223 protein-coding genes, 5 tRNA genes, 1 other RNA gene, 1 pseudogene and 1 riboswitch (1 of these 231 only partly in view) are annotated in these 227,609 nt (G+C 57.2%); of the genes and pseudogenes, 92 read left to right on the top strand and 138 right to left on the bottom strand.

Annotated elements, in window-relative coordinates:
- The first annotated feature begins 288 nt into the window (after window positions 1-288).
- From trpA to QZ487_RS09510, 3 genes are read left to right on the top strand one after another with little or no spacing between them, the layout of a single operon-like run.
- On the top strand, window positions 289-1,077 hold the full coding sequence (gene trpA, locus QZ487_RS09520) for a tryptophan synthase subunit alpha (protein WP_285975448.1): 789 nt from the start codon (window positions 289-291) through the stop codon (window positions 1,075-1,077).
- 8 nt (window positions 1,078-1,085) lie between these two features.
- A complete protein-coding gene (accD, locus tag QZ487_RS09515; protein WP_296024611.1) occupies window positions 1,086-1,934 on the top strand; it encodes an acetyl-CoA carboxylase, carboxyltransferase subunit beta in 849 nt (282 codons plus the stop codon).
- Between the two features lie 12 nt (window positions 1,935-1,946).
- Window positions 1,947-3,185: a folylpolyglutamate synthase/dihydrofolate synthase family protein gene (locus QZ487_RS09510; RefSeq protein ID WP_296024609.1), complete on the top strand. Its 1,239-nt coding sequence runs from the start codon at window positions 1,947-1,949 to the stop codon at window positions 3,183-3,185.
- Here the strand turns inward: QZ487_RS09510 and QZ487_RS09505 are convergent, their stop codons facing one another.
- Window positions 3,186-4,907 carry an MFS transporter gene (locus QZ487_RS09505; RefSeq protein WP_296024607.1) on the bottom strand — a complete coding sequence of 574 codons (1,722 nt, stop codon included), beginning with the start codon at window positions 4,905-4,907 and terminating at the stop codon, window positions 3,186-3,188. It abuts the gene before it with no gap.
- A gap of 72 nt (window positions 4,908-4,979) precedes the next feature.
- Here QZ487_RS09505 and QZ487_RS09500 point away from each other — a divergent pair, with 72 nt between their 5' ends.
- The 6 genes from QZ487_RS09500 (at window position 4,980) to QZ487_RS09475 (ending at window position 11,221) form a co-directional block, all read left to right on the top strand.
- Window positions 4,980-6,140 (top strand): aromatic ring-hydroxylating dioxygenase subunit alpha, encoded by a 1,161-nt coding sequence (locus QZ487_RS09500; protein ID WP_296024605.1) that lies wholly within the window; start codon window positions 4,980-4,982, stop codon window positions 6,138-6,140.
- A gap of 19 nt (window positions 6,141-6,159) precedes the next feature.
- Window positions 6,160-6,939: a pseudouridine synthase gene (locus tag QZ487_RS09495; RefSeq protein ID WP_285975453.1), complete on the top strand. Its 780-nt coding sequence runs from the start codon at window positions 6,160-6,162 to the stop codon at window positions 6,937-6,939.
- Window positions 6,936-7,481 carry a 16S rRNA (guanine(966)-N(2))-methyltransferase RsmD gene (gene rsmD, locus QZ487_RS09490; RefSeq protein WP_296024603.1) on the top strand — a complete coding sequence of 182 codons (546 nt, stop codon included), beginning with the start codon at window positions 6,936-6,938 and terminating at the stop codon, window positions 7,479-7,481. The genes QZ487_RS09495 and rsmD overlap by 4 nt, the downstream gene beginning before the upstream one ends.
- A gap of 45 nt (window positions 7,482-7,526) precedes the next feature.
- Window positions 7,527-9,836: an ATP-dependent helicase gene (locus QZ487_RS09485; protein WP_296024601.1), complete on the top strand. Its 2,310-nt coding sequence runs from the start codon at window positions 7,527-7,529 to the stop codon at window positions 9,834-9,836.
- Between the two features lie 101 nt (window positions 9,837-9,937).
- The gene (locus tag QZ487_RS09480) at window positions 9,938-10,726 is read left to right on the top strand and encodes an SDR family NAD(P)-dependent oxidoreductase (RefSeq protein WP_285975456.1); all 789 of its coding nucleotides are present in this window, start codon (window positions 9,938-9,940) and stop codon (window positions 10,724-10,726) included.
- Between the two features lie 216 nt (window positions 10,727-10,942).
- Complete coding sequence (locus QZ487_RS09475) at window positions 10,943-11,221, top strand: isoprenylcysteine carboxylmethyltransferase family protein (protein WP_367114464.1); 279 nt, start codon at window positions 10,943-10,945, stop codon at window positions 11,219-11,221.
- Between the two features lie 139 nt (window positions 11,222-11,360).
- On the opposite strand, the gene QZ487_RS09470 is transcribed toward QZ487_RS09475, so the two are convergent.
- Window positions 11,361-12,737 carry a DEAD/DEAH box helicase gene (locus QZ487_RS09470; RefSeq protein WP_296024598.1) on the bottom strand — a complete coding sequence of 459 codons (1,377 nt, stop codon included), beginning with the start codon at window positions 12,735-12,737 and terminating at the stop codon, window positions 11,361-11,363.
- Window positions 12,738-12,897: 160 nt separating this feature from the next.
- Window positions 12,898-13,473: a hypothetical protein gene (locus QZ487_RS09465; RefSeq protein ID WP_296024596.1), complete on the bottom strand. Its 576-nt coding sequence runs from the start codon at window positions 13,471-13,473 to the stop codon at window positions 12,898-12,900.
- Window positions 13,474-13,629: 156 nt separating this feature from the next.
- On the opposite strand from QZ487_RS09465, the gene QZ487_RS09460 reads away from it, so the two are divergent.
- Together QZ487_RS09460 and QZ487_RS09455 are read left to right on the top strand one after the other, a co-directional pair.
- Window positions 13,630-15,063 (top strand): FAD-binding oxidoreductase, encoded by a 1,434-nt coding sequence (locus QZ487_RS09460; RefSeq protein ID WP_296024595.1) that lies wholly within the window; start codon window positions 13,630-13,632, stop codon window positions 15,061-15,063.
- 107 nt (window positions 15,064-15,170) lie between these two features.
- Window positions 15,171-15,947, top strand: coding sequence for a SapC family protein (locus tag QZ487_RS09455; protein WP_285975460.1), 777 nt, complete (start codon window positions 15,171-15,173; stop codon window positions 15,945-15,947).
- A gap of 204 nt (window positions 15,948-16,151) precedes the next feature.
- On the opposite strand, the gene QZ487_RS09450 is transcribed toward QZ487_RS09455, so the two are convergent.
- Entirely contained in the window at window positions 16,152-17,099 is a 948-nt protein-coding gene (locus QZ487_RS09450; protein WP_296024593.1) for an N-formylglutamate amidohydrolase, read from the bottom strand.
- A gap of 180 nt (window positions 17,100-17,279) precedes the next feature.
- On the opposite strand from QZ487_RS09450, the gene cpdR reads away from it, so the two are divergent.
- The 5 genes and pseudogenes from cpdR to QZ487_RS09425 all read left to right on the top strand — a co-directional run bounded on the left by cpdR (window position 17,280) and on the right by QZ487_RS09425 (window position 22,719).
- Complete coding sequence (cpdR, locus tag QZ487_RS09445; protein WP_296024591.1) at window positions 17,280-17,669, top strand: cell cycle two-component system response regulator CpdR; 390 nt, start codon at window positions 17,280-17,282, stop codon at window positions 17,667-17,669.
- A 79-nt stretch (window positions 17,670-17,748) separates the two neighbouring features.
- Window positions 17,749-17,823: transfer RNA gene (locus tag QZ487_RS09440), tRNA-Val, on the top strand.
- 126 nt (window positions 17,824-17,949) lie between these two features.
- Window positions 17,950-19,170, top strand: a complete 1,221-nt coding sequence (locus QZ487_RS09435) for an NADP-dependent isocitrate dehydrogenase (RefSeq protein ID WP_296024589.1) — start codon at window positions 17,950-17,952, stop codon at window positions 19,168-19,170.
- Window positions 19,171-19,264: 94 nt separating this feature from the next.
- Window positions 19,265-20,906, top strand: a pseudogene (locus tag QZ487_RS09430) (nitrilase-related carbon-nitrogen hydrolase).
- Window positions 20,907-20,955: 49 nt separating this feature from the next.
- The gene (locus QZ487_RS09425; RefSeq protein WP_296024588.1) at window positions 20,956-22,719 is read left to right on the top strand and encodes a cation:proton antiporter; all 1,764 of its coding nucleotides are present in this window, start codon (window positions 20,956-20,958) and stop codon (window positions 22,717-22,719) included.
- Here the strand turns inward: QZ487_RS09425 and alaS are convergent.
- The 6 genes from alaS to smpB all read right to left on the bottom strand — a co-directional run bounded on the left by alaS (window position 22,716) and on the right by smpB (window position 31,593).
- Complete coding sequence (gene alaS / locus QZ487_RS09420; RefSeq protein WP_296024586.1) at window positions 22,716-25,367, bottom strand: alanine--tRNA ligase; 2,652 nt, start codon at window positions 25,365-25,367, stop codon at window positions 22,716-22,718. The genes QZ487_RS09425 and alaS overlap by 4 nt on opposite strands.
- A 50-nt stretch (window positions 25,368-25,417) precedes the next feature.
- Window positions 25,418-26,248, bottom strand: coding sequence for a trans-aconitate 2-methyltransferase (locus QZ487_RS09415; protein ID WP_296024585.1), 831 nt, complete (start codon window positions 26,246-26,248; stop codon window positions 25,418-25,420).
- A 213-nt stretch (window positions 26,249-26,461) separates the two neighbouring features.
- Window positions 26,462-27,520 carry a recombinase RecA gene (recA, locus tag QZ487_RS09410; RefSeq protein ID WP_285975467.1) on the bottom strand — a complete coding sequence of 353 codons (1,059 nt, stop codon included), beginning with the start codon at window positions 27,518-27,520 and terminating at the stop codon, window positions 26,462-26,464.
- A 391-nt stretch (window positions 27,521-27,911) separates the two neighbouring features.
- Complete coding sequence (locus QZ487_RS09405; protein WP_296025328.1) at window positions 27,912-30,374, bottom strand: response regulator; 2,463 nt, start codon at window positions 30,372-30,374, stop codon at window positions 27,912-27,914.
- Entirely contained in the window at window positions 30,374-30,958 is a 585-nt protein-coding gene (locus QZ487_RS09400) for a DUF2062 domain-containing protein (RefSeq protein ID WP_296024582.1), read from the bottom strand. The genes QZ487_RS09405 and QZ487_RS09400 overlap by 1 nt, the downstream gene beginning before the upstream one ends.
- A gap of 152 nt (window positions 30,959-31,110) precedes the next feature.
- Entirely contained in the window at window positions 31,111-31,593 is a 483-nt protein-coding gene (gene smpB, locus QZ487_RS09395; protein WP_296024581.1) for an SsrA-binding protein SmpB, read from the bottom strand.
- Between the two features lie 115 nt (window positions 31,594-31,708).
- Here smpB and QZ487_RS09390 point away from each other — a divergent pair, with 115 nt between their 5' ends.
- Entirely contained in the window at window positions 31,709-32,779 is a 1,071-nt protein-coding gene (locus tag QZ487_RS09390; protein WP_285975471.1) for a succinylglutamate desuccinylase/aspartoacylase family protein, read from the top strand.
- Here the strand turns inward: QZ487_RS09390 and dapA are convergent.
- The gene (gene dapA / locus QZ487_RS09385; protein WP_285976996.1) at window positions 32,776-33,657 is read right to left on the bottom strand and encodes a 4-hydroxy-tetrahydrodipicolinate synthase; all 882 of its coding nucleotides are present in this window, start codon (window positions 33,655-33,657) and stop codon (window positions 32,776-32,778) included. The genes QZ487_RS09390 and dapA overlap by 4 nt on opposite strands.
- A gap of 103 nt (window positions 33,658-33,760) precedes the next feature.
- Here dapA and QZ487_RS09380 point away from each other — a divergent pair, with 103 nt between their 5' ends.
- The 6 genes from QZ487_RS09380 to QZ487_RS11490 all read left to right on the top strand — a co-directional run bounded on the left by QZ487_RS09380 (window position 33,761) and on the right by QZ487_RS11490 (window position 38,549).
- Window positions 33,761-35,752: a lytic transglycosylase domain-containing protein gene (locus tag QZ487_RS09380; protein ID WP_296024578.1), complete on the top strand. Its 1,992-nt coding sequence runs from the start codon at window positions 33,761-33,763 to the stop codon at window positions 35,750-35,752.
- Window positions 35,753-35,758: 6 nt separating this feature from the next.
- A complete protein-coding gene (greB, locus tag QZ487_RS09375; RefSeq protein WP_296024576.1) occupies window positions 35,759-36,238 on the top strand; it encodes a transcription elongation factor GreB in 480 nt (159 codons plus the stop codon).
- The gene (locus QZ487_RS09370) at window positions 36,231-36,755 is read left to right on the top strand and encodes an invasion associated locus B family protein (RefSeq protein WP_296024575.1); all 525 of its coding nucleotides are present in this window, start codon (window positions 36,231-36,233) and stop codon (window positions 36,753-36,755) included. The genes greB and QZ487_RS09370 overlap by 8 nt, the downstream gene beginning before the upstream one ends.
- A 36-nt stretch (window positions 36,756-36,791) precedes the next feature.
- A complete protein-coding gene (gene rlmN, locus QZ487_RS09365; protein ID WP_296024572.1) occupies window positions 36,792-38,036 on the top strand; it encodes a 23S rRNA (adenine(2503)-C(2))-methyltransferase RlmN in 1,245 nt (414 codons plus the stop codon).
- A gap of 135 nt (window positions 38,037-38,171) precedes the next feature.
- Complete coding sequence (locus QZ487_RS11495; protein ID WP_367114449.1) at window positions 38,172-38,297, top strand: hypothetical protein; 126 nt, start codon at window positions 38,172-38,174, stop codon at window positions 38,295-38,297.
- Between the two features lie 111 nt (window positions 38,298-38,408).
- Window positions 38,409-38,549 (top strand): glycine zipper 2TM domain-containing protein, encoded by a 141-nt coding sequence (locus QZ487_RS11490; RefSeq protein WP_367114448.1) that lies wholly within the window; start codon window positions 38,409-38,411, stop codon window positions 38,547-38,549.
- A 71-nt stretch (window positions 38,550-38,620) separates the two neighbouring features.
- Here the strand turns inward: QZ487_RS11490 and QZ487_RS09355 are convergent, their stop codons facing one another.
- Complete coding sequence (locus QZ487_RS09355; protein ID WP_296024571.1) at window positions 38,621-39,466, bottom strand: PhzF family phenazine biosynthesis protein; 846 nt, start codon at window positions 39,464-39,466, stop codon at window positions 38,621-38,623.
- Between the two features lie 63 nt (window positions 39,467-39,529).
- Between QZ487_RS09355 and QZ487_RS09350 the strand changes: the two genes are divergently transcribed.
- The 3 genes from QZ487_RS09350 to QZ487_RS09340 are packed head-to-tail and all read left to right on the top strand — an operon-like array spanning window position 39,530 to window position 41,701.
- The gene (locus QZ487_RS09350; RefSeq protein WP_296024569.1) at window positions 39,530-40,303 is read left to right on the top strand and encodes an SDR family oxidoreductase; all 774 of its coding nucleotides are present in this window, start codon (window positions 39,530-39,532) and stop codon (window positions 40,301-40,303) included.
- Window positions 40,300-40,971 (top strand): cytochrome b/b6 domain-containing protein, encoded by a 672-nt coding sequence (locus QZ487_RS09345; protein ID WP_296024567.1) that lies wholly within the window; start codon window positions 40,300-40,302, stop codon window positions 40,969-40,971. The genes QZ487_RS09350 and QZ487_RS09345 overlap by 4 nt, the downstream gene beginning before the upstream one ends.
- On the top strand, window positions 40,961-41,701 hold the full coding sequence (locus tag QZ487_RS09340; protein ID WP_296024565.1) for a molybdopterin-dependent oxidoreductase: 741 nt from the start codon (window positions 40,961-40,963) through the stop codon (window positions 41,699-41,701). Before QZ487_RS09345 ends, QZ487_RS09340 begins: the two co-directional genes overlap by 11 nt.
- 37 nt (window positions 41,702-41,738) lie before the next feature.
- On the opposite strand, the gene QZ487_RS09335 is transcribed toward QZ487_RS09340, so the two are convergent.
- Window positions 41,739-42,203 carry an ATP-binding cassette domain-containing protein gene (locus tag QZ487_RS09335; RefSeq protein ID WP_367114447.1) on the bottom strand — a complete coding sequence of 155 codons (465 nt, stop codon included), beginning with the start codon at window positions 42,201-42,203 and terminating at the stop codon, window positions 41,739-41,741.
- Between QZ487_RS09335 and QZ487_RS09330 the strand changes: the two genes are divergently transcribed.
- Window positions 42,174-42,668, top strand: coding sequence for a class I SAM-dependent methyltransferase (locus QZ487_RS09330; RefSeq protein WP_296024560.1), 495 nt, complete (start codon window positions 42,174-42,176; stop codon window positions 42,666-42,668). The genes QZ487_RS09335 and QZ487_RS09330 overlap by 30 nt on opposite strands.
- A gap of 6 nt (window positions 42,669-42,674) precedes the next feature.
- Here the strand turns inward: QZ487_RS09330 and QZ487_RS09325 are convergent, their stop codons facing one another.
- Window positions 42,675-43,556: a DUF1295 domain-containing protein gene (locus QZ487_RS09325; protein ID WP_296024559.1), complete on the bottom strand. Its 882-nt coding sequence runs from the start codon at window positions 43,554-43,556 to the stop codon at window positions 42,675-42,677.
- A gap of 183 nt (window positions 43,557-43,739) precedes the next feature.
- Between QZ487_RS09325 and QZ487_RS09320 the strand changes: the two genes are divergently transcribed.
- Window positions 43,740-44,153, top strand: a complete 414-nt coding sequence (locus tag QZ487_RS09320; RefSeq protein WP_285975483.1) for a DoxX family protein — start codon at window positions 43,740-43,742, stop codon at window positions 44,151-44,153.
- 328 nt (window positions 44,154-44,481) lie between these two features.
- Here the strand turns inward: QZ487_RS09320 and QZ487_RS09315 are convergent, their stop codons facing one another.
- The 8 genes from QZ487_RS09315 to QZ487_RS09280 all read right to left on the bottom strand — a co-directional run bounded on the left by QZ487_RS09315 (window position 44,482) and on the right by QZ487_RS09280 (window position 54,485).
- Window positions 44,482-47,685: a CusA/CzcA family heavy metal efflux RND transporter gene (locus QZ487_RS09315; protein WP_296024556.1), complete on the bottom strand. Its 3,204-nt coding sequence runs from the start codon at window positions 47,683-47,685 to the stop codon at window positions 44,482-44,484.
- Window positions 47,675-48,820: an efflux RND transporter periplasmic adaptor subunit gene (locus QZ487_RS09310; protein ID WP_296024555.1), complete on the bottom strand. Its 1,146-nt coding sequence runs from the start codon at window positions 48,818-48,820 to the stop codon at window positions 47,675-47,677. Before QZ487_RS09310 ends, QZ487_RS09315 begins: the two co-directional genes overlap by 11 nt.
- Window positions 48,817-49,971, bottom strand: coding sequence for a TolC family protein (locus QZ487_RS09305; protein ID WP_296024554.1), 1,155 nt, complete (start codon window positions 49,969-49,971; stop codon window positions 48,817-48,819). Before QZ487_RS09305 ends, QZ487_RS09310 begins: the two co-directional genes overlap by 4 nt.
- Before the next feature lie 152 nt (window positions 49,972-50,123).
- Window positions 50,124-50,489: a hypothetical protein gene (locus QZ487_RS09300; protein ID WP_296024552.1), complete on the bottom strand. Its 366-nt coding sequence runs from the start codon at window positions 50,487-50,489 to the stop codon at window positions 50,124-50,126.
- A gap of 359 nt (window positions 50,490-50,848) precedes the next feature.
- Window positions 50,849-51,337: a DUF411 domain-containing protein gene (locus QZ487_RS09295; RefSeq protein ID WP_285975484.1), complete on the bottom strand. Its 489-nt coding sequence runs from the start codon at window positions 51,335-51,337 to the stop codon at window positions 50,849-50,851.
- A 3-nt stretch (window positions 51,338-51,340) separates the two neighbouring features.
- Window positions 51,341-52,450, bottom strand: a complete 1,110-nt coding sequence (locus tag QZ487_RS09290) for a copper resistance protein B (RefSeq protein WP_296024549.1) — start codon at window positions 52,448-52,450, stop codon at window positions 51,341-51,343.
- Complete coding sequence (locus tag QZ487_RS09285) at window positions 52,447-54,210, bottom strand: copper resistance system multicopper oxidase (protein WP_296024548.1); 1,764 nt, start codon at window positions 54,208-54,210, stop codon at window positions 52,447-52,449. Before QZ487_RS09285 ends, QZ487_RS09290 begins: the two co-directional genes overlap by 4 nt.
- A 2-nt stretch (window positions 54,211-54,212) precedes the next feature.
- The gene (locus tag QZ487_RS09280) at window positions 54,213-54,485 is read right to left on the bottom strand and encodes a metal-sensitive transcriptional regulator (RefSeq protein ID WP_285975487.1); all 273 of its coding nucleotides are present in this window, start codon (window positions 54,483-54,485) and stop codon (window positions 54,213-54,215) included.
- Window positions 54,486-54,581: 96 nt separating this feature from the next.
- Between QZ487_RS09280 and QZ487_RS09275 the strand changes: the two genes are divergently transcribed.
- The 3 genes from QZ487_RS09275 to QZ487_RS09265 are packed head-to-tail and all read left to right on the top strand — an operon-like array spanning window position 54,582 to window position 56,485.
- Window positions 54,582-55,211, top strand: coding sequence for a DUF2231 domain-containing protein (locus QZ487_RS09275; RefSeq protein WP_285975488.1), 630 nt, complete (start codon window positions 54,582-54,584; stop codon window positions 55,209-55,211).
- Window positions 55,212-55,721, top strand: a complete 510-nt coding sequence (locus QZ487_RS09270; RefSeq protein WP_285975489.1) for a DUF305 domain-containing protein — start codon at window positions 55,212-55,214, stop codon at window positions 55,719-55,721. It begins immediately after the preceding gene.
- 17 nt (window positions 55,722-55,738) lie between these two features.
- Complete coding sequence (locus tag QZ487_RS09265; protein ID WP_285975490.1) at window positions 55,739-56,485, top strand: glutaredoxin; 747 nt, start codon at window positions 55,739-55,741, stop codon at window positions 56,483-56,485.
- Window positions 56,486-56,555: 70 nt separating this feature from the next.
- Here QZ487_RS09265 and QZ487_RS09260 read toward each other — a convergent pair.
- From QZ487_RS09260 to aspS, 7 genes are all read right to left on the bottom strand, one after another.
- Window positions 56,556-56,632: transfer RNA gene (locus tag QZ487_RS09260), tRNA-Met, on the bottom strand.
- 77 nt (window positions 56,633-56,709) lie between these two features.
- Window positions 56,710-57,219, bottom strand: coding sequence for a 2'-5' RNA ligase family protein (locus QZ487_RS09255; RefSeq protein ID WP_285975495.1), 510 nt, complete (start codon window positions 57,217-57,219; stop codon window positions 56,710-56,712).
- Window positions 57,220-57,240: 21 nt separating this feature from the next.
- On the bottom strand, window positions 57,241-58,203 hold the full coding sequence (gene mltG / locus QZ487_RS09250; protein WP_296024542.1) for an endolytic transglycosylase MltG: 963 nt from the start codon (window positions 58,201-58,203) through the stop codon (window positions 57,241-57,243).
- Between the two features lies 1 nt (window position 58,204).
- Complete coding sequence (gene fabF / locus QZ487_RS09245) at window positions 58,205-59,467, bottom strand: beta-ketoacyl-ACP synthase II (protein WP_296024540.1); 1,263 nt, start codon at window positions 59,465-59,467, stop codon at window positions 58,205-58,207.
- A gap of 142 nt (window positions 59,468-59,609) precedes the next feature.
- Window positions 59,610-59,846, bottom strand: coding sequence for an acyl carrier protein (locus QZ487_RS09240; RefSeq protein ID WP_285975498.1), 237 nt, complete (start codon window positions 59,844-59,846; stop codon window positions 59,610-59,612).
- 119 nt (window positions 59,847-59,965) lie between these two features.
- Window positions 59,966-60,958, bottom strand: coding sequence for a hypothetical protein (locus QZ487_RS09235; protein WP_285975499.1), 993 nt, complete (start codon window positions 60,956-60,958; stop codon window positions 59,966-59,968).
- A gap of 81 nt (window positions 60,959-61,039) precedes the next feature.
- Window positions 61,040-62,827 carry an aspartate--tRNA ligase gene (aspS, locus tag QZ487_RS09230; protein ID WP_285975500.1) on the bottom strand — a complete coding sequence of 596 codons (1,788 nt, stop codon included), beginning with the start codon at window positions 62,825-62,827 and terminating at the stop codon, window positions 61,040-61,042.
- 181 nt (window positions 62,828-63,008) lie between these two features.
- Here aspS and rnd point away from each other — a divergent pair, with 181 nt between their 5' ends.
- Together rnd and QZ487_RS09220 are read left to right on the top strand one after the other, a co-directional pair.
- Window positions 63,009-64,211, top strand: coding sequence for a ribonuclease D (gene rnd / locus QZ487_RS09225; RefSeq protein ID WP_285975501.1), 1,203 nt, complete (start codon window positions 63,009-63,011; stop codon window positions 64,209-64,211).
- A gap of 305 nt (window positions 64,212-64,516) precedes the next feature.
- A complete protein-coding gene (locus tag QZ487_RS09220) occupies window positions 64,517-65,425 on the top strand; it encodes a LysR substrate-binding domain-containing protein (protein ID WP_285975502.1) in 909 nt (302 codons plus the stop codon).
- On the opposite strand, the gene QZ487_RS09215 is transcribed toward QZ487_RS09220, so the two are convergent.
- Window positions 65,422-65,688 carry a hypothetical protein gene (locus QZ487_RS09215; protein ID WP_285975503.1) on the bottom strand — a complete coding sequence of 89 codons (267 nt, stop codon included), beginning with the start codon at window positions 65,686-65,688 and terminating at the stop codon, window positions 65,422-65,424. The two genes, QZ487_RS09220 and QZ487_RS09215, sit on opposite strands and share 4 nt — an antisense overlap.
- A 76-nt stretch (window positions 65,689-65,764) precedes the next feature.
- The gene (pgsA, locus tag QZ487_RS09210) at window positions 65,765-66,358 is read right to left on the bottom strand and encodes a CDP-diacylglycerol--glycerol-3-phosphate 3-phosphatidyltransferase (RefSeq protein WP_285975504.1); all 594 of its coding nucleotides are present in this window, start codon (window positions 66,356-66,358) and stop codon (window positions 65,765-65,767) included.
- A gap of 113 nt (window positions 66,359-66,471) precedes the next feature.
- On the opposite strand from pgsA, the gene QZ487_RS09205 reads away from it, so the two are divergent.
- Complete coding sequence (locus tag QZ487_RS09205) at window positions 66,472-67,788, top strand: MFS transporter (RefSeq protein WP_285975505.1); 1,317 nt, start codon at window positions 66,472-66,474, stop codon at window positions 67,786-67,788.
- On the opposite strand, the gene QZ487_RS09200 is transcribed toward QZ487_RS09205, so the two are convergent.
- The gene (locus QZ487_RS09200; RefSeq protein WP_285975506.1) at window positions 67,789-67,980 is read right to left on the bottom strand and encodes a hypothetical protein; all 192 of its coding nucleotides are present in this window, start codon (window positions 67,978-67,980) and stop codon (window positions 67,789-67,791) included. It lies immediately after the preceding gene.
- A 139-nt stretch (window positions 67,981-68,119) separates the two neighbouring features.
- Between QZ487_RS09200 and QZ487_RS09195 the strand changes: the two genes are divergently transcribed.
- Window positions 68,120-69,781: a thiamine pyrophosphate-binding protein gene (locus QZ487_RS09195; protein WP_285975507.1), complete on the top strand. Its 1,662-nt coding sequence runs from the start codon at window positions 68,120-68,122 to the stop codon at window positions 69,779-69,781.
- Here QZ487_RS09195 and QZ487_RS09190 read toward each other — a convergent pair.
- The gene (locus QZ487_RS09190; RefSeq protein WP_296024523.1) at window positions 69,759-70,199 is read right to left on the bottom strand and encodes an EVE domain-containing protein; all 441 of its coding nucleotides are present in this window, start codon (window positions 70,197-70,199) and stop codon (window positions 69,759-69,761) included. The two genes, QZ487_RS09195 and QZ487_RS09190, sit on opposite strands and share 23 nt — an antisense overlap.
- Before the next feature lie 198 nt (window positions 70,200-70,397).
- Between QZ487_RS09190 and QZ487_RS09185 the strand changes: the two genes are divergently transcribed.
- The 6 genes from QZ487_RS09185 (at window position 70,398) to QZ487_RS09160 (ending at window position 76,377) form a co-directional block, all read left to right on the top strand.
- Entirely contained in the window at window positions 70,398-72,056 is a 1,659-nt protein-coding gene (locus tag QZ487_RS09185; RefSeq protein ID WP_285975509.1) for an EAL domain-containing protein, read from the top strand.
- A 62-nt stretch (window positions 72,057-72,118) separates the two neighbouring features.
- Entirely contained in the window at window positions 72,119-72,943 is an 825-nt protein-coding gene (gene dapF, locus QZ487_RS09180; protein ID WP_285975510.1) for a diaminopimelate epimerase, read from the top strand.
- The gene (locus QZ487_RS09175) at window positions 72,943-74,118 is read left to right on the top strand and encodes a MiaB/RimO family radical SAM methylthiotransferase (RefSeq protein ID WP_285976997.1); all 1,176 of its coding nucleotides are present in this window, start codon (window positions 72,943-72,945) and stop codon (window positions 74,116-74,118) included. The genes dapF and QZ487_RS09175 overlap by 1 nt, the downstream gene beginning before the upstream one ends.
- Window positions 74,115-75,053 carry a signal recognition particle-docking protein FtsY gene (ftsY, locus tag QZ487_RS09170; RefSeq protein WP_285975511.1) on the top strand — a complete coding sequence of 313 codons (939 nt, stop codon included), beginning with the start codon at window positions 74,115-74,117 and terminating at the stop codon, window positions 75,051-75,053. Before QZ487_RS09175 ends, ftsY begins: the two co-directional genes overlap by 4 nt.
- The gene (locus QZ487_RS09165) at window positions 75,053-75,706 is read left to right on the top strand and encodes an inner membrane-spanning protein YciB (RefSeq protein WP_285975512.1); all 654 of its coding nucleotides are present in this window, start codon (window positions 75,053-75,055) and stop codon (window positions 75,704-75,706) included. The genes ftsY and QZ487_RS09165 overlap by 1 nt, the downstream gene beginning before the upstream one ends.
- 98 nt (window positions 75,707-75,804) lie before the next feature.
- Complete coding sequence (locus tag QZ487_RS09160) at window positions 75,805-76,377, top strand: urate hydroxylase PuuD (protein ID WP_285975513.1); 573 nt, start codon at window positions 75,805-75,807, stop codon at window positions 76,375-76,377.
- A 91-nt stretch (window positions 76,378-76,468) separates the two neighbouring features.
- Here the strand turns inward: QZ487_RS09160 and QZ487_RS09155 are convergent, their stop codons facing one another.
- From QZ487_RS09155 to QZ487_RS09105, 11 genes are all read right to left on the bottom strand, one after another.
- Complete coding sequence (locus QZ487_RS09155) at window positions 76,469-76,705, bottom strand: hypothetical protein (protein ID WP_285975514.1); 237 nt, start codon at window positions 76,703-76,705, stop codon at window positions 76,469-76,471.
- A 54-nt stretch (window positions 76,706-76,759) separates the two neighbouring features.
- Window positions 76,760-78,682 carry a potassium transporter Kup gene (locus QZ487_RS09150; RefSeq protein ID WP_285975515.1) on the bottom strand — a complete coding sequence of 641 codons (1,923 nt, stop codon included), beginning with the start codon at window positions 78,680-78,682 and terminating at the stop codon, window positions 76,760-76,762.
- A gap of 127 nt (window positions 78,683-78,809) precedes the next feature.
- The gene (locus QZ487_RS09145) at window positions 78,810-79,460 is read right to left on the bottom strand and encodes a tetratricopeptide repeat protein (protein WP_285975516.1); all 651 of its coding nucleotides are present in this window, start codon (window positions 79,458-79,460) and stop codon (window positions 78,810-78,812) included.
- Window positions 79,461-79,498: 38 nt separating this feature from the next.
- Entirely contained in the window at window positions 79,499-79,945 is a 447-nt protein-coding gene (locus tag QZ487_RS09140; RefSeq protein WP_285975517.1) for a cytochrome c-type biogenesis protein, read from the bottom strand.
- Window positions 79,942-80,466: a DsbE family thiol:disulfide interchange protein gene (locus tag QZ487_RS09135; protein WP_285975518.1), complete on the bottom strand. Its 525-nt coding sequence runs from the start codon at window positions 80,464-80,466 to the stop codon at window positions 79,942-79,944. Before QZ487_RS09135 ends, QZ487_RS09140 begins: the two co-directional genes overlap by 4 nt.
- Window positions 80,466-82,457, bottom strand: a complete 1,992-nt coding sequence (locus tag QZ487_RS09130) for a heme lyase CcmF/NrfE family subunit (protein ID WP_285975519.1) — start codon at window positions 82,455-82,457, stop codon at window positions 80,466-80,468. The genes QZ487_RS09135 and QZ487_RS09130 overlap by 1 nt, the downstream gene beginning before the upstream one ends.
- A gap of 2 nt (window positions 82,458-82,459) precedes the next feature.
- A complete protein-coding gene (gene ccmE / locus QZ487_RS09125) occupies window positions 82,460-82,924 on the bottom strand; it encodes a cytochrome c maturation protein CcmE (RefSeq protein WP_285975520.1) in 465 nt (154 codons plus the stop codon).
- Complete coding sequence (locus QZ487_RS09120; protein WP_285975521.1) at window positions 82,921-83,061, bottom strand: hypothetical protein; 141 nt, start codon at window positions 83,059-83,061, stop codon at window positions 82,921-82,923. Before QZ487_RS09120 ends, ccmE begins: the two co-directional genes overlap by 4 nt.
- Entirely contained in the window at window positions 83,061-83,783 is a 723-nt protein-coding gene (gene ccmC / locus QZ487_RS09115; RefSeq protein WP_285975522.1) for a heme ABC transporter permease CcmC, read from the bottom strand. Before ccmC ends, QZ487_RS09120 begins: the two co-directional genes overlap by 1 nt.
- Before the next feature lie 81 nt (window positions 83,784-83,864).
- Window positions 83,865-84,896, bottom strand: a complete 1,032-nt coding sequence (locus tag QZ487_RS09110) for a Glu/Leu/Phe/Val dehydrogenase dimerization domain-containing protein (RefSeq protein WP_285975523.1) — start codon at window positions 84,894-84,896, stop codon at window positions 83,865-83,867.
- Window positions 84,897-84,946: 50 nt separating this feature from the next.
- A tRNA-His gene (locus QZ487_RS09105) sits at window positions 84,947-85,023 on the bottom strand.
- A gap of 205 nt (window positions 85,024-85,228) precedes the next feature.
- On the opposite strand from QZ487_RS09105, the gene QZ487_RS09100 reads away from it, so the two are divergent.
- Window positions 85,229-85,861, top strand: coding sequence for a 2OG-Fe(II) oxygenase (locus QZ487_RS09100; RefSeq protein ID WP_285975524.1), 633 nt, complete (start codon window positions 85,229-85,231; stop codon window positions 85,859-85,861).
- Window positions 85,862-86,063: 202 nt separating this feature from the next.
- Window positions 86,064-86,177: a TraR/DksA C4-type zinc finger protein gene (locus QZ487_RS09095; protein ID WP_285975525.1), complete on the top strand. Its 114-nt coding sequence runs from the start codon at window positions 86,064-86,066 to the stop codon at window positions 86,175-86,177.
- Between the two features lie 110 nt (window positions 86,178-86,287).
- On the opposite strand, the gene rpmE is transcribed toward QZ487_RS09095, so the two are convergent.
- From rpmE to rpsB, 12 genes are all read right to left on the bottom strand, one after another.
- Complete coding sequence (gene rpmE, locus QZ487_RS09090; RefSeq protein ID WP_285975526.1) at window positions 86,288-86,512, bottom strand: 50S ribosomal protein L31; 225 nt, start codon at window positions 86,510-86,512, stop codon at window positions 86,288-86,290.
- 106 nt (window positions 86,513-86,618) lie between these two features.
- A complete protein-coding gene (fabZ, locus tag QZ487_RS09085) occupies window positions 86,619-87,083 on the bottom strand; it encodes a 3-hydroxyacyl-ACP dehydratase FabZ (RefSeq protein ID WP_285975527.1) in 465 nt (154 codons plus the stop codon).
- A 25-nt stretch (window positions 87,084-87,108) separates the two neighbouring features.
- Window positions 87,109-87,801 carry an OmpH family outer membrane protein gene (locus tag QZ487_RS09080; protein ID WP_285975528.1) on the bottom strand — a complete coding sequence of 231 codons (693 nt, stop codon included), beginning with the start codon at window positions 87,799-87,801 and terminating at the stop codon, window positions 87,109-87,111.
- Window positions 87,801-90,491 carry an outer membrane protein assembly factor BamA gene (gene bamA / locus QZ487_RS09075; protein ID WP_285975529.1) on the bottom strand — a complete coding sequence of 897 codons (2,691 nt, stop codon included), beginning with the start codon at window positions 90,489-90,491 and terminating at the stop codon, window positions 87,801-87,803. The genes QZ487_RS09080 and bamA overlap by 1 nt, the downstream gene beginning before the upstream one ends.
- Window positions 90,492-90,647: 156 nt before the next feature.
- Window positions 90,648-91,754 (bottom strand): RIP metalloprotease RseP, encoded by a 1,107-nt coding sequence (gene rseP / locus QZ487_RS09070; protein ID WP_285976998.1) that lies wholly within the window; start codon window positions 91,752-91,754, stop codon window positions 90,648-90,650.
- Between the two features lie 25 nt (window positions 91,755-91,779).
- Window positions 91,780-92,934, bottom strand: coding sequence for a 1-deoxy-D-xylulose-5-phosphate reductoisomerase (gene dxr, locus QZ487_RS09065; RefSeq protein ID WP_285975530.1), 1,155 nt, complete (start codon window positions 92,932-92,934; stop codon window positions 91,780-91,782).
- Window positions 92,931-93,611 (bottom strand): phosphatidate cytidylyltransferase, encoded by a 681-nt coding sequence (locus tag QZ487_RS09060; RefSeq protein ID WP_285975531.1) that lies wholly within the window; start codon window positions 93,609-93,611, stop codon window positions 92,931-92,933. Before QZ487_RS09060 ends, dxr begins: the two co-directional genes overlap by 4 nt.
- On the bottom strand, window positions 93,598-94,293 hold the full coding sequence (gene uppS, locus QZ487_RS09055; protein ID WP_285975532.1) for a polyprenyl diphosphate synthase: 696 nt from the start codon (window positions 94,291-94,293) through the stop codon (window positions 93,598-93,600). Before uppS ends, QZ487_RS09060 begins: the two co-directional genes overlap by 14 nt.
- A gap of 24 nt (window positions 94,294-94,317) precedes the next feature.
- Complete coding sequence (gene frr / locus QZ487_RS09050) at window positions 94,318-94,875, bottom strand: ribosome recycling factor (RefSeq protein WP_285975533.1); 558 nt, start codon at window positions 94,873-94,875, stop codon at window positions 94,318-94,320.
- A gap of 3 nt (window positions 94,876-94,878) precedes the next feature.
- On the bottom strand, window positions 94,879-95,601 hold the full coding sequence (gene pyrH / locus QZ487_RS09045; RefSeq protein ID WP_285975534.1) for a UMP kinase: 723 nt from the start codon (window positions 95,599-95,601) through the stop codon (window positions 94,879-94,881).
- A gap of 157 nt (window positions 95,602-95,758) precedes the next feature.
- On the bottom strand, window positions 95,759-96,685 hold the full coding sequence (gene tsf / locus QZ487_RS09040; RefSeq protein ID WP_285975535.1) for a translation elongation factor Ts: 927 nt from the start codon (window positions 96,683-96,685) through the stop codon (window positions 95,759-95,761).
- 114 nt (window positions 96,686-96,799) lie between these two features.
- Window positions 96,800-97,549 carry a 30S ribosomal protein S2 gene (rpsB, locus tag QZ487_RS09035; RefSeq protein ID WP_285975536.1) on the bottom strand — a complete coding sequence of 250 codons (750 nt, stop codon included), beginning with the start codon at window positions 97,547-97,549 and terminating at the stop codon, window positions 96,800-96,802.
- Window positions 97,550-97,876: 327 nt separating this feature from the next.
- On the opposite strand from rpsB, the gene QZ487_RS09030 reads away from it, so the two are divergent.
- Complete coding sequence (locus QZ487_RS09030) at window positions 97,877-98,119, top strand: hypothetical protein (RefSeq protein WP_296024492.1); 243 nt, start codon at window positions 97,877-97,879, stop codon at window positions 98,117-98,119.
- On the opposite strand, the gene pssA is transcribed toward QZ487_RS09030, so the two are convergent.
- From pssA to QZ487_RS09015, 3 genes are read right to left on the bottom strand one after another with little or no spacing between them, the layout of a single operon-like run.
- Complete coding sequence (gene pssA / locus QZ487_RS09025) at window positions 98,076-98,903, bottom strand: CDP-diacylglycerol--serine O-phosphatidyltransferase (protein ID WP_285975538.1); 828 nt, start codon at window positions 98,901-98,903, stop codon at window positions 98,076-98,078. The genes QZ487_RS09030 and pssA overlap by 44 nt on opposite strands.
- On the bottom strand, window positions 98,900-99,652 hold the full coding sequence (locus QZ487_RS09020) for a phosphatidylserine decarboxylase (RefSeq protein ID WP_285975539.1): 753 nt from the start codon (window positions 99,650-99,652) through the stop codon (window positions 98,900-98,902). The genes pssA and QZ487_RS09020 overlap by 4 nt, the downstream gene beginning before the upstream one ends.
- A 56-nt stretch (window positions 99,653-99,708) precedes the next feature.
- Window positions 99,709-100,854 carry a beta-ketoacyl-ACP synthase III gene (locus QZ487_RS09015; RefSeq protein ID WP_296024490.1) on the bottom strand — a complete coding sequence of 382 codons (1,146 nt, stop codon included), beginning with the start codon at window positions 100,852-100,854 and terminating at the stop codon, window positions 99,709-99,711.
- A gap of 319 nt (window positions 100,855-101,173) precedes the next feature.
- Between QZ487_RS09015 and QZ487_RS09010 the strand changes: the two genes are divergently transcribed.
- Entirely contained in the window at window positions 101,174-101,620 is a 447-nt protein-coding gene (locus QZ487_RS09010) for a YeeE/YedE thiosulfate transporter family protein (RefSeq protein ID WP_285975541.1), read from the top strand.
- On the top strand, window positions 101,620-102,030 hold the full coding sequence (locus QZ487_RS09005) for a DUF6691 family protein (protein WP_285975542.1): 411 nt from the start codon (window positions 101,620-101,622) through the stop codon (window positions 102,028-102,030). The genes QZ487_RS09010 and QZ487_RS09005 overlap by 1 nt, the downstream gene beginning before the upstream one ends.
- Before the next feature lie 13 nt (window positions 102,031-102,043).
- Here the strand turns inward: QZ487_RS09005 and QZ487_RS09000 are convergent.
- A tRNA-Tyr gene (locus tag QZ487_RS09000) sits at window positions 102,044-102,129 on the bottom strand.
- 139 nt (window positions 102,130-102,268) lie between these two features.
- Here QZ487_RS09000 and rlmB point away from each other — a divergent pair.
- A complete protein-coding gene (gene rlmB / locus QZ487_RS08995) occupies window positions 102,269-103,057 on the top strand; it encodes a 23S rRNA (guanosine(2251)-2'-O)-methyltransferase RlmB (protein ID WP_296024487.1) in 789 nt (262 codons plus the stop codon).
- Window positions 103,058-103,079: 22 nt separating this feature from the next.
- Window positions 103,080-103,940, top strand: coding sequence for a hypothetical protein (locus QZ487_RS08990; protein ID WP_296024486.1), 861 nt, complete (start codon window positions 103,080-103,082; stop codon window positions 103,938-103,940).
- A 92-nt stretch (window positions 103,941-104,032) separates the two neighbouring features.
- Here the strand turns inward: QZ487_RS08990 and QZ487_RS08985 are convergent, their stop codons facing one another.
- The 10 genes from QZ487_RS08985 to QZ487_RS08940 all read right to left on the bottom strand — a co-directional run bounded on the left by QZ487_RS08985 (window position 104,033) and on the right by QZ487_RS08940 (window position 115,081).
- Entirely contained in the window at window positions 104,033-104,305 is a 273-nt protein-coding gene (locus QZ487_RS08985; RefSeq protein WP_118052299.1) for an HU family DNA-binding protein, read from the bottom strand.
- Between the two features lie 265 nt (window positions 104,306-104,570).
- Window positions 104,571-106,967, bottom strand: coding sequence for an endopeptidase La (gene lon, locus QZ487_RS08980; RefSeq protein ID WP_296024478.1), 2,397 nt, complete (start codon window positions 106,965-106,967; stop codon window positions 104,571-104,573).
- Between the two features lie 287 nt (window positions 106,968-107,254).
- Window positions 107,255-107,887 carry a hypothetical protein gene (locus QZ487_RS08975; RefSeq protein ID WP_296024476.1) on the bottom strand — a complete coding sequence of 211 codons (633 nt, stop codon included), beginning with the start codon at window positions 107,885-107,887 and terminating at the stop codon, window positions 107,255-107,257.
- Window positions 107,888-107,984: 97 nt separating this feature from the next.
- Window positions 107,985-108,779, bottom strand: coding sequence for a class II aldolase/adducin family protein (locus tag QZ487_RS08970; RefSeq protein ID WP_296024475.1), 795 nt, complete (start codon window positions 108,777-108,779; stop codon window positions 107,985-107,987).
- A gap of 52 nt (window positions 108,780-108,831) precedes the next feature.
- The gene (locus QZ487_RS08965; RefSeq protein WP_296024472.1) at window positions 108,832-109,170 is read right to left on the bottom strand and encodes a YbaB/EbfC family nucleoid-associated protein; all 339 of its coding nucleotides are present in this window, start codon (window positions 109,168-109,170) and stop codon (window positions 108,832-108,834) included.
- A 5-nt stretch (window positions 109,171-109,175) separates the two neighbouring features.
- Window positions 109,176-111,020 carry a DNA polymerase III subunit gamma/tau gene (locus QZ487_RS08960; protein ID WP_296024469.1) on the bottom strand — a complete coding sequence of 615 codons (1,845 nt, stop codon included), beginning with the start codon at window positions 111,018-111,020 and terminating at the stop codon, window positions 109,176-109,178.
- Window positions 111,021-111,078: 58 nt separating this feature from the next.
- An RNA gene (gene ffs / locus QZ487_RS08955) (signal recognition particle sRNA small type) lies at window positions 111,079-111,173 on the bottom strand.
- A gap of 56 nt (window positions 111,174-111,229) precedes the next feature.
- A complete protein-coding gene (locus tag QZ487_RS08950; protein ID WP_285975550.1) occupies window positions 111,230-111,508 on the bottom strand; it encodes an ETC complex I subunit in 279 nt (92 codons plus the stop codon).
- A 15-nt stretch (window positions 111,509-111,523) separates the two neighbouring features.
- A complete protein-coding gene (gene hrpB, locus QZ487_RS08945; protein ID WP_296024466.1) occupies window positions 111,524-113,956 on the bottom strand; it encodes an ATP-dependent helicase HrpB in 2,433 nt (810 codons plus the stop codon).
- A 114-nt stretch (window positions 113,957-114,070) separates the two neighbouring features.
- Window positions 114,071-115,081 carry a polyprenyl synthetase family protein gene (locus QZ487_RS08940; RefSeq protein WP_285975553.1) on the bottom strand — a complete coding sequence of 337 codons (1,011 nt, stop codon included), beginning with the start codon at window positions 115,079-115,081 and terminating at the stop codon, window positions 114,071-114,073.
- Between the two features lie 65 nt (window positions 115,082-115,146).
- Here QZ487_RS08940 and QZ487_RS08935 point away from each other — a divergent pair, with 65 nt between their 5' ends.
- Together QZ487_RS08935 and QZ487_RS08930 are read left to right on the top strand one after the other, a co-directional pair.
- Entirely contained in the window at window positions 115,147-115,455 is a 309-nt protein-coding gene (locus QZ487_RS08935; protein WP_296024462.1) for a chorismate mutase, read from the top strand.
- Window positions 115,456-115,605: 150 nt separating this feature from the next.
- On the top strand, window positions 115,606-115,929 hold the full coding sequence (locus QZ487_RS08930) for a PilZ domain-containing protein (RefSeq protein ID WP_296024459.1): 324 nt from the start codon (window positions 115,606-115,608) through the stop codon (window positions 115,927-115,929).
- On the opposite strand, the gene QZ487_RS08925 is transcribed toward QZ487_RS08930, so the two are convergent.
- The 3 genes from QZ487_RS08925 to QZ487_RS08915 form a co-directional block, all read right to left on the bottom strand.
- Window positions 115,926-117,251, bottom strand: coding sequence for a HAMP domain-containing sensor histidine kinase (locus QZ487_RS08925; protein ID WP_296025324.1), 1,326 nt, complete (start codon window positions 117,249-117,251; stop codon window positions 115,926-115,928). The genes QZ487_RS08930 and QZ487_RS08925 overlap by 4 nt on opposite strands.
- 49 nt (window positions 117,252-117,300) lie before the next feature.
- Window positions 117,301-117,978, bottom strand: coding sequence for a response regulator transcription factor (locus QZ487_RS08920; protein ID WP_296024456.1), 678 nt, complete (start codon window positions 117,976-117,978; stop codon window positions 117,301-117,303).
- A gap of 101 nt (window positions 117,979-118,079) precedes the next feature.
- Window positions 118,080-118,388, bottom strand: a complete 309-nt coding sequence (locus tag QZ487_RS08915; RefSeq protein WP_296024454.1) for a PepSY domain-containing protein — start codon at window positions 118,386-118,388, stop codon at window positions 118,080-118,082.
- A gap of 142 nt (window positions 118,389-118,530) precedes the next feature.
- On the opposite strand from QZ487_RS08915, the gene QZ487_RS08910 reads away from it, so the two are divergent.
- A complete protein-coding gene (locus tag QZ487_RS08910; protein WP_296024451.1) occupies window positions 118,531-120,105 on the top strand; it encodes an amidohydrolase family protein in 1,575 nt (524 codons plus the stop codon).
- A 76-nt stretch (window positions 120,106-120,181) separates the two neighbouring features.
- Entirely contained in the window at window positions 120,182-121,999 is a 1,818-nt protein-coding gene (locus QZ487_RS08905) for an ABC-F family ATP-binding cassette domain-containing protein (protein ID WP_296024449.1), read from the top strand.
- Between the two features lie 53 nt (window positions 122,000-122,052).
- On the opposite strand, the gene QZ487_RS08900 is transcribed toward QZ487_RS08905, so the two are convergent.
- Window positions 122,053-122,526: a DUF6456 domain-containing protein gene (locus QZ487_RS08900; RefSeq protein WP_296024446.1), complete on the bottom strand. Its 474-nt coding sequence runs from the start codon at window positions 122,524-122,526 to the stop codon at window positions 122,053-122,055.
- A gap of 101 nt (window positions 122,527-122,627) precedes the next feature.
- Here QZ487_RS08900 and QZ487_RS08895 point away from each other — a divergent pair, with 101 nt between their 5' ends.
- Window positions 122,628-123,200: a helix-turn-helix transcriptional regulator gene (locus QZ487_RS08895; protein WP_296024443.1), complete on the top strand. Its 573-nt coding sequence runs from the start codon at window positions 122,628-122,630 to the stop codon at window positions 123,198-123,200.
- Between the two features lie 37 nt (window positions 123,201-123,237).
- Here QZ487_RS08895 and secF read toward each other — a convergent pair whose 3' ends face one another.
- Genes secF through yajC form a run of 3 tightly spaced genes read right to left on the bottom strand, consistent with a single transcriptional unit; the run spans window position 123,238 to window position 126,199 of the window.
- The gene (gene secF / locus QZ487_RS08890; RefSeq protein WP_296024440.1) at window positions 123,238-124,218 is read right to left on the bottom strand and encodes a protein translocase subunit SecF; all 981 of its coding nucleotides are present in this window, start codon (window positions 124,216-124,218) and stop codon (window positions 123,238-123,240) included.
- Window positions 124,219-124,231: 13 nt separating this feature from the next.
- Window positions 124,232-125,836 carry a protein translocase subunit SecD gene (gene secD, locus QZ487_RS08885; RefSeq protein ID WP_296024437.1) on the bottom strand — a complete coding sequence of 535 codons (1,605 nt, stop codon included), beginning with the start codon at window positions 125,834-125,836 and terminating at the stop codon, window positions 124,232-124,234.
- 42 nt (window positions 125,837-125,878) lie between these two features.
- Window positions 125,879-126,199, bottom strand: coding sequence for a preprotein translocase subunit YajC (gene yajC / locus QZ487_RS08880; RefSeq protein WP_296024434.1), 321 nt, complete (start codon window positions 126,197-126,199; stop codon window positions 125,879-125,881).
- A 237-nt stretch (window positions 126,200-126,436) separates the two neighbouring features.
- Between yajC and QZ487_RS08875 the strand changes: the two genes are divergently transcribed.
- From QZ487_RS08875 to QZ487_RS08865, 3 genes are all read left to right on the top strand, one after another.
- Window positions 126,437-126,513 (top strand) — tRNA-Pro (locus tag QZ487_RS08875).
- A gap of 75 nt (window positions 126,514-126,588) precedes the next feature.
- A complete protein-coding gene (locus QZ487_RS08870; protein WP_296024431.1) occupies window positions 126,589-127,473 on the top strand; it encodes a CoA ester lyase in 885 nt (294 codons plus the stop codon).
- Between the two features lie 68 nt (window positions 127,474-127,541).
- The gene (locus QZ487_RS08865; protein WP_296024430.1) at window positions 127,542-127,955 is read left to right on the top strand and encodes a holin family protein; all 414 of its coding nucleotides are present in this window, start codon (window positions 127,542-127,544) and stop codon (window positions 127,953-127,955) included.
- A gap of 144 nt (window positions 127,956-128,099) precedes the next feature.
- Here QZ487_RS08865 and queF read toward each other — a convergent pair whose 3' ends face one another.
- Complete coding sequence (gene queF / locus QZ487_RS08860) at window positions 128,100-128,558, bottom strand: preQ(1) synthase (protein ID WP_285975565.1); 459 nt, start codon at window positions 128,556-128,558, stop codon at window positions 128,100-128,102.
- Between the two features lie 86 nt (window positions 128,559-128,644).
- Between queF and QZ487_RS08855 the strand changes: the two genes are divergently transcribed.
- From QZ487_RS08855 to QZ487_RS08815, 9 genes are all read left to right on the top strand, one after another.
- Window positions 128,645-129,799 carry a hypothetical protein gene (locus tag QZ487_RS08855; protein ID WP_296024427.1) on the top strand — a complete coding sequence of 385 codons (1,155 nt, stop codon included), beginning with the start codon at window positions 128,645-128,647 and terminating at the stop codon, window positions 129,797-129,799.
- Window positions 129,800-129,847: 48 nt separating this feature from the next.
- On the top strand, window positions 129,848-130,690 hold the full coding sequence (locus tag QZ487_RS08850) for a sulfurtransferase (protein WP_296024426.1): 843 nt from the start codon (window positions 129,848-129,850) through the stop codon (window positions 130,688-130,690).
- Window positions 130,687-131,895, top strand: a complete 1,209-nt coding sequence (metC, locus tag QZ487_RS08845; protein ID WP_296024423.1) for a cystathionine beta-lyase — start codon at window positions 130,687-130,689, stop codon at window positions 131,893-131,895. Before QZ487_RS08850 ends, metC begins: the two co-directional genes overlap by 4 nt.
- A complete protein-coding gene (locus tag QZ487_RS08840) occupies window positions 131,892-132,992 on the top strand; it encodes a mechanosensitive ion channel domain-containing protein (RefSeq protein WP_296024420.1) in 1,101 nt (366 codons plus the stop codon). The genes metC and QZ487_RS08840 overlap by 4 nt, the downstream gene beginning before the upstream one ends.
- Window positions 132,993-133,098: 106 nt before the next feature.
- Window positions 133,099-133,857 (top strand): uroporphyrinogen-III C-methyltransferase, encoded by a 759-nt coding sequence (gene cobA, locus QZ487_RS08835; RefSeq protein WP_296024417.1) that lies wholly within the window; start codon window positions 133,099-133,101, stop codon window positions 133,855-133,857.
- Complete coding sequence (locus QZ487_RS08830) at window positions 133,854-134,150, top strand: DUF2849 domain-containing protein (protein ID WP_285975571.1); 297 nt, start codon at window positions 133,854-133,856, stop codon at window positions 134,148-134,150. The genes cobA and QZ487_RS08830 overlap by 4 nt, the downstream gene beginning before the upstream one ends.
- Window positions 134,150-135,787 carry a nitrite/sulfite reductase gene (locus QZ487_RS08825; RefSeq protein ID WP_285975572.1) on the top strand — a complete coding sequence of 546 codons (1,638 nt, stop codon included), beginning with the start codon at window positions 134,150-134,152 and terminating at the stop codon, window positions 135,785-135,787. Before QZ487_RS08830 ends, QZ487_RS08825 begins: the two co-directional genes overlap by 1 nt.
- Window positions 135,777-136,259: a DUF934 domain-containing protein gene (locus tag QZ487_RS08820; RefSeq protein ID WP_296024412.1), complete on the top strand. Its 483-nt coding sequence runs from the start codon at window positions 135,777-135,779 to the stop codon at window positions 136,257-136,259. The genes QZ487_RS08825 and QZ487_RS08820 overlap by 11 nt, the downstream gene beginning before the upstream one ends.
- Entirely contained in the window at window positions 136,252-137,049 is a 798-nt protein-coding gene (locus QZ487_RS08815; protein WP_296025322.1) for a phosphoadenylyl-sulfate reductase, read from the top strand. The genes QZ487_RS08820 and QZ487_RS08815 overlap by 8 nt, the downstream gene beginning before the upstream one ends.
- A 59-nt stretch (window positions 137,050-137,108) precedes the next feature.
- Here the strand turns inward: QZ487_RS08815 and QZ487_RS08810 are convergent, their stop codons facing one another.
- The 30 genes from QZ487_RS08810 to QZ487_RS08665 form a co-directional block, all read right to left on the bottom strand.
- Window positions 137,109-137,528, bottom strand: coding sequence for a hypothetical protein (locus QZ487_RS08810; protein ID WP_296024410.1), 420 nt, complete (start codon window positions 137,526-137,528; stop codon window positions 137,109-137,111).
- Between the two features lie 81 nt (window positions 137,529-137,609).
- Window positions 137,610-138,536 carry an SDR family oxidoreductase gene (locus QZ487_RS08805; RefSeq protein ID WP_296024407.1) on the bottom strand — a complete coding sequence of 309 codons (927 nt, stop codon included), beginning with the start codon at window positions 138,534-138,536 and terminating at the stop codon, window positions 137,610-137,612.
- On the bottom strand, window positions 138,533-139,657 hold the full coding sequence (gene proB / locus QZ487_RS08800) for a glutamate 5-kinase (protein WP_296024405.1): 1,125 nt from the start codon (window positions 139,655-139,657) through the stop codon (window positions 138,533-138,535). The genes QZ487_RS08805 and proB overlap by 4 nt, the downstream gene beginning before the upstream one ends.
- A 4-nt stretch (window positions 139,658-139,661) precedes the next feature.
- Window positions 139,662-140,732, bottom strand: a complete 1,071-nt coding sequence (gene cgtA, locus QZ487_RS08795) for an Obg family GTPase CgtA (RefSeq protein WP_285975578.1) — start codon at window positions 140,730-140,732, stop codon at window positions 139,662-139,664.
- 39 nt (window positions 140,733-140,771) lie between these two features.
- Window positions 140,772-142,733 (bottom strand): TonB-dependent siderophore receptor, encoded by a 1,962-nt coding sequence (locus QZ487_RS08790; protein ID WP_296024403.1) that lies wholly within the window; start codon window positions 142,731-142,733, stop codon window positions 140,772-140,774.
- A 108-nt stretch (window positions 142,734-142,841) separates the two neighbouring features.
- A riboswitch (cobalamin riboswitch) is annotated at window positions 142,842-143,059 on the bottom strand.
- 48 nt (window positions 143,060-143,107) lie between these two features.
- Window positions 143,108-143,839 (bottom strand): hypothetical protein, encoded by a 732-nt coding sequence (locus QZ487_RS08785; protein ID WP_285975580.1) that lies wholly within the window; start codon window positions 143,837-143,839, stop codon window positions 143,108-143,110.
- Window positions 143,840-144,034: 195 nt separating this feature from the next.
- A complete protein-coding gene (locus tag QZ487_RS08780) occupies window positions 144,035-144,748 on the bottom strand; it encodes a Bax inhibitor-1/YccA family protein (protein ID WP_285977000.1) in 714 nt (237 codons plus the stop codon).
- A gap of 139 nt (window positions 144,749-144,887) precedes the next feature.
- Window positions 144,888-145,685, bottom strand: a complete 798-nt coding sequence (locus QZ487_RS08775; RefSeq protein ID WP_285975581.1) for a pyrroline-5-carboxylate reductase — start codon at window positions 145,683-145,685, stop codon at window positions 144,888-144,890.
- Between the two features lie 48 nt (window positions 145,686-145,733).
- Entirely contained in the window at window positions 145,734-146,240 is a 507-nt protein-coding gene (locus QZ487_RS08770) for a YbjN domain-containing protein (RefSeq protein WP_285975582.1), read from the bottom strand.
- A 141-nt stretch (window positions 146,241-146,381) separates the two neighbouring features.
- On the bottom strand, window positions 146,382-147,716 hold the full coding sequence (locus QZ487_RS08765; protein WP_296024395.1) for an SPOR domain-containing protein: 1,335 nt from the start codon (window positions 147,714-147,716) through the stop codon (window positions 146,382-146,384).
- Window positions 147,717-147,807: 91 nt separating this feature from the next.
- A complete protein-coding gene (gene ftsZ, locus QZ487_RS08760) occupies window positions 147,808-149,457 on the bottom strand; it encodes a cell division protein FtsZ (RefSeq protein WP_296024393.1) in 1,650 nt (549 codons plus the stop codon).
- Between the two features lie 125 nt (window positions 149,458-149,582).
- Entirely contained in the window at window positions 149,583-150,863 is a 1,281-nt protein-coding gene (ftsA, locus tag QZ487_RS08755) for a cell division protein FtsA (RefSeq protein ID WP_296024389.1), read from the bottom strand.
- The gene (locus QZ487_RS08750; RefSeq protein WP_285975586.1) at window positions 150,856-151,779 is read right to left on the bottom strand and encodes an FtsQ-type POTRA domain-containing protein; all 924 of its coding nucleotides are present in this window, start codon (window positions 151,777-151,779) and stop codon (window positions 150,856-150,858) included. The genes ftsA and QZ487_RS08750 overlap by 8 nt, the downstream gene beginning before the upstream one ends.
- On the bottom strand, window positions 151,766-152,752 hold the full coding sequence (locus tag QZ487_RS08745; RefSeq protein WP_296024383.1) for a D-alanine--D-alanine ligase: 987 nt from the start codon (window positions 152,750-152,752) through the stop codon (window positions 151,766-151,768). Before QZ487_RS08745 ends, QZ487_RS08750 begins: the two co-directional genes overlap by 14 nt.
- Complete coding sequence (gene murB / locus QZ487_RS08740) at window positions 152,749-153,639, bottom strand: UDP-N-acetylmuramate dehydrogenase (protein WP_296025320.1); 891 nt, start codon at window positions 153,637-153,639, stop codon at window positions 152,749-152,751. Before murB ends, QZ487_RS08745 begins: the two co-directional genes overlap by 4 nt.
- Window positions 153,639-155,078, bottom strand: coding sequence for a UDP-N-acetylmuramate--L-alanine ligase (gene murC / locus QZ487_RS08735; RefSeq protein ID WP_285975588.1), 1,440 nt, complete (start codon window positions 155,076-155,078; stop codon window positions 153,639-153,641). The genes murB and murC overlap by 1 nt, the downstream gene beginning before the upstream one ends.
- Window positions 155,075-156,370, bottom strand: a complete 1,296-nt coding sequence (gene murG, locus QZ487_RS08730) for an undecaprenyldiphospho-muramoylpentapeptide beta-N-acetylglucosaminyltransferase (RefSeq protein ID WP_296024377.1) — start codon at window positions 156,368-156,370, stop codon at window positions 155,075-155,077. Before murG ends, murC begins: the two co-directional genes overlap by 4 nt.
- A complete protein-coding gene (locus QZ487_RS08725; RefSeq protein ID WP_296024375.1) occupies window positions 156,367-157,593 on the bottom strand; it encodes an FtsW/RodA/SpoVE family cell cycle protein in 1,227 nt (408 codons plus the stop codon). The genes murG and QZ487_RS08725 overlap by 4 nt, the downstream gene beginning before the upstream one ends.
- Window positions 157,590-158,933 carry a UDP-N-acetylmuramoyl-L-alanine--D-glutamate ligase gene (murD, locus tag QZ487_RS08720; RefSeq protein WP_296024372.1) on the bottom strand — a complete coding sequence of 448 codons (1,344 nt, stop codon included), beginning with the start codon at window positions 158,931-158,933 and terminating at the stop codon, window positions 157,590-157,592. The genes QZ487_RS08725 and murD overlap by 4 nt, the downstream gene beginning before the upstream one ends.
- A 7-nt stretch (window positions 158,934-158,940) precedes the next feature.
- A complete protein-coding gene (gene mraY, locus QZ487_RS08715) occupies window positions 158,941-160,011 on the bottom strand; it encodes a phospho-N-acetylmuramoyl-pentapeptide-transferase (RefSeq protein ID WP_296024369.1) in 1,071 nt (356 codons plus the stop codon).
- A gap of 9 nt (window positions 160,012-160,020) precedes the next feature.
- Window positions 160,021-161,499, bottom strand: coding sequence for a UDP-N-acetylmuramoyl-tripeptide--D-alanyl-D-alanine ligase (gene murF, locus QZ487_RS08710; RefSeq protein WP_285975593.1), 1,479 nt, complete (start codon window positions 161,497-161,499; stop codon window positions 160,021-160,023).
- Window positions 161,496-162,968: a UDP-N-acetylmuramoyl-L-alanyl-D-glutamate--2,6-diaminopimelate ligase gene (locus QZ487_RS08705; RefSeq protein ID WP_296024366.1), complete on the bottom strand. Its 1,473-nt coding sequence runs from the start codon at window positions 162,966-162,968 to the stop codon at window positions 161,496-161,498. The genes murF and QZ487_RS08705 overlap by 4 nt, the downstream gene beginning before the upstream one ends.
- Window positions 162,968-164,722: a penicillin-binding protein 2 gene (locus QZ487_RS08700; protein WP_296024364.1), complete on the bottom strand. Its 1,755-nt coding sequence runs from the start codon at window positions 164,720-164,722 to the stop codon at window positions 162,968-162,970. The genes QZ487_RS08705 and QZ487_RS08700 overlap by 1 nt, the downstream gene beginning before the upstream one ends.
- Window positions 164,719-165,261: a hypothetical protein gene (locus tag QZ487_RS08695; RefSeq protein WP_285975596.1), complete on the bottom strand. Its 543-nt coding sequence runs from the start codon at window positions 165,259-165,261 to the stop codon at window positions 164,719-164,721. The genes QZ487_RS08700 and QZ487_RS08695 overlap by 4 nt, the downstream gene beginning before the upstream one ends.
- The gene (gene rsmH / locus QZ487_RS08690; RefSeq protein WP_296024360.1) at window positions 165,258-166,208 is read right to left on the bottom strand and encodes a 16S rRNA (cytosine(1402)-N(4))-methyltransferase RsmH; all 951 of its coding nucleotides are present in this window, start codon (window positions 166,206-166,208) and stop codon (window positions 165,258-165,260) included. Before rsmH ends, QZ487_RS08695 begins: the two co-directional genes overlap by 4 nt.
- Window positions 166,205-166,708 carry a division/cell wall cluster transcriptional repressor MraZ gene (locus tag QZ487_RS08685; RefSeq protein ID WP_285975598.1) on the bottom strand — a complete coding sequence of 168 codons (504 nt, stop codon included), beginning with the start codon at window positions 166,706-166,708 and terminating at the stop codon, window positions 166,205-166,207. The genes rsmH and QZ487_RS08685 overlap by 4 nt, the downstream gene beginning before the upstream one ends.
- A 374-nt stretch (window positions 166,709-167,082) precedes the next feature.
- On the bottom strand, window positions 167,083-167,889 hold the full coding sequence (locus QZ487_RS08680; protein ID WP_296024358.1) for a hypothetical protein: 807 nt from the start codon (window positions 167,887-167,889) through the stop codon (window positions 167,083-167,085).
- A complete protein-coding gene (locus QZ487_RS08675) occupies window positions 167,864-168,241 on the bottom strand; it encodes a hypothetical protein (RefSeq protein WP_285975600.1) in 378 nt (125 codons plus the stop codon). The genes QZ487_RS08680 and QZ487_RS08675 overlap by 26 nt, the downstream gene beginning before the upstream one ends.
- Before the next feature lie 32 nt (window positions 168,242-168,273).
- Window positions 168,274-169,287, bottom strand: coding sequence for a cysteine synthase A (locus QZ487_RS08670; RefSeq protein ID WP_296024355.1), 1,014 nt, complete (start codon window positions 169,285-169,287; stop codon window positions 168,274-168,276).
- 42 nt (window positions 169,288-169,329) lie between these two features.
- Window positions 169,330-169,647 (bottom strand): 2Fe-2S iron-sulfur cluster-binding protein, encoded by a 318-nt coding sequence (locus QZ487_RS08665; protein ID WP_296024352.1) that lies wholly within the window; start codon window positions 169,645-169,647, stop codon window positions 169,330-169,332.
- Window positions 169,648-169,758: 111 nt separating this feature from the next.
- Here QZ487_RS08665 and QZ487_RS08660 point away from each other — a divergent pair, with 111 nt between their 5' ends.
- The 3 genes from QZ487_RS08660 (at window position 169,759) to QZ487_RS08650 (ending at window position 173,311) form a co-directional block, all read left to right on the top strand.
- Window positions 169,759-170,376, top strand: coding sequence for a DNA-3-methyladenine glycosylase 2 family protein (locus tag QZ487_RS08660; protein WP_296024350.1), 618 nt, complete (start codon window positions 169,759-169,761; stop codon window positions 170,374-170,376).
- Between the two features lie 72 nt (window positions 170,377-170,448).
- The gene (locus tag QZ487_RS08655; protein WP_296024348.1) at window positions 170,449-172,407 is read left to right on the top strand and encodes a S9 family peptidase; all 1,959 of its coding nucleotides are present in this window, start codon (window positions 170,449-170,451) and stop codon (window positions 172,405-172,407) included.
- Window positions 172,408-172,492: 85 nt separating this feature from the next.
- Complete coding sequence (locus QZ487_RS08650; protein ID WP_285975605.1) at window positions 172,493-173,311, top strand: SDR family oxidoreductase; 819 nt, start codon at window positions 172,493-172,495, stop codon at window positions 173,309-173,311.
- Here the strand turns inward: QZ487_RS08650 and QZ487_RS08645 are convergent.
- Window positions 173,308-173,598: a 4a-hydroxytetrahydrobiopterin dehydratase gene (locus tag QZ487_RS08645; protein ID WP_287446243.1), complete on the bottom strand. Its 291-nt coding sequence runs from the start codon at window positions 173,596-173,598 to the stop codon at window positions 173,308-173,310. The genes QZ487_RS08650 and QZ487_RS08645 overlap by 4 nt on opposite strands.
- A 48-nt stretch (window positions 173,599-173,646) precedes the next feature.
- Between QZ487_RS08645 and ccmA the strand changes: the two genes are divergently transcribed.
- Window positions 173,647-174,228 (top strand): heme ABC exporter ATP-binding protein CcmA, encoded by a 582-nt coding sequence (gene ccmA / locus QZ487_RS08640; protein WP_285975607.1) that lies wholly within the window; start codon window positions 173,647-173,649, stop codon window positions 174,226-174,228.
- Window positions 174,228-174,881: a heme exporter protein CcmB gene (locus QZ487_RS08635; protein WP_285977002.1), complete on the top strand. Its 654-nt coding sequence runs from the start codon at window positions 174,228-174,230 to the stop codon at window positions 174,879-174,881. The genes ccmA and QZ487_RS08635 overlap by 1 nt, the downstream gene beginning before the upstream one ends.
- A gap of 77 nt (window positions 174,882-174,958) precedes the next feature.
- On the opposite strand, the gene QZ487_RS08630 is transcribed toward QZ487_RS08635, so the two are convergent.
- Together QZ487_RS08630 and map are read right to left on the bottom strand one after the other, a co-directional pair.
- The gene (locus tag QZ487_RS08630; protein ID WP_285975608.1) at window positions 174,959-176,473 is read right to left on the bottom strand and encodes a M20/M25/M40 family metallo-hydrolase; all 1,515 of its coding nucleotides are present in this window, start codon (window positions 176,471-176,473) and stop codon (window positions 174,959-174,961) included.
- Window positions 176,474-176,629: 156 nt separating this feature from the next.
- Complete coding sequence (gene map, locus QZ487_RS08625) at window positions 176,630-177,460, bottom strand: type I methionyl aminopeptidase (RefSeq protein ID WP_296024336.1); 831 nt, start codon at window positions 177,458-177,460, stop codon at window positions 176,630-176,632.
- A 69-nt stretch (window positions 177,461-177,529) separates the two neighbouring features.
- Between map and QZ487_RS08620 the strand changes: the two genes are divergently transcribed.
- The 6 genes from QZ487_RS08620 (at window position 177,530) to QZ487_RS08595 (ending at window position 182,901) form a co-directional block, all read left to right on the top strand.
- Entirely contained in the window at window positions 177,530-178,921 is a 1,392-nt protein-coding gene (locus QZ487_RS08620) for a M17 family metallopeptidase (RefSeq protein WP_296024333.1), read from the top strand.
- A 96-nt stretch (window positions 178,922-179,017) separates the two neighbouring features.
- Window positions 179,018-179,368: a hypothetical protein gene (locus QZ487_RS08615; protein WP_285975610.1), complete on the top strand. Its 351-nt coding sequence runs from the start codon at window positions 179,018-179,020 to the stop codon at window positions 179,366-179,368.
- Window positions 179,369-179,379: 11 nt separating this feature from the next.
- On the top strand, window positions 179,380-180,309 hold the full coding sequence (argC, locus tag QZ487_RS08610) for an N-acetyl-gamma-glutamyl-phosphate reductase (RefSeq protein WP_296024329.1): 930 nt from the start codon (window positions 179,380-179,382) through the stop codon (window positions 180,307-180,309).
- A gap of 176 nt (window positions 180,310-180,485) precedes the next feature.
- A complete protein-coding gene (locus QZ487_RS08605; RefSeq protein ID WP_285975612.1) occupies window positions 180,486-180,824 on the top strand; it encodes a P-II family nitrogen regulator in 339 nt (112 codons plus the stop codon).
- Between the two features lie 89 nt (window positions 180,825-180,913).
- A complete protein-coding gene (gene glnA / locus QZ487_RS08600; RefSeq protein WP_285975613.1) occupies window positions 180,914-182,323 on the top strand; it encodes a type I glutamate--ammonia ligase in 1,410 nt (469 codons plus the stop codon).
- Window positions 182,324-182,499: 176 nt separating this feature from the next.
- Window positions 182,500-182,901 (top strand): lysozyme, encoded by a 402-nt coding sequence (locus QZ487_RS08595; RefSeq protein ID WP_296024324.1) that lies wholly within the window; start codon window positions 182,500-182,502, stop codon window positions 182,899-182,901.
- Between the two features lie 69 nt (window positions 182,902-182,970).
- Here QZ487_RS08595 and QZ487_RS08590 read toward each other — a convergent pair whose 3' ends face one another.
- Both QZ487_RS08590 and QZ487_RS08585 read right to left on the bottom strand, forming a co-directional pair.
- Window positions 182,971-183,804: an arginyltransferase gene (locus QZ487_RS08590; RefSeq protein WP_296024320.1), complete on the bottom strand. Its 834-nt coding sequence runs from the start codon at window positions 183,802-183,804 to the stop codon at window positions 182,971-182,973.
- 165 nt (window positions 183,805-183,969) lie between these two features.
- Entirely contained in the window at window positions 183,970-185,223 is a 1,254-nt protein-coding gene (locus tag QZ487_RS08585; protein WP_296024316.1) for a threonine ammonia-lyase, read from the bottom strand.
- Window positions 185,224-185,329: 106 nt separating this feature from the next.
- On the opposite strand from QZ487_RS08585, the gene QZ487_RS08580 reads away from it, so the two are divergent.
- From QZ487_RS08580 to QZ487_RS08570, 3 genes are all read left to right on the top strand, one after another.
- Window positions 185,330-186,229 (top strand): NAD(P)-dependent oxidoreductase, encoded by a 900-nt coding sequence (locus tag QZ487_RS08580; RefSeq protein ID WP_285975617.1) that lies wholly within the window; start codon window positions 185,330-185,332, stop codon window positions 186,227-186,229.
- Window positions 186,229-187,887 carry an amidohydrolase gene (locus QZ487_RS08575; protein WP_296025319.1) on the top strand — a complete coding sequence of 553 codons (1,659 nt, stop codon included), beginning with the start codon at window positions 186,229-186,231 and terminating at the stop codon, window positions 187,885-187,887. Before QZ487_RS08580 ends, QZ487_RS08575 begins: the two co-directional genes overlap by 1 nt.
- A 265-nt stretch (window positions 187,888-188,152) precedes the next feature.
- The gene (locus QZ487_RS08570) at window positions 188,153-188,371 is read left to right on the top strand and encodes a hypothetical protein (RefSeq protein WP_296024313.1); all 219 of its coding nucleotides are present in this window, start codon (window positions 188,153-188,155) and stop codon (window positions 188,369-188,371) included.
- A 92-nt stretch (window positions 188,372-188,463) separates the two neighbouring features.
- On the opposite strand, the gene tatC is transcribed toward QZ487_RS08570, so the two are convergent.
- The 9 genes from tatC to QZ487_RS08525 all read right to left on the bottom strand — a co-directional run bounded on the left by tatC (window position 188,464) and on the right by QZ487_RS08525 (window position 195,766).
- Window positions 188,464-189,261: a twin-arginine translocase subunit TatC gene (gene tatC / locus QZ487_RS08565; protein ID WP_285975620.1), complete on the bottom strand. Its 798-nt coding sequence runs from the start codon at window positions 189,259-189,261 to the stop codon at window positions 188,464-188,466.
- Between the two features lie 5 nt (window positions 189,262-189,266).
- Entirely contained in the window at window positions 189,267-189,662 is a 396-nt protein-coding gene (gene tatB, locus QZ487_RS08560; protein ID WP_296024310.1) for a Sec-independent protein translocase protein TatB, read from the bottom strand.
- 12 nt (window positions 189,663-189,674) lie between these two features.
- Window positions 189,675-189,935, bottom strand: coding sequence for a twin-arginine translocase TatA/TatE family subunit (gene tatA, locus QZ487_RS08555; RefSeq protein WP_296024307.1), 261 nt, complete (start codon window positions 189,933-189,935; stop codon window positions 189,675-189,677).
- Window positions 189,936-189,994: 59 nt separating this feature from the next.
- Complete coding sequence (scpB, locus tag QZ487_RS08550) at window positions 189,995-190,669, bottom strand: SMC-Scp complex subunit ScpB (protein WP_296024304.1); 675 nt, start codon at window positions 190,667-190,669, stop codon at window positions 189,995-189,997.
- A complete protein-coding gene (locus QZ487_RS08545; protein ID WP_285975624.1) occupies window positions 190,666-191,478 on the bottom strand; it encodes a ScpA family protein in 813 nt (270 codons plus the stop codon). The genes scpB and QZ487_RS08545 overlap by 4 nt, the downstream gene beginning before the upstream one ends.
- Complete coding sequence (gene nagZ / locus QZ487_RS08540) at window positions 191,475-192,494, bottom strand: beta-N-acetylhexosaminidase (protein WP_296024298.1); 1,020 nt, start codon at window positions 192,492-192,494, stop codon at window positions 191,475-191,477. The genes QZ487_RS08545 and nagZ overlap by 4 nt, the downstream gene beginning before the upstream one ends.
- A gap of 112 nt (window positions 192,495-192,606) precedes the next feature.
- Entirely contained in the window at window positions 192,607-193,281 is a 675-nt protein-coding gene (locus QZ487_RS08535; RefSeq protein ID WP_296024294.1) for an SPOR domain-containing protein, read from the bottom strand.
- An 11-nt stretch (window positions 193,282-193,292) separates the two neighbouring features.
- Window positions 193,293-195,044 (bottom strand): arginine--tRNA ligase, encoded by a 1,752-nt coding sequence (gene argS / locus QZ487_RS08530; RefSeq protein ID WP_296024293.1) that lies wholly within the window; start codon window positions 195,042-195,044, stop codon window positions 193,293-193,295.
- Between the two features lie 65 nt (window positions 195,045-195,109).
- Complete coding sequence (locus QZ487_RS08525; RefSeq protein ID WP_296024291.1) at window positions 195,110-195,766, bottom strand: hypothetical protein; 657 nt, start codon at window positions 195,764-195,766, stop codon at window positions 195,110-195,112.
- 108 nt (window positions 195,767-195,874) lie between these two features.
- On the opposite strand from QZ487_RS08525, the gene ispH reads away from it, so the two are divergent.
- The 3 genes from ispH to rnhA are packed head-to-tail and all read left to right on the top strand — an operon-like array spanning window position 195,875 to window position 198,308.
- On the top strand, window positions 195,875-196,849 hold the full coding sequence (ispH, locus tag QZ487_RS08520) for a 4-hydroxy-3-methylbut-2-enyl diphosphate reductase (protein ID WP_285975629.1): 975 nt from the start codon (window positions 195,875-195,877) through the stop codon (window positions 196,847-196,849).
- Between the two features lie 15 nt (window positions 196,850-196,864).
- Window positions 196,865-197,848, top strand: coding sequence for a homoserine kinase (locus QZ487_RS08515; RefSeq protein ID WP_296024289.1), 984 nt, complete (start codon window positions 196,865-196,867; stop codon window positions 197,846-197,848).
- Window positions 197,849-197,864: 16 nt separating this feature from the next.
- A complete protein-coding gene (gene rnhA / locus QZ487_RS08510) occupies window positions 197,865-198,308 on the top strand; it encodes a ribonuclease HI (protein WP_296024287.1) in 444 nt (147 codons plus the stop codon).
- Window positions 198,309-198,366: 58 nt separating this feature from the next.
- Here rnhA and QZ487_RS08505 read toward each other — a convergent pair whose 3' ends face one another.
- From QZ487_RS08505 to QZ487_RS08495, 3 genes are all read right to left on the bottom strand, one after another.
- Window positions 198,367-198,543, bottom strand: coding sequence for a DUF1508 domain-containing protein (locus tag QZ487_RS08505; RefSeq protein WP_296024286.1), 177 nt, complete (start codon window positions 198,541-198,543; stop codon window positions 198,367-198,369).
- Between the two features lie 106 nt (window positions 198,544-198,649).
- The gene (locus QZ487_RS08500; RefSeq protein WP_296024283.1) at window positions 198,650-199,750 is read right to left on the bottom strand and encodes an FAD-binding oxidoreductase; all 1,101 of its coding nucleotides are present in this window, start codon (window positions 199,748-199,750) and stop codon (window positions 198,650-198,652) included.
- Window positions 199,747-200,721 carry an alpha/beta hydrolase gene (locus QZ487_RS08495; protein ID WP_296025318.1) on the bottom strand — a complete coding sequence of 325 codons (975 nt, stop codon included), beginning with the start codon at window positions 200,719-200,721 and terminating at the stop codon, window positions 199,747-199,749. The genes QZ487_RS08500 and QZ487_RS08495 overlap by 4 nt, the downstream gene beginning before the upstream one ends.
- Window positions 200,722-200,800: 79 nt before the next feature.
- Here QZ487_RS08495 and QZ487_RS08490 point away from each other — a divergent pair, with 79 nt between their 5' ends.
- The 7 genes from QZ487_RS08490 (at window position 200,801) to QZ487_RS08460 (ending at window position 208,059) form a co-directional block, all read left to right on the top strand.
- Window positions 200,801-201,292, top strand: coding sequence for a prepilin peptidase (locus QZ487_RS08490; protein ID WP_285975634.1), 492 nt, complete (start codon window positions 200,801-200,803; stop codon window positions 201,290-201,292).
- 84 nt (window positions 201,293-201,376) lie between these two features.
- Window positions 201,377-202,444, top strand: coding sequence for a Flp pilus assembly protein CpaB (gene cpaB, locus QZ487_RS08485; protein ID WP_296024281.1), 1,068 nt, complete (start codon window positions 201,377-201,379; stop codon window positions 202,442-202,444).
- Window positions 202,445-202,455: 11 nt separating this feature from the next.
- Window positions 202,456-204,021, top strand: coding sequence for a type II and III secretion system protein family protein (locus QZ487_RS08480; protein WP_296024280.1), 1,566 nt, complete (start codon window positions 202,456-202,458; stop codon window positions 204,019-204,021).
- A gap of 18 nt (window positions 204,022-204,039) precedes the next feature.
- The gene (locus tag QZ487_RS08475; RefSeq protein WP_296024277.1) at window positions 204,040-204,684 is read left to right on the top strand and encodes a CpaD family pilus assembly protein; all 645 of its coding nucleotides are present in this window, start codon (window positions 204,040-204,042) and stop codon (window positions 204,682-204,684) included.
- Window positions 204,685-204,687: 3 nt separating this feature from the next.
- Window positions 204,688-205,974: a pilus assembly protein CpaE gene (locus tag QZ487_RS08470; protein ID WP_296024276.1), complete on the top strand. Its 1,287-nt coding sequence runs from the start codon at window positions 204,688-204,690 to the stop codon at window positions 205,972-205,974.
- Window positions 205,975-206,070: 96 nt separating this feature from the next.
- On the top strand, window positions 206,071-207,042 hold the full coding sequence (locus QZ487_RS08465) for a type II secretion system F family protein (RefSeq protein WP_296024274.1): 972 nt from the start codon (window positions 206,071-206,073) through the stop codon (window positions 207,040-207,042).
- A gap of 18 nt (window positions 207,043-207,060) precedes the next feature.
- Window positions 207,061-208,059 (top strand): type II secretion system F family protein, encoded by a 999-nt coding sequence (locus QZ487_RS08460; protein WP_285975640.1) that lies wholly within the window; start codon window positions 207,061-207,063, stop codon window positions 208,057-208,059.
- Between the two features lie 57 nt (window positions 208,060-208,116).
- On the opposite strand, the gene QZ487_RS08455 is transcribed toward QZ487_RS08460, so the two are convergent.
- The 4 genes from QZ487_RS08455 to QZ487_RS08440 form a co-directional block, all read right to left on the bottom strand.
- On the bottom strand, window positions 208,117-208,620 hold the full coding sequence (locus QZ487_RS08455; RefSeq protein WP_296024272.1) for a MarR family winged helix-turn-helix transcriptional regulator: 504 nt from the start codon (window positions 208,618-208,620) through the stop codon (window positions 208,117-208,119).
- Between the two features lie 82 nt (window positions 208,621-208,702).
- The gene (locus tag QZ487_RS08450; RefSeq protein ID WP_296024270.1) at window positions 208,703-209,575 is read right to left on the bottom strand and encodes a crotonase/enoyl-CoA hydratase family protein; all 873 of its coding nucleotides are present in this window, start codon (window positions 209,573-209,575) and stop codon (window positions 208,703-208,705) included.
- Between the two features lie 331 nt (window positions 209,576-209,906).
- On the bottom strand, window positions 209,907-210,692 hold the full coding sequence (locus QZ487_RS08445; RefSeq protein WP_285975643.1) for an SDR family NAD(P)-dependent oxidoreductase: 786 nt from the start codon (window positions 210,690-210,692) through the stop codon (window positions 209,907-209,909).
- 26 nt (window positions 210,693-210,718) lie between these two features.
- Window positions 210,719-211,891: an acetyl-CoA C-acetyltransferase gene (locus QZ487_RS08440; RefSeq protein ID WP_296024268.1), complete on the bottom strand. Its 1,173-nt coding sequence runs from the start codon at window positions 211,889-211,891 to the stop codon at window positions 210,719-210,721.
- Window positions 211,892-212,029: 138 nt separating this feature from the next.
- Between QZ487_RS08440 and QZ487_RS08435 the strand changes: the two genes are divergently transcribed.
- Window positions 212,030-213,409 carry a putative 2OG-Fe(II) oxygenase gene (locus tag QZ487_RS08435; protein WP_285975645.1) on the top strand — a complete coding sequence of 460 codons (1,380 nt, stop codon included), beginning with the start codon at window positions 212,030-212,032 and terminating at the stop codon, window positions 213,407-213,409.
- 68 nt (window positions 213,410-213,477) lie between these two features.
- Here the strand turns inward: QZ487_RS08435 and QZ487_RS08430 are convergent, their stop codons facing one another.
- The 4 genes from QZ487_RS08430 to clpB form a co-directional block, all read right to left on the bottom strand.
- Entirely contained in the window at window positions 213,478-215,469 is a 1,992-nt protein-coding gene (locus QZ487_RS08430; RefSeq protein WP_285975646.1) for a prolyl oligopeptidase family serine peptidase, read from the bottom strand.
- Window positions 215,470-215,609: 140 nt separating this feature from the next.
- Window positions 215,610-217,199, bottom strand: a complete 1,590-nt coding sequence (locus QZ487_RS08425; RefSeq protein ID WP_296024266.1) for a TonB-dependent receptor — start codon at window positions 217,197-217,199, stop codon at window positions 215,610-215,612.
- Window positions 217,196-218,992 carry a TonB-dependent receptor gene (locus tag QZ487_RS08420; protein ID WP_296024264.1) on the bottom strand — a complete coding sequence of 599 codons (1,797 nt, stop codon included), beginning with the start codon at window positions 218,990-218,992 and terminating at the stop codon, window positions 217,196-217,198. The genes QZ487_RS08425 and QZ487_RS08420 overlap by 4 nt, the downstream gene beginning before the upstream one ends.
- Window positions 218,993-219,255: 263 nt before the next feature.
- A complete protein-coding gene (clpB, locus tag QZ487_RS08415; protein WP_296024262.1) occupies window positions 219,256-221,835 on the bottom strand; it encodes an ATP-dependent chaperone ClpB in 2,580 nt (859 codons plus the stop codon).
- Between the two features lie 214 nt (window positions 221,836-222,049).
- Here clpB and QZ487_RS08410 point away from each other — a divergent pair, with 214 nt between their 5' ends.
- Window positions 222,050-224,260, top strand: coding sequence for an acylase (locus QZ487_RS08410; RefSeq protein WP_296024260.1), 2,211 nt, complete (start codon window positions 222,050-222,052; stop codon window positions 224,258-224,260).
- A gap of 73 nt (window positions 224,261-224,333) precedes the next feature.
- Entirely contained in the window at window positions 224,334-224,633 is a 300-nt protein-coding gene (locus QZ487_RS08405) for a hypothetical protein (RefSeq protein ID WP_285975650.1), read from the top strand.
- Between the two features lie 112 nt (window positions 224,634-224,745).
- Here QZ487_RS08405 and gatB read toward each other — a convergent pair whose 3' ends face one another.
- The 5 genes from gatB to gatA all read right to left on the bottom strand — a co-directional run.
- A complete protein-coding gene (gatB, locus tag QZ487_RS08400) occupies window positions 224,746-226,242 on the bottom strand; it encodes an Asp-tRNA(Asn)/Glu-tRNA(Gln) amidotransferase subunit GatB (RefSeq protein ID WP_285975651.1) in 1,497 nt (498 codons plus the stop codon).
- Window positions 226,243-226,273: 31 nt separating this feature from the next.
- Window positions 226,274-226,882: a class I SAM-dependent methyltransferase gene (locus QZ487_RS08395; protein WP_367114463.1), complete on the bottom strand. Its 609-nt coding sequence runs from the start codon at window positions 226,880-226,882 to the stop codon at window positions 226,274-226,276.
- A 195-nt stretch (window positions 226,883-227,077) separates the two neighbouring features.
- Entirely contained in the window at window positions 227,078-227,233 is a 156-nt protein-coding gene (locus QZ487_RS08390; RefSeq protein ID WP_296024258.1) for a hypothetical protein, read from the bottom strand.
- Window positions 227,234-227,236: 3 nt separating this feature from the next.
- Window positions 227,237-227,404, bottom strand: coding sequence for a hypothetical protein (locus tag QZ487_RS08385; protein ID WP_285975653.1), 168 nt, complete (start codon window positions 227,402-227,404; stop codon window positions 227,237-227,239).
- A gap of 4 nt (window positions 227,405-227,408) precedes the next feature.
- Window positions 227,409-227,609 carry the 3' portion of an Asp-tRNA(Asn)/Glu-tRNA(Gln) amidotransferase subunit GatA gene (gatA, locus tag QZ487_RS08380; protein ID WP_285975654.1) on the bottom strand. 1,281 nt of this gene lie beyond the right edge of the window, so 201 of the gene's 1,482 nt are visible here — the last part of the coding sequence; the start codon falls outside the window, past its right edge — the gene reads right to left on this strand; its stop codon occupies window positions 227,409-227,411.

Below are 227,609 nucleotides of genomic sequence, written 5' to 3'. Positions count from 1 at the left end.
CTGATCTACCTCAGGCACACGAAATGAATGACACTCTGCTCGTCATTCCGGGCTTGACCCGGAATCCAGAGCGGCTCGAACTGCGCCCTGCAATTCTGGATTCTCGCTTTCGCGTGAATGACGATTGTTGGCCTGTCCTACACACCCGCAGCAATGCCATAAGACACATATGAAGAATGCTTCAAACCTCTGGAACCGCGCCGAAAATTGCACTCGAATTGACGCAAGATTTTTCGCCCCTAGGACAGTGTTCCATGTGTTCCATACTGTAGGACTTCACGCCCGGAAATGACCGAATCCAACCGCCTCTCAAACGCCTTCTCCAAGCCGCACCCCGCGCTCGTGTGCTTCATCACCACTGGCGATGGCGACACCGCGGCCAATCTCGACGCGCTGGTCGAGGGCGGTGCGGATGTGATAGAGCTGGGCATGCCTTTCACCGATCCGATGGCCGATGGGCCGGCGATTCAGGCCGCGAACCTGCGCAGCCTGGGCAAAGGCACAACCACGGCAGACGTGCTTATGATCGCGAATGAATTCCGCGAGCGGCACCCGGACATTCCGCTGGTTCTGATGGGCTATGCCAACCCGATGATCCGGCGTGGGCCGGGGTGGTTTGCCGAGCAATGCATGGGCTGCGGCGTTGATGGCGTGATCTGCGTCGACATTCCCCCCGAAGAGGACGAGGAACTCGGCCCCGCCCTGCGCGAAGCAGGCGTTGCACCGATCCGCCTCGCGACACCCACAACCGATGCAGCGCGGCTTCCCTCCGTGCTCCAAGGGTCCGAGGGCTTCGTCTATTACGTTTCCGTTGCGGGCATCACCGGCAAGCAACAGGCCGCAATCGACTCCATCGAAGACAATGTCAGCCGCATCAAGCAATCGACCGATCTGCCTGTTGCGGTGGGTTTCGGCGTGCGCACGCCTGAACAAGCCGCAGAAATCGCAAAGGTCGCCGATGGCGTGGTCGTCGGCTCGGCTCTGGTCGAACTGGTCGGAAAGTTTGGCAAAGACGCGCCGGAGCAGCTAAAGGAACTGACGTCGGCTCTCGCACTTGCGATCCAAACCGCGCGATAGGACAACAGATGAACTGGTTTACACGCGTTCGAAACTCCATCGGCTTCGGCGAAAAGCGAATCAGCGAGAAGGATTTGTGGGTCAAATGCCCGTCCTGCGCAGAGATGCTGTTCGAGCAGGAATATAAGGACAATCTGTGGGTCTGCCCGCGGTGCGACCATCATGGCCGGATCAGCGCGGATCAGCGGCTGAAGCTGCTGCTGGACGATGGTTTCGAGATGCTCGATCAGCCTGAGGTCGAGGAAGACCCGCTCAAGTTCAAGGACAGCAAGAAATACACTGACCGGCTCAAAATGGCGCGGGCGAACAATACGCATGCCGATGCCTTCAGCGTCGGTTCCGGCACGATTGACGGCCGCGTGGCGGTGGTCGGCGTTCAGGATTTCGGCTTCATGGGCGGATCGATGGGCATGGCGGTGGGTGCGGCCTTTGTCGCGGGCGCGCAAAAGGCATTGGAGCGCCGGTCGGCATATGTCGTGGTGACCGCCGCAGGCGGTGCACGCATGCAGGAAGGCATCCTCAGCCTGATGCAAATGCCCAAGGCAACCGTGATGACGCGCCGCCTGAAAGAAGCGGGCTTGCCCTATATCGTCGTGCTGACAGACCCGACCACCGGCGGCGTAACCGCCAGCTATGCCATGCTGGGCGATATTCAGATCGCGGAGCCAGGTGCACTGATCGGCTTTGCCGGACAGCGCGTGATCCAGGATACGATCCGCGAGCAATTGCCCGAGGGGTTCCAGCGCGCGGAATATCTCTACGAGCACGGGATGGTCGACATGGTGGTGCACCGTGCGGACCTGAAGGAACAGCTTGCAACCGTGCTCGGCTATTTGCAGCCGCGCAAGGCCGCTTAAGGCGTCACCGCTATGCGCGATATGGGGCGCTCGGACGATCCGCGCGTTCAGGCCCAGCTCGACCGACTTGGCAGCTTAAGCATTCAGCGTGACACGCTGGGGCTCGATGCGATCCAAGAATTGATGCGGCAACTTGGCGATCCGCACAAGCGATTGCCGCCTGTGTTTCACGTCGCGGGGACCAATGGAAAGGGATCAACCTGCGCCTTCCTGCGCGCGATGCTGGAGGCGGAGAGGTACAAAGTCCACGTCACCACCAGCCCGCATCTGGTGCGCTATAACGAGCGGTTCCGGGTGGCGGGCAAACTGATCGAAGACGCACGGTTGGCGGAACTGCTGGAGCAGGTGTTTGACGCCGCCGAGGGGCTCGATTGCAGCTTCTTCGAGATCAGCATTGCGGCGGCGTTTGTGGAATTCGCGCGCGTTCCAGCCGATGCGTGTGTGGTGGAAGTCGGCCTTGGTGGGCGGTTGGATGCAACCAATGTGCTTGAGCCGGGTGCGCTGGCAGCTTGCGGAATTGCTGCGCTGGGGATCGATCACGAGAAGTTCCTCCTCGCGCCAGAGGAAGGCGTACCGCAAGAACCAATGGCTCGGATTGCATTCGAGAAAGCGGGGATCGCGAAACAGGGCGTGCCGCTGGTGACGATTGCTCAGCCGGAGCAAGAGAAGCAGGCAATCGAAGCAGTCGCAAACCCAGCTGGAGCGCCTGTGTTCGTCGCATCGCGCGTGGATGGACGCGAACTGGCTCTTCCCGGCGAACATCAGGGTCTGAATGCCGGCTTGGCGATAGCAATGCTGCGTTCCCAATCAAAGATCGACGTTTCAGACAATGCAGTTGCGGTCGGGCTTCGCACTGCGAGCTGGCCTGCGCGGCTTCATCGACTGGCCGATGGTCCGTTGACGCAAGGGCGCGAGGTTTGGCTAGACGGTGGGCACAACGCTTCGGCGGGGGCCATGCTGGGCGCGTATTTTGCCGGACATAAAGTGCATCTGGTGATTGGCATGATCGAAGGCAAAGATCCTGCTTCGCTGGTCGCTCCGCTCGCAGCTTCACTGGAGACGATCACGGTTGTTCCCGTGCCTGGCTTCCCTTGCCATCCGCCAGAGGCGTTTGGCGCGACGGCTGCATCTGCCTCTGATGTTAGCAAGGCGATTGACAGATTGCGCGATGACGGATTGCCGGTCCTTATCGCTGGTTCGCTCTATCTCGCGGGCGAGGTGCTGCGCCTCAATGACGAGATTCCGGACTGACTACTCCGCCGCAAGCGCTTCTAGCGCGATGACACCTGAATTGCGCCCCGCGCGCCGTTCGCGCCACCATTCAAGGCACACCAGCACGACAGCAGCAAGCCCGATGAAAGTCGTCAGTACGAACACGTCGAAATAGCCCTGATCCTCTATCATCTCACCCAGCGCTCCACGCCCCAGCGTGCCCACCAGCAGAGTGAGTGATGATAGCAGGGCATATTGCACCGCGCTGAACTTCTTCGACACGATCGAGCTGAGCCAGGCGATATAGGCCGCCCCCGCAATGCCAATCGCCAGATTCTCGAAGAAAATCGTGAAGGTGAGTTTAGCGAGCGCAGCGCTGCCAATTCCGGGCACCTGCATGATCAGCCATGTGAAGCCGACAAGATCGCTCAGCGCTTGCATATTGTGCCCGCCAATCGCCAGATCGGCATAAAGCAGGTTCGTCAGTGCCGCGAGCAATCCGCCGATGAATAGCGTAGCCATGCGGCCGATCACAGTGAGCAAGAAACCACCCAATGCAAGGCCGCCGATAATCGCGCCCACGCCGAAGAACTTGGAGGCAAACGCCACTTCGTCGTTGGTGTAATTCAGCTCTCCCAAATAAAACGGATAGGCAAACGTGCCCCAGATCGCGTCGCAAATCCGGTAGGTCAGCACGACCGCCAGTATAAGGACCAGGCTCCATCCCATCCGCCCAACAAACTCAACCAGCGGCAGCACAAGAGCGCGATAGAGGTGGTCCATCGCAAAGCCCGCGCCGCTTGATGGCGGAGCGTCTTGCTCTAACAAATAGTTGCCCTGCTTTTTTTGGCTTGCGAGCCAGCCAGCGATCAGAGCTGGCAGTATGATCGTGGCAACAATAATCCAGGGACCGAAGTTGAGCGTGAATTGGGTGGGGTTTGGCCTGTCCGCTGGCGCATAGGTCATCGACATGATCATGAAGCTCAACACGACGCCAATCGCACCGGCCCAGAGCACGCCGACAATCGCTAATGCGCGGGCGCGGATTTTCGGATCAAGCTCGCCCGCCTTGCGCAATTCGCGCACCAGTTCATCACTCGCGGCCATAGTGTTTGCGGCATCTCCATCGCCATTGGGCGCAAACAGCCCCAGAAATCCTGCCGTCAGCAAGATTGCTCCCATCAGCATATAGGTTTCCGGCCATCCGATCCGTGCCGCGATAATCAGTCCCAACGCGCCACCAACCAGCGAGCTGAACCGATATCCCATCTGGTAAATGGTCGAGAGGATATCGATCGTTGCAACATCGTCGGCTACGTCGATACGCCAGGCATTTATTGCAATATCCTGCGTCGCACTGGCAAACGCCCCGATCCCGGCCAATAGCGAAAACAAGCCAAGTTGCGACTTGGGGTCTAGCAGGCTGAGCGTGACGAGAATCGTGCCCAACGCCACTTGCATCGGCACAATCCATTGCTTGCGCTTGCCAAGCTTGCGCAGCAGCGGAAGATCGACCTTGTCGATCAATGGGGACCACAGGAATTGGAAAGCGTATGCAAGCCCGATAAGCGAGAAAATGCCCATCGTCTCCAGCTCGACCTCGGCCTCTGTTAGCCATGCGAACAGCGTGCCGAGGAACAGTGCGAACGGCAGGCCACTGGCAAAGCCGAAAATCAGCATAAAGCCGGTTTTCCGGTTGGTCAGCGCTAATACCAGCGCCTTCCATGCAGATTTCTTCTTGTCGGCAGTGGCAACAGCCATTCCCTAGCGTCCTTCCAGAAACGTCAAACTTGTGCGACACTACCCATGGTTGAGAGGAATAGGAACGTCCGGATGAACGAGGCTGCAACGAAATCACCACCTTTGCGCCCGACAGAGGGACAATTGGCACTGGCGCGGGCTGTTGCACGTGGAGAGGAGCGCAGCGGAAACGGCATCACGCAAGTTCCCGCGAGCGTTTACACCGATCCGGCGCACTGGACGCGAGAGAAAGCGGCATTGTTTGATCGATTGCCACAAATCCTCTGCCCCAGCGCGGTCTTGCCTCATGCGGGAATGGCCTTGCCGCATGACGCAACCGGGCGCCCGCTGCTGATCACGCGCGATGCAGATGGCACGGCGCATGTGTTCCTGAACGTTTGCCGCCATCGCGGTACGCGGCTGGTCGAAGGTGACGACGTGCAATGCGCCAAGCGGCTGGTCTGCCCTTACCATGCCTGGACCTACCGGTTGGACGGTAAATTGCTTGCCCTGCCCCGTCCGGAAACCTTTCCCGGGATGGACAAGGAACACTACGGCTTGATCGAATTGCCAAGCTGCGAGGCTGGCGGACTAATCTGGTTCGCTCCGCAAGATAACGCTGACTTTATGCATGCACGCATCCTTGGCGAAGATTTTGACGCGTTTGGAATGGCGGAGCACGTGTTGTTCCGCCGCAAGACGCACACAGTCAAAGGCAATTGGAAGCTCATCATGGATGCGTTCCTTGAAAGCTACCATGTCACCCGGCTGCATTCGCAAACCATCGGCCCCTTCTTCAAGGATGGCGTGACCAGCGGTGATCAGATAGGCCCGCACCAGCGCAGCGCCGTGGGCAGGCTCGAAGACATGGAAGGCGTTGACCTGAACGATATGGCCGCGCTGCGCAGGGTCGTCACATACGCCTATCAATTGTTGCCAGCTACCATCATCATCCCCAGCCCGGATTATCTAAATGTAATGGTGCTGATGCCTCAAGCGCACGATCTGACTCTGGTTGAGGACTTCATGTTGATCCCGGAGGCTCCTGCCACGGACAAGGCACGCGATCACTGGGAACGCAGCTGGGCGCTGTTGGACGGAGGCGTCTTCGCTTCAGAGGATTTTCGCGCGGCGGAGCTTGGTCAGCAGGGCTTGTCGACAGGAGCAATTCCAAATTTGACTCTCGGCACGCTCGAAGGCGGCATTCACCGCTTCCACGAAGTGGTTCAAGAAGCGTTGCGCGGAATCAATTGAGCGCGTAACCGGCTGGGATATGCCAAAGGCTCCTCCCCCCTCCGCAGACCGCCCAGATGGTGACCGCATTGCCAAGCTGCTTGCGCGTGCGGGAATTGCCAGCCGTCGCGAGATCGAACGGATGATCGCTGACGGGCGGGTCGCCATTGATGGCAAACCAGTCGATACGCCGGCAACCTTTCTGACAGATCTCAAAGGTGTGACGGTTGATGGCAAGCCTGTCGCTGCGCCAGAGCCCACACGGCTGTTCGCCTTCCACAAGCCAACCGGGCTGATTACCGCTGAACGCGACCCCATGGGTCGGCCCACAATCTACAGCGCGCTGGTCAATGCCTTGCCCAAGAGGACCCCGCGATTGATGCCGATCGGGCGGCTGGACCTCAATACTGAGGGCCTATTGCTGCTCACCAATGACGGTGAACTCAAACGCGAGATGGAGCTTCCTTCTAGTGGAATCCCACGTATTTACCGCGCGCGCACCTTTGGCGATGTGACTCAGGAACAACTCGAAGAACTGATCGACGGCATTTCAATTGATGGTGTGAATTATGGCCCAATCGACGCTAATCTTGAGCGCAGCACGGGTCGCAACCAATGGATTGAAGTCAGCATCACCGAAGGCAAGAACCGGGAGGTGCGCAAAGTTCTGGAACATCTGGGGCTCCAGGTCAGCAGGTTGATCCGCACCGCCTATGGTCCGTTTGAACTGGAAGATTTGCCACGCGGTAGAGCACGCGAGATTCGCAAACACGAATTGGGCAAGTTCCGCAGTCGATTGAAGCGCGGTTTCAAATTATGAGAATCATCGCAGGCGAATGGCGCGGGCGGAAACTGATCGCACCGCGCGGCGATGCGACACGGCCAACAGCTGACCGCACACGCGAAACGCTGTTCAACATGCTTGTTAGCCGGATCGGTGATTTCGATGGGTTGCGTGTGGCCGATCTGTTCGCAGGTTCCGGCGCGCTTGGACTCGAAGCACTTTCAAGAGGTGCAGCGCATTGCCTGTTTGTAGAACAAGAAAAGCCGGCCGTGGACGCGATCAAGGCAAATGTTCTGGCACTTGACGCGCGCGGCCGCAGTGATGTCCAGCATGCCTCGGTCATGTCGCTGCCTCCCGCGCGCGAACCGCTCGATCTGATTCTGCTTGATCCGCCCTATCGCACTGGCGCAGCATCTGTTGCCTTAGACCGGATGCTGCGGCTGGGCTGGATCGGTGATGCGACCTGGATCGCTGTCGAGACTTCAGACAAGGAAGCAGTCGAAGTCGCGGGGCTCGAGCCAATGGCCGACCGCAAGGTAGGTAAAGCGCGATTGACGCTGTTGACCAAGGCGGAGTGAGGCTTGCCGACAAGGCAAACGTTCTCTACCTGTTCACATCAAACGATGACCGATCCAGCCCCCCTTCCCGCTACGCAAGGCCGCGAAAATGTTCCGGCGTACGCCGCGCAGCTGAACCCGCCGCAGCGCGAAGCAGTGCTGACGACAGAGGGCCCGGTCTTGATGCTGGCGGGCGCAGGCACGGGTAAAACCGCTGCACTTACGTCTCGATTGGTGCATCTCGTTGCAACCCGCCGTGCATGGCCAAGCCAGATCCTGTGCGTCACCTTCACCAATAAGGCGGCGCGCGAAATGCGCGAACGCGTGGCAGGGCATTTGGGGCAGACCGTTGAGGGGATGCCGTGGCTCGGCACGTTCCACTCAATTTGCGCAAAAATGCTGCGCCGCCATGCCGAGCTAGTCGGGCTGCAAAGCAATTACACCATCATCGATACAGACGATCAGCTGCGCCTTCTGAAACAGCTGATCCAGCAGAATGATCTGGATGAGAAGCGCTGGCCGGCGCGTCAGCTTGCGGGCTTAATCGACCGCTGGAAGAACCGCGGGCTTAATCCAGGCGATCTGGATGCGGTAGAGAATGAAAGCTACGCCAATGGGCGCGGGCAACAATTCTACCAGCTTTATCAAGACCGGATGAAGGCTCTCAACGCCTGCGACTTCGGTGATCTGATGCTTCATATGCTGAACATCTTCAGGCAATACCGCGAAGTGTTAGAAGATTATCAGCAACGCTTCAAATACATACTGGTTGACGAGTATCAGGACACGAATGCGGTGCAGTATCTGTGGCTGCGCCTGCTGGCACAAGCGCACAAGAACATCTGTGTCGTCGGAGACGATGACCAGTCGATTTACTCATGGCGCGGAGCCGAAGTCGCCAATATCCTGAAATTCGAGAAAGACTTCCCCGGCGCCAAGGTTGTGAAGCTGGAGCAGAACTATCGCTCAACACCGCACATTCTGGGTGCAGCCTCCGGCCTGATCCAAACCAATTCAGAACGCCACGACAAGACGCTTTGGACCGAGACCAACGGCGGTGACAAAGTGCGCGTCATCGGCGTTTGGGACGCTCCCGAAGAAGCACGCCGGGTGGGCGAAGAGATTGAGCGCTTGGAACGTGAAGGCGCGCCGCTAGACAAAGTCGCAATCCTTGTGCGCGCGCAATACCAGACGCGTGAATTCGAAGATCGCTTCATCCAGATCGGGATCAACTACCGAATCATTGGCGGCTTCCGTTTCTACGAACGCGCGGAAATCCGCGATGCGCTGGCTTACCTGCGGGTTATCGCTCAACCGCAAGACGATCTCGCTTTCGAGAGAATTTATAACCAGCCCAAGCGCGGGCTTGGCGCAAAGACACTGGAAAAGATGCACCAGCATTCGCGCAAAACCGGTCTGCCGCTAGCTGCCGCGTCACTGCAGATGGCCGATAGCGACGAGCTGCCTAAGCGTGCCGCTGGCACTATTGCCGCGCTATTGGGCCAATTCCTACATTGGCGCGAACAGTCTGAAGCAGTCACCCCGGCGGACCTGTTGCGCATGGTGTTGGACGAGAGTGGCTATACCGAAATGCTCAATGCGGAACGCACCGCCGAAGCCGCTGGACGATTAGAGAACCTGTCAGAGCTCGCGCGGGCGATGGAAGAATACGAAACGCTTGGCGATTTTCTAGAGCATGTCAGCCTGGTGATGGACAATGACGCGGCCGACGATGGTGAGAAGGTCACCATCATAACCATGCATGGCGCAAAGGGTCTGGAGTTCGATCACGTTTTCCTGCCCGGGTGGGAAGAAGGCGTGTTCCCCTCGCAACGCTCGCTCGATGAAGGCGGATTGGCCAGCCTGGAGGAGGAACGACGCTTGGCCTATGTCGGGATCACGCGCGCCCGGCGCCGCTGCATAATCCTGCATGCAGCAAACCGGCGTATCTACGGCCAGTGGACCAGCAGCATTCCCAGCCGCTTCATCGAAGAATTGCCTGAAGAACATATCGATCAGGAAACCACGCTGACAGGCGGCGCATCACTTTGGCAAGCGAACTGGTCTGAAAGCGAAGACCCGTTTGCACATGTGGCGCAAGATCGGCCACAGCGTTCCTCTCAGCGTGGCCCTGGATGGCAGCGCGCTATCTCTACCGGCTACGAGACCAAGCAAGCCCGCGTACGCGAAAACAAGCGCTCTGCCGCCAGTTTTGCGGCCAAGCCGCGCAGCGATATCGCGATTGGACAGCGCGTCTTCCATGACAAATTCGGCTATGGCATTGTTGTGTATCAAGAAGGCAACAAGCTCGAGATCAACTTCGAGCATTCGGGCACGAAACGCGTGATCGACAGCTTTGTTAGCCTTGCGGATTAAAAACGCCGCGCCCGGCATGCTGCACCATCGTGACTAGCTGAAGCGACAGTATCGAAGCTGCAGCTTCGACCTATCGTTCCTAAACGAACTGACGCAGACGTTTGAGGGAGGCCGCTATCAGCATTCTGGACAATTTTCGCCTTGATGGAGAGGTGGCAGTCGTCACCGGTTCAGGCAAGGGCATTGGCCGAGCGATCGCAATTGGCCTTGCCGAGGCAGGGGCCGATGTGGCGTTGGCATCGAGGACGCAGTCCGATCTTGACGCTGTAGCCGAAGAGATCCGTGCGCTCGGCCGGCAGGCATTACCCATTGCCACTGACGCAACCGACCGGTCTGCGCTTGAGCGACTTGCGGACGAGACAGTCGCCAAACTGGGTAAACTGACGATCTGGGTCAACAATGCGGGCGGTATACCCGATGGCACGCCGCGTTATCTCACCCGTACGTCGGAAGAGAATTTCGATGCTCAGATCGCCCTGAACCTGAAAGCTGTCTGGATGGGTTCGACCGTTGCGGCCGGAAAAATGGCGGAGAGCGGCGGTGCAATCATCAACATCTCGTCCCGCTCTGCCTTTGGCCCGCAGGTCAAAAATGGGCCCTATGGCGCTGCAAAGGCGGCGGTCAACAGCCTGACCAGCACCATGTCCGTAGAAGTTGCCCCACGGATCCGCGTCAATGCCATCGCGCCGGGGCCGGTACCGACAGAGAATTTTGACGACTGCATGGGCACAGACACGGAGGAAAAACGCGAAGAGCTACTCAAGATGATCGGCGTTCCGATGCAGCGCTATGGCCGACCGGAGGATATAGCAGCGGCCGTCGTCTATATGGCATCACCCGCGGCAAGCTGGGTGGCCGGACAATGCCTGTACGTGACCGGCGGTCGCTAGCGCATCGCTCTTGTGAAGCCGGTGTGCTGCAGGCGAAATCATGAACTCGCCAACGATGCCAAGCGTCCATGACACATCGGCATGAGTGAAAAAACCGCCAACTGCTCATTACGCCAGCCAGAACGACAATTCCCATCGATAGCCCAAGCAAAATCGCGAACGGCCCGTCAAACACGACGCTGAGCAGCTTGCCTAACGGGTGTTTTCGCAGAAGCGATTGCCAATGTCGAGAAGCTGACAGGCACGGCGATCACATTTCTGGCGAAGATATTCCTTGGACGTAGCTTTGGCATTGTGCCTGCAAATCGCGTAGTAAAACAGTATGGCGTATACAGGTTTGTGCGCCATCCGATGTACCTGGGATACATCCTGAATCAGCTGGGTTTCCTCTTGTTCTTCTTCTCACTGCACAACGTGGCAGTATACACAGTGGCGTGGATCGAATTCTGGTTGCGCGCCAAAGAAGAAGAAAAATTTCTCGAAGCCGATGAATAGTATCGCACCTATCGTGAAAAAGTAGGTTATCACCTTTTCCCTGGCATAGCTTAGGAACCGAAGCGTTTGCTAGGCCCGGTTTGCCACCTCGAAAGGATGATCCTGAGGTTGCAGACTGGGTTTGTTCATTCCCGAATTTCTAGCCGACCCCGACATCAAGAAAACCGGGCTTCGGACCGTTCCACTCGCCAGCTGGAATCGGCTCGTCATCTTCGTCATAGCGATGCGAACGTGGTTTCTTTTCAGGCTGTTCTTCCGACTTGGGCTTTTTCTCACGTCGCGGCTTCTTGGGAGCATCCTGCTCGACGTCGTCCACTTTCCGGCGACTGTTGCTGCGTGCCTTCTTCTCTTCGCGCGGCTTTTCCGCCTCCGGATTCGGCTGCTTCAGCTCGACGCGCACGTCCTTCTTGCTGAACAACGCGATTTCACTGCCGGTCAGCTTCTCGACATTGGCAATCGCTTCTGCATCTTCTTTCGAAATAAACGTGAATGCGCGCCCCTTTGCACCCGCGCGACCAGTGCGGCCAATGCGGTGGACATAGTCATCGGGATGCCATGGCGTATCAAAGTTGAATACGTGGCTGACGCCTTTGATATCAAGTCCGCGCGCCGCAACATCAGAGGCGACCAGGATGTTCACATCACCGCTCTTGAACCGATCCAGCTCTTTCAAACGCGAGCCCTGGTCCATGTCCCCGTGGATCTCGCTGCTGGCAAATCCATGGCGCTGCAAGCTCTTGTTGAGTTCGCGCACCGTCGTTTTCTTGTTCGCGAAAATCATCGCGGTTTCGACCAGATCGTGACGCAGTAGCCAGCGCAAGGTCTCGCGCTTCTGTTTTGTCTGAACCGGGATCTTGAAAGCGGTGATATCTTTGTTCGTGCTTGCCGCACGGCTCACTTCGATCCGTTTTGGATTGTTGAGGAATTTCTTCGCCAGCTTCTCGATCGGCGAAGGCATGGTGGCCGAAAACAGCATCGTTTGACGCGTTTCGGGCAATTTCGAACAGATAAACTCAATGTCCGGAATGAAGCCCATGTCCAGCATCCGGTCAGCTTCATCGATCACGAGCAGTTCGCAGCCGTTGAGCAGTATCTTGCCGCGCTCGAACAAATCCATCAGCCGACCTGGTGTAGCGATCAAAACGTCGACGCCTTCATCAAGCGCTTTCAACTGATCGCCCATTTGAACACCGCCAATAAGCAGTGCCATTTTCAGGTCATGGTTCTTGCCGTATTTCTCAAAATTCTCGGCAACTTGAGCGGCCAACTCTCGTGTTGGCTCAAGAATTAGAGAGCGCGGCATCAGCGCGCGCCGCCGGCCAGCCGCCATGACATCAATCATTGGGAGCACGAAACTCGCGGTCTTGCCCGTTCCAGTCTGCGCGATCCCGATCAAATCCTTCATCATCAGAATCGCAGGGATCGCTTCCGCCTGAATATCGGTCGGAGTGGTATAGCCAGCGGAATCAACCGCCTTGAGCAATTCAGGTGAAAGGCCGAGATCGGCGAAAGTCATACGTTTTTGAATGTCCGGATCTGGAAGCGTTAAGCGCTCCGTGGATTGTGCAGTTGCGAAAGGTGTTCGCAATGCGAGCCGCGCACTTGCTCAAAAACTGACAAAAGTCAAGAAATCACGATGCAGCAACGCCTCTGCTGAACCAGCACAAGTCGCATGATCAATTGTAGATGGGTGTCAGCTCGCGCATTCTGCTTAGCGCGCATTTTGCGCCTGCGCGCGATTGGAGCTTGTCACGATTAACGCAAATGTTTCCGTGTTCGCCCCGTTCCACGTAAAATCCCGAATAGAAATCGCGCGCGCGGCAACTCTTTTCCAGCCGTGCGCTGAGCATGCGCTGATCGCGCAGGTAGAGCACTAACCGATCACCACTGCCGGTCTGAACACCCGCAATGCTGTTGATCGAAACACACTCTGTGTTGTCGCCCTCTTCATATCGAATGGGCTGCGGGAGCTCCTCCAGATCAGCGGCAAGATTCTGCCTAGGGCTAACTCTGCGAGGAGAGATACGCACAGTCACGCGGCGGTCGATACGGACTTGATAGGCGACATTTGGCGGCAAGCCAGTGAAACTGTTTGCGGTAGCTTCCAGTTTGCTTGACGGCCCTGACAATACCTCAACTTCGCGCGGATCGAGCCTTGCGCTCTTATCGATTTCGCCAACAATCGAACCGTCGGACACGCCGAACGGCAAGATCAGCGCTAGCGGCGCAAGATAGGCGAGCATGCTGGGCATGGTGGTTCAATCTTTTGGGCTAAATTTCACCCGATCTCTGACCCCTGTTTGGCTACTGTGCCACGCGATACCACAATGGGTTGAATAGCGGCTTAATGCGTTTGGGGTTATCTGCAAAGTCTGGAAACACTTGTTTGCCTGTGGCAATGAGCAGGCATGAGCGACGTCCAGACTTTTGTACGACAGGCCACAGACCTTCTGGGACCGCGCGGATTTTCATGCGATCCCGATCTGGTGGAGCCCTGGCTGACCGATTGGCGTGGCCGATTTCATGGCCGGACCATCGGGCTGGCATCACCCGCCTCAACGCAAGAAGTTGCTGAATTCGTCAAACTTTGCCGCAAACACCATATCCCGATTGTCCCCCAGGGCGGCAATAGCGGCATGGTTGGTGGTGCCACGCCTGACGAGAGCGGTCATTCTGTGCTGCTATCCTCACGGCGGATGGATGCGGTGCGGTCATTCGATGTCGACGCGCGCCAGATCGTCTGCGATGCCGGTGTCATCCTTCAGAATCTGCACGAAAAAGTCGAAGAAGAAGGGCTGCGCCTCCCACTGACTCTGGGCGGCAAGGGCTCAGCCACAGTTGGCGGGCTTATCGCGACCAATGCTGGCGGAACACAGGTGCTACGCCACGGAACGATGCGTGCGCAGGTTTTGGGACTTGAAGCCGTTCTTGCAAATGGCGATATTTTTGAGAGCCTTACTGCTCTGAAGAAAGACAATCGCGGCTTTGACCTAAAGCAACTCTTGATCGGATCAGAGGGCACGCTGGGCATCGTAACGGCGGCAAACCTGCGCCTGCTTCCGCAAATTGGCGAACGTGTGGTCGCTTGGGTAGGTGTGGAGAGCATCCACATGGCGCGCGAACTCCTCCTACATTTCGAGGCATGCATGCCGGAAGAACTCGAAGGCTTTGAGGTTGTGCCGGACCATTGCCTTGAAAGCGTACTTGCGCATCTTCCCGATGCCCGTGCACCATTGGCTGAGCGCTATCCGTGGAACGCTTTGATTGAGCTTGTCGCCGCGCCGGCGCAAAGCGCCCTGCTGCGCGAGGCGACTGAGGCCGCCTTTGCTGGAGCGATGGAGAAGGATCTGCTGCTCGATGCAGTCATTGCAGCCAATGAAACACAGGCTGACAACTTTTGGTTGCTGCGAGACTCCATAGCTCCGGCAGAGCGCGCGTTGGGCCCGGCGATGCAACACGATATTTCCGTCCCCGTCGAGCGCATGCCAGATTTCGTGGAAGCTGCCATCCCGCATGTTGAAGCGCAGTTCCCTGGCACGAAAGGTTTGGCATTCGGGCATTTGGGGGATGGCAATGTGCATTTCCACGTGCTTGCTCCAGACGGGGCAGTGCCGGGAGAATGGGAAAACACCCAAGGCAAGTTGGTAAGCCGTGTGATCTACGAAATGGTCACTGAATGGGGCGGTTCAATCAGCGCAGAACATGGTATCGGTCAGGTCAAACGTGACGAGCTGGAGCGGCTGGGTGACCCGGTAGCACTCAACATGATGCGTAGCGTTAAAGCCGCGCTCGATCCGGACGGGCTGCTCAACCCTGGTAAACTTGTCCCGGGCTCAGGTTAGAGCGGCTTGCTTATGAGAGCCTGAAGGCCTAAAGCGCGCATCGCGCGGCCCGCTGGCGATCCAGCGAGGCCTTTTTTGAATTTTGCACTATTTCTCGGAGACGTTTCATGGCCAGCGCGCCGAAGCCCAATCTGCCTATCTTTTTCAATGACTTGATGCCACTTAACAGCCGTGATCACTCCAGCTGGCACAGCAAACAGTTTCCGGATGTGAGCTTTTTAGGGAAGCATCACGCGATTCCTGTAACGGTTGACGAGTTCATCGACACACAGCGTCATTATCCGATCGTGTTTAGCGCAGGCGACAACCCTGTCCCACTGGCATTGATGGGCCTTAACGAGGGCGTGAACACGTTTGTCGACGATGAAGGTAAGATTACTGACGACGTATACATCCCCGCCTATGTGCGTCGCTATCCATTCATGCTCGCAAAGTTACAGCCCAATAGCGAAGAACTGTCGCTATGCTTTGACCCGAGCGCGGGCGTAGTTGGCGATCACAGCGACGGCAATGCGTTGTTTGACGACAAGAACGAACCGACCGATTACACCAAGGGCGTTCTCGACTTTTGCCAGAAGTTCGAAGAGTCGGGTGCTCGCACCAAGGGCTTCATGGAAGAGATCAAGAAGCATGGCCTTCTGATGGATGGCGAGATCGCTATCACGATGCAGGAAAACCCGGACAAACCGTTTGTTTATCGCGGTTTCCAGATGGTCGATGAAAACAAGCTTCGCGAGCTTAAGGGCGAAGTGCTAGAGAGCCTTGCTGGTAATGGCATGCTGATGTTGCTGCACGCACATCTGTTCTCGCTCAACCTGATGCGTGTTATCTTCTCTCGCCAATCACGGCTGGGCAAGGTTCCACAACCTGAAGCGAGCACCTGAACGAGGTAAAATTGTGGTCCGCGGGGCTTGAAAAAGCTCCGCTAAATCCCAAATCTGGACCGTTCAGGCGCGGCTCCCCTCATTGCCCGCCTGGACATCGCGCTGCTTTTACAACAGCGCGATCCTCCCTGAACCTTGGCCACCTCGTGCAGATTGCACGGGGTGGTTTTTATTTTGATTTCCAAGGCTTAATGACCAATCTTGTCATTCAGCCGCATTTCGCAAATCACCTCTGCCCATCATTCTGGCGGTCATCGCGCCGAGATCTTGAACCAAACCAGCAAGCATTTTGACGAGCGTTCGTGCCTTGGGTGAAAGTTGTTCTTGGCGGGCATCGAGATAGGTCGACCGGCAAACTTCAATCTGGATGGCATGAATGCCATTTTGCACCGCACCATGAGTATCCAGGACATAACCGCCGGCATAGGGTCGGTTATGCGAAACGACCTGCCCCTTCTCTTCAAGAAAGCGATAGGCATGGTTAACCAGGCTTGCATCGCAACTTGTGCCAAATCGATCGCCCAGAACAAACTTGGGCATCTGGCTCTCTCCATTTGATGGCTTGAGTGGCGGCATGGAATGCAGATCCAATAACAATGCTTGCCCCCATTGGTCGCGCACCCTTGCCAATTCGCGGCCCAATGCGGCGTGATATGGTTGATGGATGCCTTCAATTCGCGCGTCGAGTTCTTCGCGGGTGAGCGATTGCCGCCAAATCTCGCCAAATCCGGGCAAGCGCCGGGGGACTAGCCCCAGTCCGCTGCGGGCACGCCGGTTGGCCTGCGAATGCCGGATGGGATGCGGCTTTGCTCCCTTGATCATGCCCCAATCGACATCATCGCGCGATCTATTGAGGTCGAGCATCGCGCGCGGCGCGTGCGCTTCAAGCAATACAGCGCCAGTCAGCTTTGCGACCTCTACTCCGATCTCGTCAATCAACCGGTCTTCCAAACGCAAGCTGGAGAATTCGGGATCCCGCATCGCGCGCAGCACGTGCTCTGGATAGTCGCGCCCGCCATGTGGAACCGCGATCACAACGGGTACTGGCGAGGTAGCAGGTGCCTTGAGCGTAAATGAGGGGTAATCCAGACTAGGAATTGCGCCACCGCGCTCCATCCGCCCGCCTACCGATTCGCGCTTGCTTGTTGTCATATCAAGTCTGCTGCCTGCTCTCGCGCAGGGTGTCAAAGCAGTTTGGCTTGTCAAATCGCATCCAAATTATCCTCTTCTCGTCTGTCCCGCAGCCAAATTATTCTCTTCTCGTCTGTCCCAAAGCAGGTCACCGCTTATGTTCAGTAAGATTTCTTAAGCCCTTGGCGCTATGAAAACGCCATGAACAACGGGTCTAAACTGCGAATCCTCTTGGCTGAGGACGAAGATGCCATGCGCACATACCTTGCGCGCGCGCTCGAAAATGCGGGATATGAAGTGGTCTCTGTCGACCGCGGGACGTCCGCAATACCTCATTTAGAAAACGAGCATTTCGACCTGCTGCTTTCGGACATCGTAATGCCGGAGATGGACGGGATCGAGCTCGCGCAACGCTGCGCAGAGATCACCCCTCGAACCAAAGTTATGTTTATTACGGGTTTTGCTGCCGTTTCACTGCGAGCGAGCCGCGAACAGCCTCACGCCAAGGTGCTGTCGAAGCCATTCCATTTGCGCGATCTCGTGCTTGAAGTGGAGCAAACATTCGGCGAAGCGCAAGAAGTCAGCCTTTAGTCCGCGCGAATCGCTTGCGTCTATGGCAGGTGCAGGTTAATGGCGCGCCCTGTCCTTAAGCGGACATGTTCGATAGCGTGGGCGTATAGCTCAGTGGTAGAGCACTGTATTGACATTGCAGGGGTCGGGAGTTCAACTCTCTCTACGCCCACCATCGAAACACAAATCCGCCCTCACCCGGCGGGTTTTTTGTTAGCATCTGTCTCACTTGCGCGCGCGCGCTCCTCTGCTAAAGCGCGGCAAAACCTATTCCGGACAAATTGCAGCACACAGGAACATCATGCAGAAAATTCAGGTCAAGAACCCGGTTGTCGAACTCGACGGCGACGAAATGACAAAAATCATCTGGCAGTGGATCCGCGAGCGATTGATCCTCCCCTACCTCGATGTTGACCTGAAGTATTACGATCTCTCGATCGAGAAGCGTGATGAAACCGATGACCAGATCACCATCGATGCGGCAAATGCGATCAAGGAACATGGCGTTGGCGTGAAATGCGCCACGATCACACCTGACGAAGCGCGCGTGCAAGAATTCAGCCTGAAGAAAATGTGGCGTTCGCCAAACGGCACGATCCGCAACATTCTGGGCGGTGTAGTTTTCCGTGAGCCCATCGTGATCGACAACGTACCGCGTCTTGTGCCTGGCTGGACCGATCCAATCGTTGTTGGTCGCCACGCTTTTGGTGACCAATATCGCGCAACCGACACGCTGATCCCGGGTGCAGGCAAGCTTCGCCTCGTATTCGAAGGCGCAGACGGACAGAACATTGATCTTGATGTGTTCGAGTTTGAATCTCCAGGCGTCGCAATGGCGATGTACAATTTGGACGATAGCATCCGTGACTTCGCGCGCGCATGCATGAACTATGGCCTCGATCGCGGCTGGCCGGTCTATCTTTCGACCAAGAACACCATTCTCAAGAAATATGACGGCCGCTTCAAGGACCTGTTCCAGGAGGTGTTCGACGAAGAATTCGCCGACCGCTTCAACGAAGCCGGCATTCACTACGAGCACCGCCTGATTGATGACATGGTTGCTGCGGCCATGAAATGGAGCGGCAAGTTCGTTTGGGCCTGCAAGAACTATGACGGTGACGTTCAGTCGGATGTCGTCGCGCAGGGCTTTGGCTCGCTTGGCCTGATGACTTCGGTCTTGATGACCCCTGATGGCAAGACAGTGGAAGCTGAAGCCGCGCACGGTACTGTTACGCGCCATTATCGCCAACATCAGCAGGGCAAGGCGACTAGCACTAACCCGATCGCATCGATTTTCGCCTGGACACGTGGCCTGATCTATCGCGGCCGCTTCGACAACACCCCTGATGTTGTCCGGTTTGCTGAAACGCTTGAGCGCGTCTGCATCGAAACAGTCGAAAACGGCCAAATGACAAAGGATTTGGCATTGCTGATCGGCCCAGAGCAGAACTGGCTCACGACAGAACAGTTCTTTGAGGCGATTGTGACCAATCTAGAAACAGAGATGCAAAGCTGGAGCTGATTGTCGGAACCAGCTCCCTTGCACAACGTACCAAAAGGGCGAACGGTCTTTCGGGCCGGTCGCCCTTTTTGATTCCGGAGATCAAGTAAACGCCATGACTCAATCTCGCGCCAAGGCTCGTCTCGAAGTTCGCCAAGCCAAGTTGTGCGATGTCCGCGCGATAGCGGATCTGGTGCGGCGCGTGTACGACGACATGCCTGCCTATACGCATGGCGAGATCCGCGGACGTTGAACAACTATCCCGAAGGCTGTTTTATCGCAAAACTCGACGGCAAGCTGGTGGGCTATTGTGCGACCATGCGGCTGAGCAAACGGATCGCACTTGCGAACCATAGCTGGGATGAAGTGACGGGCAATGGATTTGGCAGTCGCCACAATCCCAAGGGCGAATGGCTGTACGGCTATGAAATGTGCGTTGATGCGAAAACACGTGGTACGCGTATCGGACGGCCACTCTACGAAGAACGTCGCGCTCTCGCAGAACGACTAGATCTGACCGGCATTGTGTTCGGCGGGCGGATGCCCGGCTTTGCCAAAGCGACGCGCCGCAAGAACAACCGTGCGGAAACGCCGGAGGAGTATCTCGATCTCGTGCTCGAAGGCAAAGTGCACGATCCGGTCCTGCGCTTCCAACTCGCAAACGGGTTTGAGCCAGACGGGGTACTTCATAACTATCTACCGGAAGACAAGCAGTCGAAGTCGAACGCTGTCAGGATGGTCTGGCGCAACCCCTATGTCGACGGAAACACACCCAAGAAACACCGCATCCCGCGCGACGTGGAGAGCATACGGATCGCGACGTGCCAGCTACAAGCGCGCGCGGTTGCAGACTTTGACGAGTTCATGAAGCAGATCGAATACTTCGTCGACGTTGCGGCCGACTATGAAGCTGATTTCATTGTCTTTCCGGAACTGTTCACGCTGATGCTGCTTAGCGCGGAAGAGCAAGAGCTGAATCCGCAGGAATCGATCGAAGCGCTTAGCCGCTACACGCCTCGAATTCGCAAGGCGCTGAGCGAAATGGCGCTCAACTTCAACATCAATATCATCGGTGGTTCACACCCGACCCGAATGGATGATGGGGACATTCACAACGTTGCCCATGTCTGCCTACGCGATGGATCGATCCATACTCAAGAGAAGATCCATCCCACCCCGAATGAGGATTACTGGTGGAACATCAAGGGCGGCGACAGCATCGATGCCATTCAGACCGATTGCGGGCCGATCGGCGTGCTGATCTGCTACGATAGCGAGTTCCCGGAATTGGCCCGCAGGCTGGTCGATGAAGGTGCGCGGATCATCTTTGTGCCCTTCTGCACCGATAGCCGCCAAGGCTATATGCGCGTGCGATACTGCGCTTAGGCACGGGCAATTGAGAACCAGTGTTACGTCGTGATGAGCGGCAATGTCGGCAATCTGCCCAATGTCGCCAATATGGACATTCAGTACGCCCAAAGCTGCATCCTGACACCGTGCGATTTCCCTTTGCACGAGACGAAATTGCCGCTGAAGCGAGCGAGAATGTAGAGACACTGACCATCAGCGACGTCAATCTGGCGGACCTCAGCTGGGCCCGCGCTGAAGGGACAGTCCAGAACCTCGCCGACCGCCGTTTCGACCTTTACCGCATCGAATGGGACAAGCGGGTTGGACAGGTCAGCACTCCAATAGGCGAGGCCGGTGAAGGACGAGCGACCGCTCCCGGTGGCAGATATGCTCCCGGCGGCGGTTAAGCCGTATTCTGTCAGTGACATGAGGCAAACGCCCAGCTAACCCAGAACCGTGGCTGGCGAACTGACCCTTTCTCCGATGTTATCTGACGCGCTGGTGATCCTTGGCGCAGCAGGCATCGTGATTCCGGTCTTTACACGCTTCCGCATAACACCGATTATTGGTTTCATTCTGATCGGGATCGCAGTTGGGCCCTACGGTTTGGGTTCATTGGTGCCAGAGGTCCCGTGGCTCAGATACATAACGATCACCGAAGCGGATCGATTGACGCCCTTCGCAGATTTCGGGATCATACTTCTTCTGTTCGCGATTGGGTTGGAGCTCTCGTTCAACCGGCTGTGGCAGCTGCGAAAACTCGTTTTTGGCCTAGGTAGTCTTGAACTGCTGATCATAGGCTGTGTGGGGGCGGCATTTTTTGCTTATGTCAGCGGCATGGGCACCACCGCCGCAATTGCCCTGGGTTTCGCACTTGCATTCTCATCCACGGCTATCGTTCTGCCAATTTCCGGGACCAAGACGCCGGTTGGCCGGGCAGCACTATCCATGCTGCTGTTCGAAGACATCATGATCGTGCCGATTATCTTCATTCTGGGCGCGCTTGCGCCAACCGCAGCGAACGAAGGCGTAGGAGGGCTAACCACCACACTGATTCAGGGCGGCCTTGTTGTTCTCGTTCTGCTGGTGGCCGGGCGGTTTTTGCTACCTAAGCTGTTCAGCCAGGCCGCGCGAACAAAGAATCCAGAGCTGTTTCTATCTGCTTCATTGTTGGTTGTTATCGGTGCCAGTCTGGCCACGTCCGCCGCTGGCCTGTCACCGATTGTTGGTGCGTTGATCGCAGGCCTGCTAATTGCCGAGACCGAGTATCACAGCGAAGTCGAAACGATCATGGAGCCTTTCAAAGGCCTCGCGCTCGGTGTGTTCCTTATCACCATCGGCATGAGCATTGATCTGATGGAGATATGGGCCAATCTGGGCGAGATCGCCTTCGCTGTTGTCGGCGTCCTCACATTCAAGGCAATCGTGACTGGCGTGTTGCTGCGCATGATGGGAGCGCGCCGCAGCACTGCGGCGGAAACCGGTGTGTTGATGGCCAGCCCCAGTGAGACGACCTTGATCGTGCTGGCCGCAGCAACCACGGCATTGGTGATCGATCAGGATACGGCGCAGTTCTGGCAGATCGTCGCTGCGATAGGCCTGACTGTGACACCATTGCTTGCCAAACTGGGTCGCGTCATCGCTCGCCGGATAGAGCCAATTCCTGAGCTGGATGAGGACGAAACTGACGAATCACGCACGATAATCATTGGTGCCGGTCGCGTCGGTCGTCTGGTAGCGGATATGCTCAAGGTACATGACAAACACTATGTCGCAATTGATTCAGACCCTGATTTGATTGAGCGCGCCGCGCGTGACGGATACCGCGCCATATTTGGCGATGCAGCACGTGGAGATGCCTTGTCCCGGTTAGGTGTCGAAACGGCACCGGCGGTCGTTTTGACCATGGACGAGCCCGTACTTGCGCAGCGTTTGGTCTCCAAGCTTCGGAAGGAGCATCCTGAGCTGCTGATCGTTGCACGCGCCCGCGACACGGACCATGCAGCGGAACTGTACCGTGCCGGCGCAAGTCATGCGGTGCCGGAAAACCTCGAAAGTTCGCTTCAACTTTCCGAAGCTGTGCTCGTTGATATTGGCGTGGCGATGGGGCCGGTTATTGCCTCAATCCATGAGAAACGTGACGAGTTTCGCGAAATGCTTGAGCGCGAAGGCCAACTTGAGCATCGCCCGAAACTTCGAACTTCAACGGGCGAAGCTTAACCGGCGATAGCTGCACGTACCGCGGCAATCGCATCCTCGCCCTTGCTGCCGTCCGGGCCGCCACCTTGCGCCAAGTCAGGGCGACCACCGCCGCCCTTGCCGCCCAAGGTCTCAACGCCTACACGGACCAGATCAACGGCACTGAAACGCTCGGTCAGGTCGTCAGTTACTGCAACGGCAAAAGCTGCCTTGCCATCATTCACTGCGACCGCCGCCGCAATGCCTGAGCCGAGACGCTGCTTTGCCTCATCAAGCAGCGGGCGCAGCTCCTTTGGGCTAAGGCCGTCAAGCACCTGACCGCTGAACTTCACGCCGGCAATTTCTTCGTCCGCAGATTGAGCCGGGCCGCCGCCGCCTGCAAGCGCGAGGGCCTTTTTGGCGTCCGCGAGTTCCTTCTCCAATGCTTTGCGCTCGCTTAGCAGAGCGGCAATTCGTGCGGGCACCTCTTCCGGTGTGGCGCGAATCTCGCTTGCGGCGGACTTGAGCGCTTCTTCGCGGGATACGAGCCATTCTCGCGCTGCTTCACCGGTCAGCGCTTCGATACGGCGTACGCCGGAGCTGACCGCGCCTTCTGACACAATCCGGAAGATGCCGATGTCGCCTGTCGCTTTGACATGTGTGCCGCCGCACAGCTCGACTGAGTAGTTCCGATTGCCGTCGGCCTTGCGCCCGATGCTAAGCACGCGAACTTCATCGCCATACTTCTCGCCGAACAGCGCTAGGGCACCAGCTTCGACTGCATCATCCGGGCTCATAAGCCGTGTCTGAACAGCTTCGTTCGCGCGGATTTCTGCGTTTACTTCGGCTTCGACTGCCGCAATCTCTTCAGGCGTCAATGGCTTAAGGTGGGAAAAGTCGAAGCGGAATTTGTCATCCGCAACCAGCGATCCCTTCTGCGTTACATGGTCACCCAAGGCGTTCCGCAAAGCCGCATGGACAAGGTGCGTTGCCGAGTGGTTTGCACGAATGCGATCTCGACGCTCGACATCGACTTCCAGATGCAAACTATCGCCCACCTTTATCGTACCGGTCGAAATCTTGGCGTGGTGTGCATGCAATCGGCCCAGCGGCTTGGATGTATCCGTAACATCGGCCGAAAGACCCTCGACGTTGGTGATTGAACCCACATCCCCGGTCTGACCGCCACTCTCGCCATAGAAAGGCGTCTGGTTGGTTAGGATAACAACCTCGTCACCTGGGAACACAGCTTTGACTTCCGCACCGTCTTTGACGATTGCGACAACGGTTCCTTCACCACTGGTGGACGTGTAGCCAGTGAACTCCGTGCCGCCTTCACGCTCGGCAATATCAAACCAGACCTCGCCCGAAGCAGCGTCGCCCGAACCCTTCCAGGCCGCGCGTGCCGCCGCCTTCTGTTGCTCCATGGCGGCGTCGAAACCTGCGCGATCCACCCCAAGCCCACGCGCGCGTAGAGCGTCTTCGGTCAGATCATAAGGGAACCCGAACGTGTCATAGAGTTTGAATGCTGTCTCACCATCAAGCTCTCCCCCTTCGGCCATATCGCTGGTCGCATCGTCGAGCAGCCGCAGACCTTTTTCCAGTGTCCTGCGAAACTGCGATTCCTCGCGCTCAAGCACTTCTTCGATCAGCGCCTGCCCACGAACCAATTCCGGATAGGCCTGCCCCATCTCGGCCACTAGCGCGGGTACAAGGCGATACATCAAAGGCTCTGACGCGCCCAGCAAATGTGCGTGCCGCATTGCGCGACGCATTATCCGGCGCAGCACATAACCGCGACCTTCGTTGGAAGGCAGAACGCCGTCCGCCATCAGGAAACTGGTCGACCGCAAATGGTCCGCGATAACGCGGTGGCTCGCGGTATGATCCCCCTCCGCAGCCACACCAGTAAGTGACACAGAGGCACCGATCAGAGCTTTAAACGTGTCAGTATCGTAGTTGTTGTGCACACCGTGCATTACAGCTGCAATACGTTCGAGTCCCATACCAGTATCGATAGATGGCTTGGGCAAATTGCTGCGCGAACCATCCGCAGCCTGATCGAACTGCATGAAGACCAGGTTCCAGATCTCCACGAAACGATCGCCATCTTCATTAGGGCTGCCCGGAGGCCCACCTTCGATGTGATCGCCATGGTCGAAGAAAATTTCCGAGCACGGACCGCAAGGACCAGTATCACCCATTGACCAGAAATTGTCATTGGTGGGGATACGAATGATCCGATCTTCCGGAAGACCGGAAATCTTGCGCCACAGATCAAACGCTTCGTCATCCGTGTGATAAACAGTCGCAGTCAGCCTGTCGGGCGAAAGACCCCATTCCTTGGTTAGAAGTGTCCACGCATGATGGATCGCCTGTTCCTTGAAATAGTCACCGAAGGAAAAGTTGCCGAGCATCTCGAAGAAGGTGTGATGCCGCGCGGTATAGCCAACATTGTCGAGATCATTGTGCTTGCCACCCGCCCGCACACATTTTTGCGAGCTTGCTGCACGCAATGCCGGAGGCGCTTCAAGCCCGGTGAATGCATTCTTGAACGGCACCATCCCCGCATTGACGAACATGAGGGTCGGATCATTGTAAGGCACAAGCGGCGAGCTCGCGATCTCGGCGTGATCAGCAGCGGAGAAGTACTCAAGAAAAGAGCGGCGGATATCATTGGTCGACGTCATGCTTGGGCAGTTAAAGGCTAAGCCAGCCAGCGACAAGCCAGATAAAGCATTCAATCGCGTGTGGCCGTGACGATCCAGGCAGCTGCACCAAGTGCAACCTCATCTGCTGAAAGATGCTCTCTCACGAATCCCTCAAGTTTCATGCGGAATGATTGCTTTGCCATGTCATCCATCAGGGAGATCGCCCGTGCCGCCGGGCCAATCCTGCTGAAATAGCTTACCGCGTCGCTGACCGGATCTTCACCCGAACCAGCAATCATCTGGAAGTCAAACGGCACAATCGATACATTGCACCAACCAGCATCAGACAAAATTCCATGTACCCGCTCAACACCCGCAAATGCGAAAGGCCCCGGTGCGTGGGGATCGGGCAACGAAACCCCACCGTCGACCAGTTTGCCAGCCAATCCGAAAAAAGGATTTTCCTCTAACGAGCGAAAGCAGGAGAATATCAAGTTGGCGCCGGGCGCAGATATTGCCCGCAGATTGGCGAAAGCGGCAACAGGTTGATCGAAGAACATGACCCCGTGTCGTGAAACCTGAAGGTCAAAACTCTCCCCATCGCCAGGCCGCCAGCTGGCCGCGTCCGCGAGTTCAAACCGCACATTCGGTATACCGGCGGAGCGTAGCCGTGCGACATCGATAAGGTCAGGTGAGATATCAACGCCCGTCACCCGCGCTTCCGGACGCGCCTGCGCCGCTACAAGCGACAGCTCTCCGGCCCCGCAACCGACATCGAGCAAATTCGCATATGGGCTTCCCGCAATTCTGCGCTCTAACTCGCTAGTTAGCATTCGGAAGCTTCGATCCGTGCGTTGCCACTCGCTTGCCCATGATTTGCCAACGCGGCCTTGCCATTCTTGAGTGTCGGAACTTGCCATAGATGTCTCCCACGTCAGTATCGGACCTGTCTGCTTACTACGCTATTGTATTGTCTCAACACGACAAAGTAACGCAAGGCATCCATAAGCAGTATACGGAAAAGCCGATGTGGGCCGCTCGAGGAGATGAGCTACGCACACCGGCTTTCCAGGTTTCCGGGAACGCAATCACGAGAGTTACTTGAACTCGGCGCGCCCGCTTGAAGATATGTGTCAGGCCTCCGCGTCAGGCCCTGCCATCATTTCCCCGGCGACTTCGTCGGTGCGGCCGCGAATAGCAGCTTCCAACTTGTCGCAAATTTCCGGGTTCTCCTTCAGATAGGTCTTGGCGTTCTCACGGCCCTGACCGATCCGGATACTGTCATAGGAGAACCAGCTACCTGACTTCTCGACTATACCGGCCTTCACACCAAGATCGAGAATCTCACCAATCTTGGAGATCCCTTCGCCATACATGATGTCGAACTCGACCTGTTTGAATGGAGGTGCAACCTTGTTTTTGACTACTTTTACGCGGGTGGTGTTGCCAACCACTTCATCGCGATCCTTGATCTGACCTGTGCGGCGAATGTCCAGGCGAACCGATGCGTAAAACTTCAGCGCATTGCCGCCAGTTGTGGTTTCAGGGTTACCATACATCACACCGATCTTCATGCGAAGCTGGTTGATAAAGATCACCATGCATTTCGAACGGTTAATCGAACCAGTAAGCTTGCGCAGGGACTGCGACATCAGGCGCGCTTGCAAGCCGACGTGGGTGTCGCCCATTTCGCCTTCGATCTCAGCGCGCGGCACCAAAGCAGCCACCGAGTCCACCACCAATACGTCGATCGCGTTCGAGCGAACCAGCGTATCGGTGATCTCAAGTGCCTGCTCACCGGTGTCCGGCTGAGAAATAATAAGTTCGTCAATATCTACACCTAAAGCCTTGGCATAAACCGGATCCAGCGCATGCTCTGCGTCGACAAAGGCAACAGTACCGCCATTCTTCTGCGCTTCTGCAAGAACATGGAGTGCCAGCGTGGTTTTGCCTGAACTTTCCGGACCGTAAACTTCGATGACACGGCCCTTAGGCAGGCCGCCAATACCAAGCGCGATATCCAGGCCCAACGAACCGGTCGAAATCGATTCGACGTTCATCGCTTCTTTGGAGCCCAGCTTCATTGCCGAACCTTTACCAAAGGCCCGATCAATCTGTGCAAGTGCAGCGTCTAACGCCTTCTGACGATCCACGGATGATTCCTTTTCAACCAGTTTCAGATTAGTCGCCATCGCATGGCCTCCCTTGCTTGCCTAGAGCTTTAAATCGGTTATCGACCGCCCTGTTGGAACAGTATGTACCCGATTTGTTCTTATAGAACAAGTAGGGAACTTAATTTTTTTCACCCGGGTGTTTTTGTTCGAATTGCTGGGCTTTTAGCGCTTAGACCTCTCGTACCAGAGGACGGGCTTGCGTTCCTCCCCGGCGCCAAGACTGGTCTTAATGATATGCTCCCCATTACGAAGTTTTAATCCACGTGTGCGGCGCACTTCGAGACTTGCGGAACTCCCGATCCCGAACCGAACCTGTGCGCTTTGCGAGCCGGAGTTCCTGACAACCGCGCGCAGTTCGCGCCAGCCGGCCTGGCCTTCACCCGTTCTTTCGATCTCGCCTGTTCGACGACTATTTGCGCGCGGACCCTCGCATCACATCGGCAACCTTGTCGCCGATCTGCTGCACGCTGAATGGCTTTGGCAGAAAATACATCTTCGGGATATCGATATCCTTGCGCAACTGCTCCTCGGCATAGCCCGACATGAACAGTACCGGCAGGTCCGGATGCGTTTCACGAATGACGCGCGCCATAGTTGGCCCGTCCATCCCAGGCATCACAACGTCACTCACAATCACATCGAACTCGCCGCCTGATGTGATCGCAGAAAGGCCGACCTCGCCATCATCACATGCGGTCACATCATATCCGGCGCGCGTGAGCGCACGTTCCGCAACTGCGCGCACCATGTCTTCGTCTTCAACCAGCAGGATGCGGCCTCCGCCGGACCACTCGCTCGATGGAACTTCGACCGGAGCTTCTGGCGCAGGCGCCATGGGCCCTTCGTGCACTGGCAGGTACATTGTGAAGCGCGCGCCGATCGTGCGCCCGCCAGTGCCTTTGACATTGTCCGCGAACAAAAACCCACCTGACTGCTTTACGATACCGTAAGCTGTCGAAAGCCCAAGCCCTGTGCCCTTGCCTTGCTCTTTGGTTGTAAAGAATGGCTCGAACAGCTTGGGCATCACCTCTTCCGGAATGCCGCCACCAGTGTCCTCAATAACCAGAACGGTATAGTTGGCCACGGGCAGGATTTCAGACCCCATCTGCTCGACCTCGCGCATGTTGACACGCTGCGTGGTCAGAGAGATTTTTCCAGTCCCTCCGCGGTGCATGTTGATCGCATCGCGCGCATTCACCGCCAGATTCATGATCACTTGCTCAAGTTGCTGCGGGTCAGCCCGCACCACACCCAGATCGCGGTCATGTTTGATGCTATACTTGATCTTTTCGCCTAACAGCCGGGTGATCAGCGGACCAACTTCGCTCACCACATCGGGCAATTGCAGTATCTCGGGGCGAAGGGTTTGTTGGCGAGAGAAGGCGAGCAACTGGCGCGTCAGGGAAGCTGCACGGTTGGAGTTTTGCTGGATCTGCTGGATATCATCATAATCGCTGTCGCCGGGCGTGTGGCGGAGCAGCATCAGATCACAGGTACCAATGATTGCGGTGAGCACATTGTTAAAGTCGTGCGCAACGCCGCCAGCGAGCTGACCCACGGCTTGCATCTTTGTCGCTTGTGCGACTTGCCGCTTGAGCTGTGTTTCCTGACTGGAATCGGTCAGGCTAAGCAAGACTGATGCATTACCCATCCCCCGAACGCCAGCCAGTCCCAATGAGACCGTATTATCAGGCGCGCTAGCGAGCCTGATTGCCATGTTCCCACTAGTTGATGGGCCTCGCCCATGGCGGCGCACCGCATCAGACAATGCCGCTTTGTCATCACGCACAACCAGATCGGTCGGGAATGCGGGTAGTCCCAGTTCATCGCGGTTGACGGCCCTTAGGAATGCCTGATTGCCGAACAAGAAACGGCCATCTCGATCCGTCATCGCCAAGCCAAGCGGCAATTGCCCAAGCAACCTTTCCAACTGGGCTGTACCTTGGGAAGAATTTTCCCATCCGCCGCCAATCCCGACTCCTGCATCGATGAGTAGCATCAGCGAAGGTACTTCGTCAGGACCTAGGGCTCGCTCGTCATTGGGATCATCCAGCGGAATATGAATGAGCGTCTGCGGCGTGCCGCTTCGTCCCTCTCGAGAGAAGAATATCCGGTCTCGATCATCCGAGCGCAGGAACGAAACGAAGTCTTGTCCAGCCAACGTAGTCTTCTCGTCCCCGGCGGCGCGGCGTGCAAAGCCGGCACTTGCATTTTTGATCGTCCCGTCGGGCGCGGTGATCGCCGCTTCAATCCCGGCCTTTGCCAGCATTCGCCCGAACGCACCGGTTACGTCATAACTTGCCAGCGGGTCGGCAATTTCGGTCTCGATCTTTCGGAAACGCCAAATCAGATGATCATCGCCGCGACCGACGCGTTGGGCTGTCACTTTCCATTGGCGTTCGATATCCAGCCCTTCCAGCCGATCCGAATGGGCAGATCCATCGCGCCATGCTTGACGGATCAAACGCAGCATTTCCTCTTGACTTGCACGTGTCAGAGCAAGGTTTGGTGGCGCTGAATCCAACCCGAACCATTCGATGTAAGCCGAATTGGCACAAGTAAGACGATTGGCGCGGTCTGTTATCGCAACAGCTTCGCCTGGCTGTTCAATAGCAGCGACGGTGACGGACCAGTCGGGAATCCCAAGCGCTTCAGTTTCGGGCGCAGCTTGCATCCTCTGAAAGGCCAAACCGCCGGCAAGCAGGACGGCAAGCCCCAGCGCATAGGCCAGAACCAACAGTACTTCGCCCGTTGCGAACCATAGTACGGCAGTGCTCGCGATGAGCGCGAGAGTCAGGCCCAAGAAGAGCTTCAAACGCTGATCTCCGACCTGTTTCGAAAGCGCCCCCCGCGCGCCCTCCAGATATGTCATCACTGTTGCGCTCCCAGTCGCTCATCCAGCCGTGCTTCCATCCGGCGCAATCGCTTCGTGCGACGGCGCGCAACCATCACGCGCCAAGTGCGGCCTGCGATCAGGTAACCCATCGCAGCCGACACGACTGCAAGCACCACAAATCCGAATGCCGTTACACCCGCGAGCTGCCAGAACTCCGCAAGCCATGCGAACTGGTCGGCGGCCATACCTTCGGTTGCAACCCCGGTAGTCGCAGCATCAATCGCGAGCGTAAAATTGCCAACCCGATTGGCAATTACCAGCCAGAACGGGAGAGTGAACGGGTTCGTGACAAATGTGACCGCGGCCGCAAGCGGCATGTTTGCTCTGAAAGGCAACGCCAGAAATGCAGCCAGGAAGATTTGTCCGATGGGCACGATAAATGCGGCAAACAGCCCAAGCGCGACGCCGCGCGGCACAGAACGGCGCGTAAAGCGCCACAACTCAGGCGACAAAAACCGATGCGCTATGGGAGCCAGATAGCGATTGCTGGCCAATTCTTCCCGATCTGGGAAGTGTGACTTCAGCTTATCTGCCAACCAGGTTTTTGAACGTGTCGCCATTTCGATTCCGTGTTCGCCTTGCGCTTCTGAACGCGTGTCCGCAAGTGCAGCGAGCCACGTAATTCGGCAAAGCGTTTACTCTTGTCGATATGGGTAGCAGAAACAGTCTGACAATATTGTGAATTCGCGACAGAACGCGCTTAGCTGTCTGCTCAGCCTTTTTCGCGCATCAATCGCGCCTTGTCGCGTTTCCAATCGCGGTCCTTGATATAGTCACGCTTGTCTTGCGCCTTGCGCCCTTTGCCCAGCGCCAGCTCTAGCTTCGCGCGGCCGGTCTTGTTGAAGTACATCGACATCGGGATCAATGTCATGCCCTTGCGTTCGACCGCACCAAACAATTTGTTGATCTCACGCGCCGATAACAGCAGTTTTCGCGGACGCTTCGGCTCGTGGTTGAGGCGATTGCCGTGGCTGTATTCGGGAATGTTGGCGTTGATCAGCCAAACCTCACCATCGCGAACCTCAGCGTAGCTCTCGGCGATCGTCGCCTGACCCGCACGCAGAGCCTTCACTTCCGTGCCTTGAAGCGCCAAACCGGCTTCAAACTTATCCTCGATGGCATAGTCAAACTTCGCGCGACGATTGTCAGCGACGATATTGTGCTTGTCGAAGGTTTCAGGTTTCGGGCGAGCCATGGTGACGCCCATGTAGGCATTTGTGAGCAAATGCGAAAGGGTTGAGAGACAACCGATTATTCTTGCTTTGACGCGGGCTTCAGGGAAAGCGCTGCAAGAGAGGAGTCGACGGGTAATGGGCGAAGCAGAGCAGAACGAGTTCGAGATTGGCGGGCATCATGTCCCGGCATGTAGCTCCTCTGACATTTCCATACCGATCACTACCTTGGCGACTGGATATTCATCGATGTTGTCCGTTCGCGTTTTTCATGGTGCGGAGCCTGGTCCGACCGTATTCGTCAGCGGCGCTGTTCATGGTGACGAGATTGTCGGCACGGCTGTGATCCAGCATCTGGCGCAACAGATTGATCCCAGCAGGCTTTCCGGAACCGTTCTGCTCGTGCCGGTCACGAATATCTTCGGGTTTCTCAATCGGTCACGCTACCTGCCTGACAGGCGCGATCTCAACCGCTCGTTCCCGGGCAGCGTAAGCGGCTCGCTCGCTTCGCAGTTGGCTCAGGTTTTCTTCTCGGAAGTGGTACAACGCGCATCGCTCGGGATCGACATACATACCGCCGCTGTACACCGGTATAATCTGCCACAGATCCGTATCGACAAAGGAAACCCCCGCCTGGTCAAGCTGGCGATGGCATTTGGTGCGCCGGTGATCATCGAGAGCCCATTGCGCGAAGGTTCCTTGCGATCCAAAGCCAAGGAAGAAGGCGTGGATATGCTTCTACTTGAGGCGGGTGAAGCGCTGAGGTTTGACAATCTATCAATCGAAACGGGGGTAGCCGGAGTTTTGAGAGTTCTGGCACATCTGGGAATGATCGACGCCGATGATGGGCTCGCAGGGGTCAGTGTGCCCGCCCGTTCGAACAAGTCCACCTGGGTCCGGTCGACACGCGGCGGCGTAGCGCATCCCGCGAAAACTTCAGGCGATCCGGTGCGCAAGGGGGACTTGCTCGCAACTGTCGCAGGGCTGTTGGGAGAAGAACCAGAGGCCGTCATAAGTCCAATCGACGGAATCATTATCGGACACGCGACTCTGCCAGTGGTGCATCAGGGAGACGCGCTGTTCCATATCGCAGAAGTGTCCCACCCGGAGCAAGTCGGTGCTCAGATAGACTCGATTAAAGAAGCGATCCGCGCGAGCGAACCGGAAGGTCTGGCTGAAGTTCTGCTCGACGAAGACGAAGTGCTCTAGATCAATCCGGCGATTTCCAGCGCTTCATCGACCTGCCGCTTGGCCTCATCCGAGCATTCCACCAATGGCAGGCGCACGGTCGGCTCAACCCAGTCGTGCACGCGGCTGAGCGCATACTTCACTGGCGCCGGCGAAGCATCGCTGAACATTGCATAATGCAGCGGGAACAGCTTGTCGTTCAGCTCGCGCGCGCGCTTCAATTCATTGGCTGCAATCGCTTCATGAAACTCCACGCACAGCGCCGGGGCAACATTGGCGGTCACCGAAATCGCACCTTTGCCGCCAGCAGCCGAATGCGGCAGCCACAGTTCGTCATTGCCTGAAAGCTGACAGAATTCGCGCCCGATGCCCATGCGGTGATCAGCGACTCGCGACAGGTCTCCACTCGCATCCTTGATCGCCACGATCCGCTCCGGGTATTTACGCACCAGTTCGACCACCGTTTCATCTTCGATATCTGTCACGGTGCGGCCCGGCACATTGTAAAGAACAATCGGCAAGTCGCTGTTTTCCGAAAGAAAGCTGAAATGGGCAATCAGCCCGCGTTGGCTCGGGCGATTATAGTAAGGCGCAACGCAAAGCCCCGCGGCAGCGCCGGCCTTCTTGGAAAAATTCATATGCAGCAACGCGTTGCGCGTATCATTCGATCCACAGCCGGCGATAATCGGAACACGGCCCGCTGCTTGCTCTATGCAAACTTCGATCACCCGGTGATGCTCTGCATTCGAAAGAGTCGATGCTTCACCGGTTGTTCCGCATGGCACCAATGCCGAGCTGCCCTGCTCGATTTGCCAATCGACCAGGCGGCGAAAGGCCCCTTCATCAAATTGTCCACCGCGAAATGGTGTAACCAGAGCCGGTATTGAGCCAGAGAACATTGATTTCAGACCTTTCTTGATGGCATAATGCAATTGAGGGGAAATCTTAGCGCCGTGAGCTTTTCCAAGCCGTTCACAGCCTGATAAGGAGCGCACTGGCAAGATGTCCAGCATGCAAAACACCTCGAGCCGAAAATTCGGTATGAAATACCTTGTCGCGACAGTCCTTCTCGGCACGACCGGGCTGGCCATGGGGGCGCCTGCAGCAACGCAGAACGCCAGTGCATCAGACATGGCACGCGCGCAAATGGTGGCGCAGCAGCCAACCCGCATGGAGCAAGTCATCAACCGTTGGGAATATCTCAACGAGAATGATGATCTGGATTTTGATGCCTATTCCGGCTTCCTGCTTGCCTATCCCGATTTTCCGCGCACAGCCCGCTTGCAAATACGCGCCGAGAATGTGCTGGACAGCACAGCCGCGTCTTCGGAACAGCTGGTCGCCTATTTCGATGCGCACCCACCGCTAACCAATACCGGGCGTGCGCGCTACGCTCTGGCGCTCAACACTCTACGACGCCCTGAAGCCGCCGAAATGGCGCGTACTGCCTGGCGCGGTGGGCCAATGAAGGAAACCACCGAAGTCTACCTTCTCGGCCTGTTTGCAGGGCAATTTACACAGGCCGACAATGACGCTCGGATGGAAGCGTTGCTGTGGGAAGGTGATGCTGATGGCGCAGTTCGCCATATGCTCATGACGTCTCTCGACAAGCGTGACCTGTTTGGCAAACGCCTCGCCCTGGTGCAGGATAAACTTCCGCAAGACGAAGGGCTGGCAATTCCGCGCACCGCGCTCGACAATCCGGGCACGGTGTACAACCTTGTACGCTACTACCGTGAAAACCGGCAGATGAACCAGGCGATCAATATTCTGACTAATCGCCCGCAAGCGACTTCATTGCCGTTTGAAGAATCTGACATGATCAATGAGATGCTGATTGCTGCAAAGGGCGCCGGTGCACGCCGTGCGGTCCAGATTGCCGCATCGGCGGATGACCTTTTTGCCCCAAACACCGACATTAGCGAGGGGTCGTTCCGTCTTCGTGACAAATACACCGATCTTATGTGGCTGGGTGGCACACAAGCTCTGTGGGATTTGGGTGACGGCGCAGCCGCTGCCCCTCTGTTCTATCGTTATGGCGCAGCAGCAAAGACTCCGCTGACGCGGGCCAAGGGATTCTACTGGGCGGGCAGAGCGTCGAGCCAGGCAGGCAACGCAGGCGAAGCAACCCGCTACTACGAAATGGCCGGGCAATATGCCGATCAGTATTATGGCCAGCTTGCGCTGAGCGCTTTGAACAAGCCGGTGCCAGAATTCGCGCAGCTTCCCGAACTTGAAGTCAGCGACGAGCAGCGCCGTGAGTTTCGTGCGAAACCGCTTGCGCAGGCGCTGCGTACACTTGCTTCCTCACGCCGCGACTGGCGCACGGAACGCGCATTCTTTGAAGCGCTGGCCGACAAGGCGAGAACTCCCGAAGATATGGTCTTGCTGTCCGAGCTATCGCAAGAGCTGTTGATGGATGAATTCGCGGTCGTGGCTGGCGCAACAGCGCCGGAGCATGGCCTGACAGGGTTTGAAAGGTTCGCGCATCCGACAGTACGCGTGCCATCAACTTCAAACTGGACCATGGCACATGCGATCATGCGCCAGGAAAGTGAGTTCGACCAGAACCGCGTCAGCCATGCCGGCGCACGCGGGATGATGCAGCTGATGCCGGGCACCGCGCGTGAGCAGGCGGGCAAGCTGGGCGTCAATTACATGTCAGCCAGCCTGACCGATGACACACAATACAACATTCGCCTGGGCGATGCATATTTCCGCCGGATGCTGGACTATTACGGCGGGTCATACCCGCTTGCGCTGGGTGCCTACAACGCGGGCCCGGGTCGCGTAAACCAGTGGCTGCGCCTGAACGGTGATCCGCGGACCGGGGCTATCGATTACGTCACCTGGATCGAGAAGATCCCGGCCAATTTCGAGACACGCTATTACATTATGCGCGTTCTCGGTAACGCAGTGGCATATGACAATATGCACCCCGATCGCGCGCCTGGCGGCCAACCGCGGCACATCGATTACTTCCTTCGTAGCTAGCGACTGATGAAACCAATCGGTGATCCGATCACGCCGTCAGGGATGGCGGCGCTAAAAGAGCGATATCACCATCTGCTGGGGACTGAACGCCCTGAAATCGCAGAGATCGTCAGCTGGGCGGCGGGCAATGGTGACCGCAGCGAAAACGGCGATTATCTCTATGGCCGCAAACGCATGCGCGAGATCGACCGCGAACTGAGCCATCTCTCGCGCCGTATGAAAAAGCTGCGTGTTGTCGATCCCAGCGAGCAACCCGATCAATCGCGGGTGTTTTTTGGTGCCACTGTCGAGCTGGCCGATGAAAACGACAATCACAAAACCGTTACACTGGTCGGCGATGACGAGCAGGATGCGGGCAATGGCCGGATTGGCTGGAATTCGCCCATGGCCAAGGCCTTGCGCGGCGCATCAATCGGGGATTTGCGAACAGTCAGGCTTCCCACTGGGCTGAAGGAATGGGAAGTATTGGCGATTAGCTATGATTAGATCGCTCTCTCCTGTTCTGGCCATTCTGGCCGTTGCCTCGCCGTTCGCAGCCAAAGACAGCCTCGGCGTGTTTTCTGATTGGGCAGCGTTTCGCGATCTCGAGGCACCAAGATGCTATGCGATCACCGCAGCCGAACCGGTTGGCCCACGTACAGATGCCGCGCGCGACTATGAGCCCTATGCAAGTGTCGGCACCTGGCCCCTGCGCAAGGTCCGCAATCAACTGCATTTGCGGCTATCTCGCGAGATGACGCAGGGCGCTTCGATCAGCCTGCGCGTCGGCGGGCGCAGCTTCGCTTTGACCGGCGGTGGCGGCGATGCATGGGCCGCAGATCAAGCAATGGATGCGGCGATCATTGCTGCCATGCGTTCCGCCGACACCATGCGCGTTACGTCGACTTCCAAGTCAGGCCGGCGTTTCACAGACACCTATCAGCTGTCTGGCGCAGCGACCGCAATTGATGCCGCCACGCTAGGCTGCGCGCCTGCGGCCTTGAACGAAGCGCGCCGCAGCTAGCCAAACGGTCAAACCAGCCCTATATGCGCGGCCTCCATGGCAGACACTGCACTCATGAGTATACCGGGACAGATTGATCCCGTGCCCGCGCCGCGTGACGTCACGCCGCGCGCCGACGGTCGTATCGATCTGATGGGTTTGCCAAAAGAACGCATCCAGGAACTGTTCGCGGAAGCTGGCTTCGACGCCAAGCAGGCCAAACTGCGCAGCAAGCAGGTGTTCCACTGGATCTATCACCGCGGCGTTGGCGAGTTCGCGGATATGACTGATATCGCGAAAACCATGCGCCCGTGGCTAACAGAGCGGTTTGTGATCGCCCGACCCGATGTGGTCGAGGCGCAGCATTCGACCGACGGAACGCGCAAATGGCTGCTCAAGACCGCTGATGGTCACGAATACGAAATGGTCTTCATCCCTGATGCCGATCGCGGAACTCTGTGTGTTTCCAGCCAGGTTGGCTGCACCTTGAATTGCACTTTCTGCCACACTGGTACGATGAAGTTGGTTCGCAATCTGACACCGGGCGAAATCGTAGGGCAAGTGATGCTCGCACGCGACGCGCTGGGGGAATGGCCCAAAGGCTCGATGGCCGGCCTTGATGGCGCTGAAGACAGCAGCGAATATCGCGCCGATGGCCGCCTGCTGACCAACATCGTGATGATGGGCATGGGCGAACCGCTGTATAATTTCGACAATGTCAAAGCTGCACTGAAGCTGGTGATGGATGGCGCAGGTCTTGCGCTGTCACGCCGGCGGATCACGCTTTCCACAAGCGGTGTTGTGCCGATGATGGAGAAGTGCGGCGAAGAGATCGGCGTGAACCTGGCGGTTTCACTCCACGCGGTGACCAAGGAAATTCGCGACGAAATCGTGCCGCTCAACAAGAAATACGGCATTGAAGAGCTGCTCGCGGCTTGTGCCGCCTATCCGGGTGCCAGCAATGCACGCCGGATTACATTCGAATATGTGATGCTGAAGGACAAGAATGACAGCGACGAGCACGCGCATGAGCTCGTCCGGCTGATCAAGGAATATGATCTTCCCGCCAAAGTGAACCTGATCCCGTTCAATCCATGGCCGGGATCAGCCTATGAATGCTCTACGCCGGAACGGATCAAGAGCTTCTCCAACATCGTGTTCGAGGCCGGGATCAGCGCGCCAGTGCGCACACCGCGTGGCCGCGATATCGATGCGGCCTGCGGTCAGCTCAAAACGGCTGCGGAAAAGAAGAGCCGCGCCGAGCGTGACCGCGAAGCTGCCGCGGCCGCTGCGCAAGCGTGAGTTTCAACTACACTGAATTTCGTCGCAATTGAGGCTAGCTTAATCCCTAATACCGCGGAAACCACCCGCGTTCATGCAAGGTTTTGATCGCGATCTGCATATGCTGCGCATGAAATTATCTTGGGAGGTACCCAAATGAAGAAGTTCGCTTTGGCAATCGCCGCCGCCACTTTGACAATTCCTACGGCACCAGCGCTGGCTGATCCGCCCGCGCATGCCCCCGCGCATGGCAAGCGCGCGAAAGACCGTGCCGCTATCTAAGATGCCAATGGTTATTACATCTCGCCGCGCCGGATCTCTCGGGATTCACGCATATGGCGCGGCCGCGACGGGAAATATTACTGCAAGCGGGATAAAGGCACGACCGGCCTGGTGATCGGTGCTGGTGTTGGCGCATTGGCTGGTCACGAGCTTGCCGGTGACGGTGACAAGACGCTGGGAGTTTTGCTCGGCGCGGCGCTTGGTGGCGTGCTAGGCCGCGCCATTGATCGCGGCGATTTGCAGTGCCGCTGATCAGAAGATAACATTGCTAAAGGTTCGGTACCGGGCCGTCTCTCATCTTAAGAGGCGGCCCTTTTCTTTACCTAAGCGATCGGTTGCAGCGCCCCACCCTGCGCAACCATCGCACAGCGCCCCCCGATCCAGATACTTCCATCTGTTTCCTGTCTGCAATCGACCAGACCGTCCGCACCGGTCTCGCGCCCCTGCGCAGCGCGGTAACTACCTCGTGCCAGCCCGCTGCCGAACAAATGCATCGCCACGCCCGCGTTGAAACTGCCGGTCACGGGGTCCTCTACAAAACGACCCGCGGCGTTGGCGAAGAATGCGCGCAATTCCCAATCCGCATCCGCACCTTTCTCGCATGGCCCGGCTAGCCCGATGTCGGTTCCCAACGGCGCTTTCGATACCGGATCCGCTGCCAAAACATCTGCCGCGCTTGAGAGCCTGAGCAATTGCCATTGCGGGCCATTTTGAACATGCACCGCTTCGACAACAGCATCTGGGTCAACCCCTGTCAGCTTGATCGCATTGTCGCGCTCTTCGGCAGTCAGATCGCCTTGCTTGGTAAACGGCGGCGCCTTGAATGCCAGTTGAGTTCCCTTTCGACGAACTTCGACCAGCCCCACCCCGCATTCCTGTATCACCACCCCGTCTTGCTGCGGCGATCCGCCCGCCTCGAGCCAAGCGTAACAGCTTCCCAATGTGGGGTGGCCGGCAAACGGCAGTTCGCCGCCCGGATAGAATATCCGCACACGATAATCGGCCGCAGAATCGCTAGGTGGCAACAGAAAGGTCGTCTCGGAAAACCCCAACCATTGTGTAAGCGCCAGCATCTGATCTGCTGACAAGTCGCCCGCACCATGAACCACCGCCAACCGATTGCCGCTGAGCGGGCCGGATCCGAATACATCCACCAGATCAATTTTCATCGCGTTTCTCCAACCTTCGCACGCTCTCTAGCCAAGTTGACGCATTTCTGCTGAATAGATTTGATGTCCAGGCCAGCAATTCTCGTTACCGGCGGAGCAGCGCGTATCGGCGCAAGCATCGTTCAGGCATTTGCGAATGCAGGCTGGCACTGTGTGATCCACTATCGCGGCTCTGACGAGGAAGCGCGCGCACTGGCAAATACATTGCCCTCAGCCGAGATTGTCCGATGCGATCTGCTAGACGGGGATGCGGCAGTCGCAATGGTGCACGAGCTTGCGGGCAAGCTGACCGACTGGCGCGTGCTGGTCAACAATGCTTCGGTATTTTCATATGACGATGCAACCAAACTTGATCCCGCAACGAACAAGTATGCGATGCAGGTCAACGCAGAAACTCCCACGCGCATGGCGCAAGCATTCCTGGCGGCAGCGCGAAGCGGCGCCGGGCGCACTGTAATCCACGTCACAGATCAGAAGCTCGAGAATACCAATCCGGACTTCTTCAGTTACACCATGAGCAAACATGCGCTCGCATCGACGATCAAAATGCTGGCAAAGGACACGACCGATCCCGATGACCGCGTGTACGGCATCGCTCCAGGTGCGATACTGCCTAGTCACGACCAATCACCCGACGAAATCGAAATCTCGCATCGCTTGAATCCACTTGGCCGAAAGACTGGCCCGGATGAAATTGCCGATGCTGCGCTTATGCTGTCACGCGGTCATGTTCGCAGCGGCGAGTCCATCTTTGTCGATAGCGGGCAGCATCTGCTCGATCAGGATCGCGATGTGATCTATCTCGCTCGCGAAATGGCTGAGGGAACCGCACGATGAAAAAGAAGCACTCCCTGCTCACGCGTATCTGGCACTGGCTCAATACGCTATGTGTGATTGTGTTGTTTATGAGCGGTCTCGGCATCTCCAACGCGCACAGATACCTCTATTGGGGTGATGCGGGGTCGCAGCCGTCAGAGGCGTGGACCGCAGTCATCCGGTTCCCGGATTGGGCGACACTTCCGCAGCGCTATGATCTGGCCGAATCGCGCGATTGGCACGTGCTGTTTTCATGGCCTTTTGCCGTCGGATTGCTAGTGTTCTGGATCGCGATGCTGATCGGCGGGCATTTCTGGCGTGACCTGCGAACACGCCAGGAAGAATGGAAACCAGCTGCAATATGGGCTGATGTTGTCAAACACGCGAAGCTCGATTTCACCCATGTTGGCGCGAAATACAGCTTTCTGCAAAAGCTGACTTACGGGATCGTACTGGTTGTCTTGCTGCCCGTTATGGTTTTCACCGGTCTTGCAATCAGCCCCGGTTTCGAGCCGGCCGCGCCGTGGCTGGTGGATATGTTCGGGGGGCGGCAAAGCGCCCGGTCGATCCACTTTCTTGCTGCTTGGGCGCTGTTCGCATTCTTTGTCGTTCACATCCTGCTCGTGCTGCTTTCCGGCCCTGCGAAGCAAATGCGCGACATGATCACCGGAGGCGTGGATGAAACGTAGAACAGCCCTCGTTGGCCTTGGTGCGTTATTCGCCGGGGCATGCTCGAAAATCTCTGAAAGCCGTGCGGGCCAATCGCTGTTCGACATGGCGGAAAACTGGCATTTGAAGGCGCATCGCGCGCTGGCAAACCGTCAGGCTCTTGCTCCTGAATTTGCCAAGTCCGATATTTCTCCGGTCTTTAAGGGCAATGGTTCGATAACGGTCGACAGTGACATCTATCGCGATCAGCTGAGCAAAGGCTTCCCCGATTGGCGTCTGCGGATCGGCGGATTGGTCAAGAACGAGATGTCATTCTCGCTCGAAAACCTTCGCACCCTGCCCCAGCGGACACAGATTACCCGGCACGATTGTGTCGAAGGTTGGAGTGCGATCGGGGAATGGACCGGGCCGCAGCTATCGTTGCTGCTTGACGCCGCCGAAGTGCTTCCGGCAGCCAACTTCATTGTCTTCTATTGCGCGGATATTCTCTACGGCAAGCGCTATTACGAGAGCGTCGATATGGTCGATGCCTACCATCCGCAGACAATCGTGGCGCATGCACTCAATGGCGAGCCGCTACCGGAAAAGAACGGCGCTCCGTTGCGGATGCGCATTGAACGTCAACTTGGCTACAAGCATCCCAAGTATCTTACCGGCATCGAAGCGGTAGCCAGCCTTGACGATATCGAAGGCGGCAAAGGCGGCTTCTGGGAAGATAACTACGGATATCAGTGGTATGCCGGGATGTGATTGATCCCTATTTGGCGGGCTTCCGTCCGAGATAGTGCTAAATCACTAGCGGTGCGCGCATCATTTCATCCGGCGTGCCGGAAAAAATTACCCGCCCTTCATCCAGTACATATGCACGCTCAATCAGGCTGAGCATTTCGGGCACGTTCTGATCGGTGAGCAAGATACCAATGCCGCGCGTCCGCATCTCGCGGATCAGTTGCTTGATGCTGGCGATGGTAAGCGGATCAATTCCCGAGAATGGTTCATCGAGCAGCATAATCGCCGGATCAAGCGCGAGCGCCTTAGCCACTTCGCATCGCCGCCTTTCACCGCCCGAAAGGGAATTGGCCGACGCCTTGCGCAGCCGGGCAAGATCGAGCGACTCAAGAATCTCCTCGAGTTTGGCGTCCCGTTGCTCGCGCACGGGTTCGACTATTTCCAGCATGGACAGGATGTTCTGCTCGACGGTAAGTCCACGAAAGATCGATGGTTGCTCGGGCAAATACGCAAGTCCCAGCATCGCCCGACGGTAAAACGGCAATGCCGTCACGTCCGCGCTGGCAAGCCTGGCTTCACCGATGCCTGGACGCGCAAATACATCTTTCCTGGCGGCTACATTCCGGCACTGTCCGAACTTGTCTCTGAAAGCGAGAAGGCCGGCTGGCAGATTATGGATGTGGAGGCGATGCGCTTCCACTACTCCTACACGCTTGAGGAATGGTACAAACGCACCGTCATGCACCGCGAGGAAATCACGGAGATGTCTGACGAGACGTTTTACCGCATGTGGTTGTTCTACCTCGCCGGCGCAGAGCAAAGCCTCCGTAATGGCACGATGGTGAACTGGCAAATCCAGTATGTGAAAGATCGCGCAGCGGTGCCGATGACCCGCGAGTATATAGTCGAGGAGTCGGCCCGTTTGCGCGAGAAAGGCGAAGTACCCAAATGGCGCTTCGATCCGGAGTTAAAGGAAGCGGCAGAGTAGCCACCCTCACCCCTTTGGCGGGCGCGGAAACAGCTTTGGCGTGTTCTTGCGATAATTCTGATAATCCGGATCATCCCCCCAGCGTTCTTTGGCGATGCCATCGAGCAGGTTGATCCCGCTCACCCGCGTCAGCAGCAGGAAGACGAAAATGGGCGATATCACCGCCAGCCATGACCAGCCTGAAAGCAGCGGCATCGCAATCACAAGAATGCCGGTCCACAGCGTGATCTCTCCGAAATAGTTCGGATGTTGAGACCATGCCCACAGGCCGCTCTGGATGAATTTGCCCTTGTTCGCCGGATCTTTCTTGAACTGCCGTTTCTGGTTATCCGCGACCACTTCCAAGCCGAATCCGATCACCCAGATCGCTGCGCCCACCCAGAAGAATAGTCCCAGCGGCGCGCTTTCTTGCTCTGTGATAATAACCAGTGCTGCGGACGCGGTGAAGATCACCCACACCGCTTGCAATGTCCATGCAACCAGGAAACGCGGAGGATTTACCTTGATCTTCTCGAACCGTTCATCCGCACCACCTGCGGCATGAATGCGTGTAAACAGGAAGCTGCCCAGCCGGATAGTCCAGATACCTACCATCGCTGCCACCACCATCGCGCGCGCGTCCAGCGGCGCCGAATTATACGCCGCCACCGCGATGACAGAGAGATAGGTCAGCGCGCCGACCGTGTCATAATAGGTATCCTTCTGCGCCAAAGCCGAGGGGATGAACGCCAGCCAGTTCACCGCAAAGGCCACCATGGCGCACACGAAAACCGCTGAATGCACACCCATCGACACGCTGTTTGCGCCCGCAAGGTAGGCAAAACCTGCCCCCAGAATTGTCGCGAAGACGACAACCGTCAAACTTTTCTCAGCACCTTTGAATGTCATTATCTGCTCCCCCGAAAATTGCTTTGTCCTGGAACGAGTAGCAATACAAATCGATCCGGCAAAGATGCAGGCGATTAACAAGCCGCAGCTTGAAACGCCAAACTCGGCTTGGGATGGGGATTGCGCCTTGTTCAACGGGCTGCGGAACTATAGGCCGGACCCTGCATCAAGGGAGACAGCAAAATGGGACAGCTAAGCATCACAATCGGAAGGGTTCTGCTGGGGCTATATTTCCTGATGCCGGGTTTGATAAAGATCGCAGGACCCGCCCAAACCATCGCCTATATGGAAAGCCACGCGATCCCCTTTGCTGCACCGCTGATGTGTTTTTCTGCCTCCATAAACATATTGGGCGGGCTGGCGCTGATCGCGGGTCGGCATGTCCGACTGGTCGCCTATGGCTTCGTAATCTATGTTTTGCTGGTCAATTTCATGCTGCACGATTTCTGGACAATAGGTCCGGATATGGTCGAGCGCGAAACACAGAATTTCTTCAAGAATTTGGGAATTCTTGCCGGACTGCTGGTGCTGGCAGGCACGGCAACAGTCAGGCCACTATCGATAGCGGGTTGGTGGCTAAGCGACAAATCTGTCTAGGGCTAAGCGCCGCAACCACGCGAAATATTGAGAAGCCATGACATCTGTTCAGCAATGCGAACCCTGCAAGCATTGCTGCGATCAATTCGCTTGAAATATTCTGAGACTGCTGCGCACACTCATACGCATGAGACTTCGTCAGTGGGAATGGTAGCGGAGGTCCGCTGCACGCGTTACCCCCAGTATAATGAGGGCAATGAGATAGTTGAACGACTTTCCAATAAAATCAGAGCTTTAGCTAGAACATACTTGCATAAAGCTGCCTGAAAACGTCAAATACCTACCGCATAATATCCTAATGATAGTTTTGGTAGTGATTGGCCTCCGTTTAATCATTATCTCTACGCTTAAGAACAAGTCGCGAAATTGCGGGGAGCACGAACAACGTGAGCGCCGTTGCGGTTATCAATCCGCCGATAACAACTGTCGCAAGCGGACGCTGAACTTCGGCGCCTGTGCCTGTGGCAATAGCCATCGGCACAAACCCCATTGAGGCCACCAGTGCCGTCATTAAAACGGGGCGGAGTCTTGCCAGTGCGCCTTCGACGATCGCCTTGTCCAAAGGCATACCACTCTCCATTCTTTGGCGTATCGCGGTCATCATCACGAGGCCGTTTAAAACGGCCACGCCTGACAATGCGATGAAACCAACCGCAGCGGATATCGAGAAAGGGATGTCGCGCAGCCAGAGCGAGAACACGCCTCCGGCAAGAGCCATCGGGATCGCGCTAAACACTGCAAGTGTGGAAAGCCAACTTCCCAAAGCCATATAGAGCAGGAGAAGAATCAGGAAAAAGCAGAGCGGAACGATGAGGCTCAGTCTGCTTTTGGCAGCTTGCAGATTTTCAAACTGGCCGCCCCATTCGATATATGCACCTTCCGGCAAGGAGACCGTCTCACTCACCGCCGCCTGTGCTTCTTCGACATAGCTGCCGAGATCGCGCTCGCGTACATTGGCAGAGACGATAACGAGGCGGCTGCCCTGCTCGCGTCTCACTTCCGCCAATCCGTCGCTCACCTCGAAGCTCGCCAGTTCCCGCAAAGGCACTGTTGCGCCGTTCGGCGTCTGGACCGGCAATGCGCCTAGACGGTCGAAGTCACTTCTCAGAGTCTCAGGCAGGCGAACGACAATATCGAAACGCTTGTCGCCCTGAAAAACCGGACCTGCGGGACGGCCTCCCACGGCAATAGCGACAAGTTCGGCAACCTCTTCAACGCTTAAGCCGTAGCGCCCGATAGCGGTGCGGTCGAAACGGACATCAAGTGTCGGAAAGCCGGTAGTCTGCTGCACTTTGACGTCTGCTGCCCCTTCAATTCCGCGAAGTAAGTTTGCCACCTCATTAGCTGATGCCGATAAGGCTTCGACATTGTCGCCATAGAGTTTGACGGCAATGTCACCGCGCACACCCGCAATCAGCTCGTTAAATCGAAGCTCGATAGGCTGGCTGAATTCATAGAGGTTTCCGATCAAGCCGTTCAACTCACTCTCCATATTTGCAACAAGAGCGTCCTTGCTGAGTGAGGGGTCCGGCCATTCGTCCCTCGGATTGAGAAGAACGTAAGCATCGGAGATATTGGGAGGCATCGGATCACTTGCGACCTCTGCCGTGCCCGTTCTGGAGAAAACGGTCGCCACTTCGGGAAACTCCGCTAAAGTCCGCTCGACCTGCCTTTGCATTGCCACCGACTGCTCAAGCGAGGTCGAGGGAATACGCAAACTCTGCACTGCCAAGTCGCCTTCATCGAGCTGCGGCGTAAACTCACTCCCCAAAGTCGTGAAGAGAAGCGCAGCAACGGCAAAGAGTGCGGCACCGCCGCCGATCACCGGCCAGGGCCGTGCGATGGTTTTGACAAGTAGCGGTTCGTAACGCTCCTTCGAGGCGCGGATGACCCGTACTTGCTTTTCCGAGATACGCCCTTTGAGAAGCACTGCGATCATCGCAGGTACGAAAGTCAGCGACAGCACAAAGGCAGAGGCCAGTGCGAGCAGCATCGTGATTGCCATAGGCGAGAAGGTTTTGCCCTCAACGCCCGTGAAGGTCAGAAGCGGTGCAAAGACGAGCAGGATGATGGCCTGACCGTAGACGGTCGGTTTAATCATTTCTTGTGCGGCAAGGCGGGTTTCTGCGAGCCTCTCGCCAAGGGACAGCAAGCGCCCCTCTTGATGTTGACGCGCGGCCAACCTCGCCACCGAATTCTCAACGATGATGACTGCACCGTCCACGATCAAGCCGAAGTCGAGTGCGCCCAGGCTCATTAGATTCCCTGAAACACCCAGGCGGTTCATGCCGATGGCGGCCATCAGCATGGAAAGCGGGATGACTAGAGCTGTAATGAGTGCTGCGCGGATGTTTCCCAACAGCAGAAATAAGATGACGATGACAAGAAGCGCGCCTTCGACGAGGTTTTTTTCGACTGTTGCAATCGTCGCATCCACGAGGGTTGAGCGATTGTAGATGATCTCGCCGACAACACCGTCGGGCAAGACCGATCTCACCTCCTCAAAGCGTTCCGCAGCCCCGGCTGCTACAGTTCGGCTGTTCTCCCCGCTTCTCATTAAAACGGTTCCGATGACGGCTTCCTCGCCGTTGTAAGTGCCTGCCCCTGTGCGCAGATCACCTCCAAGGCTAACCTCGGCAACGTCTGCGACACGCACGGGCACGCTACCCCGATTGGCAACGATGGCTTGCGCGATGTCTTCCACCGAACCCACCCGGGCATCGACACGCACGAGCAAGGCCTCTCCGTCGCGGTTGAAGAAGTTTGCGCCCACCGCAAGATTGGCGCGCTCGATTGCATCGACAAGTTCGTTAAATGCGATGTCATAGCCGTTCATACGGGTTGGATCGGGCTGCACCAGAAACTGCTTTTCATAGCCACCAATCGAATCCACGCCTGCCACGCCGGGCGACGCGCGCATGAGCGGTGCGATTACCCAGTCCTGCAAACTGCGTAGGTAAGCTGCCTGCGCGACCTCATCGGCAAGTCGTTCACCTTCGGTGGTGACAAAACTGCCGTCAGCCTGCCAACCTGTTGCACCGCTAGATGCACCACCTTCCTCGCGCTCGGCAAAGCCGATGCGATACATGAGAACTTCACCAAGCCCCGTTGAGATTGGCCCCATGACGGGCTGTGCGCCTTCGGGAAGGTCGGAGGCTATTGCGGTCAAGCGTTCATTGACCTGTTGGCGGGCGAAATAGATGTCGGTGCCTTCGTCGAAGATGGCCGTGACTTGCGAAAAGCCGTTGCGTGAAATCGAGCGGGTCATGTCTAACCCCTCAATCCCCGCAAGCCCTGTTTCGACCGGATAGGTGATTTGCTGTTCGACCTGTGCAGGCGAGAGCGCCGGCACGACCGTATTGATTTGCACCTGCGTATTGGTGATGTCGGGAACGGCATCAATTGGCAGTTTGAAGAGATTGAACGCTCCCCAACCCGCGACAAGAACGGTCAGGACTATGACCGCCAGACGGAAGCGGACAGCGTAATCGAGGATACTCCCGATAAGACCGTGCTGCGTATCAGTGGCCATGTTCAGCCTCCGATTTTCCAAGCTCGGCCTTTAGCAAGAAGGCGTTTTGCGAAGCGATGACGGCTCCTGCCTCAAGCCCTGAGACGATTATGACCCGCCCTGCCGAACGCGCGCCTGTTTGAACCTCGATGGGCTCGAACGCATCACCTTCGCGGACAAAAACGACCGACTTGCCTTCAACCGTCTGGACCGCAACTTCCGGCACAGAAATTACGTTCGGATCAGAATCCGATGTGCTCGCAATTCTGATCTCCACGAAGGCGTCAGCTTGAAGTGCCGTAACCAAACGGTCGGGGATAATGACGGCCGTTGCCGCCCTGCTTGTAGGATCAAGCGTGGGAGTAATTGAGCGGATTCGTCCGCCGATTTCCTGCGAACCAATCACGATGATCACACGGTCGCCACTGGAAACGCGCGGGACATCACCAAGCGGTATCGCCGCCTCGATCTGAACCCGTGCCGGGTCAACGACCTCCATCAACTCTGTTCCTGCCGTAACAAAAGCCCCGAGCACGGCAGGCGCATCTGTAATCCGACCTGCGATGGGACTTGTAATCGCAATTGTGCCACCGTCGGTCACGCCTGCGGCCGCAGCAGTGCTGCGCGCCCGCGCAAGATCGGATCGGGCAACCGAAAGCTGGGTTTGGGCCGCTTCCAAATCCTGACGCGCGGTCACATTCGCATCAAATAGCCGCTTTTCGCGGTCGTAATTGGCTTGTGCCTGGGTAAGACGGGCTTGGGCTGTTGCAATATCGGATGAATATTGTGCGGCCTGCGCGCTCTCTATAACCGCCACTATTTCACCGCGAGCGACGGCATCGCCAAGTGTCTTGGTGATACGGACAATCGTGCCATCGGCACGTGCGTCAAGCCGTGCCGCCCCGCTCGGATTGGCCTTTACCGTTCCCGGAACGATGATCTGTGCATTGCCGCCAAGGGTCACGGTATGAAGTTCAATCCCGGACGCAGCCATTTGCTCGTTCGTGATAATCAGCAGTTCTTCATCTTCGTGTTCGGCGGATTCCTCCGCATGACCATGTTCCTCGTCGGCAAAGGAACCCGGCAGCGAAAACCATAGGATCGCCGCTGCAATCAGCAGGACCGAAAGAATAGTGAGGACTCTTTGTCTGGTCATGACTCACCTCCTTGTCGCTGGGTGAGCCGCATGAGCGTGGCCGTAGCTTGTGCCAGGTCCGTCCTTGCAGAGATCAAGTCGGCCAGTGCTGCGTCCCTGACCGACGCCGCATCAAGCACATCAATGAGCGTGAATCTGCCGTAGCGGTAACCGATTTGCGCAAGCTCAAGCGCTTCTTCCGCTCGGGGCAGAATAACCCCGGACAGGCTCTCAACGCGCGCCTCGGCGGCACTGATGGTGGTCAAAAGCGTGGTGCGCTCACGCTGCAATTGCATCCGGAGAAGCAACAAACGCCCTTCGGTCGCACGCGCGTTTGCTTCTGCTGCCTCGATGCCTCCCTGATTGCGGTTGCGCAAAGGTATCGCCATCGACGCGCCGATGGTAAAAGCCGTATCACCGGTTTCCTCGAAACGGCGGATGCCAGCCCCGACATTGAGATCGGGAATGGCTGCGCGCCTCTCACGGACAATATCGGCTTCGGCAGCGTTCAGCTCGGCACTTGCACGTGCCAAGGCAAGTGTTCCCGCAATATCTCTCGTGCCTGCAACCGTATCGGGTGTCAGCCAAAACGTCTCAATATCCTCGGGAGGTGTGCCTGCCCCCCAAAGCTCGGCCAGGTTCGTCCGTGCGTTCAGATATTCGGCCTCAGCCGAACGCAGATTGGTTTCGGCTTCCGCCATTGCGGCTTCTGCCCGAATGGCGCGAAGGGGCGGTTCGCGCCCGGCCTCAACCAATTCGCTGGCAATGCGGTGAAGCTCTGCCGAACGATCAAAAATGCTTTGCTGCAATGCCACATTTTCTTTGGCTGCCACGGCTTCAGTAAAGCGCTGTCGCACGGCGAGTGCGAGGTCAGCGCGCGATATAAGCGCGTTAAGTTCGGCAACGCTCGATTGTGCCTGTGCTGCGCGCACCCTTGTACCCCGTTTGCCGCCAAGCTCGATGGGCTGGGTTAGCATCAGTGTTGTTTCATTCGAGCGCAGTCCCGAGAAAGCACCGCTGCCAGCGATGTTCTCGACCTCGAGCGAGACTTCGGGGTTCGGGCCGTAGCCTGCCTGCCGCTCATTGCCTCGGGCAATATCGACTTCGGCCTCTGCTATGCTTGCAACAGGAGATTCCGCTCCCGCCAACTGCAAGGCGTCCTCCAGGCTCAAGCCCTGCTCTTGGGCCGAAACTGTAGTAGGTATGAGCGCAAGCACAATTGCTGCGCATATCGGGCGCAAAAGCGCCAAGTTTGGTGACATGGAAAGTCCTCTTATCTGGTTTGAGTTGGGGGAACCGCGAACACGCGGTCAGGGAACACAAATCAGATGCGTGGAGGACGCTTCAGTTTTGAGAGATTTGCCTCGGGCAAGGCATTGTCGCGCCTAGGACCAAGCAGTGACACCGATACGCTCAGGCCTTCTGCCGAAGCAACAGGTGCCACGACCTGCGCCAGATGATGACAATGCCCGTGCGCGCAAACAGCATGTTTGTCGCCTGTGTCTCCGTCCTCATCGGAATGGCCATTATCGGCCAAATCAGATGATATATGGGAGATTTCCGATTGCACTTCACCTGAACAAGCGGCTGCCTCTGCGACCGTCGAGAATGCGAACATAGCAAGCAACAGCACGGCGACGACACGCATCGCTGCACTTTGGAAACTTGCCTGATGTGTTCGTGCATTCATGATGCGAGTATCTGCCAAATCAATTTCACGGTCAACAAGAGAAGTAATAATCTTTCACGGGAATGATATGACATTACTTCCGGCAGTTTGCATTTGACGATACTTGAAAAGCAAAATCTTCAATTATGAAACTAGTATCTAAGAAAGATTTATCTCGCACATGGATCAAATATCATGCCAAAATGTGTGTGGCAGATATTTTAATAAGGTATTGATTTTACACGATAAAATGGTAGCGGAGGTCCGCTGCACGCGTTACCCACGCGATGAAGCCTCGAACGATGTTTGCCTTAGATTAGCGAGGCAAATTGCAGAACTAGGTAGATTCAGTGCACGAAAGTCCGTTTAGTTACAACGCTTTAGTTGTGCTGAGCGAAAGCCTCGGTGGCTCCATCGTGCCCAATCGCAAAGACTGTGTAAGGTTGCGTCTGGCCACCAGCCTCCATCCCAGGGGAACCCAAAGGCATTCCAGGAACGCTGAGGCCTGCAATATCAGGTCGTTCATCTAGCAGACGCTTTATGTCCTCTGCCGGGATGTGACCTTCCAATGCATAGCCATCGACCTCACCTGTGTGACAGGAGCGCATATTATCCGGCACGCCAAGACGGCTGGCGATAGGTGTGGTGTTTTCGACATCAATAGCACTCACCTCAAAACCGTTCTCGCGCAAATGATCTATCCAAGCGTTACAACACCCACATGTCGGTGTTTTATGAACTGTAATTAGCGGCAGAGCGGACACTTCCTCAACCGCGATATTTTCAGCATTTTGGGGTTCTTCTTCCGAGCAGGCAGCCAAGCCTAGCGGCACTGAAAAAAGAAAAATTGTAAGTAGTAAGCGTATCATGATTTAGAACCAAAACTTCACACCTGCAACGAATACGGTGCGATCCGGGTCTCCCCCTTCCGTTTGTGTTATATTACGTGTTTCACCAAGGTCGGTTTGATATTCGACGCCGATGTAAGGCGCGAATTCAGGCACAAATTCGTATCTCAATCGAAGTCCCGCATCGAGGCTGGTAAGCCCGCTTCCGATATCAAGTTCGGGGATGTCCTGAGCTGACATATTCAGCTCAACGCGCGGTTGCAAAATCAGCTGTTGCGTAATGCGCTGGTCGTATTCAGCCTCTGCCCGTGCGGTAAAATCACCCTCATCAGAGACAAAGCCTGCAACATCGACCTCGAAAAGATAGGGGGCTAATCCCTGCACACCCAACACGAGGTGTGAGGTGTCAGGTTCAGATGGGCGATAATCATATCGCACGCCTGTTTGAAAATCGAACCAAGGGCTGATGGCACGGCTCCATAAAGCTTGCACCTCAGCATCATCAAGGGACTCTTCAAATTCGCCCTCGCCTTCGGTTTTAATCCAAAGTTTGTTGAGATCGCCGCCAACCCATGCGTTGGCTTCCCAAACGTAAGCATCTGCACCTTCACCCGATTGCAGTTCCAATCGGTCGATGCTGATGAGCGAGTTGATCGCACCGCCTTGTTCGCGGCGAAGCTGTTCACGCGATGCTGCCATCTCAGAGTCAGAGAAAATGGTATCGGCGGCATGCTCAGGGCCGGAAAAAGCCTCAGGAGGCGGGCCTGATTGTGGAAGAGACATCGCGTCCATACCACCCATATCATGTCCTGCATGCGGGTCCGCATCGTCGCTGCCTTGCTCTTGCATGTCACTCATATCGTGACCGGCATGGGGGTCGGGTTCGGTTGTGTCCTGGCCTTGCATAATTCCCATGTCATGGCCCGCGTGAGGATCGGTTGCCGCGTCTGAACTCTCAGACATATCGCCCATGTCGTGACCTTCATGCGGATTAGACATGTCATGGCCTGCGCGAGGGTCTTCTATCTGTGCGTCTTGAGCAGGTGCTTCCATCCTATGTGCGCTATGGTGCATCTGCTGTGCAGCGACAGGAATTGGAAGAGCTAGTGCGGCAATAATAAGGGCTGTTCTCATGTCGGTTCACCTTCCATCGGGCGAACCTTCACAACGTTGAACATGCCTGCGTGCATGTGCATCAAAAGGTGGCAGTGAAACGCCCAGTCTCCTGGTGCATCGGCAGTGAGGTCGAACTTCACATAGCCTCCGGGAAGGACATTGACGGTGTGCTTCCTCGGCTGGTGCCCGTCCTGCCCATTGACGATCTCAAAGAAATGTCCGTGCAGGTGAATCGGGTGCGTCATCATCGTATTATTCACGAGTTTGACGCGCACCCGCTCGTCGCGTGCAAAACGGATTGGCTCTACGATTTCGGCAAAGCGTCGTCCGTCGAGGGACCACATATAACGCTCCATATTCCCTGTCAGATGGATGACTAGCTCGCGGCTCGGACTGCGTGGATCGGGGTTAGGATTAAGCGAACGAAGTTGCGTGTAAGTCAAAACACGGTGCGGGACGTTTTCGAGGCCGAGGCCGCGATCACCTGTTCGGTCGGCAGGGTTAGGGGCAATCATATCAACACCCGGATTGACGTCGATTCCAGGAGCGTTTTCAGGGTCACGCATGCTCATGTCCCCATGATCCATGCTGCCGTGGTCCATGCCGGAGTGATCTTCACCATCGCCCATACTGGCCATGCCGCCCATGCCCATGTCGCGCATGGTGAGCGTTGGACGTTCCCTGAGAGCTGGCACGGGAGCTTCCATACCGAGGCGCGGTGCTAGCGTTGCACGGCCTAGTCCTGAACGATCAATGCTTTCTGCGACGAAGCTGTAAGCCCGATCCTCGCGCGGTGTGACCACCACGTCATAGGTTTCGGCAACACCGATTTGGAATTCGTCTGTCTCAACAGGCTGGACGTTTTCTCCGTCAGCATTGACCACAGTCATCGAAAGGCCAGGAATTCGCACATTAAATATGCTCATGGCAGAGGCGTTGATGATACGTAGGCGAACGCGCTCACCCGGCTCGAACAGCCCTGTCCAATTCTCGTTCGGACCGTGACCATTGATAAGGTAGGTGTAGGTTGCGCCCGTCACATCGGCGATATCTGAGGGCATCATGCGCATGCCTGCCCAGCGAATGCGCTCTTCTATATCCTGACCTTCACCTGCCAGAAGGCCTGCTAGGGTTTGCTGCTGGCGGTTGAAATAGTCGGGCGATTGCTTGAGCGTTCGCATGATCTCATGCGGGTGCATGAAGCTCCAGTCCGAGAGCACAATAATGTGTTCGCGGTCATATTGAATGGGGTCAGTACCTGCGGGATCAACAACAATCGGACCGTAATGCCCCATCGCTTCCTGCAAGCCCGAATGGCTGTGATACCAATATGTCCCCGACTGAATAATCGGGAATTCATAAACGAATGTCTCATGCGGCTTAATGCCCGGGAAGCTAACGCCCGGAACGCCGTCCATCTGGAAAGGCAAAAGAAGGCCGTGCCAGTGGATAGATGTATCTTCTTCAAGATGATTGGTGACAGCCAATCTAACATTTTGCCCTTCGCGCAGGCGAATGAGCGGTGCGGGAAGTGAACCATTGACGGTCACAGCATGTCCGGTGCGGTTACCAATCGAAAAGGACGAGTTGGCAATTGATAGCGCGATGTCCTCGCCTGACAGCGTGGCACCATTCTTCGTCGCAGGCGCGTGGGCCAAACCTTTTGGAGAAGCCCAGGCGGGCATCATTGAGTGGAAGGCAAACATGCCGCCAACGGCTAGTGAGCCCTTGAGAAGGTTTCTTCGCGACTGGTCGATGGGGGCAGGTTTACGCTTCATACTTACCTGCCCATCTTTCCAAAGAGTTCGACGAGTTCCGTAAACTTTTCGCGCTGAGCCTCGCGGTCGCCGCTTTCAATCGCTTCGTTCACACAGCATCCTGCATGAATCGAAAGCACCTTCTGTCTCGTTGACTTCAGAGCCGCTTCCATTGCCTGCATCTGTTGCAGGATGTCGATGCAATAGCGTCCTTCCTCCATCATTTTGGAGATGCCGCGTGCCTGTCCTTCAATCCGCTTCATGCGGGCGATTTCTTTTTGGAACTTCTCGCTCATCGTCTCGTATGTCCTCGGCAAGGTTGCAAAATATACCCTAGTGGAGTATGGTATAGCAATTAGATAGATCGATCAATGACGACGACAAGGGACCGCATGCACAAAAATTTATTTAAACCGCGCTTGGCGGTTTTTGGCGTGTTGCTTGTCATTGTCGCTCTGGTCTTTTCGGTTGGGTCGCCTGTGACAGCACATGAGGCTCACCGACAGGATCAAACCGAGCAGGAAATTGCGACAGAAAGCTCCGCACCGAAGGTTGATCAAGATCCAGCAATCGTTGTCGACGAAAGTGCATTTGATGTTGCCGATTTTCTGGGTCGCCTTCACCCGGCAGCCGTTCACTTCCCGATTGCTCTTCTTTTTTTCGCTGCCATTGCCGAACTTGCGCTTCTCATTCGACCAACTCTTGGACTGGAGAGGACGGTTGGCTTTTTGGTATGGTCGGGTGCGTTGACCGGAATAGGGGCGGTTATCCTCGGATGGTTTGCAGGCGGTTTCCGTTTGACCGACCGATCCGAAACACTGTTCTGGCATCGCTGGAACGGAACGGCGCTTGTCGCAATTGCACTGATTGCTGCGCTCATTCACGCACGAAAATGGAACCGCAACCTGTTCCGCCTGTTAGTGTTTTCAGTTGCTATTGCATTGATAGTTCAGGGTTATTTGGGTGGCGAGCTCGCCTTGGGCCCTGACCACCTTAACTTAAATCCGAAAGGGGGCTCTTAAATGAGTTACGGAAGATTTGCGGCCATGATCCTGGCCTCTACAGTCATCATGTATGGCTTGATGTATTTGAACACTTACGAACTAGGCCACGTGTTTTTCAGTGAGACGCGCGCCTGGATGGCGCTCTACATGGGCGCGATGATGGCAATCATCATGCTCGCCTTCATGCTGGGCATGTATAAGAAAACGAAGGTCAACATTGCAATCTTTGTGGGCGCAGCGGTTGTGTTCGCAGGATCGCTTTTCCTTGTGCGAAGTCAGAACACGATTGCTGATGAGGCGTGGATGAGCGCGATGATCCCGCATCACTCGATTGCCATTCTCACCAGTGAGCGCGCCAATATCGAAGATCAGCGCGTGCGCGAATTGGCAGACGAAATCATTAAGGCGCAACGCCGCGAAATCGATGAGATGAAGTGGTTACTTGATGACATCGAGACGAACGGGCGCGCGACCACGGAAGCTGAGGCCGAGGCTCGGCCTGTGCCTGAATTTGAAGGTGAACTGTAAGCGGGAGGGTAGTGGACATGGCACAGACCAAAACAGCAAAGCTCTATCGGATGGTCATGGAAAAGCATGTCTGCCCCTACGGCCTTAAATCAAAACACCTGCTCAAAAAGCAGGGATTTGAGGTCGAGGATCACCACTTGACTACGCGCGAAGAAACCGACGCCTTCAAGGAAAAGCATGGGGTTAAGACCACTCCGCAAACTTTCATCGATGGCAAGCGTATCGGTGGTTATGACGATTTGCGTGCGCATTTTGGAGAAGAGCCAAAGGGCGAAGACGAGACGACCTATCGCCCTGTTATCGCGCTATTTGCGATGACTTTCCTGATGGCGCTAATGGCAGCCTTCGTTGCCGAAGGTGAGTGGATAACGCTGCGCACCTTCGAGTGGTTTATCGCATTCTCCATGTGCGGACTTGCCTATCTCAAGCTGCGCGATGTCGAGAGCTTTTCGACCATGTTTCTCAATTACGACCTGCTGGCAAAGAAGTGGGTGCCCTATGGCTACGTCTATCCCTATGGCGAAGGCTTGGCAGGATTACTGATGATTGGCGGAATTTTGCCATTCATCTCGATTCCGGTCGCGCTTTTCATCGGAACGGTAGGAGCGGTCTCGGTCTTCAAGGCTGTTTACATCGACAAGCGCGAACTCAAATGCGCCTGTGTCGGCGGGGATAGCAATGTGCCCCTTGGCTTTATATCGCTCACTGAGAATTTAATGATGATGGGCATGGCTATTTGGATGATCGTGAAAATGAACCTGTAGAAATGCGTTCATTGACAGATGTTGACAACCAGTCAAATTCGTCTTAAGCTATTGATATTAAACAAAAAAATGGTAGCGGAGGAGGGACTCGAACCCCCGACACGTGGATTATGATTCCACTGCTCTAACCACCTGAGCTACTCCGCCCCGAAAGGCATGCCGGAAACGAAATCAACCGCTCGGCAGGCGGCGCATTTAGGGCGCGTGTCGCCCTTGGTCAACCGCTATTGCCCGCGAAATGCGCAGCGTTTGACTGCATCCCATGGACCGCCACGATAGATGTGCATCTCAATCGCGGGAAAGTGGAAGCTGCGCGGCTCGATCTGCGCCTTCAATTCGGCTTGAAGAGCCCGCGCTTCTTCCTTGCTGACCTTGTTCTGGATCGTGATATGCGGCCGTGGTTCATACAGATCCTGAGCAGTCAGCGCGCCATGGAAATGCTCAGCAATGAATGCACGGATTTCCAGCAATTCCTCGCTCTGGAGAGCGATCGCAGTCCCCTTCCCCAGATCCATTACGCCGGTCACGCGGCCAAGGGGTGGCGCAAACTCCGCCGCAACTCGAGATAGAAAATCCTTCAGTTCTTCGAACAGGGACGGCGCGAACGAGTGAAACATGGTGACATGGGCATGGAGCTTGTTGCGATGTGCGGGATAGTGCGCGCGGCGCAGGCCCTCAGCCCAGCTTTGAATATCTTGCGGCAAGGCGGCGGTGACAATGAAAGGTTGCGACATAAACCTTGCGCCTAGCGCACCCTAGATCCCGTTCTCTTCGCGAAAGCGCCGCCATTTGGCCACGTTGCGATTATGCTCTTCCAATGTGTCCGCAAAAACGTGACCGCCGCTGCCATCTGCCACATAAAACAGCGCACTCGTTTCTTCGGGATTGAGCGCGGCCTTGATTGCAGCCCGGCTCGGATTGGTGATGGGGCCAATTGGAAGGCCGAAAATCGCCCGCGTGTTGTAAGGATTGGGATCGCGCAGCTCGGATACCCGAATCATGCGGCCCAGCGGTTTTCCTTTGGTAATCGGATAGATCGTCGTCGCATCAGCGCCCAATTGCATGCCGATCCGAATACGATTGGACATAACGCCCGATACCTTGCCGAGTTCATCTTTCGCCTGCGTTTCCTTCTCGATGATCGAGGCAAGGATCACCGCTTCAGCTTTCGATGTAACTGCGGCATCGGCGCTGCGCTCTTCCCACGCCTGGTCGAGATAGTCAGTCATTGCGCTTTGCATCCGTGCCAGCACGGCCGAACGCGCTTCGCCGCGCTCGAAATCATAAGTGTCGGGCAGCACCGATCCCTCAGGCGGGATTTCAATCTCTCCGCTCAGAAGTTCGTGCGCCATCAACCGCTCGAACACCATGATCGAGGGCATGCCTTCCGGAATTGTGATGAAGCGCCGGATCACATCGCCGTTCTGGAACGCGCCGAGGATGTCCGCCTGACTCATATCAGCGGTAAGTTCGAATTCACCTGCCTGGATTGCGTCGCCGCCACCAAACAGTTTGGCATTCAACAAGAAACCATCAGATGAGCTGATCAAGCCTTGCTCCTCCATCCTGTTCGCGACCGCAGTCAGCGAGGATCCAGCCGGAATCGCAAACACCGTGTCTTCTTCAATGGTCGCTTCGCCCATGACAGAACCGATGACGAGCCATCCTGCGATCAAAAGCGCCATCAGGGCCGCAACAAGGCAGCCGAGCTTTTTCACGTCAGTCCTCTACCTGCTTCATAATCAGCGACGCGTTAGTACCGCCAAAGCCGAAGCTGTTATTCAGCGCTGCACGCACCTGACGCTTTTTCGCTTGATGCGGGACCAAGTCTGCACCTTCGGTGCCTTCATCCGGATTGTCCAGATTGAGCGTCGGTGGCACAATCTGGTCGCGGATCGCAAGGATACAGAATACCGCTTCAACAGCGCCTGCACCGCCCAGCAGGTGACCGATGGCCGACTTGGTCGAGCTCATCGATGCTCCGCCCAGATCATCGCCCAATACGCGTTTCACCGCGCCCAACTCAATCGTATCGGCCATGGTCGATGTGCCATGCGCATTGACGTAATCGATGTCTGCCGGGGTCAGGCCAGCCTTGCGCAATGCCATTTCCATCGCGAGTTGCGCGCCCTTGCCCTCTGGGTGCGGTGCTGTGACGTGATAGGCATCACCCGAAAGGCCATAGCCAACCACTTCGGCGTAGATCTTCGCGCCGCGCGCCTTGGCGTGTTCATACTCTTCGAGCACAACCACACCCGCGCCTTCGCCCATCACAAACCCATCGCGATCCTTATCGTATGGGCGGCTCGCCTCGGTTGGGCGGTCATTCATGCTCATGTTGAGTGCGCGTGCTTGCGCAAAGCCTGCAACACCCAGCGGATTGATCGTGCTTTCCGCGCCGCCGGCCAGCATAATATCGGCATCGCCATCTTTGATCATGCGGGCTGCGTCGCCAATCGAGTGAGCGCCGGTTGAACAGGCGGTCACCACCGCGTGGTTCGGGCCCATCAGCCCGTATTTGATCGAAACCTGCCCGCTGATCAGGTTGATCAAGCGTCCATGGACAAAGTGCGGGCTCACACGGCCTGGGCCGCGTTCTTTCAGGACGATCGATTCGCTTTCAATACCCGGCAATCCACCGATGCCTGAACCGATCGAGCAGCCGGTGCGCATCTTGAGATCGTCATCCATCTCGGTCAGGCCTGCATCTTCCAGCGCCTGTCCTGCTGCATCGATCCCATAAACGATGAAAGGATCAACCTGACGCTGGACCTTGTGATCAACGCGTTTGTTCGGATCGAAACCGTCCGGATGATCCGCCGGCTTCACTTCGCAGGCGATCTGGCACTTCTGGTCAGACGCATCGAAACGCGTAATCGGCCCCGCCCCGCTCTTGCCAGCGATGAGATTGCTCCAGCTGGTCTGCACATCGCCGCCCAATGGGGTAACGAGGCCAAGACCGGTAACGACGACACGACGCATCGAATTCTCCGTACTTCAGCGAAACGCTGACAATTCAGTAGACCAGATAGCAACAGGCTCAACCCCTAGGGGGCCGAGCCTGTCAATAACCCGCTAAAACGTGGCCAAAGCCGCGCCGTGGCGGGGCAAAGACGAAAAGGCCTTAGCCCTTGTTGTCTTCGATGAATTTGGTTGCGTCACCAACGGTGCTGATTTTCTCAGCAGCGTCGTCAGGGATTTCAACGCCGAATTCTTCTTCGAACGCCATAACCAGTTCAACGATGTCCAGGCTGTCTGCGCCCAGATCGTCAATGAAGCTGGCTTCCTGAGTAACCTTGTCGCCTTCGACGCCAAGATGCTCGACAACAATTTTCTGCACGCGGTCGGCAGTATCGCTCATAGTGATCCCTCTGCTTATGGGGTTTAGAATTGGCTTTCGCCCTAATGAACGGCGCTGAATAGCGCAAGGGCTGTTCGCAATAGATGGTGGGACTAGGCCGATCTGTCAAACAGGCATAGCTATTCAATTGACGCATCTTGCGGGCTTGCAGAGGCTAGCGCAACCGCTGGCAGACTTAGCGATGCCAATTGTTCGCGCGCCAGAAACCGACTGTCCACACGTGCCATCCCGTTGCGAAAACGGTCTTTGTCGGATGCAAGCATCAATTGACCATACGCTTCAGCGGCGAGTTCCAGCTGGCCGTCCGCCTCGCGGCAAAGAGCAGCATTGTAGAGCGCGGAACGCTGGTATGGATTGCGAGAGAGGATATCTTCAAACGCGATGCATGCGCCGACCGGATCGGTCTTGGTCAGCTTGATGGCATTCTTGAAAGCTCGGCGGTCACTCCTCTCCAGCCCGCTGCGGCTTTCCAGGATGCGAATCCGGTCAAAACGCTGCTTCGGCGCCAGGTCCAGTCGCACTGCCCGCGCAAAGCGCGATATCATCGGTTTGATTATCGCTTCGGCTGATGGGATATAGGAGCTATCCGCGCAGTAACGTTCTGAATTTACGAAGCTATCCTGACGCTGATAAAGCGCGCCCTCATCTGAGAACAGTGCTACATCAGGCCGGAACTCGACGTGTAGGCGTCGGCACTCATAGACGGCCTTGACGCTTTCGACGCACTCTTTCTCGCCGTCTTCATGTTTGATCTTGCGCAGACAGCGGGTGCGCTCAATCTCTCCATCCGAAGCGTCGTAAACGCGTGAATTGGCAAAGCCGCGCAGCTCTGCATGGCCGGGTTGTGATCCTTCATTGTCGAAAGACGAAGGCACAATGCGAAAGTATTGCTCGCCATAGATTCGCGCCGAGCCAAGTTGATCCGCAAGCGCGTTTTCCAATGCGATACCTTCACGGCCGCGAATTGGCTCGATGGATATCTCCGTCACGCCACGCCCGCCATCAGTTCGCGCTGCATACACGCCCTCAACGGCCAGCTGCTCTGCCCGCACTGCGCCGCTTGACACAGCACAGGCCGCCACCAGCGAGAGAACCCATTTCGAAAACGCCATCACTCTTCCCCTTAGAAGGTCGAAGAGGTGATTTTATTCAGATAAATACAACCTAAGCTGAACAAATGGGCTGTGGGTCGCTTATTTCTGTTCCTTGGGCGGCTCAATCACACGCAAATGCAATTCACGCAGCGACTTCGGTTCTGCGGGGCTTGGCGCACCCATCAGCAGGTCTTCCGCCTTCTGGTTCATCGGGAACAGCGTGATCTCGCGCAAATTCTGCGCGCCGCAAAGCAGCATCACGATCCGATCGACGCCCGCAGCCATCCCGCCATGCGGCGGCGCGCCATACTGGAACGCGCGGTACATACCGCCAAAATCGCGCTCGACGTCTGCCTGTGAAAGGCCAACCAATTCAAACGCCTTCACCATGGTTTCAGGCTTGTGGTTACGGATAGAGCCCGATGCGAGTTCAAAGCCGTTGCAGACCAGATCATACTGGTAAGCCTTGATGGTCAGCGGGTCCTGCGTTTCGAGCGCTTCCATCCCGCCTTGCGGCATAGAGAACGGGTTGTGGCTGAAATCGACCTTCTTCTCGTCTTCGTCATATTCGTAGAACGGGAAATCGACGATCCATGCGAATGCAAAACGATTTGTGTCGATCAGCTCAAGAATTTCACCAACGCGGGTACGCGCTGCCCCGGCCAGTTTAGCCGCATCGGCTTCCTTGCTAGCAGCGAAGAACAGACCGTCATTTTCACCCAGACCCAGCTCTGCATAGAGCTCGGCCATGCGCTCAGGCCCGTGGTTCTTGGCAATCGGCCCACCAAATTCGCCGCCCTTGCGCGTTACATAGCCCAAGCCGGCAAAGCCTTCCTTGCGTGCCCAATCGTTCATATCGTCGAAGAACTTGCGGCTCTTCTCATGCGTGTTCGGCGCAGGGATCACACGGACGCGGCCACCGCCGCCCACGATCTTTTCGAACAGGCCAAAGCCGGACTTTTCGAAGTGGCTGGTCACATCGCTGATGATCAGCGGATTGCGCAAATCGGGCTTGTCCGTGCCGTATTTGATCATCGCTTCGGCATAAGGAATGCGCGGAAATTCGCCTGCTGGCGTCACATGCTTGCCTTCAGCGAAAGTTTCGAATGTGCCAGCGATCACCGGCTCCATAGTATCCCACACCTCTTCCTGAGTGACGAAGCTCATTTCCAGATCGAGCTGGTAGAATTCGCCCGGCAGGCGGTCAGCACGCGGATCTTCATCGCGGAAACACGGTGCGATTTGGAAATAGCGGTCGAAGCCAGAGACCATCAGCAGCTGCTTGTAGATCTGCGGCGCCTGGGGCAGCGCGTAGAATTTGCCCGCGTGGATTCGGCTGGGCACCAGGAAGTCACGCGCGCCCTCTGGCGAAGATGCGGTCAGGATTGGAGTCGAAAATTCATTAAAGCCGATCGCGTTCATCCGCTGGCGCAGGTCAGCCACAATCCGTGTGCGTTTCATCAGGTTTGTGTGCAGCGTTTCACGGCGCAGATCGAGGAAACGGTATTTCAGGCGGACGTCTTCCGGATATTCCTGCTCGCCGGCTACCGGCATAGGCAATTCTTCAGATGCGCTCTGCACGGTGATCGAACGCGCAAACACTTCAATCGCTCCGGTAGGCAGGTCTTTATTGACCGTCTCTGGAGTACGGGCCTTCACCTCGCCGTCGATCGTCACAACCGATTCGAGACGAAGCTTTTCAAGCACCGAAAGTGCAGGCGAATCTTCGTCCGCTACGATCTGCGTCATGCCGTAATGATCGCGCAGGTCGATAAACAAAACCCCGCCATGATCGCGTTTACGGTGGATCCAGCCCGATAAACGGACTGAATCGCCAACATTTTCCGCGGAAAGCTGTGCGCAGTTGTGGGTACGATAGGCGTGCATCTAAAATCTTGTCCTGTTCGGGTGTATGCGGCTAAGGGCGCGCGCAAAGAATAAGCACGATGACCTCTAGCGGTTTCAAGCGCGCGCTAACAGGGGATGAGGGTGCTTTTGTCAAGGCTGACCTCACTAACTGGACTAAGTGTCCGAGAGCGGTACTCCGCTCAACGAAAAGAAATGATGCATGAAAATACATGATCTGATTACCACAACCGACGCTTTGGCAGACTTATGCGAGCGTCTTTCCAAATCCGAATTTGTTACCGTCGATACCGAATTCATGCGCGAGAACACCTATTGGCCAGAGCTTTGCCTGGTCCAGATCGCGAATGACAAAGAGGCCGCTGCGATCGATCCCTTGGCCGATGGCATCGACTTGCAGCCGCTGCTGGATCTGCTAACCGAGAATGAGGACGTTCTGAAAGTCTTCCATGCCGGCGGGCAGGATGTCGAGATTATCGTCAATCTGACCGGCAAGACCCCGCATCCCATATTCGACACTCAAATCGCTATGATGGCGATCAGTCAGAGCGAACAAATCGGCTATGCCAATCTGGTCGAAAGCTGGCTCAGCATTACGATTGATAAGGGCGCGCGCTTTACCGACTGGAGCCGCCGCCCGCTGACCGACCGTCAGATCGAGTACGCGATCGGGGATGTCACACATCTCTCGGAAATCTTCCCCGAGATTCTGAAGAAACTTGTGAAAACAGGTCGCGGCGCGTGGCTCGACGCGGAAATGGAAAAGCTCGCGGAGGTTTCCAACTACGTCACAGACCCCGACCTGGCATGGCGCCGGATTCGTTCGCAAGGCCGCAATCCGCAGGTGCTCGGGCGGTTGAAAGCGCTTGCCGCATGGCGCGAAAGCGAAGCGCAACACAAGAACATCCCGCGCGGTCGCATCATGCGCGACGAAACACTGGCAGACATCGCAAGCCATCCACCCAAGCAGCAGAAAGACCTTGCGAAGGTTCGCGGGCTGTCGGCGGCATGGCGGGAAAACGACATCGGCAAGCGATTGATGAAGGTGATCGAGAAGGCCGGACCGCTCGACAAAGACGAAATGCCCGAGAAGATGAAGCGCGGCGCGCCGCTTGGCAAAGAGGGAGCCCTGGTTGCCGATTTGCTCAAGCTGCTGCTCAAGATTCGCGCGCGAGAAATTGATGTCGCGGCGCGATTGCTGACAAAAGCTGACGAGATGGAGGCGCTGGCCGCTGGAATCCGCGAACTGCCTGTATTGAATGGGTGGCGATATGACGTTTTCGGCCGTGACGCTCTCGAACTGGTGGAAGGTAAGCTCGCTTTCGCCGTGAAGGACGGCAAACTCACCATGACGCATATCGACGATATGCAAGCAGCGATGGAAGAATCGCTCGCGGCTGAGTGAGGGCGCACCTCAATTATCATTGCCAGCAGAGGCCGGGCTTTCCAGCCCAATTGCGGTCATTGATCAACACCGTTTATCAGCGCGGATGCGGGGCTGAATAAGGTACTGGTTTGTTTTCCTACTTGCTGCATTGAGGGCTAGACACCGTGTCATGCCCGCCCGCCAATTCCTCTCCGCACCCGCCACAGGGTCACACTCAGCACCCGCGCATTCACACAATGGCGTTTTCCGCCCTTGGACAGTGTTCCATGTGTTCCATCCTGTAGGGCTTTGCGACCGTGCGGCGGCGGGCTAAGGGCTTAGCGATGTCAACTTACCTCCCCACCATCAAGCAGCTGCAATATCTGGTCGCGCTGCACGAGCACGGGCATTTCGGGCGCGCGGCGGAAAGCTGTTTCGTATCTCAATCAACCTTGTCGGCCGGATTGCGCGAGCTGGAATCCTTGCTTGGGGTAACGCTGGTCGAGCGCAGTCGCCGGGTGGTGCGTTTTACTGCTTTGGGAGAGCAGGTGGTGGCCAAGGCACACAGGCTGCTGCGCGAAGCAGAGGAATTGTCCGATCTGGTGCAGGCATCGGGAAAGCCGTTGACGGGGACCATCCGGATGAGCGTGATCCCCACAATCGCGCCCTTCATGCTGCCAAAGATCCTGCCGCGCCTGCGCAGCGAACGCCCTGAGCTAAAACTTCTGCTGCGCGAAGAAACGAGCCAGGACGCTGTCGAATCGCTGCATCACGGCAGGGTTGATTGCGTGCTGCTGGCTTTGCCTTTCGCGACCGGCGAGGTGGAGATGGCGCATATTGCCGATGATCGCCTGTTCGTGGCGTTCCCAAAGGATGATCCAAGAGACCCGCCGGAGACAGTATCAGCGAGTATGATTGACACCATGACATCCGGAGGGCGCTTGCTGTTGCTGGAGGATGGTCACTGTCTAAAGGAACACGCGCTGGCCGCCTGCAATCGGCCTGAATTGCGCGCATCGGCCACGATGATCGGCACGTCACTGCACACGCTGGTGCAGATGGTGAACAATGATCTGGGGCTAACGATGCTGCCAGAGATGGCTCTGGATGCCGGTATTTTGGGAGGAACAGATGTTGTTGCGCGGCCGCTCAAGAACAAGAGCGCCAAGCGGGAGATTGCGCTGATCTGGCGCAAGAATAGCCCCCGTGCGGAGGAATTCGAGTTGTTGGCAGAGGAACTGAGAGCGGGTTAGGCGTTCACCGGAACCGGTTTGAGCAGCTTCTCGTCCGCGAACTTCTGAATCTTTCTCGCTGCGATCAGCGGTAGCTCCACTGACAAGGCGATACCGACGAGCGAACAGAAACCAACCCAGATCGCCATCCACGAACCGCCCGCCTGATACATGTCGTAAAGCACCGGCACAGCCAGGATTGCTCCACGCACCTCATTGAAGATCAAGGCAATCCAGCCGACCTTCAGAAATGCCGCGAGCAGGGTTGAAAGCGTTGCGCTCATGAGGCCTGACTAGGCCCCAAATATTGAGAATAGGTTGACGCGGCATTCACCAATGCACGCGCCGCCTCAATTCACATCAATCCATATGTTTAAGGCCAACCCTCAGATAGTCCCAGCCGGTCATCACTGTTAGAATGGCTGCAGCCCATAGTGTGATCAGCCCGACCGTATGCGGAACATTCGCCAGCACATCGACAATCATCACATTCCATTGCGGCAGCCCCTGCCCCAATATCAGCGCGCCCAACCCAATTATCTGGAATGTCGTCTTCCACTTGGCGAGCTTCGTGACGGGAACGGAGACTTGCAGACCACCAAGAAATTCGCGCAGGCCCGAGACCGTGATCTCACGAACGAGAATGATCAATCCAGCGATTACATGCAGATCGCCCACATATGGTCCGGTCAAAATGCCCTTTGCTGTCAGCACGAGAATGACAGACGCGACCATAATCTTGTCCGCAATCGGATCGAGAAAGACGCCCAGCTTGGACACCGTACCGCTTGATCGCGCGAGGTAGCCGTCGAAATAGTCCGTAATCCCCATCAGGCTGTAAAGGCCGAATGCCAGCAAATAGCCGAGCTCCCAACCCGGCCACCACAAAAGAAAGGCCAATAGCGGCACGGCACAGATGCGCGAGAGTGTGAGGATGTTCGGCAAAGTAAGCATCGATTTCACCCCTAGCGCGAAGGTGCGTTGGGAAAAAGCCGGAGTTTCAGGCTTGTTCACGGCTACGCCCACCCCTAGGGTCCGCAATAGGGAGCAGCTACAGGGCAGATGATTTGACTACTTCAACCCATTTGCTGCGTCGCAGCCGTTTTCTGCCGCTGTTTTGCACACAGCTGTTCAACGCGTTCAATGACAATCTCTACAAGACCGCGATGGTCCTGTTCGTGGTCTATACCGTCTATAATGACGAGAGCGCGGAAGGTATTTTCAGCGGCGTCGCGTCATTTCTGTTCATCCTGCCATTCTTTCTTCTGTCCGCGCTAGCGGGGCAGCTGGCTGACATGCGCGACAAGGCAAAGATCATCCGCACAGTCAAAATGTGCGAAATCGGGTTGATGATCATCGGCGCATCCGGGCTTTATCTGGCGTGGAAAGGGATCGCTGTCGACACAGTCGCTATCCCGCTGATGTTGCTCGCTCTGCTTTTGACAGGAGTGCAATCCACCTTCCTTGGCCCGATCAAATACGCAATCCTGCCACAGCATCTGAAAAAGGATGAAGTGTTGGCCGGGACAGGTCTGGTGGAGGCTGGCACATATATCGCGATTTTGGCGGGCACGATTTTGGCAGGCTGGATTCCGGTTGAATGGGCCGCTGGCGGTATCATTCTGACCTCCGTGCTTGGCTATCTCACCAGCCGTTCGATCCCGGACGCACCGGCGCAAGGCAAGGTGGAAAAGCTTGACCGACACATCATCCGTGCATCGATCAACCTGATCCGCAATGTAATGCTGGACCGGCAGATCTTTTACGCAATCATCGCGATCAGCTTCTTCTGGACGATCGGCGCAGTGCTGTTCATCCAGTTTCCTCCGCTCGCCAAGAATACATTGATGGCAAGCAAAGAGGTCGCGAGCCTGTTTCTCGTGATCTTCTCTGTCGGAATTGCGATCGGTTCGGTTTCGATCAACGCGCTGCTGAAGGGCGAGGTGTCGGCCCGCTACTCACCAATCTCCGTGGTCATAATGGGCGCATTTGTCGTCGCGTTCTATTTCGTGTGCCGCTTATGGCAATCCTACGAAATAACCGAGATTATGGGTGTGACCGAGTTCTTAGCCTGGCCGCTGGCAAGTTTGATCATGCTCACCTTGATAGGCATCGCAATCGCAGGCGGCATGTTTGTGGTGCCGCTCTATGCGTTCCTGACGACGCGCTGCGCGCCGGATCAAGCCGCACGCACCATCGCTGCGAACAATATCGTCAACTCCGGATCCATGGTTGCAGGGTCGCTCGTTGCGATGGCGCTTAGCGCAATCGGCGTGCCTGTGGTGGAGCAATTGCTGCTCAGCGCGGGAATGTGTCTGGTTTCGGCGTGGCTGGGCCACCGTTTGCACCAGGCAGAGCTGGACGAAGGGCAAAGCCCTGCCTGATCAGGCGACAAAGACCAATACTGCTGCAAAGACAGAGAAATATACAGTTGCAAAGCCGCGCACATCATCGCAGGTCAGCTTCCACAAGACGTCAGCCGGAGCCTCATATTCATTGCTGCGTACATGAGCAGGCAGGCTTGCCCGGAACGGGTGGCGCGCTTGCTCGTCGGTCAGGACCAATGCTCTCTTCATGGATCAGAGTCTTAACCCGATACTAACCATCGTGCGCGGCAGAAATCCTGACTGTCGCAGAGCGGGACATTAAGCATGTGTGTTCATGCTGAGCTGTGGATGATTGCCTCTTGAGCGTACCAAAGCTAAGCGGCGAACCATGACAACACGCACAACACCTGACGCAGCAAAACTGCTGGTCGATTGCCTTGCAGAACAAGGCGCGGACCGTATTTTCACAGTTCCGGGCGAAAGCTTCCTGCAGGTGCTCGATGCGCTGCATGGCCGCGAAGACATTGATGTCGTCACTTGCCGGCAAGAAGGCGGTGTCAGTTTCATGGCTTGCGCGGATGGAGCCATGACCGGCCGCCCCGGTATCGCCTTCGTAACGCGCGGTCCCGGAGCAACCAATGCCAGCATTGGGGTGCATGTTGCGCATCAGGATTCGCAGCCGATGATCATGTTTGTGGGCGATGTGGCGCGCGACATGCACGAACGTGAAGGATTTCAGGAAGTCGATTTTCCTGCGTTCTTCGGCCCGATCTGCAAATGGGCAGCGCGGATCGACAATGCTGACCGGATTCCGGAATTTGTTTCGCGAGCCTATGCGACCGCAATCTCGGGGCGTCCGGGGCCAGTTGTATTGGCTCTGCCTGAGGACATGCTGGACGATGCGACCTCCGCATCCCCTCGCCCGTTCGTCGTACGGCCGCCGCAAGCGGCCTGTCCCGATGCGATGCAAACACTGATGGCAATGATAGCAGATGCGGCCAGCCCCATTGCGATTATCGGCGGTGCGGGCTGGAATCCGAAAGCGCGCGAACACTTCCAGCAATTCGCTGAACGGAACGGGCTTCCCGTCGCGACTGCTTTTCGGCGTCAGGACGCTATCTCTCCTTCATCGCCGGTTTATGCGGGCAATCTGGGCTATGGCCCCAATCCGAAACTGGTTGAGCGCGTAAAGCAGGCCGATCTGGTGATCGCAGTGGGTGCGCGGCTTGGTGAAGCAACCACTGATGGTTACACTTTCCCGGAGCTTGATCGCGCCGAGCAATTGCTGGTGCATATTCATCCAGACCCCGAAGAACTGCACCGTGTCTACCGCACCGATCTCGCGATCTGTTGCGCAATGGATGAATTCGCTGAAACTGCTGCCTTGTGGGAAGACAATTCCATCCTGTCTTTCGACGCAGGCGCTGAAGCTCACGCAGAATGGGAGGCTTGGGCCACCCCTCAGCCGAACGATTTCGCGCTCGACATGGGGCAAGCGGTTGCATTCATGCGCGAAACCCTGCCGTCTGACAGCATCATCTGCAATGGTGCGGGTAACTTCTCAGGCTGGTGGCACCGCTACTGGCGGTATGAGGGTTTCCCGACGCAACTCGCCCCCACTGCCGGCGCAATGGGCTACGGCGTCCCTGCTGCCGTTGCCGCTGCGCAGCGCCACCCGGACCGCACGGTGGTTGCGTTGGCCGGTGACGGTGACTTTCTGATGAATGGTCAGGAATTGGCGACAGCCGCACAGCATGGGTGCGACATGATCGTGTTGGTCATAGATAATAGTGCCTATGGCACGATCCGCATGCATCAGGAGCGTGAATTCCCCGAACGCGTTTCAGCAACAGAACTTGCCAACCCGGATTTCGCGGCGCTCGGCGCAGCGTTCGGGGCTTGGAGTGCGCGGGCTGAAACAACCGATCAGTTCAAGCAAGCTCTTACTGAAGCGAATACTCGCAAGGGATTACGGATGATCCATTGCAAGATTGACGTTGAACAATTGGCCGCAAGCGGAGCGACGATTAGCGGGCTTCGCAAGCGGTAACACGCGGGCTTTGAACCTCGCCTGACAGGCCCCCGCCCATCTCAAGGATAGTGTCCCACTCTGCCTTGGTCAGCTCTGCCACTGACAATCGCCCAAGTCGGATAAGCTCGCATTCCGCCAGTTTGGGCTCGGCCTTGATCTGCTTCAGCGTCACCGGCCGATTGAGCTTCGATTTGGGCTTGATCTTTACCGCCGCCCATTTGCCTTCTGGATCTGTCGGATCGAGGATGCCTTCCACGCTAATCGTCGCAACGCCTACAATTTCCAGCCCTTCGCGCGAGTGGTAGAAAAAGGCTTCCTCGCCAACTTTCATCGCAGCCAGATTATTCTTTGCGCGATGGTTGCGGACACCATCCCATAGGCCTTCCTTTTCGGCCACAAGATCGTCCCAACTGTATTTGAAGGGTTCCGATTTCATCAGCCAATAGCGTGCCAAATTCTTTCTCCAAACTGGATTGGTAAACTTTGATAGCCCTACGCAAGCCACGCTTCGGTTTCCACCCCGGCTGCGATGAGAAGTCACAATTAACCCGATTTTTAATCATCGGCGTCATACGTAATGCGAGTTAGTCCGTAGGATTGAGGGCAGCGCCGACAAGGCCTGTAAGACGCAAGAGTGGCTGAAGACGACAACCAGCAAAAGCTAGGCAAAGCCGAGCGCGACATCGTAGCGCTGGGAATTGCAGCGGCAGCGATCATCCTTTTTGTTGTGACGGGCAGCTCGGTTCTGCCGCTTGTTGCCGCATCGATCATGGGCACCGGAGCCGCGCCGGACAATCTGCTGGTCAATGCCATGTTGCTCAACATTGCGCTGATGATTTTCGGATGGCGGCGTTATCGCGATCTCACAAGCGAGATTGCGGTGCGGAAGCAGGCTGAAGAAATTGCGCGCAAACTGGCTGAAACAGACCCCCTGACCAACTGCCTGAACCGCAGAAGTATTGGGAGCGCGACCGAGAAGTTGCGCCGCATGGCCAATGCACGCGGTCAAGCCACCGCGTTTGTAATGATCGATCTGGACAACTTCAAACAGGTCAATGACATGAATGGCCATGGCATGGGCGACAAGGTGTTGACGGTAATGGCAAAGCGCTTGCGCGATGCAGTGCCGGACACGTCACCTGTAGCGCGACTGGGTGGAGACGAGTTTGCGTTCGCAATGTCATACTCGCCTGATCACCCTGAGAAAGTTGATGAGCTGATTGCCGTCTTGTTTGAAAAAGTATCTGGCAAGGTCGAGATCGAAGGGTCCAGCGTGGATACGACAATGTCGATCGGCATCTCTACTGACCACGATTTGAAAGGCAAGGCCGCGGGGATCGAGGACAGCGAAAATCTGATACACCATGCTGACATCGCGATGTATCAGGCAAAGAAGAACGGAAAGAACCGCTATTTCTGGTTCGAACCTACGATGGAGAATGAGCTACGCTTCCGCAATGAGCTGGAGAATGGCATTCGTCGCGGGTTGAAACGAGGCGAATTCGTCCCGTTCTACGAGCAGCAGGTTGACATTTCGACTGGCGAATTGGTCGGGTTCGAAATGCTGGCGCGCTGGAAATCGCCTGAGCTTGGCCTGGTCAATCCGGACGTATTCATCCCGATTGCGGAAGAGATCGGCGTCATTGCCGAGATGTCCGAGCAGTTGATGGTTCAGGCATTCACTGATGCTCAGGCCTGGGATTCCAGCCTGACCCTGTCAGTCAATATCTCGCCAGTTCAACTGCGTGATCCGTGGTTCTCACAGCGGCTGCTGAAGCTGTTGATTGAGAACAATTTCCCGGCACACCGCTTGGAAATCGAAGTCACTGAAACCTGTCTGCATGAGAATCTGGGACTGGTGAAATCGATGATCGCCAGCCTGCGCAACCAGGGTGTTCGAGTAAGCCTTGATGATTTCGGCGCCGGATACTCCAGCCTTTCGCAATTGCGCAGCTTGCCGCTTGACCGGATCAAGATCGATCGCAGCTTTGTCAGCGAGCTCCGCAACAAGGACAGCAGCAAGATCGTCGACGCGATCATCTCACTAGGTGACGGGTTGCAGATGCCGATCACGGCGGAAGGTATCGAGAACGAAGACATTCTCGCGCAGCTTCGCGAAATGGGCGAGCTAAAGGGGCAAGGATATCACTATGGCCGTCCGGAGGATGGATCCCAGATGCTTGAGCGATTGGCAGAGAACGGCAAGCTCGCGAAGACCCCTCCGGTCGTGACAAAGACCGCTACTGAGGCCGTTGACGAAATCGACGCAGCACAAGAGCAACGCCGCGCATAAGTCGCAACCGACTCGACAAATACTGGACGCAGACGCGCCCGCCGCATAGAGCGCGTTTCGCTATGCGAGTTGATTTCACCAAGATGCACGGGCTCGGAAATGACTTTGTGATCCTAGATGGTCGCAAAGAAGCTCTGCCTGTCTTGGATACTGTCACCGCCGCTGCGATCGCGGATCGCCGCAAGGGGATTGGCTGCGATCAACTCATCCTGCTGGAAAACTGTGATCAGGGTGACGCGGATTTCCGCATGCGGATATTCAATTCAGATGGCGGCGAAGTGGAAGCATGCGGCAATGCCGCCCGTGCCGTGGCGCTGTTGCATGGAGTGTCGGCAAAAGTTTTGACTGACGGCGCCGTCATATCGCTGGAACCAACTGATGGCGGCGCAACCGTCGATATGGGTGAACCTCGCTTCGATTGGCAATCGATACCGCTCGACTATGCAATGGATACAGCCTCGATGCCGGTCAGTTGGGGGCCGCTATGCAACCCGATTGCCGTCAATGTTGGCAATCCGCATGTGATTTTCTTTGTCGGCGATACGGATGCGATCGACCTTGGCAATATCGGCCTTGAGATCGAACATGATCCTTTATTCCCCGAGCGGGTCAATGTGAATGTCGCCACAGTGCAGTCCAAAGAGCGGATCAAGCTAAACGTTTGGGAACGCGGCGCCGGCTTGACGCGAGCATGCGGCACAGGTGCTTGCGCGACGGCAGTGGGTGCCATGAGGCGTGGCTTGGTAGAGCGCAAAGTAATGGTCGAATTGCCCGGAGGGGCGCTTCAAATAAAATGGACTGATGACAACCGCATCCTAATGAGCGGCCCAGCCACCGAAAGCTTTCGCGGCAGCTTTGAATGGTCGGACTACGCGGACGGCGAATGATGAGCGGGCCAGAGCTGATCACATTGGGCTGCCGCCTGAATATCGCCGAAAGCGAACGCATGCGCGGTATGCTTTCCGGCGAAGACAATCTGGTGGTGATCAATAGCTGTGCGGTAACTTCCGAAGCGGTCCGTCAGACGCGCCAGGCTATTCGCAAGGCGCGGAAGGCGCGGCCCGATGCGCGGCTGTTGGTCACGGGTTGCGCGGCGGATATCGAGCGCGAGCAGATCGCAGACATGCCTGAGGTAGATGGGCTGATTGCCAACCAGGCAAAGCTTGATCCGCGCGCATGGAATGTGCCGATGGAGGTACCTCCTCTACCGCCAACCCGCACGCGCGCCTTTATCGCGATCCAAAACGGATGTGACCATGCCTGTACCTTTTGCGTGATTCCGCAAGGGCGCGGGCAAAGCCGTTCGATGACCGTCGATGCGGTCAAACGCGAGGTCGAGCAACATCTGGCGCTCGGCGCGCAAGAGGTCGTGCTGACGGGTGTCGACGTGACAAGCTGGGGCTATGACCTGCCCGATAAGCCGCCGCTCGGTGCAATGGTGGGAGAGATTCTGGATGCTTTTCCAGAGCTGCAACGCTTGCGCATGTCCTCGCTCGACGGAATCGAAATTGACGAACAGTTGTTCGAGCTTTTCGCCAGCGAGCGTCGATTGATGCCCCATCTCCATCTCTCACTGCAGCATGGGCATGATTTGATCCTCAAGCGCATGAAACGCAGGCATTTGCGGAATGACGCAGTGGATTTGGTCGCTAAGCTCAAGCGACGCCGTCCGGAGATCGCGATTGGCGCTGACCTGATCGCGGGTTTCCCGACCGAAACCGAAGAACACCACCAGGCGAACCTTTCCATTATCCGTGAATGCGACATCGTGCACGGGCACATCTTCCCCTATTCGCCCCGCCCCGGCACACCCGCGGCGCGCATGCCGCAGCTGGATCGTTCCGCCATCAAGGCACGCGCGAGCGAACTACGCGCGGCAGTCATCGACATGCGCAGCCAATGGTTGCAATCGCTCGTGGGCAAACAGCTTTCTGTCCTCGCCGAACGCGACGGTACGGGCTATGCGCCGAACTTCGCGCGAGTTTCAGTGCCGCAAGGCATTGCGGCGGGGCAAATCGCCACCATCTCGCCTGACGAAGTGATTGAGGGAATGCTCGTATGAGCGAGGCGGAAGCCCCGAAAAAGAGCTGGAGCGAGCGTCTGTTTGGCGGCTTTCGCAAAACCTCTGACCGGTTGAGCGAGAACCTGACCACAGTGGTTAGCACGGCCAAGCTGGACGATGCGACGCTGGACGATGTCGAAGACGCGCTGATTATGTCAGATCTCGGTCCGTCGGCAGCCGCACGCATTCGCGAGCGCTTGCGTGAAAAACGCTTCGGCCTTGAAATCAGCGAGCGCGAGTTGAAAGAAGCCGTAGCGGAGGAGATCGCAGAGATCCTGCGCCCAGTGGCCAAGCCGCTTGAGATCACAGCCTTCCCACGCCCGCAAGTGTTGCTGGTTATCGGCGTCAACGGGTCAGGCAAAACAACCACCATCGCCAAGCTCGCGCATCTGCTTCAGGAAGATGATTACGGCGTGATGCTGGCCGCAGGCGATACTTTCCGCGCCGCTGCGATCGGACAACTCGCCACATGGGCAGAGCGTGTGGGTGTGCCGATTATTCGCGGCCCCGAGGGCGGGGATCCGGCGAGCATCGTTTTTGACGCGGTCAAAGCCGCAACTGACACTGGTATTGATGCATTGATCGTCGACACTGCCGGGCGGCTCCAGAACAAACGCGAGCTGATGGATGAGCTTGCGAAGATCCGCAAAGTCCTCGGACGGCTCAATCCGGAAGCCCCGCATGATGTCATACTCGTGCTTGATGCCACCAACGGCCAGAACGCGCTCGCCCAAATCGACGTGTTCAAGGAAGTGGCTGGGGTGACGGGCCTCATCATGACCAAGCTCGATGGCACCGCGCGCGGCGGTGTGCTGGTCGCCGCAGCTGAGCAATACGGCCTGCCGATACATGCTATCGGCGTAGGCGAGAAAATTGACGATTTGCGTCCGTTCGATCCCGATCTGGTCGCCAAAGTTATTGCAGGGGTGGCGTAATGTCCGAACAGAGAAGCGCGCCCGCCAAGAAGGGTTCTGGCTGGCTCAATGTCCTGGTCGATTATGGCCCACTGCTGGTGTTCCTTGGTGTCTATCGCTGGAATGCGCCTGCAGAGGCAAACCCGGCCGACGAAATTCTCGCGATCATCTACGGCACCATGGCCTTCATGGCCGCCGCCGTAGTGGCGCTGATCACTTCCAAATGGCGGCTTGGCAAAGTCTCCCCCATGCTGTGGTTTTCAACCGCGCTGATCGTGGGATTTGGCGCGCTGACGATATTCTTTGGCGATCCGGTGTTTGTCCAAACAAAGCCGACGATCATCTACGGCGTCTTGGGTGTCGCATTGCTGATCGGGGTCTGGCGCGGGCGGGCTCTGCTGCAGATATTGCTCGAAGCCGCCTTCGAAGGGCTGACCCATGAGGGCTGGCTTAAGCTTTCGCGCAATTGGGGCATTTTCTTCCTGGCTTTGGCAGCGCTAAACGAAGGATTGCGCGCAAATCTCAGCTTTGAAAGCTGGCTCTGGGCCAAGCTATGGGTGTTCTTACCTCTCACATTCCTGTTCACTTTCAGCCAGATACCCATGCTGCTCAAGAACGGGCTGTCATTGGATGATGGCGACGAAGACGCGGAAACTCCTCCACCAGCGAGTTAATCGCGCTCTTGCCATTTTTGTGTCAATCTGCGCAGTGTCCGCGCGTAGCGGGGATTGGCTGACCATTGCCCCCGCGAAAGCTCATAAGGGGGAGTATAATGGCAAAACTTTTTGGAAATCTTCATCTGGTGCTGGCGATTGGTCTCGTCTCAGCATTCGCACTCATGTTCGGCTTTGCAGATTCGGTTGCGATTGACGGAAACTCGATCGGGCGTTGGCTGCACCTATTCTTCGGCGTGCTATGGATCGGCCTGCTGTACTATTTCAACTTCGTACAGGTACCCGGAATGCCCAAGATCGCGGACGAGCATAAGCCGGCTGTGACGAAGACAATCGCACCAAGCGCATTGTTCTTCTTCCGCTGGGCGGCTCTGCTGACCGTGGTGACCGGTCTGTGGATCGCGATGATCAATGGCTACATGGTCAACGCGTTGACCTTCGCCGGAAACTCGTACGAAAACCTGATCGGTGCCGGCATGTGGATGGCGCTGATCATGGCGTTCAACGTGTGGTTCATCATTTGGCCAGCGCAGAAGAAAGTGCTCGGCATTGTCGAGGCAAGCGCTGACGAGAAAGCCGCTGCTGCACCGCGCGCACTTATCGCCAGCCGTCTCAACACGCTGCTGTCATTCCCGATGATGTATGCGATGGTGAGCGCAAATCTGGGCTAACGCCCGGCGATCACTCACTACGAATAACGAAGGGCGCTGCGGGAAACCGTGGCGCCTTTTCTATGTCTGATTATAGAGTGCAAAGCGGACACTACTGATCCCGTGCACCCTGAATATTGGTAACGGCCTTCTGCCAGTCGCGCCACGACGCGGGGTCGCCCGGCATTTGATTAGACCAAATTTCGCGGCTCAAGTCTGACATAAGGATTGCGATGTCATCCGATAACTTGCCTCTTCTCTCCCAATAACTGTTTAGAAACCAAACCATCGCGTCATATGCTTCAAGTTCGTTCAGAGTGCGGAGTTTGTCTGCCGGAAAATCAGTCATGCCACCATGTTACTTGAATATTGCCAACGTCCGCAAATGGGTCGTTAGCGGACCTTAAATCTCTACCTGGCTACCCAGCTCCACCACGCGGTTGGTGGGCAGTTTGAAGAAATCCATCGCAGTCGCCGAGTTTCGTAGCATCCAGGCAAAAATCTTCTCGCGCCAGATCGGCATGCCCGGCTTGTCAGACGGAAGCAGCGTCTGCCGGCTCAAGAAGAAGCTCGTCTGCATCATGTCAAACTCGCCGCCGCACTGCTCCATCTGCTTCAAGCCCGCTGGAACGTCGGTTTTCTCCATGAAACCATAGTGCAGGATGGCGCGATAGAAGCCGTCACCTATATCGTGATATTCACAGCGTTCGCCCGGATCGACATAGGGCACTTCCTCGATATTGACCGTCAGGATCACCACGCGTTCATGTAGCACCTTGTTGTGCTTGATATTGTGCAGCAGCGCGGACGGTACGCCGTTGGTGCTCGAGGCCATAAAGATCGCCGTACCAGGCACCCGCACCGCAGAGTTCTTAGCTGACTTGGCAAAGATCTCCATAGGCAGGCCGCCCTCGGCCATCTGTGCGCGCATCAGCTTGCGCCCGCGCGCCCAGGTCGTCAGCAACGTAAAGGCAATGAAACCGACCATCAATGGGAACCAGCCCCCATCGGGAACTTTGGTGAGGTTTGCCGCGAAATAAGCACCATCCACGATCAGGAACAGGGCGACTACGGGGCCCGCGTACCACCACTTCCATTTCCATACCCCGACCAGCAATACCGCCATCAGCAGCGTATCGATCGTGACTGCACCGGTCACCGCAATACCGTAGGCGCTGGCGAGAGCGGACGAACTCTGGAACGTCAGCACGAGGATGATAACCGCCACCATCAGCGCCCAGTTCACGACCGGAATGTAGATCTGGCCGCCTTCCGTTTCGCTGGTGTGGCGCACATTCAAACGCGGCATGAAGCCCATCTGGATCGCCTGGTGGGTGATGGAGAACGCACCGGAGATAACCGCCTGGCTGGCGATGAAGGTGGCGACAGTTGCCAGGATCACCAATGGCAAGCGCCATTCTTCGCTGGCGAGCAGGAAGAACGGATTGCGCACCACTTCTGCGGCCTGTTCAGGCGGCAAGCCTGCGATCATCGCGCCTTGCCCGAAGTAGTTGAGCAGCAGGCACGGCATCACAAAACCGAACCAGCTCAAGCGCATCGGACCGCGCCCGAAATGGCCCATGTCCGAATAGAGCGCTTCAGAGCCTGTCACCGCGAGCACCACCGCGCCAAGCGCCAGGAACGCCACCACGCCGTCTGTCACGAAAAACATCACCGCATAATAGGGGTTGAGCGCCCACAGAATGTCGGGGTTCTGGACTATCTGCCATCCGCCCAGGCCGGCAATAACCGTGAAATAGACGATCATAACGGGCGCAAACAGCGCGCCTACCTTGGCGGTCCCGCGTGCTTGCAACATGAACAGGAACACCAGCAAACCCAGCGCAATCGGGATAACAAACGGCTGTAGTCCAGCGTCAACCACGGTCAGACCTTCGACCGCTGACAAGACCGAGATCGCAGGCGTAATCATACTGTCGCCGTAGAACAGCGATGTCGCAAACACCCCAAGCAGAACGACCAACCAGCCGTAGCTTGACTTGCCGATATGCCGCGAAAGCAAAGCGACCAGTGCGAGCGAACCGCCCTGCCCCTTGTTATCGGCCCGCATCAGGATGGTGACATACTGGATCGCCACAACCAGCAGCATGGACCAGAATATCAGGCTGACGACCCCCAGCACATGCATCCGGTCAATTGCAATATTGGCCGTACCGGCAAATGTCTCACGAAAGGCGTAAAGCGGGCTGGTACCGATATCGCCAAAAACGATACCGATAGCGCCCACAGCCAGCGCGGTTTTGGACGCACTGTGTGACTTTCCACCCGTTGGTGGCTGATGTGCTGGCGCTGCTGCTTCGCTCATATCAAACGGATTTCCCGCTTTCCCGGTACTGCCCTCACGAGCCTGACTCGCGATCCCGAACATGCCCCCTGTGGCACAAGGCGGCGGCGCTTAGCACTGCGCTTCGCCCCCTGCAAGCCGCTGCGCGCTACTCTTCGACCACCTGCGCGCGTTGTTCAGCGGCATCTTGCGCTTCCATCATACGCCGCATGCTGTCCATTTGCGCTATCAACTGGTCCAATCCGGCCAAGCGAAACTCCAGATCTTGCCGCCAGGGCGCATCTTCCGGGCTGCGCTCCAGCAGTTCGGCCCACACGCGCCGCGCATCTTCTGGCTGTCCTGATCGCAGAAACGCCATACCCAGAAAATAGCCCGCGCCGGGATGCTCCGGGAAGGCTTCCTGCGCCTTGCTGAACGCGGCAATTGCGGGCGGCGTTACCTGACCCTCAGCATGTTCGACCAAAGCAATCGCCAATGCGAGCCAGGTTTCTGCGTCATTAGGATAATCCTTAATCGCATTGCGCAAGAAACCAGCCGCTTCCTCATACCGGCCTTGGCGCGCATAACCATCTGACGTCACCAGATGGCTCGGAGGCGGCGAACCATCATCGAATAGGCTACGCCGCGCTTGCACCAGTTGCTCGCCTGAGCGCATTTGCTCTGCGCCTGCCGCCTTGGGTGCTGCGGGCTTTCCTGGAGAGCCGAACGTTCCATATCCGGCCAGGCCGAATATCAGCACCGCCGCGAACAACATCCAACCTTGCTTCGGCAGCCGCAAGACCAGAATTGCAGTCAACATCGCGGCTATACCAAGCAGTAAAATGGGCATCCAGGCCATCAATCATCGCCCTCGTCGAGAATCTGGTCCAGTCCGCCGACCGATTTACGGCCGATCCGCCGCCACAGAATTGCGCCTGCGACTAGCAAGAGCAGCAGGGGGATTGCGAACAAAGGCCAAGTCGAACTCGTCACACGCGGCGCATAGCTGACATAGTCACCATAGCGATCGATCAACCACTGGCGGATTTCTTCGGGTTCCTGACCCGCCGCGATTCGTGTGCGCACCTGATGGCGCATATCGCCCGCCATTGGGGCATCGCTGTCTGCAATCGACTGGCTTTGGCATTTCAGGCAACGCAGGGATTCCATCAGCGCGACCGCCTCGGCTTCCTGCGCGGGGTCTTCCAACTGTGTGTAGGCATAGGGCGCAGGCGGCAAGTCATCCTGCGCCGCCAATGGCAGCGAAAGGCTGACTATTGCGAGAAGTGGCAGCACGCGCTTCACGATGCGTCCTCCAGGATTTCCAACAATCGCCGGACATCGCGCGCGCGAACATCGCCAATGTGCTGGTGAATGATATTGCCTTCCCCGTCTATCACGAAGGTCTCAGGCACTCCGGACGAACCGATTTCGAGTTGTACTGCGGAGATTTCATCTGCGCCAATGCGGGTATATGGATTGCCGTGGGTCGCAAGAAATTCATCTACGTCTTCACGCTTGTCACGAATGGCCACACCGATAATCTCGACGCCTTCTTCCTTGAGGCTTTCCAGATGCGGAGCTTCCGCAATACACGGCAAGCACCAACTGGCCCAGATATTGAGAAGCTTGGGCTTTCCGTCCTTGAAATCGGCAGTGGTCACACCAGGGCGGGTCTCGCTCGCCGCTGGCAGCTCGAATTCTGGCAAGGCCCGCCCGATCATGGTCGATGGAATGAATTCGTCTTTGGGCTGAAACAGTTGATATCCCGCAACGCCCACGAAGAACGCAAACAGCATTAACGGGACCCATAATGTCCAACGCATTACGCTGGCCCTCCTGCCGGTGCCGCACCATTTTCAACGCGAAGCGCCGCCATATCGGCACGCTCGTCAGCTTCGCGGGCAAGCCTTTGGCGGCGCCGGATATCGCTGGAAAGACGCCCGATGATTGAAAGCGTACCGCCCAAAGCAATCAGCAACCCGCCGTACCAGATCAGCGTGACCAGCGGCTTCCACCACAGCCGCAATTGCCATCTTCCGTCCGGAGACGGCGCGCCCACCACCGCATAAAGCTGCCCATCCCAACGCGTCAGCAACGCGCTTTCCGTAGTCTGCTGAACAGGTGCCCAGAAATGGCGCGACTGAGGGTTGAGAACTACAGGCGCTCCATCGCCGCGCTGCGCCGTGATCCGCGCTTCCACCGCTGTCCAATTTGGCCCGGCGATCGGGTCGACACTTTCCAATGTGATGGTGAAGCCTGAAAGCTGTGTCGCTTCGCCCGGTGCGACCGCAACCAGCTTCTCATCCGTAAATGCGCTTTCACTCGCCATTCCCAGCAGGGCAACTGCAATGCCGAAATGCGCAATGACCATGCCCCATGTCGCTAAGGGGACGCGCAGGAGATTGCGCCCGCGCAACGGCATGAAGCTCGCCACGCCCAAGCCCACAGCGAACGCCAGACCCAGCAGCGGCAGTACGCCGATATCGGATGTGAACAGCACGATTGCCAGTGCAGCCGTAACGACAAGAACCGTGACAATAGCGATCGGCAATTTGATGCGATCAATATTGTCTTCGCGCCAGCGCAGCATCGGGCCAACGGCCATCACCGCCAGCATCGGAATGGTGAAGATCGCGCCGACCGGATTGAAATAGGGCGGGCCGACAGACACACGCACATCAAATGCTTCCGTAAGAAGCGGGTAAAGCGTCCCAAGCAACACAATTCCGAGGATCGCAGACAGCATCACATTGTTGAACACCAGTGCGCCCTCGCGGCTGACCAGAGCGAAACGCTGGCCCTCTGAAACGCTGCCCGCGCGCAAGGCAAACAGCAGCAACGCACCGCCGATGTAAAGGCACAAGAGAGCGAGGATAAATGACCCGCGTTCAGGATCGACAGCGAAGGCATGAACGCTGGTCAGGATGCCCGAGCGCACAAGAAATGTACCCAACATCGACATGGAGAACGCCACAACGCCCAGCATGATCGTCCAGGCACGTAAAGCATCGCGAGCGGCCAGAACGCTGGCCGAATGCAGCAAAGCGGTCGCAGCGAGCCAAGGCATTAGTGAAGCGTTCTCGACCGGATCCCAGAACCACCAGCCACCCCAGCCAAGCTCGTAATAAGCCCAATATGATCCGGCTGTGATACCCAGGGTGAGAAACACCCACGCACCCAGCACCCATGGGCGCATTACGCGTGCAAATTCCGGGTTTACCTGACGTGTCAGCAGCGCGCCCACCGCAAAGCTGAACGCGACCGACAGTCCGACATAGCCCATGTAGAGCGTAGGTGGGTGGAAAGCCAAGCCGATGTCTTGCAACAATGGATTTAGTCCATTCCCCTCGACGGCAGGTGTTGCGAGCCGCTCAAACGGGTTCGAACTCAACAACAGAAACGCATAAAACCCAATGGCAACAAACCCTTGCGAGGCAAGCGTTGCCAGCATGGTCTTTTCAGGCAAGCGCCGTTCCAGCCACGCAATCAGAGCCCCTGCCAGTGCCATGACCGTGACCCACAGCAGCATCGAGCCTTCGTGATTACCCCAAGCGCCAGACAGCTTGAACATCATCGGCTTCATAGAATGAGAATTGGTCGCGACCAGCTTTACCGACAGGTCTGTAATCGCGAACACCCACAGCAGCATCGCAAAACTAAAAACTGCAAGGAAACCCTGCAAGATCGCGGCCGGCCTGACCAAGGCCGCCAACGGTGCATCCGGATTGCGTTGCGCAATCGCTCCGCCCACCAGCTGCAGGATCGCAAGCGCGGCGGACATCCACAGTGCGGCTAGGCCAAGCTCAGCGCTCATTCTTAATCGACCACCGTATCTTCGGGCCGGTAGGCATTTTGATGTTCGGACATTTCCTGAAGCTCGCGCGGGACGTAGTTCTCATCATGCTTGGCAAGCAAATTGTCCGCAATGAACACGCCCTTGGCATCCAGACTGCCCTCTGCGACCACTCCGGAATTTTCGACGAAAAGGTCGGGCAGAATGCCTTTGTACATTACCGGAACGCGTGCGTCGCCCTGGTCAGTCACAACAAATGAAATGGTGATCCCATCAGGCTGCTTCTCGATCGAACCTTCAGCGACCATCCCGCCAAGCCGAACGGCTTGTCCGACCGCGGGCGGGTCAGCCATCATCTGGTCAGGCAGATAGAAATAGTTCGCTTGATTGCGCAGCGCCCATGCGGCGAGCAATCCGGCAGCGACAATCGCCACCATCGCAAAGCTCACCAGCACTAATCGCTGATGTTTGGGTTTGATGCCGCTCATTTGCGCTTCACCTTATCACGTATTGCCTCTGCGCGGCGCATGTCCCACCAGGCCCAAGCGACCATGCCAAGCGTTCCCGCAATGCCCACAGCATAGGCAGCGACAACAAAGTCCCATTGATTGAGCGCCTCATACATTACGCAATCTCCAGCGCCATGCGTCGAAGGCGGACTTCGGCTTGAAAGTCTGCCAGCAATGCGCGCATCCGCGCCAGCACCACGCCGCCAAATAACAACGAGAAGCCCACCACTGCGAACGCCAAAGGCACAAGAAACGTGGGATCAATCGCGCTTTTCCCGATGGAAATGCTCGCAGGTTGATGCAGCGAGTTCCACCACACGACCGAGCGATTGATAATCGGAATATTGATCGCGCCGACAAGCCCGAAGATCGCGGCAATTCTCGGCGACACGCCCTCGCGCGCGACGGCTTGCGAAAGCGCGATATAGCCGAAGTAGAGAAACAGCAGCACTAGCATACTGGTAAGCCGACCATCCCATTCCCACCACGTACCCCATGTTGGGCGCCCCCATATCGAGCCGGTGGCCAAACAAATCGCCGTGAAGACCATTCCCGGGACAGCCGCAGCGCGCGCTGAAATCGCGGCCAGTGGATGCTTCCAGACCAGATAGACAAGGCTGCTAATTGCAATGGCCGTCCAACCACCCATCCCGAGCCAGGCGCTCGGCACGTGGATGAATAGAATGCGCACCGTTTCGCCCATCAAGCGGTCAGGCGGGACATAGTACAAGCCCCAAACCAGGCTGATTGCCACCATGACCAACCCGCTCAGCAGCAAAAGCGGGGTTAGCCAGGCTGCTAGCTTGAGAAAACGGGTCGGATTGGCAAAGCCGTGCATTAACGAAGAGGTCCTTTAGGAGAGGGTATTACAGTGCCTCTCGCTCCTTGCAAGGCTGCAAATTTTCAAGTCCCGTTTCGTTCAACGCCCGATCAAGCGCTGCGCCATCTTGTCCGCCACCACGTCCGGCGTTTCGCCAGTGCTCTCGCTCTCTTGCCACACTTGTTCAAGGCGGTGGGGGATGCGATCAATCCGTGCATTGATCTCGCCATCACCGGCGTTGTCGATGTGGCGCAGAACGTTGATGATCCCACCTGCGTTGATGACATAATCGGGCGCGTAGAGGATACCGCGCTCTTGCAGCAGCTTTCCTTCGGTTCCTGTCGCCAACTGATTGTTAGCACCGCCTGCAACGACTTTGGCCTTGAGCCCATCGATAGATCGCTCGTTCAGGATCGCTCCCAAAGCGTTCGGGCTGACGATATCGGCTTCTATGCCAAGGATCTCGTCAGTGCCCGCTATAGTTGCGCCAAGCTCCTCTGCCAGAGCGGCAGCGCGGCCGTGATTCACGTCCGAAAGAATCAACTGCGCGCCGTCTTCCGCAAGATAACGCGCCATTCCGCCGCCAACGCTACCTACCCCTTGAACGGCGACACGCACCCCTTTGAGGTCATCTGTACCAAGCGCGCGCTTTGCCGCTGCTTTGATGCCCAAATACACTCCGCGGGCTGTATATGGCCCCGGATCGCCGCCCTGGCCGGGAAGGCCCGCCACGTGCGATGTGTGCTGAGACAGGCTGACCATGTCATCCTGAGACATGCCGACATCTTGCGCGGTAATGTATTTTCCGCCCAGACCTTCCACCGCGCGCGCAAATGCTGCCAACATTTCCGGCGTCTTGGTGCGGTTGGCATCAGCCAGGATCACGGCTTTACCGCCACCGGCAGGTAGGCCGGCCATAGCGTTCTTATAGCTCATACCGCGGCTGAGGCGCAGCGCATCGCGCATGCCAGAGGCAGGATCGGCATAGTGCCAGAACCGCGTGCCGCCCGCCGCCGGGCCAAGATGTGTCGAGTGAATGGCAATAATACCGGACAGGCCCGATGCTGCGTCGCGCACGAACACAACTTGTTCGTGATCATCAAAATCGGATTCATTCCAGAAAGCCGTCATTTGCCCATCCTTGTCTCGGGCAGCTTCACAATCGCGCTGAAGAGGAGAAATGGGGCGATCGAGGGGTCTCGAACCCCCGACCTCCGGTACCACAAACCGGCGCTCTAACCAACTGAGCTACGATCGCCATATGCCCCGCCTCACATTCGCAAGTCGAGCCGCGCAAGCGGGGCTGATAAGCTTTGTGGCCGGATGGTCAAGACCGGCCTCAACGGGGGCGAGCCTGTTGCATAGCTCGGCCCATTTGGGAAGCGAAAACTGCGCATTTCCCTGTTGAACGCAAGATTATTTCGCGCTTTCGCTGGGCCGCCCAAATGCCTATCGTGCAATCCATGGCGGGACCGGGCGAATCTTCTACCGATCGACTCTTGGCAAAGGCGGGCATGCAGCGCGCGCCCTCCGCCAAGATAGAGCTGTTTCAGTGCCGGGACTTTCTTTCCGCTGAGCTGTGCGAAGAGCTGATCGCACTGATAGATGCAGGCCGCCGTCCCAGCACCATCGCTGACGATAATGGTGACAGCTATTTCCGCACCAGTGAGACTTGTGATCTTTCAGCGAGCGAACCTGCGGTGCAACGGTTGGAAGCCATGCTGTTAGAGTTGAACGGCATCGATCCTGCGCATGGAGAGCCGGTACAAGGCCAACGCTATGCCGTGGGACAGGAATTTAAAGCACATACTGACTATTTCGCGCCCGACGGTCTGGACTTTCACAAGTTCTGTTCAGTCGCCGGGCAAAGAACCTGGACTTTCATGATCTATCTCAATGAAGTCGTCGCCGGAGGAGCTACACGCTTCAAGACGGTAGGCAAAACATTTCAGCCGGAGGCAGGCAAACTGCTCTGCTGGAATAACCGCCGCCCGGACGGCAGCGTGAACCCGAATACGCTCCATCACGGTATGAAAGTCCGCAAGGGCGTGAAATATGTGATAACCAAATGGTATCGGGAGAAGGAGTGGGGTTAGAATGAGCGACTACACGGATATGGCAGAGAAGCTGCGCAAGCGGCTTGATGACTTGCTAGAGCGAACAGAAGTGATCGAAGATGATTTGCGTCATCCGCTTGATGCTGACTGGAGTGAGTAAGCGGTTGATCTGGCAGATGACGAGGCGCTCGAAGGAGTCGACGACGTTCTGCGTGCGGAAATCCAGCAGATCAGGCTGGCGTTGCTCAGGATCGAGAACGGCACATACGGAACTTGCTCCAAATGCGGAAAGGACATCCGCCGCGAACGGCTCGAAGCGCGGCCGATCGCGACACGGTGTATCGATTGCGCCTAGCGCCCGCGCCAAATGCGAAAAAGGCGGCCCTATGGACCGCCTTCTCTATCCGGCATGCCAACGGATTGGGGTCGGAAAACTTGTGAAGCCGCTTATTTTTTAAGCGCCCTTTACTTCTTAAGGGAAAGCCCGCCGAAGCGCTTGTTGAACGCTGCCACACGGCCGCCTTCTTGAATCTGCTGCTTGCCGCCGGTCCATGCCGGGTGGCTGGTCGGGTCGATTTCGAGCGCGAGCGTGTCGCCTTCTTTGCCCCAAGTCGAGCGTGTCTGGAATTCTGTGCCATCGGTCATCTTGACCGTGATCATGTGGTAGTCTGGGTGCCCTTCGGCTTTCATCTCAAATATCCTTTATAGCTTGCGCCGGTACCGACCGGCGGTGCTGTATTCTGGGAAAGGCGCGCGGATAGAGGTGCGCTGCCCAAAAATCAAGCGATTCTGCCCATCAACTCGGTGGATCGGCGATCATCGCAGTAAATTCACATTCCGTGGTGGTCTTGCCTTCAACGCTGGCGCGCCCTTTGAACTTATAGACCCGGCTGCGTTTCTGCAGGAATTGAACCTCAAGATCGAGCAGGCATCCCGGCGTCACCGGCGAACGGAACTTAGCCCCGTCAATACCCATGAAAAAAACCAGTTTGCCCGTGCCCGCCAGCTCTAGCGTCTCGACCCCGAGGATCGCTGCAGCCTGAGCCAGAGCTTCGATCTGCAACACGCCCGGCATTATCGGTGCGCCGGGAAAATGCCCTTGAAAGAACTCCTCGTTGAAAGACACAGCCTTCACCGCATGAATTCTATCACCCAGTTCGATCGAGCGCACGCGATCCACTAAAAGCAAAGGGTAACGGTGCGGCAGAGCCTTCAAAATCTTGTGAATGTCGTATGGCGTATCGCCGTTTGCGTCACTCATGGCCCTGCCCCCAGTTGTCTGTCGCTTAGCGGCCGCTTGGGGCCTGCGTATTCGCCTGTTGCTGCGCCTGAGCAGCCTGCTGCTGAGCCTGGATAGCCTGAGCGGCGGCCAGAGTCTGCTGGATCTGCTGATAGACAGCCACAACATTGCGGCTTGGGCGCCAGTTTTGCGGCGGCACAATCGCAACCGAAGGCACGTTTGTATTCAGCGCGGCAGTAACCTGCTGCGTGATGTTTGCCTGCGGCGGTGCATAAATGACCGTTTCAGGGGACAGAACTACTTGAACATTCAACTGCTGAACCACCTGCTCGAGCGCCGGACGATACTGAATCAGGATTTGCTCGACAGCGTAAACCCGCGCTGCTTCGATCTGGTCGGTCAACTGCGTGACTTCCTGATCGATCGCCTGAAGGCGGGTTTGCTGTGCGCTCCCTTGCGCCGCCTGCTGTTCGGCTTCGTCCAGCTGGCCATCGCTGTTAGTGTCAAGCTGTTGCAGCAAAGTTTGGCCTTCCTGCTGACGCGCCTGGATCGTGTCGATCTGCGGCTTATAAGTAACCGCAATCTGCTGATAGGCAGTTACGAATGCATTGGAATTGATAACTGCAGCTGGCAGGTTCACAGTGGCCATATTACCTTGAACCTGAGCCGTTGCAGGCACAGCCATGGCGGCTGCGGTCGAAATGCTCGCTGCTGCAAGCAATGATGCGAAGAGTTTCATTAGAATTGAGTTCCTACGTTGAACGTGAAGCGTTTGGTATCATCACCGGGCTGACTTCTCAGCACACGAGCGAAGTCGATCCGGAACGGACCGAAGGGTGAATTCCAGTTGACGCCGATGCCGATCGAGACACGCGGCGAAATTGAATCGCCGAGGAATACCTCACGGAAGCGGCTGTTCTGAATAATCGACGGTGCGTTGGCAGTTACGCCGTCGGCGGCGATAGCATTGCTGCTGAATACAGTTGAGGGATTGCCGTTGGCATCGGTAATAACCTCAAGATAAAGGAGATTACCATCGCCGTCGCGCTGCTGAATGCCATTGGGGTTGTCCTGAAGGATTGGCTTGGTGACAGCGAAAAGAGCACCAACATCCATGAAGATGGAAGGACGCAGGCCCAACTCACGCGCGCCTGTACCCAGTGGAAGTTCGAGCTCTGCACGACCGAGGTAGTAAGCACGACCGCCTAGCGCATCATCAACAACCTGATTTCGTTCAGTCAACGGGATAACACCGCCTTCGCCATCATCGATATAAGGCTGACGGATAACACGCGGGCCCACACCGCGAATATCAAACCCGCGGAAACGCGGTTCACCCAGCTGGAAACGATCGGTCAGAATGACATCATCGAAGCCGGGGCGATTGCTGTCTTCCAATGCGTTGATCGCACCACCTTCGGCAGAGACCGAGAAGATGAACCCTGCACCTACCGGCCAATATTTGGACGCTGTGCCGCGCACTCGAACATATTTCACATTGCCGCCCAGTCCAGCCAACTCGGTCGAGAAGCTGACGTTCTCACCGCGCGTTGGACGCAAGCGGCTATCGAGCGTGCTGTAAACCACGTTCGCACCCAGGATCGAACTGGTACGTTTGCCGATCGCGTCACACAGGAAACGGCCTGCAAACAAGGGCTCACAAGTGCGTATGCCGTCGCCGTCGAAGTCGGAAAAGAATGTATTCTGGTCCAGCGTGATATCGTCAAAGTTCAGCGTGTAGCTGGCAATGAACGACATATATTCTGTGATCGGCACACCTGCACGAAGCGAAAAGCCGGTTGTCGATTGTTCGAACGTACGGTTGCGGTCACGGCTTCGGAAGTTGAAGCTGTTGAACTCGCGCCGGTAGATATCGACACCCGCTGAAATGTTGCGGTCAAACAAGTACGGTTCTTGGAAACTGATTGACGCGGACCGGCTGAAACGGGACCAGTTGACGCTGAAGCCAACCGTCTGACCACGGCCGCGGAAGTTCCGCTGACGAACCGAAGCTGCAAGAATGAAGCGCTCTAGCGAAGAATAGCCGGCCGACAGCTGAAGCTCGCCGGTTGGTTGCTCTTGCACATTCGCTTCCAGAACAATCCGGTCGGGCTGGCTGCCCTCTGCCTGGTTAACTTCGAAGTTTTCCTGAAAATAGCCCAGCGAGTTAATTCGAGCGGTCGTACGCGCGACCTGCAGCGAGTTGAACGCATCGCCTTCCGAAATACGGAATTCACGGCGAACCACCTTGTCCTGCGTCAGCGTGTTACCGTTTACGTCCACACGCTCGACATAGACGCGCGGAGCTTCGCGGATCACGAAGTTGACGTTCATGGTCAGGTCTTCGCGGCTTCTGTCGAAGCGTGGCTGCACATCGGCAAAGGCATAGCCGAAGGTACCAGCGAGCTCGGTAATCTGTTCGACCGTGTCTTCGATCTGTTTCGCGTCGTACCAATCGCCCGTCTGCATCGGCAGGCCGCTTTGCATCCGTTCGCCATCAAAGTCGCGCAGCTGGCTTTCAACGGTCACTTCGCCGAATTTGTACCGCTCGCCTTCTTCCACCACGTAAGTGATGATGAAGTCCTCTTTGTCCGGCGTCAGCTCCGCAACCGCGGAAACGACGCGGAAATCGGCATAGCCGTTCTCGAGGTAGAACGCGCGTAGCTGTTGCTGGTCGAATGCCAGCCGGTCCGGGTCATAGCTGGTGTTTGAGCTGAAGAAACGGTGCCAGCGCGACTGCTTAGTTACCATCGCACCGCGCAGCTCTCCGTCAGAGAATTGCTCGTTACCGATGATGTTGATCTGGCGAACCTTGGACTTGGGCCCTTCCGTGATCTCGAAGACGATATCGACACGGTTCTGAGGCAGCGTGACCATTTGAGGTTCAACCGTCGCGGCGAACCGGCCCTGCCTCTTGTACAGCTCGATAATACGCGCAACATCTGCACGAACCTTTGAGCGGGTGAAAATCTGGCGCGGCGAGAGCTTTATCTCAGGCAGGATCTTGTCGTTCTTGAGGCGGCGATTACCCTCCAGGATTATCCGGTTAATGACCGGGTTCTCTGTCACTTCGATCACGACATTACCGCCATCGTTGCGAATCGAGAAATTGGAGAACAGCTCGGTCGCGCCCAAATCTTTCAGCGCCGCGTCAGCGCCGGCCGAAGTGTATTCCTGCCCAACACGCAAACGAATGTAGCTGAGGATCGTTTGCGCTTCCAAACGCTCAGCGCCGACCACGCTGATGGTGCGGATCGTATTGTCGACCAGCTCTGGTGCTGTGACCTGCTCTGGCTCCGCTTCTGCAGGGGCTGTTTGTGCAAATGCTGCGACCGGCACACCGGCCAGCACAGTTCCGCACAACAAAAGAGTCGCGAGACCGGCAGCGGGCTTCCTACGGCAATCGCCCGCTTTGATACGTCCACTCATATTCGCAAATTTCCCGTCCAACTCTAAACCTTCAAGCGTCGCCCCCAGGGCCCGATCTCCAGGTTGAGGCAATTCCCTTTCGCCTCTGCCCGATGCGCGGTTGGCAATCAAGCAGGAGAACCTACCAACTGCCGCCTTACCGGCCCCTTTCCCCGACTAACTCCCGAATATCGGCAGCGACACGAGGTCATTGAATGTCACAACCACCATCAGCATCAGCACGATTGCTATCCCCGTGCGGTACGCCCATTCGGTCGCTTGCGGTCCAACCGGCTTCTTCCTAACGGCCTCAGCCGCATAGAATGCCAGATGCCCACCATCCAGCGCGGGGATTGGCAGCAGGTTAATGAATGCCAAATTAAGCGAGATCAAAGCGGCGAAATTGACAAATGCCAGCAGACCGAGGCTCAACTGCTCGCCGGAGTACTTTGCTATCTTGATTGGGCCGCCCAGCTCCTGCACCGAACGGTCCCCGACGATGATCTGCTTTAAACCCAGCATCATCATCTCGAATGTGTTCCATGTGTAGGAAAGCGCGGCGGGCAAGGCCTCGGTCACGCCCAGCCGCTCATACGTTACTTCCGGAATGCCGTTGTCAGGGCGGAATACACCCAGTCGGCCAAGCGTCATCTGATTGCCAAAGCGATCTTCCTCGACAGCGCTGCCAATTGTAACCGGCAGCGTCAGAGTTTGATCAGCCCGTTCAACGGTCAATTCGATCTGCCGGTTCGGGAATAGCGCAACCTGGTCGATCAACTCCTGGAAATCACCAATTGCCTGCCCGTCTATTGCAATGATCCGGTCACCCACTTCAACGCCCGCATCGTGCGCGGCGGATTCTTCCGCAAAACGGCTGATCATAGTGGAATCGTCGGGAAATGTGACTGTTGGCTGTCCACTGATCGCGAAGAACGCAAAGAAGATGCCTATGGCCACGATCAGATTGGTCGCAGGGCCTGCAAACACAATCAGCGCACGTTTCCACAATGACTGCGACTGGAAAGAATCCGAGTGAACCGGCGCCTTGGGATCCGGAATGCTAGCAGGGTTCATATCGCCTTTGAACTGGACATAGCCACCGAGCGGGATGGCCGCGACTTTCCAGCGCGTGCCGCGCTTGTCAGTCCAGCCAAACAGCTCCCGACCGAAGCCGATCGAAAACGCATCGGCGCCGACGCCAAACCAGCGGCCAACCAGATAGTGACCCAGTTCGTGCACTGTAACTAGCGGACCCAACACCAGCAGGAAACCGGCGATATACATCCAGAAAGGCGGGGATTCGAACAAGTTACGCGGTCTCCAGTTGCGCAGTCGCAGCCGATCTTGCCTCTCGATCAACATTTAGCACGTCATCGAGGGTTTGCGGCGCTGGCGCGCTATAGCGGTTTAGTGTGCTTTCCACCACTGCCGTAATGTCCATGAACCCGATCTGACCCGCCAGAAACGCCGCAACGGCTACTTCATTGGCGGCATTCAGCGTGGCAGGAGCGCCCGCGCCCGCTTCGATGGCCTCGCGCGCCAATCTCGTAGCAGGAAAGCGCGCTTCGTCGGGTGCGAAGAAGCTGAGTTCACCGATTGCCGCCAGGTCGAGCGATTCCATCGGTGTGTCCATACGCCTTGGCCATGCGAGGCAAGAAGCAATCGGCACACGCATATCGGACGGGCCCAATTGCGCCAGCGTGGACTTGTCACGGTATTCGACCATGGAATGGATCACGCTTTGCGGGTGCACCACGATTTTCAAACGGTCCAGGCCCACCGGAAAAAGATGATGCGCCTCGATATACTCCAGACCCTTGTTCATCATGGTGGCGCTGTCGACGCTTATCTTCGCGCCCATATCCCAATTGGGATGCGCGATGGCCTGAGCAGGGGTTGCAGCCCTCAGTTGGTCCAGTGACCAGGTGCGCAGCGGGCCTCCGCTGGCAGTCAGCGTGATCCGCGCGACATCGGCAATGTCATTGCCTTGCAAACACTGGAAGATCGCATTGTGCTCGCTATCGACGGGCAGCAGTGTCGGGCCATGTTTGGCAACCGCTGCCGTCATGACGTCGCCGGCCGAAACCAGCGCTTCCTTGTTCGCCAGAGCGAGCGTGCCGCCTTGCTCGATTGCGGCCATAACCGGCGCCAGCCCCGCGCAGCCGACGATCGCAGCAACGGTGATATCGACCGGGCGGCTTGCCGCTTCGCAAAGCGCCGCACGGCCACCAGCCGCTTCGATATCTGTCCCGACAAGAGCCTCGCGCAATTCAGGCAAGCAGCTTTCGTCGCTGACCACGGCGATCTTCGCGCTGAATTCGCGCGCGAACGTGGCCAGCTGTTTCGCGGAGCAATTCGCAGTCAGCGCCTCAACTTGCCATTCGTCAGGATTGCGACGGATCAAGTCGAGCGTCTGCTCGCCCACCGAACCCGTTGCTCCAAGAATCGAGATCGAGCGGGTCATGCCGGATGCACCGCCCACAGTGCGATGCTCACAATTGCGACAGGTAGCAAGCCATCCACACGATCAAACACACCGCCATGACCGGGAATGAGGTTGGACGAGTCCTTCACCCCTGCGCGCCTCTTGAGCCAGCTCTCAAAGAAATCACCCGATTGGGCGACCACCGCAAGCAATGCGCCGATTGCAAATGCGATAAACATCATTGTCCGAAGGGAGCTATCGCCGCTGTTCCAAGCGAAAAATCCGGCTGAGACAAGTCCTGCCGCCAGCATTCCGCCACCTAGGCCAGCCCATGTTTTGGAAGGACTGATCTTCGGTGCGATCTTGGGTCCGCCGATCGAGCCCCCGCTGAAATACGCACCGACATCGGTAGCGATAACGACCGCAAGTATTCCCACCACAACTGCTATTGGCAGGCTCACCAATGCATATGCGGCCGTGCCGACATAAAGCCCGCCCAGCACGAGAGCGATCAGGCGAGATCCCCTACCCTCGAATGCCAGCATCACCAGTCGCCCGAATTCGCTGACGCAGAGGACCGCGACAATCAGCGCGAACAGGTCAAACCAGAAACCACCCAGCCACAGCGCCGTACCTGCCACCGCCAGCATCACCACAGCCGAGGCGAACCGCACCGGCAGGTCGGATTTCTTCTTAGGTGTCTCAGCGTCCGCCAAAGCGTCGCTCCCTTTGCGCGAAATCGTCCAGCGCAGTTTGCAGCATCTCCGGCGTGAAATCCGGCCACAGCGTGTCCACGAACAACATTTCGGCATAGGCCGATTGCCACAGCAGGAAATTCGACAGTCGGATTTCGCCACTGGTCCGGATCAGCAGATCGAGAGGCGGCAAATCAGCCGTATCAAGATGCGCAGCAATAGTCCGCTCGTTCACTTCGCCAATTGACGCAGCTTTGGTCGCTGCGCGCGCGATTTCTTGCTGCGAGCCATAGTTGAGTGCCACTGCAACCGTATGTGTACCCGCTCTGGTCTGTTCTAGTGCATCTTCGAGCATTTGGACGATATCGGGCTCAAGCCCTTGCCAATCGCCGATAATTTTCAGCCGGACGCCATTCTCGATGAATTCGGGTAAATCCGACTTGATGAACTTGCGCATCAAATTCATCAGGTCGTCGACTTCGTCTTCTGACCGTTTCCAGTTCTCGCTGCTGAAGGCATAAAGCGTCAAGCAATCGAGCCCGGAACTATTGAGGCTGCGCACAAGCTTTCGCACGGCCTCTACGCCGCTTTTGTGCCCCATCGATCGCGGTAAGGCGCGCTTTCTCGCCCAGCGCCCATTGCCATCCATGATGATGGCGACGTGACGTGCGCGGCTCGCATCCTTAGAGGGCGTCTCGCCCATCGATCCCCTCCGGCTACCCCGATCTCACTGAGTCAGAATTTCCTGAACCTTCTTCTCAACCGCCGCATCAATATCCGCGATATGGCTATCGGTCATCTTCTGGACCTCGTCTTCCAGACGCTTGCGTTCGTCTTCCGAGATTTCCTTCTTCTTCTCGTCAGCCTTAAGCGATTCCATGCCGTCGCGGCGAACATTGCGCACAGCGATCTTGCCCTTTTCGCCATATTCGCCGGCCAGCTTGGCCAGATCCTTGCGGCGTTCCTCGGTCAGGTCCGGCATCGGTAGACGGATTGTCTGGCCGTCAGTCATCGGATTGAGGCCGAGGTTTGCCTTGGCAATACCTTTCTCAACCGCGCTGACGTTCGACTTGTCCCACACCTGAACGCTTAGCATGCGTGGCTCTGGAGCCGACACCGTCGCTACTTGCGAGATTGGCATCATCGCGCCGTAAACTTCGGCGACAACCGGATCGAGCAGGCTGGTGTTCGCACGACCGGTGCGCAAACCGCCCAGATCACTCTTCAGCGATTCCACTGCGCCATTCATCCGGCGTTCGATATCTGCCTTTTCATATTGCGGCATGTTTCAGGCTTCCTCTTGTACGATTGTCTGTACGCCGTTTCCTTCGAGCACGCGGGCAACATTGCCCTTTTCGCGGATCGAGAAAACGACGATCGGAATGGAATTCTCGCGGCACAGGGCGACTGCAGTGGCGTCCATCACCTTGAGATTGTCTGCCAACACCCGGTCATAGCTGATCGTGTCAAAACGCGTGGCATCGGGATTTTGCTTCGGATCGCTGTCATAGACCCCGTCCACGCTGGTACCTTTGAGCAGCGCATCACAGTTCATCTCGGCAGCACGCAATGCTGCGCCGGTATCAGTCGTGAAGAAAGGATTGCCTGTGCCTGCGGCGAAAATCACGATCCGCCCCTTCTCTAGATGGCGTTCCGCGCGCCGACGAATGTAAGGCTCGCAAACGCTGCTCATCGGGATTGCTGACTGCACGCGGGTCTGCACGCCGGCTTGCTCCAAAGCGTTCTGCATCGCCAACGCGTTCATAACCGTCGCGAGCATGCCCATGTAGTCGCCGGTGGTGCGATCCAGGCCCTTGGCCGCGCCGGCCACCCCGCGGAAAATATTACCGCCGCCGATTACCAGACATATCTCTAGCCCGGTATCCTTGGCCGCCTTCACCTCTTCGGCCAGGCGCGCAACATAGGCAGGATCAATCCCGTATTCCTGTTCGCCCATCAGCACTTCGCCCGAGAGCTTCAGGAGAATGCGTTTGACAGGTGGTAGGCTCATGGTCGGTCCCGCTCCCAAGTATGGATTGAATTGCGAAGGGCCTTAGCCGCCCTTCCCGACTCGCGCAAAGGGTAAAGAAGCGTCACCCTTACATCCAAACAAGACGGCCGCCGAACATAACGTCCAGCGGCCGCTTCAGAATCGGTGCTTGGAAGAATTAGCCGCCAACAGCAGCTGCGACTTCTGCAGCGAAGTCGCTTTCTTCCTTCTCGATGCCTTCGCCGAGCTGGAAGCGGACGTAGTCGACCAGCTTGATCGAGCCGCCGTTATCCTTGGCAGTGCGCGCAACAACATCTTCAACCGAAGACTTGTTGTCCATCACGAACATCTGGCTGAGCAGAGCGTTTTCTTTCGCGAACTTCTTGATCGCGCCATCGACCATCTTTTCCTGCACGTTTTCAGGCTTGCCGCTCTCGGCTGCCTTTTCCGCTGCGATTGCACGCTCGCGCGCGATTACTTCAGGATCCAGGCCGTCTGCATCGAGAGCCTGTGGGAACATCGAAGCGATATGCATGGCGAGCTGCTTGCCAAACGGCACCAGCACGTCGTCGCCCAGGTCGCTCTCAAGAGCAACCAGAACGCCGATCTTGCCGAGGCCTTCTGCCGCCGCGTTGTGCATGTAAGAAACAACCGAACCCTGCGGTACCGACACGCTTTTCATGCGGCGGACCTGCTGGTTCTCGCCAATAGTAGCGATGTTGTTCGTCAGCTTGTCAGCCACAGTACCGCCATCTGGGTATGCAGCAGCTTTCAGAGTTTCGATATCGTCTGTGTCTACACTCAGAGCGACTTGCGTGGTCTTGCGCACGAAGTCCTGAAACTGGTCGTTCTTTGCAACGAAATCTGTTTCAGAGTTCACTTCGACTGCAACGCCCTTTTTGCCTTCAACGGTAACACCGACAAGGCCTTCAGCCGCAGTACGGCTAGACTTCTTCTGAGCGGTAGCGAGGCCCTTGGCGCGCAACGCGTCAACTGCGGCTTCGATATCGCCGTTTGCTTCTTCAAGCGCCTTTTTGGCGTCCATCATGCCCGCGCCGGTCTTCTCGCGCAGAGCCTTCACATCAGCGGCAGAAAATGCAGCCATGGTGATTTCCTTTTCAAATGGTCTGTGTGCACCGGGACCGCTCTTTAGCGGTGATACCCAGTACATTAGGGGTAGTGGATGACACGCCAAAGACGTACCAGCCGAGATTAAGGCTTAAGCAGTCGCTTCAGCTGGTGGCTGTTCCATCGCACCAACGTCTTCACCGCTGTCGGCAACGGCTCCGCCGCGGCCAGCGATAGCTGCTGAAGCAATCGCATCACAATAAAGGCGAACCGCACGGCTCGCGTCGTCATTGCCGGGTACCGGGAATGCGATGCCAGTCGGATCGACATTGGTGTCGAGAACCGCGATCACTGGAATGCCCAATACAGCCGCTTCCTTGATGGCGAGATCTTCCTTGTTCGCGTCAATCACAAACATCACGCTTGGAACGCCGCCCATGTCGCGGATGCCGCCCAATGAAAGCTCAAGCTTGTCACGCTCACGTGTCAGCTGCAGAACTTCTTTCTTCGTGAAGCCCGAAGTGTCGCCCGAAAGCTGCTCTTCAAGGGTCTTCATGCGCTTGATCGACTGGCTGATTGTCTTCCAGTTAGTGAGCATGCCGCCCAACCAGCGGTGGTTGACGAAGTGCTGACCCGAAGCGCGTGCGGCTTCTGCGATCGGCCCTTGCGCCTGACGCTTGGTGCCAACGAACAATACCTTGCCGCCAGAACGAACAGATTGCTCAACGAAGTCGAGAGCGCGCGCGAACAGTGGCACAGTCTGCGACAGGTCGATAATGTGAACACCGTTGCGATTGCCGAAGATATACGGCTTCATCCGCGGGTTCCAGCGGTGGGTCTGGTGGCCGAAGTGTGCGCCGGCCTCAATCAATTGCTGCATTGTGACGGTAGTGGCCGCCATAGGTAATTCCTTTCCGGTTATGCCTCTGGAGAGCTGGAACCTTGTTGCGGTATGTCCCGCGCAAGGCACCGGTATGTACGCTCACCATGTGGATTTGAACGGTTAGAACTCGGCCGGGATGGCCCTATTCTTCACGAACGCCGCGCGCTCTAGACGTGAAATTGCCAAATATCCAGCCCCAATCGTGAAATTCGCGTGCGAGCCGGATATTCCCGCTTGACACCTTGGAACATTTAGGGAACATGCGAAGCGGAACAAACGTGGTACACAATCAATGCCCGCTAGCGCTTGAAAGGTCAAGTGTTCGGGACAGGCAGGAGACAGCCCATGCTCACTTTCGGACTTGCAGCCCTTTTTATGGTGATCGCCTTGGGGAGTATCATTTCCTTGTCAGACAGCGCACTGAAATGGCGCAATGCCTATCATTCGATGAAAGCTGAAATGGCTTTGGATAGTATTGCAGCTGTTCGGGTCAACGAAGCCGCGGTGGTGACTCTGCGTATGGCACCTGCTGCTCGCGCCGACGTTAGCCGGCAGGTTTCGCCCGCTCATCTTGCAATTGCCGCTTGATTTTTCCGTAGCGGTAAAGAGCCAGCGGCATCAACGCGACATAGATCACGCATATACCCGCAAGGGTCCACCACGGTTCTTGCAACAATGCTCCGAAAACGAGCGCAAAGACACCAATGACTTCCAGGCGAATGCTGCGCCTGGGTCGGATCGATTTCCAGCTGAATGTCGCAACATTGGAAATCATCAGCATGCCCGTTGCTGCAAGCCAGATTGAGACAAACACCGGATTGCGAAATTCCGCGATGTCTGTCGCCATCCAGAGATAGAAAGGCATGAATGCGAGCGCAGCCCCAATCGGAGCCGGAACGCCTGTCAGGAATCCGGCCAGCTTGTGCGGCTGATCATCCGTATCAATCTGCGCATTGAACCGTGCCAGACGCAGCGCGGCACAAATCGCAAATGCCAGCGACGCAAACCAGCCGAGCCGGGGCAAGTCCTGGATTGACCAAAGGTACAAAATAATCGCCGGAGCCACACCGAAAGAGATCGAGTCCGCAAGGCTGTCAAGCTCGGCGCCAAAGCGCGATTGCGCATTCAGGAGGCGCGCGATGCGTCCATCTACGCCGTCGAGCAATCCGGCAAGAACAACCGCGTAAACCGCCAAATTCCAATCGCTAGAGATCGCAAACCGAATGCCAGTCAATCCGGCTGCCAAAGCAGCGGCTGTGATTGCGTTTGGCAGAAGCGCCCGCAGGGAAAGCCCGCGCGTGGTCTTGGCAGGTTTGGGAAGGGTTTCCTCGCCCTCTTCCGACTTTGGCCCAACGCGCGGTGTGTCGCTCACTGAGCGATGCCTTCCAGCAGCTTCTGCGATCCCAGCTCAGCCAAGATGGTTTCGCCGGCGATGATCTTTTGCCCCATCAGAACCTTTGGATCGGTTCCAGCAGGCAGATACACATCTACGCGACTACCAAAGCGGATCAGGCCTACTCTTTGTCCAACGGCAACAATGTCACCTGGTTTAACGAAAGGCACAATACGCCTTGCGACAAGACCCGCAATCTGTGTGAAGGCAATCTTTACGCCGTCCTGTCGCTGTACCAGAAAATGCTGACGCTCGTTCTCTTCGCTCGCCTTATCCAAGTCCGCATTCATGAACTTACCCGGAATATAGACAACACGCTCGATCGTGCCTGCGATGGGTGAGCGATTGATGTGAACATCGAACACGCTCATGAAGATCGAAATTCGTGTTACGGGTTCACGCGTTAAGCTTGGCGCGCCCGAACCATCATCGACGCACAGCTCTTCTGGTGGTTCACACACAGTGATCGTCGAAACCAGCCCGTCCGCTGGCGCAACAATCACGTTTTCACCCTGCGGTACAACGCGTTCCGGATCGCGGAAAAATGCGAATACACCTGCAGACAAGAGCAACATCGGCCAACCGATGATTTCCCAATCGAGCAAGATAAGGGGGATCAGGCTAAGCCCGATAGCGATGACGCCAAATTTGCGCCCCTCGGGGTGTATCGGCGGCCAGCTCCAACTGACTTCGCCGCGCCCCTTATTGTCTAGAATTTCTCCGGCCATGCCAAAGCGTTTAGGAGGTGGTTCGATGCGCTGCAAGCAAAGCCTGCCCGCTTTCGTCAACCAACTTTGCGTACAAACACCGTGCCAGCAGAATATCCTGCTCCAAAGCTGCAGATCAGGCCATCATCCCCTACAGCCAGATCTTCGCTGTGCTTGTGAAAGGCAATGATCGAGCCAGCACTCGATGTGTTGGCGTAAGTATCAAGCACGGTCGGGCTTTCGTCATTGCTTGCTTCGTGACCCAGAACCTTGTGCGAAATCAGGCGGTTCATACCGGCATTGGCCTGATGCAACCACAGACGGCGCAGGCCCTTCGGATCGATCTCCAGTCGCTCGGCTTCATCGATGATCATCTGCGCAACCATTGGCACCACTTCTTTGAAGACCTTGCGGCCTTCCTGCACAAACAGCTTGTCTGGCTTGCCGTCGCCATCAGGATGCGCGCGGTTCAGAAAACCGAAATTGTTGCGGATGTTGTTGGAGAATACGGTCTTTAGCTTTGTGCCCAAGATGTCCCAATGCTCTGGCGGAGCGATAGCTGCATCTTCAACCAGCACAGCGGTCGCAACATCGCCAAAAATGAAATGGCTATCGCGGTCACGCCAGTTCAAATGGCCCGACGTAATCTCAGGGCTTACCACCAGCACACTCTTGGCATTCCCTGCGCGAATGTAATCTGCCGCTGTCTGGATACCGAACGTCGCTGAAGAGCACGCAACATTCATGTCAAAGCCGAAACCCTCGATGCCCAGCTCTTGCTGAATTTCGATGGCCATCGCCGGATATGCGCGTTGCATGTTCGAAGCGGCACAAAGCACCGCATCCACGTCTTTGGGATCGCGCCCCGCCCGCTCCAATGCCTGGCGCGCGGCCTTGACGCCGATCTCCGCCATGATCGAAAGCTCGTCATTGCCCCGCTCTTCCCAGCGCGGCGACATGATGTCTGGATCGAGTATCGGCTCTTTCGCCATCACGTGGCGTGCCTTTATCCCGCTCGCTTTCTCGATGAACTCAACCGAGCTCGGCTGAAGCGCTTCGACTTCGCCTGCAGCAATAGCATTCGCATTGCTCGCGTTGTGCCCCTCCACATAATCGTTGTAACTGGCAACCAGCTCTTCATTGGTTATGACATGTTCCGGTGTAAAAAGACCGGTAGCGGAGATAACAGGGCGGCCTGTTCGATCTTGGGCAGTGAGTTCCATGGTACGCGGGAATAGTAACCTTCCCCCTCCACGGCAAGTCAAAGCGCCCAGTATGCTTGTGAGCTTTTGCACACTTGCACTGCGCTGCTATGACACCGCATGGGAGAGCACGATTGGTCAGCAACGCAGATCCAGTGTCGGTATATATCCACGAAGGTTTTGCCAAGGGCGAGTTTGTTGTAATGCGGGGCGCACGTGATGCGCTTTTAGGAATGCCCGCATTGATCTTGCCCAGAGTACAAGTGAAAATGCGTGCCGGGGATTTACCGAAACCAGAGGAGAACGGCGTGAGATATCTCAAGATACCGGTGGACCAGCTATGACCTTGGCATACTTCCCGGACGCCCAGCCACTCGAAGGCCTGATCGGCGGACTCATGATTGGCATCGCAGCGGCTATCATGTTGCTCGGCCTTGGTCGTATCGCCGGAGCTAGCGGGCTGGCAGGCCGCAGTATTGGACTGAGCGATGCCGGCCCCCCGCGGATTGTCGCCTCAATGTTCATCGCGGGCCTGATACTTGGCGCTTTGTTATTCCAAGGCGCGTTTGGCCCGATAGAATCCACTTACCCCCCATCGATAGGTTGGTTGATTACGGGCGGGCTGATCACTGGTTTTGGAACGCGGCTCGGAAGCGGTTGCACAAGCGGGCATGGTGTTTGCGGGATGTCGCGGCTCAGCCGCAGGTCAATTGTGGCCGTCATGACTTTCATTGGCAGTGGCATGACAACGGTTGCCATCGTCAATTTCGCAGGCGGAGGCTGGTAATGAGGCAAGCAATTATCGCTCTTCTTTCCGGTGCTTTGTTCGGAGGCGGGCTCGCCCTTTCGGGAATGATGGACCCTTCCCGCGTTCGCGGTTTTCTCGACATAGCCGGGCATTGGGATCCCACGCTGGCTTTCGTCATGGGTGGTGCGACGCTGGTAATGGCGGTCGCTTGGCTGGTTCAACGCAGGATGGAGCGGCCCATCGCCGATACCGGCTTCTCGTTGCCGGGCACAGACTTAATTGATCGGCGATTGACGTTCGGCTCAGCGTTGTTCGGAGTGGGATGGGGTTTGGCCGGACTTTGCCCGGGTCCTGGCATCGCATCACTGGCGGTCAATCCGATCCCTGCCGGCATTTTCGTCGCTTCGATGTTCGCCGGGATGACGATTTTCAAAGCAGTCGAAAAATAACCAAACAAGGAAATGGTGGACAGGGCTGGATTCGAACCAGCGTACGCTTGCGCGGGCAGATTTACAGTCTGCTGCCTTTAACCACTCGGCCACCTGTCCACATATTCCTGCGGGAAAAATAGAGCTGCTGTGGGGCGGCTCCGAATGCCGAGACGCGCCCCTTTGGCGAAGCGGCGCTTGCCTGTCAATGGTGTGGCTGGCAGGGGAGCGGCAACAAAGCACTTTTTGGAGAACAGTAATGGCCAAAGGCGATCGCAAACGCGCGCTTAGAGGTCGGGCAGGACGAATGAAAGGTGGGCGGGGCTCCGGTCGTGCGACCGCCGGTCATGCACGGCTATGGGGGCGGCATGCGGTGGAAGCGGCATTGAAAAATCCTGCACGCATTCACCGCAAGCTATGGGCCACGCGCGAAGGCATCGAATCACTCGATGGCGAGTTGCCGGCCGATTTCCCGATCGAGTATGCAGATGTCACCGATCTTGCGCGCCTGGTTGCGAAGGACGCGCCACATCAGGGCCTGGTGCTCGAATGCGAGGCGTTGGAGAATCGCTTTCTGGACGAATTTACCGACGCAGATCCTGCGCGCCCATTGATTGTGCTCGATCAGGTCACCGATCCGCACAATGTCGGCGCAATCTTGCGTTCGGGTGCGGCGTTCGGTGCAGCTGCCATTGTCACGCAAGACAGGCATTCGCCGCCCGAATCCGGCGTGGTCGCAAAATCGGCGTCGGGTGCGCTCGAAGTCGTGCCTTGGATACGCGTGGTCAATCTAGCGCGTGCACTCGAGGAAATGGCCGAAGCCGGCTATTGGCGGATTGGCCTTACGGGGCATGCGGAGGCCACGCTTGCCGAGGCTCTGCCAGCAGGTCCGGTTGCTCTCGTACTAGGCGCAGAAGGCGCCGGTATGCGGCAAAACATCGAAGGGCACTGTGATGCACTGGCCAAGCTGCCGATCACACGGGCAGTGGAAAGCCTTAATGTGAGCAATGCCGCTGCAATCGCGCTTTATGCCACAACAACACGATAGCCAGTCTGTCAGGAGAACAAACATGAATGCCGCCCTACGAATTCGTACGACTGCCATTTTGGCGGCTTTTGCGTTGGCCCTAACCGGCTGCTTCGTTTCACCTGGCAAATTCACCTCTGAGCTGGTGCTAGAGGAAGGAGGCGCATTCAGCTTCACCTATGACGGCGAAATTTTCTTCCTAGGTCTGAGCGACCTAGCCCAGATGGAAGCGGCGGCAGAGGAGTTCGAAGCCGACGAGTGCTACACAGATAACTACGACGTGCGTGATTGCACGGAAACAGAATTGGCTGAGCAACGGGCAGAATGGGATGCGGGCGCGCAAGAGCGCATCGCCAAGGCGCAAAAAGAAGCCGAGGATATGGCGAAGATGATGGGCGGGATTGATCCAAACGATCCGGAGGCGGGCGAAAAACTGCGCGAGCTATTACTGCGTCACAAAGGCTGGGAGCGGGTCGAAATCAAAGGCAACGGCGTTTTCGACGTGAGCTATGTCGCCAGCGGCAATCTGAGCCATGATTTCAGCTTCCCCGTCATCGAGGGTTTTCCCGCCGGCACCACCTTTGTCGAAGTCATCTTACGCGACGAGAATACAGTCAGGGTCAATGCGCCGGGCTACTCTGCACAAGAGGACGCTAACCCGATGAGCGCAATGATGGGCGGCATGATGGGTCTGGCGAGCCTGGGATCATTGGGAGAAAACGCGAACAATATACCCAATATGCCCAGCATGGAAGGCACCTTCACCATCGTTACGAACGGAGCGATCCGGGCAAACAATACAGACGAAGGATCGACAACATCACCGCGCGGCGAAGTGCTGACTTGGGAAGTTGATGGCAGCACACAGAACGCACCGACTGCACTGATCAAGCTGGCCGACTAACACCATCTTTCGAGCAAAGAAAAACCCCGCAGGACTGCTCCGGCGGGGTCATTTTTCTTGCGCGCGGATTGAGCGCGCTTACAAACGTGTTCTTAGTTCACCGCGTCTTTCAAGCCCTTGCCGGCTTTGAACTTTGGCTGGTTCGACGCCTTGATCGTCATCGGCTCGCCAGTCCGCGGGTTGCGTCCGGTCGAAGCTTTGCGCTTTGCGACCGAAAATGTTCCAAAGCCAACCAGACGAACTTCATCGCCACCCGACAATGCTTTGGTGATTGTATCGAACACGCCCTCAACAGCACTGGCTGAATCACTTTTGGACAAGCCGCTTGCATCGGCCACAGCGCTGATCAGATCGTTTTTGTTCATTCTTAGAGAACCCCTGTTTCTCGAATTCAAAAAATATACTCGAAAGTTTTCCCTCTTGGGACGGGCAAATTGAGACGTTTTTACCCGCGCTGTCAAAGGCAAATCGCGCAGAAAAGTGCCATTTTTCGAGAATCTGGCACCATTTACGATAAACTGTGCCGCATTGGCGCAGAGCTAAGGGTCAAGGTCACCGGATTGCGTCACAAGGCGCGTCAGCGCCCGGCAATTTGCACTGCCGAGTCGCTGCGCTGCACCATGTAATTGCTCAATGCGCTGTTGGCGCGCCATGTCCGCTGATCGCTGGCGGCACCGGCTGGCTGGCCAGATCGTCCGCCTCTGTCCACTCGATTTCTTCGAGCGCGTCAGTCAGCGCCCGTTCCAGAACCTGATCGACATGGCTGACCGGAACGATCTCCAAGCCTTCCTTCACATTATCGGGAATCTCCGCCAGATCCTTCACATTCTCTTCAGGAATGAGGACAGTCTTGATCCCGCCACGTAGCGCTGCGAGCAGTTTTTCCTTCAGCCCGCCAATCGGCAACACGCGACCTCGCAATGTGACCTCGCCGGTCATCGCGACATCCGGACGCACCGCAACGCCGCTGAGAGCAGACACGATCGATGTCACCATGCCGATACCGGCGCTTGGCCCATCCTTTGGCACCGCACCTTCAGGCAAGTGGATGTGAATGTTGCGTCGCTGGAAGATCGACGGCTTGATCCCGTATGCAGGCGCACGCGCTTTTACGAAGCTGAACGCAGCCGCAATACTTTCACTCATCACATCGCCCAACTTGCCGGTCGACTTGATCTCGCCTTTGCCAGGCGTGGTCACGCTTTCAATGGTCAGCAGCTCACCACCAACCGACGTCCATGCCAGGCCGGTCACGACACCAACCTGCGCTTCTTCTTCCGACATGCCGTGCTTGAATTTCCGAACACCTGCGAAGTCGCCAAGGTTTTCGGGTGCGATCGTGATGCTGGTGGCTTCTTTTTCAAGGATCTTGCGCAAGCTCTTGCGCGCCAGCCGTGCGATTTCACGCTCTAGTGTCCGAACCCCGGCTTCGCGCGTGTAATAACGGATCAGATCGCGCAATCCTTCTTGCGTCAGCTCGAACTCGCCATCTTTGAGGCCGTGATCCTTTATCTGCTTAGGCAGCAGATGCCGCGTAGCGATTTCTACCTTTTCGTCCTCGGTGTAACCTTCCAGACGGATGATCTCCATCCGGTCTAGCAAGGGCTGCGGGAGATCCAGGCTGTTCGCGGTGGTAACGAACATGATGTCGGAAAGATCGAGGTCCAGCTCCAGATAATGGTCTTGGAATTTGCTGTTCTGTTCAGGATCAAGCACCTCAAGCAGCGCTGATGCGGGATCGCCACGGAAGTCCTGGCCAAGCTTGTCAATCTCGTCGAGCAAGAGGAGCGGGTTCGAACTTTCTGCCTTTTTCAGATTGTTGACGATCTTGCCCGGCATCGATCCGATATAGGTACGGCGGTGGCCGCGAATTTCCGCTTCATCGCGCACGCCGCCCAAGGATTGCCGCACGAACTTGCGCCCGGTCGCCTTGGCAATCGACTTGCCCAGAGATGTCTTACCAACACCCGGAGGGCCGACCAGACACAGGATCGGGCCTTTCAGCTTGTTGGTTCGCGCCTGCACAGCAAGATATTCGATGATCCGGTCTTTGACCTTTTCCAAGCCGTAATGATCCGCATCAAGCACTTCCTGCGCCTGCGAAATGTCCTTCTTGATCTTGGTCTTCTTGCCCCATGGCAAACCGAGCAAAATATCAAGGTAATTGCGGACGACAGTCGCCTCAGCGCTCATCGGCTGCATGCCCTTGAGCTTCTTCAGCTCTGCCTTGGCCTTGGCCTTCGCTTCCTTTGAAAGCTTGGTCTTTTCGATCTTCTCGGTGAGTTCGGCGATTTCGTCGCCATCTTCGCCGTCTTGCCCGCCCAGTTCGCTCTGGATCGCCTTCAACTGCTCGTTGAGGTAATACTCGCGCTGGGTCTTTTCCATTTGGCGCTTCACACGGCCGCGTATTTTGCGTTCGACCTGAAGGACTGACAGTTCGCCCTCCATGAAGGACATAACCATCTCAAGCCGCTTCAGCGGACTGACTTCAGACAGCAATGATTGCTTGTCCGATACCTTGGCAGTTATCGCGCCTGCGATATTGTCGGCCAGATCACCCGCATCCTCAAAATCACCCAGCTCCACGCTCGCGTTATCGCCCAACTTCGAGTTGAGCTTTGCATACTCGGTAAACTGCTCTGCAACTTGACGCATCAGGGCGGTGACTTCGCTGCCAGACAGCGACTCGTCTTCGATCACCGTGACTTCGGCCATTACGTGGCTGTCATGGCCATGGAGTTTCTCCAGCCGTGCCCGGGCCTTGCCCTCGACCAGAACCCGGACTGTGCCATCGGGGAGCTTGAGCAGCTGCAAGACCTGCGCAACAACACCCAGGTCATACAGATCATCTGCTTCAGGGTCATCACACCCAGGCTCAAGCTGCGCGAGCAGAAAAATGTCCTTGCTCACTTCCATCGCCGCTTCGAGCGCAGCAACAGATTTGTCGCGTCCAACGAAAAGCGGCACGACCATGCCCGGAAATACGACAATGTCGCGCAGGGGCAGTAGGGGGAATTGTTGTGTCATATAATCCTATCCCGCGCCGTTTGGGCGCACCTTTGTGTAGGAATATGGGTAGCGTAGCGCAGGCTCGCAATGGGCAATACGGCATCTCTTGTGGATGCAGGCGATCGCCTGTGGATCAGTTGTGGTAAGGGCCCGGTAATTGCGGATACGCACCACCGCTTTTGTCTAGCACACGTTCGACGAACTCCCGCGCCAAAGTGGTTTGTCGTTGGTCAACCGAGAGAAAGACTTTGCCCCGCCTGATCTGGCGGTCGTAATACTCTGCCATAGACCCATCTACATCGTGGTCAGTAAGCATCTTGGCTACAGCGCCACCTGTCGCACCAATGATACTGGATACCGATGCAACCCATGGAATGGCTGATGCGGCTAGCACGCCCGACGCCCGCCGCCGCCAAAGGCCCTACCCCCGGCACAAACAGAAACGCCACACCAAGCAAGGCACCGGCAATACCAGCGCCGGCGACGGCGCCAGTGATACTCATCGAGCTATGTCCCTCAGGCCATTTCGATTCCGGGTCACCAAAATGGCTTGCACGGCAAAGCAATGAAATCGCGGCTGGCGAGATCCCTTCATGATGCAATGCTGCAATGGCGGCTTCTGCTTTGCCGCGATCATCGAAGATTGCCGTCACGACATGCTCTGTAATCGCGCGCTCCTTTGCGATGGCATCGCGAAAGGCGGTGGCAAACCTTTCACGCTCGGCGTCGCTGCGAAAGATGACGCGCAATCCAGAGCTATCGTGCAGTTTTTGTACGCTCGGCGAGGCCGCCGGCTGAAACAGCGTCCGCAGCAACATGTCCGTAGTTGTGGGGCGCAATACCTGATCTGTCCCGCGATTGATCCATTCGACCGATTGTGGGTGCGGGTGATCGTCGGCGAGATAATTCACCGCAACCAGTTCTTCCGCCTTAATCACTTACGCAGGCTGCAAAATGTCGCTCGCTTCTTGGGCAGTGCCTCAAACATTGCGATAGTTAGCATAACAATCTTGCGATAGTATTATTCCGCCAAAATCAGGTCCGGAAGCTCGGGTCAATCCGGTCGAGTTTTCGAAGCAATGCTGGCCAAGCAAGCCCGTTCGCAATCATGCCAATGCCTGCTGGCGGAGTTTGTGCCTTAACCTTTTCCGGCGTGCCTTGCGGCGGATTGTGAAGTCCTTCGCGGCCAGCGGAAAGCATCTTAACTTGCGCATCGCAGGCGCGCTCGATGAAATATAGGCGCAGGAAACACTCGCCAACCGTCTTGCCGATTGCGAGTGTGCCGTGATTGCGCAGGATCATGGTGTGCTTGTCGCCCATATCCTCGACCAGCCGGTCGCGCTCTTCAAGGTCCGTCGCAATGCCTTCGTACTCGTGATAGGCGATATCGCTGCGCGCGATCATTCCGGTCTGCGTATGCTCCATCAGTCCATCGGCCATCGCACTGACTGCCTGACCCGCTGGAGTGTGCAAATGCATGACCGCATGCGCAGCCTCGCAGTTCATGTGGAGTGCTGAGTGGATCGTGAAGCCCGCAGGATTCACAGGGTGCGAAGTCGGGATCACTGGTTGCCCCTCGACATCGATCTTCACCAGCGAAGACGCTGTGATTTCCTCGAACATCATGTCGTAGGGATTGATCAGGAAATGATGTTCCGGCCCGGGCACTCTCGCAGAGAGGTGCGTAAAGATCAGATCATCCCAGTCATACAGGGCGACCAGGCGATAGGCTGCCGCGAGATCAACCCGGACTGCCCATTCTTCGTCACTAACCTGTCCGCGTACGTCCGCGTCATTGCCAGCACCCGTATCGTTCATCAGTGTCGCCATGATGTCTCTCCGAAATTCCGTTTCATCGCGCCACTAGCACGATTTTTGAAGATCACATACCTGGCAAATTGAAGCCCGGGGGCAAGCCCATGCTACCCTGCATCTTCTTCATTTCCTCGTTGGAAACACGGTCAGCCTTGTCGCGTGCATCGTTGAACGCCGCAGTCAAAAGATCTTCGACTATGTGTTTTTCTTCGGGCTTCATCAGGCTGTCATCAATTGTAACGCCCAGAATGCGGCCCTTGGCACTGGCGCGAACTTTCACCAACCCGCCGCCAGACTGACCTTCTACCTCGATCCCGTCGAGCTTGGCCTGCATGTCATTCATCTGGGTCTGGATCGTCTCGGCCGCCTGCTGAGCTGCCTGGATCATTTCTTCCATCGATTTCATGATCGTTACCTATTCCATTTGCTGCCGCCCGCTTGAGCGACTTTGTCTTCATCTGCGAGCAACCGGGCATCTGGAAATGCCTCAAAGGTCGCCTTGACCATAGGATGCTCGCGGATTTCTTGTTCCTTGGCCAATTTGGTGGCTTCTTCCTGCTCGCGCAAGGTCGGCGCGCCAACACCCTGGCCGCGCTCAACCTGCCAGCGGCTGCCTGTTACTCGGTAAAGGCAATCGCGCAGTTCAGCGCCCGGGTCTTCGCCCAATCCATCTTTCACCGAATAGACAAGCTTATTCGGAGCAAGCTCGTTCACCCGGATCCAGTCTCGCATAATCTGCGCGATCCGCAATTGGCCAGCATCATCGATCTGCTGCACCAGCGTGCCCCATTCGACCGAGGCTTGCGCAGGCGCCGTTCCACTTGCATTCGCTCCATCGCCAGATGCGGCTGTTGCGGCAGTGGGCGCGATACCCTTCTCCGCAAGCTCTTCCAGCTTTTTCGAAAGTTTGCCTGGATCTGGCATCTCCGCTGCGTGCATCGCCCGCAGCAATGCCATTTGCGCAGATACCAGCGGATCAGGCGCATTACGCACTTCCTCATGGCCCTTGAGCAGCAATTGCCACAACCGGTGCAGCTGTGCGGGAGACAACCGTTGCGCAAACTCGCCCAGCGCAGCGCGTTCTTCGGCGGTAGGCACGTCGGGCTCACCACCCGAAACCTGCGCTACTGTAACGCGGTGCGTTAGGTCCATCAGCGCTCGCATCAGAGCCAGCGGTTCAACGCCCAATGCGTATTGCTCTTCGATCGCCGCCAGCAAAGCTTTGGCATCGCCTTCGAGCAAATGCCCGAGAACTCTCCGCTGCGCGCCCTTATCAGCAAGGCCCAGCATGTCGCGAACTTTCGCGGCTGTGACCTTGCCGTCTGTATCCATGTCCGCATGCGCAATCGCTTGGTCAAGAATGGACAGGCCATCCCGCACAGAGCCCTCGGCGGCAGCGGCAATGATATGCAATGCTTCGTCTTCGGCAGGAACGCCTTCCTTTTCGCAGATCATCGCGAAATGGCTTTGCAGAAGCTCAGCCGAAATGCGCCGGAGGTCGAAACGCTGCGTGCGGCTAAGCACCGTCACCGGCAGCTTTTCGACTTCGGTGGTCGCGAAGAGGAACTTTACATGCGCGGGTGGTTCTTCCAGCGTCTTGAGCAATGCGTTGAAGGCATTGCGCGTCAGCATGTGGACTTCATCGATGATGTAGATCTTGTAGCGAGCCGAAACGGCAGAATAGCGGACCTGTTCGATAATCTCGCGCACGTCGTCGACACCGGTATGCGAAGCCGCATCCATCTCGATCACATCAATGTGCCGGCCCTCTGCGATAGCTGAACACGGTTCACACTGACCGCAGGGATCGATCGTTGGGCCACCCTGCCCGTCCGGCCCAACACAGTTCAATGCCTTTGCAATCAATCGCGCCGTCGATGTCTTGCCGACCCCGCGAACCCCAGTCATCAAGAAAGCATGTGCCAGCCGTTCTCGCTTGATCGCATTACCAAGTGTGCGGACCATCGCATCCTGACCGATCAGCTCGCTGAAGGTTTGCGGGCGATATTTGCGCGCCAGAACACGATAAGGCTGGTTTGTGTCCACCGGAGCGGCAGCGGCAGAGGGAGTCGCAGGGTCTGGCAAAGCCGTAGGTGCTCCGGTTGACTCAGCGGTGGGCTCGGGTGCGGGTTCGGGATCGCCAAACATGGAATTTTGACCGGCAGCCTCCAACTCGGCTGCACTTGGCTTTCCAGCCTCTTCCTGCTCACCAGTGTCCCATGGCGGCGTATCCGTGTTTTCCGGTGAATCACCCATGCCCACTTGCTACGCGTTTGGCGCGGCAATGTCATGCCATGTGACGTCAGAAATGCATGGAAAAGGAGCCGAGCGACCCGCCGCAATTCACCTGGGCTGCTTCCTTCCGGACCTGACCCGGTGAGCGAACGCTAACGTCCACCCGACTCCCGGGCGGGCATATGGCGATGATTCGTCGAAAATTCAACAGCGCAGTTAGCGAGCCGGTATCAGCGAAAGTTGTCCGCGTAAGCTTGTAGCTTGAGCGATTTGGGCGGTGTCGCATGAATGCGCACGGCAATCCCATGCTTCTCAGCGTATTCCTTCGCCGCCTCTTTAGTCGGGAATTTGAGCGAGACCTGCGCCTGAGTGTCGCCGCTGCCCGTCCATCCCATCAATGGATCGGGCCGACGCGCTTCGGATTGCTCGAATTCGAGCACCCAAGTGTCAATCTTCGCCTTGCCTGACTGCATGGCACTTTTTGGCTGCTGATAGATACGTGCGCTCATGGCGAAGCCCTTAATTCAGTTTTCGCTGCGATTGAAGGCGTTTTTGGTCTTCAGACTTGGTTTTTCCACCCACGGCTCGTCGGGCCAGCGGTGCTTCGGATACCGCCCCTTCATATCTTTCTTCACATCTGCCCAGCTGCCACGCCAAAACCCGGGCAAATCTCGGGTCGACTGAATCGGACGGCCCGCCGGGCTGGCCAGCTTGATTAACAGTGGTGTGCGCCCGATCATCGGGTGCTGGTCCAATCCGAACAGGGCCTGGACACGAACTTCAACTGATGGAGCGTCATCGCCAGCATAATCGATCGTGTGACATGTTCCGGCAGGTGATGTGAACTCGCGCGGAGCCAATCGGTCCAACTGTTGGCGCGTGCCCCAATCGAGCTGATTGAGGATGGCTTCAATCAGCTTTCCGCGCGGCACATCGAGATCGCGCCGTCCATACAGTATCGGTCTCAGCCATGTGTCGGCGCTGTCTCGGAGCCTTTGTAGTTCAAGCGCTTCAATCTGTGCGAATTTTCCGCGTGCCAATAGGTCAGCAGGAAGGAGTTCTCCCAAGCTTTCCAACGCCTTTTCCACTAGCTTATCCACAATCGCTTCCGGGTCTGGCGCGGGATCTGGACCACTTGCCAAGGTGATCGCACCAAGCCTCCTTTCTAGCCGCGCCTCAGCACGCTTTTCCTGATTATTCCAGTTTATTACCGAGCGCTTTTCAACCAGATATTGAAGATGCTCTTCGATGTCTTGCACGCTCAGCTCCGCTGCTGCGGCGATCCGCGCGCCCTTTGCCTGACCCTGCGCATCGCCAATAACTATCCACTCCGCACGCGCCAGAGGTGAAGCAGGATCAAGTTGAAAGCCCCTGCCACCAGCCGACAGCCATTGCTCGCCAGACTTGTCGCGTCTTCTCGCGACAAAATCAGGCCGCGCAAATGCGAGGAAAAGTGCTGGATTGCGTGGCTCCGGTTCCGTGCCTGAAATTAACCGCTGCGCTGCCTTTGCCCAGCCCTGAGCAAGCTTGCGCGAGGCTTCTGCGCGTTTACCCCGATCGCCGTTCCAATGGTCCAGGCGCTTAAGCAGATCCTCACCACGACCGCCGAGCCCGCGCTCCTGCACGAGCAGAACCAACTTCGCTGCGTCAAACGCTTGCGAAACCTCCGCTCCGTATAGCACCGCGGCAGCAGCGAAGGGATCTAGGGGCAATGAAGCGATCTGATTGCCTTGCGCAGTTATCCTGCCGTCTTCGTCCAGAGCCCCCATTTTCAACAGCGAAGTGCGCGCGGTGGCAATTGCGGCTTCCGGTGGGGGATCGATCCAGGCCAGGCTCGCAGGGTCAGAACTTCCCCATTTTGCAAGTTTCAGGACCAGAGGCGCCAGATCGGCTGTCTCGATCTCAGCGGGAGCGAACGCTGGGCGGCCAGCATGCCCACCTTCTTCCCACAAGCGGTAGGCCACGCCCGGCCCTTGGCGGGCGGCGCGGCCGGCCCTTTGCGCTGATGCCGCTTGACTGGCGCGGCGGGTAACCAGCCGAGTAGTTCCAGCTGCCTTGTCGAATTCGGCATATCGCGCGAGACCGCTATCGATGACGACAGATACTCCGTCCAGAGTCAGCGAAGTCTCGGCAATGGCTGTTGCGAGCACAATCCGTCGGTGACCGCCCGCATCGCGTTTGATCGCTGCGCGCTGCTGCGCGGGCTGAACTTGTCCGTGCAGTGGAATGATGGGCACATCAGGCAAGCGTGCTTCCAGGTGTTCTCTTGTGCGTTCAATCTCACCGATACCGGGAAGGAACGCCAGCAATTCCCCCTCTGTCTCTCGCCAAGCCTGCATCACCGCATCGGCCATTGCGTCTTCAATGCGCGCATCGGGTCGCGAACCCAGCCATTCAATACGTAAAGGATTCGCGCGCCCTTCACTTTCGATCACTGGTGCGCGATTCCCCAGAAGCTTCGCAAAGCGCGCACCATCTATCGTTGCGCTCATAACCAATATGCGCAGGTCATTGCGCAAGACGGCGCGGCTTTCCAAGGCCAGCGCCAGACCAAGATCGCTGTCCAGATGCCGCTCATGCGCTTCGTCGAACAAGACAGCGGAAATGCCTGCCAGTTCAGGGTCTTCGATGATACGGTTTACGAAGATGGCCTCTGTTACGACCAGAACGCGCGTTTTGGCCGATGTTTTGCTATCCAACCGGGTCACATAACCGACTTTTTCACCAGGTTTCTCGCCCAGTATTTCCGCCATACGTTCTGCTGCTGCACGAGCCGCAACTCGCCGCGGTGAAGTGAGGATTATCTGTCCAGTGCACCAGGCTTCTTCAAGCAGGGCCGGGGCCACAGCCGTAGTCTTGCCCGCACCCGGCGGCGCAACAAGCACCGCAGCGCCAGAATCTGCCAGTGCTGTCGTCAACTCTCCGAGTTTCTCATCTATTGGCAGTTCGAGAAGCATAGCTAGCCCCTGCCACAATCAGACACGCAGGCACAGATTGAAATTTGCTGTTAGAAGAATGTCCCGACCCTGCATTGCGCAAGGTCGGGATTTTCTTTGCTTTGCTAGGCTTGATTAATAGCCGCGCGCGACCGCGAACATCGCCGCTTCAGCCATCGCCGCGCGAGCCTTGCTTTCCGGGAAGATAGAGATCGCATCGATAGCGCGCTGGGCAAAATGACGTGCCCGTTCGCGTGTATCTTCGACCGCATTGTGTCGCGCCATCAGCTCGCGTGCATATGCGAGGTCTTCATCTGAGGACCGGTGCCCCATGATCGCGTTTTTCCAGAACTTGCGCTCATCCTCTCCGCCGCGCGCATAGGCCAGAATGACCGGTAGAGTCATCTTGCCTTCGCGGAAATCATCGCCCTGCTCTTTGCCCATTTCGGTCGCATCCGAATCGTAATCGATCGCATCATCGACCAGCTGGAACGCGACTCCCAGATTGCGCCCGTAATCTTCCAACGCGCGTTCTTTTTCTTCATCGCATTCTGCAACAACCGCACTGATCTGGCTGGCGGCTGCAAACAATGCGGCCGTTTTTGCACCGATGATATGCAGATAGCGCTCTTCACTGGTTTCAATTTGACGTTGCGCTGACAACTGGGAGACTTCCCCCTCAGCAATCACCGCACTGGCATGGCTGAGTATCTTCAAAACCCGCAGGCTGCCATCTTCAGTCATCAACTCGAACGCGCGGCTAAACAGGAAATCACCGACTAGAACCGTCGCTGGGTTACCGAAAATGATGTTGGCTGCCGCCTTGCCACGGCGCAGTTCGCTGCCGTCGACGACATCGTCGTGCAGCAAGGTGGCCGTATGAATGAATTCAACAGCGGCTGCGAGCAGATGATGCCGCGAACCCTGATAGCCAACGAGTTCGGCTCCAGCGAGCGTAAGCATCGGACGAAGACGTTTTCCGCCGCCAGAGATCAGATGGCCGGCGAGTCGCGGAATAAGCGGGATCTCGCTCTGCATCCGGTCGAGAATTACCGTATTCACCGCATTCATACCGTTTGCCGTCAGCGCGAGCATAGGCTCAAGCGATGGCTGTTTTCGGGGAAGCGGGACGACCGTTGCGCTCATGCCACGCCACATGAAGGTCACAAGCGCGCTTGGCAAGGCTGGATTTGATGCTAGCTTTGCAAGTGATGTCCGATGAATCGCAAACCTCGTCCGAACCCGATCGGGTCCTGTCCGCTTACCGCAAGAGCATCGACAATATCGATGCTGCAATAATTCATATGCTGGCCGAGCGGTTTCGCATCACGCAGGCCGTCGGCGAATACAAGGCGAAGGTTACTCTGCCGCCTGCCGACCCGGCGCGCGAGGAGCGCCAGATATCGCGCCTGCGCAAATTGTCCGAAGAGGCTGATCTCGACCCTGAGTTCAGCGAGAAATTCCTGCGCTTCATCATCGAAGAAGTCATCCGTCACCACGAAAAGGCTCGTGGGGCGTAGACAATTGCAATCCTAAGTATTCGTACGAGGGGTGGTGATCAGCATAGATTGGTCACGCCGGTATAGGGATAGGCCATGCCCTCGCCTCCAAACCTTGCCGCGCATGATCTTGATCAACAGGCCCCGCAGCCAAGGCGCGCTGCATAGCGCTTGCGGCTCCATTTGCCAGCGCACCTGACATTCGTCGGACGAAGAAGCTCGTGTCTGATCGAGAACATCTCCCAGACCGGGGCACAGCTGGTTGTCAATGGCGCGCCCCGTAGAGGCGAGGAAGGCCAACTCAAGTGTGAAGACCTCCTGGCATTCTTTCGCACGGTATGGAGTGCTGGCAATCTAGTCGGTGTCGAGTTTGACGAGACGATTCCTCTTCAGACGCTTCTCAATCTGCGCCGCATCAACGACGCTTATTCGGACTTCCACCGCATGGAGGCCAGGTGTACCGCGCGTCGCTGGGTGGCTGGCGAATTGCGCTAATCTGCAACTGTCGCCGCGCGTGGGAGCGATAACCGGACCAGCAATCCGCCCAAGTCTTCGCTTTCGCCAAGCGTTACGCTGCCGCCGTAGATCTCTGCCACGTCACGCACAATCGCCAGGCCGAGACCCGTACCGGGTTTGCCAGTGTCGAGCCGAACCCCGCGATCAAAGATGCGCTCTCTTTCGCCGTCGGGAATGCCCATGCCATCGTCTTCAACCCAAATGATGCTATGGTGGTCATCCGGCTCGGCATCGACAGTTACAAACACACTGCCGCCGCCATACTTCGCCGCATTTTCTGCGAGATTGCCGAGGATTTCATCCAGGTCCTGCCGCTCGATCGCGACAGCAGCTTCCTGATTACCTGCCAGATCGAAACGAACGCCCTGATGAATACGCGTGACTGCGCGCAGGACAGATTCAACGCTCGGCCAAACCTCCGCCCTTGAACGACCGGAAGAACGTCTGCCCACCGCGCGTGCGCGGGCAAGATGGTGATCGACATGGCGTTGCATGGACTTGGTTTCGCGGAAAACAAGCTCATCCAGCTTGGGATCGTGAGCGGTCGCGGCATTTGTCAGCACAGTCAGCGGTGTTTTTAATGCGTGAGCCAGATTGCCCGCATGGGTGCGCGCCTCTTCGGCTTGCCGTTCGGAATGCTCGAGCAACTCGTTGAGTTCCTGAACCAATGGCTGGACTTCGGTGGGCAGCAGCTCGGAAATACTGCTTGCACCAGTATTGCGCAATTTCTGGATCGCTGCGCGAACACGGCGCAGGGGGGACAGGCCATAGCGGATCTGGAACAGTGTCATCAAAAGCAGGCCGAGCCCCAGCAAGGCAAAACTGCTGATCAAAATCCCTCTGATCTCTGCAATCTGGTCGTCCAGCTCATCGGTTTTAGATGCGACCGCGAAGGTCCAGCGAACTTCACTATTCGGCAAGATGACTGAGCGTTCCACCATCCGCAATTGCTCTCCCTCAAACTGAGCGGAATCGTAGAAATGCGCTTCATTATCGAAGTGATCACCCTGCAATTGCAAGGTGCGGTCCCAAAGGCTTCTCGACGGATAGGGTTCATATCCCTCGCCGTTTATCTGCCAATAAAGTCCGCTGTTCGGTTCCAGAAAACGCTGGTCGCCCAGGATGCGATTAAAGAAGACTTCACCCCCCGCTTCAATCTCGGCCGAACCGATCATCGCTGTCAGAATGTATTCCAACTGCTCGTCGAAGTTCCGCTCGACCAGATTGGTCAGCGTGCGATCAAGTGCGATGCCTCCGCCAACCAACAGCACAGCAATCCAGCCAGCCGCGATCAGCAGCATGCGCCGCGCGACGCTGCCCTGACTTACAGGTGCTTCGTCGGATATCGCCCTATGCTCGTGGAGCGTCTGCGGGGTCGTCGAGGCTGTATCCGAGGCCACGGATCGTAGTGATTACCTCTGCGCCAAGTTTCTTACGGATGCGGGTGACAAACACTTCGATCGTGTTCGAATCGCGGTCGAAGTCCTGATCATAGATGTGCTCGATTAACTCAGTCCGACTGACGACCTTGCCCTTGTGGTGCATCAGATAGCTGAGCAGCTTATATTCCTGAGCGGTCAGTTTGACCGGCTCACCATTCAGCGTGACACGGCCTGAACGCGTGTCCAAACGCACGTCACCGGCGGTCAGCTCTGCCGAAGTGTTGCCCGAAGCACGGCGGATGAGCGCGCGCAGGCGAGCGATCAGCTCTTCGGTTTGGAATGGCTTTGCAAGATAGTCATCCGCGCCAGCGTCCAGCCCGGCAACCTTGTCTGACCAACTGTCACGCGCGGTCAGCACCAGCACCGGAAAGCCGCGGCCTTCCTTGCGCCACATGCCAAGCACCGTCAGGCCGTCAATCTCGGGCAGACCAAGATCAAGCACAACCGCGTCATATTCTTCAGTGCTTCCAAGGAAATGGCCGTCTTCACCATCGGTGGAGAGATCGACCGCATAGCCGTTCTGCTCCAGCGTTGATTTCAACTGCTGGCCTAGGGTCGGTTCGTCTTCGACAATAAGAATGCGCATATTTGCCTGCTAGTCCTGGATCAATTGTCGGGAGTGTTGAGCGTTTGCGTAGCCAGCGTCAAGCGCGCGGCGTGATTGTCAACCTGCATTCAGCGAAAGTCTCAGCTCGAACGGCGGATTATGCGGCCAGTGCGCGCATCGACGTCAACATAAGTCACGCGGCCATCCTTGATGAACTTCAGCCTGTATGCGCGCGCCGTGGCATCATATGCTGGTCCAAGGTATTCACTACCGCGCATTTGCGGCAGAACCCGCCGCTCGATCTCGCGCAGAGACAACACATTGCCGGCGTGCATTTCCTTGCGCGCTTCGTTCTGGTCATTTCGCGATTGCTCATGCGCCGTAACCGGAGCTGCAAGACCGGTAGCGACAATGGCAAACGCAGCCAAAAGAGATGCAATCCGTTTCATGGTGCTGTCATGCCTATTCGCGGGCCATTGAACAAGGTGTGAATATGCCGCCTTCCTGCGGTTCAGGAAACGCGCAACCGATAAGCAGTGGTTTGCAAGCCAAGTGCTGCACGCTAGGGCGATGGCAACTGGGAGACACTCGATGCTTAAGTCATTCTTCAGCGCAGCCGCACTCGCGAGCGCTGTAATTGCTTTTTCGGGGCCTGCAGCGGCACAAATGGAACGCGTGCCCGATCGGCCAGCTGGCGAAGGCGAAGGACCATACGATACGCTGCTCATCAAGGGCGCAACGATGATCGATGGAACAGGCGCACCCCCTGAAGGCCCCGTCAGCATCCTTGTCGAGGGCAACCGTATTGCCCGTATCCTTCGCGGTGGAGCGGATATCCCAGCCGATCGCGTAATTGATGCCAGCGGGATGTATATATTGCCGGGGTTCGTCGACACTCACGGCCATAATGGCGATCCATCGAAGGCTCCTCAGCCATCCTATGGCTTTAAGCTCTGGCTTGCACATGGGGTTACAAGCGTTCGCGGGGTCGGTTTCGGGTTTGGTCCAGACGATCCTTCGCTTGATCAGAAGCGCAGAAGCGCGGCCAATACGATCACCGCGCCGCGTCTGTTCGCTTACACTGTTCCGGGAGATGTCTGGCCGAACGGCGCAGTTCGCACGCCTCAGCAGGGCCGCGAATGGGTGCGCTGGATAGCAAACCGGGGCTATGACGGGATCAAGTTCTTCAACAATGAAGACCCCGCCACGCTTGCCGCGATTCTGGATGAATCGGACAAGCTGGGACTCGGCACCGTCGCGCATCTGGGTCAACGCGGGGTAGCCGAAGTCAATGCAAGGGTCGCGACTGAGCTTGGGCTTGACGGTGTCACCCACTTCTATGGCCATTTTGAGAGCCTGCTCGATGGTGCCGCGCTGCCGCAATACCCCGCTGACTACAATTATCTGGATGAGCAATCACGCTTTGCATGGGTGGCAAGGCTGGCCGATCAGGTGGGCGATCCCGGCACCGAGCAATGGAGCGCCTATATCGATCATTTGATCGAAAATGACGCAACGCTCAGCCCTACATTCAACATTTATTCGGCCAGTCGCGATGTTATGAAGGCGCGCAACATGGAATGGCACGAGAAATACACTCTGCCTTCGCTGATGCAATTCTACGCGCCGAGCCTGACCAATCACGGCAGCTATTACCATGACTGGACCAGCGAGGATGAGGTCGCCTGGCGCAATTTCTATCGCAAATGGTTCGATTTGACGCGCGAATTCAAGGACCGCGGCGGGCGCGTGACCGCTGGTTCTGATCCTGGTTATATCTACCAGACATGGGGTTTTGCCTATATCGGTGAGCTTGAGATGCTGCGCGAAGCGGGCCTGACGCCGCTTGAGGTTATTCAGGCAGCGACCATCAATGGCGCGCGCGAGATCTATGAGCCAAAAGGTGAAGAGCCGCCCATGGGTTCGATAAAGGAAGGCAAGCTCGCCGACCTTGTGATTGTGCCCGAAAACCCGCTTGCCAATCTGAAAGTGCTCTACGGCACTGGCCATACGCGCCTCAATCGCGAGACCAATACTCTGGAGACCGTCGGCGGTGTGCGGTGGACGATCAAGGACGGCATTGTGTTCGACGCACGAGCGCTGCTGAAAGACGTGGCCGATATGGTCGAAATGCAGAAGCTGCAAGAAAACGCCATCATGCAGTAACAGCAGGCAGAATAGTAACAACCGCATGCGGTGATGGCTTGCGGGGCGGCGCGCCCTCGCCTACCTGCCGCCCACTATGGCTCAACCACCAATCCTCTCCTGGGAAGGTCTCGGCCTGCAGCAAGGCGGACGTTGGCTGCTGGGCGGTCCAGAACGCGAAGATATCGATCTGCATATCGGTCCGCGCGATCGGCTCGCGCTGATCGGGCGCAACGGGGCAGGCAAAACTACATTGTTCCGCCTGATCAATGACGAGATCGAAGCCGATCGTGGCCAGCGAAAAGTCAAGCAAGGCACGCGCGTGGTTGTGCTGGAGCAAGACCCTGACTTCGACGGTTTTGAGACCTTGATGGACTGGGCGTTGGCGGGCGAGGACGCGCCGGCTGAATATGAGGTCGAAGCGATCGCCGGTCAGTTGGGTATCGACATGACAACCCCTTCCAAAGGGGCAAGCGGCGGCGAGAGGCGACGCGCAGCCATTGCTCGGGCATTGGCGCAAGAGCCAGACCTGCTGCTGATGGACGAGCCGACCAACCATCTCGACCTGAGCGCTATTGATTGGCTCGAAGACTGGCTGACACGCTTCAAGGGCGCGTTTGTTGTCATCAGCCACGACAGGACGTTTCTGAAACGGCTGACCAATGCAACGCTGTGGCTGGATCGCGGGATCATCCGTCATAAGGATGTCGGCTTTGGCGGATACGAGGCATGGGAAGAGCAAGTTTACGCCGAGGAAGCCCGTGCCACTGAAAAGCTCGATACCAAACTGAAACTCGAGGCGCACTGGCTCGAGCGTGGTGTCACCGCACGGCGCAAGCGCAACCAAGGTCGACTTGAGAAATTGTGGCAGATGCGTGCGCAACGCGCTGCAATGATTTCCGGTGGCGGAACCGCCAAACTGAAATTGGCGACCGAAGAGGAATTCAAGTCGAAGTCCGTGATCGTGGCCGAAAACATCACCAAGTATTATGATGGCCGCGCTGTTATCAAACCGTTCAGCCTGCGCATCCAGCGCGGCGACCGGATCGGTATTGTGGGTGCAAACGGTGCAGGCAAAACGACGCTGCTCAAAATGCTGACTGGCGAGCTCGAGCCGGACAGCGGCAGCGTGACGATCTCCAAGAAACTGACAGGCGTGATGATCGATCAGCAGCGCAGCCTGATGGAAGCGGACACGACAGTGCGTCAGGTACTGGCTGAGGGTGGTGACTGGCTCGACGTGCGGGGCAATCGCAAGCATGTTCAAGCTTACCTTAAAGACTTTCTGTTCGACCCCAAGATCGTCGACACCAAGGTCGGCATATTGTCCGGCGGCGAAAAGTCGCGGCTGTTGCTGGCACGCGAATTCGCCCGCAAGTCGAATTTGCTGGTTCTGGACGAGCCAACCAACGATCTCGATCTGGAAACGCTTGACCTGCTGCAGGAAGTGATTGCTGACTATGACGGAACTGTCCTGATCGTCAGCCACGACCGCGACTTCCTTGATCGCACGGTCACGCTGACGCTCGGCCTTGATGGCAGCGGCAGTGTTGATGTGGTTGCGGGCGGCTATGAGGATTGGGAGCGCAAACGCCGTCAGCCCATCACCTCCAAGGCCAAATCATCAAGCACGAAGAAGAAGCCCGATACAACCACGCAAGCCGCGGTGCAAAAACAGTCAAAGCCCGACAAACTGTCCTACAAGGATCAGCGCGATTACGAACTGCTTCCCGCCCGCATCGAAGAGCTGGAAGGTGCAATCGCCAAGGGCGAGCAAATCCTGTCGGACCCCGAACTCTACACCCAGGACCCGCAGAAATTTGCGACCATCAGCAAGGGTTTGGAAAACGCACGCGCGGAAAAGGACGCGGCCGAAGAGCGCTGGCTGGAGATTGCGGAGATGGTTGAGGGGTAAGTTCCAACACGATGGAACAATTGGAACACTGTCCTGGCCCAATAAACCCCACCTTACCGCACCCGATAAAAATCCGCCACACGGTCGAGCGCCAGCTTGAGGACCAGCTTACCGCTTCGTGCAGGCCAACCGAGCTGCTTTTCTGCGTCAGGCAGGCCTTCCCCTGCACACACCACGCGCCAGAGGATGTCCTGCAAACCGCTGCCCGCTTCGCGCAGCGCGCCATCAAAACGATCCTTGGCTGCGATCTGCCGTTCGGTTGCGGTAAGGCCTTGTTCGCCGGTCGTTTTCACGCGCACCGGATCCCATCGCATGGTGACATTCGCGCCCAATTGTGCTCGTTCATAGTCATCGCGCAAACGCTCGCCCGCAACGAACAGTCGCTCGTCAATATGGCCGCGCGCATGGAGCCAGCTGAGCGGAGATTCAGCCAGATTGACAGTGACGGAGCGACGTTTGCCCTTAGCGCCTGATCCACGAACCAGGCCTTCCTGGGTCAATTCCTTCTCCGCCAATATCCGCCGCATAAACGTGTCTCCTGTTGATGAATTGCAGCGCAGGCTTGCAACGCTGAATGGGCTGTAGGAAAGAAAAATCACCAATTAGGTTAGCCCTCAGGAGAGCTGCTGTGATCAATCGCATCCGGGATATCCGCAAAAGCAAGGGACTGACACTGGCCGAACTGGCCGAAGCCTGCGATCCGCCCACGACCCCGCAAACCATCGGGCGGCTGGAAACGGGCATGCGCAATCTGTCGCTGAAATGGATGGACCGAATTGCGGCTGCGCTGGAAGTCGACACGGAGATGATCGTCCGGTCCGAAGACACACCGGCCCCCATGGTCATTGCACAACTGCGCGCGAGCGGACCCGAAGCACTCGCCAAGCCGCGCGAAGCGATGCTCCCGGCTGATATCGCAGGCGAAGGAACGCTGACTGTGCTGAGCGTTGAAGAAAGCGTCGGCGAGTTTCGGCCCGGTGATTTGCTGTGGATGCGCCAGCTAGACGGAGACGATGTCAGCCATGCCATCAATCGCGATGTACTGGTCCCTCGCCCCGGCGGTCGGTTCTACTTCGGTCGCTTGATTGATCGGCGCGAAAACCTGGTAGGCATTCTGCCGCCGGGCACAGGGCAAAAGCAGCAGGTGATCGACAATCCCGCATGGATAGCCGTTGCGGAAATGCTGGTGCGCAAGCTTTGATCGAACGCGTTTATCGACGGTAGGCTTAGGGGCAGGCTCAGGTCAGCCCGCGTGCCTTCTTTTCCTGCAAATCGGCTGCGCTTTCTTGCGGCACAAAGCTGTCAGAGGTTACACCCAGCCAGATCAGTATCGGTGCAGCCATATAGACCGAGCTGTACGTACCGATAAACAAGCCGAGCGTAATCGCGGCAACCAGTCCGAACAGGCTGGCCGGGCCAAAAATCAGCAATGGCAGCAGCGCAACGAACAGCGTCAAACTGGTCATCACAGTACGTGCCAGCGTTTCATTGACGGACAGGTCGAGCAAATCCGTCAGGTCCATCTTGCGGAACTTCTTCAGATTTTCCCGGATACGGTCATAGACCACGATTGTATCGTTCAACGAATAGCCGATGATCGCCAGAATTGCGGCGATGATCTGAAGGCTGAACTCAAGCTGGAAGATCGCGAACATGCCAAGCGTCAACGACACGTCGTGGAACAGCGCGAACAGCGCCCCTGCCCCGAACTGCCACTCGAAGCGGATCCAGATGTAAATCGCCACCGCCAGCATGGCTGCAACCAGGGCGAGCGCAGCATCGTTGCGGAACTCGCCGGAAACCTTGCCCGATACGCTGTCGACGCCGTCGATTCGTACTTCAGGATGCCCGTCACGCATCGCAGCCGTAATCTGCTCTGTCATCATGGCCGCGAATTCCGGCTGCCCTTCGGCCTCTGCCGGCAGTTTCACACGAATCGAAACCTGATTGGGCTCGCCGAAGCGCTGAATCACGGGATCTTCCACCACCTCAAGCGCGCTGACTGTCTGTCGAAGCTCGGCCACGGGCGCCTCAGCTTCCCCGACAAATGTCGCGCGGATTTCCTGACCGCCAGCGAAATCGACGCCGTAGTTGAGGCCTTGGGTGAATACAGCCGCCCAGCTCGCCGCAATCAGCAGCATGCTGACGACAAAAAACGGAATCCGCAGCTTGAGGAATTTGATGTTGGTATCATCGGGGACAAGTTTGAGAAGTCGCATCGGTCAAATCCCCTTATAGACTTAGATCGTTGGGTCGCGCATTGCGCAGCCATCCGGCCACCCACATGCGCGTGAGTACAACGGCGGTGAAGACGCTGGTGAACAGCCCGATCACAAGCACCACGGCAAAGCCACGGACCGGCCCCGTACCGAACATGAACAACAGGACACCGGCGATAAAGTTGGTGATGTTCGCGTCGTAAATCGCGCGGCTCGCCTCTTTATAGCCATTCTCGACCGCGGCTACGACCCGTCGTCCGCGTTTGCGTTCTTCGCGTATTCGTTCGTTGATCAGCACGTTGGCGTCCACCGCAGCACCAATTGTCAGCACAAAGCCGGCAATGCCCGGCAGCGTCAGCGTAGTGTTGAGGCCCGCCATGATGCCAAGCAGGATCATCACGTTGAATACCAACGCAATGGTCGCATAGACGCCAAAGCGGCCATAGCTTGCGATCATCAAGGCGATGACCGCAGCCGAGCCGATCAGCATCGCGAGCATGCCCTTGCGGATCGAGTCTGCACCCAGGTCCGGCCCAACTGTGCGTTCTTCGATAACGGACAGATCGACCGGCAATGCACCAGAGCGAAGCGAGATGGCGAGGTTGTTGGCTGTTTCGGTGGTGAAGCCACCTGATATCTGCGCTGTACCGCCCAGGATCGGTTCATTGAACACCGGCGTCGAAAGCACATTGCCGTCCAGAATAATCGCAAACAAACGTCCGACATTCTGCGTGCTGAGCTGCGCAAAACGCTGTCCGCCCTGTTGATCAAATGTAATCGAAACAACCGGCTCATTCGTTTGCGGATCAAAGCTCTGCTGCGCGTTGATCAGGCTGTCACCGCGAATACCGCCCAACCGTCGTACCGCAACCGAAGTGCCCGCAAACTGCGACGATTCCGCATAGGGGAAGATCTCCGATCCCAGCGGCGCAATGCCTTGCTGGACATCGCTCGGCAAAGCCGATTGGTCGACCATCTTGAATTCAAGCTGCGCGGTTTGACCCAGCAAGGCTTTGAGCTGATCCGGATCGTCCAGACCCGGGACCTGGACCACGATACGTGTGTCACCCTGACGAATGATCGTCGGCTCGCGCGTTCCTAGCGAGTCAATACGGCGCCGGATCACTTCGATCGCCGTTTCCATCGCCTGATCGACTGCTGTATCCAGGCCATCGCCAGTCGGAGCCAGGATCATCTGCTGGCCATCCTCGACCCGCAAATCCCATTCACGAACCAGCCCGGTGCCGTTCATAACCGGCAGCAGCAACTCGCGCGCACGATCAACATCGGCTGGATTGTCGACCATGAAGCTCAACTCGCCGTTGGCGGTCGATACATCGCCAATGCGGATGCGGTTTTCCGGGACCGAACCGCGCAGCGTTGTGCGCACGGTTTCTTCCATATTCTCCAGCCGCTGTGCGGCGACCTGTGCCGGATCCGCTTCAAGCAGAATGTGGCTGCCACCCGCCAGGTCCAGCCCCAGATTGACTGTCGGCTGAGGGAGAAAGTCCGGAATATCGATATTGGTCGAAGCCAAAAGCGTCGGCAGAGCGGCGGCCGCTGCAATTAGCGTGAGGCCCCAGAGCCAAATCTTCTTCCATCTAGGAAAGTCGAGCATCGGTAGAATCTTCCGTCCGTTCAGTCGCGCCTAGGTTTTGCGTCAGTCGTTCGCTGCACTGCCGCCCGGCGGGATGATATCTCCGATGGTGCTCTTGACCGCTTTCACGCGAACACCCTGCGCAATATCCAGCTCCACATAGGTGTCATCCACCTTGTGCACTTTGCCCACAAGCCCGCCGGCGGTGACGACCTGATCGCCCTTCTTGATCGCTTCGATCTTCTGCTGGTGTTCCTTCTGCCGCTTCATTTGCGGACGGATAATCAGAAACCAGAAGATCAGGATCATACCGATAATCGGCAGCCATTGGATCCATGCTGGTGGTGCGTCGACGGTGGCCGCGGCGGCAAGAATTTCGAACATTGGTTTTAAGCCTGTGAGACTGGAATTAAACTCAAGCGGGTTGCCTCAGTTTCGCACCGTATAGTGCGCGACCTCGTCTCCCCATTCACGGTAAGTGGGCGCGGTTAGCAGCAATGCAAGCCGCTCGCAATTGGAACTGCACCAAGTGTGGCGCGCCGTCCACACCCGCATCATCGGCTCAATGACATGTCTTGCAAGCAGCAAGTCCCGCTCCTATAGGCGCGCTTCCACTCGGTTCGGGAAGTAGCGCAGCCTGGTAGCGCATCACACTGGGGGTGTGGGGGTCGCAGGTTCGAATCCTGTCTTCCCGACCAGTGGTTTACCCCTCATAAGTTGGCTTGCACCTCCCCTTTGCGCGCTCTAACCCGCGCGGCTGAGGAGATTTTTCCATGAGCGAGACTTCCGCCCCGTCCAGAATGCGCAGCTGGCTGTTCGCGCCCGGCGATAGCGAGCGCAAGATGACCAAGGCCAGCGATAGCGCGGCAGACATTGTGCTGCTCGATCTGGAAGACTCCGTCTCTCCGGAAAACAAGCCGGCTGCCCGCACGGCGGTGGCCGATTTTCTGAAGACGCGCGAAGACAAGCACCGCATCTGGGTTCGGGTCAATCCGTTGCGCAGCGGAGAGATCGAAGCCGATCTTGATGCAATCATGGGCGCGGCGCCCGGCGGACTTTTCCTGCCCAAGGCGGAAGGCAAAGCAGACGTTGAAGCGCTCGACGCAATGTTGACCATTCGCGAGGCGGAATACGGCATCCAGAACCGCTCGACCCATGTCGCAGCGCTGGTCACAGAGACGCCGAAAGCCATGTTCCATTGCGGCGATTATGAGGGGGCACCGAGGCTCATCGCGATGAGCTGGGGCGCAGAAGATTTGTCTTCAGCACTTGGTGCACGCGTTCAACATCAGGCCGATGGTTCGTACATGCCGATGTACGAGATGGCGCGGAACCTGTGCCTGCTTGGCGCGGTCGCAGCGGGCTGCGCTCCTATCGAAACGGTTATGCCCGAATTCCGCGATCTCGATAAGCTGCGCGAGCGCGCGCTAATGGTGCGTGGCCAGGGCTATCGCGGAATGTTGGCGATCCACCCGGCGCAAGTCGATGTGATCAACGAAGCCTTCACACCCAGCGCGGAGGAGATTGCGCATGCCCGCGCCATTGTGCAGGCGTTTGCTGACAATCCGGGCGCTGGTACAGCTGGTCTGGACGGGCAAATGCTCGATCGGCCGCACCTCGCGCTCGCGGAAAGGCTGCTTGCCGAAGCGGGCGAATAGAGCCAATTTTCCTACATGAACCCATTTGGTTATATCCGCTGTGATTCCAGTTCACAGGAGCATGTCCCATGGCCCTTATCGACGCACTGATCGGCCCCCTCGCCTCGCTGATCGACAAGCTGATCCCGGACAAGGAAGCCCGCTCCAAGGCCAAACTTGAGCAGATCCAGCTGCAAGGCACGCAGGAGATGGAACTGATTGAAGCGCGCCTGCAAGCCATCGTCGCCGAAGCGCAATCGGAAGACCCGTGTACCAGCCGCGCCCGCCCCAGCTTTCTCTACGTCATGTATGCGCTGATCCTGTTCAGCGTGCCGATGGGGATCATCGCGGCGTTCGATCCCGCTGCTGCCAAAGCAATCGGCGAAGGCATGACCGGATATCTGGGGGCGCTACCCGAAGCGCTCTATGTCCTCTTCGGCACCGGATACCTCGGCTATACTGCTGCACGCCAATGGGGGAAGGTAAAGGGAGTTGATAGGTGAGCTGTTGACGGCGCAGGCTATCAAACCACTATCGATCATCGGTTGAGTATCGAAATTTATGCGCGCTTGAAGCGCGTCCGACTAATTGACCAGCGCTACAGTCCGCCCACGCTTTGTAATCGAAGCTATCGCCGAATTCGGCGGCTAGCCACGTCCGCGATAGCTTTGCACGCCTTGTTCCGGCACCCAAAGCCCTTCCGGCGCAGGCCCGGTCTGCCAGAACACGTCGATCGGAATCCCGCCGCGCGGATACCAATAACCACCGATACGCAGCCATTGCGGCTTCATTTCCGCTGCCAGACGCTGGCCAATGCCAACAGTCACATCTTCATGAAACCCGTTGTGATTGCGGAACGACCCCAGAAAAAGCTTCAGGCTTTTCGATTCAACGATCGTCTGGCCCGGCGCATAATCGATCACAAGATGCGCAAAATCGGGTTGCCCGGTCACCGGGCAAAGCGAAGTGAACTCCGGCGCGGCAAAGCGCACCAGATACAGCGTCCCTTCGCGTGGATTGGGCACATAGTCGAGCTGCGCCTTCTCTGGTGAATCGGGAAGATCGGTCTGTTTGCCGAGAAACTGCGGTTTTGGTGTGTCGCTCATGCCGCGCTGTTGCCGCGAAGTGACGCCAAGTGCAAGAGTTTGGCTGGATTGCGATGGGTTCACTCACTATTCAGCGCCGCACCCGCTTGACCAAATTGATAGCTATGAAACCTGCAATTGCCCTGATCCCTTCCCTGCTCGCGATAGCACTGATCAACCCGCCTGCGTTTGCGCAGCAGAGGGTGCAGGATTTTACGCTTACCCCGGTTGGAACGCCAACACCGTCGCCGACGTCCGAAGCAGCAGGCCCGGTCGACGAAGCAGCAGGTGTTGCGATCCCTCCTCGCACGATCAGAGAGCCTTCACCTACGCCCACACCTGCCCCGGCCTCGGTGCAATCACCAACCAGCACACCAACACCAACTCCAGCTCAATTACCTGCGCCGTCACCATCAGCTACGCAGCCAATAGTTGCACCGCGTACCGTACCCAGCAACCCGCTGCCTTCGCAGCCGGTATCGGCAAGCGATCTGAACGCGAGCAATCCGGAGCCTGAGTCAGAGGTGATCACTCCTTCGATAGCGCTGCCAACACCCGAACCTATCGCGCCATCACAAACGGCGGAGGCACCGGTTCTCGCGGGCACACCCGGACTTCCCAATTGGTGGATCTGGGCTGCAGGATTGGTCGCCTTGTTACTTGCAGCCGGTGCAGGAGGTTGGGCATTCGCCAGAAAACGGGCAGTCGCAGGACCGGCTCCGATCGAGCCGCCCATTGTGCCGTCAGCGGGAAATGGCCAAGCAAGTAACGCACCTATCCGCGCAGACCGGATGAAGACCAATATCCAGGTCGATAACATGATGCGCAGCGTCATGATGCTGACCCTCAAATTCCACGTTGAACTCGCCAACCGCCAAGACCGCGCATTGCGTGACGTGCGTGTTCAAGCTGATTTGATCAGTGCGAAGCGCGGCTTGCCGATGGATCAACAAATGGCCAGCGCTCAGTCTTCGCTGGCGGAACTAGGGCAAACCGACCGCATAGGTCCGCATCAGATGGAGACGCTGGGCGGGCAATTGCAGCTGCCGCTGAGCGAGATTGAAGTGTTCCGCCAAGGACAAACCCCGCTTTGCGTGCCTCTTTTGCGTTTGCGGATCGAGGCGGAGGGCATCGAGCCTCATTTTCACACCTTCCTGATCGGACTTGCAGCCTTGCAGCCCGGTGGTCGATTGCAACCACTCCCCCTGTCTGGGCCTCCTGGTGGTTATGATGGGGTGCAGGCCAAGCGGCTTGACGCCTGAGTTTAACCCTCTCGACGCGCGCGCGCATCGCGGCTACTCCTGCTGCCAATGGATAGTCTCGTTTCTACAGAATGGCTTGCTGCAGAGCTTGGTGCCGCAGATCTCATTGTGTTGGATGCCAGCCGGCATTTACCCGGCGCTGGCCGCGACGCAGGCAAAGAGTTTCTAAAGGGGCATATTCCGGGCGCCCGCTTTTTCGACCTCGCCCGGCTTGTCGATGAAACGTCGGATGTGCCCCAAGCCCTGCCGCGCCCGGAGCAGTTGACCGCAGAACTGGCGCGCTTGGGAGCCGACCGATCCAGCCGGATCGTGTTTTATGATGACAGCGCAGTCAAAACCGCTGCTCGCGCCTGGTTCTTGTGCCGTGCGCACGGGCTGGAAAACGTCGCGATCCTCGACGGCGGTCTTGCCAAATGGAAAGCCGAAAATCGCGCGTTGGAAAGCGGCACTGCGGCATGCCAACCAAAAGACCATTTTGTCTTGCCTCAACCTGATCGCATCCGTTTCAAGCGCGATATTCTGGCCAATATCAGCAGCGAAGCGGCACAGGTGCTTGATGCACGCGATGCCGGACGGTTCTCAGGTTCTACGGGAGATACAGTGCATGGCCAGCCGACAGGGCACATTCCCGGCTCCTGCAACCTACCATTTTCCACATTGTTCAATACAGATGGCACATACAAGGCGCCCGAAGATCTACGCAAGGCGTTGGGCGAAGCCGGCATCACGGCAGAAAAGCCAGTGATTACAACTTGCGGCAGCGGCGTGACCGCTTGCGTGCTGATCTTCGCGCTTCATCTCACAGGTCGGGATGACACCGCACTCTACGACGGCAGCTGGCTTGATTGGGGCAGCGATCCGGACACACCAAACGCCACGGTGAAGGCATGAGCGCTGGCAGCAAAGAACATAAACCTGCAACAAAGCTGGTTGAAGCAGGCCGGAAGCCTGAATGGACAGGTCGCGTGGTCAACCCTCCGGTCGTTCGCGCGAGCACGCATCTATATGCAAGCGAGGCCGAGCGCACAGAGACGCTCAAGAACAATCATGACGGCGTATTTTACTACGGGCGACGTGGCGCTCAAACGCAATGGGCATTGGCTGAAGCGCTGACAGAGATAGAGCCAGGCGCGCATGGCACCGTGTTGTATCCCAGCGGGGTGGCCGCGATTGCCGGCGCACTTATGGCGGTACTTCGCCCGGGTGATGTTCTGCTGGTGAGTGATAATTCTTATGAGCCCAGCCGCTTGATGGCGAGCGGGCTGCTCAAGAAATGGGGTGTCGAGCACCGTTTCTTCGATCCGACGGATCTGGAAGCCTACCATCAGGCGTTCTGCGAACAGACGCGCGCAGTTTGGCTGGAAAGCCCGGGCAGCCTGACCATGGAAGTCTGCGATGTTCCCGCCATGGCCCGGATCGCGCGAGAAAAAGGCGCAGTCAGCCTGATCGACAATACCTGGGCTACGCCACTTGGCTTTCCAGCAATCCGACACGGATGCGATATCAGCGTGATGAGCCTGACCAAGCATGTCAGCGGACATTCGGATGCGATGATGGGCTCTGCCAGTGCGGGCGAACGCTGGTATCGCGCGCTGCGCCTGACGAGCCAGCAATTGGGACAGGTTGTGTCGCCAGACGATGCCTCGCTTATGCTGCGCGGGCTCCGGACAATGCACGTACGGCTGGAACAAAGCACAAAGTCGGCACTGGCAATCGCTGAATGGCTCAAGACCCGGCCTGAAGTCGCGCATGTGCTGTGCCCCATGCTGCCCGGTGATGCGGGACATGAACTGTGGAGCAGGGACTTTAGCGGCGCTTGCGGGCTATTCAGTTTCGTCCTGAAAGGTCGCGATGATGCTGCCCGCGCCCGGCTGGTTGATAATCTCGAATTGTTCGGCATTGGTTATAGCTGGGGTGGTTTTGAGAGCCTGGCGCTCCCATTCGATCCCGCGCCAATCCGCAGCGCCGCGAGTTGGCCGCCCGCTTCGTGGGACCCGCAAGACAAACTTGGCGTTAGGTTATCGATCGGGCTAGAAGACCCTGACGATTTGATCGCCGATCTGACACAGGCTTTCGTTAAAATGGATAACGCATGACAACCTCTGCCACTTTGCCTGCTGAAACAGCCGACGGCGAACAAGCATTCGCTGAAGGCGCGGAGCAAGGCGCAGACGGTGCGACCGAGATGCCAGTTGTCGAGCCTACCCCTGAGGCTCCGGACGAGGCACCCGTCGAAGTGATCGAGGGTTCGCAGGGGCTGAAAGACGCGGTTTCGGAGAAAAGCGAGACTGTAGGCGGAATTCTCGAGTCACTCGACGCATGGGCTTTCGAGATTGGCGATCTGCGGATTTCCACTCTTGATGTGCTGCTGATCATCACCGTCATTCTGCTTGTTTTGACTGCCGCATGGATGGCAAACCGTCTTAGCCGCAGCTTGATCAAACGTATCTCGCGTTTTGACAGCACGCAAAAGCTGCTCGCTGAAAAACTCAGCACGATCGCCATATGGGCGCTGGCGTTCCTGATCGGCATCGATCTGCTGGGCATTGACCTGACTGCGCTGGCTTTCTTTGGCGGCGCCTTCGGCCTCGCCATCGGTTTCGGCCTTCAGAAAACCTTCGGGAACCTGATCTCGGGGATCATTCTGTTGCTCGACAAGTCTATCAAGCCGGGCGATGTGATCTCTGTAACCGATCAGGCAGGAAACGAAGCAATCGGGCAGATCCGCAAGATTGGCATTCGCGCAATTTCAGTGATTACCCGAGATCAGACAGAGCATCTGATCCCGAATGAAAACCTGATGATCAACCAGGTGGTCAATTGGTCTTACAGCTCCAAGGATGTGCGCGTGAAAACGCCGATAGGGGTGTCCTATGACAGCGACCTGAACCTGGTCACAGAACTGCTCTATCAGGCTGTTAATGATGTGCCCCGCGTATTGAACACGCCAAAGCCACGCGTGAATTTAATGGGATTTGGCGACAGCTCGGTCGACTTTGAGCTGCGCTTCTGGATCCAGGATCCGGAAGAAGGCATGGCGAACATTCGTTCGGATGTTTACACGCGGATCTGGGAACTGTTCAAAGAGCACAATATAGAGATCCCTTTCCCGCAGCGTGACCTGCACATCCGTACCAGCAAACAGTTTGACGAGCTGATGGATGCGATCACCGCGCGTGAAACTTCCTCCTAACTTTCATAAACTTAGTCGACGTTACAGCGGGCAGGTATAGCTTTCCTACGCGGTATAAAATCCATTCTCGCTGGCGAGGTGGGCACCATTGGCCCATTTCCCGGCCATGCAAATCCCCGGAACCATATATCTCGTTGGCGCAGGCCCAGGTGATCCTGACCTGCTAACGTTGCGCGCTGCGCGCTTGATCGAAAATGCGCAGATCATCGTGCATGACGGCCTGGTCGATCCAGCCATTCTGGCGCTCGCACGCGACGATGCAGAACTGATCAGCGTTGCCAAGCAGCGATCCCGGCACACGCTCCCGCAAGAGCAAATCAACGCGCTTCTCATCCGCGAAGCCAAGGCCGGGCGTGACGTTGTCCGCCTCAAAGGTGGTGACCCACTGATCTTCGGGCGCGGCGGCGAAGAAGCAGAAGACGCGCGCGCAGCCGGTGTTCCAGTAGAGATCGTTCCGGGTATCAGCGCCGCGAATGGCGCAGCGGCGGCCGCCCAGATCGCGCTTACCCATCGCGATGCATCCAGCATTGTCAGTTTTGTGGCGGGCCAGTGCAAAGGTCTGTCGGATCAGGATTGGAACGGGTTGGCCGGAAAAGGGCGCACGCTTGTTATTTACATGGGCGTAAAGACCGCACCTCAGATCGCGGAAAAGCTGATGGAAGACGGCCTCACACCAGACATGCCCGTAGCGGTGATCGAGAACGCTGCGCGCCGGGAAATGCGGATTATTCGCGGACTGCTGGCCGGGCTACCTGAACTGGTTGAACTGCATGCGATACAAAGCCCTGCGCTGATTGTTATCGGTGAAGTGACTGCCCGCGACGATATCTCGCTCGCCAAGTTGGCTCAGGAGTCTGCGCGATGAACATCCTTACCGGAAACAACCTGGAAAGCGGCGCTGTAGTCTGGTGGGATGGCACCGGCTGGTCGCTCTATGTCGATGACGCCGTTGACGTTGGCGATCGTGCCGATGAAATCATCGCCCGTGAGCAGTCAGCGCGCCGTGTTAACTCGGCCTATGTTCTGGACGCGAGCCGCGACGAAAAAGGCGTCCGCCCTGCCCATATCAAAGACCGAGTCCGCGCGCTTGGCCCCACTGTTCGGCCTGACCTGACACTCAAACCTAAAGACCCGACAGCCATGGATTGGGTGATCTAATGTACAAGTACGACAGTTATGATCAGGCAATGGTCGAGACCCGCGTCGAGGAATTCCGCGACCAGACCCGCCGCCGCTTGGAAGGCAAGCTGAGCGAAGAGCAATTCCGCCCGCTACGCCTGATGAACGGCCTATATCTGCAACTGCATGCCTATATGCTGCGCGTTGCCATTCCCTATGGGACTCTCAACTCCGCGCAAATGCACGCACTGGCGGACATCGCCGAGAAGTATGACCGCGGATACGGCCATTTCACCACGCGTCAGAACATTCAGTATAACTGGATCAAGCTGGAAGAAGCGCCCGATCTCCTCGCTGATCTCGCTAAGGTCGAAATGCATGCGATCCAGACTAGCGGCAATTGCATCCGCAATATCAGTTCTGACCATTTCGCCGGCGCTGCGGCAGATGAGCTGATTGATCCAAGGCCTTATGCTGAATTGCTGAGGCAATGGTCGAGTTTCCATCCTGAATTCAGCTTTCTACCGCGCAAGTTCAAAATCGCGGTGATCGCAAGCGAGAACGACCGCGCAGCGATGAAGCTGCACGATATCGGCATCCAGATAGTGAAGAATGATGCAGGTGAAATCGGTGCGCGCTTCTATGTCGGCGGGGGCATGGGGCGCACCCCGATGATTGCTCCACCAATCCGTGATTTCGTGCCGCTTGATCAGCTGATCACCTATTCCGAGGCCTGCTTGCGCGTGTACAATCGCTACGGTCGCCGCGACAACAAGTACAAGGCCCGGATCAAGATCCTGGTTCATGAGCTGGGCGCGGATGAATACACCTGTCAAGTCGAGCAAGAATTCGTGCATTTGTTGGAGCAAGGTGTCGAGCCACCATTGGCCGAGCTGGAGCGGATCAAGCCTTATTTCGCCGATCCGGCGTTCGAAACCGGACTTCCGACCGAGATCGACCGCAGCGATCCGGATTTTGCCCTGTGGGCCGATCAGAACACACACCCGCACAAAGCGCCCGGCTATGTCAGCGCAGTCATCAGCCTGAAGCCGGTAGGCGGCATTCCGGGCGATGCTTCCACTGAACAAATGCATCTGATGGCAGAGCTGTCAAAAGAATATTCCTTCGACGAAAGCCGCGTCACCCACACACAGAACATCGTGCTGCCGCATGTAAGGATTGCCGATCTTCATGCGCTCTGGACAAGGCTCGACGCGGCGGGGCTTGGCTCACCCAATCTCGATACGATCGAGGATATTATTGCTTGTCCCGGGCTCGATTATTGCAGCCTCGCCAATGCGCGTTCGATCCCGCTTGCCCAGCAAATCTCCAAGCGTTTCGCTGAAACCGGCAAGACTAGGGAACTTGGCGAACTCAAGCTCAAGATTTCGGGCTGCATCAACGCATGCGGACACCACCATGCCGGCCACATTGGCATTCTGGGTGTCGATAAGAAGGGCGTCGAGAACTACCAGCTGCTGCTCGGTGGAAGCGAAGCGCAAGACACGTCGCTAGCCAAGATCACCGGGCGTGGCTTTGACGAGGCGGGCATCATTAGCGCCGTCGAAACCGTCACAGACATCTATCTCGACAAACGGGAGGAAGGTGAACGGTTTCTCGATACCTACCGCCGGATCGGCATGGATCCCTTCAAGGAGGCGCTTTATGGCGAATGATGTTTCCGAAACCGATTTCGGTACCAGCCCCGACGATGTGCAGTTCCGATTTCGCGACGACGAGGTGGCCGATCACGCACAAGTCACCGTCGACAGCTTCCTTGAGCAATCCAATGCCGCTGCGGTGCGGATTGAGCCGGGCGATGACGCGCGTGCATTGCTCCCGCATCTGGAGCGCCTTCGCTTGATCGAAGTAAACTTCCCCTCTTTTGGTGACGGGCGCGGATACTCCTCCGCACGCGTACTGCGCGAGGCAGGCTACGAAGGTGAACTGCGCGCTGTAGGCGATATTGGCATTGATCAGCTCGCTTATCTTCGCCGCTGCGGGTTTGATGCATTTGCCCCGGACAGCAAACTCGACGAAGCGGACGCGGAGACTGCCTTTGCGCGCTGGGAGAATGTCTACCAGCACGCGGCCGACACGCGTCAGCCGGTACCGGACCGCCGTCACGCAAATGTGGGCCATGAATAAGCCTGTGACAGACATTCGCGCGGTCGACCGCATCGACACAGGCCCGCGCTTTACCGAGCATGATGCTGTGCGCCTGAACAATCTGTTTCGGGGCGCCTCGACCGAGGAAATGCTCGAAGCGGTGATCATGGATGGCCTTGCCGGTGACGTTGCCACGGTGTCAAGTTTTGGCGCGGAAAGTGCGGTACTACTACATCTGATCGGAAGCATCGATCCGAGCGTGCCGGTGCTCTTTCTGGAGACCGGCAAGCACTTTGCCGAGACACTTGCTTATCGTGATGATCTGGCTGAGCGTCTTGGTCTCACCAATCTGATCAATCTCTATCCCGAAGTGGAAGAGCTTCAAACGAAGGACGAAACCGGCTTGCGCTGGTCCTACGACCCCGATGGTTGCTGCGAGATTCGCAAGGTCAAGCCGCTGGCAAAAGCGCTCGCAGGATATGATGCAAGCTTCACTGGCCGCAAATCATTCCAATCGGCGACCCGCGCGAACTTGCCGCGGTTCGAAATCGATACATCGGACGCACAAGGCCGCTTGAAGATTAACCCGTTAATCGATTGGGATGCGAGCCAGATTGCTGCATATTTTGTGATGCACTATCTCCCGCAGCACCCGCTGGTGGCGCAAGGCTACCCTTCAATCGGCTGTTCGCCTTGCACCAACAAGGTCGCACCGGGCGAAGACCCGCGTTCGGGCCGCTGGAAAGGCTGGGACAAGACCGAATGCGGCATCCACACCCCGCTGACCGAAGATGGTGAATTGCCACCGGGATACGAGCCGTTTCTGTAAGAGCTCAAGCACCCGGCCCGACCGATTGGCAGGGCCGAGCACTTGATGAACCGGCTGGCTTAGCCTTCGACGCGTTCCACGATTGACGTGTTACCGGTTTCGCGGCCGGTCGATAGCCACTCACCATTGTCGCCATACTTTTCGTCGGCACATTCCTGTGCCGCACCTTCCTCATCCGAGGTTGAGCAGAAAACATCTGGCGACGGCTGCTCCCAGGTGCCATTCTCTACTGATCCGTCCGGCATTGTAGCGGTGTAAGAACCGTCAGCACGGACCTCTTCCATGATCACATCGCCATTTTCTCGGGTAATCTTATAGGTGCCCGGCGTCGCTTTGCCATCAAGAGCCAACGGCTGCGCAGCTTCCGCTACTTCCTCCGTTACCTCTGCCTCAGGTGCGGTTTCAGCCTGCGAGCAAGCGGCGACAGCGGCCAGACTGGCAATCAGAACATATTTCTTCATCGGATCCCTTTCGCGCATTTTTCGACGGTGTTTCCGTCACTCAAAATCTCGACCCCGGGCGGACTCTAATGTGGTCTGCGGCAACTGCAAGGCTGTTAGTTACAACCATCCCTCATCTGCGTACCATTTCGCAGTCATCTTGAAGCCGTCAGCGCCGCCAATCTGCGGCATCCAGACGCTTTCAGGTACCGCTCGATCCGAGCGCGCGACCCAGTTCGGATGGCACATATAGCCCACACGGTCCTGCGTCAGTTTGGCGTTGGAGCCCCGAAAGAGCTTGTCCAAGGCCGCCGCGCTTTGCAGCACTGCGCGCGGTAAATGCGGTGCGAACACACGCTGCCCGACGGCATCGCCAATCGCTTTCGCCATTTCCTTGTGGCTCCAACCTCCTTCCCGGCCATCGTCCGGCTCGAATATCTTCTTCCGCACCAATGCGGGTTGCGCATCCACCAGATCGAGCAAAAGCCGCGCCAGATCCGCCACATGAATGATCGATGTCGCCCCACCTGGCGGCAGCGGCACCACGCCCATTCGTGCGGTTCGAAAGAGCTCGAACATATCGCTGTCACGCGGGCCGTACACCGCAGGGGGGCGGACAATCGTCCAGTCGAGCCCGCTGTCCCGAACCAAGTCCTCAGCAGCTGCCTTCGACGCGCCATAAGCGGACAATTCCGGCTTGCGCGCCGAAAGCGAGGACACAAATACGAACCGCTTCACGCCGTTTTGCTTCGCCGCCGCAATCACATTCGCCGTACCCGCCACATTGGCCGCATCGAAGTCCGCAGGATCAGGCGTGTTGGTCAGCCCTGCAATATGGATCACAGCCTTCGTACCCGCGACAAGGTGGCCCAGCGCATGCGCGTTCGCAAGGTCACCCAGAACCCATTCAACGCGAGTGTGTTTGTGATCGCTCGCGCGCCTGACCAGTGCATTCGCTGGCTGGTGGCGGTGCATGGTTTCATCGAGAACTGCTTGCCCGACAAAGCCGGTTGCTCCCGTTATCGCGATGGGTATGTCGCCGCTCACAGCAGCACCATATGATCGCGATGAACCACAGCCGCGCGCGGAGCATAGCCCAGAATTCTAGCCTGATGATCTTCGCGCAGGCCGGCGATCCTGCGGCAAACTACTGCGTCATATTCTACCAAACCTTTGGCGATCGATTTGCCTTTTGTATCAAGCACTTCAACCAAGGCCCCGCGCTCGAATGCGCCGTCAACTGCGGTGATTCCAACTGCCAGGACGCTCGCCCCTCCATTGAGCAAGGCCTTTGTGCAGCCCTTGTCTACGGTCAGCGAACCCTCTGAAGTCAACCTGCCGCCAAGCCATGCCTTGCGAGCGGTATCGCTGCGCTGAGGGAGGAAAACCGTACCGCGATTGGCCGAGATCGCCTTTGAAATCGGCGAATTCTGCGTGCCGTTGATGATCGCTAGCGTAATGCCGGCACGCTCTGCAATTTGTGCTGCCTGAAGTTTGGAGGCCATGCCGCCCGAGCCCATGCCTGACGACGATTCCGCGCTTGCCATCGCCAACACCTCGGCCGTGATCCCTTTGACGTTTTCGATCAGCCGGGCATCGCCTTTCTTGGGGTCGCGATCAAACAGACCGTCAACATCTGATAGCAGCAATACTGCATCTGCTTGCGCCGCTTGAGCAACCCGTGCCGCTAGTCGGTCATTGTCACCAAACCGGATTTCCTCGGTCGCTACGCTGTCATTCTCATTGATGACTGGTACGGCCCCGGCTTCGAGCAAGCGAGCAAGCGTTGCCGACGCATTGAGATACCGCCGCCGATCCTCAAGATCGCTCAAAGACAGCAGCATTTGTGCCGCCGTCAGTTCCGACTGCGCCAGTTTGTCTGCCCACAATCCCGCCAGCGTGATTTGTCCGACTGATGCCGCTGCTTGTGCATCGGCCAAACTCGCGCGCCCGCCAGATGGCAAGCCCAGCCTTGATGCGCCCAATGCAATCGCGCCGGAGCTGACTACAACCAGCTCCACCCCTTCGTTCCGCAGCATGACCAGGTCTTGCACCAGCGTTTCAAGCCAGTTTCTGCGAGGGCTTCCATTGCCGATCAACAATGCACTGCCGATCTTGACCACCAAACGGCGGCACGAGGTCAATTCGCTCAATGCAGTAAAGGACATCAGCTTAGATAGGCGACCAATTGCCGCCCTCCTCTTCTTCTATGTCTTCGACTTCATTGCCTTTGGTTTCTGTCGAAGTCCGATCTGGCAGATAGCTTAGCACTGCATCCATTAGCGCTTCGATACCCTGGCCGGTGGCTCCTGAAACAGCGAACACATCTTCTGCACCGGCAGCCATCAGCTCTTTGGCAAACTCTGCTGCTAGTTCACCATCCGCAAGATCGATTTTGTTGAGCGCAATCAATCGCGGCTTGTCTTCCAGCCCTTCGCCATAGGCTTCCAGCTCTTCTTCTACTACGCGCATCGCCTCAGCCGGGTCCTGATCACCCTGTCCGGTAATATCGACCAAGTGGATGAGAACGCGGCACCGTTCGATATGACCCAGGAACCGGTCTCCGATTCCGGCGCCATCTGCGGCACCTTCGATCAGGCCGGGAATGTCCGCGAGCACAAATTCGCGGCCCTTGTGGCGGACAACGCCCAATTTCGGGACGAGGGTTGTAAAAGCGTAGTCGCCCACCTTGGCCCGCGCGTTCGATACCGCATTGATAAAGGTCGATTTCCCTGCATTGGGCAGCCCGACCAGGCCCACGTCAGCAAGCAGTTTCAACCGCAGCCATACCCACATTTCTTCGCTGGGCTCGCCGGGCTGATGCTGGCGCGGGGCACGGTTTGTAGAGCTCTTGTAACTGGCGTTACCGCGACCGCCCATGCCGCCTTCAAGAAACACGACGCGCTGACCAACCTCGGTAAAATCGGCGAGAATTTCTTCCTTGTCTTCGGACAGCACCTGCGTGCCAACGGGTACTTTGATCACGAGGTCTGGCGCGCCTGCACCTGTCCGGTCGCGCCCTTGCCCGTGGTTGCCACGCTTTGCCTTGAAATGCTGCGAATAACGAAAGTCGATCAGCGTGTTGAGACCCTGCACGGCCTCGAACACGATGTCGCCACCCTTGCCGCCATTGCCGCCATCGGGTCCGCCATATTCGACGTATTTCTCACGCCGGAAGCTGACGGCCCCTGGGCCGCCGGCACCGGATTGGAGATAGATCTTGGCTTGGTCGAGAAAATGCATGGGCGCTACCTATGCATTTTCCTGGAAAAAGCGAGTGTTTTAGAAATCAGCTTTGATGCCAATGACTGCGGTCCGTCCGGGCGAGACAAAGCTGAACACTTGCTCATATGTCTGATCGAACAAGTTTTCGACGCGGCCGAACACTCTGAACTGGCCCGTCAAGCGCGCTTCCGCGTTGAAATTGACCAATGTGAAACTGTCCAATCGCTCGACCACCGGAGCAAAGCTGGGATCAGTGAAGGCCACATCGTCGGTTGCACCATTGTGCCGCACGATCAGAGTGGTTGATCCCTCGTCACCCGGCGCGGTCCAGGTGAGTACGGCAGACGCGATATTTCCGGGGCGGCGCACTTCTTCCACCCCGTTTTCTTGGGCGTCGAGATAGGTATAGGCCGCATCCAGTGTCAGTTGCTTTCCGAGCTGCGCACGAGCGCTTAGCTCAACGCCGCGCTGTTTCGATAGCGTGCTGCGGTTGGCTGGGGTTGCGATGTATAATGGAGCCGGGAATGTCGTGAAGATTTCATCTTCCAGCCGGCTGTCGAAAAAGGTCGCCGACAATGTCATTGCGCCCTCAGCCAAGCGCTGATCTACGCCCACGTCCCAGCTTTCGGATTTCTCTGGCGAAAGGTCTTCATTGCCGATGAAGCGACCATCGAAGAAGCCAAACAGTTCGAAGAAGCCCGGGTTCTTGATGCCAGTGCCATAATTTGCGCGCAGGCGCGTATCTTCGCTCGCATCGATGCCCGCGCCCATGCGGAAAGTCGTTTCGTCAGCGAAACGATCATTGATGTCATGTCGGATTGCCGCTGAGAAATCGAACCTCTCGCCGTCAAATCGATATTCGCCAGCAAGCCCGACATTTTCAATCGAGCGTCGCCCCGTGAAGGCGAAATCGAACGGATCGTCGTTGCGGAACCGCTCACGCTCCCAGTCGGCGGCGAAAGACAGCGAATGAGCATCCGAGATCCGCAGACCGGATACATAGGACGCCTTCAGGCGGTCTCCATCGCTACCGGATGTGCGCCCGAACTGGCCAAAAGTGTCGCGCGCAATATCCGCGATCTGGGCAGATAGATCGTGCGTCCAGTCACCGCGCATGGTTTCCAATCGTGCGCCAACCAGCGCATAGGCTGCTTCATTCTCGAACCGGGTCCCCGGGCTGTCGATCACAAAACCGAAGGTCGGGCTACTTGGGTCGAAATCACTGTCGTTGAAATCGCCTTCGGTTTGGACAAAACGCCCAGAAGCGCGCAGCTCAAATCCGTCTACGACTTCAAGAGCGCCCTTGCCGGAGAGCGTGTAGCCATCGCGACCGATATCGCGCGCGCCGCCACGGGCATTGGGTTCGCCGCCGGTGCTAACTATTGTGCCTGATAGCGATGCATTCCAACGACCGCCGCTTGTACCGATACGCGCAGCACCGTTGAATGTGTTGTTAGATCCTCCTTCGATCCATGCCGAAGCGCCGTCAAACTGCCCGCTATCGTATGCGACCACTCCGCCGATTGCATCCGAGCCATAGAGCGCTGACTGCGGCCCGCGCAGAACCTCTATCCGGCTGCCGATTTCAGCTTGAAGTGTTCCGACATCGAACTCGCCAGCGAAAGGGTTGGACACTTCGATTCCGTCGACCAGCACCAGCACGTGATTGGCTTCAGACCCGCGCAGGCGCAGCTGGGTCTGACCCGCAACGCTCGCCACGGCGACGCCCGGCACATCGCGCAGCACATCCGCCACATCACGCACCTGGCGTTGCCGGAGTTCATTGGTCTCGATGATAGTGGCGGACCCTGTGTACTCCTCTGGATAAGGATCATTATCAGACCGGCTGCCACTTACGATGATGTCACCACGCTTGGGGTGGTACAGAAAGACGTCGACCTGTTCGAACTCCTCATCGTTGGCATAGGTGCCTTCCTGCGCGCCCTGCGCCACCGCAGGCGAATTCCATGCCAGCGCAGCTACAGCCGCACCGCACAGCAAACTTCGTTTATTCATCATCGAAATACTCCGTCTCAACGCGACGGGCCTCGCGAGATGCACCCACAAGGCCCAACAATGTCGCTCGAAACGAAAGTTCTTCCGCGCCTGACCAATCCCAGAGCCAGACAAAGAGCGACGCGCGCCGGTCGGTCTCCTGGCTCACGGGTCAGTGCCTCTGCTTCCCCTTCCCAGATCGGTTCAGATCCAGTGGGAGTGTCCGTATTGGGACACGCGAAACAGATGCTCGCCGCTTACAGTTGCAGGGACAGCTGCGGAATTGAGTGAAGAACACTCGCACCGCATTCCCGTTACCGGTTTGCTAGACGTGCTCTAGATAGCAAAAGGGCGCGGTGCAAGATTGCACAGCGCCCTTTGGTCGCCCCTGGTAAGGATCAATTATTCTGCGCAGCCGCGCTTTGCGGCGGACCATAATTGGCTTCAAGCGTTACCGGGCTTCTGTTCGGGCCATATTGCGCTTCCCACGCTGCCAAATCGACGCGGTATTGCTCATAAGAAGAGAAAAACTCTTCATAGACCGCTTCCATCCGCGGCAGGGCAGTCTCGGCAAAAACGTGCAATTGACCGGCCGGCACATCAACGATTTCCTGCCCGATCTGATGAGCTACATCGCAGAATGCTGGCAAAGCCGGCGGCAACGCGAAATAGTTATAGACACGGGTCATGTAGGCGTCTTGAGCGTCGCGATAGCTGCGCCCGTGTTGAGCACGATACTGGGACGCCAAAGTACTGTTGGTGCGCGTTAGCTGGCGGCGATGCTTCTTGAGAAATTCACTGTAATTGTCGGCAAGTGCCAGATGCGATGCGTTGCGGCAATTGAGCGCAGCAACATTCAGGCCTGAACGGACATTCCAGAGCTTTTGCTCGTCAGAAATGCCGTAGTTGACGGTCTGGCGAACACCGTCAGCGGCCATTTGCGGAATTGCCATGGTCGCGAATGCACCGGCAGGTGCCGTGGGCCGCGGCGGAATCACTATAGGCGGTGGCGGTGGGGGAGCAACAACGACCGGCGGTGGTGGCGGGGCCGCAGTTCCGCAAGCGGCCAATGTCGCACTGACGACAGCAATGGCGATGATCTTGATCTTCACAATGCCGGACTGCATCATTTTTCGCGTCCCTCTCGCTATCCTTCCGGGCAAGCTACAAATGCGATCCCTAACCGCGCCTGAATCCCGAAAGTTATTTATCGCCTAGGCATATCGTTCAAATGCAGCAAAGAAAATGCCCGAGATGCGAAGGGCACCTCGGGCGTCGGTGAATTGAGTCCTTTATGCGACCAGACGATCACAAACGGAAAATGCCTACTCGCGCGATCCCATGAAGGAGAGCAGGAACTGGAACATGTTGATGAAGTCCAGATAGAGGCTCAGCGCCCCGAGGATCACAGCCTTGCCGGCAAAGTCGGTTCCGCGCAGCTGCGCATACTGGTTCTTCAAACGCTGCGTGTCATACGCTGTCAGACCAGCAAAGATCAGCACGCCGATGAAGCTTACCGCCCACATCAATGCGGGTGATTGCAGCCAAAGGTTAAGCAGCATCGCCACAATCAGGCCAACCACACCCATAATCAGGAAGCTGCCCATGCCGGTCAGATCCTTCTTGGTGGTATAGCCGAAAAGGCTAAGCCCTGCGAACGCCGCAGCGGTTGCAAAGAATGTCGTCGCGATCGAGCCCTGCGTATAGACGAGGAAAATCGTCGACATGGAAAGACCCATCAGCGTCGCAAAGGCCCAGAACATGATCTGGAGCGTTCCTTTGCTAAAGCGGTTCGCGCCAAAACTCATCGCGAAAACAATCGCGAGTGGCGAAAGCATAATGAGCCACATCAGCGGCGAGCCCACAAAGCTGTAGATCAAACCGGTGTTCGCCGTCAGCAGCGCGACAACGCCAGTCAGCAAAATACCAGAGGTCATATAGTTATAGATCGAGAGCATGTGCTTGCGCAGCCCTGCGTCAAACACAGTCCCTGAGCGCGGTACGGACGCGCCAGTGAAAGCCGCCTCCTGCTGCTCCATGCTCCGGGGTTCGTTCCAATCAGCCATCGTAATCGTCTCTCCGATAATAAATCGGGCGCACATTCAGCGCCATCTGTTCAAATATCGGGTGTTTGTGTGCAATTTTCAAGCAAAACTGGATTGCATTCCTTGCAACTGCTTAAGGCTGTTTTCCGGCCATTTTTGACAGTTCAGTCCCGCGATCCGCCGTGGCTTTCAGAGTGCGTAAAAGAAGCGATTTCAGAGCTTTGCTTTCATCAAGCACATTCAGACCCTCGCGCGTCATGCCGCCCGGGCTGGCAACCCGGTCTGCCAGTTCATCTGTTGTGAACTCTGAATCGGCTGCCAAAGAACCTGCCCCGTCGACCATCGCTGTCGCAAGCCGGCCTGCCATATCGGCCGGCAGGCCCAATTCGCTCGCTGCCTCTGCCAGCGCATCGATAAAGCGATAGACGAAACCAGGCCCCGAACCAGCCAGCGCGGTAGCAAGATCGAACAGATTCTCATCCGCAAGCCATTCGGCTGTGCCTAGCTTGCATGCCAGTTCCGTCACCGCCTCCCTATCCGAGCGCGAGAGGTCGTGCGCGGCCAGAACATTGGGCGACTTGCCGATCGCTACCGCAAGGTTGGGCATGAAACGCACATTCGCTTTCGCATCGGGAAACGCTGCATCAAGTTGCGCCAGTGTGACACCCGCCAGGATCGATAGAACCAGCGTGTTCGGACCAGCAATTGACTGCATTTTCGGCGCGATATCGACCAGCATATGCGGCTTGAAACCGAGCACCACGGCATCGAAATCGCCGTCAGGTTGCCGGGTGGTCAATGTCACCCCCTCCGCGCTTGCCTTATGGCGAGGATTATATGCAATGATGTTGCTTGCAGACACACCCGCTCGCAACCAGCCATCGACCATAGCGCCGGCCATCTTGCCATATCCGTAGATCAGAATTTTCATGGAGCCACGTTTACAGCAGGCGCGCGTGCGCTCAAGCCTCTGTGGCCCTCAAGCCTCGCCGACCGCGTCGACCATCGCGCTCTCCAATGCTTGGCGCGGGCTCTTGTCGCCCCAAAACACAAACTGGAAGGCAGGATAGAAGCGATCACATTCGTCAATCGCCGTTTCGATCAGGGCTTGCGCCTGCTGGATACTGAGCAACCCATCGTCACCAAGCAATGCGCCATGCCGGTAGAGCAGGACATTGCCGTTGGACCAGACATCGAAATGTCCCAGCCAGACCTGCTCATTGACCATGGCGAGCAGTTCATAGGCCGCGCGGTTCTTGTCCTCAGACACGCGAATGTCAGGCAGGCAAAGCAATTGCAGCACATTGTCTTCGCTGCGCCAGATCGCCTTGATCTGGTACTTCGCCCAGCTTCCTTGCACTTCGCCAGCGATCTCGTTTTGACTGGTGATCTCGCATGCCCAGCCGCGCGCATCGAACAATGCCGCCAGCATTTCTACCGGGGCAGCATCCTCACCGGTGCCATATTCGACTTCGCGGGCTCTCATGAATTGGGGCTTCCACTTCGCATCGAGTGCTGATTGCACTTGTCCCTGCTTTGAATGCAATGGCTGCGATGTCAGCTTTTGGGGAGAAAGCGACTGGCTTGTTCAAAGCTTGTGCAAAGAAAGCCGTGAACAACTTATATACTATTGAATAATATCAATCTTTTCGCCTTCAGCGCTAGTGTAGCTGAAGCTGTCAAAACCTTGTTGCCGCAATTCGCGCACCAATTGCCTGGCTTCGTCGCGCGTAGCAAAGGGCCCGGTCAGAAGCCGGTTCGCCTGCCCCCACGGGGTGGAATAGGCCTCGCGCCCGTCCAGCAACTCCGGTGCGCGCCGCATCATCCGGCGCCAGTCGAATCGCAATGCGCCAATATCGCGCCCGGTGGCCATCTGCACCCAGTGACGGCTGGGATGCTGCGGCGGTTCGGGTTTCGATTGTTCGCGCGGTATCTCGATTGTCGAAATGTCAACAGCCCCATCAGATGCCGCGGCGGGAAGTTCCTCCGGCGCGATAAAGCCTGAAAACGCATCTGCTACCGAAGCCTGCTCACGTGCTATGCGCGCAAGCCTGCTTTCGCCGCTCGGCTCAGGTGGAGATGTATCGACGCGTGTTCCCAGCGGTGTTCCGCGCGGGGTAAGCCGTTGATCGACGCGGGCGATCCGCGGATCTTCACCGCGGCCCAAACTCGCCATTTGCGGATCATCGCGGCCAATCTCGGCCGCACGCGGGAAAATTCCCAGATTTGCAGCAGCCGCTTGTTGCGATTTGGTCAGGCGCGGCATGAACTCAAAATAGGGGGTCATGCGACTGGACAGATCGGGCGGCAGCAGTTGATTTGCCAGCCTCGCTGCTTGATCGGTGTCACCCAGTATGGCGAGACCAAATGCGCGCGCCCTGAACGCGGCGAGATCTTGCCTCGTCAGAAGCGGGCGCAGGGTGGCTTCGAAGGCATCGCGCTGACCCGCAATCGCCTGGCTTATTGCCAAACGACGCGTCACCTCATCATCCTGTTCCTTCGCCAGAAATGCCCGGTAGCTTTGTTGCGCAAGTTCGTTGTTGCCAACCAGATCCTGCGCCAGCCCCCAATCACCCAGGATCACATCGACAGACGCACCCGCACGTTCTGCTTCGGCAAACATCTGCAACGCCTCTACCGGTTGTCGCGTCTTCAGAAAGACAGACGCGAGCCCGAGCTTGGCTGCAGCAGAATTGGGCGATATCTGAAGTGCGCGCGCGTAGAAACCTTCCGCAGCGCTGTAATCATCGAGTGCGAGCGATGCATCACCAGCATCCACCAGGGCCTGAGCGCTTTGAGGTTGCCGCGCCAGTCGCTGCAACGCGTTACGCAATTCCTCCACTTCCGCCGAAGGCAAAGCCTGCGATACCTCACGCGATGCGGTTTGCTGAGCATTGGTTGGTACGGCCAGTGCCGGAACAGCGGCCATAGCAAGCACAAGGAGGAAGGCGGGGGTGGCCATTACATAACCCTTACAAGGTTCACACCTGCAAGCGCTGCACTAAGCGGGCGCATGTGAACCTTGCAAGAATAGCGCGGTGAGACGAGCCGAATTACTGGTTGTTCTGACGGCCAAGGAAACGCGGGATGCTGAGCGAAGAGCCGCCCTCGTCGCCATCCTCGTCATCGTCCTCGTCGCTGTCAGAATCGCTGGCGCCGCGTGACAGATTTGCCATCCGCTCAAACAGCGTGCTTCCGCCTGCGGATGCAGCAGCTGGTGCAGCGCCTCTGCCGCCGGAACTGCCACTACTACCGCTTGCGCCGGAGGAGACAGCTTCTGACGTGTCTCCACCGAATCCCTCGCGCGAGGCAGGCGCAGCTTCACCGCCTTCGCTCGGCTCTGGCGAGACTTCAGACGTCAAATCGAACGGAGCTTCTTCGGCCAGCTCGTCAGCCACATCATCGGCATAAGGATCGTTGTCCTCATTACGCATGCCCGCAAGCGGATCGACGATGTCGTCAACATCATCATCCTCTTCGCTTTCACCCATATCATCACCGACTTGCATACCGGTAAGGTCAAACGGCTCCACCACAGGCGCCGCTTCCTCGACTTCTTCAGCCGCTCCGTATAGCTCGGACTCAGGCTCAGCCTCCATCGCGAGCTCCAATGGCTCATCGATGATCGGCTCTTCAACGGTTTCCGGCTCTTCTTCCGACAGCGCGATTACCGGGCGCTTGGGTGGGCGCGATGCGCTCAAGCTAATCGGAGTGCTCTGGGTGGTTGCTGAAATAGCGCTCTGATCGATACCGGTCGCGACAACGGATACGCGAATCTTTCCATCAAGGTCTGGATTGAACGCAGAGCCCCAAATGATGTTTGCATCTTCGTCAACCAGTTCACGGATATGGTTGGCTGCTTCATCTACTTCGAGCAGCTTCATATCTTCGCCGCCAATGATCGAGATGATCACGCCCTTGGCGCCTTGCATGCTGACCCCGTCGAGCAGCGGATTTGCAATCGCGCGTTCTGCGGCTTCGAGCGCACGGCTCTCGCCCTCGGCTTCGCCTGTACCCATCATCGCCTTGCCCATCTCGCTCATCACAGAGCGAACGTCGGCAAAGTCCAGATTGATGAGGCCCGGCATCACCATCAAATCAGTGATCGAACGCACGCCTTGTTGCAGCACTTCATCCGCCAGCTGGAACGCTTCCTTGAAAGTTGTCTCTGCCTTGGCGATCAGGAACAGGTTCTGGTTTGGAATCACGATCAGCGTATCGACGTGCTTTTGCAGCTCATCAATGCCAGCCTCGGCCGCGCGCATCCGCCGCGTACCTTCGAACAAGAATGGCTTGGTCACAACTCCAACCGTCAGCACACCCTTGCGCCGTGCGGCTTCCGCGATGACCGGTGCTGCGCCAGTACCCGTACCGCCACCCATGCCGGCAGCGATGAAAACCATGTTCACGCCTTCCAGCGCGTCTTCGATTTCCTTGACCGTTTCTTCCGCCGCAGCCTTGCCGACTTCGGGTCGAGCGCCCGCGCCCAGACCGCCTGTGATCTCTGGTCCAAGCTGGATCTTGCCGTCAGCCTTCGACATCGAAAGCGCTTGCGCGTCAGTGTTGGCACAGATGAAATCGACGCCTTCGATTTCGGACTCGATCATGTTGGCGATAGCGTTTCCGCCCGCCCCGCCAATTCCGACAACAGTGATGCGGGGACGAAGCTCGTCGCTAGAAGCTGGTCCGATATTGATACTCATCAGTTTTCCTCCGGGCGTGCTGGCCCTTTCCTTATAGATCACTTTGCCACAAAGGTATTGCACGGTTGATAGCGCATTCTCCCTTATCCACAGTGGTTAACCGACCCATTTCCCTGTATTTATACCTAGAAATTCTCTTTCAATGCTCGCATCAAACGGCCCACACCCAACCCCAATCCGAACCGCGAAATCGGCGCGCGGCTCTCGCCTACGCTCCGGATGTCAATCGGATCATCGGCCGCATAGAGACACAAGCCAGCCAACGTAGCAAATCCGGGAGTCGAATGCGCTTCGGGCAATCCCGTAAGCGAAGGCGGCTTGCCAATCCTAACCGGCATCCCCAGCGCGCTTTGCGCAAATTCCGCGAGCCCGGCAAGCTCAGCACCGCCGCCGGTCATAACCACCTGCCCACCGTTTGCGCCGGTAAACCTCATTGATTTCAATGCCTTGCCAATCTCATCGGTCAGGTGAGACAGGTTCTGCGTGACTATGGAGACAAGCTCGGCACGAGCGATACGGTTCTTGTCATCGGCACCGCGCGCAACCGGCCCTGCTTGATCATCACCCGGCCCGTTGACCGGGATCATCTCGCGATGATCCGTCGGGCTGGCAATTGCTGATCCGGAAACGCATTTAAGACGCTCCGCCTGGAAGCGGCGAATGCCAAAGGCAGATGCGATCGCATCGGTGATATCGCCTGAACCGTAAGGCAGCGCCTTCAGGCCGAGCAGCATACCGCCAGCATAAACCGCGACATTGGTCACCTCTCCGCCAATTTCCACCATCGCTACGCCAAGTTCGCGCTCTTCCTCGCTCAGGCAGGCATAGCCTGCAGCCAGTGGAGCAGCGACAACGGCCTCTACGTCCAGATGCGCGTTCTGCACCGCTTCGGTGAGGTTTCGCACCGGCGCGCCGTCCGCCAGCATGACATGCACATCGACGCCCAGCCGCTCTGCATGAAGACCTTTGGGGTTCGCTACACCATGTGCGCCATCAAGCGTGTAATGCGCAGGCTGCGCATGCAACACCATCCGCCCGTGCGGCTGAATGGTTTCTCGTGCGGATATCAGCAGGTGTTCGATGTCTTCTTCTTCGATGCGCCGACCATTGATGTCGATCTCGACCTTCGAAACCTGGCTTGCGAGTCCGGCTCCAGCGCAACCGACCCAAACGCTTTGCACGCTGGTGCCAGCATTCTTCTCTGCGCGCTCAACAGCGTCACGAATGGCGTAGGTGGCGGCCGCCATGTCAGTCACATAGCCGCGTTTGATACCGTTCGATGCGCGGTGGCCCGACCCCAGCACCTGTAATTCACCGTCCTCGGTAAGCCCCATGATCATCGCTGAAATACGGAATGAACCCGTATTGACCGCGCCAAAATAGCGGGTGAAGCGCTTACTAGCCATCAGGGGTGGTTTCTCCATCATCATTGCCGCCCAGAACGCGGTCTGCCCGGCCAGGAATTCGCATGTAGATGCGCGGTGGTGCCCGCATATCGAATGTCGTGACTTCGCCGCCGATCAAACGATTCTGTCCGTCGAGCCGCGCAAAGGACACCAGCGCTGTCGCGGCTTCATCCTCGCCTTGTGGCAACGCAAGCACCTGATTACTCTTGAAGGTCAAGTTCCAGCGGCGGTTGCCGACCCATTCCGCAGCGCGCACTTGCGGGCTTATCGCCGGCGCGGCTTCGAGCAGGTTGTCGAGTTGCTTGACCTGGCGCACGGCACCCGGGCCGGAAATCACCAGCCGATCTCCGATATCGGTGCGGTTGATCGGTTCAAGTTCATTGCCTTCAACGTCGACCAGCACGAGGTGGTCGGGTCTTTGCAGCACCGCATGCGGCACTCGTTCAACAATATCGATCGCCAGCGTTCCGGGAAGTTGACGGGAAACGCGAGCGTCCTTCACCCAAGGCAGTTCGAGCAGCTCTTCACGAATTGTGATGACATCAACGTCAGGCATAGGTTCGTTGCGTTGGCTAACCACACGTTCGTAGACGCGATCCTCATTCATTCGCTCGACGCCCGAAACCCGAACATGGCGCACTTCAAAGCCGGCATTGGCTGCGGATTGCGAAATCTGCGCCTGAACCAGAGCAGTGGCCCCAGAGATGCTTGCAATAAACCATGCCGCAACAAGTGCTGCTGCAATGATCAACCACAAAAAGATGCGCTGAAGCTGTTCTTCGGTGAAAGGCAGCAAGCCCATCAGCCAGTCGATAAAACCGCCGGTTGTCTTCTTCGCCTTGCGTGCGGTGTTTGCCCGCGCATTGGCTTTCGCGGCACTGCGTGCACCTCTAGCAGAGCGCCTAATCGTCGCCAAAGGTGCCTCCCGTCAGCTTGTCCGGTGCGTGCTTGCGTAAAGCCGCGGCGATCACCGCTTCCACCAGATCGGCATATTCCATCCCGGCGTACTTGCCTTGCTCAGGGACCAGACTGAGCGGTGTCATTCCGGGTTGGGTATTGGTTTCGAGCACAAACAGGCCATCCTCGCCCTGCTCATCATCCCAGCGGAAATCGGTGCGACTAACTCCGCTACATCCCAGCCTCAAATGCGCGGTTCGAGCATATTGTTCGCACAGCGCCGCGATCTCCGGCGGAATTTGCGCAGGGCAGACATGGACTGTCTTGCCGTCTGTGTATTTGTGCTCGTAGTCGTAAAAACCGGCGTCGATCACCAGCTCAGTGACGCCCAGTGCGCGCGGGCCCTCAGGCGTGTCGATCACAGCTGTTGTCAGCTCGCGCCCGCGGATAAATGGCTCTGCGAGGAGTTCTTTAAAATCCTGCCATGGTCCGGTCGAATCAGGCGCGATCGGATTGCCGTAATCGCTCTCATCCGTAACGATTGCAACGCCAACCGATGACCCTTCATTGACCGGCTTCAGCACATAGGGGCGCGGCAGCGGATCACGCTCGAATATCTCTTCACGGCTTACGATCCGTCCACCTGGAAAAGGCACGCCGTGTGGTCCAAGCACCATTTTGGTCAGCTGCTTGTCAATCGCGATGACCGAGGTTGCAAGGCCTGAATGTGTGTAAGGAACATCCATCAGATCAAGCATGCCCTGCACACTGCCATCCTCGCCAGGAACGCCATGCAGCGCATTGAACACGACATCGGGCGCAGCGTCTGCAATGCGGGCTGCAACCTCCCGGTCCATATCGATCCGCGTGACACGATGCCCCATGCTTTCGAGCGCGTCAGCAACGCCATTGCCGCTCATCACCGAGACTTCGCGTTCATTGGCCCAGCCGCCCATCAGGACTGCAACGTGAAGTTTGGGCAGCAAGCTCATGGCCGCCCCACCCGCTGGATTTCCCATTGCAGTTCGAAGCCGGAGTTTTCACGCACGCGGCGGCGCACCTCTTCGCCTAGCGCCTCGATATCGCCGCTGGTCGCATCGCCGGTGTTGATCAGGAAATTGGTGTGTTTCTCGCTCACCTGAGCACCGCCCATTGTCAGTCCGCGACAACCCGCCGCATCGACCAGCTCCCAGGCCTTGTGACCATCCGGATTCTTGAAAGTCGATCCGCCGGTCTTAGTGCGCAGTGGTTGCGATTCTTCGCGCGCTTTCGCGATGCGCTCCATCTCTGCGCCAATCGTCGCTGGATCACCCGGCGTGCCTTGAAAACGTGCCGAAACGACGATCGAACCCGAGGCCAGTTCCGAATGACGATAGGAATAGGCCAGTTCTTCAACCGGCACACGAGACAGTTTTCCGCATGGGAACATCACCTCGCAATCAATCAATATGTCCGCGACCTCACGCCCGTAAGCGCCGCCATTCATGCGTACGAACCCGCCTACTGTACCGGGTATGCCGCGCAGGAATTCGAGCCTGGCTATCCCGGCATCACGCGCAGTGGAAGATACAAGGATACCGCTGGCGCCGCCGCCGCATTCAAGCTGATCATCGTCAAGTACCTTGACGCCCGAAAATGCCTTGCCCAAACGAACAACCACACCTTCGACGCCGCCATCGCGTACAATCATGTTGGACCCTAGCCCAAGAGCCATAACCGGCATCGCGCGATCCAACGCGCTAAGAAAGTCTCGCAAGTCGTCAATATCGGCGGGCTCGAACAGCCAGTCCGCATTGCCTCCGGTCTTGAACCAAACAAGTTTTGCCAGCGGCGCATTCGGAGTGAGATTGCCGCGCACTTTTGGAAGTGTGTCGGCCATCATGGCTTGCCCCCGCGCGCACTCTCGATCGCCGGTGCAAGGCCCGCGGCCCATTTGGTGATATCGCCGGCACCCAGGCAAACAACAATGTCTCCAGCGTTCAGCTCTCTGGCGAGAGCTCCCGCAAGCTCGGTCTGGTCAGCTACCGCCACAGCAGAACGGTGCCCGCGTGATTTCAGTCCAGCCACCAGCGTAGCGGCGTTCACGCCATCGATGGGGTCTTCGCCCGCCGTGTAGACCGGCGTGACATAGACATGGTCAGCTTCGTTGAAACATGCCTGAAACTCGCCCATCAGATCCCGAAGGCGAGTATAGCGATGCGGCTGCGCAACGGCGAACACACGGCCACCATTATCGCCGCCGACCGCTTCGCGTGCTGCATTGAGCACGGCTGTGATTTCAACCGGGTGATGCGCATAGTCATCAATGATCGTCGCAGTACCGCCGTTGCAGGCCACTTCGCCTACCTTTGTGAAGCGCCGCCGAACGCCGCCGAATTGACCAAAGCCTTCGCGGATTACCTCGTCCGGGCAGCCCATCTCGATTGCGACTGCAATCGCCGCGAGCGCATTCTGCACATTATGCCGGCCCGGCATTGGCAGGCGCACACCTTCGATCCGGCGATCCTCTTCACCGCGCTGACGCACGATAACGTCAAATACATTGCCGCCCGCTTCGGAACGGATGTTTACGCCACAGATGTCCGCCTGAAGCGAAAAGCCATAGGTCACAACCTTGCGATCGCGCACCTGCCCGATCACGGCCTGCACCTCGGGGTGATCAATGCACAGAATGGCTGCGCCATAGAATGGTACATTGTGAATGAACTCGACGAATGCGCGCTTCACGCCGTCGAAATCACCGTAATGGTCCAGATGCTCGGGATCGATATTCGTAACAACCGCAATCGTGCCATCGAGCCGCAGGAAGCTGCCATCGCTTTCATCGGCTTCGACCACCATCCAGTCGCTGTCGCCCATGCGCGCATTCGAGCCATATTGCTCGATAATCCCCCCATTGATCACTGTGGGATCAATGTTCCCGCGATCGAGCAAGGCCGCGATCATACTGGTTGTGGTGGTTTTCCCGTGGGTACCCGCGACCGCAACGGTCGATTTCAACCGCATCAATTCCGCGAGCATTTCCGCGCGGCGCACCACCGGAATGCGGTTCTCGAGCGCATGTGCGACTTCGGGATTTGTTCGCCGCACTGCGGTTGAAGTGACCACCACAGCGGCCCCTTCGACATTTTCCTTCTCATGCCCGATGTGCACCGAAATGCCTTGTGCACGCAGCCGTTCAACACTGGGTCCTTCGTTCAGGTCAGACCCCTGAACCTTGTATCCCAGATTGTGCATCACCTCGGCTATGCCGGACATGCCGATCCCGCCGATTCCGACAAAGTGGATCACGCCAATCTCGGTTCCGACACCCTTCACTTGCCGTCACTCCCGATACCGCGGGTAGCATGCGAGGTAGATGCAGCACGTTCCGCAGCGATATCTTTGGCTGTCTCTCCAACACGGATGACATCCATCATATCCGCGCCGCCAAAACTTTCGACCAGGTCGGCCAAGTCTTTCGCTGCATTTGGGCGTCCGCAATTCCATGCAGCATGCGCAGCATTGGCCAGCGATTGCGGCGCCTTGGCCATGGCTTGAATTTGCAACGAGATGTCTTTGGAAAGCTTCTGCAAAGCATCAGATTGCGCAATGCGCTCGCGATTGTCCTTGTCCTCAAGACCACTGACTTCGCCAACCGTAACCGATGGCTGGCGGATCATTCGCGCCCCACCCGCCTTCACCATTTCGCGGGTATTCGCAGCCTGGTGATCGTCGGTCGCTATGGGCAGCGGGATGAGGATGCCCGGACGGCCCACAGCGGTCAGCTCCGCGATCGTCGAAGCCCCTGCGCGGCCGATGAACAAATGGCATTCCGCCAGCCGCGCTTCCATATCCTCGAAATAAGTGCCCAGCTCCGCCGGGATATCATGTGTGCGATAGCGCTCGCGAACACGGTCGAGGTCTTCTGCGCGGCATTGCTGTGTGACTTGCAGGCGTTGGCGCAGGGCGGGCGGCAACATGGCCAGCCCATCAGGGACAACTTCGGACAGAATACGCGCGCCCTGACTGCCGCCAGTAACCAGCACTTTGAGAAGACCATCCTCAGTGAACGGCGGATAATCCTCATCACGCAGTGCAAGCACTTCGGGGCGGACGGGATTGCCGACCAGATGCACCTTGTCGATGTACTTGTGCTTCAGCCGTTCAATCTCTGTGAACGCGGTTGCAATCGCATCAACGCGTCCGGCCAACATGCGGTTCACGCGGCCCAGAACCGCGTTTTGCTCGTGAAGCACGCTCGGAATGTCTGCGCTTGTCGCCGCTAGCATTGCCGGGGCCGCCGGATAGCCGCCAAAGCCAACCACAGCGGTCGGTTCAAAGCTCTCAAACAGGCGCAGCGCCATACGCCGCCCTTCCAGCAAAGCCTTCAGCCCACCAAACCAGCGCAGGGGATTCTTGCCAAAACGCCCGGCTGGGATGACATGCGACGTCAGGAAATCCGGCTTGCCAGGGATTTCCGCGCCACGCTGATCGGTAATCAGCGCCACGTGATGGCCGCGCTGATCCAGTTCTGTCGCAAGGGCGAATGCCGGGATCAGGTGCCCTCCTGTCCCGCCCGCAGCCAGCACGAAATGCCGGCTTGAGCCTGTGCGTACCGAGCCGCTCATGCAGCCTCCTCCTTGCGTTCCATCATCGCCTTCAAACCACGAGTCTCCCGCTTCAGGAACGGATTGCGACGCGTGATAGCCAGCAATAGCCCAACTGTAAGGCACATGGCGATAGTTGATGATCCGCCATAGCTGATCAACGGCAAGGTCATACCTTTCGATGGGAAGAGCTGCAGATTGACCAGGATGTTGATGAAGGCCTGGCCACCAATTGCTGCGATCAGGCCCGCGCTGGCCAGCACAGTAAACAGGTTCTCCTCATCCACCAGCCGCATAAGCAAACGCCACACGATTGCCAGGTAAAGCACAACTACCAGGGCGCAGGTGATGAGGCCGAACTCCTCCCCGATTACAGAGAAGATATAGTCCGTATGCGCTTCGGGCAGGTTCATCTTGCGCACGCCCAGCCACAATCCTGTGCCGGTCCAGCCGCCCGCCATCAGCGTTCGCTGCGCCAGATCAACCTGATCAAATGCTGTGCCTCCACCCAGGAACGCATCGATCCGGTGCCGCGCATTGTCATACAGGAAATAGGCCGCCGTCAGTCCGGCAATCCCGGCTCCAACGATAATGCTCAAACGTTGCACGCTGATTCCCGACAGCAGCACCAGCACAAACCAGATGCCTGCAAACAACAGCGTCGCGCCCAAATTCGGCTGCATCATCAGCAACAAAGCGATAACGCCCATAATCACGCTAGCCATAGGTACAACCGGCAATTCGGGATCACGCAAGCGCAGGCTCAATATCCACGCAAGCAGAATTGCAAAACCGGGCTTGAGAAACTCTGACGGCTGAAGCGAAAAGCCCAGATCCAGCCAACGCTGCGCGCCATTGCGCTCAAACCCGAAAATGGGGACCAATGCGAGCAGAACCAGCGTTACCGATGCAAGCAAGATGCCTGCTTGACGAGCGCGTTCGCGGGTCAGCGTGGACACGCCGATCATCGCGACCAGACCCAGAAATTGCCAAACAATATGCTGCTTCAGAAAGTAGAATTCGCTCAATTGCACTTCGCTGGTGGAAAGTCGCGAGGCGCTGGCGGGCGATGCTGACGCAACGGCAGCAGTACCGAATAACATCAGTATCAGGATCAGTGTCAGCAAAACCTTGTCGATCTCGCGCCACCAGATGCGCAATTGATCGCGCCAGTTAAGCTTCAAATGCGCGCCGCCTGATGCAGCGCCGCCTTGGCGCGGAATATAGGGTTTGACGGTGCTCATTCAGCGTCCCCGGCCTGCAAGGCGGACCGAATCTCTTCACTTGCATTTGTCAGCGCCGCGACAACTTGGCGGAAAGCCGCGCCGCGTGCTTCATAGTCGCGGAACTGATCGAAGCTGGCGCAGGCTGGCGAAAGCAGAATAACGTCCCCCTCGCGCGCCGATGCCTTGGCGCGGCAGACCGCATCCTGAAGCATTTCTGCGCGTTCAACGTGGACATGCGGCTCAAGCAATTCGGTAAATCGCGGGCCGGCCTCCCCAATGGTGTAGGCGGCGGCGATGTTGCCGAGATGCTGCTCGCATGGGCCAAGCCCGTCTTCCTTGGGCAGTCCGCCGACGATCCAGTGAATGCGCGGGCGGCCGTTCTCGGGTGGGTAAGCCGCCAGCGCGGGGGCGGTACTGTCCGGATTGGTTGCCTTGCTGTCGTTAATATAGAGCACGCCCTCGTGGCGGGTAACGAGCTCCATGCGATGCGGAAGGCCACGAAAGCTCTTCAACCCTTCATTGATCTTCTCGACTGTCAGGCCAAGCCAAGCGCAGACCGCCATCGCGGCACCAGCGTTTTCGGCGTTGTGCGGCCCTTGAAGAGAGGGCCATTCAGCCTGAGCAGTTTCATCAGCTGAAACGATACCGTTAAACCCAGCCTCACCTAGTCGGACCAAACCTGCCTCGAAAGCTTGCCAATTGAGCAATGCATAGCTCTGATCGCCTTGCATCTCAAAAAGCCGCGCCTTGCTCGCTGCATATTTCTCGAAGCTACCATCATAGCGATCCAGATGGTCGGGCGTGATGTTGAGGATCACTGCCACGTCACAATCGAGCGAGTACGTCAGGTCGATCTGGTAACTCGACAACTCCAGCACATAGACCCCGCCTACTGGGAGCGGATCCTGCGCCAGGATCGGTAGTCCGATATTGCCGCCCATCGTGGTCCGCACCCCGGCTGTTTTCAGGATATGGTGCACCAGCGCGGTGGTGGTTGATTTGCCGTTGGTGCCGGTAATCCCGACAACCTTGTGCGGCGGCAATTCAGCTCGTGCGAGCGCGAACAGCTCAATATCGCCGATCACCGGCACACCGAAGTTCTCGGCATGCGGCTTGATCGGATGCGTGTTGAGCGGAACACCGGGAGAGACGACCACCCCATCGAAACCGGTCAGGTCCATCTCGAGCGGATCGGCGAGCTCACAGCGTCCCTCGAAAGGTTTGCGCGCCACATCCTGCCGGTCCCACGCGACAACGCGCGCACCGCTCGCCAACAAGGTCTCGACCGTCGCTGCGCCAGAGCGCGCGAGGCCAAGCACCGCGTAGGTTTTTCCAGAAAAGGCCTTCGCGGTGATCATGCGTTCGTCACCTCACCTTCAGCGTGGCGAGACCCGCCATCGCCAGCACGATGGCGATGATCCAGAAGCGGATCACGACCTTGCTTTCGCTCCAGCCCAACTGTTCGAAATGGTGATGGATCGGCGCCATCCGGAATACGCGTTTGCCGGTCCGCTTGAACCAGAACACCTGAATGATAACGCTGGCGGTTTCGACCACGAACAAGCCGCCCACGATCAGCAGCACGATCTCGTGATGGCTCGCGACTGCAATCGCACCCAGCGCACCGCCAAGAGCAAGCGACCCCGTGTCGCCCATGAACACGGCGGCAGGCGGCGCATTGAACCACAGAAAGGCAAGCCCTGCCCCCATTATTGCCGCGCAGAAGATCGCAAGTTCACCCGCACCCTCAACATAGGGAATGCCGAGGTATTCGGAATAGTCGACGCGGCCCACAAGATAGGCAATGATAGCGAATGTTCCCGCAGCGATGATTACCGGCATGATCGCGAGGCCATCCAGCCCGTCAGTCAGGTTCACGGCATTGCCGAAGCCGACGATCAGAGTGGCGGCAAGGACGAAATAGAACGGCCCAAGCGGGATCGAAACGCCGCTGAAGAACGGTACATAGAGATTGGTGCTGACCTGGCTGACGATGATGTAGCTCGCGATCCCAGCGACTATAAACTCCAGCAGCAAGCGCACCTTGCCCGAAACGCCGCGGTGGCTCGCCTTGGTAACCTTGTCGTAATCGTCGAGAAAACCGATCAGGCCGAAGCCAATTGTCACCGCCAAACACGCCCAAACCAGCGGGTTGGTTATGTCCATCCACAGCAGCAAGGAGAAGCTGAGCGAGACAAGGATCATCAGCCCGCCCATCGTCGGCGTGCCGACTTTCGCCAGATGGCTTTGAGGGCCGTCAGCCCGGATCGGCTGCCCCTTGCCCTGCCTTACGCGAAGCAAGTTGATAAAGCGCGGCCCGATCAACAGGCCGAAGAACAGCGCTGTGATCAACGTCGCGCCCGCACGAAACGTCTGGTAACGGATAAGGTTCAATACACCTTCGAAACCCAGCCATTCGGCGATCAGGTAGAGCATTTATTGTTCCTAGGTCTTGGACTGGGCGAGCGCCCCGCCAATCCCGGTAAAGTGTGACACCAGCGCACCAAGTCCGACTGAATTAGAGCCTTTGATCAGGATCGCATCTCCTTGCGTTATCCCGAATTCATTCAGCGCCGCAATCGCCTCGGCAGGGTTATCGCAATGCGTGAAACCATGGGTAATGCCAAGCGAGGCGCCGGCGAGTTTCCCCAACTCCGCAGCGAGGGCGCGCATCTCGTCGCCAACCAGCACCGCATAATCCACTTTCGCCTCGGAAAGAGGCTCGGTCAGCTGCGCATGGAACTTGTCACTGAAATCGCCCAATTCCTTCATGCTGCCCAGCACGGCCACGCGGCGGGTTGCCGGCGTTTGACCTAGCGCTTTCAAGGTGGCCCGCATCGATGCCGGATTGGCGTTGTAGCTTTCATCAATCATCAGAGCCTTGCCGCCCGGAACCGCGATATGATGGCGCGCACCGCGCCCTTTGAGCCCGCCCATTTCAGCAAGCGCCAAGCCCGCTGCACCCAAGTCTCCGCCCGCTGCATTCACAGCCGCCATGACACCGAGCGAATTGGCGATCCAGTGCTCACCTGGCTCTGCAACGGAATAGCATACACGGGTATCACCCAGATCGGCCGTCACTAGCGAACCGCCATTGGCGCTGGGAATGGCATCGAGCAAACGAACATCTGCGTCTTTGGCCGCACCGAAAGTGACAACCTTTGCGCCGAATTTCTCAGCCACTGAGCGCATCTGTTGGCAATAGGGACTGTCGGCGGGGATCACCGCTGTGCCGCCTGGCATCAGGCCGGAGAAAATCGAGGCTTTCTCCTCGGCAATGGCTTCTATGCTGCCAAGATTCTCTATGTGAGCTGGAGCGATAGTGGTGATCAGCGCGACATGCGGGCGAACGTGCTCTGCCAGAGGTGCGATTTCTCCAGCGTGGTTCATTCCCATTTCGAACACGCCGAACTTGCTGCGCGCAGGCATACGAGCGAGCGTCAACGGCACCCCGACATGGTTGTTATAGCTGCGAATGCTGCGATGCGCGCTACCGCGACTTGCGCGGTCGAGCGACAGGAAGATTGCCTCTTTCATGCCAGTCTTGCCGACTGATCCGGTGATGCCGATGCGCACGGCTTCGCTGCGTTCGCGGGCGGCATGGGCTAGCGCGTGAAGCGCCGCTGTCGTGTCCTCAACGAGCACATGCGGGTACTCGACTGGACGATCGACGATCGCCGCAACTGCACCATTGGCAAAAGCTTGCGGCAGAAATTTGTGCCCGTCCATCGCGTCGCCCTTGAGTGCAATGAACAGATAGCCGCGCTTCACATCGCGGCTATCCATTTCGACGCCCGAAGCCTGAAATTCATGGCTGGCGGTGCCACCAGTCGCAACTGCAATCTCTGCCGCGCTCCACAGCGCCATGGGTAGCGCATCGCGTTGTGCGATGGGCCAATTACGCAGGGCTCGAAGTGCACTCATGCTCGCGCCTCCGCAGCAGCACATTCTCGCGCTACCTGCACATCGTCAAACGGCAATACCCGCATGTTTTCTCCTGACCCGATTATTTGCCCTTGTTCATGACCCTTGCCAGCAACAAGGACGATATCTTCAGCGTTTGCCTGACGGATCGCTTCAGCGATCGCGTCACGTCGATCCGCGACTTCGTGAGCATCCGGCGCGCCGGCCAGCACTGCTGCGCGGATAGTCGCAGGATCCTCACCGCGTGGATTGTCATCCGTGACGATCACTAGCTCGCTGCCCTTTGCAGCGGCTGCGCCCATTGCAGCGCGTTTTCCCTGGTCGCGGTCACCACCTGCGCCGAACACAGTGATAAGCTTGCCTTCAACATGCGGACGCAGCGCTGCAATCGCCGCTTCCAGCGCGTCTGGCGTATGAGCATAGTCGACATATACCGGCGCGCCTTGTGCGGTGATTACTGCACGTTCAAGCCGACCACGAACCGGTTGCAAGCGGCCTGCGGCATCGAAAACCTGGGATGGTGATGCGCCCGTCGCGATTGCTAACGCGCAAGCTGTCAGCGCATTGGCCGCCTGATAGGCTCCAATCAGCGGGAGCTTGATTGTGCAGGATACGCCTTCATGCTCGATTTCGAGCATTTGTCCCAATTGCGTTGGCGTGCGCTCTTTCAAGGTAATGAATCCACCTCTCGGACCCACCGTCAGGACTTTTAGGCCGCGCGCTTCTGCATGCTCGATAGGCTTGGCGGTCCATTCGCTATCGCTATCGCCGTGCCAAACAATTGCAGCTGCACCCGGTTCAAGCACTTCATCGAACAGGCGCATCTTGGCCTCGAAATAGGCTTCCATGGAGCCGTGATAGTCGAGGTGATCGCGGCTGAAATTGGTGAAAGCCCCAGCAGTTACCGGCACACCTTCGTTGCGAAACTGGTCCAACCCATGGCTGGACGCTTCGTAAGCGACATGAGTCACACCTTCGCGCGCGAGCCCACTCATATTGCTGAGAAACGAGACGATATCGGGCGTTGTCAGACCGGTCGAAACGCTTTCATCCGGTGTTGTCACACCCAGCGTTCCGATACTCGCCGCCCGCTCTCCGCACATACGCCAGATCTGGCGGGTCATTTCAACGCAGGATGTCTTGCCGTTCGTGCCGGTCACCGCGACAATGTGCCCAGGGACAGGCGTGAAGAATGCTGCCGCCAGATGGGCAAAGGCACGGCGCGGTTCCGGGTCGGCAATGTGCACCGCGCCCGAAACGCGCGCTTCGGGTCGCGCAACAACTGCCACGGCACCCGCTTCAACAGCCGCAGGAATGAAATCCTCCCCGTTGAATTTAGCACCCTGGAAGGCACCGAAAACCGTGCCGGGAGCCACCTTTCGATTGTCAATCGCGAAGCCGGTGACCTGTGTCTGCTCGCCTTCTGTCAGCGCGATGCCTGCCGCCTGTGCCAGCGCCCCCAACTTCATCACTTCTTCTCCGGCACAAGGCGATCTATGTCAGACAGATCGACATCGCGGGTGTTGTCTGGGCGCACACCCAACAGCGGTCCGATGCGCGGAACGAGGCGCCCGACGATCGGCGCCGCGGTCCAACCGGCTGTCCGTTGAAAGGAGCTGGCGACTGTGCCGCGCGGCTCATCAAGCATGGCCACCACAACGTAGCGCGGACGATCCATCGGAAAGGCCGAGGCAAATGTCGAGATGAGCGCATTCTGGCGATATCCGCCGCGCGTCGGCTTTTCAGCAGAGCCGGTCTTGCCGCCTACGCGGTAACCCTGTGCATCGGCAAACCGGCCGGTGCCGTAAAGTGCGGTCATACGCAGCAGCTGACGCATCTGAGCGGAGGTTGATGCCTTGAACACCCGGCGGCCGCGCGGCACATCTTGCGGCGCGATTTTGTGCAAGGTCGCAGGACGCCAAATGCCACCATTGACCATTGCCGCATATGCGCTCGCCAAATGCAGAGGTGTAACCGACACACCGTGACCGAACCCGACGTTCATCGTTTTCAGCCGTCCCCAGCGCGATTCCTGCCAGATCGGGTGGCCCCGCGCTGGCAATTCGATATAGGGCCGCTCGCTCATGCCGAGATCGGTCAGTGTGCGGCGAAGGCGCTCTTCACCCAACTGATCAGCAATCCGGACCGTAACGGTATTGGATGAATACATCATCGCTTCGGCTACGTTCAGCGTATCGCCGTGATCTTTGGAATCGGTAAAAGTCTTGCGCCCGACTTCTGCCGGTGTTGCGTCCCAGCGAGTGCCAAGATCGCGCACGATACCTGCATCGATTGCAGCAGCGAAAGTGATCGGTTTGAATGTCGAGCCCAGCTCGTACACCTGATTGGTGACACGGTTGAAGACCGGAGCATTCTTTCCCTGCGCCGCTGCTTCCTCCGACTGCATCAGATCGCTTTGTGTAACAGCGTTCGGATCAAAGTCAGGCAGGGACGCCATCGCCACGATCTCGCCGGTATCAACGTCCAATACCACGCCAGCCGCGCCAAGCGCATTCACGGCCAACATGCCGCGGCGCAGTTCGTCCTCCAATGCGCCTTGCACGCGAATATCGAGAGATAACGGCACAGAATCGCCGCGCAACACCGGATCGGCAAGCCGCTCATGCAACACTTGCTCCATGCCGATCTTGCCCTGTCCGTCGGCGTCAATGTAGCCTAGAACATGTGCCGCCAGCTGGCCTTGCGGATAATGGCGATCATTCTCGCGCGGCATTTCGAGCGCGAGTTCGCCGATGGCCTGAACTTTGTTCGCGTCTTCGGGAAGCACGCGGCGGCGCAGATAGCCGGATTTGCCGGACGCCAACCGTTCAGCCACATCAATTTCGTCGATCTCAGGGAAGATCGCCTTGAGACTTGCGGCGACTTCTTGCGGAGATTTCACAAGCGGTGAGCCCCCCTCACTCATCGCCTTTGGATTGAACCATAGAGCATAGGCCGGAAAAGCGCGCGCCAAAGGCACGCCGTTGCGATCAGTGATCTCGCCACGCGGCGGAAGCAGCGCTTCCTCCAAGGACGTGCGCACCGGGCCGTGATCGGCCAGGCCCAGATAGGCGATACGCATCAGCGCAGCAGCCGCGACCAGCGCGAACATGATCGCGATCCACAGCACACGCCAGCGCGCCTGGAAAAGCGATTGTTGGCGAAGATTTACTAGGTGGGCCCTGCCGCTTCCGAATGCTGCACTGGCCGAAAGTGCGTTCATTCAGCAGCCTCGGCGCTCAGGAAAGTGCGCGCTTGCGCAGGCCGGATTGGTGAGGCTTCGGCGACGAACTCGCCCAATGCTTCTGCAAATGTAGTCGCTGCATCGGGTGTGTTGACCGCCGCCAGTGTAACCGGCTTGCCGGATACCGGTGAAACCATAGCGCGCGGCTGGGTAGCGCCCGAACCCTCGAGTGGGATCTGTGCCACAGCAACCCTGATCGGGCTGGGCGCAGTTGGTGCACGGTCTCCACCGTAGGCCGCCAATTGACGCTCGTTTTCAATGTATTGATCGGGGCGCGCAGCCTGCAGCCCGAACTCGACAGCGTTCCAGTTAGACAACTGGCGCTGATTGGCACGCGCCTGGAATTCGGTTTCCAGCATCATGGTCTCGCGCTCAAGCCGGATCAGCTCGCGCTCCGCCAGCAGCACTTCGCTTTTCACAGAGTGAACCTGAAAACTCAGTGCAACGAACAATCCCACGACCGCGGCCAATACAACCGCCCATCCGACTTGACGCAAACGAGAACCAGCGAGTGTCATGCGGCAACCTTTCGTGCAGGAGTATCGCTGCGCACGGCATGGCGTAGCGTTGAAGAACGGGCGCGCGGGTTGCGCGCGATTTCCGCCTCAGACGGGCGGATCGCCTTGGAAATCTGAGTGAAAATCGCAGGCTGCTGATCGGTTTCAGGCAGGTGCCGCGATCCGGAATTGCGCCCGGATGCGTCGCGCAGGAAGCGCTTCACAATCCGGTCTTCCAGGCTGTGAAAGCTCACCACGGCAAGCTTGCCACCGCTGCGAAGCAATTGCTCTGCCGCGCTCAAGCCTTCGCGCAGTTCGTCCAGCTCTCCATTCACATGAATGCGTATCGCTTGAAAGCTACGCGTGGCGGGATCCTTCTTGTCGCTGGGCTTGTAGCCAAGCGCCTTGCGAACCACCCGGGCTAGCTCGCCCGTAGTCGTAAGCGGACGTGCAGCAATGATGGCGCGCGCGACCCGGCGCGACTGGCGTTCTTCGCCATATTCATAGAGCACGTCCGCTATCTGAGAATCTGAAGCTGTATTGAGAAAATCAGCGGCGCTTTCGCCTGCCTGGCTCATGCGCATGTCGAGCGGACCATCAGCCGAGAACGCAAAGCCGCGTTCGGCCTGATCGAGCTGCATCGAAGAGACGCCAATATCCATGGCGACACCGTCAACCTGAGCGATGCCCACCTCGGCAAGCGAAGCCACCATCTCGGAAAAGCACCGCGGATGGAGCACGAGACGCGGAGGGGTTGTACGCGCCTCAGCCCATCCGCGGCCTTGCGCGGTCGCATCCGGATCGCGGTCGAAGGCATGGACAGTTGCGCCGCGGTCAAGCAGCGCGCGGGTGTAGCCACCCGCACCGAATGTTGCATCGACGATAACGTCGCCGGGCTGCGGATCGAGCGCAGCGATGACTTCGTCGAGAAGCACAGGGATGTGCGGAGCCTCAGCGGCAGAGGTCATTTGCTGCCTCCTTTGGCTTTGGCCTTGGCCTGTGCTTCCGCGACCAAATTGGCGCAGGCGGCTTGCGCCGCCTCCCATTCATCGCCCATCTGCGAAAGCTCGTCTGGATTCCAGATCGTGAAGAACCGGCCGGCACCCTGGAAATAGAGACCATCATCAACGCGGCCCAGCGTCCGCAAGTGATCGGGCATGATAAAGCGACCGCTGTCATCAAATGGGACTTGCGCGAAACCGAAAAGCTGGCTGGCGCGAAGATCGTAGTCGAAGTCACGGCCCAAGCGCAGAGCACGCTCTTCCTCGCGGTCGATCTGAGCGTTCAATTCGTCATTGCGCGAAAGACCAAAGCCAACGAGGCAATTCCAGCGATCATGCTTGTCGAGGCACAAGATGCGACCGCCGGAGGATTCCTTTACCGCCTTGCGGAAGGAAGGAGGCAGGACAAAGCGGTTCTTATCACCCGCGGGTGAAAAAGCCTGTCCACTGTATCCTCCGAAAGACAACTGCCCCTCTCCACCCTAATCCCTGCGCGATGAAGGCCCCTTCCCTCACCATCTACGGACACAGCTTCACCGTCGCCGCCAGCGCGCGAGCGCAAACAGCGCGCTTCGAGAAACAGAAGCGCAGCACGAAACGTCATGTCCGATGGAAGACGGTCATATCGCGGGCACAGTGGGGATGGAAGGGGTTTTTGCGGGAAATTGCGGGATAATTTGTTAAATATTTGATTTACAATATTATTCTTTTCGCTGATTTTGCGCCCTTGGTATGGAAATTCTCGAGCAATGCGGGGCAATCCCCTGTTTTTCCGCGCAAAAGACATGTTCCGAGTCGCTTTTCCCGCGACTGTCCCGTGAATTCCCCGATTGAACTGAATTCATTCTTCGAACGCGTGTTCGAGCAAAGAGAGCAACTGCTCCTCGGCCGGCCCTTGCGCGTCAGGCATTTCAAGAATGGCAGCGTCGGCCAAGAGAAACACCTGCCCTGCCCCAACGGAACATTGAGCGGCAATCCCATCACCCAAGATCGTACAATTGCCCCGCGCAGCCGATTGGTCGTCGCTAAGTCCTTCGAACTCTTCGAGAAGGATGACTTCGCCCGCCACCTGCACCGGCACGGTGCTCTTGCCATAGTCAGCCTCACGAAGTTCAAGAGGCTGAAAATCGTCGAACCGCAAAGTCATTCCCCAACGCAAGATTACTGGCGGGATAAGACCCACTGCCGTAGGATGACTGGGATCACTCAGCGCAACCGAATAATGACCCGTCAACATCGGATCGAGGACGTAGAGAAGCTTGCCCCCTTCCCGCACCCAGGCATCCAGACCTTCATTGTCCGCAGGGCTCAGCCCACGCGGCTGCGCGATAACAAGCCATTCAAACTGCTTGATCGGTGCAGGCTCGCCTTCATTGCCTGTCAGACTATCAAGCGGTGTTATTTCGTAGCGGCGCTCAAGCGTTTCACGCACCCAAGGAGTCTCGCTGTGCTTATCCACCAGAGAAGCTATATCGCTACCTTCAGGCCAATAGATCGGAAGGCTTGTCATTAATGCAAGCTTGTGGCGTTCGACGGGGACCTCTGGCTCTGGATCGCTAGTGCCCGGCCAGAAAACCACGGCGAGCGCGATGACGCCAGCAACGACGCCAACCAATCCGGCTTTAGGTATCCGGCGTAGCTGCGGCATCGTTTTGCTCCGTTTCGAGCAATGGATCGGATCCGAGCGGCGCAGAAGGTTCCACCGGCAAATCCGGCACAACGCCAGCATCGGCCAGCGGATCGCGTTGCGGCGGTGCTTCTGCCGGTGCAGTGGTTGGCGCGGCGTCAGGAACCGAAGATTCTTCAGTGACACGCGCGCGGTCCTGAATAATATTGGCTAGTCCCACGAGCAAAACCATCGCTGCGAAGCCGAAAAGCCCGACCTGCAATCGCTGAGTCGCTTGCGCGCGGGTACCACCCAGCGGCGCCGCTTCGGTCGCATCATCAGGTTCAGCCGGCCCCCGCAATCGCGCGAGTTTGAAGATGTCAGGTTTCTGCATCGCTCGTCAGGCTACCGCCTTGAGAGTTTCAGTCAATCAGCTTTAAGCCAACCGAATATTGGCAGGCCTTTCTCAGCCAGCCAATCTGCGTTGTAGAGTGTCGAAAGATAGCGGAACCCTGTATCGCACAGGATTGTCGCCACGCGCACTTCCTTGCGTCCTTCGCCCACTAGCCGTTTGCCCAATTCAATCGCGCCAGCCACGTTGATGCCAGAGGAGAGCCCGAGGCAGAGCCCCTCTTCACGCAGCAATTGTTCAACCCATTGCATCCCTTCTTCATCTGAGATGCGGAATTGATCGTCGATCGGTGCGCCTTCGAGATTTGCAGTAATCCTGCCCTGCCCGATCCCTTCCGCGACAGACGATCCTTCTGCCTTGAGCTCGCCATGCGCAAAATAGTTATAAAGCGCGGCGCCATGCGGGTCGGTCAGCGCAATCCGGACATTTTCGTCAAACGCCTTGAGCCCCATGCCGACGCCGGCAATGGTTCCGCCCGTACCAGCCGCACAGGTAAACCCGTCAATCTTGCCGCCAAGCTGCTCCCACAATTCTGACGCCGTGCCTTCGATATGCGCCTTGCGATTGGACGTGTTGTCAAACTGCCCCGCCCAGATCGCGCCATCGGTCTCTTCTGCCATGCGACGAGACACGTGCTGGAAGTGATTGGGATCGGCATATTTGGTCGGAGGAACAAGCACGAGCTCCGCGCCCAGGGCCCGCAGCGTGTCCATTTTCTCTTTCGACTGGTTGTCCGGCATGACAATGATCGTCTTGTAGCCGAGCGCATTGGCGACCAGCGCAATGCCGATTCCCGTGTTGCCCGCTGTGCCCTCGATCACAGTTCCGCCCGGCTTCAACTCACCGCGCGCCTCCGCATCGCGGATCATGTAAAGCGCCGCACGATCCTTCACCGAAGAACCGGGGTTCGCGAACTCGCACTTACCGTAAATCTCGCAGCCAGCCGCTGCACTTGCCCCCTTCAACAGGACAAGCGGCGTATTTCCGATCAGTTCAAGCGTAGAGCCAAAGGGCTGAGTAATATTCATGAGGCAAGAGATAAACCCGACCGGCTCATCCGGCAACGAAGATCAATCTTCAGGTGCGATAGTTACCTTGAGGCCATCAAGATCCGCCGTGAAAGGGATCTGGCACGACAGGCGCGATGTTTCATTACGATGATCTGAACTTTCCAGCAGATCATCTTCATCTTCGCTCATCGCCGGCAGCTTGTCCATCGCGTCTGCGTCAACATGGATGTGGCACGTCGCACAAGAACAGCAGCCGCCGCACAGCGCCAATAGCTCGTCAAAGCCGTTGTCACGGATAGCTTCCATCACGGTCAGGCCGTCTTCGACCTCGATTGTCGATTCTTCTCCATCGCGATTAACGACTGTCAGCTTCGGCATTGTGTGCGCATTCCTTTTGCGGTGGGCTTTTCCCGGAGGGGGCCCTAGATAACGGTTCGAAGGCGCTCGCTAAGCAGGTGCGGCCCGATTTGCAAGCTAGGGGAATAGTTAGTGAGCTTGAGCGCTGAAACAATAAAGGCCGGGTTGGATGCCATCGCAAGCAGCGACAAGCGGGTTTCTGGTGTGCTTGAGCGGGTTGGCTCCCCCGAACCGCGCATCCGCGATACCGGCTACAAGACGCTGCTCCGCACGATAGTCGGTCAGCAAGTGTCCGTCGCCGCAGCAACGTCCATGTGGAACAAGCTGGAGGCCGAGCTTGGCCACGACTTCAAGCCCACATGCATTCTTGAACGCGATTTCGACACACTTCGGGCTTGCGGCCTTTCGCGTCAGAAACAAGGTTATGCGCGATCGCTGTGTGAACTTGTTGCTGCAGGTGAGCTGGACTTTGAAAATTTGCCAGCCGATGACGAAGCAGCGATCGAAGAATTGACCCGCATCAAGGGCATCGGACGCTGGTCAGCCGAGATATATCTACTTTTCGCCGAAGGCCGCCCCGATATCTGGCCCGCTGGCGATCTGGCCGTGCAGGAAGGGGTAAAGCGACTGCTTGATCTTCCCGAACGCCCAAAGGAAAGGCCGACGCGCGAGCTTGCCGAGCAATGGCGCCCGCATCGCGGTGCAATGGCCATCTTTACCTGGCACTTCTACGCCAATCCAGCGCTATAGGCTCAGACTTGAAACGCACGTTGCTACGTGTATTGATTAAGTAATACACCTTGATTCCGAAAGTTCCACCACATGCCAGCTTTAAACACCTCCCCTCTAATCCCGCGCGGTGACCTGTTTGGCAATCCGACCCGCGCAGCCGGCAAGATCAGCCCGGACGGGCAATGGCTCAGCTGGCTCGCACCAAAGGACGGCGTGCTCAATATCTGGATAGCGCCAGCGGACAACCCCGATCAAGCGAAGGCGATGACCGATGCCACAGATCGACCGATCCGGCAGTATTTCTGGTCTCCGGATTCGCAGAGCCTGCTCTACATTCAGGACAAGGGCGGGGATGAAAATTTCCTCTTGTATGGAGTCAATATTGCAAGTGGCGAGGAAACCACGCTGACACCATTCGAGAACACGCGTGTCGATATTGTTGGCGGATCAGAGAGCATCCGCGACAAAATCCTGGTCGGACTCAACAACCGCGATCCGGAATTCCATGACGTTCACCTGCTCGACTTGAACAGCGGTGAGCTGACACTGGTCATAGAGAACAACAGCTACGCCGGGTTCATGGCGGATGACACGTTGACCGTCCGTATGGCACTGCGTCAGAACGAAGCTGGCGGCACAGACTACTTCCGCGTGGTCGATAACAAAGTGGAGGAAGAGCCTTTCACTTCGACAGAAATGGAAGACGCGCTAACCACCAGCCCTGCTGGCTACACCCGTGACGGATCAATCCTTTATTGGCTCGACAGCCGTGATTGCAACACAGCTGCGCTTTTCGCAGAGGATGTCGCGAGTGGTGAGCGCACGCTGATTGCGGAGAATGACAGAGCCGATATTGGCGGCACAATCCGCGACCGCGAAACTGGCGAAGTCCAGGCATATTCGGTGAACTATTTGAAGACCGAATGGACCGCGCTTGATGCTGACATCGGTGCATCGCTCGATTGGCTCGGCACACAACTTGAGGGTGAGTATGGCATTTCCAGCCGTACCGATGATGATCAAACATGGATCGTCTGGAACGATCCGCTGACCGCCCCGACCGCGACCTATATCTATGACCGTCAGGCGCAAACACTCACGCCGTTCTATGTCACCAGACCAGAACTGGAAGGCGCACCGCTTCAGCCAATGTATCCGGTAGAGATTGCCAGCCGCGACGGACTGACTCTGCCTTCTTATCTCACGCTGCCTGCCGGCGTTGCAATGGACGGCAATGGCAGCCCCAGCGCATCATCGCCAATGGTTTTGCTGGTGCATGGCGGCCCGTGGGCACGCGATGATTACGGCTTCAACTCGATCCACCAGATGCTGGCCAACCGCGGATACGCTGTGCTTAGCGTCAATTTCCGCGGCTCGACCGGTTTCGGCAAGGACTTCCTCAATGCGGCGAACAAGCAGTGGGGCCTAGCCATGCATGACGATCTGATCGATGCCACCAATTGGGCAATCACGCAGGGGATCACCGGCAAGGATCAGGTCGCGATTATGGGCGGCTCATACGGCGGCTACGCTACGCTGGCCGGTCTTGCCTTCACGCCCGAAACCTTTGCCTGTGGTGTCGACATCGTTGGCCCTTCCAACCTCGAAACTCTACTTGACACCATCCCGCCCTATTGGGCGCCATTGGTCAAGATTTTCCATGAGCGCATGGGTGATCCCAATACCGAAGAAGGTCTGGCACTGCTCAAGGCGGCCAGCCCGCTTTACAAGGCAGACCAGATTACCAAACCGTTGTTGATCGCGCAGGGCGCAAACGATCCGCGCGTCAAGCAGGCGGAGAGCGACCAGATCGTTGGCGCGATGAAAGACGCGGGAATTCCGGTAACCTACGTGCTCTATCCTGATGAAGGCCACGGGTTCGCGAAGCCAACCAACAACATCGCCTTTTTCGCAATTGCCGAAAACTTCCTTGCCGAATGTCTGGGGGGGCGCGCCGAGCCGCTGGGTGATGTGCTTTTACCTTCGAGTGCTGAAATTCTCGAAGGCGCAGAGCATGTTGCAGGCTTGGCTAACGCGCTGGCGGAGTGATCGCGCTACCTTCAGTGATGTAAATAGCTGACAAACGGGTTTCAGCGAGCTACCCATCCTGCAACACAAGGATGGGAGAGAAACGTTGAGCGATCGCAAGAGCATTTTCATCACTGGCGGCGGGTCAGGCATTGGCCGCGAAGTCGCGATCTATTTCGCGAAGCGCGGCTGGTTTGTCGGCATCGCGGATATCAGCGATGCGGGCATGCAGGAAACGCTTGGCATGATCGAAGGCGGCTTCAAATATGCGCACAAGCTCGACGTGCGGGATCGCGCCGCATGGGATGAAGCGCTCAACGCTTTTTCAACGGCGGCTGGTGGCCGGATCGACGTTGTGTTCAACAATGCCGGCATCGGCCATGGCGGGCCAATCATCGAGCAGCCCACCAATGAAGTTGAGGCGCTGCTGGACGTTAACCTGAAGGGCGTGATCTACGGCGCGCAAGCCGCGCATCCGCACCTCAAGAAAACCGCGCCCGGATCAGCCCTGATCAACACCGCCAGCCTGGCCGGAATCATTGGTGCACCCAACCTATCTGTCTATTGCGCCACCAAATGGGCTGTGCGCGGATTGACCAACAGTCTCGACGCAGAATGGGCGGAAGACGGTATCAAGGTTGCCTCGCTGTGCCCCGGCTTCATCGACACGCCGATCATCGAACAAACGGCAGAGGGAACCAACCAATCGGTGAAGGAACAGCTGGTCGATGCGGGGGTAGAAGTGAACCCCGTTTCCATCGTGCCTGAAGTAGTGTGGAACGCGGTGCATGGCGACAAGCTCGATTATACCGTTGGCAAAATGGCCAAGCGCCTGTTGTTCCTCTCGCGCTGGATGCCGGGCAAGGTGCGTAAGGAAATGCGCACCAACGGCATCGGCACCGAGGATATGAAAACAGCGAGCTAAAGCAGCGCGTCGATTGCAGCGGCCATAACAGCGTCGCGTTCAGACAAGCCACCTGCATCATGCGTGGTGAGCGTGATCTCGACGCGGTTGTAGACGTTGAACCATTCGGGGTGATGGTCATGGCTTTCCGCCAGCAAAGCAACGCGGTTCATGAAGCCCCAGGCTTCGCTGAAATCGCCAAACTGGAACTTACGCTCAATCGCTTTGCCGTCGCGCGCAATCGACCATTCTGGGTGCGCGGTTAGCAGCGTGTCGCATTCGGCATCGGTTAGCTGGGGGACTGACATGATCCATCTCCTTGTTATGGCACACCCTTTCGCTTAACGCTGCGGATCATGCAAGCACGCCTCACAGCTACAGACCTTGCCTGCCGACGCGGGGAGCGTTTGCTGTTTCGCGGGCTGTCGCTGGATTTGAGCGCGGGCGATGTGCTGCACGTGACTGGTGAAAATGGCACGGGCAAGACGAGCTTGCTACGTATTCTGGCTGGCCTGCTGAGCCCCTATTCCGGCGAAGTATCGCACGAAGGCGCAATCGGCATGCTTGATGAGCGGCCCGCGCTTGATCCGGATCAGCCGCTGGGCGAGGCCTTGCGTTTCTGGCAGCAAGTCGACGGGTGCGCCGATCCCGCTGAGGCGATAACCGCCATGGAATTGGTCCCACTGCTGGAAGTGCCGGTGCGCTACCTCTCGACCGGGCAGCGCAAGCGCGCGGCGATGGCGCGGCTGCTGTGTCAGCAAGCTCCAATCTGGCTGCTCGATGAGCCGCTGAGCGGGCTGGATGATCGCGCGCAAGCACGCATTGCCGAAACCGTCAGCGCGCATGCCGCAGCGGGGGGAATTGTCGTGCTGGCATCGCATCAGCCGATTGCGGTCGAGCGGCTGAGCGCGTTTGCTCTGGCGGAGTATGTCGTGTGATCTGGCCGCTGCTCAAACGCGATCTGCGCATGTTGTTGCTTGGCGGTGGGCGCGGCGGCGGAGCCATGCTGCCACTGCTGTTTTTCTTGGGCGTTGCGATGTTGTATCCGTTTGCGGTTGGTCCCAACGCGCCATTGCTCGCGAAAACCGGTGGCGGGGTGCTGTGGATCGCGGCGCTGCTCGCGGCGATCCTGCCACTGGATCGGCTGGTGCTGCCCGATGTCGAGCTGGGCCTGTTCGATCAGCTCAAGCTGCGCGGCGTGACCGAAGAAGTGGTGATGGCGGTCCGGCTGTTCGCGCATTGGCTCAGCTTTGGGCCGCTGTTGATGCTGGCGTGCTTTCCCGCCACTGCGCTGCTCAATCTGGACGGCGCAACTTTGCAACTTCTGTTGCTTGGATTGCTCGCAGGAACGCCGGGCCTTGCGGCTGTAGGTCTGATGATTGCTGCACTGACAGCAGGCTTGCGCACAGGCGCGGCACTATCTGGGCTGCTGCTAATCCCGCTCGCGCTGCCGATCCTGATCTTCGGCGCGGGCGCTCTCGAACGCAGCGATCCGGCAACGCTGGGCTTTTCGGCGGCGATCAGCCTGCTGCTGGTTGCAATCACACCCTTCGCAGCAGGCGCGGCTATTCGAGCTGGGAGAGAGGGATAGAAATGTCCACTAACGACCCAATTGCGGACGGATGTTCAATGGCCCGGAAGTTACTACAGACCCAATCTATTTTATTGTCAGTCGGTCCCGCGTTCGGCTTCCTTAGCGACTAAATATAGATAGTCGACGTAAGCCATCGTTGCTTCATCGAGGCCGTTAACCTTGGGATCGGTGCTTTCAATCAGGAACCATTCGTTGGGTGCATGCGCACCTCCTCCGCGGCTGAGGCCAAACTGCGATGCCGGGAGATTGAGCGGCGCTCCGTTAAAGATCACGCCCGGCCAGCTACCGGCACTTCGTGGTCTGATTGAATAAGCTATCCCGTTCTGTTCGAAGAGCCTCTTCTGCGCCTTGATCAGAATACTGTCTTCATCGGTTTCATTCGGACCATAGCCGCCTGAAATCGTTACCTGCACATCATCAAAACCACGTTTGGCAAGATGCGCCTCCAACTTTTTGACTGCCTCGTCCTTAGTCATTGCCGGGACAAGGCGAAACTCGAGTTTGGCTTCGGCCCGGCCTGGCAAAATTGTCTTGCCCCCGGGGCCTGTATAGCCTGCGACCAGCCCTTGAATGTTGACGGTGGGCTGAGAATAAAATCTTTCAAGGCTTGTGATATAGGGTAGGTCGTCGATCCAACTTCCGATGCCCAGGAGCTCTTTGGCCTGATCTTCGGGATTTAGCTTTGCGCCTTCGGCAATCAATTGCTTTTGCCGGTCAGTAAGCGGCCTGACATTTTCAAACCAACCATCGATGGCAGGAGTGTGCCCATCATCGGCGACCAGCGTGTCGAGAGCCTTGACGAGCCGCCATGCCGGGCTCTCGATCCGAGCGTGATTTGACGAATGGATGTCGGTCTTAGGATATTTGTCGGAAGTCTCGCCTCCGACGACGAGCTGAAACTCAACTGCGCCCTTGGCACCAAGAGTAATATTTGCGCTGCCATCCTTGCTCTGCGCGGCAGAGGGAATGAATACGCCAATAGACTTTGCTAGCGCTTCTTGCACTTCAGGCACCGCAACGACCTGATCAAAGTGCGTTGAGGCAATCTCTTCCTCGCCCTCGGCGACCAGAACAATATTGACGGGAAGTTGGCGGCCGCTTGCCTGAATCGCTTTGAGCGCAGCCAGGAATGCCGTTTGTGGCCCCTTTTGATTGACCGCTCCGCGCCCTACTATCGTTAAGCCTTCGTCATGGCGCTCAACCAGATTGCCTTCAAGTGGGTGGGAATCCCATTCCGATGGGTCGAACTGCTTCACATCATACATGAAGTATATGCCGAGGGTAGTTTCTGCCCCTGCATCGAGTGTCGCAAATACTGCCGGTAGTCCGTCTGTTGGAATGATCTTGGCAGTCTGGAAGCCTGCATCAAGCGCCAATTGCTGCATATATTCGGCACCCTGCGGCGTGTTGAGTTTTTCGGCGGCTATGGTTGGCAAGGCAATCCAGTCCTGTAGTGACTTTACCGTTGCGTCGTGCTGCTCTTCCACCGTTAGTACGATCTCTGCGCGATCGGGTGTCTCTGCCGCGACGGGCACCACTGCGAGCGCAATAAGCGCAACTGCGACGAGCCTAGAAGACCGACGAACCATAATCCCTCCTATATTCAGACAACACGACAGAAGGCATCAGGCTGTCTCTGTTCCACAACCGCTTTTCGCAGGGTAGCAAACGACTTGATCCTCATCTGCGCAAGGCGCAACACAACCGAACCGCCAAGTGTCCGCTTTCGACCCCAGTTTCGGACGTTACGCATAAGGCGGCTTATCCAGACCTTTCGGGCTTTTGGTAAAAAGCTCCGCACCGTTTTCAGTGAGTCCAATCGAATGCTCGAATTGCGCGCTTAGCGACTTGTCGCGGGTCACCGCTGTCCAGCCATCGCCCAGCACTTTCGCCCAGGGCTTTCCGGCATTGATCATCGGTTCGATGGTGAAGAACATGCCCGGCTTCAGCTCGGGCCCTGTGCCCGCCTTCGCCGCGTGCACCACTTCCGGCGCATCGTGGAACAAGCGCCCCAGCCCGTGGCCGCAAAACTCGCGCACCACGCCATAACGGAACTGGCGCGCATGCGCTTCGATCGCGGCGCCAATATCGCCTAGCCGTGCGCCGGGCTTGCTTGCCGCTTCGATCCCCAGCATCAGGCATTCATAGGTCACATCGACCAGCCGCTTGGCCTTGATCGACGGTTCGCCGGCAAAGAACATGCGGCTAGTGTCGCCATGCCAGCCATTGAGCAGCGGCGTGACATCGATATTGACGATGTCACCATCCTTCAGCGCCTTGTCCCCCGGAATGCCGTGGCAAATCACATGGTTGATCGAGGTACAGCAACTGTGCGCATAGCCGCGATAGCCCAGAGTTGCAGGCACTGCGCCCGCGTCCAGCATCATGCCACGCGCAAAATCGTCAATCTCACCGGTCGTCACACCGGGCTTCACGAATTCGGTTAGTTCGTCGAGGATTTCTGCGGCAAGGCGCCCGGCCTTGCGCATACCCTCGAACCCCTCGGGTCCATGCAGCTTAATCGTGCCGTCGCGGTAGACGGTCTCACTTCCATCGATGACTTGGTAATGGTGCATGCCTCACACATAGCGATGGATGCGCAAAATTGCGAGTGACAAGCGCCATATCGTGACTAAGTAGCGCACATGAGCAAAAAAGACGCGTTGATACAGCCTGATCGCGGACAATCCGCGACGTCCATTCACCTGGTTACCAAGGACAGATTCGAGGATTGGCTCAAGCCGCTGTCCGCAGGGCAACGCGCCGCAATCAAAGCGCAAAAATTCGAAGGCAAGCCCGCGCAGGTAGCCATAGTGCCCGATGGCGATGAATGGTTCGCCGCAGGCGGTGTGGCTGACCTGGAGAAAATGACAAGCTGGTGTCTGGCCAAACTGGCCGAGGATCTGCCCGAAGGCACTTATCGGCTGAAGGATGGTGAGGCTGGCGCGGCGCTGCATGGATGGCAGACAGCGCAGTACAAATTCACCCGCTATGTGAAGCCGGATGAGAACGCGCCCGGCCCGCGCGTGCTGCTGAGCCAGAAAGCCAAGCATCTGGATAACGCGATTGCCGAAGCTGAAGCGGAAAATCTGGTGCGCGATCTGGTCAACACGCCCGCTGAAGACATGGGCCCTGCTCAGCTAGAGGCCGAATGCGAAAAGCTGGCGAAGACGTATGACGCAAAACTCAAAGTGGTCAAAGGTGATGCGCTGGAGAAAGACTATCCGATGGTTCATGCCGTCGGTCGTGCGGCCGCGCGCGACCATGCACCACGGTTGATACGGCTTGAGTGGGGCAACGAAAAACACCCCAAGGTCGCGATTGTCGGCAAAGGCGTTTGTTTTGACTCTGGCGGGCTGGATGTGAAACCGGCGGCCGGAATGAAACTGATGAAGAAGGATATGGGCGGCGCAGCGCATGCTATTGCGCTGGCTGGCCTGGTCATGAATGCGAAGCTGCCTTTACGGTTGCAGCTCTTGATCCCTGCAGTTGAGAACGCGATTGCCGGCAATTCTTTCCGCCCCGGCGATATCCTCAAGACGCGCAAGGGCTTGACCGTCGAGATCGGCAATACCGATGCCGAAGGCCGCCTGATCCTGGGCGACGCGCTTACCCGCGCAAGCGAGGATGATCCAGACCTTATCCTCGATTTCGCTACGCTGACAGGAGCCGCGCGTGTGGCGCTCGGGCCGGACCTCCCTGCCCTGATGACCCGCAAGGACGGAACCGCGCAGGCACTGATCGACGCGGGCAAGACATGTGATGACGAGCCATGGAGACTGCCCTTGCCAGAGACATACCGCGAATGGCTGAAGTCTGACGTGGCTGATATGAACAATATCTCCAGCAATGCCTTTGCCGGGGCCAGTGTAGCCGGCCTCTTCCTCGACAAGTTCGTTGGCGACGGAATTGACTGGGCGCATTTCGACACCTTCGCATGGCGTCCTTCGGCCAAGCCGGGCCGGCCGGCAGGCGGTGCCGCCTACGGCCTGCGTGCAGCTTTCCACATGTTGCGCGCGCGCTACTCTGGCGAATAACCCGCAAACGGCTAACTTGCCGGAAAGGCGCGATGTGTATAAGCGCCCGCGAAATCCGTAAAAAACGGGTCCAAATGCACAGGGGATGCGCGCCGGATGAGCGACGTAACGACATATGAGGTTCCCGACGGGCCGCTCAACCTGGCAGGACCTGTCGCGCGCCCTGCACCAGGAACCTTGCCCCTTCGCGGAGACCTTGCGCATATCGCACTGGCGGGCCGGCATCTTGCTGCGCATTACGTCATCCCCACACAGCGCCACATTGGCGATGCAGCGGTTGAGATGCATCTTGCCGGTCGTGACGATAGCGATGTTGTGAGAGAACTTGCCACTGGCACAGCGCTAGAAGTACTTGATATTGCAGGTGAATGGGCCTGGGTATGTCTCGCACCAGAGGGCCCCTCCGGCTATGTGCGTATTGCGCAGCTTGCGCCCGCTGACACCTGATTAGTGCGCCAATGACAACCCGTATCTTCATCGATGGAGCTGTTGGCACGACCGGTCTGGAAATCCGTGACCGGCTCAAGGATCGCAGCGAGTTTGAGCTGATTGTGCTTGATGATGCCCAACGCAAGGACGAAGCCGCGCGCAAGGACGCGCTACACGCTGCGGACATCGCGATCCTGTGCTTGCCCGACGACGCCGCGAAAGACGCGGTGAAGCTGGCGCAAGGTTCGAATACGCGAATGATCGACGCATCATCCGCCCACCGCGTGGCCGAGGGCTGGACTTATGGCTTCCCGGAGCTGATCGGTCATGAGAAGATTGCCGATGCGCAATTCGTCTCAAATCCCGGATGCTATCCAACAGGGTTTCTGGCTTTGGTCGCGCCGCTTGTCAGGGCAGGATTGCTGCCAGCCGACTGGCCTTATGCGGTCAATGCCGTGAGCGGATATTCGGGCGGCGGCAATGCGCTGATCGAACGGTTCGAAGCTGAAACAGACATCGCATTCCGGACATATAGCCTGGATCTGGCGCATAAACACCTGCCCGAGATGTCGCTGCACGCAGAGCTGATGCATCCGGTATTGTTCGCACCTTCTGTCGTGCCCGCGCATCGCGGTATGATCGTAGAGGTTCCGTTGCATCTGGGCGCGATGGCGAACGAACCTCACGCGGATCAGTTAGGCGATGCTCTGCGCGAATTTTACGCCGCGTCACAAATTGTCAGTGTGGTTGATGGCGAAGTGCCCGCAGAGCTGCTGCTCTTGCAAGGCGCAGCACCGCATGACGGTCTGTCGCTGCATGTGTTCGCCAACGAGGGTGGATGGAATGCACGGCTGATCGCTGAGCTCGACAATCTCGGCAAGGGTGCCAGCGGCGCGGCGGTGCAGAATCTCAACATCATGTGCGGATTGCCGGAGACGACCGGACTACGGCTCAACTGAGATCACTGCCTAATATTTAGGCAGAACCCGTCCGACTCTTGGGCAATCTATACCCGTTTGCGCGCACTTACGATCGCTTTGCCTCCATCTAAGTGATTGGCACGATTCTTGAATGTTCACGCGCATCTCTTGAGCGCGGTCCAATATCTGCGCCCCATTCGGAAGCAGGCCATCACGTGAAAAAGATCGAAGCGATCATCAAACCCTTCAAGCTCGACGAAGTGAAGGAAGCGCTGCACGAAATCGGCGTATCGGGCATCACCGTCACCGAAGCAAAGGGTTTTGGGCGCCAAAAGGGCCATACGGAGCTTTATCGCGGCGCGGAATATGTCGTCGACTTTCTGCCCAAGGTAAAACTCGAAGTCGTCGTGAATGACGAGATCGCTGAACGCGTGGTTGAGGCGGTGGCTGCTGCTGCGCAGACAGGCCGCATCGGTGATGGAAAGATCTTCGTTTCGCCCATCGAAGGAGCCCTGCGCATTCGCACCGGCGAAAGAGATAACGACGCAATCTAAGTTTGGCGGGGATTCTCCCCACCCAATGTAACCAATGCCCAAATCCGAACCGGGCAAAACAAGACACTTAAGCTGGAGGCAAAATTCCAATGAGCACTGCCAAGGATATCATCGCGAAGATCAAGGAACACGAGGTTGAGTGGGTCGACCTGCGTTTCACCGATCCGAAGGGCAAGTGGCAGCATCTGACGATGTGCGCCGGAGTTATGGGAGAAGACGAATTCGAAGACGGGCTGATGTTTGACGGCTCTTCGATCGCAGGCTGGAAAGCGATCAACGAGTCAGACATGATCCTTAAGCCAGACCTGTCTGAAACATGGCTTGACCCTTTCAGCGCGACACCGATGCTGATCGTCAATTGCGACATCGTGGAGCCGTCAACCGGCGATTGGTACAGCCGCGACCCGCGCACGACAGCCAAACGCGCCGAAGCTTACCTGAAAAGCACAGGCGTTGGCGACACCGTCTATGTCGGACCGGAAGCGGAGTTCTTCATGTTCGACGATGTGCGCTTCGAAGACGGCTATGCCGGTTCTGGCTTCGCGATCGACGATATCGAACTGCCGACCAACACCGGCAAAGAATATGAAGCGGGCAACCTGGGCCATCGGCCACGGGCCAAGGGGGGATACTTCCCCGTTGCTCCGGTTGACAGCTGCATGGACATCCGCGGTGAAATGGTTGCCACGATGCTGGAAATGGGCCTGCCTTGCGACAAGCACCACCACGAAGTGGCAGCCGCGCAGCACGAGCTGGGCCTGACATATGGTACGCTGGTACAAACAGCCGACCGTATGCAGATCTACAAGTATGTCGTGCAGCAAGTCGCGCACGCATATGGCAAATCAGCGACCTTCATGCCGAAGCCGATCAAGGAAGATAACGGTTCAGGCATGCACACCCACATGTCGATCTGGGCCGATGGCAAGCCGACTTTCGCCGGTAACGAATATGCGGGTCTTTCAGAGAACTGCCTTTATTACATCGGCGGTGTGATCAAGCACGCCAAGGCGCTGAACGCCTTCACCAACCCGACCACCAACAGCTACAAGCGTTTGGTACCAGGTTTCGAAGCACCGGTTCTGCTGGCGTATTCGGCCCGCAACCGCTCGGCATCGTGCCGTATTCCTTACGGTGCAGGCGACAAGGCGAAGCGCGTCGAATTCCGCTTCCCGGATGCGATGGCCAACCCGTATCTTGCCTACTCGGCGCTGCTGATGGCTGGCCTTGATGGTATCACCAACAAGATCCACCCGGGCGAAGCAATGGACAAGAACCTCTACGACCTGCCACCGGCAGAGCTCGCCGAAGTTCCGACCGTGTGCGGCAGCTTGCGTGAGGCACTCGAAGCACTCGAAGCCGATCACGAGTTCCTTCTGAAGGGCGATGTCTTCACCAAAGACCAGATCGATGCCTATGCCGAGCTGTTGTGGGAACAGGTGATCCGCACCGAAACCACGCCATGCCCAGTCGAATACGATATGTATTACAGCGCGTAACTGAGACAGTTTCAATTAAAACAAAGGCCGTTCGGAACGATCCGGGCGGCCTTTTCTTTGTTTAGCTAGCGATCCGAGTGTAGGCCTTCGCGAACTTTCTCGAGACGCTCGATGATGCAATCGTTTGTGCGGGCGGCGACAAACGCGCTTGCGAACGACTTCGGCCCGCTTCACGAATGAACGCCGGCTCAGAGGCATTCGAGCTTATGAAACGCTTTTGGGGTTGCGCGTCGCAGCGAGCCGATGGCCTTATCGAAGGCCACCCGGATCCTGGCACAGGTGGTGCACCATGGACGATCGGCTGGGGAGCGACCTGTGCAGATGTCAGCCCCGGGACGGTCTGGACCCAGAAACAATGCGATGCGCGTTTGGCCGAAGACGTCGCGCGCCACGCAGCGGACGTGACCGAAGCGTTAGGCAATGTTCCGAAGACCAGCCAGGCGCAGTTCGATGCCTTGGTCAGCTTTCACTACAACACCGGTGCAATCCGCTGGGCCACACTGACCACGAAACACCGTAAGGGCGACTACGCTGGTGCAAGCGAAGAATTTGCGCGGTGGAACAAAGCCGGCGGGTGAGTGCTGAAAGGGCTGGCCAGGCGCAGACAGGCCGAAGGCCGCGTCTATGCGAGCGCTTGACGCACCGGCTCAAAAGTCTTCGAGTCTGGGCTGCTTGCCGTCTTTCCCGGTGGGGTTGGGAACCGGATTGCCGGGCTTGGTCGCATTCGCGATCAAGCGCTGATGCTCTTCCTTGCCAATTCGGACCCAACCGTCACGGGTAAGCTTTTCTAACGGGCGATAGCGCACTTTGTATTGCATGCGCGGCGATCCCTCGACCCAATAGCCGAGGTAAACATAGGACAGACCCTCGGCGGCAGAGCGGCGGACATGATCAAGAATGATGTAGTCACCCAGGCCGGAACGCGCGCCATGGTCAGCGTCATAAAAGCTGTAAATCATCGAAAGGCCGTCGCTCTGACGATCCGTCAGGCAAACCCCTACCAATCGGCCTGACTGTCCGGTAGCTGTCGGTTCGCGATATTCGATCATGACAGAGGAAACGGGCGTATGCTCGACCATGTCGGCAAAATCCATCTCGTCCATCGCGGCCATTCCGCCATCGGGATGGCGGGTGCTGAGGTATTGGCGCAGCAGATCGAACTGTTCGTTGGTCGCCCAAGGGCGGCATTCGGTCGCAATCAAATCGCCATTGCGTTTGAGGTTGCGGCGCTGAGAATTGGAGGCTGCAAAGTCGGTCGCCGATACACGCACAGAAATGCACGCCTGACAGTCCAGACAGCTGGGGCGATACGCCACAGTCTGACTGCGGCGAAAGCCGATGCGGCCCAATGCTTCGTTCAATTGCTCGGCATGCGGACCCTTGAGCTCCGTGAACACTTTCCGTTCACTGCGGCCAGGCAGGTACGCGCAAGGTGCCGGACTGGTCACGAAGAAACGAGGAAAGCGTATCGGTGCTGTCACGAGCCTAACAAGGTCCTTAGTCCTGCCAAACGGAATCACGCAGAGGCGTGAGTTAAGACATTGTTATGCCTTTTCGGGGCGCTCGGTAAAAGGTCTTTAACCATGGCGTATGGTTAATATCGCCATCAGGCGGGGGTAAGTCAGGTCAAGTCATTGTAAAAATGACTAATCTAATTCGACCAGGCTTACTGTATAGTCTTTCTGTCTCAACGCCTTAACCAAGGCATCAAGCTGTTCGCGGTCTCTTGCCTCGCATTCGATGTCTGTGATCAGGCCCTTTGCAGGCAGCGACGTAAAGATTCGCTGGTGGTAAATCTCGATGATATTGACGTTGTGCTCGTTAAACTCGCGCATCACTTTGAACAAAGCGCCCGGCCGGTCTTGCAGCTTGACGCGAACGCGTGCGAGGCGGCCCTGACGGGCCAGATCACGCAGCAGGACATTGGCCAGCAAGCGCGTGTCGATGTTGCCACCGCAAAGCACCAGACCGACTTTCTTGCCTGCAAACCTCTCCGGATTGGCAAGAACCGCGGCAAGCCCTGCCGCACCAGCACCTTCAACCACAGTCTTCTCGATCTGGAGAAGAAGAGAGACAGCTTTCTCGAGCGAGCGCTCGTCCACGAGCAGTATTTCATCGACCAGCTGCGCGATGATTTTCGAGGTGAACTCGCCCGGTGCCTTCACCGCAATGCCTTCTGCGAGTGTATCACCGCCGCATGCCATATCTTCCCCGCGCACCTTGGCGTACATCGAAGGGAACAGCTCTGCCTGCACACCAATCATCTCGATATCGGGATTGATCGCATCGGCAACTGTCGCCATGCCGGACATTAGCCCGCCACCGCCGATCGGCACAACCATGCAGTCCAGATCCGGCTGCTCTTCCAGCATCTCGATCGCAACGGTGCCCTGCCCGGCAGCCACCAGGGGATGATCGAATGGATGCACAAAGGTCAGCCCGCGTTCTTTTTCCAACTGCCGGGCGTGCGCGTGGGCGTCATCAAAGGTCTCGCCTTCTAGGACAACCTTGCCGCCGACACTTTCGGTTTGCATGATCTTCACGGTTGGCGTCGTGCGCGGCATCACGATGGTCACCGGAACACCCAACCGGGTGCCATGATACGAAAGACCTTGGCTATGGTTTCCAGCCGAAGCGGCGATAACACCACGCTGGCGCTGTTCATCGGTCAGATGCAACAAGGCGTTGAGCGCTCCACGCTCCTTATACGCCGCAGTGAACTGCAAGTTCTCGAATTTCAGCCAAATCTCGCAGCCGGCAATTTCGGACAGCGTAATTGAGTGCATCATGGGCGTACGCACGACTGCGCCTTCGATCCGCTCAGCGGCGGCTCGGACATCATCAATTGTCAGCGCGGCACGCGCTTCAGCTTCGCTGGCAAAGGCCGGTAGGCTATTCATGGGCGGCGGGATAGGCGTTTGGCCTACGCGCCGCAACGTCAATCAGCCTTTAGTCAATGATAAAAGCGGTTGCAGCGCCGCCAATTCGCATTACCGCACACAGACTATGAAGACACATGGCAAAGTCGCATTCCTTGGGCTTGGTGTGATGGGCGGTCCGATGGCCGGTCATCTCGCACGCGCAGATCACCAAGTCACAGTCTACAATCGCACCAAGGCACGGGTGGAAGAATGGCAGGCCAAGTGGGCTGACGAAGGGCTACAGCTTTCTGGTGCAGGCACGCCTGCCGAAGCTGCGCGCGGAGCAGACATAGTTTTTACCTGTGTCGGCAATGATCAGGACGTCAAGCAGGTCATACTGGGAGAGAATGGCGCGCTTGAGGCGATGTCTGACGGAGCTTTGATGGTCGATCATACCACGACATCTGCTAATCTAGCGCGCAAACTCTTTGACTCGTGCAGAGCCAAGGGCGTTGGCTTTGTTGATGCACCGGTTTCCGGCGGGCAAGCAGGTGCCGAAAACGGAAAACTTGCGATCATGTGCGGCGGAACCGCTGAAGACATGGAGCGCGCGGCCCCGGTTATGGAATGCTACGCGGCGCGAATTGTCCATGTTGGAGATGCAGGCGCAGGCCAGACGGCCAAGATGGCGAACCAGATGTGCATCGCTGGTGTTCTCGGCGGCTTGAGTGAGGCCATCCGGCTGTCACAAGCCGCTGGTCTCGATCTCGACAAAACCTTGGATGCGATCTCGGGCGGCGCGGCGCAAAGCTGGCAAATGGAGAATCGCTGGCACACCATGGTCAAGGACGAGTTTGATTTTGGCTTCGCGATCGACTGGATGCGCAAAGACCTTGGCTATGCACTCGAAGAAGCGCGCGGCCTGGGTCTGTCAGCCCCCGTGACGGAGCTGGTCGATCAACTCTATGCTGAAATTCAGGCATCGGGCGGAGGGCGGAAAGACACCAGCGCGCTGATCAGCCGGTTGCCGAAAGGAGAGAAATGATGTTTCTCAAATTTGCCCTGGCCGGGATCGCCAGCACTGCCACCTTGTTTGCAACACCAGCCTGGGCTGACACGCTGATCGATAATGTGGTGGGTATCACCATCAATGCAGATGGCGAAGTCGAACGATTCACTGGGCTTGTGATTTCGGATGATGGCAAGGTTCGCGAACTCGTAAAGTCGGGTGACCCTCGACCCGGCAGCATCGACTATCAGATCGATGGCGAAGGCCGGGTCATGCTGCCCGGCATGATCGACAGCCATGTCCATGTTATGGGCATTGGTTTTGGCCAACTGACACTCGACCTTTCCCGAACCAACTCGCTGGAAGAAGCACTCGACGCAGTCCGTAACTTTGCGGAAGCGAACCCCGGTCGTCCCTGGATTATCGGGCGCGGCTGGAACCAGGAGAAATGGGGGCTTGGACGATTTCCGACCGCAGCCGAGCTGGACGCAGTTGTTTCTGACCGTCCGGTGTGGCTTGCTCGCGTGGATGGCCATGCCGGCTGGGCGAATAGCCTTGCCATGTCGAAAGCCAACGTCACGCGAGCATCCACAGATCCAAACGGTGGACGGATCATCCGCGACCCGGCTGGCAACCCTACCGGTGTGTTCATTGATGCGGCTGAAAGCTTCATCAACGCGATTGTGCCTGAACCTCGCCCAAGCGACCGCGATGTTGCGCTTCACAAGGCGCAAGATGTCCTGCTCGCCAGCGGCATCACCGCAGTTGCTGACATGGGCACGTCAGTCGAGGATTGGCAGGCTTTCCGCCGGGCGGGCGACCATGGGTCGCTCAAGATCCGCATCATGGCATATGCAAACGATGTCAAAACGATGGAGCTCATCGCCGGTCCCGCGCCCACACCCTGGCTCTATGAAGACAGGTTACGCCTCAATGGAATAAAGCTGTATCTTGATGGGGCATTGGGATCGAGGGGGGCGGTGCTCAAGCAGCCTTATCATGACGAGAGTGATCATCATGGCTTGGCACTCTTGACGCCCGCACAGCTTCGCAACCTGATGAGCCGGGCGGCGATGGATGGCTTTCAAACCGCAATCCACGCGATCGGAGATGCCGCTAACGCTGAAGTGCTCGATGCCATTAGCGAGCTTAGTGAAACCTACTCGGGTGACCGGCGCTGGCGGATCGAACATGCTCAAATTGTCGATCCCGATGAAATCGTAAGATTTGGCCAAAACGGCACCATTGCTTCAATGCAACCGCTTCACCAGACAAGCGATCGTTTGATGGCAGAAGCCCGCCTTGGCCCCGATCGGTTGGGCGGCGCCTATGCCTGGCGCAGTATTGCTGCTGCTGGCGCTCCCTTGGCGTTCGGATCCGATGCGCCCGTTGAACCTGCGGATGCATTCGCAGGACTCTCAGTGGCGATCAGCCGGACCGACGCGGATGGTGAGCCATTCGGCGGCTGGCTGCCAGGAGAAACGATTTCACGCGATGTGGCATTGGCCGGATTCACCGCAGACGGAGCCTATGCCGGCTTCGCCGACGGGCGGTTCGGGCGTCTCATCGCTGGAGAACGAGCAGATTTCATTCTGGTCGATCGTGACCCGATGCTTTCCTCGCCCCAAGATATCCGAGAAATGCAAGTCTTGGAGACTTGGATTGGTGGCGAAAGAGTATTTGAAAACAAATGACTGGGTCAGAATGACCGAATAACCAATAACAAATTCGACGTAAAATTTACCTTTGATTCGCATTGGTGCTTGGTGCAGTGGAGCGGTTCTTCGGGACTAGCGTCGCTTTCGTCGCACTCTTGCAACAGAAAAAGGCACATTTGATCGTTTCGGCGACGTTTTGAACCAGTTTGACGACACTGACATACGAATTCAGTCTTGTCTTGTGAGAGACAGTTTCGTAGGAGACAAATGTGTCAAGAAAATACCCCATAGGAGACACTCGATGAAAATCCGTACTCTCGCAGCAGCTGCTGCGGTCCTCTCGCTGGCAACTGCTCCGGCAATCGCAGAAGTTTCGCTTGACCGTGCTCCGGCACCGGTTGAAGGCGAAAGCCAGCTTCAGGGCGGCTCAGGCCTCCTGATCGCTGTTCTTGCGGCTGCTGCAGTTATTGCCGGTATCGTTATCGCTGCAGACGGCGACGACGATCCCGTCAGCCCGTAAGAGGGTTTTCAAGACAAATTAAACGGGGTCCTTCGGGGCCCCATTTTTTGTGCGTTCGATGTATCTATGGATGGCGGGCCATCGTAGCCGATCTATTCGGGTGCGCTTGTTACCGACTCAACTTCGCTATCCGTGATCGCCTTTCGCTCTTGAAGACACATCAGCAAAAGCGAACCTTCGAATAGCAACAACAAAGGCACCGCCAGAATAACCTGTGAACCAGGGTCTGGCGGCGTAACAATCGCGGCCAACGCAACCACGCCAACGATCACATAGCGCCGCGCCCCTGAAAGCTGTTCGCGCGTGACGATGCCTGCGCGGTGCAGCAACAACAGCAAGACTGGCAGCAAGAAGCTGATGCCGAATGCCAAAATGAACTGCATAACCAGGCCAAGATACTCACCGGCGGCAGGCAGGGCTTCGATAGTCAGTCCGCCTGCTTCACCTTCAAATCCGAGAAACCATCGGAAGGCCGTTGGCATGACCACATAATAGGCCAGAGCCGCGCCTGCAGTGAAGAGGATCGGCGTAGCAACAAGGAATGGCAGAAAAGCCTTCTTCTCTTTCGCATAAAGGCCCGGAGCGACAAACGCCCAAAGCTGATTCGCGATGACCGGGAAACTGAAGAAGAATCCCGCGAACAGTGCCACTTTCAATTCTACAAAGAACACCTCGTAGAGCTTGGTGAAAATCAACTGCCCGTCACCATCAGGAAACGCGTTCTTCAAAGGCTGAACCAGATAGCCAAGAATCGGGTCGGCAAAATAGAAACAGATCGCGAAAGCGATACCGAGTGCCACAACGCACCTGAGCAGCCGTGCACGCAGTTCGATCAAATGATCGATCAGCGGAGCTTCTGTATCATCAATATCGCGGATCTTGAGCGCCATTGCATCTAATCCCCCTCGCCCTTCTTGGGTGAATCGAGTGGCAATTGCGGGTCTTCAAGAGCAACAGGCTTGGCCGGCTTGGGCTTGGCCGGTTCAACAAACGCCGCAGACTCTGCAGAAACAGCCGGTGGCCCTGTCATTTCGTCTTCAGGCGCCTGTTCACCAGTTCCCGTTCGCGCCATGATTTCTTCATTACGCGCTTTCCACTTGGCTTCCATTTCCTCCAGCTCTGCCTCGCGGATCATCGTGTCGATACCGCTGCGAAAATGCGCGGAAACCTTGCGCACTTTTCCGATCCAGCTGCCTGCTGTCCGCATAGCGCGCGGCATTTCCTTCGGGCCGATTACAATGATGGCCACGACAACGATCACCAGCAGCTCGGCGGCGCCGATGTCGAACATGAAAAGTGCCTCCTATCGGCGCTGGTCTGGTGTATCGGGGCGCGGGGCTGGCTGAGGATCAGCCTTCTGCTCAGCATCGCTGCGCGCTTCCTTGGCTTGCCCTTCAATCTGTCCGGCGGGCTTGGAAGATTTCGCTTCTTCCTCGCTCATGCCTTTCTTGAAGCTACTGATTCCCTTACCAAAATCACCCATCATTTCGGAAATGCGGCCACGCCCGAATAGGACAAGCACAACCAGCGCAATAATCAGAAGCTGCCAGACACTGAGACCCATGGGACTGCCTTTCTTACAAAACTTATATCAATATAGGGTGGATTGGCGCGCAGCGCCAGTCATGCTGCAGAAGGTTCGGCGCTTTCCGCATTCTCATCATCGGCAAACGCTGTTTCATCGGCGTCTTCGTCAACATCATCGCTGTTCTGCTCTTTCGTATCTGCCTCTTCCTGCATTGCGTCATAAGCGTCTTCAACGGGATCCAACAGACCCGCTGCCTTCAACTCATCGATACCGGGCAGATCACGGTGGCTGGACAGCCCAAAGTGATCCAGAAATTCGGGTGTGGTGGCGTAAATCACCGGGCGCCCCGGCACTTCGCGCCGCCCGGCGAGCTTGATCCAGCCCGCTTCCATCAGCACGTCAAGCGTGCCCTTGGCGGTCTGCACGCCGCGGATTGCTTCGATTTCCGCGCGGCTGACCGGTTCATGATACGCAACAATCGCAAGTACTTCGGTGGCAGCGCGACTAAGCCGACGAACCTGTTCGCGTTCACGGCGGAGAAGATGCGCCAGATCGTGGGCGGTTTCGAAATGCCAGCGCTTTCCGCGTTCAACCAATTGGATCCCGCGACCTTCGTAGTGCGCTTGCAGCTCCAACAAAGCCTCTCGCACCGACGAAGTCTCCAAGCCTCCCAAATGCCCGGCCAAAGCGTCGACCGACATCGGCTCTTCAGATGCGAACAACGTTGCTTCGACAGCGCGTACCGTATCGTCCAATTGCTCTGCGCTCACTGCGTTATCCTCCGAATACGCATCTCTCCGAAGATCTCTTCCTGCGCGATTTCCGCCCTTCCCAAGCGGGCCAACTCCAACGCTGCGACAAAACTGGAAGCCAATGCAGACTTGCGCAGTCGCGGCTCGGCATGGGGCGGCAGGAATTCCCGTATTCCCATCCACTCCAGCGTTACACCCAACATGGCAGACACACGATCAAGCGCGCTATCCAGCGTCATCACCGGGCGATCAGACACGTGGTAAATCCGGGGCGCAGTGCGCGCCTTGACCTGCCCATAGCCCTGGATCAATGCGTAGCTATCGCAAGTCCATTGCGTCTTTCGATCAATCCGCAATCCTTCCGGCGCTCCGCGCAAGAACACATCGCGACCGATCCGATTGCGACCCATCAGCCGCGCCGCAGCTTCGCGCATGGCGCCCAGGCGTTGCAGGCGTAATTGCAGTTTGAACGCCAGCTCTTCTGGGCTTGGATCTTCCTGCTCTTCCTTGGGCAGCAACAGCGAAGATTTGAGATAGGCAAGCCAGGCGGCCATCACCAGATAATCTGCCGCAAGCTCCAGCTTAAGCGCTTCTGCACGGTCGATGTAACCCAGATATTGATCAACCAGAGCAAGAATGGAAATCTGCCGAAGATCGACTTTCTGCCGCCGGGCCAAGTCGAGCAATAGGTCTAGCGGGCCTTCCCAACCTTCAAGCTCAAGGTAGAGCGCCCTGTCATCCGGCTTCTCGGCCGCCGCGATGCCGCCCCAGCTCTCGGCATCGTCATCTGACATCGGCGTTTCGATAAGCAGGCTCTCGTCGCTCATGCTGCTTCTCCTGCCAATTCCAGCAAACTATCACGCTTCGCGAGCAGCTCTGTGTGCTCGCCAAGGTCATCACGCAGTTGTGTAGTTTTCAGCGCATTGTCCAAACGTGCCAGTGCCACCTGGTCCATAGCCGGCAATTGGTCAACAATTGCAACCATGTCCGGCATTTTCGCCCAGCAGTTGAGCACGATATCGCAGCCCGCCGAATGCGCCGCAACGGCGCGTTCGGGAACGGTTCCGTTCAGGGCTTCCATATCGATGTCATCCGTCAACAAAAGACCGTCAAAGCCGATACGCTTGCGGATGATCTCGCTGATGATGAAAGGTGAGAGCGTGGCGGGTTTATCCTTGTCCCACGCATTGAAGAGCAAGTGCCCGGTCATGCCGATTGGCGCTTTGTTCACAGCTCGAAACGGAGCGATATCCAATTCCAGTTCTTCCTCGCTTGCGGTGACCGTTGGCAAGGCATGATGCGTATCCGTGGTTGTCCGGCCATGGCCCGGCATGTGCTTGATGCAACCCGCAACACCGCCTTTGGCGAGCCCATCCAGAATGGCACGGCCAATTGCGGCCACTTGCATCGGTTCGCTGCCCAAGGCGCGATCACCGATTACGTCATGTGCGCCCGGCTGGCGGACATCGAGCGGTGGATGAAAATCGACCGTGATGCCCATCGCAGAGAGTTCGAGCGCCATCGCATGCGCGCCGGCTCGCGCCGCCTCAATCGCGCTGGCAGGGGCAATTTGATAAAGCGCATCAAAAGTCTGCCCAGAGGGATAATGCGCCCAATGCGGCGGCCTCAGTCGGGCAACCCGCCCGCCCTCCTGATCGATCGAAACCAGCAGCTGCTCCCGCCCGTGAATGGCGCGAAGATCATCGGTCAGCGCGCGCAATTGCTGCGGATCGACACAGTTGCGTCCAAACAGGATGTAGCCAGCCGGATCGGCCTCGCGAAAGAACGCGCGCTCCTCTTCGGTGAGCTGGGCTCCGGCAATCCCGAATATGGCAGGTGTCATGGGCAAAAAATTCGCAGCTAAGCACCGTTACGGCAAGGCGAATGATCATTACTTTGGGGGAAAACGATGCTTTCCAGCACCATTTTAGCGCATTCGGCGCATTCCGCGCGCCCTACTGCTTGATATTGCAAGCAATGCCATCGGCTTTAAGGCCGTTGCAGAGTGTTCGCGCCGTCGCCAGATCGCCGGGAAGCGCTTGCAAACGGTAGACTGTGCCGATGTCCGCCTGCCCCTGAACAATCCGGTAACGCACACCGTTGAGCAATGTGGTTTGCCCACGCAATGTTACCCAGCCGGATTCGGCCTTTGCCCGGGATCCGTATGCGCCCACCTGAACAGCTACACCGCCGTCTGCTGGGGCGCTTCCGCCCTCTGGATGCGTTGTAATAGTTGGACGCGGTGCACTGGTTGGCGCAGCGATCGGCGTTGATGTTTTCACATCAGCCAATTGGGTTTCCGCCGAGACGCCTTCACCCACTCCGGGCGCGACATTACCCGTTCCGGCGAATTCCTTGCCACCCGGGTCCGCAGGGCGCTCTTTATAGGGGCCTTCGGGCGCCTTGATCGTGCTGCCATCAGCAACGATCTGCTCACCCTGGAGACTGTTGGAATACCACCAGACGCCGCCAATCCCGGCGACCAGCAAAAGCAACAACACACCAGCAAACGTCACGATACGCGAGGTATCAACCGCACCCTCATCCGGATCATATTCATCGGATTCGAGCCATGGCAGGCTGTCGTCACTATCCAGCGCCAACTCATTATTGCTGCCAGTGTCACTCATAGAGATCACACTCACATCTCCTCAACCGCGTCGACCCCCAATATCTTTAAGCCGTTTCGGATAACCTGCCCCAATTGAGCGGCAAGGAAAAGCCTTGCAGCGGACAATTCCGGCTTATCTGCCACGATAAAGCGTCTGTCCGTATCTGTGCGGCCGAGCGTGTAGAAAGAGTGCAGAGCGCTAGCCAGCTCATAGAGATAGAACGCAATCCGGTGCGGTTCGCGCGCTTTTGCCGCAGCTTCCACTTCACGCGGGAACTGTGCAGCCAGCTTGATCAGCGCAAGCTCTTCTTCGCCCAACGCAGCAAGATTCGCTGCAGAGGGGGCAATCCCCTCATCAGCCAGCGCCTTGCGCAAATTCGAGCAAATCCGGGCATGGGCATATTGTACATAGAACACCGGATTGTCTTTTGAGGCTTCAATCACTTTGGCGAAGTCAAATTCCATCTGCGCTTCGGGCTTGCGCGTCAGCATGGTGAAGCGAACAACATCCTTGCCGACTTCTTCCACCATATCGGCAATAGTGATGAAGTTGCCCGAACGTTTGGACATCTTGACAGGCTCACCACCACGCATCAGCTGAACCATCTGGACCAGCTTCACATCGAACGGCACGGGCTTGCCCTGCCCCTCGGACAGCGCAGCAACCGCGGCCTTGATCCGCTTGACCGTGCCTGCGTGATCCGCACCCCAGATGTCGATCAGCGCATCAGCGCTTTCCGCCTTCTGCATATGATAGGCGAGATCAGCGCCGAAATAGGTCCACGCCCCGTTCGATTTCTTGATCGGGCGATCCTGATCGTCTCCAAACTGGGTCGAACGGAAAAGCGGCAGCTCAACCGGCTCCCAATCCTCTGGTGGAGCCTTGCCCTTCGGGGCTTCGAGGACACCATCATAAACCAAGCCATATTCACGCAGCCACGCTTCGGTAGCTTCGGGTTTGCCTGCGGCCTGTAGTGCGGCCTCGGACGCGAATTCATCATGATGAATTCCCAGCGTGGCCAGATCGGATTTGATGAGATCCATCATCTTCGTGACCGCTTCGGCGCGGAAAATCGGCAGCCATTCCTGTTCAGGTGCTGACTTGAACCGGTCACCGAGCTCGCTTGCCAGATATACCCCGACCGGTTTCAAATATTCTCCCGGATATAGTCCCTCGGGTATCTCGCCGATATCATCGCCCAGAGCTTCCAGATAGCGAAGGTGCGCCGAGCGTGCGAGCACATCAACCTGTCCACCGGCATCATTGATATAATATTCGCGCGTAACATCATGGCCTGCGAATTCGAGCAGGCTGGAAAGCGCATCGCCCACCACTGCGCCGCGACAATGACCCATATGCATCGGGCCGGTGGGGTTGGCAGAGACATATTCGACATTGACCCGCATGCCTTCGCCCATCCGAGAGCGACCATAGGCATCGGCCTGGCTCGCAATTACGCCAAGTTCTTGCAGCCAAACAGCCGGATCCAAGCGCAAATTGATAAAACCCGGGCCTGCAACCTCAGCGCTTGTAATCGCGGGATCATCGATCAGCTTGCCTACTATTGCCTCGGCCAGCGCGCGCGGATTGGTTTTTGCAGGTTTGGCCAGCACCATGGCGGCGTTGGTGGCCAGGTCGCCATGACTTGCATCGCGCGGCGGCTCGACCGCGACGTTAGCCAGGTTTGTGCCTTCGGGAAGCACGCCATCAGTCTCAAGATCGGCCAAAACGGCCGCGATCTCGGCTTCGAAATTCTTATAGAGTGTCATTGTGTCGGACATACATCTGTGCGCCTAGCCGAATTGGCCAGAATCGCAAGAATTCAGGTAATGAAAGCGCGCTTCGCTTAGCGCGTCACATTATAGGCAAGCTGGTCTTGAGTGAGCTGAAAACCGATCAGCATCTCAAAACTTGCCCGCTGGATAGCGGCGCGCACTTGCGGATCGGCCAGCGGATCAAGCGCTGCATCTGGATCACCTGCACGTCGTCGACGGGTGATCTGCAAACGGATTTCCTCTGGCAGGGTTGCTTCGGTCCGATTTACAAACGAACCAGCCTGCGCGGTTGCACTCGCCCGTTCCTGGCCATCAGCGAAATTCAGCGTCACTGTGCCAACGCTTTTGGTCACAACTGCGCTGCCGCCGCGAAGGACAGTAACGAAGTAAGGCAGTTCGACCGTACGCGCACCACGGACATCGGTACGACGCGCCTGCACATCGAATGTGGCGCTGGTATAGACTTGGTCTGCCGTGCTGTTCTCGTCACATGACGACCGCAGGTTTGTAATCGCCGCGGTCATATCAAGGTTGTTCGCGGTTCGATCGCCCTCAATGCGGAAGGCGGTGATATCGCCGGTGTAGTCGGGAATCCCCACTGCAGGGCATTGGCCCAAAACAGTTGTGATACCCACGCCTTGATCAACAACCAGCTCGCCTTCGTTTGTGCAGCCGGCCAGACCGGCGACAAATGCGGTTGCTGCCAAAATGCGAAACTTGCGGTTCATCGCGTTACGATCCTCAATCATTGCCTTGGCCCGCACCAGAATATGCTGGCCGTAGAATACATCGACACGCCCTAGCGGTGCGCGTCACAAAGCGCTAGAGGGCGTGACATGAACGCGCTCTTTCAACAAGCAGAATCGGGGGAAAATAGCCCCGCCCTCAAACTCTTGATCGCAGCCCCGCGGGGGTTTTGCGCCGGGGTAGACCGTGCAATCGAGATCGTTGAAAAGGCGCTCGAACGGTATGGCGCACCGGTGTTTGTGCGGCATGAGATCGTCCATAACAAATACGTTGTGGAAGATTTGAAGGCCAAGGGCGCGATCTTTGTCGAAGAGCTGGACGAAGTGCCCGATGATGCACCGGTGGTATTCAGCGCACATGGTGTGCCCAAATCAGTCCCGGCGGAGGCTGAACGCCGCAAATTGATATATGTCGATGCGACATGCCCTTTGGTGAGCAAAGTTCACCGTCAGGCGGAACGCCAGATCGAAAAGAACCGCCATATCATCTTTGTTGGCCATGCCGACCATCCGGAAGTAATCGGAACCATGGGGCAGGTTGAACCGGGCCAAATGACACTGGTGGAAACGGTTGAAGACGTTGCGAGGCTTGAGTTCGCAGAGAGTGATGACTTGTCATTCCTTACACAGACCACCCTTTCAGTCGACGATACCCGAGAAATTCTCGAAGCCCTACAAGCCCGCTTTCCTCAGATTGTGGGACCCAAGGCCGAGGATATTTGTTACGCGACATCGAACCGGCAGGCAGCGGTAAAAAAGATCGCGCCTGAAAGCGATCTGGTGCTGGTCATCGGCGCGCCCAACAGTTCGAATTCGCTGCGGCTGGTCGAAGTGGCAGAGCGTCTGGGGACGAAAGCATATTTGATCCAGCGCGCAGACGAAATTGATCCTGAGTGGCTCAACGGTGTCGAGACGATCGGTCTCACCGCGGGCGCCTCGGCTCCGGAGAAGCTGGTCCGCGAAGTTATTGACCGTTTCAGCCAATGGCGCGACGTGAAAGAAGAAACGGTCAAGGCGGCAGAAGAGAAAATGGTCTTCAAATTGCCGCGGCAATTGCTTGAATAGCGGCAGATTCAACTGATGGCGGTTTACACACATCTCGGAGCAGAAGAGCTCGCGGAGCTGATCGCAACATATGATGTTGGCGAACTCGTTTCTGCCAAGGGCATTGCCGAGGGCGTGTCGAACAGCAATTGGATCATCGAGACAAGCGGGAGCGATGGCACTGGCGCTCGCTTCATCTTGACCATGTACGAACGGCGGATCGAACTATCGGACCTGCCGTTTTTCTTGTCTTTGCTTGATCATCTGGCTGCAAGGGATTGCCCGGTGCCAGGCACAATCCATGATCGTGAAGGCGCTGCATTCCGGATGATCGGTGACAAGGCAGTTGCCATCATCGAGTATCTGCCTGGCGTCTCTGTGGACCACCCAACGGCCAATCAAGCTCACTCCGTAGGCAAAGCGCTTGCGCAAATGCATCTGGCGGTCGATGATTTTGAACATCAGCGACATCAAACCATGGGTCTTGCCGAATGGGACCACACAATCAATCGTTGCGGCGCCGAAGCGCTGGACAGAATTGACCCGGCACTGGCAGACTTTGCGTTTGATGAGCTTGGTGTACTGGCAGGCGATTGGCCCGGTGGTTTGCCGCACGGTGTCGTGCATTGCGATCTGTTTCCGGACAATGTTCTGATGTTGGGTGATGAGGTTAGCGGCCTGATCGATTTCTACTTCGCAGCGACAGACTTCATTGCCTACGATCTGGCCGTGACGCATGCCGCGTGGAGCTTTGAGCGCGGCGGGCATAGCTATCGACCAGAGATCGGAGCAGCCTTGTTGAGAGGGTACCAATCGGTCCGCGAATTGAGCGCGGCCGAATTGGCGGCCATGCCGGTATTTGTTCGCGGGGCATGCATGCGGTTTATTTCATCACGCGCTGCAGATTGGCTCGATACACCTGACGGCGCCTTGGTAGCACGCAAGGACCCGATGGATTTTGTCCGCCGGTCCCAATTCTATGCAAGCTCCGGATCAGCACTGTTCACACCACATGTCTGAGGCAGGCAGCAAACCCATGCGACAGGTTGAGATCTTCACGGACGGTGCCTGTAAGGGCAACCCCGGCCCCGGAGGCTGGGGGGCGCTGCTGCGGATGGGCAAGCATGAAAAGGAATTGTCCGGTAGCGAGCTGGACACCACCAACAATCGGATGGAGATGACCGCGGTGATTGAGGCACTCAATGCCCTGACCGAGCCTTGCCGGATATCTCTCTATTCAGACAGCAAATATGTGATTGATGGAATCACGAAATGGGTTGGCGGCTGGCAAAAGCGCGGCTGGAAAACGGCGGCGAAAAAGCCGGTGCTGAATGCAGATTTATGGCACGATCTAATTGAGGCAGCCGCAAGGCATGAAATCGAATGGAATTGGGTCAAAGCGCACAACGGACACCCTGAGAACGAGCGGGTTGACCAGCTGGCAAGCGAAAGGGCCGAGCAAGTCGGACGAGGCGAGTAACCTCAACCCAATTTGATCGACCCTTTTGAAACGCGTTCTGCGAACTCTCAAGCAAAAGTCAGTAGTTGTCGACGACCTCTGCATTCGGCCCGTTCTTCAGAGCAGACGCAATCGCGTTATTCGCGCTTGCCTTCGAGCTGTAGCCTTCAGTCCACCAGATCGTTTCCGAATTGTAGATGAAATACGAAACGAATTCGCCTTTCTTGTTTTTGCGAATTTCGAAGCGGTGCGCCATGTAATGGCTCCCTCAAAGGCATTGAACTAAGCCGTGCCGTAGCGTCACCAATTCAAAAAGCTAGACCAAGCGTCGCGATTTTACGTGGCTTTGCAAATGCTGCCGCTTAGCAAAAGCGATCCGGACAATAGAGCGCCAGATCAAGGCCTCTAGTCAATTCGTCTCGCCCTTTCCCAAGCAACAATTGTGCGCCCAATCGCGCGGCGGCAGGTGCGGTTTGAATCCCGTAGCCGCCCTGACCTGCAAACCAGAAAAAATTCTCGATGCGGGGATCAAACCCGTAAACCGGCCGGCGATCAGGTGCGAAGCTGCGCAGCCCCGCCCATTTGCGCTCTACCCTCTCTACGTTCCATTCTGTCACGTTCTGGAACCGATCAATAGCAAGCGCTACGTCGAATTCTTCAGGCGCAGCATCGCACGGATCGGTGGGGGTTTCATCATGGGGGCTAAGCCACAACCGGCCCCCGCTTTCCGGTTTGAAATAGAAACTGCCGGAGATATCCAGACACAATGGCTGGTCAGGTGACAATGGCGGATCGGTGCGAAGCTGAACCACCGTGCGACGCAAAGGCTGGATACCCAACGGAGTTGCCCCGGCCAGCTTTGCCAAGGCATCTGCCCACGCCCCCGCTGCGTTGACGACGATTCTTGATGTATAGCGCCGACCATCTTCGCATTGAATGTCCCAGCCATCGGGAAAAGCATTCAGGTCCCGCACCCGAGCTCGGCAATTGGGTTCGACGCCATTTCGTTTGGCTCGTGCGAGGTAATGCGCATGCAGCCCTGCCACATCGATATCTGCACATGCACGCTGCAAGATCGCACGGTCCCATTCGGGACGAAGGCCAGGCACCATTTCATCCAAAGTTGCTCGATCAATCTGTTCGAACTCGGCTCCCGTGTCCGCAAAGCGCATGACAAATTCATCAATAAGCGGCTGATCCGCCTCGCGCGCGAGATAAAGCGCGCCGCGGTCGCTCAAGAATCCGTGCTCTCTTAGATAACCGCCCGAGGCCATTGTCAGAGGGACAATCTCCGGACCGCCATAGCAGGTTTCCCAGAATGCGGCGGACCGCCCGGTCGAGTGATAGCCCGGCACATCTTCAGCTTCGAGAAGCAAGACGCGCACTGATGCGCCGACCTCAGCCGCTAAACTCGCGCCTGCCATTCCAGCGCCAATAATCGCAACGTCGAATTGTTCGGTCACTTTTGCGGAGCCACCCGATCCAAAAACTCGTCTATTGCTGTCTTTGCCCTCTCCCGCACGGCATCAGTATCGCGCAATATTTCATGCTGAGCTTCCTCGCCAAAACGCACCAGCTCACCCGCTGGCAATCTTTCGGCGGCCTCTTCGATGACGCGCACGGATACAAGCTTGTCGTTCGATGTTCCCAATAGCAGCACGGAGGTGTCGACGCTTTCCAATAGGCCCGGCGCAAACAGGCACCGCATGGATGCATAACTTCGCTCAACCCAGCCCCAGCTTCCCGGCCCCATAACCAGTTCAGGCCGTTCGTTGCGCCACCATTGCTCATCCTCATAGCGATCATCATCGCCCGTCAGCAGCGCTTGCCGACCAGCCGGCACAACGCCGGGCTTTTCGTTCCACTTCCATGCCGGGCGCTTTGGGTCCCCGATCGCGCACATAAGCTTAGCGGCAAGGTGCCCGATTGCAGATGGTATTGAACCCACAAAGCCCAACATCGGTGCGGACAGAACCATTGCGTCGGGATCGACTTTGCGTTCCGCAATACCCCGCAAGACCAAATGTCCGCCCATAGAATGTGCAGAAAGTATGTGCGGCCTCGGAGTCGCTGCCTTCCAGTCCGTCCAGAAGGATTGAAGATCATCAATCCAAGTCGCGAAGTCATCCACATGGCCGGTTACCGCATCATTCCCCAATCGGCCGGAGCCCGCTTGCCCGCGCCAATCCGCGGCCGTCACGCGCCAGCCGGCCCGATGCCACTCTTCCAGCGTCTCAAGGTACTTCTCGTAATTATCGCCGCGCCCGGGAAAGAACAGGATCGAACCGCGCGGCGTGCCGCCTGTTTCCAGACCGGGCCAATCGATCCGGCGGATCTTGTGACCGTCTTGAGCAGTCCAGAAACTCTCGGTTGCATGGACGGGAATGGCGCGGCGGTTGATCTGTTCCAAGGCTGTTTCGCTCACGTGGCTAATTTCAACTCTCTGGCCGTGGTTACTTTTTAGTAAGTCATAGTCTTTAGCACTGTGTCCCAAGGGAAACCTTGGGGGCCAAATGTTGATTGAATTTCTATACTACGGACTGCTTGTCGGCTTGGCAATCGCGCTGCTGTTCGCGGCGTTCACTGATCTGCGTCGGCGCCAGATCGACAACTGGCTCAATGCCGGAATCGCTCTGGCTGCTCCTGTATTCTGGTGGAGCAGTGGTCTGTCGATCTGGCCGGGCGTCGCCATGCAACTGGGCGTTGCGGTCGCTGCGTTTGCGCTCTTTGCCGGACTGTTTGCAGCAAAGATGATGGGCGGCGGTGATGTCAAACTGCTCACCGCACTTGCGCTTTGGATCGAGCCGACCTGGTTTCTCAGACTGCTTGTTGTGATGGCGCTCGCCGGCGGCGTGCTGACCATCGTGATGGGCGGTTGGCACATCATCCGCAGACATAAAAATCGGATCGCAATTCCATATGGAGTGGCGATCGCAATCGGCGGTTTGTGGGTGCTTGGCGCACAATATTTACCTCGGTTCAACTCATCTTCTGGATTGGGATGAACCTGGTTTTAACCAGTTCGATAATATCCGGACAAACCATTCCCGCCCGAATTTTTCGGGCCGAACTAGGGGGCTTGATTAGCCATGGATAGGAAGAAGTTTGTTTTGCTGCTTTTAGCACTGGTCGTTGCGGTCGGTACAGCATTGGCAGCTCGGAGCATGTTTGCCGGATCTTCGGCACCTGAAGTTGAAGCGGCACCTGTGCCTGAAGGACCAAAGGTTCTCGTGGCGCAGCGCGCACTGCCAACCGGCACTATTATCACTGCGGACGCGTTGAGCTTCCAACAGTGGCCGGAAGAGCTGGTGCAGGACGCATACTTCCTTGATGGCGAATCAGACATCAATCAATTGCTCGGCACGGTTGTTCGGCATTCGGTCACCGCTGGTGAGCCTGTAACGCAAGGCTCTTTGGTGAGCCCTGGCGATCGCGGGTTCCTTGCAGCGGCGCTTGGGCCAGGCATGCGTGCAGTGACGGTTCCAGTGTCTGCAAAGACCGGCGTTGCTGGCTTCGTATTCCCTGGTGACCGGGTTGATCTCGTACTGACACAAACTGTCACCGGCGATGATGGCCAGCCTCTGAAAGCAGCAGAGACCGTTCTCCGCAATCTTCGCGTGTTGGCAACTGACCAAGCAACCAATCAGGAAACTACCGAAGATGGCCGCACCATTGTTCGCGCATTCAAGACTGTTACTTTGGAGGTGACACCGACAATCGCGGAGAAGGTCGCCGTTGCACAGACAATCGGCACGCTCAGCCTCGCCCTGCGCTCAATCGCAGACAATCAGGCAGAACTTGAGCGCGCGATTGCTTCAGGCGACGTTGTCATCCCTGATGACGCTACTCCGGAAGAAGAAGAGCGCATTCTGCGTGCAGCAATGAACCGTCCGGCAGAGCGTGGCACTTCAGTCAGCACTGGCGGTGACGTGTCGCGTTTCCAGCGCCGCACAATGCCGGTGATCGAAGCAGCTCAACCTAAGAACGCCGATGGTACCCCTATCGTACCTGGTCCGAAGGTTCGCGTTTCGCGGGGCAGCAACACCTCCGAGGTAACGCTCGGTAATGCTGGAACCGCACTCAATCTGCAAAACGCTCAAAACGTCCGCGCCGGGGGCCAGATGGTTCCTATCGCCGGCAAATCAGTAATCCGGTGAGGAGCGGCACGATGACAAGCATTTTTAAACCGAGGGGCAAGACCATGAAAAGTCGCCTGACTGCCAAATTGCTGCTTGCCAGCCTGGCCTTCGCGCCATTGGCTGCGGCACCGATGACGACTGTGACAGCGCAAACCTTCGCTTCACCTGCAGAGGAAATTGTGATCTCGATTGGCCGCGGTCAGTTGATCTCAGTCCCTGGTCAGATGTCAGACGTTTTCATCGCCAATGACACTATTGCCGATGTACAGGTTAAATCCCAGCGTCAGCTGTATGTATTCGGCAAAGCCGGTGGCGAAACCACAATCTACGCCAGTAACGCACGCGGTGATGTGATCTGGTCTGCCAATATTCGCGTTGGTTCAAACATCGAAAGCGTCGACCAGATGCTGGCTCTGGCTATGCCAGATGCAAAAGTCAGCGTCGCCACAATGGGTTCGGACACGCTGCTTTTGACCGGCACAGTAGGCTCGCCTGAGGATGTTTCAGAGGTCGAGCGACTTGTGCAGGCATTCGTTGGTGACGATACCAATGTCATCAGCCGCATGCGCATGGCCACGCCGCTGCAAGTGAACCTGCGTGTTCGCTTTGCAGAGGTCAGCCGTTCGCTGGTTCGATCGATCGGTGGCAACCTGAACACCTTTGACGGCACAGATGGCTTCCGCTTTGGCGTTTCAACTGGTCGTGAAGGTTTCCTTCCACGGTGGACCGTCAATGGGCCGGTATTCAATGGTGGAACTGAAGCTGCCGACGGTGCGTCGCTTGTAAAGCAAAATGCTCCGGGAACGACGATCTCAGGCTTCGACAAGTTCCTGGGTCTTGATCTGGCCAGCGCGCTTGATCTGGCTGAAACAAGCGGCCTTGTTACCACTCTGTCAGAGCCAAACCTGACCGCGCTTTCTGGCGAAACAGCTGAATTTCTGGCGGGCGGAGAATTTCCGATCCCAACCAGCCAGGGCCTTGGTTCGACATCGATCGAATATCGTAAATATGGCGTAAGCCTGGCCTACACACCAACGGTGCTTTCCAACGGCCGGATCTCGATCCGTGTGCGTCCGGAAGTCTCCGAACTGTCGTCGCAAGGTGCAGTGACCATCAACGGCTTCCAGATCCCGGCGCTTACAACACGCCGCGCTGAAACAACCGTTGAGCTTGGTTCAGGCCAGAGCTTCATGATTGCTGGTCTGATGAACAACAACGCTCAGTCTACAATCGACAAGGCGCCAGGGCTTGGTGACATGCCAATTCTTGGCAACCTGTTCCGTTCACGCTCATTCCGTAAGGGCGAGACCGAGCTGGTTATCGTGGTTACTCCATATCTGGTGAAGCCGGTCAACGACCGCGACATCCGCCTCCCAACCGATGGTTTTAACGCGACAACCGAGCTGCAACAGTTCCTTGGTTTCCGCAGTCATGGTGCAAACGGCGGTGAGCGCCCTAACCCGCAACCGGGCAATGGCGGCGGTGCACCTGATGTGGGCGGCGTGACCCCTGATGCAGTGGCGCCTCGCCGTGCCGAAGACGAAAATAACGAGGGTCGCAGCGCAGCTGTCGCGACTCCTGGTTTCAACCTCTAATTGAGAAAGGTGAGAACAATGCCCCTTGCAAATCACAGCAAGCTAGCAGGCGCACTCGCCCTCTCGCTCGGCCTCGCGCTGGGTGCATGCGGCGGAATGCCAACCACCAAGAGCCTCTACAGCGTCAATCAACCTGTCGTAGAGCGCAACAACTACACATTCGACGTACAGTCGAGCCAGAGCGGCCTCAGCATTGCTGACCAGCAGCGTCTCGATGGATGGTTCGAAGCACTCGAACTGGGTTATGGTGATCGTGTTTCGATTGATGACCCTCTCGCCAGCGATGCTGTGCTCGAAGCCGTCAGTCAATTGGCTGGACGCCACGGCGTACTGCTTTCGGATGAGGCGCCGGTCACCTCTGGCGCATCACAACCAGGCTATGCCCGCGTTATAGTAACGCGTTCGAAAGCTCATGTGCCGGGATGCCCAAATTGGTCGGCTACTTCCGACATGAACTATAACAATGGGACCAGCCCGAACTACGGCTGTGCAACCAACAGTAACCTGGCTGCCATGATCGCAAACCCGGAAGACCTGATCGAAGGTCAAAAGGGTACGGGTGAAACCGTGATCATGAGCTCAAGCAAAGCGATCGAGACATATCGCGATGCGGCTCCGACCGGAGCCGGCGGCCTATCAGAAAACGCAACCGGAGGTAACTAAGCCATGAATGCGCCCTGGAAATCCGGAATGCCCGGCAATCGTGATCCGTTCGCTGCCTATATTTGCGACGATGCTGCGCTTGACGTTCTACGTCCGGTAGTTATCGAGCTCGGCTGGCAGCCGGAAAAGTGCAACAAGGGTGGTTTGCGCAACGCGATCCAATCACTCAGCGTCAGCGCCAGCCCGAACATCCTGCTGGTTGACTTGTCGGAAAGCGGTGACCCGCTGAATGATATCAACGCTTTGGCCGAGGTCTGCGAACCTGGCACTGTTGTGATCGCAATCGGTCAGGTGAACGATGTTCGCCTTTATCGTGACCTGCTTGCGAGTGGGATTCACGATTATCTGCTCAAGCCGCTTTCAGCCGGCCAGCTGCGTGACGCGCTAAACCAGGCACAAGCCGTTTTTACCGAGCCCCGCAACCAGGACGGCGAAGTGGTAAAGCACCACATCTCAACCGCTATCATTGGAACGCGTGGCGGTGTGGGTGCGTCCACACTGGCTACTTCGCTATCTTATTTGTTCAGCGAACAGCACAAGTCGCCAACTGCGCTGCTTGATCTTGATGTGCACTTCGGCACTGGCGCTCTGGCGCTGGATCTGGAGCCGGGCCGCGGCCTGACAGACGCAATTGACAACCCAAGCCGCATTGACGGCCTGTTCATCGAACGTGCCATGATCCGTGTCAATGACAATATGTCGATTCTATCGGCAGAGGCACCGATCAACCAGCCGTTGATGACCGATGGCGCTGCTTTCGTTCAGCTGGAGGAAGAATTCCGCCAAGCGTTTGAAATGACAGTGATTGATCTGCCACGTAACATGCTGATCAACTTCCCGCATGTTCTGTCACACGTGAACCTGGTGTTGCTGGTCAGCGATATGACGCTTGCGTCAGCTCGTGACACGATCCGCATTCAGTCCTGGCTGAAAACGAACGCTGCTCATGCTCACACAATGGTGGTGGCCAACAAAGTTCAGTCGGGCGTTTCGGAAATCAGCAAAGCTGACTTCGAAGACTCGATCGAACGAAAGGTGGATTACATCATCCCTTACGACGCGAAGGCCGCTGCGAACGCTGCCAAGCTGGGACAGCCATTCGTAGAAGCAAACCAGTCAAGCAAGGCAACCAATGCGATCAAGCAGGTTGCCGAGCGCGTGATGGGTGCGAGCGAGGAAGATTTCAAAAGCGTGGACGAAGGCAAGAAATCGTTTCTGGGCGGCTTTGATCTGAAGTCTTTGCTGGCGAAGAAAGAAAAGCCGGAACCTGCCGAGGAACCGGCTGAGTAATCAGCGATGAGCATGGGTGGCGGGTCCGAATTTCGGTCCAGCCGCCCCACTCTTCCCTGATGCATGATTTGATTTAAGGAAAGGCGGGACAATCGCATGGGCATTCTTCAAACCCTGCTGCTGGTTGGCTTCATAATGGCACTGCTTCTTGGCGGGTACGTAGCCTTTGCCGGCCCATCGGTTGGCAAGGCTGCCAATCGCCGCCTCGAAGCTGTCCGCTATCGTCACTCTGAAAGCACGGACACCAAGGTTGAATCGCAGCTCAAAAAAGCGATCGCAGCGCGTAAGCCAAAGCTACATAAGGTTGCCGGTTCAACGTCGCGCATTGATGCCTTGGCCATACGGCTGGATCGCACTGGCAAGAACTGGACGCCTTCGCAATATGCCTATGCCTCCATTGGTCTTGCGCTGTTTATCGCGGTGGTCTTGTACTTGCGCACCGACGCTCTTTTGTTGTCGCTCGGCGTGGGCATACTGATCGGTGCAGGTATCCCGCATCTCGTCGTCAATTTTGCGATCACGAAGCGGACCAACCAATTCAATGCGAAATTCCCCGACGGGATCGAGCTGCTTGTTCGCGGTCTTCGCTCCGGTCTGCCAGTTACTGAAACACTCGCCGTTGTTGCTCAGGAAGTTCCAGGCCAAGTCGGCGTAGAATTCAAAGGGATTGTCGAGCGCATCAAAATCGGTCGGACAATGGAGGAATCTCTCCAGGAAACAGCAGACCGTCTTGGCATCGCTGAGTTCAATTTCTTCTGCATCACCTTGGCCATCCAGCGCGAAACGGGTGGCAACCTGGCAGAGACGCTCTCGAACCTGGCGGATGTACTCCGCAAGCGCTCACAGATGAAGCTGAAAATCCGTGCCATGAGCTCGGAATCGAAAGCTTCAGCCTATATCGTCGGCTCGTTGCCTTTCATCGTGTTCATCATGGTGTGGATGGTCAACCCAGAATATTTGGGCGGCTTGTTCACCGACGATCGCCTGATCGTTGCAGGGCTTGGCGGTATGGTCTGGATGTCGATCGGGGCATTCATCATGGCCAAAATGGTCAGTTTCGAATTCTAAGCGAGGGAAACGGAAATCATGTTGAATACACCATCCGGACCCACGCTGCTCGGCTTTGATGTCATCGTCGTCGGCTCGATCCTGGCCGGGATCGCAGCTCTTGCGGTGATGTTCGCCATCTATAATGCAGTCACAATCAAAGATCCGATGGCAGGGCGCGTCAGAGCGCTCAACGATCGGCGTGACGAACTGAAAGCCGGTATCATTACGCAAAGCGCCAAGAAGCGCACCAGCCTCGTTCGCAAGACCGACAAGACTGACAAGGTCAAGCAACAGCTTCAAGGCATGAGGGTACTGCAGGATAGCCAGATCAAGGACATCCAGCAGAAGCTTGCCCATGCCGGTATCCGCAACAAAGAACTTGCGGTTTACGTCATCGGAGCGCGCGCCATACTTCCGATCGTCCTGGGCCTTGCAGCCTTTGTGATGCTTTATGTTGTCGAGATCTATCCCGATTGGGAGATGAAGCGCGTAATGGCTTTGGCGGCAGCGGTGTTCCTCGGATACAAGGGACCAGAGCTCTATATCGGCAATATCGCGAAAAAGCGTACAAATGAGATCCGCAAGGGTTTGCCAGACGCGCTCGACCTGTTGGTCATCTGTGCCGAAGCCGGTTTGACAGTCGACGCAGCCTTTAACCGCGTGGCTAAGGAATTGGGGCGCGCGTATCCGGAACTGGGCGATGAATTTGCTCTCACCGCAATCGAGTTGTCCTTCCTGAGCGAGCGCAAGACGGCGTTCAATAATCTGGCCTATCGGGTTGATCTGGAACAGGTGCGCGGTGTTGTCACCACCATGGTTCAGACAGAGCGCTATGGTACGCCGTTGGCCTCGGCGCTGCGTGTGCTGTCTGCCGAATTCCGGAACGAGCGTATGATGCGCGCAGAGGAAAAAGCGGCACGCCTTCCGGCTATCATGACTATTCCGCTGATCATGTTCATTCTACCTGTGCTGTTCATCGTGATCCTTGGGCCAGCGGCCTGTTCGATCAGCGATGCGCTGTTCACAGACCAATAGGTTTGCAAAAGACTAGGGCGCGGGTGTTTCGGCAATTCATGTCGTCGCACCCGCGCTCTAGTCGTTCGTCTTCTCCGCAAGATTTGCCGCCCGCCCGCGCATTCGTTTAAGCAAGGAACGAAATTGCTGCTGCTCGGTAGCATCGAAATCAGCAAACAGATCGCGCTCCGTCGCAAGAGCCAGTGGCATGACCTCTTCGTGAATTGCCCTGCCTTCGCCAGTCAACTGCAGAAAATGCGAGCGCCCGTCATCCTTGTTTGGCGCGCGAGCCACCAGGCCGCGATCTTCCAGAACCTTGCACGCACGATTCACCGCGACCTTGTCCATCAGCGTCGCCGCAGTAAGCGATCGCTGGGTCAATGCAGCGCCGCGTGCATGCGCATCGCCTAATACCGCGATCACGCGCCATTCAGGGATCTTGAGAGCGAACCGCTTGTGATACCGCTCCGCAATCAGACTGCTTACCGCGTTCGAGGCGATCGAAAGCTGGTAAGGCAAGAAGCTCTCTAATTGCCCCTCGGGCAATTCGTGATCACGGTTATCTCCCATCAGGTCAGTCATTGTTCCATGTTGTCATCACTATGGTTTCCCATGAAACGATAGCGGGATGCAAGAGCCGCGCAAGGAGGCGGCAAGAGATTCTTCAGCGATACTCGGCAGCATCCCACCAAGGATAGAAGTCCGGCATATCTTCGCTGACCTTGCCCGGATATTGTGGCGCACGTTTCTCCAGAAAGCTCGCGATACCTTCCTTCGCATCGGCCCCTCGCGAGAGACGGTAGATCGCGCGGCTATCAATCTTGTGCGCCTCCATTGGGTGACTACCACTAGGCAAGCGCCACATCATGGCGCGGGTCATCGCGACCGAGACTGCCGATGTGTTGTCCGCAATCTCGCGAGCAAGCCCTCGTGCCGCATCCATTAATTCGGATAGTGAATAAATATCCTTAATCAATCCACCATTACGCGCCTCTTCTGCATCAAATATGCGCCCAGTGTAGCACCATTCCAATGCCTGGCTGATTCCGACAAGTTTCGGCAGGAACCAGCTGGAGCACGCTTCCGGCACGATTCCACGCCGGGCAAACACGAAACCATACCGTGCATTCTCGCTCGCAAGCCTGATATCCATAGCCAGCTGCATGGTTGCACCGACGCCCACTGCCACGCCATTGCAGGCAGAGATCAGCGGCTTCTTGCTTTCGAACAAACGCAGTGTAAGCAGACCGCCGCCATCGCGCACTTTGGGATCAGACAAGTCCTCAACTTCGGAGGGGTCAGAGAACACATGCCCTCCCCCCTCAGGTGTCAGATCGGCGCCTGCGCAGAATGCGCGATCACCGCTTCCTGTAAAGATAACCGCGCGCACGCTGTCGTCGACGTCGATGTCATCCATGGCAGCCATGATCTCTTCGCCCATGATGCGCGTGTAGGCATTCATCTTTTCCGGGCGGTTGAGCGTGATCGTCGCAATCCCATCAGCCTTGTCGACCAGTATCTGCGTGTAATCGTTCATGTCTTTTTCTCTCCGTCAAATCCTTCAGCTTGGAACACATGGAACACTGTCCTAAGGCAAGAAGAAACCCGCCCGCATTCTGCCGATATCTGGTGCAGGACAATGGAAGTTTTGGTCACGCAATGTCACGGCCAAAAGCGATAGGGCAATGCCGACCGAGTAGGATAGAAGGCGACTGACGCACTTTTACCAAGAGCCGCATTGTCATGCAGCGCGCGTCAGCCGGATTCGTCCAGCAACAGAATCCTCCAGATTGATCGGTCAAACGATAACGCCGCCTGCACCACATTGGGCGCGGACGGCGTTTGACATCCTGAGTTCGCTGTTACGCTTAACGAGGCGCCATTCTGATAGCTCCATCGAGCCGGACGTCTTCACCGTTGAAATAGCCGGTTTCGATCATGGTCATCGCGAGCTTCGCATATTCTTCGGGATAACCGAGGCGCTTGGGGAATGGCACGCTGGCTGCCAGCGCTTCCTTAACCTGCGGCGGTGCTGCATTCATCAGCGGCGTGTTGAAGATACCAGGCAGGATCGTGTTGACGCGAATTCCTTCGCGCATCAGATCACGTGCAATTGGCAACGTCATGCCAACAACGCCGCCTTTTGACGCTGAGTAAGCCGCTTGGCCAATCTGACCGTCTTCAGCGGCAACCGAAGCGGTGTTGACGATAGCGCCGCGGGCGCCCTCTTCATTCATCGGGTCAAGCGCCATCATGCCTGCTGCAGACTTCGCGATGCACCGAAACGTGCCGATCAGGTTGACTTGAATGACAAAGTCGAACGCGCTGATCGGGAAATGTTTGATTTCGCCCGTCTGCTTGTCGCGGCTCGCAGTTTTGATTGCATTGCCGATACCTGCGCAATTCACCAGAATACGCTCTTGCCCGTGCGCTTCGCGCGCCTTGGCAAAGCCTGCATCCACGTCGTCATCGCTGGTCACATTGACCTTGCAGAACACGCCGCCAATATCGGCTGCAACAGCTTCGCCCTTCTCTTCGTTCATGTCGAAGATCGCGACTTTCGCACCTTTGGCCGCGAGTGCGCGCGCGGTTGCTTCACCAAGACCAGACGCGCCGCCTGTGACAACAGCTGGGGTGTTTGCAGAGACTTCCATCAGATATTCCTCTCAGATTTCGGGGTTTAAAGCGCTTCGATGATGGTGACATTGGCAACGCCGCCGCCTTCACACATCGTCTGAAGGCCGTATTTCTTGCCGTGACGCCTCAGCGCATGGACGAGTGTCGCCATAAGCTTGGTGCCCGATGCGCCAAGCGGGTGGCCCAGCGCAATCGCGCCGCCATGGAGGTTCAGCTTGTCCGGATCAGCGCCGGTGTGCTTGAGCCACGCCATCGGAACAGGCGCAAAAGCTTCGTTCACTTCGTAAAGATCGATGTCCTCGATCTTCATTCCAGCGCGTTCGAGCGCCCGGTCAGTCGCGAACAGCGGCTCTTCCAACATGATCACGGGATCGCCAGCGGTCACAGTGAGGTTGTGTATGCGAGCCATCGGCGTAAGGCCATGCGCTTTCAGTGCCTGCTCGCTCACTACCAACACAGCAGATGATCCATCGCAGATCTGACTGGCAGAGGCGGCGGTCACACGGCCATCGGGCGCCAGCAGTTTAACGCCGGCAATTCCTTCCAGTGTCACATCGAAGCGGATGCCCTCATCCACCCTGTGCATCTCCTCGCCTTCAGGCGTGTCGATCTCGATTGGCACGATCTCACTATCGAACGCGCCCGCTTCGGTCGCTGCAATGGCCTTTTTGTGGCTGTCCAGACTGAACTGGTCGAGCATATCCTTGGAAAAGTCATGCTTCTTCGCAATCATTTCCGCGCCCATGAACTGGCTGAACTGAATGCCGGGATATTTTTCTTCGAGGCCCGGCGATTTGTAATGGCCCAGCCCTTCTTTCATGTGGAAGGTGGCATTGGTGCCCATGGGAACCCGAGTCATGCTCTCAACGCCGCTAGCGATCACAATGTCCTGCGTCCCGCTCATCACCGCCTGCGCGGCGAATTGGATCGCCTGTTGAGAGGAACCACACTGGCGGTCAATCGTCACGGCCGGGGTCGATTGCGGAAGAAGCTTGGATGCAAGCACGCCCATCCGGGCAACCTGCATCGCTTGCTCGCCAGCCTGGCTGACGCAGCCTGTCACCACATCATCAATCGCTTTGGGATCTACGCCGCTGCGCTCAACAATCGCATCAAGCGACTTGGCGAGAAGATCGACCGGATGCACGCCGGCAAGGCGCCCTCCCCTTCGGCCACCAGCGGTGCGCACGGCGTCTACAATATAAGCTGTCGGCATTGGGGTTCTCCTCTCTCGCGTTGCGAATGGCAACGGGGGTTAAGCACGCTTTACGTTTGCGTCAACCGCGATTGTCCTGTCGCGCAGACGAGACTTGGCAGGATTGCGCGTGAGTGCAATGGACAGTGCGCGATGGGCATGAACACCCCCGATATGGATAGGTTGGCGGCCGAAGCCGATGGCTGGAGGCGCTCGGGTGCTCTGTTGCGCGCGCGCGAGGCTTTCGATACAATTCTTGAGCAGGACAGCAAGCACCCGGCAGCACTACGAGGGCGCGCACGGATCGCCCTGGCTTGCGGGGACGATGATACGCTGGATTGGTTCGATCGCGGCCTGGGGATTGATCCGGGCAGCGCAGACCTATGGCTTGGCAAGGCGCAGGCACTAGATATCACAGGCGACAGCAAAGGCGCGCTGGCGATTACGCGGCAACTCGTGGAACAGGCTCCTAACTGGTTGGAAGGATTGCGGTTCCTGGCGCAATTGCGTGTTGCGCGCGGCGATAGCGATTTTTCCGGCCACTATGCTTCTGCTGCGCGCAAGGCGCCTCGCGACCCCAACATCCTCTATGACTGGATAAACCAGTTGGCTGCGCTGGATCGCTTCGCGGATGCCGCTGAGGTCGCTGGACAAGCCGCGAAAGCATTCCCAAACGAAGCGGTATTCGGCTTGATGCACGCTTCGAACGTAAGCGCATCGGGCGAGCTGAGCATTGCCGATCAGATATTCGCGGGTTTGACACTCGACACTGCCGAACGGCAGCGCAACGAGGCACGCCACCGAATTCGTCGAGGTGAATTCGATCTCTCTGAGGATCTATTGGTCAAGGCGTTGGCGGCAGATGGGGGTGATATCGCCGCGTGGGCGCTGCAGGGGTTGGTCTGGCGCGCGACAGACAAGGCAAGATCCGATTGGCTGCATGACCAGGACAACTTTGTATCACGGATCGAAATGAGAGATGAAGCCGGAGCACTCGATGCGGCTTTGCCGCTCTTGCATGAACTCCATGACGCCGCATCCATGCCAATCGGTCAATCTCTGCGAGGAGGAACGCAAACTCGGGGTAATCTGTTTGATCGATTGGAGCCTGAGCTCGGTGCGCTCAAGCACGCGATCGAAGCGACATTAGAAGACTATCAAGTTGCCCTGCCGCTCTATGACAAAAGCCACCCCTTACTTTGCCATCGGGATACGCAATGGCAACTCGCGGGGTCGTGGTCAGTTCGCCTTTCCGGAGGCGGAGATCATCACAAGTCGCACATCCACCCTGCTGGCGTCATCAGTTCCGCCCTTTATGTCGATGTTCCGGCCCAGTGGACTGGAGACGACGAGCAAGCAGGCTGGTTGGAGATTGGACGCCCGCCGGATGATCTGATGCTGGATATGGGCCCACTCGCAACCATTGAACCCAAGGCAGGTTATCTCGCACTTTTCCCAAGTACACTTTATCATGGTACGCGGCCATTCCGGTCGGGCCGACGCATGTCGGTGGCATTCGACGCTGTCGCAGTCAGCTGAGTTGACAAACAAAAGGCCCGCCTCCTCGCAGAGACGGGCCCTTTATCCAAGCGACTTGCGCCTAATTCTTAGAGACCATCCGGTCCGCAGTCATTGCGAAGAAAGTCGAGCAACTTCGTATTGAACTGTTCCTGGTGGCTGTACATGTGTGTGTTCGAGAAGTGGTCCGCGCCATCAATCGTCATAAACTGCGCGTCCTTGCCCGCCTTCTCGATCGCCTTCTTATAATCCTCGAAGTGATAATACATCACACGGCGATCCTGTTTGGGATGTACCATCAGCAGCGGGATGCTTACATTATCGACCTCGTCGATTGGGTTGATACCGACAAGCCCACCGCGGGCCTTAGACCAATCGTCAAGCGCCTTAAATTGGGTATTGCGGCGACCATAATATTGCTTCTCCGCATCGGCGACTGCTGCACCAGCAATCGCGCATTGATAGAGTCCTGCCTTGTTCGTTGCGGCGTACAACGCAGCCTGGCCGCCGTATGACCAACCGAAAAAGGCAACACGATCCGGATCTACCCATCCAGCTTCAATGAGAGCTTTTACACCGTCGTCTTTGTCATCCTGCATAGCCAGTCCATGCTGGCCGTAGCCCGCATCGAAGTGACGCTGGCCCCAGCCGGTCGAGATCCGGTTGTTCGGGTAAAGCACCATGTAGCCAGCATTTGCCAACATTTGACCCCATTCATCGAACGAAACCATACCATTTACATGGGGGCCGCCGTTATGCTGAACCACTAGCGGATGTGGCCCCTCACCCTTCGGTACAGTTACGTAAGCAGGGATCTTCAGCCCATCGCGTGCGGTATACCAGATGAACTCAACATCATTGAGCTGATCCGGATTTATCAATGGGTTCCGGCTGCCCAATTTAGCGATCCCCGCCTCAGTTATGAGATAGTATGAACCCGGATCGCGCGGCCCGCGGTTTGTCACAATCATCCGTTTCCCGTCGCGTGATCGACTAGATACGCTGATTTGATGCGCATATGGAATTTGTTGCTCCAAAGCTTCGTAGAGTGCCTTTTCTTCCTCATCAAACCAGTGAGTTTCCATCCGCCAATCTGGATACATCGCACCGGCAAGGTGATCATTACCTGGTACGGAATGCAGACGAATGCCCATCACATCTGACGTTTCGGACTGGAAAAGCTTCTTGCCGAACTGCCCGGTGGTGAAGTCAAACTCCCACAGCGCAGCCTTATCTTCACCACGGTTATCGATCATGTAACCAATATTTGGATTATTTGGATCAAATCCAGCTAGCCCCATGAAACCGCTGAGCACGCGATAAAGGTTTTCGTGGTCATCATAATCATAGCGTTGATCGAGTTCTTTCCAGGAACTTTCGCCTGGCAATCTGTAGTAAGAAACCAGCTCGTTCGTACCTGGATCAACCGATTGAGAAAAACGCGGGTTCCCGGCGTTATCAAAGGTGATTGACGGGGTTTTCTCATTTCCCTTAATCTGGAGAGAACGTCCCCCCGTATTCAAATTGAATCGGTAGTACGCCTGCGGTCGAAATGCAGAAAAAGGATCAACACCAAGTCCATCGGAAACTGCACGGCCCTGAGATATCAAAATCGTATCTGGCTCGTTGGGTAGCAATTCGACAATTCCGAAGTTACCATCGATATTATTGAATTTGTTCTCTTCGAGATTGTAAGAGAAACTCTTATAATCGCGGATGTCTGCTTCCGGCCGCGTCACACGGTCTCGATTTACCTGCCAGGCAGTGCCGAAAATGTGATTGTCTGTCACCCAGGACGCACTAATAATTTCCATGGGGCTCGCATTGAGGCGACGATAGGGCTGCGGATCCCCTGAGAGCAAATCGTCAGTCTTGTAGATTTCGAGAAGGTAATCACCTTCACGACTCTCAGTCTTGTGAACCAAGATGTGCTTTCCGTCAGGCGAAATCTGAACCGCATTCACAACGCTTCTCAGAGACCAGATTTCAACCGGAATTGTATCACTGGCAACTTGCGCGTTGGACTGCGCTTGAACGGTATCTGAGGTCGGAGACAGAAGTAGCGCCGCGGCTCCAACCATACCCGCGACCAAGGGGGATTTGATTCGCATCTTTCAACTCACTCAAAAGGATATTTAGACCAAGATCATGCTAAGAACAAAAGGGCCCCGCCACAAGAGTGGCGAAGCCCTTTTTTTTGATTAGCTTAGCTTCTTTGCAACTAGAACTGATAGCTAAACGATGCGAAGATCTCACGACCATCGTAATCGTAACCATTACCGATCGCAACGTTGTTGATGGCAAGCACTTCGTCGCTGTCAACCAAGGGCGGAGCAGTGTCGAAGATATTGTCAACACCTACCAACAGGCTCCACTTGTCAGCGCTGTAGCGAATCGATGCAGTGTGCAGGAATTGCTCCTTCGCAAAGCCTACGTCACGGCAGAAGCGCCCATCTCCAGGTACGTTAGCCGTGCCGTTGCCGGTACATGTGTCTGAGAAGAAACCGGTACCAAGGCTACCAAAAGCATCGTCAAACTCGTCGATACCATCCGAGTCTTGCTCTACCTTGCCGGTGTAGCGCAACTGGTATGTCAACCTGAAATCACTGACGTCGGCGGTGAACGTCGCACGACCCGTCCATTTTGGCAGGCCGAACTCGCCGGCATCGTCGTCAAAAGTGACCGTGCCGTCATCATTCGTGAAGAGCGAGCTACGCTCCAACAGGTTGTTCGCACGGATATTAAGACCAAGGTCAACGTTCTCACCGAATAGCATGACATCTTTGCCAAAATCGGCGTTGAAGTCGATACCGCGAACACTTTCCTGATCAAGGTTAAGGAAGGCCGCCGCGACATTGCTGACTAGACCGCGGCCAGTTGGAGCTGTGTCGACCGAGATACGGTCACAGAACTGACTGCGCTGGCCATCATCCCGTGTGAAGCAGTCATTGACGATGAACTGACCCGAAGGTTCAACGATCGAGTCTTTCAGTTTAATGTCGAAGTAGGTCACACCAAGAGCAACGTCCCATCCGTCACCGAAGGTTTCTTCAAAGGAGAAGCCAGCTGTGATCGAACGTGAAGTTTCCGGATCGATGTCCAAGGTACCACCGGACGTGATCTCTGTGCTTGAGAATTGCTGAGTATTCAGCCCTTCAGGGTCGATACCCACCTGGGTTGGGTCACGACCTTCCCGGAGACAATTCTCAAGGATGGTGGGATCACGCTGATCGTCCTGTGCTGAATAGCCACCAGCAGCTGAATCAAAAGCCGCGTCGGGCACCGCGCAAGGATCAAAAAGTGTATTAAATCCTGAGAGACCAGCCAGGAAGTTCTCGCGCAGGTTTGGCGCGCGGAACGAGGTACCATAGGTCACACGCAGAAGCAGCGCACTCACTGGACGCCAGCCAGCTTTTAGCGAGTAGGTGTAGTTGGTGCCGTAGAACTCTTCGTCGGTCAAACGACCAGCGATGTCCACGTTCAGCTCTTCGACCAGAGGTTTCGCCGCGATTAGCGGGATGCTGACTTCGCCGTAGAGCTCACGGAGAACCTTGCTACCCTGAGCACCTTGGTCAGAGAAGAACCCGAAGAAAAGGCCGTTGGAGGCCTGGAAGTTAGGATCAGTAGAAATCTTATCCTTACGCCATTCGCCACCAAACACGGCGCTGACTGGACCAGCAGGCAGCTCAAAAAGATCGCCCGTGAGAAACGCTGAGAAGAGCATCTGTTCGTAAGTCGTATCTACACGACGTTGATCAAACAGATAAGTACGCTCCGCAGCGCTTGCGAAGTCGCCAACTGCACCGGTCACACGCTAGGTGCGAACAGGTTTACGGGCACACAGCCTTGAGCAAGGTCAGGGGCGGCAAGGTCAGGATTGGCGAGGCCAGCAGTGTTACACTCACCGATCCATAGCGGATCACCGAAAAGACCAAAAACGTCAACGCCGTTATCATAGTCGTCGGCAATTCCGTCGCCGGTATTATCAACCACGCCATCACCGTCATAGTCTGCTGTCGGGTCAAGACCTAACGCCAGTGCAAGGCGGTCTTCACGGATGCCGTTACGGATCGAGACACCTTCAGAGCGTGAGTAGACCCCGGAAACTTCCCATGTCCAACTCGAACCAAAAGCCGGTAGATCACCCTTAACACCAAGAACGCCGCGATACTGCTCTTGCGTCACATCAGTATTGTTCCGGTCGCCACGGATTGAAGCGATTGGAGTTGTTGGGAGCGTAAAGCCCGATGACAGAGCTAAAGAAGTACCCGTGAGCCCCTGCAGTTCGTTGTCGGCGGCACGGCAGTCAACACCGCTTCCAGTAAGGAAGTTACACGGGTTAAACTGGTTGAGGTCTGGAACACTCGGGAAAATCTGAGGATAGCCCGTGTCAGTCGCCTTGATCTCTGCTCGTGAGTAATTCGCCTCGAAGAACGGTGTGATATTACCCGCTCCCGGGAAAGTATACTCACCATAGGCCATCACGTTGTAGAGCTTTTGTTCACTGAGGAACGTCTGCTCTGGCAATGCACCGTTGGTGTTCACATTCTGGAAGTCAACGTCGCGGATACCATCGCCATCGGTGTCGAGATCAACGCCAAATGCATCAGTGGACTCACCATAACCCAAACCAGGGATGTTTGCGATATTGCCGTTGCCTGGGAAATAGACAGAGCCGAAACGTGCAAACGGCTGGAAAATACGGCCAGAAATGCCGCCAACCTTACATTCGGTCTCGGCTACAGACACGCCGGGTGTACGATCCTGAACGCTCGCATTGTCGCGCACACCCAATGTATAGATATTACCGTCCTGGTCGACTTCAAGGTGAGTGTTACAACCATCGAAGAAATCGCGATCACGCAGACGGATTGCGTCGCGATAGTCATATTCGGCACCGATGCCGAAGAAGCCACGGTCTGTGTTTAGGCCGTAAGCAGCACTAATCGTGTAGTCTTCACCAGCGCCCTGTGGGTTTACATCGCCGCGTGCAAATAGTTCAAGGCCATCGAAGTCCTTGCGCAGGATAACGTTACCCACACCAGCGACAGCGTCTGAACCATACACCGACGACGCACCGTCGAGCAGCAAGTCATAGCGTTCGACTAGCGATCCCGGGATCAGGTTGATCGATGGATTGGTTGGCGCGCCTTCTACACCCGCCGGTGCGAGTCGGCGGCCATTGATCAAAAGAAGCGTGCGGTCAGCGCCAAGGCCGCGTAGGTTCAGCGTTTGCGAGCCTGGACCGTTGTCCAGCACAAAACCCTGGAATGTCGCATCAATTTGCGTACCTGCAGCTGATTCATCACGCTGCAGGATCTGAGAAGGATCAAACAAGCCAACGTTATTGGATGCTTCCGTGTTGAGAACCTGAATCGGCGAAATGCTGGTATAAGTATCACGGCGGATACGCGAACCAGTAACAACGATGCCGCCTTGCGGCGCTTGCGCTGTCTCACCCTCTTCGGTGACATCAACGCTTTCCTCTTCTTGCGCTTCTTCACCGTCTGCATCCTGCGCTTGAGCAGGACCAGCGATTGCAAAGGCAATAGCCGAGGCTGAGAAGGCAAGGGCCTTCACTGAATTACTTTGAAACTTTTTCATGTTTACTCCAGTCGCGACAACTGGAACCGCCCTTATCAGACAGGGGCTAAACAAATCGCTCTCACGATTTCTCTTCGCTTAGCCCCCTATAATCCCACAGGCACGGCCCCTTAGAATGCGGAACTAATGCGTTAGCGCTCGCGCGATGTCAAAGCGTAAGATCAAATTTTGCAGAATTGTTGCGCGAATCACACATGACCGCTTTTGTGTGATTTTAAGTCCTCACAACGCGCATGACGATTCAACTTTAGTTCGGATATCAATCATCCAACCCAGATCTTTAATTCGCCATCGCCTTCGTCAACCTTGATGACGCTTCCATCTGGCACTTTCCCTTCCAGAATCATTTCCGCCAACGGGTCCTGCAAATAGCGCTGAACCGCGCGTTTAAGCGGTCTCGCGCCATAAACCGGGTCATAGCCGACTCTGCCGAGCCAACGCAGAGCAGCGTCAGTCAATTCGAGCTCGATCTTGCGATCCTCGAGCAGTTTACCCACGCGCTTGACCTGAATCTCAACAATCGGCGCCATATGTTCAGCCGCCAAGCGGTGGAACAGTATGATTTCGTCCAGCCGGTTCAGGAACTCTGGGCGGAAATGTCCGCGCACAACGTCCATGACCTGAGGTTCGAAATCCTTGACCGTCTGGTCATCGGTCATTTGACTGAGATACTGACTACCGAGGTTCGAGGTCAGGATGATCAACGTGTTTGAGAAATCGACCACACGGCCCTGCCCATCGGTAAGCCGGCCATCATCGAGAACCTGCAACAGCACGTTGAAGACATCGCCGTGCGCTTTCTCGACTTCGTCGAACAGCACAACCTGATATGGGCGGCGACGGACCGCTTCAGTGAGCACACCACCTTCATCATAACCGACATACCCCGGAGGTGCGCCAATAAGTCGCGCGACCGAGTGCTTCTCCATGAATTCACTCATGTCGATGCGGACCATCGCCTGATCATCGTCGAACAGGAATTCCGCCAGAGCCTTGGTCAGCTCGGTCTTGCCCACGCCCGTTGGGCCCAGGAACAGGAAGCTGCCAAGCGGGCGGTTCGGATCCTGCAAGCCGGCACGCGCACGTCGCACAGCTTTGGACACAGCCTCGATGGGCTGTTCTTGCCCGATCACGCGCTTGCCGAGCAGCTCTTCCATTTGCAGCAGCTTCTCGCGCTCACCCTCCATCATCCGTTCCATCGGGATGCCGGTCCAGCGCGCCACAACGCTTGCGATATCTTCTTCGGTCACCTCTTCGCGCAGCAGAGCATTCTCTGATTGCGCGCGTGCACCTTCCAACTCTTTTTCCAGTTCGGGGATCCGCCCGTAGGAAAGCTCGCCAGCCTTGGCCAAATCGCCTTCGCGCTGGGCTTGCTCCAGTTCAAGGCGCGCCGCATCGAGCTTTTCCTTGATCCGGCTTTCCGCATGGATCTTGTCACGCTCGTTCTGCCAGCGGGTGGTGAGCTCCGACGATTCCTGCTCAAGGTTCGCCAGCTCTTCGCGAAGAGTGACAAGACGATCCTTCGATGCATCGTCGCTTTCCTTGGCCAGCGCCGATTCTTCGATTTTCAGCTGGATAATGCGGCGGTCGAGATTCTCGATCTCTTCCGGCTTTGATTCCACTTCCATGCGGATGCGCGACGCGGCCTCGTCCATCAGGTCGATCGCCTTGTCGGGCAGGAAGCGGTTCTGAATATAGCGGTTCGAAAGCTGCGCAGCCGCGACCAATGCGCTGTCGGTAATGTTCACACCGTGATGCAGCTCGTACTTCTCTTTAAGTCCGCGCAGGATAGAGATTGTGTCTTCAACGCTCGGCTCATCAATATAGACCGATTGGAAACGCCGCTGCAGCGCGGGGTCCTTCTCGACATACTTCTGATATTCATCGAGCGTGGTCGCGCCGATGCAGTGCAGTTCGCCGCGGGACAGTGCGGGCTTGAGCAGGTTGGATGCATCCATCGAACCTTCAGAGGCCCCAGCCCCGATCAACGTGTGCATCTCGTCAATGAACAAGATGATCTGACCGTCAGAGCCCTTCACTTCATCAAGCACCGTCTTCAGCCGCTCTTCAAACTCGCCGCGATATTTCGCGCCCGCAATCAGCGAACCCAGGTCGAGGCTCATCAATGTGCGCCCCTTCAAGCTATCGGGAACATCACCGTTGGCGATGCGCAGCGCGAGCCCTTCGGCAATTGCGGTCTTGCCCGTGCCCGGCTCACCGATCAGCGCGGGGTTGTTCTTGGTACGACGAGCCAAGATCTGGATCGTGCGGCGAATCTCTTCGTCACGACCAATCACCGGATCAAGCTTGCCGTCGCGCGCAGCCTGCGTGAGGTCGCGCGCGTATTTCTTCATCGCATCGTACGCGCTTTCAGCATTCGCGCTGTCGGCCGTCTTGCCTTTGCGCAATTCATTGATCGAGTTTTCCAGTGCCTTGGGATCAAGCCCTGCTTGCTTGAGCGCCTGCCCGGCTTTTGTTGTTGTCGCCAACGTCAGCGCGGAAAGAAGGCGCTCAACCGTGACATAGGAATCGCCGGACTGCTCCGCGATCTGCTCTGCCTGATCGAGCACCCGCACCGCATCATTGTCCAAGCCTGGCGTTGATTGTGCGCCGCCGCCGGACACCGCAGGAATCTTGCCTAGCTCGGTATCGACCTCTGTGATCGCCACGCCCGGGTTGCCGCCCGCACGCTGGATCAGGCCTGCGGCCATGCCCTCTTCATCTTCGAGCAGAGCCTTGAGCAAATGTGTCGGCGTGATCCGCTGATGGTTCATGCGGATGGCGACGGTCTGCGCGCTTTGCAGAAAGCCCTTGGCGCGGTCAGTGAATTTCTCCAGGTTCATTGGTGATCCCTCAGTGAATTACCGCTTTCATGTAGTGTTGCTATTTTGCAACACAAGGCTCTTGGCCATTTTTCCGTAGGTCGGTGTGTTACCTGACTAGGTGGGTTTGGCAATCCGCATTGCAAGCCCCTGATCGCTACCATCAAACTTGATGGCTTGACCTGCGCGCGACTGACAGCGAGTGTCACGCCAAGAGCTGGAGAGAGATTTGAACATGAAATGGCTGTTACGCGGTGGCTTTGCGCTGCTCGCATTGGTGCTTGTTGCTTTTATCGGACTCGCGACTTGGGAGCCGTTTTTCGCCCACCAAGGTAAAGCGCCTGATGGCGATCGTGAATACAGCGCCGAAATCATCCGCAGCGAATACGGCGTGCCGCATATCTACGGAAAGACCGACGCGGACGTGGCATTCGGTGTTGCGATTGCGCAATCGGAAGATGATTTCTTCACACTTCAGGATGTGATCGCCATGGCGCGTGGGCGCTACGGCGCAATCGCTGGCGAAGATGGCGCAGCAGTCGACTACGTCTATCACCTACTTGATGCGCGCGGCACAGCTCAGCGGCATTACGGCAGCTTGCCCGAGGATACACGCGCGCTGTTCGAAGCCTATGCCACCGGCCTCAACCAATATGCGCGAGACAACCCGGGCGAAGTAAAGCTCGCGAATCTCTTTCCCATGAATGGAGAGGACGTGGCAGCCGGCTTTGCGCTGCGCCAGCCGTTCTTTTTCGGGCTCAATAATGTCATCCAGCCTTTGGTAAGCGGCGATCCGCTTCGCCGCGAATTTGGCCCCGACATTCCCGGTTTCCCGCGTGACAAGAATGGAGATGTCATCGGGCCTGACTTCGATGGAGAACCTGCTGACGCTGCGGTCTTCACGCCATTCGGCAATGATGGTGCATTGAATGGCTCCAACGCTTGGGCCGTCAGCCCGGATAAATCCGGCGGGCCAACAGTGCTCATCTCCAACTCGCATCAGCCGCTGCGTGGCGGCGTTGCGTGGTACGAGTTGACCGTTGAGAGCGAGGAAGGCTGGCACTTCACCGGTGCGAACTTCCCCGGCTCACCCTTTCCATTCCTGGGGCACAATCGCCACTTGGGCTGGACCAATACCGTCAACCGCCCGGACATGGTCGACGTCTATGCCCTGGAAATGGACGACAGCGGTACGCGCTACATGCTCGATGGTGAATGGCGCGAGCTGGAAAGCAAGACCGTTACTTTGCCTGTCAAAATTGGCCCTGTGGTCTTGCCGATTCGCCGCGAAGTGCATCGCAGTGTGCACGGTCCAGTCATCATCAATGACAATGGCGCATTCGCGATCCGCTATGGCGGAATTGACAGGATCGATCAGCTGGACGCTTATTACCGCCTAAACAAGGCAACCAGCCTTGAAGAATGGCAGACACAGCTTTCACGTATGGCGATCCCCAGCACCAACTTCATCTACGCCGATGAAGCGGGCAATATCGCCTATGTCTACAACGCTGCAATTCCGGACCGCCCCGAAGATGCGGAGGCGAATTGGCGCGGCTTGGTTGATGGAACGCGGTCCAACCTGATCTGGCAAGGCGCAGTCGAATATGAAGAGATCCCCAAACTGATCAATCCATCCTCGGGCTGGCTCTATAACTCGAACAACGAGCCTTTCACTGCCGCGGGCGCATCGGACGATATCGACCGCGACAGCGTCTCGCCGATACTGGGTGTGGAGCTCAAGCAGACCAACCGCTCACGCCGTGCATACAAGCTGCTTAGCGAGACCGAAGTGCTCGATCGCGCCAATCTGGAGCGGATCAAATATGACACCGCTTACGAACGCGAAGGTTATGTTGCGGAGCTGTGGGACGCCGTGCAAGCGCTCGATCCCGGCGAGGACAAAGATGTCGCCCAAGCGCGCGAACTGATGCTGAGCTGGGATTTCAAGGCGGACAATATCGGAGGTGCAGATGCGATCGCGCTGCTGATGATCCGAGACTTCATGTCAGCCGAGTATCAGAACAAAGACTATCCCGATGTAGGTGAGAGCCTTGAGAATGCAGTGGATCATCTCAACACCCACTTTGGCCGGATCGATCCGCCGATGAGCGATTTGTTGCGCTTGCGCCAAGGCGATGTAGATCTGCCGCTTGATGGCGGCTCGGACACATTGCGCGCCTCAACCACCTGGCGCGTCGATGACGATGGCCGGTTGAGCCTGGTCCATGGCGACAGCTTCATTCAATGGGTCGAATGGCGAGAGGGTGAACGCGTCCATTCACAGTCGATCCAGCCTTTCGGCGCAGCGATCAGCCGCCCAGAAAGCCCGCATCACACCGACCAGATGGAACTGTTCGTGAATCATCAACTGAAACCGGTCCATTTTTGGCGCGAAGATGCGATTGCCAATGCTAGGCGGCGATATGTGGTTGAGTCCAACTGACAGCCATGTAAACAGGCGCAATGCCCCGCCCGGCGGCAATGGCCGGGCATACAGTTCAATTTAGGAGAATCCGATGTCCGTAGCAGGTACCTATAACACAACCGTCAAAAGCCCGATGGGCGATCAGAGCGGCACTCTTACCGTAACCGACAATGGCGACGGCACTTTCAGCGGCAACATGGCTGGCGCCATGGGCGCAATGGATGTTGAAGATGGCAAGATCGACGGCAACACCATCACCTGGAAGATGCAGATGACGGTCCCGATGCCGATGACGCTCGATTGCGAAGCGACAATCGACGGCGACACTCTGACCGGCAATGTCAACGCAGGTGCTTTCGGTGCAATGCCAGTTTCAGGCACACGCGCTTAAGCGATCAATTGTAGAAACAGTGAAGGGCCGTCGGAGCGATCCGGCGGCCTTTTCTATGGCCGATGATAATGTCGCAACTTGGGGTGGGAAGTGGACATTGCCAAAGCTGCTTCTACCCAAGCTTGTCTTTCAGGATCTGGTTCACGACCGCGGGATTGGCCTTGCCCTGCATGGCCTTCATGGTTTGCCCCACGAAGAAACCGAACAGCTTGTCTTTCCCGCCGCGATATTCTGCAACCTTGTCGGCATTGTTGGCGAGAATATCGTCAATCGCAGATTCAATCGCACCGGTGTCCGAAACCTGCTTCAAGCCCTCGCTATCAGCGATCTCGTCAGGCTCGCGCCCGGTCTTCAAGACGATCTCGAAGATCTCTTTCGCCTGACCGCCGCTAATCTCGCCCGCGTCCTGCATCTTCAGGATCGCAGCCTGACGCGCGGCGGTGGCATACTCGACATTGGCTTCGCCACCCAGTGACTTAATAACACCGGGAGCAACCGAAAGCGCCCAGTTCGCGACAGGAGTCGCAACAGCCTTCTCGTCCTTGCCGATTGCCTTCGCCGTTTCTGTCAGCAGCGTTTCAAACCGCGCGAATGTCTCAACCTCTGCGGTCAGTTCGCGCGCGTTGTAAGGCGTGAGACCCAGCTCGTTCTCATAACGTGCACGCTTGGCATCAGGCAGTTCTGGCAACGATGCGCGGCATTCCTCAAGGAAGTCATCTTCCAGCTCAAGCGGCAGCAGATCAGGATCGGGGAAGTAGCGATAATCATGCGCATCTTCCTTGGAACGCATGCTGCGTGTCGTACCGCTAGCGACATCGAACAGGCGCGTTTCCTGCACCACCGAGCCACCGCCTTCGATCAGATCGACCTGGCGATTCGCCTCATGCTCGATAACCTGCATCACGAAACGCACCGAGTTGACGTTCTTTGTCTCGGTACGCGTGCCGAATTCCTCGCCGGGTTTGCGCACAGAGACGTTCACGTCGGCACGCATGCTGCCCTCTTCCATGTTGCCGTCACAGCTGCCGACATAGCGCAGGATTGAACGCAATTTGCGCACATAGGCTCCGGCCTCAGCTGGCGAACGCATATCGGGTTTGGAGACAATCTCCATCAACGCCACGCCGCAGCGGTTGAGATCAACGTAAGACATAGTCGGGTGCTGGTCATGCATCAGCTTTCCCGCATCCTGCTCGACATGAATGCGCTCGATACCGATGATTTTCTCTTCCGGAATACCGGCCTTCTCGTCCGCGTCGAGAACCAGCTGCCCTTCGCCCACAATCGGGTGGTAGAGCTGGCTGATCTGATAGCCCTGCGGCAAATCGGCGTAGAAGTAGTTCTTGCGGTCGAAGCGGCTGTATTTGTTGATCTGCGCCTCGATCGCCATGCCGGTGCGCACTGCCTGACGGATACATTCCGCATTCGGCACGGGCAGCATGCCGGGCATCGCCGCATCGATCAGCGAAACTTGCGCGTTGGGCTCTGCGCCGAATTCAGTCGAAGCTCCGCTGAACAGCTTGGCATTGCTGGTGACCTGCGCGTGGACTTCAAGGCCGATCACGACCTCCCATTCGTCGGTGGCGCCCTGGATACGATATGTGCTCATAGGTTTTGCTCTAGATCGGGTGTGCTGCCAGTCAAGCGGGCTCTAGAACAAAATAGCCCTGATCGCCCTTGTCGCGGGCATTTAGCGCTTTGGCTTGTTCTTCGAAAGCGGAGATTTCCTGTTTTGTGAGGGGGAGCGCGTTCGCTGTGCCATCAAGGTTGTTGGACGGGATATCGCGCGCGCAGGTCTCACTCCACGCGAGTGACCAGCCGAGCGTGTCGGTTCCGTGCGCGATGCATTTGAGGGCAGCGCGGCCTGCGAGACTGACAAAGGCTTCTGGTGTGAAGAGGTACAAATGCCTTGGTGCATCAACCTGCACCCAGTCCGCCCCGTATTTCGCCCAGATCTCGTCCTGCAACAGTGGCAACCGAACGAATATCTTGCCGCCGGGATTCAGACGCGCGCGCGCCGTCTCAAGTAGAGCCTTGAGATCGGGCGCATGCTCCAGCGAATGGTGCATGGTGATGCAATCGTACTTGCGATCATGGCTGTTCAATTCGCCGCGAATGAGCGTGACGCCCGACGGCCGCCTGCCTTCGCGTGCCTGCGGCAGAAAGGCGTCGATCCCGGTCAGGTTCGCAAAACCGAGCTTGGCCAGTTTCTCGAGCCGTGCGCCCTCCCCGCATCCCACATCAAGGATCGCCGAATCGAATGTCAGCCTCGGTATCGTCGCAATCCATGGCTCGGCTCCGCGGCGGATACGATCGGTTATCCCTTATCCGCGTGGAAAGGCTTGCGGGTTGCCAACCAGTCCAACCGCCGCCCATCGCTTGAGCAGGTTCTTCCAGAGCGGATCTTCGCGGCGATTATTGAACGAGTAGTAGGTCTCGCTGGCTTAGAAGCGCCCAAGGTCTTCGGGGATGTCCGCGATCTGCAATGTCCCGCAAGAACCGCAACGGAAGTACTTAAACGCCTCGCGGGTCCCGAACATCATCTCGCGCGCTGTGATCCGTTCCGAGACTTCGTCAGCGCCGCAAATCCGGCACGCCATCGCTTAGCTATCGTCGATACGCCGCGCGGGCGTCGCATCCTTTGCGTCAGGCTTCTTGGCCTTGCCAGTGGTGTCGAACCGCGCTTCGCCATGCTCGACATTCCTGCTGAGCCATAGCGCGAATAGGCCTAGCAGCACGAAAGCGATCAGGAAGATGATGGCGAAGAGCATCGTCTTACCACCACTTCTCCGGCTTAGCCGCGAAGTTCGCACGCTGCTGAATCGCGAGGCCAGCGTTGAGCACTCCCTGCTCGTCAAACGGCTTGCCCACCAATTGAAGCCCCAGCGGCAGACCATCATCGGTCAGTGTCGCAGGTACGCTCATCGCAGGCAGGCCAGCGAGCGAAGCCGGTACTGCAAACACATCGTTCAGATA

The organism is uncultured Altererythrobacter sp., assembly GCF_913057185.1.
GTDB lineage: Bacteria > Pseudomonadota > Alphaproteobacteria > Sphingomonadales > Sphingomonadaceae > Erythrobacter > Erythrobacter rubellus.
This window is presented reverse-complemented; position numbering and strand designations above follow the sequence as displayed.

Bases quoted from the DNA above. Each gene is read 5' to 3' on its own strand.
- cpdR (WP_296024591.1), top strand. From the start codon at position 17,280: ATGAACAACGGGTCTAAACTGCGAATCCTCTTGGCTGAGGACGAAGAT.
- QZ487_RS08940 (WP_285975553.1), bottom strand. From the start codon at position 115,081: ATGAGCGCAACGGTCGTCCCGCTTCCCCGAAAACAGCCATCGCTTGAG.
- QZ487_RS09020 (WP_285975539.1), bottom strand. From the start codon at position 99,652: ATGGCCGGAGAAATTCTAGACAATAAGGGGCGCGGCGAAGTCAGTTGG.
- QZ487_RS08465 (WP_296024274.1), top strand. From the start codon at position 206,071: ATGGGCATTCTTCAAACCCTGCTGCTGGTTGGCTTCATAATGGCACTG.
- QZ487_RS09030 (WP_296024492.1), top strand. From the start codon at position 97,877: ATGCTCACTTTCGGACTTGCAGCCCTTTTTATGGTGATCGCCTTGGGG.
- QZ487_RS08405 (WP_285975650.1), top strand. From the start codon at position 224,334: ATGTCCGTAGCAGGTACCTATAACACAACCGTCAAAAGCCCGATGGGC.
- metC (WP_296024423.1), top strand. From the start codon at position 130,687: ATGAGCGCTGGCAGCAAAGAACATAAACCTGCAACAAAGCTGGTTGAA.
- QZ487_RS08780 (WP_285977000.1), bottom strand. From the start codon at position 144,748: ATGGAGCAGCAGGAGGCGGCTTTCACTGGCGCGTCCGTACCGCGCTCA.
- QZ487_RS09015 (WP_296024490.1), bottom strand. From the start codon at position 100,854: ATGGAACTCACTGCCCAAGATCGAACAGGCCGCCCTGTTATCTCCGCT.
- QZ487_RS09120 (WP_285975521.1), bottom strand. From the start codon at position 83,061: ATGTATGAGGCGCTCAATCAATGGGACTTTGTTGTCGCTGCCTATGCT.
- QZ487_RS08645 (WP_287446243.1), bottom strand. From the start codon at position 173,598: ATGTCAGTCCCCCAGCTAACCGATGCCGAATGCGACACGCTGCTAACC.
- QZ487_RS08390 (WP_296024258.1), bottom strand. From the start codon at position 227,233: ATGGCGTGCCGGATTTGCGGCGCTGACGAAGTCTCGGAACGGATCACA.
- fabF (WP_296024540.1), bottom strand. From the start codon at position 59,467: ATGCGTCGTGTCGTCGTTACCGGTCTTGGCCTCGTTACCCCATTGGGC.
- QZ487_RS09345 (WP_296024567.1), top strand. From the start codon at position 40,300: ATGAAAAAGAAGCACTCCCTGCTCACGCGTATCTGGCACTGGCTCAAT.
- murD (WP_296024372.1), bottom strand. From the start codon at position 158,933: ATGATCACCGCGAAGGCCTTTTCTGGAAAAACCTACGCGGTGCTTGGC.
- QZ487_RS09275 (WP_285975488.1), top strand. From the start codon at position 54,582: ATGCACAAAAATTTATTTAAACCGCGCTTGGCGGTTTTTGGCGTGTTG.
- QZ487_RS08775 (WP_285975581.1), bottom strand. From the start codon at position 145,685: ATGAAAATTCTGATCTACGGATATGGCAAGATGGCCGGCGCTATGGTC.
- QZ487_RS09195 (WP_285975507.1), top strand. From the start codon at position 68,120: ATGACAACACGCACAACACCTGACGCAGCAAAACTGCTGGTCGATTGC.
- murB (WP_296025320.1), bottom strand. From the start codon at position 153,639: ATGGCCGACACACTTCCAAAAGTGCGCGGCAATCTCACTCCGAATGCG.
- QZ487_RS08905 (WP_296024449.1), top strand. From the start codon at position 120,182: ATGGCTCAACCACCAATCCTCTCCTGGGAAGGTCTCGGCCTGCAGCAA.
- gatB (WP_285975651.1), bottom strand. From the start codon at position 226,242: ATGAGCACATATCGTATCCAGGGCGCCACCGACGAATGGGAGGTCGTG.
- rlmN (WP_296024572.1), top strand. From the start codon at position 36,792: ATGGCAGACACTGCACTCATGAGTATACCGGGACAGATTGATCCCGTG.
- QZ487_RS08575 (WP_296025319.1), top strand. From the start codon at position 186,229: ATGTTTCTCAAATTTGCCCTGGCCGGGATCGCCAGCACTGCCACCTTG.
- QZ487_RS08745 (WP_296024383.1), bottom strand. From the start codon at position 152,752: ATGAGCTTGCTGCCCAAACTTCACGTTGCAGTCCTGATGGGCGGCTGG.
- tatB (WP_296024310.1), bottom strand. From the start codon at position 189,662: ATGTTCGACATCGGCGCCGCCGAGCTGCTGGTGATCGTTGTCGTGGCC.
- alaS (WP_296024586.1), bottom strand. From the start codon at position 25,367: ATGACGTCGACCAATGATATCCGCCGCTCTTTTCTTGAGTACTTCTCC.
- queF (WP_285975565.1), bottom strand. From the start codon at position 128,558: ATGAGCGACACACCAAAACCGCAGTTTCTCGGCAAACAGACCGATCTT.
- murF (WP_285975593.1), bottom strand. From the start codon at position 161,499: ATGAGTGCACTTCGAGCCCTGCGTAATTGGCCCATCGCACAACGCGAT.
- QZ487_RS09500 (WP_296024605.1), top strand. From the start codon at position 4,980: ATGAACGAGGCTGCAACGAAATCACCACCTTTGCGCCCGACAGAGGGA.
- QZ487_RS09405 (WP_296025328.1), bottom strand. From the start codon at position 30,374: ATGACATATCTGGAGGGCGCGCGGGGGGCGCTTTCGAAACAGGTCGGA.
- QZ487_RS08815 (WP_296025322.1), top strand. From the start codon at position 136,252: ATGAATAAGCCTGTGACAGACATTCGCGCGGTCGACCGCATCGACACA.
- QZ487_RS08630 (WP_285975608.1), bottom strand. From the start codon at position 176,473: ATGGTTCGTCGGTCTTCTAGGCTCGTCGCAGTTGCGCTTATTGCGCTC.
- QZ487_RS09295 (WP_285975484.1), bottom strand. From the start codon at position 51,337: ATGATACGCTTACTACTTACAATTTTTCTTTTTTCAGTGCCGCTAGGC.
- argC (WP_296024329.1), top strand. From the start codon at position 179,380: ATGACAACCCGTATCTTCATCGATGGAGCTGTTGGCACGACCGGTCTG.
- QZ487_RS08620 (WP_296024333.1), top strand. From the start codon at position 177,530: ATGAGCAAAAAAGACGCGTTGATACAGCCTGATCGCGGACAATCCGCG.
- QZ487_RS08790 (WP_296024403.1), bottom strand. From the start codon at position 142,733: ATGATGAATAAACGAAGTTTGCTGTGCGGTGCGGCTGTAGCTGCGCTG.
- QZ487_RS08830 (WP_285975571.1), top strand. From the start codon at position 133,854: ATGAACATCCTTACCGGAAACAACCTGGAAAGCGGCGCTGTAGTCTGG.
- QZ487_RS09460 (WP_296024595.1), top strand. From the start codon at position 13,630: ATGAGCGACGTCCAGACTTTTGTACGACAGGCCACAGACCTTCTGGGA.
- QZ487_RS08665 (WP_296024352.1), bottom strand. From the start codon at position 169,647: ATGCCGAAGCTGACAGTCGTTAATCGCGATGGAGAAGAATCGACAATC.
- tatA (WP_296024307.1), bottom strand. From the start codon at position 189,935: ATGGGTCTCAGTGTCTGGCAGCTTCTGATTATTGCGCTGGTTGTGCTT.
- QZ487_RS08385 (WP_285975653.1), bottom strand. From the start codon at position 227,404: ATGCTCTTCGCCATCATCTTCCTGATCGCTTTCGTGCTGCTAGGCCTA.
- recA (WP_285975467.1), bottom strand. From the start codon at position 27,520: ATGGCGACTAATCTGAAACTGGTTGAAAAGGAATCATCCGTGGATCGT.
- QZ487_RS08410 (WP_296024260.1), top strand. From the start codon at position 222,050: ATGAAATGGCTGTTACGCGGTGGCTTTGCGCTGCTCGCATTGGTGCTT.
- QZ487_RS09080 (WP_285975528.1), bottom strand. From the start codon at position 87,801: ATGAAACTCTTCGCATCATTGCTTGCAGCAGCGAGCATTTCGACCGCA.
- fabZ (WP_285975527.1), bottom strand. From the start codon at position 87,083: ATGAGTGACGCAAACGGCGATACGCCATACGACATTCACAAGATTTTG.
- QZ487_RS08950 (WP_285975550.1), bottom strand. From the start codon at position 111,508: ATGAGCGCACGTATCTATCAGCAGCCAAAAAGTGCCATGCAGTCAGGC.
- hrpB (WP_296024466.1), bottom strand. From the start codon at position 113,956: ATGCTTCTCGAACTGCCAATAGATGAGAAACTCGGAGAGTTGACGACA.
- QZ487_RS08970 (WP_296024475.1), bottom strand. From the start codon at position 108,779: ATGGCGACACTGATGAACGATACGGGTGCTGGCAATGACGCGGACGTA.
- QZ487_RS08435 (WP_285975645.1), top strand. From the start codon at position 212,030: ATGAACACCCCCGATATGGATAGGTTGGCGGCCGAAGCCGATGGCTGG.
- QZ487_RS09280 (WP_285975487.1), bottom strand. From the start codon at position 54,485: ATGAGCGAGAAGTTCCAAAAAGAAATCGCCCGCATGAAGCGGATTGAA.
- QZ487_RS09010 (WP_285975541.1), top strand. From the start codon at position 101,174: ATGACCTTGGCATACTTCCCGGACGCCCAGCCACTCGAAGGCCTGATC.
- ccmA (WP_285975607.1), top strand. From the start codon at position 173,647: ATGCAAGCACGCCTCACAGCTACAGACCTTGCCTGCCGACGCGGGGAG.
- QZ487_RS09265 (WP_285975490.1), top strand. From the start codon at position 55,739: ATGGCACAGACCAAAACAGCAAAGCTCTATCGGATGGTCATGGAAAAG.
- QZ487_RS09255 (WP_285975495.1), bottom strand. From the start codon at position 57,219: ATGTCGCAACCTTTCATTGTCACCGCCGCCTTGCCGCAAGATATTCAA.
- QZ487_RS08770 (WP_285975582.1), bottom strand. From the start codon at position 146,240: ATGAGAGCCCGCGAAGTCGAATATGGCACCGGTGAGGATGCTGCCCCG.
- QZ487_RS09285 (WP_296024548.1), bottom strand. From the start codon at position 54,210: ATGAAGCGTAAACCTGCCCCCATCGACCAGTCGCGAAGAAACCTTCTC.
- rsmD (WP_296024603.1), top strand. From the start codon at position 6,936: ATGAGAATCATCGCAGGCGAATGGCGCGGGCGGAAACTGATCGCACCG.
- bamA (WP_285975529.1), bottom strand. From the start codon at position 90,491: ATGAGTGGACGTATCAAAGCGGGCGATTGCCGTAGGAAGCCCGCTGCC.
- QZ487_RS09505 (WP_296024607.1), bottom strand. From the start codon at position 4,907: ATGGCTGTTGCCACTGCCGACAAGAAGAAATCTGCATGGAAGGCGCTG.
- QZ487_RS08505 (WP_296024286.1), bottom strand. From the start codon at position 198,543: ATGGCGCACCGCTTCGAAATTCGCAAAAACAAGAAAGGCGAATTCGTT.
- QZ487_RS09150 (WP_285975515.1), bottom strand. From the start codon at position 78,682: ATGAGCGAAGCAGCAGCGCCAGCACATCAGCCACCAACGGGTGGAAAG.
- QZ487_RS08985 (WP_118052299.1), bottom strand. From the start codon at position 104,305: ATGAACAAAAACGATCTGATCAGCGCTGTGGCCGATGCAAGCGGCTTG.
- QZ487_RS08585 (WP_296024316.1), bottom strand. From the start codon at position 185,223: ATGAATAGCCTACCGGCCTTTGCCAGCGAAGCTGAAGCGCGTGCCGCG.
- QZ487_RS09165 (WP_285975512.1), top strand. From the start codon at position 75,053: ATGTCCGAACAGAGAAGCGCGCCCGCCAAGAAGGGTTCTGGCTGGCTC.
- QZ487_RS08725 (WP_296024375.1), bottom strand. From the start codon at position 157,593: ATGAGCACCGTCAAACCCTATATTCCGCGCCAAGGCGGCGCTGCATCA.
- QZ487_RS09510 (WP_296024609.1), top strand. From the start codon at position 1,947: ATGCGCGATATGGGGCGCTCGGACGATCCGCGCGTTCAGGCCCAGCTC.
- QZ487_RS08840 (WP_296024420.1), top strand. From the start codon at position 131,892: ATGACAACCTCTGCCACTTTGCCTGCTGAAACAGCCGACGGCGAACAA.
- QZ487_RS08825 (WP_285975572.1), top strand. From the start codon at position 134,150: ATGTACAAGTACGACAGTTATGATCAGGCAATGGTCGAGACCCGCGTC.
- QZ487_RS08990 (WP_296024486.1), top strand. From the start codon at position 103,080: ATGAATGCCGCCCTACGAATTCGTACGACTGCCATTTTGGCGGCTTTT.
- QZ487_RS08900 (WP_296024446.1), bottom strand. From the start codon at position 122,526: ATGCGGCGGATATTGGCGGAGAAGGAATTGACCCAGGAAGGCCTGGTT.
- QZ487_RS08700 (WP_296024364.1), bottom strand. From the start codon at position 164,722: ATGAACGCACTTTCGGCCAGTGCAGCATTCGGAAGCGGCAGGGCCCAC.
- mraY (WP_296024369.1), bottom strand. From the start codon at position 160,011: ATGCTCTACCTGATCGCCGAATGGCTGGGTTTCGAAGGTGTATTGAAC.
- clpB (WP_296024262.1), bottom strand. From the start codon at position 221,835: ATGAACCTGGAGAAATTCACTGACCGCGCCAAGGGCTTTCTGCAAAGC.
- QZ487_RS09155 (WP_285975514.1), bottom strand. From the start codon at position 76,705: ATGACTGATTTTCCGGCAGACAAACTCCGCACTCTGAACGAACTTGAA.
- QZ487_RS08705 (WP_296024366.1), bottom strand. From the start codon at position 162,968: ATGAAGTTGGGGGCGCTGGCACAGGCGGCAGGCATCGCGCTGACAGAA.
- QZ487_RS08965 (WP_296024472.1), bottom strand. From the start codon at position 109,170: ATGAAATCGATGGAAGAAATGATCCAGGCAGCTCAGCAGGCGGCCGAG.
- QZ487_RS09315 (WP_296024556.1), bottom strand. From the start codon at position 47,685: ATGGCCACTGATACGCAGCACGGTCTTATCGGGAGTATCCTCGATTAC.
- QZ487_RS09325 (WP_296024559.1), bottom strand. From the start codon at position 43,556: ATGACATTCAAAGGTGCTGAGAAAAGTTTGACGGTTGTCGTCTTCGCG.
- QZ487_RS08680 (WP_296024358.1), bottom strand. From the start codon at position 167,889: ATGCCGCAGCTACGCCGGATACCTAAAGCCGGATTGGTTGGCGTCGTT.
- uppS (WP_285975532.1), bottom strand. From the start codon at position 94,293: ATGGGCGAGACGCCCTCTAAGGATGCGAGCCGCGCACGTCACGTCGCC.
- QZ487_RS08810 (WP_296024410.1), bottom strand. From the start codon at position 137,528: ATGCGCGAAAGGGATCCGATGAAGAAATATGTTCTGATTGCCAGTCTG.
- rsmH (WP_296024360.1), bottom strand. From the start codon at position 166,208: ATGACCTCTGCCGCTGAGGCTCCGCACATCCCTGTGCTTCTCGACGAA.
- QZ487_RS08785 (WP_285975580.1), bottom strand. From the start codon at position 143,839: ATGATGCAGTCCGGCATTGTGAAGATCAAGATCATCGCCATTGCTGTC.
- ftsY (WP_285975511.1), top strand. From the start codon at position 74,115: ATGAGCGAGGCGGAAGCCCCGAAAAAGAGCTGGAGCGAGCGTCTGTTT.
- QZ487_RS08960 (WP_296024469.1), bottom strand. From the start codon at position 111,020: ATGGGTGATTCACCGGAAAACACGGATACGCCGCCATGGGACACTGGT.
- argS (WP_296024293.1), bottom strand. From the start codon at position 195,044: ATGTCCGACACAATGACACTCTATAAGAATTTCGAAGCCGAGATCGCG.
- secF (WP_296024440.1), bottom strand. From the start codon at position 124,218: ATGCGACTTCTCAAACTTGTCCCCGATGATACCAACATCAAATTCCTC.
- QZ487_RS09390 (WP_285975471.1), top strand. From the start codon at position 31,709: ATGGGCGAAGCAGAGCAGAACGAGTTCGAGATTGGCGGGCATCATGTC.
- QZ487_RS09190 (WP_296024523.1), bottom strand. From the start codon at position 70,199: ATGAAATCGGAACCCTTCAAATACAGTTGGGACGATCTTGTGGCCGAA.
- QZ487_RS09240 (WP_285975498.1), bottom strand. From the start codon at position 59,846: ATGAGCGATACTGCCGACCGCGTGCAGAAAATTGTTGTCGAGCATCTT.
- QZ487_RS08615 (WP_285975610.1), top strand. From the start codon at position 179,018: ATGAGCGACGTAACGACATATGAGGTTCCCGACGGGCCGCTCAACCTG.
- ftsZ (WP_296024393.1), bottom strand. From the start codon at position 149,457: ATGAGTATCAATATCGGACCAGCTTCTAGCGACGAGCTTCGTCCCCGC.
- ftsA (WP_296024389.1), bottom strand. From the start codon at position 150,863: ATGGCTAGTAAGCGCTTCACCCGCTATTTTGGCGCGGTCAATACGGGT.
- tsf (WP_285975535.1), bottom strand. From the start codon at position 96,685: ATGGCTGCATTTTCTGCCGCTGATGTGAAGGCTCTGCGCGAGAAGACC.
- rnhA (WP_296024287.1), top strand. From the start codon at position 197,865: ATGCGACAGGTTGAGATCTTCACGGACGGTGCCTGTAAGGGCAACCCC.
- QZ487_RS08820 (WP_296024412.1), top strand. From the start codon at position 135,777: ATGGCGAATGATGTTTCCGAAACCGATTTCGGTACCAGCCCCGACGAT.
- QZ487_RS08440 (WP_296024268.1), bottom strand. From the start codon at position 211,891: ATGCCGACAGCTTATATTGTAGACGCCGTGCGCACCGCTGGTGGCCGA.
- QZ487_RS08915 (WP_296024454.1), bottom strand. From the start codon at position 118,388: ATGAAACGGATTGCATCTCTTTTGGCTGCGTTTGCCATTGTCGCTACC.
- QZ487_RS08670 (WP_296024355.1), bottom strand. From the start codon at position 169,287: ATGAATATTACTCAGCCCTTTGGCTCTACGCTTGAACTGATCGGAAAT.
- ccmE (WP_285975520.1), bottom strand. From the start codon at position 82,924: ATGAGCGGCATCAAACCCAAACATCAGCGATTAGTGCTGGTGAGCTTT.
- QZ487_RS08675 (WP_285975600.1), bottom strand. From the start codon at position 168,241: ATGCAGAAACCTGACATCTTCAAACTCGCGCGATTGCGGGGGCCGGCT.
- QZ487_RS09340 (WP_296024565.1), top strand. From the start codon at position 40,961: ATGAAACGTAGAACAGCCCTCGTTGGCCTTGGTGCGTTATTCGCCGGG.
- QZ487_RS08515 (WP_296024289.1), top strand. From the start codon at position 196,865: ATGGCGGTTTACACACATCTCGGAGCAGAAGAGCTCGCGGAGCTGATC.
- QZ487_RS09110 (WP_285975523.1), bottom strand. From the start codon at position 84,896: ATGACGGCTTTCTGGAATGAATCCGATTTTGATGATCACGAACAAGTT.
- QZ487_RS08920 (WP_296024456.1), bottom strand. From the start codon at position 117,978: ATGCGCATTCTTATTGTCGAAGACGAACCGACCCTAGGCCAGCAGTTG.
- QZ487_RS08475 (WP_296024277.1), top strand. From the start codon at position 204,040: ATGCCCCTTGCAAATCACAGCAAGCTAGCAGGCGCACTCGCCCTCTCG.
- pgsA (WP_285975504.1), bottom strand. From the start codon at position 66,358: ATGCTTACTTTGCCGAACATCCTCACACTCTCGCGCATCTGTGCCGTG.
- pyrH (WP_285975534.1), bottom strand. From the start codon at position 95,601: ATGAGCCTACCACCTGTCAAACGCATTCTCCTGAAGCTCTCGGGCGAA.
- QZ487_RS08925 (WP_296025324.1), bottom strand. From the start codon at position 117,251: ATGCTGCTGATCGCGGCTGGCTGGATTGCTGTGCTGTTGGTTGGCGGA.
- QZ487_RS09320 (WP_285975483.1), top strand. From the start codon at position 43,740: ATGGGACAGCTAAGCATCACAATCGGAAGGGTTCTGCTGGGGCTATAT.
- QZ487_RS09355 (WP_296024571.1), bottom strand. From the start codon at position 39,466: ATGAAAATTGATCTGGTGGATGTATTCGGATCCGGCCCGCTCAGCGGC.
- QZ487_RS11495 (WP_367114449.1), top strand. From the start codon at position 38,172: ATGAAGAAGTTCGCTTTGGCAATCGCCGCCGCCACTTTGACAATTCCT.
- QZ487_RS09005 (WP_285975542.1), top strand. From the start codon at position 101,620: ATGAGGCAAGCAATTATCGCTCTTCTTTCCGGTGCTTTGTTCGGAGGC.
- QZ487_RS09145 (WP_285975516.1), bottom strand. From the start codon at position 79,460: ATGTTGACTGCAATTCTGGTCTTGCGGCTGCCGAAGCAAGGTTGGATG.
- rpsB (WP_285975536.1), bottom strand. From the start codon at position 97,549: ATGGCGGCCACTACCGTCACAATGCAGCAATTGATTGAGGCCGGCGCA.
- QZ487_RS08580 (WP_285975617.1), top strand. From the start codon at position 185,330: ATGAAGACACATGGCAAAGTCGCATTCCTTGGGCTTGGTGTGATGGGC.
- dapA (WP_285976996.1), bottom strand. From the start codon at position 33,657: ATGTTCTCTGGCTCAATACCGGCTCTGGTTACACCATTTCGCGGTGGA.
- QZ487_RS09220 (WP_285975502.1), top strand. From the start codon at position 64,517: ATGTCAACTTACCTCCCCACCATCAAGCAGCTGCAATATCTGGTCGCG.
- QZ487_RS09380 (WP_296024578.1), top strand. From the start codon at position 33,761: ATGTCCAGCATGCAAAACACCTCGAGCCGAAAATTCGGTATGAAATAC.
- cgtA (WP_285975578.1), bottom strand. From the start codon at position 140,732: ATGCATTTTCTCGACCAAGCCAAGATCTATCTCCAATCCGGTGCCGGC.
- rnd (WP_285975501.1), top strand. From the start codon at position 63,009: ATGAAAATACATGATCTGATTACCACAACCGACGCTTTGGCAGACTTA.
- lon (WP_296024478.1), bottom strand. From the start codon at position 106,967: ATGACACAACAATTCCCCCTACTGCCCCTGCGCGACATTGTCGTATTT.
- nagZ (WP_296024298.1), bottom strand. From the start codon at position 192,494: ATGACACCTGCCATATTCGGGATTGCCGGAGCCCAGCTCACCGAAGAG.
- yajC (WP_296024434.1), bottom strand. From the start codon at position 126,199: ATGTTCGAAATTCTTGCCGCCGCGGCCACCGTCGACGCACCACCAGCA.
- QZ487_RS09465 (WP_296024596.1), bottom strand. From the start codon at position 13,473: ATGCCCAGCATGCTCGCCTATCTTGCGCCGCTAGCGCTGATCTTGCCG.
- QZ487_RS09130 (WP_285975519.1), bottom strand. From the start codon at position 82,457: ATGAGCGCTGAGCTTGGCCTAGCCGCACTGTGGATGTCCGCCGCGCTT.
- rlmB (WP_296024487.1), top strand. From the start codon at position 102,269: ATGGCCAAAGGCGATCGCAAACGCGCGCTTAGAGGTCGGGCAGGACGA.
- QZ487_RS08455 (WP_296024272.1), bottom strand. From the start codon at position 208,620: ATGACTGACCTGATGGGAGATAACCGTGATCACGAATTGCCCGAGGGG.
- QZ487_RS09495 (WP_285975453.1), top strand. From the start codon at position 6,160: ATGCCAAAGGCTCCTCCCCCCTCCGCAGACCGCCCAGATGGTGACCGC.
- smpB (WP_296024581.1), bottom strand. From the start codon at position 31,593: ATGGCTCGCCCGAAACCTGAAACCTTCGACAAGCACAATATCGTCGCT.
- cobA (WP_296024417.1), top strand. From the start codon at position 133,099: ATGCAAATCCCCGGAACCATATATCTCGTTGGCGCAGGCCCAGGTGAT.
- map (WP_296024336.1), bottom strand. From the start codon at position 177,460: ATGCACCATTACCAAGTCATCGATGGAAGTGAGACCGTCTACCGCGAC.
- QZ487_RS09450 (WP_296024593.1), bottom strand. From the start codon at position 17,099: ATGACAACAAGCAAGCGCGAATCGGTAGGCGGGCGGATGGAGCGCGGT.
- proB (WP_296024405.1), bottom strand. From the start codon at position 139,657: ATGTCCTTTACTGCATTGAGCGAATTGACCTCGTGCCGCCGTTTGGTG.
- QZ487_RS09300 (WP_296024552.1), bottom strand. From the start codon at position 50,489: ATGAATGCACGAACACATCAGGCAAGTTTCCAAAGTGCAGCGATGCGT.
- QZ487_RS09415 (WP_296024585.1), bottom strand. From the start codon at position 26,248: ATGGCAAGTTCCGACACTCAAGAATGGCAAGGCCGCGTTGGCAAATCA.
- QZ487_RS09370 (WP_296024575.1), top strand. From the start codon at position 36,231: ATGATTAGATCGCTCTCTCCTGTTCTGGCCATTCTGGCCGTTGCCTCG.
- QZ487_RS08470 (WP_296024276.1), top strand. From the start codon at position 204,688: ATGAATGCGCCCTGGAAATCCGGAATGCCCGGCAATCGTGATCCGTTC.
- QZ487_RS09310 (WP_296024555.1), bottom strand. From the start codon at position 48,820: ATGACCAGACAAAGAGTCCTCACTATTCTTTCGGTCCTGCTGATTGCA.
- QZ487_RS08595 (WP_296024324.1), top strand. From the start codon at position 182,500: ATGAACGCCGGCTCAGAGGCATTCGAGCTTATGAAACGCTTTTGGGGT.
- QZ487_RS08420 (WP_296024264.1), bottom strand. From the start codon at position 218,992: ATGAAAAAGTTTCAAAGTAATTCAGTGAAGGCCCTTGCCTTCTCAGCC.
- greB (WP_296024576.1), top strand. From the start codon at position 35,759: ATGAAACCAATCGGTGATCCGATCACGCCGTCAGGGATGGCGGCGCTA.
- QZ487_RS09135 (WP_285975518.1), bottom strand. From the start codon at position 80,466: ATGCGTTGGACATTATGGGTCCCGTTAATGCTGTTTGCGTTCTTCGTG.
- QZ487_RS08695 (WP_285975596.1), bottom strand. From the start codon at position 165,261: ATGACACTCGCTGGTTCTCGTTTGCGTCAAGTCGGATGGGCGGTTGTA.
- QZ487_RS09455 (WP_285975460.1), top strand. From the start codon at position 15,171: ATGGCCAGCGCGCCGAAGCCCAATCTGCCTATCTTTTTCAATGACTTG.
- QZ487_RS09215 (WP_285975503.1), bottom strand. From the start codon at position 65,688: ATGAGCGCAACGCTTTCAACCCTGCTCGCGGCATTTCTGAAGGTCGGC.
- QZ487_RS08445 (WP_285975643.1), bottom strand. From the start codon at position 210,692: ATGGAAGTCTCTGCAAACACCCCAGCTGTTGTCACAGGCGGCGCGTCT.
- QZ487_RS09470 (WP_296024598.1), bottom strand. From the start codon at position 12,737: ATGACTTTCGCCGATCTCGGCCTTTCACCTGAATTGCTCAAGGCGGTT.
- QZ487_RS08460 (WP_285975640.1), top strand. From the start codon at position 207,061: ATGTTGAATACACCATCCGGACCCACGCTGCTCGGCTTTGATGTCATC.
- frr (WP_285975533.1), bottom strand. From the start codon at position 94,875: ATGCCGCAATATGAAAAGGCAGATATCGAACGCCGGATGAATGGCGCA.
- secD (WP_296024437.1), bottom strand. From the start codon at position 125,836: ATGCTCGACTTTCCTAGATGGAAGAAGATTTGGCTCTGGGGCCTCACG.
- QZ487_RS08910 (WP_296024451.1), top strand. From the start codon at position 118,531: ATGCTTAAGTCATTCTTCAGCGCAGCCGCACTCGCGAGCGCTGTAATT.
- QZ487_RS09290 (WP_296024549.1), bottom strand. From the start codon at position 52,450: ATGAGAACAGCCCTTATTATTGCCGCACTAGCTCTTCCAATTCCTGTC.
- QZ487_RS08935 (WP_296024462.1), top strand. From the start codon at position 115,147: ATGTCCGATGAATCGCAAACCTCGTCCGAACCCGATCGGGTCCTGTCC.
- rseP (WP_285976998.1), bottom strand. From the start codon at position 91,754: ATGTATATCGCCGGTTTCCTGCTGGTGTTGGGTCCGCTAGTTACAGTG.
- QZ487_RS08870 (WP_296024431.1), top strand. From the start codon at position 126,589: ATGAGCGAGACTTCCGCCCCGTCCAGAATGCGCAGCTGGCTGTTCGCG.
- accD (WP_296024611.1), top strand. From the start codon at position 1,086: ATGAACTGGTTTACACGCGTTCGAAACTCCATCGGCTTCGGCGAAAAG.
- QZ487_RS08525 (WP_296024291.1), bottom strand. From the start codon at position 195,766: ATGAACCGCAAGTTTCGCATTTTGGCAGCAACCGCATTTGTCGCCGGT.
- aspS (WP_285975500.1), bottom strand. From the start codon at position 62,827: ATGCACGCCTATCGTACCCACAACTGCGCACAGCTTTCCGCGGAAAAT.
- QZ487_RS09160 (WP_285975513.1), top strand. From the start codon at position 75,805: ATGGCAAAACTTTTTGGAAATCTTCATCTGGTGCTGGCGATTGGTCTC.
- QZ487_RS08865 (WP_296024430.1), top strand. From the start codon at position 127,542: ATGGCCCTTATCGACGCACTGATCGGCCCCCTCGCCTCGCTGATCGAC.
- cpaB (WP_296024281.1), top strand. From the start codon at position 201,377: ATGGATAGGAAGAAGTTTGTTTTGCTGCTTTTAGCACTGGTCGTTGCG.
- QZ487_RS08450 (WP_296024270.1), bottom strand. From the start codon at position 209,575: ATGAACGATTACACGCAGATACTGGTCGACAAGGCTGATGGGATTGCG.
- QZ487_RS09435 (WP_296024589.1), top strand. From the start codon at position 17,950: ATGCAGAAAATTCAGGTCAAGAACCCGGTTGTCGAACTCGACGGCGAC.
- QZ487_RS08480 (WP_296024280.1), top strand. From the start codon at position 202,456: ATGACAAGCATTTTTAAACCGAGGGGCAAGACCATGAAAAGTCGCCTG.
- dxr (WP_285975530.1), bottom strand. From the start codon at position 92,934: ATGACCCGCTCGATCTCGATTCTTGGAGCAACGGGTTCGGTGGGCGAG.
- ispH (WP_285975629.1), top strand. From the start codon at position 195,875: ATGAACGCGCTCTTTCAACAAGCAGAATCGGGGGAAAATAGCCCCGCC.
- tatC (WP_285975620.1), bottom strand. From the start codon at position 189,261: ATGGCGCTCAAGATCCGCGATATTGATGATACAGAAGCTCCGCTGATC.
- QZ487_RS08430 (WP_285975646.1), bottom strand. From the start codon at position 215,469: ATGGTTGGAGCCGCGGCGCTACTTCTGTCTCCGACCTCAGATACCGTT.
- QZ487_RS09400 (WP_296024582.1), bottom strand. From the start codon at position 30,958: ATGGCGACACGTTCAAAAACCTGGTTGGCAGATAAGCTGAAGTCACAC.
- QZ487_RS09235 (WP_285975499.1), bottom strand. From the start codon at position 60,958: ATGGCGTTTTCGAAATGGGTTCTCTCGCTGGTGGCGGCCTGTGCTGTG.
- ccmC (WP_285975522.1), bottom strand. From the start codon at position 83,783: ATGCACGGCTTTGCCAATCCGACCCGTTTTCTCAAGCTAGCAGCCTGG.
- rpmE (WP_285975526.1), bottom strand. From the start codon at position 86,512: ATGAAAGCCGAAGGGCACCCAGACTACCACATGATCACGGTCAAGATG.
- QZ487_RS08655 (WP_296024348.1), top strand. From the start codon at position 170,449: ATGCCAGCTTTAAACACCTCCCCTCTAATCCCGCGCGGTGACCTGTTT.
- QZ487_RS08545 (WP_285975624.1), bottom strand. From the start codon at position 191,478: ATGAGCGACGAGAGCCTGCTTATCGAAACGCCGATGTCAGATGACGAT.
- QZ487_RS09200 (WP_285975506.1), bottom strand. From the start codon at position 67,980: ATGAAGAGAGCATTGGTCCTGACCGACGAGCAAGCGCGCCACCCGTTC.
- QZ487_RS09270 (WP_285975489.1), top strand. From the start codon at position 55,212: ATGAGTTACGGAAGATTTGCGGCCATGATCCTGGCCTCTACAGTCATC.
- QZ487_RS08850 (WP_296024426.1), top strand. From the start codon at position 129,848: ATGGATAGTCTCGTTTCTACAGAATGGCTTGCTGCAGAGCTTGGTGCC.
- glnA (WP_285975613.1), top strand. From the start codon at position 180,914: ATGAGCACTGCCAAGGATATCATCGCGAAGATCAAGGAACACGAGGTT.
- QZ487_RS09100 (WP_285975524.1), top strand. From the start codon at position 85,229: ATGGCGGGACCGGGCGAATCTTCTACCGATCGACTCTTGGCAAAGGCG.
- QZ487_RS09350 (WP_296024569.1), top strand. From the start codon at position 39,530: ATGTCCAGGCCAGCAATTCTCGTTACCGGCGGAGCAGCGCGTATCGGC.
- QZ487_RS08570 (WP_296024313.1), top strand. From the start codon at position 188,153: ATGAAAATCCGTACTCTCGCAGCAGCTGCTGCGGTCCTCTCGCTGGCA.
- QZ487_RS08490 (WP_285975634.1), top strand. From the start codon at position 200,801: ATGTTGATTGAATTTCTATACTACGGACTGCTTGTCGGCTTGGCAATC.
- trpA (WP_285975448.1), top strand. From the start codon at position 289: ATGACCGAATCCAACCGCCTCTCAAACGCCTTCTCCAAGCCGCACCCC.
- QZ487_RS09485 (WP_296024601.1), top strand. From the start codon at position 7,527: ATGACCGATCCAGCCCCCCTTCCCGCTACGCAAGGCCGCGAAAATGTT.
- QZ487_RS08765 (WP_296024395.1), bottom strand. From the start codon at position 147,716: ATGGCCACCCCCGCCTTCCTCCTTGTGCTTGCTATGGCCGCTGTTCCG.
- QZ487_RS08535 (WP_296024294.1), bottom strand. From the start codon at position 193,281: ATGAGTGACACTGGCAGCAATAATGAGTTGGCGCTGGATAGTGACGAC.
- dapF (WP_285975510.1), top strand. From the start codon at position 72,119: ATGCGAGTTGATTTCACCAAGATGCACGGGCTCGGAAATGACTTTGTG.
- QZ487_RS09335 (WP_367114447.1), bottom strand. From the start codon at position 42,203: ATGCTGGGACTTGCGTATTTGCCCGAGCAACCATCGATCTTTCGTGGA.
- QZ487_RS09175 (WP_285976997.1), top strand. From the start codon at position 72,943: ATGAGCGGGCCAGAGCTGATCACATTGGGCTGCCGCCTGAATATCGCC.
- murG (WP_296024377.1), bottom strand. From the start codon at position 156,370: ATGAGCGGCTCGGTACGCACAGGCTCAAGCCGGCATTTCGTGCTGGCT.